This is a genomic window from Ensifer meliloti (genome assembly GCF_030064585.1).
Lineage (GTDB): Bacteria > Pseudomonadota > Alphaproteobacteria > Rhizobiales > Rhizobiaceae > Sinorhizobium > Sinorhizobium meliloti.
This window is the reverse complement of record NZ_CP120365.1, coordinates 1,697,253-1,926,739: the sequence shown is the minus strand read 5'-3', so window position 1 is coordinate 1,926,739 and position 229,487 is coordinate 1,697,253. Positions and strand designations below refer to the sequence as shown.

Below are 229,487 nucleotides of genomic sequence, written 5' to 3'. Positions count from 1 at the left end.
CGGGCGAGCCTGTTCCTCAGCCAGCTCCTGCACTGATGCATATGGCAGGATTTGTGCGCACCCATCGCTGCTCGGGCAAGCTTTCACCGAGGCAGGCACTGGCTGGCGATACCGATCATATGAAGTTGCGGAGCGCGTCGCCTTCCATTATTGTAGGCAATATAACTACTGATGAGGTATTGCCGTGGAAGAAGCCGTTTCGGCAGCGGATGCCAACCGCAAGTTTTCTCTTATCCTGCGCAGCGTGCGGGAGGGGCACAGCTATGTCGTGACGAGCCACGGACGGCCTGTCGCGCGCATCGTTCCCGCTGCCAAAAGCGATAACGCGGTTTCCGGTGCGCGAACAGCGCTGCTGTCGCGCCTCGAACGTCAGCCCGCCGTGATTGCCGGGCGCTGGACCCGCGATGAGCTTTACGAGGACGAGCGGTGAGGGTCGCGCTCGACACCAACGTCCTCGCCTATGCGGAGGGCGTCAACGGTATCGAGAAGCGGGATATCGTTCTGGAACTGGTGCGCAATCTGCCGCAGGAGGCTGCCGTCATTCCCGTTCAGGTGCTTGGAGAACTGTTCAATGTTCTCGTGCGCAAGGCAGGAAGGTCACGGGCCGACGCCCGCGAGGCCATTCTAGGCTGGCGAGACGCCTTTTCGATCGTCGGGACCTCGCCCGAAATCATGGTGGCGGCGGCCGACCTCGCAACCGATCATCATTTCGGCATCTGGGATGCGGTGATCCTTTCCGCCGCCTCGCAGGCCGGTTGCCGGCTGCTGCTGTCCGAAGACCTTCAGGATGGCTTCACATCGGGCGGCGTAACAGTCGTCAATCCCTTTGCGTCTCCGCGTCATACGTTGCTGGAGTCATTGTTGGGAGGGGGCGAGGCATAGGAGTAATCCGTCCCATTCGCCGCGCCGTCAGATCGACTGCGGTTCCTGCGGAAAGCCGCCGACATGCGTGCATGTATCCGCGGCCAGGTCCCTGCCGGCCTCGAGGCATGCGGCAAGGGCGCGCCCTTCCAAGCGGGCGGCGATGAAGCCGGCGATGAAGCTGTCGCCGGCGCCGGTCGTGTCGACGACTTCGACCGCACGAATGCCCGCGGACGCAACCTCGGCGCCGTCGCTCGCGAGCGAGCCGAGCGCACCACGCGTGACCACCGCGAGGCGGGCTCCGCGCGCGAGAAATTCGCCGGTCAGCCTCTCTGCACTCGTTTCGTCCTCGCCGGCCGATCCGAAGGCGATCGAAAGGCCGTCGACTTCGAGATCTGCGGCTGCCGCATTGACCGAGACGTCCTGGGAGACGCTGACGCCTGCGGCAGATAGCGCACGGCGCAACAGGCCGCCGTCGTCCAGCCAGCCGATATGCACATGGTCCATGGTCTTCAGCAGCTCGATCTCGCCGGCATCGGGGCGGTATCCGGCGCAGGCCCCGAAGTCTTCATGGACGAAGATGCGGTCGCCGGCAGGCGTAACGTCGATATCTGTGTAGGCCGTGTTGGTGTCGCGCGCGAGCAGGTGATCGACATTGACGCCGTTTGCAAGCAGCAGGCGGCGAACCTGGGCGCCGTCGGAATCGCGGCCAACGGCGCCGAAATAGAAGGAGCCGTGGCCGAGCCTTGCAAGTTGAACGGCGACATTGATCGCGTTGCCGCCGACATAGGATTGGCGAAGTGGCGCGCGATAGCGGTCGATGCAATTGTCGCCGACTGCGGCAAATCGGAAGGAAGTCATGGCGATCTCTTGTCCTGCGGCGTCACGGCCGCGAATGCGGAAGCAATTGCGGCCGTGCTAGTTTATCGGGCGTCCATGCTCAATAGGCCACGCGCTTGTAGTAACGCCGCGTCGTCAGCGGGTGGTTGCGCATCACTTCGAGGTGCGCGCTGATGCGCTCGAGCACGGTTGCGAGAACGATCGGCGAGACGAGGCCGCGTACCTCTTGCGAAATGCCGGGCAGCGCAAAGTCGGCCGTGTCGAGCACGGTCAGCCTGTCCGTGTAGTTGGGCGCGAAATTCTGCACCCGGTCGGCAAGCGGCCGCAGCGCGTCCTCGCCCTTGAAGAGGATGACGCTGACGCCCTTTTCCACGAGCTCGAGCGTCCCATGGAAGAAGTCCGAGGCATGGACCGGGCGTGTCCGGATCCACTGCATCTCTTCGAGGATGCACATGCCGTAGTAGAAGGCCTCGGGCCAGGCGTTTCCGGCGCCGGTGACGATGTGGTAGTCGGAGCCCGCCAGAACGCGGGCGAAGGTCTCGGCCTTGTCCTCGTAACCGCGCTTCACTTCGAGGAGAAGCCCAGGAAGTCTTTCCAGCTCACCGGCGATCTGGTCGTAGTTCTCGATCTCGCCGCGGTGACGCATGATCGACAGCGCGATGAACAGGGATTGCAGGTAGAAGGACTCGCAGGACGTGTCGTCTTCGGCAAAGTTGACGAAGGCATGGTCGCCGCCCTTGCCGAGCGGCGTTTCCTCGTGACCCACCAGCGACAGGACCGTCGCGCCGGCCTCCTTCGCCTTTGCGAGCAGAGCCACGCTCTCCTTGGTCGTGCCGGAGAGCGACGGAATGACGACGATCGACTTTTCCGTCAGGTTGACCGAACCGGTGATGAAGAGCTCAGCCGGCAGGTCGATGAAGGCCGGAAAGCGCGACCTGCGCTGGAGCAACTGGGCGGCCGGCTGCATGAGAATGGCGGCACCGCCGGTCCCGAGGAAAAAGACGTTCTCCGCACCCTTTTCAAGGCAGGAGACGACGACGTCGTCCAGGCGTTGACGCAGGGCAACGGCGCCCGACTGGATGCGTAGGAATCTCTGTTCGTCAAAATTCAGCATGGTTCTCTCTCGACAGGTGGTGGCGATCGCCGGCTGGTGCCAACAATGTTGTAAGACAACTGACAACATCGCATGAAAATGTCAAGGGAGATAATCGGCCGAATGCACCTTCTGCCAGCGAGTTCCAGCAAGGGTATAAGCTAGAAGAGCTGTCCCTTGACCTTCCTGGATTTGTCAGACAAGAAGGATCATATTTTGCCGTCATTGGGAGAGAGGAATTGCCCGAGCCCCTTCGCGACACGCGCACCCTGGTCATACAGCTTCGCGACCGCATCGCCGATCTGATCCGGGAGCAGGGGCTCGCTCCGGGCGACAAGCTTCCGACGGAGGCGCAGCTGACGGAGCGTTTCAGGATATCCCGCCCGGCGCTGCGGGAGGCATTGAAGCTACTGGAACAGGATGGCGTCATCTATGTCGAACACGGCCGCGGCCGGTTCGTTTCGGCGGCGTCTGCGGTCCATGTCGAAAGGCCGATCACCGTCTTCGAGAGCGTCACCGACATGACGCGCCATTACGGCTATGCGACCGTCAACAAGGTACTCTCGATCGCCGAGGAAATGCCCGACGCGGTCACGGCGGGGCAATTGCGGCTCGCAAGCGGCGAACGTGTCATCCGTCTCGAGCGTCTGCGTCTGCACAAGGACGAGCCGATCCTCTATTGTCTCGACTACATCCCGCGCAGCATCATTCCGAGCCGCCTTTATGACATCGAATGGGGCGGCTCGCTGCTCGATCTGCTCGACCAGTATAGACACCGGCCGCGCATGTCCGCTGCTACGGTCACGGCGGTGATGCTTCCGGAGGACGTGGTGGAGCGCAACGATCTGCGGGATTTCGGGCCGGCGCTGCTGATCCGCGAGACCTGTTTCAATGCGAGCGGCGTGCCGGTCGTTTATTCCGTCGACTACCACCGCGGCAGCCATTTTTCCTTCAGCCTCGCGCGGAAATAGCGATCCGGGGTCGCACAGCGTTGCGAAGATCTTGAGGGAAGCGTCCTTCCCTCCGCCCTTGCCGGTCGGCCCAATCAGCGGGATGAGGAAAAGTGTGTGCGGTTTTCCGCCCGCATCCCGCGTCTCCACCTCTTGGAACCGGTCACGTTCATGCTTTTAGGTCGACCCGACCCTAAAAACATCGTGATCTAATGCGGCCTCGCGCGGCTCCGGCGTTTGTCCGTCGGCGGAGGGGTCTGGAAATTTCGCGCAGGCGCGGGTCGCCCCACATGGAAGCCCTGGACGTGGTCGATCCGGAATTGCCGCATGAGCGCGAGCTGTTCCTCCGTCTCGACACCCTCGACCAGGATCTTGTGCCCGCGGTTTCGCACCAGGCCGATAATGTCCCTGAGCATCGCCTTGCCCTTGGGCGTGTCGCAATCGTGAAGGAACGATCGGTCGATCTTCACCGTGTCGAAGTCGATCAGGCGCAGCCATGACAGGCCGGCGAAGCCGGTTCCAAAATCGTCGAGCCATATTCTGATGCCCAGCGTCTTCAAATCGGCGATGCAACGCAGGATATCGGAATGCATCTCCATCTCGAGCCCCTCGGTGATTTCGAAGGCGAGCCTGCTGCCGGCCACTCCGGTTTCGCCGAGAATGGCCGCGACCGAAGCTGCGAAGCCTGGCGATCTGAGCTGGATCGGCGAGACGTTCACGCTGACGACGGGCACATGCTCGCTTGCCAGGAGTTCCTGGCACACCATGCCTATGACCCAGCGGCCGAGATCGAGAATGGCCCCGGTCCTCTCGGCAATCGGCACGAAGAGGCTCGGAGGGACGGACGTGCCATCCAGCATCTTGAGCCGCATCAATGCCTCGACCGCGTCTACCCGGCCGGTGGCGACGTCACGTATGGGCTGATAGACGAGCGAGACGAGATTCTGGTCGATCGCAATTTTCAGGAGCGCGGCGATGTTCTCGCTTTCGTCGCTGCTTTGCGGGTCGTTCGGATCGAAGAGGCGCGCGCAGTTACGGCCGTTGGCCTTTGCCCCGTAGAGAGCGCGATCCGCTTCATGGATCAGCCTCTCGAGCTTCGAACCGATCTGGTTCCGGGTGAAACCCGCGCCGACGCTCACCGTCACGATCGACATGCCGTCGCGGCGCTGTTCGTGCGGCAGCGCGAGCGTCTCGACACTGTGCCGTACGGCTTCCGCCAGATCCGCAGCCTGCTCCCGCGTCTTCAGCCGTGCGAGCACGATGAATTCCTCGCCGCCATAACGGCCGATCGAGCCATCGTAGGGCGCGATCGACTCCTTCAGTGCATTGGCAACGAGAACGAGGCAGCGATCGCCTTCCTGATGGCCGTAAAAGTCGTTGTACCGCTTGAAGAAATCGACGTCGATAAGGATTGCTGCGAAGCTCTTCCCGCCTCTTTGCCAGTCGCTCCAATAGTCCCGGAGCTTCTGGTCGACCGCGCGACGGTTGTCGAGGCCCGTGAGCGAATCGGTATGCGACAGCCGCAGCAGCGCTTTTCCGCGGTCCGAGGCTTCCTTCTGCTGGATCTTCGCCTCGAAGGCATTGAGAAAGACCTTGTAGCGCTCCCGGTTGAGCTTCCAGTTCACATAGGACGTGAAGACGAAGCACGAGACGTAGAAGGTTCCGAAGGCGACCTGATAGGACACGCTTTTCGGTATATAGAAAATCAAGGCGAGAAAGAACGTGGCGAGGACGATTCCCGAGGTTACGACCGACAGGCGAAAGTGAAAACTGAAGAATAGATTGGCGCCCATCATGAATATCGCGCCAAAAATCATGTAATAGGAAATACTCTCGGTCTGGCTGGTCATCAGCGACGGGAACAGCCAACCCCAATAGCCCGCCACGAGTGCCCCTGCGCAGGTGAGATCGAACCACTTCGTCTCGGCATCCAGCCGAAACAATATCTCGATGGCGGCAATCGCCGTAGCGCCCACCGCAAGGCGTGCCAGGATTGCATAAAACGCGACATCCGGAACGAGCAGGATATCCGTGGCCGCGAACAGCAGATAGACGGCCACGGCCACCCAGAGGCCCTGGCGGCTTGCCATCCGGCGCGTGACTTCGCCTTCTCTCCGGTAGAGCGCTTGCAGCTCTACAGATTGCAGTCTGGGCGGCTGCGCCTGCAGATCGATCTCAATTACCTCGGCCAACGTGTGCCTCATGCACCGATCCCAATCGCTTTGCGCCGCCCGCCGCGAGGCTGAAACTCCTTGCGGCGATCGGCGCGTTCTGGATCACGATGATTTAGATCGGATCGACCTGAAACCATGAACGTGATCGATTCTAAAAAGTTGAGACGCGGGGCGCGGGCGGAAAACCGCACACACTTTTCCTTATCCCGCTCTTGTCGTTTCACGCCCCATCCAATCCCAACAAGCCCTACGAAGACAGCCAGAAACGTCCGGCACAATAGTCGAGGCAAATTAAGTTTTGCTGAATTGGCAAAGATCAGAAGAGCGTTCAATAGTGTATTGAAACAATCCAATGGCTGTTTTTATTAACCATATTATTCGAAAACTTGAAACCCGGCTGGCGCGGTGCCGCGTCCTGCGCATAATGTTAACAAACAGTTAACGGATGAGTAACGCGTGAGCCAATTTCAGATCGTACTAGACGGCGAGAGCCTCATTACGCCCGCCGCCATCGCAACCGAATTCAATTCCCAGAGAATCGAGTTTTACGAAGAACAGCTGGCGACAGGAAAGGCCGAGATTGCGCTGATTTTGAACATCGCGCAGCAACAGTTCGGACAAAGGCGAGACCCTGCGGAAATAATACATAGGATTGCCGGGTCTCTTCATGAGGCGCGCAACAAGTATCAGCCGAGCGTCTGGCAGGAGCTGATACCACTGGTGCAGAATCACGCGGTATCGGACTTCTTCCTGCAGGACCCGTTTACGCGCTGGTCGTTCGAAAAGCCCCGAGGTTATTCCGGCGACGCCCAGTTGCTCGACTTCATCTATGGACATCCGAGCATTGCCGGGGAGGTCGCAAAGGCCACGCCGCTCGGGCGAGCGCTCTACGATTACACCAAGGAGGCCTCGTCTTCGGTGGCCGTGCGGGAGCGGCGCGACCTGCTGACGCGCCATGTCGATGAGATTGCGGCGACACGGGGAGGGGAGGCCGAGATCCTGACGATCGCGGCCGGGCACCTGCGCGAGGCCAACCGCTCGGCAGCCTTGCGGGAGGGAAGCCTGAAACGGTGGGTCGCCCTCGATCAGGATCCGCTGAGCGTCGGTTCGATCGCGCGCGACTTCATGGGAACACGCATCGAGGCAGTCGACGGGTCGGTCAAAAGTCTTCTCACCAGGTCACAGGAGCTCGGCCAGTTCGATTTCATCTACGCCGCCGGGCTTTACGATTACCTTACCGAAAAGGTGGCGGTGAAGCTCACGCGCAGATGCCTGGAAATGCTGAAGCCGAACGGGGTCTTCCTCTTTGCCAATTTCGCGCGCGACATCCATGTCGACGGCTACATGGAAACTTTCATGAACTGGGCGCTGCTGCTTCGATCGGAGTTCGACATGTGGCAGATCATCCATGCCAGCGCTGACAGGGAAGCCATCGAAGCGCGCGTGCAGTTCGGTGCGAACCGTAACGTCGTCTACGGCATCATTCAAAAGCGTTCATAAGGCAGAGCGGGAGTGCGTGCGGTTTTCCGCCCGCATCCCCCTCCAACCTGTTGGACTCGTTCACAGCGACTGCGCGCGCCCCGGCAGGGCGCGCCGCTGTGGCGGGGTGCAAACAGGAACCGGCTTCAGTGCTTCAATTTCGAGGCCTTCCAGCCATATGTCGAGGGTGTCGCATGAAGATGGGCCGATGAGCCCGCGGGCAGCAGAGGTGTCAGGAGCGGCTGCGCAGCCGCCGTCAGCCGAATGGCATCCTCGTGCGCTTGCGTCTCCTGTTCCGGCTCCGTCTCTTGCTCCATGCCGGCGACACCCTTCAGGCGGATCAATATCTCCTGTGCCCTTGTCTTGCAGAGGAAGTGGTTCGCGTCATCGGATACGATGTCGTGGAAGCTCTGGAAGGTGGCGATAGCGGCATCCCTTTGGCCTGAAGCCAAGCGCGCGACCGCGAGTTTATAGCGCAGGATGCCTCGATGCGGATAGCGGGCAAGCAGCTCTTGAAACGTCTTGCCCGCCTTGCGGTAGGATGCCTGCGCCATTTGCGTGTCGCCGAGCCAGTGGAGAACGTCGTCCGCGTTCGGCACCGCCGGCAGCAAAGTGCGATAGAGATGCTCCGCCTCCACATAGGCGCCAACGTCGCTCAAGAGATGCGCAAGGCGACAGCGTGCCTCGATATGTCCCGGAACGGTGCGGATCAGCTGCCGATACCCCGCTTCGGCTCCGTCGAAGTCGCCGAAGGCGTGCAGCGCCACCGCCCGCTCCAATACGATGCCGAGGCTGCGGCGATTGAGACAGTCGCGCAGGTTCCTGCCCGTGAGGGTTCTGAGAAGCATACTGCGGAGGCGACGCCCGCAGGCGTCGATCCTCTCTCCCTCGTCGGCGGTGTCGACGCGCGCAAACTCCCCTTCGGGAAAGGCATCGAGCAACCGGTCGAGCCGCGCCGAGGCCGCGCCGCAACGGTCGAACCGGATGCTTGTCCAGTTTTCGGAAGCGAGGATGCCGGCGAATGCGTCTGCCGCCTCGCTTTCAAGGCCAGGTGTGCAGAGGAAACCGGTGCGTCCGGTTCCGTGATTGCCGATCATCAGGATTTCGTCGACGAAGAGTCCCGTGTCCTCGTCCTGAGAGGTCGCCAGCTCGAGCGGCAAGAACGCGTCGTACCGTTTTCCGGCGGCGCGGTGCTTCCAGGCCAGAATGAGCCACCTCTCGCGGTGCGGAAGGTATTCCTGCAGCCAGGGCCAGGAGAGAAAAGCGTGCGCTTCCGGATCTGAACGATATATCTTGTTCCAGTTTCTATGATTTTTTTTAAATTCTTCGATGCAGTCGATAACGTGGACTGTCATTGTCGCCTCTTTGAGGCAGTATACTCGATACTCGCCAAAATCGTTACGTTAGTGAATAATTGAATATAATAATGCTTCTATTCAGTATACACCGTCCAACTGCGCAGGACAACCACCGAGTGCCGGTATTCGGCTGCTCCCCTATATGGAGCGCTCGTCGAAGTTCGGTCTCGATCGAATGAACGTCCACAGACGTTTGCTGATATCGGTGATCTCGCGGACCGCATTGTCGAGACGCGCCATCTCGCGGGCATCGAGCTGCTCGACCTTGCCGTAGCGCACATCCTTCTCGCCTTCGACGAGCCGCATCAGCTGCGTGCTCGAAATCTCGCCCTGCTCGTCGACGGAGTAGATGCAGTGATTGTACTTGTTGCGCATCTTCGATTGCTGCTTCAGGCGCAGGGTTATGGCGAGCACCTCGTCGCGAGTCGCCACGGGGATCCGCGGCAGCTTCGCCAGACGCTCTGTCAGATCGATACGCGCGCGGGTCGTATTCAGCGTCAGGAAAACGACGATGGCCGCGTCCTTTTCCACCCCCAGAAGGTGGGCGATCACGTAGATCAGCAGGCTTTCGGTGTTGGTCCACACGTAGTTCAGGCGACCAACGAGCAAAAGCACATCCTGTGCAGCCGCCATGGCGATCTCCAAGCAGTCCCGAGAATGATGCGCCAGGACCGGATTTGCGCAATTGCATTTTCCGCCGATCGAAACCGGCTTCCATCGATGTCCTGCATTCAGGTCTCCTTGAACGCGCGCGACATGCTGTCTGTGATGGGCTTCGTCAGATATTCGAAGAAGGTGCGCTCCGAGGTGGTGATCAGCACCTCGGCCGGCATGCCGGGCACGGGGTGGAAGCCGTGGATGCGTCCGATCTCGCTCGCCGGCACTTCGACGCGCACGATATAGACGTCGCGCTGCTGGCCGCCGGCTACTTCCTCCTCGATCGAATCCGCCGAGACGTAGAAGACCTTGCCTTTCAGCACCGGCGTCGTGCGGCGATTGAGTGCCGAAAGCCGGATCGTCGCGTCCTCGCCGACCTTGAGCTGATCGATGGCGGTACGCAGCAACTGCGCCTCGATGATCAGCGGCACATTGGCCGGCAGGATCTCCATGATCGGCTTTCCGCTTGCGATGACGCCGCCGGCCGTATGGAAGTAGCTGCGTACGACGGTGCCGTCGACAGGCGAACGGATGGTGGCGCGGCCGAGCACTTCGGACGCCTCCCGAACCTGCTCGCGTACGCTGTCGAGATCGGCCTCGGCCGCTTCGAGGCCGTCGAGCGCCGCCTGCTTGTTGGTATTGACGGCGATGACCGCCTCCTGGCGGTAGCGGTCGATCTGCGTGTAGCTCTCCTTGACCTCGGATTCGAGCCGGCCGATCTCGCCGATCGCGTCGGCGATCGCGCGGTCCAACGCCATGAGTTCCGGGCGCCGGATCAGGCCCTTGTCGGCGAGCTTGCTCTTGGCCTCCCGCTCCTCGTTGAGAATCTCCAGCTGCCGGTTGAACGATGCCTGCTGCAGAGCGTATCCCCTGGCCCGGAATTCGAGCGAACGGATGTTCTGGTCGATCAGGTTCAGCTGGTCGCGCAGCTTGATCTTCTTGCTCTGAAAATTGACGTTCTGGCTTTCCATGATGGCGCGAACGTCGGGATCGTCGGCCTGTCGGGCGACAATTTGGGGTACGCTGAAGGCGTCTTCGCCCACCGCCTCCGCCCTCAACCGCCCGACGACTGCCTCCAGGCGGAGGCGCTTGAGGTTGAGCATACGTGCGTTGGCCCGGGCGACCGTCTGGTCGAGCTTCACGAGAATGTCGCCGGCCTTGACCTTGTCGCCCTCGGCGACCAGCAGTTCCTCGATGATGCCGCCTTCCAGATGCTGGACGATCTTGTTGTTGCCGTTGGCGACGAAGCTTCCCTGCGCGATGATTGCCGCGGCGAGCGGTGCCGCGAAAGCCCAGTAGCCGAAGCCGCCGAAGGAGATCGCGATCAGCGCCAGGCCAAGCAGAGTGTGGAACCGGATCGAACGGGGGACCTCGGCATACCACTCCGCCGGATTTCGAGGTTCGCCGCTCCGCTTGTCGCTTTGCATCGTCACTCTCCGTGAATGCGGGATTGCCCGCGGTCGCCTTCGGCCTTTGCTCCAAGCGCGGCGAGCACCTCGTTTCGGGCGCCGAACATCGCCACGGTGCCTTCGTGCAGCACCATGATCTTGTCGACACATTGCAGGAGAGCAGGGCGCTGCGTGATGGTGACGGTGGTGATGCCCTCCTTCCTGGCATGCAACAGCGCGCGGGCAAGTGCGGCCTCGCCATTGCTGTCGAGGTTCGAATTCGGCTCGTCGAGGACGACGAATTTCGGATTGCCGAAGAAGGCGCGCGCCAGAGCTATGCGCTGTTTCTGACCGCCCGACAGCGGGGCGCCGTCAGCGGCGACCACGGTCTCGTAGCCTTGCGGAAAGGTTGCGATCAGTTCGTGCACGTCGGCGAGCACCGCCGCCTCATAAACCAAGCTGTCGTCGACATCGTCGCGCATGCGGCAGATATTGGCCTTGATCGTTCCCGGGAAGAGCTGGACGTCCTGGGGAAGGTAGCCGATGCTTTCGCCGAACTGGCGCTGATCCCAGTTGCGCAGGTCCATGAGATCGAGGCGGACACTGCCGGACGTGGGCAGAATCGAACCGACCAGCATCTTGCCGAGGGTGGTCTTGCCGGAGCCGGAATTGCCGATGACCGCAAGCGATTCCCCCTTTGCCAGCGAAAAGGAGATGCCGTTCAGGATCACCCGCTTCTGCGGCGGCGGGACGAAGAGGATGCGCTCGACGTCGAGCCTGCCTTCCGGCTTCGGCAGGCGCAGCCGCGGGAAGTTCAAGGGCGAGGTGAGCAAGAGCTGCCTGATGCGCTGATAGGCGGCACGCGAGTGATTGAGCTGGTTCCAGCCTTCGATAGCCCCTTCGACGGGCGCGAGCGCACGCCCGGCAATGATCGAAGCGGCGATCACCATGCCGCCGGTCAGTTGCCCTTCCATCGCCAGATGCGCTCCCCAGCCGAGAAGTGCCACCTGGGTGAACATCCGCACGGCCCTGGAGGCGCCGGTGAACATTATGTTGCGGTCCTGAGCGTAGACCTGCGCCTTGAGCGAGGCCGCCGTCTCCTGGCCCCACATCCTCACCGCTTCCGGAATCATCGCCATGGCATTGATGATCTGGGCGTTGCGCGCCATCGAGTCGAGATGAAAATTGGCCCGGCCGAGCGAGGCATTGGCTTCGCTGAACGGTTTTGTGGTCGCCTTCTGATTGAGATAGGCGATGACGAAGAGAACCGTACAGCACAGGATGACGATCATGCCGAGTTGTGGCTGTATGAGGTAGACCACGATCACGAAGAGCGGTGTCAGCGGAGCGTCGAGGAAAGCGGTGAGCGTGCCGGAGGTGATGAAGGCGCGAAGCTGCTGCAGGTCGCCCAATATCTGGTAGTCCCGGCCGCTTCCGTGCAGCGAGGCTCGGGCTGCCGCACTGAGGATCGGTGTGCCGAGCTGGACCTCGATTTCGACGGCGGTGCGCATCAGGATGAAGCGGCGGATCGCGTCGAGAATAACCTGGAGCGCCACGGCGCCGAGCACGGCGATCGTCAGCATGACCAGCGTGTCCTGCGAGCGGCTGGTCAGGACCCGGTCGGATATCTGGAACAGATAGATCGGGATGGCCAGGACCAGGACATTGATGGCCAGGGTGAAAGCGATGACGATCAGCATGTTGCGCCGGACAGCGGCCATGCCGTTGTGCAGGCTGGCGGCGAAGTTCGCCGGTCCCATGCGCTTGTGAAGCGTGCTCCGGCCACCGCCGTTTTCACTCGCTTGCCCTTCACCCGTTGCGCTCGGTTCAACCGGGCGAAGGTCGCCTTGCTTCATCGGGCCCGGATCATTGTCGATCGTTCGCGGCAGCCCTGGGGGTTGCCGTCGTCCCACCTTGGGAACCTCGCCCTCGTTGCGGCACGCATCGGTCGATGCCGATGCTTGCTCTCGCTCCGAGAAGCTTGCCGCGGCTGCCTTTCCGTCCGACCCTGACCGCTTTCCGAAGCGTGTGACAGCCTCGGCTTCGGCCGTCCCGGGCAGCTCCAGCCGTGCGACATCGTGGCGCTGCGGCTTGCCTCGCCCGGCATACCACTTCGACATGTCGTTCATGCTCGCTCCCCTGCGCTTGCGCTTGAAGTCGTTTCGGTTCGAACCGTCCAACGGGTCTTCCGCTCGAACCTGTGCAGTCCCAAGGGCTCGAAGCGGATCGGCTTCAAGCCAGTATCGTATGCATGACGTCGCTCCACTGGCTCCCGGACTGGTCGGTGCCGACATCGCCGTCCATGTCTTTGCCTTGCTGCGCCGTATCCTCGCCGATAAAGGCGATGAGTTCGGTCGTCAGACCGCCACTTTCCCGCTGAAGGTCCGGCATCCCGTCGACTATTCCCGATTGAATGAGCACCGCGTCGGAATAGGATCCGCCTCCGACATAGGTCGTCCCGCTGGAACCGTCGAAGTCGATGATTTCGGCGACATTGACGACGGCATTGTTTCCCGTATGCACCGTGACCGAGGCCTCCGATCCATCTTCGAGCACCTTGCCGGCGGCATACGAGACGGCATCGGCGTCGCCGAGAATGCTGACCTGTTGGACGATCGTGATGTCGTAGAGATTGCCGGTGATGAACAGGATGTGCAGGTCGGCATAGCCCTCGAAATCATGGTCTCGCAGGAGTTCGTCCGGCAATGTACCGTCGCCCTCGCGCATCTGGTCGGCGGCCTCATGAAAGTAGTCCGGCATTGCCTCGAAGCGGACGCCGGAGCTCACGTTTTCGATCGAGGCCATGTTCCAGACGAGATTGCCGCCCGTGTCCAGCGCGATGCCCTTGCCGGCGGATATGCCTGCGATCTCGTCATTGTCGTAGAGGATGGAGATCTGGCTGATGACGTTGAGATCGACCAGCCGGCCGCCGACGAGGACCAGATCGTAATGCTCGGCAATGCCGAGGAACGATGCGACGTTCACTGCCGTGTTGCCGCCGCTGAGTACGGTCGTCTCCGCACCCGTCCTGGTGACGGTCAGCCTGTCATTGTCGCTGACGAAGTTGTACTGCTCGATCCAATGGACGAGGGAAAGGTCGCCTTCGACGACATTCACCTGCCAGTTTTTTGGGAATGTCGGAGATTCGGCCGGAATCTCCGGTTCCCCGGGAAGGCTCGCCCCGGATTCGCCTCCCCCGAAGCTTGCGATGTTCAGTGCGACGGTCGTGGTCATCGTCGCGCATGTACCGGAGATCGCGCCGTCGAGCGTGTCCCTGTCGGCATAGACGTAGGATTGCGAGATGACATCGATTTGATGGTGGTCGCCCATCACGGCGGTCACGGGTGCGGCCGCGGCAGTGCCGACGACGCTGGCAACATTGGCGACGACATTGGTCCCCGCGTCGATGTCGAGGTCGCCGTTCTGAAGCGGTTTGTCGAGGGGCGTCTCGGCGGGGTGCGCGGTGTGCTCTCGCCCGGGAAGATTGTCGCGCAGTTCCGGCGCGGTCTCGGCGCGGGTGCCGTTGACATAGGTGCCTTCAATGCGCTCTGCGATGAGAACGGCATCGCCCGACTCGTTCTTCACCAGTTCGTCCGGAGAGGCGGCTTGCGGAAGGTTCTCCGGTCCGCCTGTCGCGGGCGCGGCCGGAACGGCCTGTTGGCTGGTGCCCGCCATGGAGGCAAGTGCTTCAAGGTTCGCCACCCCTGCGGCGAAAGAGGCGGGCGCATCGGCGGCGCCGATCTGCGCGAAGGGCGAGGCTTCAAGGGCTTCCGCGAGAAAATCTTCGAGCGTTTGGTCGACATGCGTCAGGTTGCGCGGTTCCACAAGCATGCCGGTCAGGTTCACGACATCGTCGTCATGAAGGGTGCTTGCCTGATAGATATGGCTGAACACCGGGTCGGGACCCGCAGGAGGCATCGTACCCGACGCTTCGGGGCCGTTGCCGGAGATGCCGTGGTCCTCCCGGGACCGGACATCCACCTGTCCGGCTTGCGCCGCGCCGGCCGGTTGGTCGAGGTGATGCCGTGACGGGGCGACATGATCGGCGGAGTCGAGCCGGGCGATGTCGTAAGCCCGGAGTTCGTAGGAGATATCGGGATCGTAGCTTTTTAACGCGAAGTCAGACTGGAAATCAGGCGATTGTACGTAGTCGGAATCTTCCTTTTGCACAGTCTTCGGGGTTTCATGTCCCTGCAGGTATTCAAATCTTATACGCGCGTCATCGATAGCCGTGTTGAACAGCCCTATGAAATGCGCAACGATCTCGTTGATCTTCTCCGAGTGCATTGTCCGATCCTTCCCCTTTCCGCAGCAAAGGGTGCCTTCGACCTCTTTTTTCTTCAAACGGATACGAGTGAAGGAAACGTGCGGGCGTTCGCCCGCGATCGGTCTTCCCCGTTGCACGGCCGGAGCATCCGGTCATTCATTCGACGTCGCCATCCGACCCCGCCGGGATCACGCCCGGATCGCCAACGGTGGTGCTGACGTCGGCGTTGCTGAGAAGGTTCGCGCCCTGGACGATTTCGTGGTGGAAGTCCGGATTTACCGGGCTTGGCGGCGTCTCCGTCGAGGGGTGGGACGCATCCTCGCCCTTGAGATCCCAACCATCCGGGGCGAGGCCGTCGCCACCAGGTTCTCCGCTACCTGCCCCGGGATCGGCATTGCCGCTCTTGCTGACGTCATAAGCACGGTCCTGATCGGCGAGGCTATTGGCCTGGGCGAGGCTGAACCCGGCTTCGTAGATGCTGGCGCCATTGCCCAGAACATTGTCGACGTCAAGGGAAAAGGAAAAGCCGTCGCCGAGGGAGAAGGCAAAGTCGCCCCCGGCGGTCTCGGTGAGACTGGTGCTGCCACCGGCAACCGACCTGCTGGACGTGTTCGTCGCTACGCCATCGGCAAGCGCACCCGTCTTCAGCTCGTCATCGGCACTGAAGTTGTCGTGGAGCCCAAGATTCTTCTGTGAGGAATCGGGCATAAGCACTTCCTCATAAGAGGGGGAGCCAGCACCGAAACCCTTCATCTTTTATAGGATTCTTGAGGCGCTGGCTCTTTTGGCGGTTTAGCGGAAATGAAATCTTCCGTCTCTGCTTGCAATGTCATTTTAGCGCGATACTAAGCGCCTAAATTTATACGTATGATAAATTCATAGTCATAAGATTTGGCATATAAACGTAAGTATCTATACTTCCGATCTTCTACGCAAAACAACGACCGAAGACGCACAAAATGTTGGTGCGACCATTGGAGTGTGATCTGGAACGCTGCTGAGTGAAAGCTACCTATTGTGGTTATGAGACTCGGCACCGGCCGCCTCGGAATTTTCGCCTTATATTCGATGCGCCGCAACCGAAGCGCTCGTTTCGAGCGCAGCTCGCGCTTCCCTCGCCATGCCTGTGCATATACATTGATCCAGCCGCTGCGCTAAGAAACTGAAAATACTCAAGAATGTTGATCGGAGTCGTGCAGGTCGTTTGCCGGGGCCCGCTTGGAACGCGGGAGTGAAGGCCGGCTGCAGGAATCCGTGGCGGAAAGTGCGCCGGCCACCTTCGTCAGCACCCGATCGAGTGTATTGGCCGCGGCCCGCATTACCTTCGCGATAATCCGATGTGAGTATCGACCTCGTCAAACGGAGTGGCGAATACTTGTCCGAGTTACTGCGAAGAACTTCGCGGGACTGACGAGGCGTAAGGTGCGGCACCCCTCAAAAGCGAGGGTCCGGCGAAAGGCGCGAGTGGCGTTGCCGATCCCGTGCGAATTTCGCGGATTCGCCCAAAATTGGTTCGTTCTTGGACGATTTAGACAGGATTGTGGCCGCCACCTAATCCTTTTGGGCGGTTTTACATCCCCCATATTTACGATACATTAGCCAACATAAATTCTTTTTTTCCAGAAATTTTTTTTATCCAAGCAATTTTCACAACGCGGGCCTTTCTCCACATGGGTAAAAAACCCGTAAAAACCAAGGGGAAGTCCGAGGAGGGGATAATGTATCGTGCGAGTTCGGGGTTGGGCGGGTTCGAAGACAGCAAAAGTGTATTACCGAAAAAAAGCAAAATAGTCATGCTAGCCAGGACGGACCTCTTCGCCGAGTGTCTGACCCAGGCGATCGGGGCGCGTTTTCAGGACCGGGAAGTGGTGCGGCTTTCGGACGCCGACAGCCTTCTGGACGGCAACCTCGTAGATGTGACGCTGGTCATGCTCTACCGCGTGCCGACGGCAAACTTTCCGTCGATCATCAGGATGATCCATGAGTTTCATCCGAAAGCGGCGATCGGCCTGCTGGTCGACAACGCGGAAGGGCTCGACGCGTCGGTTTCGCACCTGGTCGAGGAGGGGATGATCCACGGTGTGTTGCCCCTGAATCTCCACCTCGATGTCTGCCTCACCGCCATCGACCTCCTGATGAAGGGCGGCGAACATTTTCCCGCCGCACTGCTCAGGCGCCTCGCGCCGAAGAATCCTGGAGAGCGGGACCTCGCCACCCGGAACGAGACGGCTTCTGAAAATGTCGATCCGGAGCGCAGGAAAGGATTTGGCCAGGTCGTTCTTACGACACGCGAAATCCAGATTCTCGATCTCATCTGCATGGGCACGCAGAACAAGATCATCGCAGATCGCCTCGGACTGTCCGAAAACACCGTCAAGGTGCATGTGCGCAACATCTACAAGAAGATGAACGTGCGCAATCGCACCGAGGCGGCCTCGCGCTATTTCAGAAACGACGGAGGCGTGGGCCCTTCCCGCACCCCGTCGCCGACGCGCTGGCGCAACTGACCGTTCGACCCTAAGACAAGGCTGCCGCGCGGCGTCTCTACGGCGCCGCCCGGCAGCTCTATGTTTCCGGCCATACTAGACATCAGCAGCCGCTATTCCGCGGCCTCGTGGCCAAGGACGCCGCGCCGGATCTGGTCGGCTTCGATCGACTCGAACAATGCGCGGAAATTGCCTTCGCCGAAGCCCTCGTCGCCCTTGCGCTGGATGAATTCGAAGAAGATCGGACCGATCACCGTTCGCGAGAAGATCTGCAGCAGGATCTTCGTCATGCCGCCATTCACCACGCCCTCGCCGTCGATCAGGATGCCGTGTGTCCTCATCCGGTCGATCGGCTCGTCGTGTCCGTGAACGCGCTGATGGGACATTTCATAATAGGTTTCCGGCGGCCCCGGCATGAACTTCAGGCCGTTTTCGGCGAGTTTGTCCGTCGCGTCGTAGATCGCCTCGGTACCGACGGCGATGTGCTGGATGCCTTCGCCTTTGTACTTCTTCAGATACTCCTCGATCTGGCTCGTGTCGTCCTTCGATTCGTTCAGGGGAATGCGGATCTTGCCGCAGGGCGAGGTAATCGCCCGGCTGACGAGGCCGGTGATGCGGCCATCGATGTCGAAGAAATGGATCTGCTTGAAATTGAACAGTTCGCGATAGAAGGCCCACCACTTGTCCATGTTGCCGCGATAGACGTTGTGGGTCAGGTGGTCGAGATAGTAGAAGCCGACGCCGGGCGGCTTCGGATCACGCTCTCCCAGCCATTCGAACTCGGCGTCATAGGCCGATCCCTTTTCGCCGTAGGCTTCCACGAAATAGAGAAGCGAGCCGCCGATGCCGACGATCGCCGGCACGTCCAGGCACTTGTTGTTGCCGGTATAGGCTTCGGCGCCCTTGGCGACGGCGTGCTCGAAAGCATGCTTCGCGTCGACGACGCGCCAGGCCATCGACGGGGCGCAGGGCCCGTGCTCGCCGACGAAGCGCATGGCATGCGATCCGGCTTGCGCATTCAGGACATAGTTGATATCGCCCTGCCGCCAGACGGTGATGTCCTTGGTCTTGTGCCTGGCGATCGGCGTATAGCCCATACGGCCGAAGAGCTCCGCAAGCTTCTCCGGCTCCGGGTGGGCGAACTCCACAAACTCGAAACCGTCCGTCCCTGCGGGGTTCTCCGCCGAAATCGCGGGGGGCGGTGCGTCATGTGGGAACGGGCCCATCGTCAGTCTCCTCTTATCCTCCAAACTCTGCTGGATTATGGCGCAGTTTCGATGCATGGTGCTTGTATTCTTGCGTGATTCAGCAGGATCGGCGCATGAATTGTGCAGAGAAGCGTTTGAGGGTGCATGAATGGAGCTGCTTGACGGATTCGATCTCAAGATCCTGAGCGAACTGCAGCGCGACGGTCATCTGACCAACAACGAATTGTCCGAGCGCGTCGCGCTGTCTCCTTCGCAATGTTCGCGCCGGCGTACGCGCCTGGAGGCGGAAGGCTTCATCACCGGCTACCAGGCGCAGATCGACCGTCAGAAGCTGGGGCTCGATCTGATGGTGGTGATTTCGGTCACGCTGGCCACGCACAATCGCGACAATGCCAAGCGTTTCGCCAATCTCGTTTCGGCTCTGCCGGAGGTGCTGGAGGCCTACGCGCTGACTGGTGAAATGGACTACCATCTGCGCGTCGTGACGCCGGATCTTGCCGGGCTCTCCCGCTTCGTCAACGAGGTGCTCCTGCCGCATGACAGCGTGCAGCACGTCAAGACATCGATCGTACTGGAGACGCTCAAGAGTTTCGAGGGGCTGCCGATACCGGCGCGGATGAAGGGATAAGCGCTAACCGTCCGCACCTTTGCTAGCGGTCATTGATCGCCCGCTCCACGGCGCCCAGGCCCTGCGAGAGCGCCTCCATATTCTCTGCCCCAAGCACGGAATGCAGCTCCGCCTGATAGTCGCTCGCAAGCTCGGTCAGCTCCCTATAGGCCTGCCGGCCCGCCGGCGTCAGCGCCAGATGCTCGAAACGGCGGTCCCGCCCGTCCTCCTCGCGCTTCAGCCAGCGGCGCTGCTCGAGGCTGAAGACCGCGCGGCTTACTTTCGTCTTGTGCATGGTGGAGTGCGCGCCGATTTCGGTTGCCGTCATGCTGCGGCGGGAGCTGCCGAGTGCCGCAAGCGTGCGCCATTCCGGCCGCGTCAGCTGGTATCGCGCTTTGTACTGTGCGGCAAAGCGCAAGCCGACGAATTCCGCCGCCCGGTTCAGCCGATAGGGCAGGAAGTTCTCCAGTTCGAATCGCTCCTCGGCCATCGCTTTCCTTCCTTGATAGTTACAAAACCGACAGTTACGCTTGTAACTAATATAGCGAAGGAATGAGGAGGCTCAAGCCATGTTGGAGAAGGTGGAAAAACAGCGGCGGGCAGGTTCGGGTCAGCAGCGCGCCGCCGGCTATATGCCTGGATTCGGCAACGACTTCGAGACGGAAAGCCTGCCCGGAGCGCTGCCGCAGGGGCAGAACAGCCCGCAGAAATGCAATTACGGCCTTTATGCCGAACAGCTTTCCGGCTCGCCCTTTACCGCGCCGCGCGGCACCAACGAGCGCTCCTGGCTCTACCGGATCCGGCCGAGCGTCCGCCACACCGGACGCTTCCGCAGGATCGACTATCCGCATTGGAAGACGGCGCCGCATGTGGGCGAGCATTCCCTGGCGCTCGGGCAGTTGCGCTGGAGCCCTTTGCCGGCTCCCTCGGAAGCGCTGGACTTCCTTCAAGGCATCCGCACGATGACGACGGCGGGCGACGCGCTGACGCAAGCCGGCATGGCCGCGCATGCCTATGCCTTCAATGCCGACATGGTGGACGACTATTTCTTCAACGCCGACGGCGAGTTGCTGATCGTTCCCGAAACGGGCGCGATCCAGGTTTTCACCGAACTCGGCAGGATGGACGTGGAGCCGTCCGAGATCTGCCTCATACCGCGCGGCATGATGTGCAAGGTCACTCGCCTCGGAGAGGAGAAGGTCTGGCGCGGCTACATCTGCGAGAATTACGGCGCGAAGTTCACGCTCCCGGATCGCGGCCCGATCGGCGCCAATTGCCTTGCCAATCCGCGCGACTTCAAGACGCCGGTCGCCGCCTACGAGGACAAGGAAACGCCGTGCCGGGTACAGGTGAAGTGGTGCGGCTCGTTCCATATGGTCGAGATCGGCCATTCGCCGCTCGACGTCGTTGCCTGGCACGGCAATTACGCGCCTTACAAATACGACCTCAAGACCTTCTCGCCCGTCGGCGCGATCCTGTTCGACCATCCCGATCCGTCGATCTTCACGGTGCTGACGGCGCCTTCGGGAGAGGAGGGGACGGCCAATGTCGACTTCGTCATATTCCCGCCCCGCTGGCTGGTCGCCGAACATACGTTCCGCCCGCCCTGGTATCACCGCAACATCATGAGCGAGTTCATGGGCCTGATCTACGGGCGCTACGATGCGAAGGAGGAAGGATTCGTTCCGGGCGGCATGAGCCTGCACAACATGATGCTGGCGCACGGGCCGGACTTCTCCGGGTTCGAGAAGGCTTCCAACGGCGAGCTGAAGCCGGTGAAGCTCGACAACACCATGGCTTTCATGTTCGAGACCCGCTTCCCTCAGCAGCTGACGACGTTTGCCGCAGAGCTCGACACGCTGCAGGACGACTACATGGATTGCTGGTCCGGCCTCGAACGGAAATTCGACGGCACGCCTGGAATCAAGTGACTTCCGCCGCCGAACCGTGACATGCTGCAAATATCCGCGCCACCCGGCGAGGATCAACAACGCATCGGGAACACCACTCCATGAAACTCGCGACGCTGAAAGATTCCACCCGCGACGGCAAGCTCGTCGTGGTCTCGAAAGACCTGACCCGCTGCTCCGAGGTGGGTCATATCGCCCGCACGCTGCAGGCTGCGCTCGACGACTGGGCGCATGCGGGTCCGCGGCTGGAGCGCGTCGCCGAGGGGATCGAGACCGGGGCGCAGCCGACCATGCGATTTCATGAGCACGACGCAGCCTCGCCGCTGCCGCGTGCCTTCCAGTGGGCGGACGGTTCGGCCTATGTCAATCATGTCGAGCTTGTCCGAAAGGCGCGCAATGCCGAGATGCCGGCAAGTTTCTGGACCGATCCGCTGATCTATCAGGGCGGTTCCGACAGTTTTCTCGGCCCACGCGATCCGATCCTGATGGCCGACGATGCCTGGGGCATCGATATGGAAGGCGAAGCCGCTGTCATCGTCGACGACGTGCCCATGGGTGCGACGCTCGATGAAGCAAAGGCCGCGATTCGCCTAGTCATGCTCGTCAACGACGTCTCCCTGCGGGGCCTCATTCCCGGAGAACTCGCCAAGGGCTTCGGCTTCTATCAATCGAAGCCGTCCTCCGCCTTCTCGCCGGTCGCGGTGACGCCGGAGGAACTCGGCGAAGCCTGGGATGGCGGGAAGCTGCATCTGCCGCTTCACGTCGATCTCAATGGCGAGCCCTTCGGGCGGGCCAATGCCGGTATCGACATGACCTTCGATTTTCCGCAGCTGATCGTGCACGCCGCGCGAACGAGGCCGCTTTCGGCCGGCACGATCATCGGCTCGGGCACCGTTTCCAACAAGCTCGAGGGCGGGCCGGGCAGGCCGGTTTCCGAAGGCGGGGCCGGCTATTCGTGCATCGCGGAATTGCGCATGATCGAGACGATTGAAGGCGGGGCGCCGAAAACGCAATTCCTGAAATTCGGCGATGTCGTCCGCATCGAGATGAAGGATCGCACCGGCCATTCGATTTTCGGCGCCATCGAACAGAAGGTCGGAAAATACGAGCGCGGCTGAGGCCGGGCAGGGTGGAGACGGGTGTGGCGAACGAAACCGTGCTTTACGACTATTGGCGCTCGTCGGCGAGCTACCGGGTGCGGATCGCCCTCAACCTGTGCGGCGAAGCCTATCGCTCCGTCCCGGTCGACCTGCTCGCAAAGGCTCATCGCGCGCCGGAGCATCTCGCCCGGAATCCGCAGGGATTGGTGCCGGTGCTCGACATCGACGGCGAGCGCCTCACCCAGTCGCTCGCCATCATCGAATATCTTGCGGAGACGCGGGATGGGACGGGTCTCCTCCCGGCCCATCCCATCGACCGGCAACGCGTCCGCGCGCTTTCCTATGCCGTGGCGATGGATATCCATCCCGTCTGCAATCTCGGCGTGGTCGCCCGTGTGATGGCGGGCGCGGGCGACGGCGAGGCCGCGCGGCGCGAGTGGATGCAGAAATTCATCGGCGAGGGTCTCGCTGCCTTCGAGCGTATGCTGGACCACCCCGCGACCGGTGCATTCTGCCATGGCGATCGTCCGACGATGGCGGATCTCTGCCTTGTGCCCCAGGTCTACAATGCGCGGCGCTGGGATGTCGATCTTGCGGCCTGCCCGCTTCTGGTCGCCATAGATCGCCGCTGCGCCGGCATCGACGCCTTCCAGAGGGCGCATCCCGACCGCGCAAAACCTTAGATCCCCGTCGGGATGCGATTTCGTCATTCCGGACCTCGTGTGGCCTGTTCCGCCAAGCCGATGTCGCGAATGGATCGGCGGGCCGCAGATCGCCAAGCTAGTTTTTGCGCGACTGCCCGTGTAAGGGGGCGCGTGGGAACACCTCAAAACGAGAGATTCATCGATGAAGAGCTATGTGCTGACCGTCAGCTGCAAATCCACCCGCGGCATCGTCGCCGCCATCACCGGCTATCTCGCCGAAAAGGGCTGCTATATCAGCGACAGCTCGCAGTTCGACGATTTCCAGACGGGCCTGTTCTTCATGCGCCTCACCTTCATCAGCCAGGATGGCGCCAAGCTCGAAGAGCTGCGCGAAGGCTTCGAGCCGGTGATCAAGCGCTTCGAGATGATGATGGAGATCCGCGATTCCGAGGAGCGCATGAAGGTGCTGCTCATGGTGTCGCGCTTCGGCCATTGCCTGAACGATCTTCTCTACCGCTGGAAGATCGGGGCGCTGCCGATCGACATCGTCGGCGTCGTTTCCAACCACTTCGACTACCAGAAGGTGGTCGTCAACCACGACATCCCCTTCCACCACATCAAGGTGACGAAGGAGAACAAGCCCAAGGCCGAAGCCCAGCTGATGGATGTCGTCGAGCAGACCGGCGCCGAACTGATCGTGCTGGCCCGCTACATGCAGGTGCTTTCGGATGCGCTCTGCAAGAAGATGTCGGGGAAGATCATCAACATCCACCACTCCTTCCTGCCGTCGTTCAAGGGGGCGAACCCCTACAAGCAGGCCTATGAGCGCGGCGTGAAGCTGATCGGCGCGACGGCGCATTACGTCACCGCCGATCTCGACGAGGGCCCGATCATCGAGCAGGATATCGCCCGCATCACCCATGCGCAGTCGGCCGAGGATTACGTCTCGATCGGCCGCGACGTCGAAAGCCAGGTGCTGGCCCGCGCCGTGCACGCCCATATCCACCACCGCTGCTTCATCAACGGCAACCGCGTCGTCGTCTTCCCGCCGAGCCCGGGTTCCTACGCCTCGGAACGGATGGGGTGATCGTCAATCCTTGCCAACATTGGCATTACAGCGCCGCGCGTCTTATCAGACGCGCAAAGGTTGTGTGCGTCAAGTTCTGCAAAATTGGGCGGTCATGCGTGCTGGTCATGCGGCTTGACGGAGTGCGAGTTTCTTGTGCTCTCGCAGGTCGTCCATGTTGATGTAGCGATTGGCCTCCATCCAGTTTTCGTGGGTTTCGACGGCGAGCGCGCGGACGAGGCGTAGGCAGCTCTCGGTGTTGGGAAAGATGCGCACGACGTAGGTTCTGCGGCGGATTTCCTCGTTGAGGCGTTCCAGCATGTTGGTGCTCTTGAGGTGCTTGTGATGCTGGCGCGGCAGACGAAAGAAGGTCAGCGTCTGCTCGATGGTTTCCTCAACCCAGGAGGTCAGGCGCGGATAGCGGACCGACCATTTTCCCAGCCACGCGGCGAGATCGGCCTTCGCCTCATCAAGGTCGCGGCGATCATAGAGCCATCGAAGCTCCTGCAGGCAATCGTCGCCATGTTTGCGCGGCAGGTGATCGAGGGCGTTCCTGAGGAAATGCACGTAACAGCGCTGCCAGGCAGCTTCCGGGATCACCTCGCCAATTGCCGCGACGAGACCGGCATGGTCGTCGGAGACCACCAGTTCGACGCCCTTCAAACCGCGCCCTTTCAGCCTGACGAGGAAGTCCTTCCAGGCGCAACGGCTTTCACGGCCGGCCATCTCGACCGACAGGATCTGCCGCCGTCCGTCCCAGTCGATGCCGACAGCGATCAACACCGCCTGGCTCATCACCACACCGGCCTCGCGCACCTTCTCATAACGGGCATCGAGAACCAGGTAGGCAAACGGCTCTTGAAGCGAGCGCTCGGCAAAGGCCTTCAGGCTCTCGTCCAGCCGCTTGTTGATCGCCGAGATCGATGACGCCGAGAAGGCATGGCCGCACAGCTCCTCGGTGATCGCCTTGACCTTCCGCGTCGACACCCCTTGCACATACATCTCCGCCAAGGTTGCCACCAGCGCCCGCTCGGAGCGCTGATAGCGTTCGAACAATTCGGTGGAGAAGTGCCCCGAGCGATCCTGCGGCACCCGCAGCTCGAGCTTGCCCACCCGCGTGATCAGCGTGCGGCCATAGTGGCCCGAACGGTAGCCGAGCCGCTCCGGCGTGCGCTCGCCTTTCGCAGCTCCCAGCGCCTCGTCCATCTCCGCTTCCAGCACCTCCTGCATCACCGTGCGGATCACCTCGCGCAGCCCATCGGGGTTCGAAAGCAAAATGTCTTTGACGGCGGCGCTGGCTGTCCTACCTTCAGTCTTGGTCATGGTGGCGTTCCTTCCAGGGAATCAGGTGACGTCAACATCACCAGCCTGCCATGACCGCCTCTCTCAGTGAATTTGCAGAACCTTCAGCACACTACCCGCGCAAAGGTGGCTGTAAACATGCAGTAGCGGTCACCCACCCCCTCAACCGCCTGCCGGCACCTTCTCCCCGCAGGCGGCAGGGCTATCGCATATGAGCGATAAGAGAAGTGAGGAATTCGTCATCCCAGCCCGCCTTTTTAATTTTCCGGCGGATGGAGGCCTTGTCGGGGTGCGATCGCAAGAGGTTGAGAGCGATCTTGCGCAAGAACGCAATGTTCTGCGGGCCGTTGTCCTTGCGGTTTCTGGCGGCGTCCTCGTGGAAGTGGACATCCAGAACCCAATGCAGTTTGTTTTCGATTTGCCAATGGGTTCTTACAACCTCGATCAGCGCGCTCGGCGACATGGTGGTGGAGAGCAGGAAGTAGCGGACATGGCTGGTCAAATGGCCGTTGGTATGACGGCTTGTGGTCTCGACGCAGCCGATGGCCTGCAGGCCCGGAAAGTTGATATCGCCGGCAGCCACAACGCTGGCGCGGCGTGTCTCGGTGCGGTCATGGGCAGTCTCGGCTGCAATCTGGATGCTCTCGACGTGGCCGGCGTCCTCGATGCGGGCGAGCGCCTGGGCCAAGAGGCCGGGCTGGTTGGCCTTCAGTGCCAGAGCATAATCGCCGCCGGCAGCGAGGATGGCGCGGGCGGTGTCGGGCCGGCAATGCAGGGCATCGGCGGTGACGATAGAGCCCTCCAGTGCCAGCAGCGCGAGCGCATCGAGAGCCCCTTGCACCTCATTGCGGCCCGGCGCGAGCTTTTGGCCGATGACCAGACCGGGACCGGCAGCCCAGACATTGACGAAGTGGAGTGGCGTGGCCTTGGCGGCGCGCCGGTAGGCACCGCGCACCGCCTTGCCATCGATCGCTACCACCCCTTCGAGACCCTGCGCAAAGCTCGCCGTGAGACGGCGAAAGGCCGCATCAAAGGCATCCGGATCGAGATGGCGGAAGACGGTGGAGAAGGTGTCATGGCTGGGAATGCCATAGGGCAGCGGCACGATTGTCTTCAGCCATTTCTTCTTGGCAACGCCGAAATCGGCCATATCGGTACAGCTTTCCGCACCGCAGACAATCGCCGCAACGGCAATGAACAGGATCGACGTCAACGGATGGCGCGCATTGCGACCGCGCGGATCTGGCAAATCTTCAAAGCAAGCGGCAAATCTACTCATCGAGACCTCCAAGGCAGCGGAGGACTTCATGAATCGATTTGCCGCAACAAAACAACCACTTATTCGCTATATGCGATTCCCCTGCCGCAGGCGGGGAGAAGGGATATGCCGCGCCCGCTCGCTCCCTCGAACGGGCGGGGAATGCGGGATTCAGTTGGCGCCGCTTGTCCCTTCTCCCCGCCTGCGGGGAGAAGGTGGCGGCAGCCGGTTGAGGGGCAATCCCGACCGAAGGAGGTTGAGGCGGTTGGGTTCCCGAGGGATGAAGCCGGCGCGCGGGAGGGGTTCGGGCGTCGCTTCAAATATGAAGGGCGTGCCCCAACGTCTTGAAGGCTGCCTCCTGGAAGGCTTCCGATTGGGTCGGATGCGCATGTATGGTGCCGGCGATGTCCTCCAGCCGCGCGCCCATCTCGATCGCCAGCGCAAAAGTCGCCGAAAGTTCCGAAACGCCGTGGCCGACAGCCTGGATGCCGAGGACCAGGTGATTGTCGGCGCGGGCGATGACCCGCACGAAGCCGTCCTCGGAGAGCGTCGTCATGGCGCGGCCGTTTGCCTGGAAGGGAAATTGGCCGATCTTGACGTCGATGCCGGCGGCGCGCGCCTCTTCCGGCGAGAGGCCGGCGCCGACGATTTCCGGGTCGGTGAAGCAGACCGCCGGAATGCAGCGCTTGTCCCAGCTCCGCTTATGCCCGGCGACGATTTCCGCGACCATTTCGCCTTGTGCCATCGCCCGGTGCGCAAGCATCGGCTCGCCGGTCACGTCGCCGATCGCATAGACGCCGCGCATCGAGGTGCGGCATTGGTCGTCGATGCGGATGAAGCGGCCTGAGCGGTCGAGGTCGATTTCCTCCAACCCCCAGCCATCCGTCACGGGCCGGCGGCCGACGGTGACGAGGACCTTCTCCGCCGGGACCTCGAAGGCGCGGCCGTTCTCCTCGGCAAGCAAGCCCCGCCGATCGGCGGAGAGCCGTTTGGCCGCGGTGCGGGTGAAGACCTCCACACCGAGTTCGCCGAGCCGCTTCATCACCGGCTTCGAGAGATCGGCGTCGTATTGGGGCAGGATCCGGTCCAGCGCTTCGAGCACGGTGACCTTGGAGCCCAGCTTGGCAAGGGCGGTTCCGAGTTCGAGACCGATATAGCCGCCGCCGATGACCGCGAGCGTCTGCGGCACGTCCGTCAGCGCCAGCGCTTGGGTCGAGGAAATGACGCTTCCGCCGAAGGGGAGGTCGGGAAGCTCGACCGGCGCCGAACCGGTCGCGATTACGATTGCTTCCGCCCGAATGCGCTGGAGCCCGGTTTCCGTCTCCACATCAACGGTCTTGCCGTCGACGAAGCGCCCTTCGCCGATGACCGCCTTGACGCCCGCCTTCTTCAGGAGCCCCGTGACCCCGCCGTTCAGCCGTCCGACGATGCCGTCCTTCCAGGCGATCGTTCGCCTGAGGTCGATCGCCGGAGCACTCAAGGAAAGGCCGAGCGGGCTCTTGCCCGAGGCAGCCGCGCGCAGCCTGTGATATTCGTCCGCCGCATGGATCAGCGCCTTCGACGGAATGCAGCCGACATTCAGGCAGGTGCCGCCGGCCTTCGCTTTCTCGACGATCACCGTGTTGACGCCGAGCTGGCCGGCGCGGATCGCCGCGACATAGCCGCCGGGTCCGGCGCCGAGAACCAGGAGCTTGCAGGAGATTTCCTTCATGGACGCCTATCCTTCAACGAAAATCAGCGCCGGCGTTTCGAGCAGCGTCTTCAGGCGCTGGACGAAGACCGCGGCATCCCAGCCGTCGATGACCCGGTGATCGAAGCTCGACGAGAGATTCATGATCTTGCGCGGGACGAATTGTGCGCCGTCCCAGACGGGACGGACAGCGATCTTGTTGACGCCGACGATCGCCACCTCCGGATGGTTGATGACCGGCGTAGAAGCGATTCCGCCGATAGCGCCGAGCGAGGAGATGGTGATGGTCGAGCCGGTGAGTTCGTCGCGCGTCGCGGTTCCGGTACGGGCGGCGTCCGCCAGCCGGTTGAGCTCGGCCGCGCAGTCCCATATTCCGCGAGCCTCGGCATGGCGCACCACCGGAACGGTCAGCCCGGCGGGCGTCTGGGTGGCGATGCCGATATGGACGGCGGCGTGGCGGTGGATGACGCCGGCATGGTCGTCGAAAGTGGCGTTGACGCCGGGCTGCTCGGCGACGGTCTTTACCAGCGCGCGCATCAGGAAAGGCAGGATCGTGAGCTTGGCCTGCTCGGGCTTGCGGTCGCGGTTCATCGTCGCGCGCAGATCCTCGAGCGCCGTCATGTCCACCTCTTCCACATAGGTGATGTGGGGGATGCGTGAGGTGGAGAGCGACATCTTCTCGGCGATCCGGCGCCTGAGGCCGATCATCCTGACCTCCTCGACGGCGGTCTTGCGGACGAGGCCGGTCTGAGCCGGCAGCGGCTCGGCGCCACGGCTGATGAAGAGATGGAGATCCTCATGGGTGATCCGGCCGGCCGGCCCGGTGCCGGCTACCTGCCTGAGATCGATGCCGCTCTCTCTGGCGCGCAGCCGCACCGCCGGGGAGGCGAGCGGCTTTGCCGAAAGATCCGGCGCTTCGCGCGGCGCCGGTGCGGGTTTCGGCGCAGGCTTTTCAGGCTGCGGCGGCGCCTTGGCCTCAAGCCGGGAGGAGACGGCGACGGGCTCGTCCAACACCTTTTCGGCCAGCGCCTCCGGGACGCTGTCCGGGGCAGCTTCGCCCGCCTCGCCGGCGGTCTCGATCCTGACCAGCGGCGCCTTCACCGCGACCGTGTCGCCGACCTCCGCCCCGAGCCACAGGACCTTGCCGGTGACGGGCGAGGGGATTTCGACCGTCGCCTTGTCGGTCATGACGGCGGCAAGCACCATGTCTTCGCGCACCGGGTCGCCGGGCTTCACATGCCATTCGACGAGCTCGGCCTCCGCGACACCTTCACCGACATCCGGCATCTTTATGATGAATTCACCCACGGGTCAGCCCTCCATCGCTTCGGCGAGCGCACGCCCGACGCGTGCCGGACCGGGGAAATAATCCCACTCCTGTGCGTGCGGATAGGGCGTGTCCCAACCCGTTACCCGGACGACCGGGGATTCGAGGTGATAGAAGCAGTGTTCCTGAACGAGGGCGGCGAGCTCGGCACCGAATCCCGAGGTCAGCGTCGCCTCGTGCACGACCACGCACCGCCCGGTCTTCTTCGCCGATTGCACGATCGTCTCGAGGTCGAGCGGCAACAGACTGCGCAGATCGATCACTTCCGCGTCGATACCGGTCTCCTCGGCCGCCGCGAGCGCCACATGCACCATCGTACCATAGGCGATGACGGTCACGCCTGAGCCCTTGCGGCGTATCTCGGCCTTGCCGATCGGGATCGTATAGTGACCGTCCGGAACGTCGCCGAGCTCGTGCTTGGACCAGGCCGTGACCGGGCGTTCGTGATGCCCGTCGAAGGGGCCGTTATAAAGCCGCTTCGGCTCCAGGAAGATCACCGGGTCCGGGTCCTCGATCGCCGAGATGAGGAGGCCCTTGGCGTCATAGGGATTCGACGGCACGACGACCTTCAGCCCGCAAACATGGGTGAAGAGCGCCTCCGGGCTCTGGCTATGGGTCTGGCCGCCGAAGATGCCGCCGCCCGTCGGCATGCGCACGACGATCGGGCAGGTGAAGTCGCCATTCGAGCGGTAGCGGATGCGCGCAGCTTCCTGCGTGAGCTGGTCGTAAGCGGGATACATATAGTCGGCAAACTGAATCTCGACGCAGGGTTTCAGCCCGTAGGCGGCCATGCCGATGGCGGTGCCGACGATGCCGGACTCGCTGATGGGGGTGTCGAAGCAGCGCGTCTTGCCGTATTTCGCCTGAAGCCCCTGTGTGCAGCGGAAAACGCCGCCGAAATAACCGACGTCCTCGCCGAAGACGACGACATTATCGTCGCGCGCCATCGACACGTCCATGGCGCTGCGCACCGCTTCGATCATCGTCATTCTGGCCATGTCAGTACCCCGCCTTCTGCCGTTGACGGCGGATATGCGGCGGCATCTCGGCATAGACGCCTTCGAAGATATCCCGTACCGACGGCCTGCCGCCGGCATGCAGCGTTCCGTGGCGTTCCGCTTCCTTCTGCGCCTGGATCACTTCGTCCATGATTTCCGCCTCCGCCTGCGCATGCCGCTCCTCCGACCAGGCGCCGCGCAGGATCAGGTGCTTCTTCAGGCGCAGGACCGGGTCGCCGAGCGGCCAGGCTTCCGATTCCGTTTTCGGGCGATAGGCGCTCGGATCGTCCGAGGTCGAATGGGCGCCGACGCGGTAGGTCACGTATTCGATCAGCGTCGGACCGAGATTGAGCCGCGCCCGCTCGGCCGCCCAGCGCGCCACCGCATAGACGGCCAGATAGTCGTTGCCGTCGACCCTGAGCGCCGGAATGCCGAAGCCCAGACCCCTTGCGGCGAAGGTGCCGGAACCGCCTCGTGCGATGCCCTGGAAAGTGGAGATCGCCCACTGGTTGTTGACGATGTTGAGAATGACGGGCGCCTTGTAGGTGGAGGCGAAGACCAGCGCGGAATGGAAATCCGACTCGGCGGTCGAGCCGTCGCCGATCCAGCCGGCGGCGATCCGCGTATCGTTCTTGATGGCGGATGCCATGGCCCAACCGACGGCCTGGACATATTGAGTGGCGAGGTTGCCTGATATCGTGAAGAAGCCATGCTCCTTGGACGTGTACATGACGGGCAGCTGCCGGCCGTGGCAGGGATCGAGCTCGTTCGAGAAGATCTGGTTCATCATCTCGACCATGGGGTGGTCGTCGGCAATCAGGAGCCCCGCCTGGCGGTAGGTCGGAAAATTCATGTCGCCCTTGCGAAGCGCCTTGCGGAAGGCGCAGCTCACCGCCTCCTCGCCGAGATGCTGCATATAGAAGGACGTCTTGCCCTGACGCTGCGCCATCAGCATGCGCGCGTCGAAGGCGCGCAGCAGCATCATGTGCCTGAGACCCGTCAGCAGTTCCTCATCCGAAAGAAAGCCGGCCCAGGGGCCGACTGCCTCGCCCTCGCGGTTGAGCACCCGAATGATCGAATAGGCGAGGTCGCGGATCTCCTCGGGGTCCACATCGACGTCCGGCCGGGGTACCGAGCCCGCCTTTGGTATCTTCACGTTGGAAAAATCGGGCAGATCGCCCGGCCGGACGGCCGGTTCGGGGACATGCAGGCTCAAGCGGCTGAATTCATCCATGCGGGTTCCGGCCTCCCTTCCGGATTGCGCGTCGCGCAACCTCGATACCCCGGAAGAACGGCGCCGCCGCCTGGCGGTTCCGGCTGGCGTCCGGGGTTCCTCCGCCCCGCCTGCCATGCCGCTACGGCCTCCCGTTCTCCCGACAGGATATGGGCACAGACTGCCACGAGTCAGGGGCCAGATGAAGGGCTTTCGCCGCCGCGCCCGGCTGCTGCGCGAAGAAAGACAGATTCGTGCCGGCATGCATGCGGCACGCGTTGGCACGCCCATGCCGGTGCTGGTGGCGGGTAATTTTCTTTCGTGAGACCGGCGGGCGACCGGCCCCTCAGACCGGTGGCGCGATCTCTATCGGGCTGCCATCGGCAAAGCGAGAAAGGCGGAACGCGGAGGGATCGACGATCGGCGGGTTTCCGGTGACGAGATCGGCGACGAGATGTCCGGCACCGGGGCCGATGCCGAAGCCGTGACCGGAGAAGCCGGTGGCGATGACGAGGCCCGGCAGCTCTTGCGCGAGCGAAATGACCGGCACGACGTCCGGCGTGACATCGATCAGGCCGGCCCAGATCTGCACCGGCTCGACGGTACGGAGCTTCGGAAGGGCCTTTTTTGCTTCCTCGAATGCCTTGAGCACGGATTTCGGATCAGGCCGCGGATCGAGGATGCGGTGGCGCTCGAAGGCGCCAGGCCGATCGAGGGGCACGGATGCGATTTCGAAAAGCTCGCGCCAGCTCTGGGCGCTCAAGCCTGCCTGCACGGCTTCGCCCTCGGCCCGTCTCGCCGCGTAAAAATCGCGGAAGAATGCGAGTGTGTCCGGCACAAGCGGATGAAGATTGGCACCCGCGGTGGCGATCGTGTAGCCGCCGTCGAGGCGTTTGCGATAGGCGTAAGTCGCCGTTGCGCCTGCGCCGTCCGGGCCGCCCTCGAGCGGTGCGGTCCTGAGCACGGTGTTGCGCACCTTCAGCTGCGGCAGCCGAATGCCGAGGCCCTTGCAGAAGAGCCGCGACCAGGCGCCGCCAGCAAGCACCACCTTTGACGTTTCGATACGGCCCTTTTCGGTGATGACGGCGCTTACCCGACCCGCACTCTTCTCGATCCCCCGCACCGCACAGCCGGTCACGATGCGTGCGCCGGCGCGGCGTGCTCCGGCCGCGATTGCAGGCACCGCTTTCTGCGGCTCGGCTCGGCCATCGCTCGGCGTATAGAGCGCGCCTTTGTAGCGGATCGCCGCTCCGGCCATGCGCTCCCGGGTCTCGTCGGCGGTGAGCTGGCGGCTGTCGACGCCATGCGGCTTCGCGATCGCGAGCCAGGCATCGCGGTTGGCGACGTCCTGCTCCGTTTCGGAAATATAGAGAATGCCGCTCCGGCGAAATCCGGTCTCGCCGCCGACGCGCGCATCGAGCGTGTCCCAGATTTTCAGCGCCTCCATCGCCAGGGGAATCTCGCGCCGATCGCGGCCCATGACGCGAACCCAGCCCCAGTTGCGGCTCGATTGCTCGCCGCCGAGAACGCCCTTCTCGCAGAGGACCACCTTCACGCCGCGCTCGGCGAGAAAGAGCGCCGTGCTCGCTCCGATGATACCGCCGCCGATGATGACGACGTCGGCACTGCCGGGCAGCGAAGGATCGGTTTCAACGGGGTCGAGAGCGGGGCCGGGCATGATCATCTCTTGGGTTTGTTCAGCTGTTTCTATCGCTGCATCCAATGTCGGCTTCGATCAAGCCTGCCCGGCCGGTTTCGGGCGGCGATGCACAGTTCCCGCATGCCCGAAGTTCCCGCATGGTCTTTGAGCGGTCGCGCCTTCCCGTCTCCTGCGCCAGGCTTTATGTTCGCTCCATGCGCGACACCGAAGCCGACCTCCGCCCGATCCTCCGCATCGACTTCCCGCCGGACGACCGTCTCGGGCGCGGCAAGATCATGCTTTTGGAACACATCCGCGAGACCGGCTCCATTTCCGCTGCCGGGCGGGCCATGGATATGTCTTACCGGCGTGCCTGGCTACTGGTCGACGCCCTGAACCGTATGTTCAAGGAGCCGGCGGTCGACTCCCAGCGTGGCGGCAAACAGGGCGGCGGCGCCGTCCTCACCGCTTTCGGCGAGATGCTGATCGAGCGCTTCCGGGCGATGGAGGCCAAGGCACAGGCGGCGATTGCGGACGATCTCGATTGGCTGGACGCCATGCGCGACTGCAATGGTGCTCCGCAAGATGAGCCAGCTGGAAAGCCGTTCTAACCATTCGCTTCTCTAATAATCGAGCGCGACGGTCTTGACGACGGCGTGCACCTGCTTCCCCGGCCGCAGGTCGAGCGCATCGCGGGAAAGGGTGGTGACTCGCGCGGCAATGACGTTGCCGCCGCAGTCTACGCGCACGTCGATGCTTCCTTGCCGCGGCGAAGAGAGGCCGACGATCGTTCCCGGAAGCACGTTGAGGGCGCTGATGCCTTCCGGGCGGCGGGTCGCCAGCATGACGTCGCGCGCCGCGATGTAGAGGCGAAGTCTCTGCCCGGGCTCGGCGACGAGATGCGGCACGCGGATCAGGCAGTCTCCGGCGCGTACCACAGTCAGCTCGTGGCCTTCGTCATGACTGTCGACGATGCCCTCGATCAACGCGCCGGCTTCTCGCCGGCCGGGGCCGGATGTCGGGAACGGCTCGTTCAGAACGGCCGCCGTTTTGCCGGAGGCCTTGACCCGGCCGTTTTCCATGACGACGACGCGCTCCGCCAGCCGCGCCACTTCAGCCACCGAATGACTGACATAGACGATCGGAATCCGCGTCTCGTCGCGCAGCCGCTCCAGATAGGGCAGGATTTCGGCCTTTCTGGCGTCGTCGAGCGCGGCGAGCGGCTCGTCCATCAAGAGCAGGCGGGGGAAAGCGAGCAGCGCCCGGCCGATGGCGACGCGCTGCCGCTCGCCGCCCGAGAGCTTCGAGGGCATGCGATCGAGCAAATGGCCGATGCCGAGCATTTCGACGATCCTGCCGAATTCGGGCCCTGACCGCGCCGCGCCTGCGAACCAGCGGCCATAGGCAAGATTTCCGCGGACGCTCAGATGCGGAAAGAGGCGGGCTTCCTGGAACACATAGGCAAAGCGGCGGCGGTGGACGGGGGTGAAAAGCCGGCGCTCACTGTCGGCGATCGTGTCGCCGTCGAGCACGACGCGGCCCTGATCGGGCCGGAGGAGGCCGGCGATGATGTTGACAAGCGAGGTCTTGCCGGAGCCGGAGCGGCCGAAAAGAGCGGTCACCCCGCCCTCCGAGCCGAAGGCGGCGTCGATCGCGAAGGAGCCGAGACGAAGGCGCGCTTCGACCTCGAGCCTCATGCCGCCACCGTCCGCCGCGCCGCTGCTGAAGCCATGGCTTCCGAAAGCATCAGCGCCGCCATCGAAATGACGACCGAGATCACGGCAAGGCGCATCGCGCCGGCGTCGCCGCCCGGCACCTGTGTGAAGGTATAGATCGCGGCGGAAAGCGTCTGCGTCTCGCCGGGAATATTGGAGACGAAGGTGATGGTCGCGCCGAATTCGCCCATGGCCTTGGCGAAGGAAAGGACCATGCCGGCGAGAATGCCGGGGAGGATCAGGGGCAAGGTGACCGTCAGGAATATCCAGGCGGGGCTCGCGCCGAGGGTACCCGCCGCCTCTTCGAGCTTGCGGTCGACTGCTTCGATCGACAGCCGGATGCTGCGGACCATCAAGGGGAAGCCCATTACCGCGCAGGCGAGCGCCGCTCCCGTCCAGCGGAAGGAAAAGACCAGGCCGAAGTTCTCCGCGAGAAATGCACCGACCGGTCCGCGCCGGCCGAAAAGGAGCAGCAGAGCGAAGCCCGTGACTACCGGCGGGAGGATCAGCGGCATATGGACGAGGCCGTTCAGGAGCGACTTGCCCCAGAAGCGGCCGCGCGCAAGTATCATCGAGACGAGGAGCGCAGGCGGGAGGCTCGCAAGCATCGCTACGGTGGCGACCCGCAGGCTCAGGCGGACGGCCGTCCACTCCGCGTCGCTCAATGCCATCCAGTCCAAGCTCGTACTCCCGTTCCTGACGCGCCGTGTCGTGCAATCATTCGCTAGATCACGTTCATTTTTTCAGGTCGAGTCGGCCTGAAAACATGAGCGTGATCGATTCCAAGAAATTGAGACGCGGGATGCGGGCGGAAAACCGCACACACTTTTCCTCGTCCCGCTCCAGTTTCTATTCCAGAACCGTGAAGCCCTCGGCCTGGAAAAGCGCCGCCGCCTCCGGCGAGCGGACGAATTCGAGGTAGGCGGCGGCATCGGCATTCCTGCTGTCCGCGGTGATCGCGACCGGGTAGATGATTGGCGGGTGGCTGTCCTCGGGGAAGGTGCCGACCACTTTCACATTGGCATCGGCTGCGGCGTCGGTTCGGTAGACGATGCCGTAGGGCGCCTCGCCACGCGACACGAGGAGGAGGGCGGCGCGGACGCTTTCGGCGCCGGCGACCTTTCCGGCAACGTTCGGCCACAGCCCAAGCTTTTCCAGCGCGGCCTTGCCATACTTGCCGGCGGGGACGGAATCCACGGCTCCCATGGCCAATCGCCCGTCGCCGAGAAGACCGGCGAGGTCGAGACCCGGCTCGATCTCGACAGCCGGGGCGTCCGACTTGCCGGAGACGAGGACGATGCGATTGCCGAGCAGGTTGGAGCGCGTGTCGGCCTTGATCAGCTTCTTGTCGGCGAGATAATCCATCCAGGCAAGATCGGCCGAGATGAACACATCGGCGGGCGCGCCCTGCTCGATCTGTTTCGCCAGCGCCGAACTCGCCGCATAGGACACGATCGCTTCCTTGCCGGTCTGCTTGAGCCATTCGCCGTTGATCGCATCGAGCGCATTCTTGAGGCTCGCCGCTGCGAACACGCTGACCTTCTCCGCCGCCTGGGCCGGTGCAAAGGCCGTTCCCGCCAGGACCACGCCGAGCGCCAGTGATATGGCCTTGAGCCAGTCTCTTCTCGTTGTCACACCCAAGTCTCCCCGTTCGTGATATTTCCCAAGATATAACGCTTCGGTATTTTGGTTACCGCTATATTCGTAGAAATACAATGCGGCCGTTGCGCCGTAATCAAAATCGGTGAACCGATGGGGCGGAGACTACGCGAGCGCTTGCGATAGGCGCCCAGGCGTCTAAATTCCGGAATGGGACCCAAGGAGGTGGACGATCCACATGGACGCGACGATCAGGCTGGAAGAAAGCTGGAAAGCCGTTCTGGGCGGGGAATTCCGCCACGGTTACATGGCCGAGCTCAAGCGGTTCCTGCTGGAGGAGAAGCAGCAGGGTCGGCAGATTTTTCCGAGGGGCGTCGAATATTTCCGTGCGCTCGATCTGACCCCGCTCGACAGGGTACGCGTCGTCATCCTCGGCCAGGATCCCTATCATGGCGACGGGCAGGCGCATGGGCTCTGCTTCAGCGTTCGTCCGGGCGTGCGCACGCCCCCTTCACTCGTCAACATCTACAAGGAATTGCAGGAAGACCTGGGTATTCCGCCGGCGCGCCACGGCTTCCTCGAAAGCTGGGCGCGCCAGGGCGTGCTGCTTCTGAACAGCGTGCTGACCGTCGAGCGTGGCCGCGCGGCCTCGCACCAGGGCAGGGGCTGGGAGCGCTTCACCGACGCCGTAATCCGGGCGGTCAACGAGCAGGCGCAGCCCGTCGTCTTCATGCTCTGGGGCTCTTACGCACAACGCAAGGCCGCTTTTGTCGATCGTTCGCGTCACCTCGTGCTCACCGCACCGCATCCGTCACCCTTATCGGCCCATGCGGGGTTCTTCGGATGCCGGCATTTCTCCAAGGCGAACGCGTTTTTAACGTCCAAGGGGTTGGATCCGATCGATTGGCGGTTGCCGGAAGATCCCCCCTTGGCCGTCGAGCGGCAGATGGCGCCGAACTGCTGACGCGGCCGTAGCGTTTGCCGTCGCGAATGGGCCTTGCACCCGCCGCGGCGATCCGTCAAAGACTGCCCGACTATGCGGGTAGGACTGGCCCGGCTATGCGGGTGGCGCGATGGGAGACGGCATGCGACACATCCTGATCATCGGTATCGGTGCGGGCAACCCCGAGCACATGACGGTTCAGGCGATCAATGCGCTGAACCGGGCTGATGTGCTCTTCATCCCGACCAAAGGGGAGAAGAAGACCGAGCTCGCCGAGCTGCGCCGCGGGATATGCGCCCGTTACGTGACGCGGGCCGGCAGCCGCACCGTCGAATTCGCCGTGCCCGTCCGCCGCACCGAAGGCCGCAGCTACGTGGAAAGCGTGGACGACTGGCATGCGGGCATTGCCGCCGCCTACGAGGCGCTGCTGGAGAGCGAGCTTGCGGAAGGGCAGACCGGCGCCTTCCTCGTCTGGGGCGATCCGATGCTTTATGACAGCACGATCCGCATCGTCGAACGCGTGAAGACGCGCGGCCGGGTCACCTTCGGCTACGACGTCATTCCGGGCATTACCAGCCTGCAGGCGCTCTGTGCCAGCCATCGCATCCCGTTGAACCTCGTCGGCAAGCCGGTGGAAATCACCACCGGCCGGCGGCTCGCCGAAAGTTTTCCGCACAGGAACGAGACGGCCGTCGTCATGCTCGACGGCGAGCAGGCGTTCCGGAAGATCGAGGATCCGGACGCCGAGATTTATTGGGGCGCCTATCTCGGCACGCCCGACGAGATCGTCATTGCAGGGCGCCTCGCCGAGGTGAAAGAGCAGATTCTCGAAGCGCGGGCCGCGGCGCGCGAGCGGATGGGCTGGATCATGGATATCTATCTGCTGCGCAAGGGCGCCGATTTCGAAGAGTAAACGGGCATTGCCGTGCTCTTGGCCGCCGATCTTTGATCTCTCTCGACGCGCCCGCCTGTGATATAGGCTCGATCGATCAGTCCTGCCGTGACGGCTCCGAGACACCGAAGGATCACCGAAGACGAATGACAAGCTGCGCCGCTCCACGAGCCGACCGATCTGCGACCGGCACATCGATGCGCCGCGGGAGCTGTCCCTCGCTGGCGGCGCCGATGCAGACCGGGGACGGCCTGCTCGTGCGGCTGCGACCGGCGGGCGACGGTCTGACGCCGGCGGAGATGAGGGCGATTGCCGGTGCGGCTGCGAGATGCGGCAGCGGGGTCATTGAGGTCACCGCACGCGGCAACCTGCAGATACGCGGCCTGACGCCGGAAAGCGTTCCGGCGCTCGCCGAAGCGATAGGGGCGGCGGAGATAGCCATTGCCGAAGGGGTCGCGATCGAGACGCCGCCGCTTGCCGGATTCGACCCGGACGAAATCGCCGATCCTCGCCCGCTCGCCCGCGCGCTGCGCGTGGCGATCTCCGGCGCGGGTGAGGCGCTCAGGCTTGCGCCGAAACTTTCGATCGTCGTGGATGGAGGCGGCCGCTTCCACCTGGGAAGCCTGACCGCCGACCTGCGTGTCTCTGCGCTCGAGCATGAGGGCGGCGTGCGATGGCTGTTTTCGCTCGGCGGGACGGCGCGTTCGGCAAAGCCCGTCGCGCTCCTGGAATCGAAAGATATCGTCCCGATGGTTCTCGAAATCCTGGGAGATCTCACTGCGCGCGGTCCCGCTTCCCGCGCCCGCGAGCTCGATGCCGATCTTCTTCGGCAGCGCGCGGCTGCCGGCGATGCCCTGCCGCGCGTGGACGGTCCCGTTTTTTCGCCGCCACCGGCGGGCATCCACCACTTCGGCGGCGCCGGCACCGTGCTTGGCATCGGGCTGGCCTTCGCGCAAACCGATGCGGGTAGTCTCGTCGCATTCCTCCGGCAGGCGGAGGAACTCGGCGCAAACGAGATACGCTTGGCACCCCCGCACGGTCTGTTCGTCCTCGGTCTTTCGGGCGAAACGGCGGCCGTTGCGCAACGGCTCGCCTCTGCGCACGGCTTTCTGGTCGCCTCCGGCGATCCGCGCAATCACATAGCCACCTGCGCGGGCCTCGCCTGCGCCTCGGCGCGGATGGACACAAAGGCGATGGCGAGGCTGTTGCTGGAAGCTGCGCCGGACCTCCTCGACGGTTCGGCGACGGTGCATCTCTCCGGCTGTCCCAAGGGTTGCGCCAGCCCCACGGCGTCGCCGCTGACGCTCGTCGGTGCGCCATCAGGATATGCGCTTGTCGTAAATGGCACTGCTTCCGTCGCGCCGAGTGCCTACAGGGATGAAAACGGAATAGGATCTGCGTTCGGCGCGCTGAACGCGCTCGTGCGGGAAAACAAAGACGCTGGCGAATCGGCGCTGTCCTGTCTTACACGGCTCGGGACCGCGCGCATCGCCGCCGCGTTTGAACAGGGATAGAAATGCCTGATTACGATTACATCCGCGATGGCAACGCCATCTATGAGCGTTCCTTCGCGATCATCCGCGCGGAAGCCGACCTTTCCGGATTTTCGGAGGAGGAAGCCGATCTCGCCATACGCATGGTGCATGCCTGCGGCTCGGTCGAGGCGGTGCGCCAATTTGTGTTCTCGCCCGGCTTCGTCTCCGCCGCGCGCGCGGCGCTGAAAGACGGCGCGCCGATTCTCTGCGACGCCGAAATGGTCGCCCATGGTGTGACCCGCGCCCGGCTGCCCGCCGGAAACGAGGTGATCTGCACGCTCCGCGATCCGCGCACCGCGGAGATTGCGACCGAGATCGGCAATACGCGTTCCGCCGCGGCGTTGAAGCTCTGGGGTGAGCGGATGGCTGGCTCCGTCGTTGCGATCGGCAATGCGCCGACCGCACTGTTCTATCTGCTCGAGATGCTGCGCGACGGCGCCCCGAAGCCGGCGGCGATCCTCGGAATGCCGGTCGGTTTCGTCGGTGCGGCCGAATCGAAGGACGCGCTCGCCGAAAATTCCTATGGCGTTCCCTTTGCGATCGTACGTGGCCGCCTCGGCGGCAGCGCGATGACCGCCGCCGCACTGAATTCTCTCGCGAGGCCGGGCCTGTGAGCGGCGTGGAATCAGGCCGGCTTATCGGCGTCGGAACGGGTCCCGGCGATCCTGAACTCCTGACCGTAAAGGCGGTCCGGGCGCTTGGCGAAGCGGATGTCGTCGCCTATTTCGCCAAGGCCGGACGCAACGGCAACGGCCGCGCGGTGGTCGAAGGTCTTTTGAAGCCGGGCATGACCGAATTGCCGCTCTACTACCCGGTGACGACTGAGATCGACAAGGATCATGACGCCTATAAGCGCCAGATCACCGACTTCTACGACGCCTCGGCCGAGGCCGTCGCCGCGCATCTTCTCGCCGGACGAACAGTCGCGGTGCTGAGCGAGGGCGATCCGCTTTTCTACGGCTCCTACATGCACCTCCATGTGCGGCTTGCCGGCCGTTTCCCGGCCGAGGTCATTCCGGGCATCACCGCAATGTCCGGCTGCTGGTCGCTCGCGGGGCTGCCGCTGGTGCAGGGCGACGACGTGCTCTCGGTTCTCCCCGGCACGATGGGCGAGGGCGAGCTTCGGCGCCGCCTTGCCGACACGCAGGCCGCGGTCATCATGAAGGTCGGCCGAAACCTGCCGAAGATCCGCCGGGCGCTGGCGGCGGCAGGCAGGCTCGAGGCGGCCGTCTATGTCGAGCGCGGCACCATGAGGAATGCAGCGATGGTTCCGCTCGGCGAGAAGCCGGACGACGAGGCGCCCTATTTCTCGCTGGTGCTCGTTCCAGGCTGGAAGGACAGGCCCGGATCGGAGGGCAGGGCATGACCGGAAAGCTCTTCATCGTCGGCACCGGCCCCGGCAATCCGGCACAAATGACCCCCGAGGCCGAAGACGCGATTGCGGTCGCTACCGAGTTCTTCGGCTACGGCCCATATCTCGATCGACTGCATCTTCGGGCTGATCAACGGCGCATCGCTTCGGACAACCGCGAGGAGCTCGACCGCGCCCAGGCAGCGCTCGCGCGCGCCGCAGCCGGGGCGGATGTCTGCGTCGTCTCCGGCGGCGATCCCGGCATCTTCGCGATGGCGGCCGCCGTCTGCGAGGCGATCGACAAGGGGCCGCAGGAATGGCGTGAGGTCGATCTCACGATCACGCCCGGCGTCACCGCAATGCTCGCGGTCGCAGCCCGGATCGGGGCACCGCTCGGACACGATTTCTGCGCCATGTCGCTTTCCGATAATCTGAAGCCCTGGGATGTCATCACCCGGCGGTTGAGGCTTGCCGCCGAAGCGGGGCTCGTCATCGCGCTCTACAATCCGATCAGCAAGGCGCGTCCCTGGCAGCTCGGCGAGGCCTTCGAGGTACTGCGGCAGGTGCTGCCGGCCCAAGTTCCGGTGATCTTCGGCCGCGCCGCCGGGCGGCCCGACGAGCGCATCGCGGTCATGCCGCTCGGCGAGGCCGACGCCGGCCGCGCCGACATGGCGACCTGCGTGATCATCGGTTCGCCGGAGACGCGCATCATCGCCCGCGAGGGAAAGCACGACCTCGTCTACACGCCGCGGTCCTTCACCGGAGAAAGCCATTGACGGATGCGTTCGAGCGCCTCGTCACAGTCGCCGACCGATTGAACGTCGGCAGGCTTGTGGCGCTCGACCATCACCACCTCGATCCCGAGCTGACGCGCCGCCGCTATCTTGCCGTAGGTGGCCGCGCCGCCGCTGTTCTTGGCGACGATGACGTCGATCCCGTGACGTTCGAGCAGTTCTGTTTCGTCGGCCTGCGCAAAGGGGCCGGAGGCGAGGATGGCGGTGACATCCGGCAGATCGAGCGGCGGCATCACCGGATCGACGCTGCGCACGAGGTAGCTGTGCTGCGGCGCCCTCTCGAAATGGAAAGCCTCCTGCCGGCCGATTGCCAGAAAGACGCGGCGCGGCGCCTCGCCCAATGCGGGAACCGCTTCCGCGACGCTTCCGACGCATGTCCATCGATCGCCGGGTTCTGCAGCCCAGGCGGCGCGGCGGAGCGCGAGGAGCGGCGTTCCGGTCATCTTAGCCGCTGCGGCTGCGTTGAGCGAGATGCGGGCGGCGAAGGGGTGCGTCGCATCGATCAGCAGGGCGATGTTTCGCTCGCGCAGGAAGACGGCGAGCCCTTCGGCGCCGCCGAAGCCGCCGGTGCGCGTAGGAAGCGGCTGCGGGCGGGGATCGGCGGTACGGCCGGCAAGCGAGATCGCCGTATCGTAATGGGGTTCCGAGACCAGGCGCTCTGCGAGCTGCCGCGCCTCGGTCGTTCCGCCCAGGATCAGAATGCGAGGTCTGCCCGTGGCTGACATGTCGAACAGTGGCTCGGCCATCGTCGCTCCCTGGCTCATCGTGATCGGTATCGGAGAAGACGGTGTAGCCGGTCTCGGCGACGAGGCCAAGCGCCTCATCCAGGCAGCTCCCGTCGTCTTCGGCGGAGCCCGCCATTTGGAACTCGCTGCGCCGCTGATCGGTGGCGAACGCCATATCTGGCAGAGCCCGTTTGAAAGATCGGTGGAGGCGATCGTCGCCCGTCGCGGCAGCCCCGTCGTTGTGCTCGCCTCCGGCGATCCGTTTCTTTACGGCGTCGGCGCCACGCTGGCGCGCCGCGTAGATGCCGCGGAAATGCGCACCATCCCCGCGCCGTCCGCCTTCAGCCTCGCCGCTTCCCGGCTCGGCTGGCCGCTGCAGGAGGTCGCGACCGTTTCGCTGCACGGCCGTCCGCTCGATCTCATAAGGCCGCATCTTCAGCCGGGCGCGCGCGTCCTGACGCTGACCTCGGACGAGAGCGGGCCGAAGGCGCTTGCCGGGCTGCTTGCAGAAAGCGGATTCGGTCAGTCACGGCTTACGGTTCTCGAGGCGCTCGGCGGCGCAGGCGAGCGTGTCTCCCGCCACCTCGCTTCCGGCTTCGCGATGGAGGAAATCAACGCGCTGAACGTCTGCGCGCTTGAGGTGGTGGCCGATGCCGATGCACGCGTTCTGACGCTTGCGAACGGCCTGGACGAGCGGCTTTTCGAGCATGACGGCCAGATCACCAAGCGGGAGGTGCGGGCGCTGACCCTCTCGGCACTCGCGCCGCGCAAGGGCGAACTCCTCTGGGACATCGGCGCCGGCTCAGGCTCGATCGCGATCGAATGGATGCTTGCCGATCCGGCGATGCGCGCCGTCGCCATAGAGGCGTCGTCCGAACGGGCTGCGCGGATCGGCCGCAATGCGGTCCGCTTCGGCGTTCCGGGGCTTGTGGTCGTCGAAGGGCAGGCGCCGGAGGCGCTGCGAGGGCTTCCGCGGCCGGACGTGATCTTCATCGGCGGCGGCGGCAGCGAGCCCGGCGTGATGGAGGCGGCGATTGCAGCGCTCGCGCCCGGCGGACGTCTCGTGGCCAATGCCGTGACGACGGAGATGGAAGCGGTGCTGCTCGCCCGACATGCGCAGTTCGGCGGCTCGCTGATCCGCATCGACATCGCCCGGGCCTCGCCCGTCGGCGCCATGACGGGCTGGCGGCCGGCCATGCCGGTCACGCAATGGTCGTGGATCAAGGCGTGAGCCGATCTTCGAACCATGCTTTTTCGAAAGGACAGATCATGACGGTTCATTTCATCGGCGCAGGCCCGGGCGCGGCAGACCTCATCACGGTCAGGGGCAGGGACCTGATTGGCCGCTGCCCCGTCTGCCTCTACGCCGGTTCGATCGTATCGCCCGAGCTCTTGCAATATTGCCCGCCGGGCGCCCGCATTATCGATACGGCGCCGATGTCGCTCGACGAGATCGAGGCGGAATATGTCCGCGCCGCCGAAGCCGGCGAGGATGTCGCCCGGCTGCATTCCGGCGATCTCTCCGTCTGGAGCGCGGTGGCAGAGCAGATCCGCCGGCTGGAGAAGAATGGGATCGCCTACACGATGACGCCGGGTGTCCCCGCCTTCGCTGCCGCTGCCGCGACGCTCGGCCGCGAGCTGACGATCCCGGCGGTCGCGCAGAGCCTGGTGCTGACCCGCGTATCCGGTCGTGCCTCGCCGATGCCGAACAGCGAGACGCTCGCCGCCTTCGGAGCCACCGGTTCGACGCTTGCGATCCATCTTGCGATTCACGCGCTTGGTCAGGTGGTCGAGGAGCTGACGCCGCTTTACGGCGCCGACTGCCCGGTCGCGATCGTGGTCAAGGCCTCCTGGCCGGACGAGCGCGTCGTCCGCGGCACGCTCGGCGACATCGCAGCCAGGGTTGCGGCGGAACCGATCGAACGCACTGCGCTGATCTTCGTCGGACCGGGCCTGGAGGCATCGGATTTCCGCGAGAGTTCGCTCTACGACCCGGCCTATCAGCGCCGGTTCCGCGGGCGCGATTGAACGGGCGGGCATCGTTCAAAGTGCCACAGCGGAAAGCCGGCTGATCATTGCCTGTTCGGCGAACGGTCCATTCCCGGGAGCTTGCCGATCTCATTTGCGAGGAAGTCGATGAGAAGGCGCACCCGGGAGATGCCGGCGCGTTCCGGTACGATCAGCATGTTGAGCGGCACGAAAGGAAGCGAATAGCCGGGCAGCACCGCCTCGATCCTTCCCGCCTCCAGAAGATCGCCGACAAGCCAACGATGCGCTGGCACGATTCCGCGTCCGGCGATGAGCGCTTCGCGCACGGCCAGTCCATGGTCCACTCTCAAGCGCCCGCCGAAGGGGACGGCGTGGTACTTGCCATCCCGCCCCTGCAGGGCGAGTGTTTCGCTGCCTGACACATTCGACATCCGGATGCCTTCGTGTCCGATGAGCTCCTGCGGAGTGGCCGGTCTTCCGCGCTCCGCGAGGTAGGCCGGCGCTGCCACCAGCAGCCGCCGGCTTTGGCCAAGCGCTTTCATCCGCATCGAACTGTCGCTGACAGGCCCCAGGCGGATCGCCACATCAATCCCCTCCCGCACGAGGTCGACGCGCTCATCGCTGAGGCTCAGGTCGATGCCGATCTCCGGAAAAAGGTCCTGAAAGGCGAAGATCAGCCGGCTGACATGCAGCACGCCGAAAGCCGCCGTGCAGGAGACTCGGATCGTACCGGCTTGAGCGCCGCGCGTGCCGCGCACCTCATCGCTGGCCTGCTCGACCAGACGCAGGATCTCGACGCTTCGGGCGTAATAGCGGCTGCCTTCGTCGGTCATCATGACGCGCCGGGTCGTCCTGCTCAGCAAAGGCACGCCCACGGCCTCCTCAAGCTCGCGCAGGTGGCGTGTTACGGTCGATTGACCTACTCCGAGTTCGCGCGCGACTGCACTGAGACTCCCACGCTCCGCCACGCGGGCGAAGGTGCGCATGCGCTCCAAGGTGATGTCAGATTTATCCATTATTTGGCATAATCTTATGCATTCTCGAGAGGTAGCGGATTAGACGAGCGTTGGCTACCTAGAGGTTCGAAATCTCACCAGGAGAATGATCCATGAAAATCCTGCTCGTCTTTGCCCACCCGGAATCGCGCTCGCTCAACGGAGCGCTCCGCGACGTCGCGATCGAGGAGCTCACGGCCCAAGGTCACGAAGTGCGGGTCTCGGATCTCTATGCCGACGGTTGGAAATCCGAAGTCGGTCACGCCGACTTCCCTCTCCTGCCGCCGGATGCGCGGCTCGTGCCGGTCGCGGCGTCCAAGACGGCCTTCGAAGCCGGCGCTTTGACGGAAGATGTAAGGGCGGAGATCGAAAAGCTGCTGTGGGCGGACTTTCTGATCCTTCAATTCCCGCTCTGGTGGTTTTCCATGCCTGCCATTCTCAAGGGCTGGGTCGACCGGGTATTTGCCTACGGCTTCGCCTATGGCGTCGGCGAACATAGCGACAAGCGCTGGGGCGACCGCTATGGCGAAGGCAGCCTGGCAGGCAAGCGCGCCATGCTGATCGTCACCGCCGGCGGTTGGGAAGAGCACTATTCCGCCCGCGGGGTGAACGGACCAATCGACGACCTTCTGTTCCCGATCAATCACGGCATCCTCTATTATCCCGGCTACGACGTGCTTCCTCCCTTCGTGGCTTATCGCGCCGATCGCCTCGACGAAGCCGGATTCACTGAGGTCGCTGAGGGTCTCCGCGAAAGGATGCGGACGATCGGGACCGTCTCACCCATTCCCTATCGGCAGCAGAATGGCGGAGATTATCTCATTCCGAGCATGCAGCTCCGCCCCGGGCTGGGAGATCCGGCTGCGTCCGGTTTTGCGCTTCACCTGGATGAGACGCGGGAGGCGTTCCGTCAGGCGGGCGAGTAGCTATTCTTCACCCGGGGCGGGTTTCTGCTTGCGCGGCACGCCCTGCCGTTCCTCGAAGCGGTCGCGGTAGAGGGTCGCCTGGCCAAGCAGCATCAGGGTCACGGGCGTTGTCACCGTCACGAAGAAGATGATGAGAACTTCGTGGAATACCCAGCGGCTCTGCAAGACCGCGAAGCAGAGGATCGACGCGAGGCAGAGGAGGATGGTGCCGCCGCTGGTCGCGATCGTCGGGGCGTGCAGGCGCGCGTAGAAATCCGGCAGGCGCAGGAGCCCGAGCGATCCGATCAGGGTGGTGGCGGCGCCGACGAGCATCAGCCCGCAGACGAGGAGCGCCGCCCATGGCGGAAGGTCGGTCAGATGGCTCATTCGATCACCTCGCCGCGCATGAGGAACTTTGCCAGCGCGATCGACGAGGCGAAGCCGATCACAGCGATGATCAGCGCCGTTTCGAAATAGACCGTATTCGCCGTGCGGATACCGAAGGTGATGAGCATCAGCATCGCATTGATGTAGAGCGTGTCGAGACCGAGAATGCGGTCCTGGGCCCTCGGTCCTCTGGCCATGCGGTAGAGCGCGAAGGCCATGGCCAGCGCAAGCATGGTCTGTGCGACGAGCACGGACCAGACGACGGCAAGCTCCATCATTCGAATATCTCCTTCAAGTCGGCCGCATAGCGCGTGATCGTTTTCCGCCACAGGTCCTCGTTTTCGATGTCGAGTACGTGGAAGAGCAGGATCTTCTGGCGACGATCATATTCGAGCCATGCGGTGCCCGGCGTCGCCGTGACGACGCAGGCGAGCAGCGCCAGGGCGTTCTCGTCGTCGAGATCGAGGCTGACCGTCATGAAGCCCGCATTAACCGGACGCCTGCCTGCGCGCAGGATGATCAGCGTGACGGCGATATTGGAGCGGATGACGTCGCCGACGACGCGCAGGATGAATCCGGCGATCCGGCTCCAGCGATGGAGACGCGAGCGGGCGGGCTGCAGGTTGAGCGTCACCCATGCGAGAACCGTGCTGACCACCAGGCCGAGGACGATAGAGCCCGGCGTCACGGACTGGCTCAGAAGCAGCCACATGAGGAGGAGCGCGATCGAGAGCAGCGGGTAGGGAAACCAGGTACGCATCGCTACTGGCTCCCGGCCCGCGGCGCCGAAAGCACCCGCTCGCTGTGGGTGAGCGGCGCGAGCAGATCGTCAGCCGTCGCCTGCATGTAGCGCATCGCGGGTCCTGCCTGCAGGCTCAGGAAGATGCAGGCGCCGAGCAGGACGACGACCGGCGTGATCTCGATCACGACGACCCGCGGGATCGTACCCTCGATCGACGCCCAGAAGGTTCGGATGCCGATGCGGTTCATCGCGATCATGGCGGCGAGACCGGACAGGATGAGGAGAGTGACATAGGTCCAGTCGGCGGCGGACATTGCGGTCGCGAGCTCGGCGGCCGGCATGTCGAAGAGGCCGCTGATGAGCGCGAATTTGGCGATGAAGCCGGAGAGAGGCGGCAGGCCGGCGAGCAGCAGGGCACAGAGGCAGAAGCAGAGGCCGAGAACGGCCATTGTGCCGGGAATGGCGGCGCCGACCTCTTCCTCCTCCTCGTCCTCGTCGAAATCGCCATAGGCTTCCATCGTCACCGCCAGAACGTCGGCGCCGGCGTCCCGGCCGCGTTCGACGAGTTCGATCAGCAGGAAGAAGGCCCCGATCGTCAGTGTCGAGCTGACCAGATAGAAGAGTGCGCCGGCGAGCATTCCGTCGTGGCCGAGGCCGACCGCGGCGAGCAGCGTCCCCGAGGATACGAGAACGGAGTAGCCCGCAAGGCGGCCCATTGCCTGCGAGGCGAGTACGCCGATGCCGCCGAAGGCGATCGTCAGCATTCCCCCGGTGACGAGCCATTCCTGGCCGAAACCGGACGATGCGCCCGCCGCGGTGCCGAAGACGAGCAGATGCAGGCGGATGATGACGTAGATGCCGACTTTGGTCAGGACCGCGAAGACGCCTGCGACCGGCGGCGTCGCCGCGGCATAGGCCGTCGGCAGCCAGAAGCTGAGCGGCCACATGCCCGCCTTGACGAGGAAGGCGACGCCGAGGATGGCCGAGCCCATTTCGACGAGCGTTCTGCTTCTGGGTTCGAGGGCTGCGAGCTTCGTTGCGAGGTCGGCCATGTTGAGCGTGCCGGCGGCGCCGTAGATCAGGCTGACGCCGATCAGGAACAGCGCCGAGGCGGCGAGGTTGACGGCGATATAATGCAGCCCCGCCTTCACGCGCAGAGGACCGGAGCCGTGCAGGAGCAGGCCGTAGGAGGCGGCCAGCATCATCTCGAAGAAGACGAAGAGATTGAAGAGGTCGCCCGTGAGAAATGCGCCGTTGAGACCGGCTACGAGAAGCTGGAACAGCGAATGGAAGTGATGCCCCGCCGTGTGCCACCGCGCCATGGAATAGGCCTGCGCGGCGAGTGCAAGGCCGCTCGTCAGGCACAGCATCAGGGCCGACAGGCGGTCGAGCACGAGGACGATACCGAAGGGGGCGGGCCAGTTGCCGAGCTGATAGACCCCTGATCCGGGGAGGCTGCCGGTGCCGGCCGCGGCAAGTCGCATGAGGATCATCGAGAGGATGAAGACGGCGAGCGTGGACGCGAAGCCGATGGCCCCCTTCAATGTCCGGTCGCGCTCGTTGATCGGGATCAGCACCGCGGCCACGGCAAGCGGCAGGAGGATCGGCAGGATGAGAAGATGATCGAGCCAATCAGTCACCGCGCTGCTCCCTTCCGTCCACATGGTCGGTTCCGGTGAAGCCGCGGGAGGCGAGGAGCACCACGAGGAAAAGTGCGGTCATGGCGAAGCCGATGACGATCGCCGTCAGCACCAGTGCCTGCGGCACCGGATCGGTATAACGGGCGAGATCGCCGACGCCGCCTGGATCGAGGATCGGCGGGGCGTTCACCCGCAACCGGCCCATGCCGAAGATGAAGAGATTGACGGCGAAGGAGAGCAGCGAAAGCCCGATGATCACCTGGTATGTTCGCGGCCTCAGGAGAAGATAGACGCCCGATGCGGTCAGCGTGCCGATCCCGGCCGAAAGAATGAGTTCCATTAGCGTACCGCCTCCTTGTCGGAGCGCGCGGCCTTCGCATGCGCACGCGGTGCACGGACCGACTGGTGCGCCAGCGCGATCAGGATGAGAACGGTGGCACCGAGCACCAGCGAGAAGACGCCGAGGTCGAAGAGGATCGCGCTCGCGAGCGGAAACTTGCCGACGACCGGCAGGCTTGCATATTGCGCGTGGGAGGTGAGGAACGGATAGCCGAAGAACCAGGATCCGACGCCCGTGGCCGTCGCCACCAGGAGACCGATGCTCATCCAGCGAAGCGGATGGATGCGGAGCCGTTCCTCGACCCAGCGGGTGCCGCCGGACATATATTGCAGGATGAAGCCGATCGACATGGCGATGCCGGCGGCAAAACCGCCCCCCGGCAGATCATGTCCGCGCAGGAAGAGAAAGGCCGCGAGCATTCCGGTGACCGGAAACATCCAGCGCATGATCACCGCCGGGATGAAGAGGTATTCGGCGACGCTGTCGCCGGCGGCGCGGTCGGGGTGATCGTCGTCGAAGGCGTTCTGCACTTTTTGCTGCTCAGGGGCCTCCAGGCTGTCGGACTGAGGTCGGAAGCGCAGGAGAAGCGCGAAGACCGTGAGCGCCACGATGCAGAGCACGGCGATCTCGCCGAGCGTATCGAAGCCGCGGAAATCGACGAGGATGACGTTGACGACGTTGGTGCCGCCGCCCTCGCGATAGGCGCGCTCGAGAAAATAGCTGGCGATGGTTTCGGGAAGGGGCCGCGTCATCACCGTGTAGGCGATGAGCATCATTCCTCCGCCGGCGCCGATCGCCAGCAGCAAGTCGCGCAAGCGCCTCAGGCGGACCCGGATCGAGATGTCTTCCGCCGCCACCGGCTCCTCGATGCGCTTCGGCAGCCAGCGCAATCCGAGGAGAATGAGCACGGTGGTGACGATCTCCACCAGGAGCTGCGTGACCGCAAGATCGGGTGCGGAAAGCCAGACGAAGGTAATGCAGGTGACGAGCCCTGCTCCGCCGAGGAGCACCAGCGAGGCGAGACGGTGGAATTTCGCCTGATAGGCGGAGCCGATGGCGCAGGCGATGCCGATTGCCCAAAGCAGGGCGAAGGCGGGATCGATGCCGCGGATCACAAGCGGCGGCAGTTCGAAATTGCCGAGAAGAAGCGGCGATGCCCCCGCCGCAAGTGCCAGGAAGACGAGGAGACGCATCTGCGGCTGCAGGCGGCGCGTGCCGAGCCGCTGTTCGAGCCATCGGGCCCACTTCCAGGAAAGCGTCACCAGAACGCGCTCGAAAATGCGCTGACCCTGGAGCAGCCGGAAGACCGGCGGACCCTCGACGGCCGTCGCCAGATAGGAGCGCATCAGGAAATAGAGACCGATGCCGCCTGAAAGCGCGACGAAGCTCATGATCAGCGGAATGTTCCAGCCGTGCCAGACCGAAAGGCTGTAATCGGGCGTTCCCTCGCGCAGGACCGAGAGAACGGCCGTGTGAAGGAAGGGACCGATCGTCTGGGCGGGAATTATACCGACGACCAGACAGGCGAGAACGAGGAAGTCGACCGGAGCCCGCATCCAGCGGGGTGGCTCATGCGGCTTTCTCGGGAGGTCTGCCGGTGGCCGGCCGAAGAAGACGCCGTGGATGAAGCGGAGCGAATAGGTGACTGCAAACATGCCCGCGATCGTCGCCACATAGGGCGTGACCGTGTCGAGCGGGTTGACGAGATGCGTCTCGATCGCCTCGGCAAAGAACATCTCCTTGGAGAGAAAGCCGTTGAGCAGCGGCACGCCGGCCATGGCGGCACTCGCCACCATGGCGAGCGTCGCGGTGATCGGCATGAAGTGGAAAAGCCCGCCCAGCCTGCGAATGTCGCGGGTGCCGCTTTCATGATCGATGATGCCGGCCGCCATGAAGAGCGAGGCCTTGAAGGTCGCGTGGTTGACGATATGGAAGACCGCGGCGACGGCCGCCAGCGGACTGCCGAGGCTCAGGAGAACGGTGATGAGCCCGAGATGACTGATCGTCGAATAGGCGAGGAGTCCTTTCAGATCCTGCTGAAAAATCGCGAAATAGGCGCCGAGCAGGAGCGTTGTCAGGCCCGCAAGGCCGACGATCCAGAACCAGGCTTCCGTGCCGGCCATCACCGGCCAGAACCGCACGAGCAGGAACACGCCGGCCTTCACCATCGTTGCCGAATGCAGATAGGCCGAAACCGGCGTCGGGGCCGCCATCGCGTGCGGCAGCCAGAAATGGAAGGGGAACTGGGCGCTCTTCGTCAACGCCCCGAGCAGGACGAGGACAAGCACCGTGCCATAGAGCGGATGGTTGCGGATCGCGTCGCCCGAGGCGAGGACCGCGTCGAGTTCATAGCTGCCGACGATCTTGCCGATGATTATCAGGCCGACGAACATGGCGAGGCCGCCCGTGCCGGTAATCGTCAGCGCCATTCGGGCGCCGTCGCGGGCGTGTGCGTTATGGTGCCAATAGCCGATCAGCAGGAAGGAGACGATGCTGGTCAGCTCCCAGAAGACGGCGAGCAGAATGAGGTTGCCGGAAAGGACGACGCCCAGCATCGAGCCCATGAAGGCGAGGAACAGCGCGAAAAAGCGCGGGACCGGGTCCTCCTCGGCCATATAGTAGCGGGCATAAAGGACGACGAGAACGCCGATCGCCGTGATCAGCGCAGAAAAAAGCCAGGCGAAGCCGTCCATCCTGAGGGTGAAGTTCAGCCCGAGTTCCGGAACCCAGTCGATCCGGTAATGGAGGACGCCGCCCGAGGCGACGTAGGGATAGAGGCCGGCGGTCACCAGGAAGCAGACAAGCGCGATCGCACCTGCGAACCAGGATATCGCACCGCGCTGATCGGACGGGAAGAAGATTGCAATGAGGCTTCCCGCGAAGGGGACAAGAATGAAAACAGAAAGCAATTTCTCCGCGTATTCGATCGTTTTGTCTCCTTGCGAGTGTATTGGAAGGTCGGGACTTCGGTCCCGCTAGGACTGACGCCGGACGGGTCACGCGGACGAGGTCCGCGCGTTCGCATAAGCGGCAGAAGGCATATGTTTTTATGACTATTTTCCGGACGGCTGCCAAGCCTTAGCAGCAAGAAAAAGCCGCGTATGTGCAGTCCGCCTCTGAAGGCGAGGGCCGGATACCGGTCAAGCGGCGCGCCACCGCCGCTCGAAGACGAAAGTGGCAAGATCGTTGGCGTTCATCGGCCGGGCGAAGGCGTAGCCCTGCAGACCATGGCATTCCATTTCCTTGAGGATGCGGGCGTGCTCGAGCGTTTCGACACCTTCGGCGATCACTTCGATCCCGAGCGATGTGCCGATGTCGATGATCGATGCCACGAGCCGGCGCTCCGCCGGAGAGGAGAGAATAGGCAGCACCAGTTGCCGATCTATCTTCAGGCGGCGTGGCGTCAGCTTCAGCAGGCTCAGGATCGAGGCATAGCCGGTACCGAAGTCGTCGATCTCGATATCGATGCCCAGTTCCTTGATGCGCCGGATGTTGGACATGACCGTCACATCGTTTTCGTCAAAGGAAATCGATTCGAGCAGTTCGAAGGAAAGCCGCCCCTCGGGTATGGAGAGCTCCTCCAGCCGGGCGATCAGTCCCTCGTCTCTCAGGCGGGGATAGGAGAGGTTGACCGACACCTTCGGCACATAGATGCCGTTTGCCTCCCAGCGATAGATCTGAAAGAGCGCCTGTTCGAGGATCTTCTGATCGATCGCCGCGACGACGTTGATGTCCTCCGCCGTCTTGAGAAAGGCGTGCGGACCGAGGAGCCCCTTGGTGGGATGATCCCATCGCGCGAGTGCCTCGACGCCGATGATGTCGAGCGAGCTCGGACAGAACTGCGGCTGGAAATATGCGACGAATTCGTTCTGCTCGAGACCGCGCAGGATCTCGTCGGCCGTCTGTTTCGTCTGGAGCACGGCGGTCTTCAGTGCGCCCGTAAAGGTCTCGTGGCGGTTGCGGCCGCGGCGCTTGGCCTCGTAGAGGGCGATATCGGCGTTGACGAGGACCTGGGAAAGGTCATCCGCCGCATCGGTTTGAGCGGCAATGCCGATGCTCACGCCGATGCGGCATTCCTGATCTTCGTAGCGGACCGGAACGCTCATCGCCTCGATCACGCGGGAAGCCAGCGCCGCGTCTTCGTCGCAGCCGCCGCTTGCGCGAATGATGACGAACTCGTCGCCGCCGATGCGGGCGACGAAGTCGTCCTGGCGTGCATTGTCCCGCAAAAGGCTTGCCGCATGCTTCAGGATCTCGTCGCCGGCTGCATGGCCCATCGTGTCGTTGATCTGCTTGAAACGGTCGAGGTCGATATGGAAGATGCTGATCTTCGCCTTTGCGTCGGCCCGTCGGCTGCGGTCGAAGAGAATCTGGTCCAGGAAGCGGCGATTGGGCAGGCCGGTCAATGGATCGTGCAGGGCGTTGAATTCCATGCGATGGCGCGCCGCCTCCAACTCGGCACTGTGGGCCTCGGCGAGGCGTTTGGCCTCCGAGAGCGTCGCGCGTGTCTTCACGTCGGCCGTCACGTCCCAGTTGACGCCGACGATCTTCCTGTTGCCGTTCGTGCCGGCATAGGTCGAGCCGATCGCACGGATGTGGCGGACTTCCCCATCCGGAAGGCGGATGCGGAATTCCGTGTTGTATGCGCCGCCCGTGGCGAGCGTTCCGGCGAATTCAGCCTCGGCACGGGCGAGATCGTCCGGATGAAGCGTGTTCCGCCAGTCCTCGTAGACTTCGCGCATAGACGATCCGATACCATAGAGCTCCTTCATGCGGCTGTCCCACAGGAGCGTGCCGCTGTCGACGTCGAGCTCCCATATGCCGATCTTCGAAGTGTCGAGCGCGATCCTCAACCGGTGCGAAAGCTCCTGAAGCTGATCCTTGCTCTGCCTCAATGCGCGAAAGTTCGCCTGCCGCTCCGCCATGAGGCGGCCGGCGACGATCATCGGAGCGACGATCATCAGGCCGCCGAATGCGATGAGGAAGCGGACCTGCCAGGCATTCTGCGGTGTCGTCGGCCACCCGCCTTTGGGGATCGCGGCCATGCGCCAGGAACCGCCGGGCAAGGATACGCTCATCTCGACAGGGGCGTTTTCGAAGATTGCCGGGTCGCCGAAGAAATGCGGGCCGCCGCGCCCCGTGCCGTCGCGGCCGGCAATGGCGATGTCGATGTCGAGCGCCGGCGATGAAAGGCCACTGTCGCGATAAAGGCGATCGACATCGATCACCGCTGAAACGACGCCCCAGAAGCGGCGGCCGCCTTCCGGACCGGTGGTTACGGGAAAGCGGCCGATCAGCCCGCGACCGCCTTGCACGAGGTCGACCGGGCCCGCGAGCACCATCTCTCCGGATGCCACCGCGCGCATGACGGAACTGCGTTGTTTGTCGTTCGTGCGGTAATCGAGGCCGATCGCCTTCTCATTGCCCGTCAGCGGGTAGACCATCGCGACCACCAGTCCCGGCGCGGCGGCGATGTTGCGGAGCTGCGATCCCGCGCCGAAGACGCTGCGTGCGAGCTCTGCGAAGCGCTGCTGCTGCATGTCGGGTTCGGTCTCGATCGTGGCGATCAGGCCCCGGACCAACTGGATATTGCCATTGACGCTGCTCTCGAGGCTGGAGCGTATCGGGTTGAGCGCGTCGGCGACTTCGGAGCGCAGCCGCGCTTCCGAAACGATCCGGTTCTGATTGTCGGCGAGAACCCCGGCAACGACCACGACAAGGGCCGCGATGACGGCCGGAAGGTAGCTGGGGGTGAGAAAGCGCGACAGAGGGGACATGGCATGGTGCGGCTTCAAAAGAGCAATTCCAGGACGAGGCGCGCCCAAAAGGAGGCGGGGACGGCATGCAGCAAACCGGATAATTCCAGACTCTCCTTAACAAACCTTCATTCGGGGTTCCTGAAATAGCTCTCGGTAAGGCGTGGTAGCAAACGCTTCAGCGTTGCGTTCCCATCATCGCCTGCAGTGTCTCGAGCCTGTCGGCGTCGCGAGGCAGCTTGTCGGGTCTGAGGCGGGCAATCCGCGGGAAGCGCATGGCTACCCCGGATTTGTGACGCGTGGAGCGGTTGAGGCCTTCAAAGGCAACCTCGACGACGAAGCCGCTGTCGGGTTCGGCGCGCACCGCGCGCACGGGACCGAAGCGTTCGACCGTATTGTCGCGCACGAAGCGATCGAGAACCTCGAGCTCGGCATCGGTAAAGCCGAAATAGGCCTTGCCGACGGGAACGAGGCTCGTGCCGTCTTCACCCTCCGCCCAGACGCCGAAGGTGAAATCGGAGTAATAGCTGGACCGCTTGCCGTGGCCGCGCTGGGCATACATCAGTACGGCGTCGATATTGAAAGGCGCCCGCTTCCACTTGAACCACGGCCCCTTGGCCCGTCCGGCCATATAGGGCGAATCCAGCCGTTTCAGCATGACGCCTTCGATAACCGGATCGGGCGGGCTGGAGCGCAGCTCGTCGAGCTCCTTCCAGCTTGAAAAGCCGACGAGCGGCGAGAGATCGAAATGCTGCGGCGAGGCCGCTTCGATCAGCGACGACAGGGCTTCGCGGCGCACACGAAAGGGCTCGGGCCTGATATCGCGCTCGCCGGAAAAGAGAATGTCGTAGGCACGGATGAAGGCCGGATACTCGTCCATCAGCTTGCGGCTGACGGTCTTGCGGTTCAGCCTTTGCTGCAGGTCTGCGAATGTGCCCGTGGCGCGGTTGCTGCGCATCGTTCCGCCGACCAGAAGCTCGCCGTCGATGACGCCCGTGATATCGGCAGCCTCGATGATCTCGGGAAAGGCCGAGGATATCTCGTCGCCGCTGCGCGAATAGAGGCGTCGAGCCCCGCCGACATTGGCGAGCTGGACGCGGATGCCGTCCCATTTCCACTCGGCCGCGAAGTCGGCCGGATCGAGCCCGTCGAGATCGCCATCGCCGACCGCTGTTGCGAGCATCACCGAATGAAAGACCGCAGGTGTCTTGAGCACCGGCATCTCCGCCTCACCGGTGAGCCAGAGGAAAAGGGGCAGGTATGGCGGCTCCAATCCGTGCCAGAGCGTTTCGATCTCGCTCACCTCCTTGCCGCCCATCTCCGCCAGCGCCTGCTTCGCGAGCCGTGCCGAGACCCCGATGCGCAAGCCTCCTGTCGCGAGCTTCAGGAGGGCGAAGCGGCCGGAGGTGTCGAGCCGGTCCAGAAAGTCGCGGACGAGCGAACGGACCTCGGAGCGGCCGGCCCGCTGCAGCCGCTCGACAACCTCGCCGAGCGGAATGTCCTGAAGGGCGACGTCCGGCGGCGGCTCCCAGGCGAGAGAGACCGTTTCCGCGAGGTCGCCGACATAGTCGTAGGAATAGTGGAACAGCACGTCGTCCATGCGCTCGAGCAACAGGTCGCGAATGAGGGCAGGCTTCACCGTGTTGAGCGAGAGCGTCCCCGCGATCGCTGCCAGCGCATAGCCGCGGCTCGGATCGGGTGCGCCGCGGAAATAGTCGACGAGCAACCGGATCTTGGCGTTTCGCTGCGGCGTCAGCACGAGCCGGTCGAGCAGTTCGGCGAATGCTTTCATCGCTCACTCTCCCTCATCGTCGTATCCGACAAGGTGCAATGGCCGTGCGGGTATGCCCTGCAACTGGCACCAGCGGACCAGCGCCTCCTCGCGGCCATGCGTGACCCAGACTTCGGCAGGCGCGATTTCGCGGATCGTGGCCGTGAGCTCGGCCCAGTCGCAATGATCGGAGATGACGAGCGGCAGCTCGACGCCGCGCTGCTTGGCGCGCTGGCGGATGAGCATCCAGCCGGAGGCGAAGATGGCCAGCGGATCGGCGAAACGGCGCGCCCATCGCTCGGCAAAAGCCGCCGGAGGCCCGAGAACGATGGCACCGGCGAGGTCCTGCCGGTTTTCCGGACCGAGCGTTGCCGGACGGATGTCGCCGAGATCGATCCCCTGGCTCTGGTAATACTCGCAGAGCCTGGCGAGTGCGCCATGGATGTGAATCGGTTCATCGTAACCCTGCTGGCGTATGAGCGCGATGAGGCGTTGTGCCTTGCCGAGGGCGTAGGCGCCGACCACATGCGCGCGCTCGGGAAACTGCCGGAGAGACTGGAGGAGCCGGGCGATCTCTCCCTTGTCGTCCGGGTGGTGGAAGACCGGCAGGCCGAAGGTCGCTTCCGTGATGAAGACGTCGCAGGCGACCGGCTCGAAGGATGGGCAGGTCGGATCGGGCCGTCGCTTGTAGTCGCCGGAAACCACGATCCGCGTTCCGTCTGCCTCGACGGAGATCTGCGCCGAGCCGAGCACATGGCCGGCCGGGTGGAAACGGACACGCACGCCGCCGATCGAAATCGTTTCGCCGAAGCGCGCCACGTCGCTCGCGCCGCAGAAGTCGTCACCATAGCGCAGGCGCATGATGTCGAGCGTCTCGCGCGTCGCGAGCACATGGCCATGTCCGGCGCGCGCATGGTCGGAATGTCCGTGGGTGATGAGTGCCCGTTCGACCGGTTGCACCGGGTCGATATAGAAATCCCCGTGTTGGCAGTAGAGACCCTTGGGGGCGGGAAAGAGCAACGCGTCCGGCTTCATACGGATAAACATAGCCGGCGGCGGCGCATCTGCCAGCTATCGGAGCCAAGTTTTTCGTTGCAACCGCGGGGGACCCCTCACCACAAGGGTCAGGGCTCTCCTCGGGTTTTGCCCCTCACCCTAACCCTCTCCCCGCAAGCGGGGCGAGGGGACGAGTTCGCTTTGGTTCGTCGAGGCTGACGCAGATGCACAACAGTGTCCCCTCGCCCCGCGCGCGCGGGAGAGGGTTAGGGTGAGGGGCAGGGTTGAACACCTCAAGCTTCAATTGTCGCCGCGAGCGTATCGCCGATGAGTTTCAGCACCGCTTCGGAGTCGATTCCGATGCACGCCTGCTGGCTTGGGAAGCCGTCCCAGGCGTTCGGTGGAAACAGGCGTGCATCCGGCTTTTGAACGGTCTGGCCATCGGCGATGCCGCCGCAAAGCACTCGGATGGCGCCGCTGCGGGTCTGGAAGAGTTCGGGCGCGACGACATAGGCGCAGGCGCAGCTGTCGTGCACGATCATGCCGTCATCCACATGGTGCTCGTAGAAGTCGATGTAGAATTGCGAGATGTCGGAAAGAAGCCTCGCCGGTGCGCCACCGCGTTCGGCGATATCGGAGAGCATGGCACGGCTCATCACCGTCTTCGTCGTCACGTCGAGACCGATGACGGTCACCGGCCATGGCGCCGTCATCACCACATCGGCCGCTTCCGGGTCGCCGTGGATATTCGCTTCCGCCGCCGGCGTGATGTTGCCGGGAACATCGAAGGCGCCCCCCATGATCACTACCGCCTTGACGAGGGTGGCGATTTCCGGATCGTCGCGCAATGCGCGCGCCAGGTTGGTCATCCGGCCGACGGCGACGAGCGTCACTTGCCCGGGATTGGCGCGCACCGTGTCGATGATGAAGCGGTGGGCAGGACGAGGGTCGAGCGGCAGGTCTATCTGCGCCGGCACATCGATATTGCCGAGCCCGTCATCGCCGTGAATGCCTGTCGGCCATCCGACATGCGGCCGGCCGGCATCGAGCGTCTCGCCGATGCCCTTGGCAACCGGTGCGGCAATATTCCATGCCCCTTTGAGGAACAACGCATTGCGCGTCGTCGTCTCGATCGAGGCATTGCCGAAGACCGTGGTGATGCCGACCAGCTCTATCGCCGGGTGACGGTGCAGAAAGAGGAGGGCCATCGCATCGTCGACGCCCGGATCCGTATCGAAAATAACCTTGTGCATACCGCCTCTTCCCTGGTTCCGGGGAATTCCCGCCTACAGCGACGTTGTCCATGGCGCAATGGACAAGCTGCGGGCGAAAGTCAATCGCTGAGCGCCTGCCGGAGGCCTCCGCTTAAACTTTCCGAAAGGTGGTTCGACTATCTTCGAAGACGCCTGCGGGCCTTTCTTGCGACCCTTTACGACGACAGCGGAGCCACCCCTTGAAGGCCATTCTCAGCAAATTGCGCCCTTCGAAGCGGCTGGTGATCATCCTGTCCGCCGCCTTCGGGGTCTCCGCCGCATCCGGCGGTGCCGCGGTCTATGTCGGTCGGGACAAGATACTGACCCGCTTCGCGGGACCTTCCGTTTCCGGTCTCGACTGCACGGCGCTCCGGACCTTGAAGCTCGACCATAAGGGGCAGCGTTGGATCCGCATGCATGTGAAGACGGACCGGGCAAGCGGGCCGGATCGGATCAGGACCGCCCTTCGCGTCGCAGGCGCCCTCGCCAAAAAGGAGGAGGCCGATCTTTATCAGGTGGTCGTGCTCGATGCGGCAGGTCCGGAGGATCGCGCAAGCGTGCGCGGCGCGGCGATCGGCGCAGAGGTGCTCTTCGCCCCCGGTCCGCGGAGCGTGCCCGGTATGGATGAACCCTTCCGCGCCTCCTATAACGAGGCCGCGGCCAACGCTGCCGGCAGGTTCCACGGCAAGGTCGTGACGCTCGAACTGGACGACGTCCGCGCCATCATGGCCAAGATGGACGATCGCTCGATGTGCATCGATCCGTCGGCAACGGGCGATGTCGCGGCCGTTGCGCCGGCCGAGGAGCAAGCGAGTCATTAAGGGAAGAGCCCCTCCCCAACCCCTTCCCACAGGTGGGAGGGGCTTAACTTGCCGCGCCTGATCCACCGACTCTCAACGCACCGCACGCTCGGACGCTGCGAATGGCACCGGTCGGGAACCGCGGGCGCCTAGCCCCCGCCCCGTGTGGGGACGGGCCAGCTCCAAAGTGTCAATCGGCCTTCTGGCGGCGGGCCGGGAAGAGGATGATGTCGCGGATCGACGGCGAGTTGGTGAGCAGCATGATCAGCCGGTCGACGCCGATCCCCAATCCCCCGGCGGGCGGCATGCCCTGGTCCATGGCATCGAGGAAGTCCTCGTCCAGCGTCTTTTCCTTCTCGCCGCGGGCATGCGCCTGTTCCATCTGCTCGACCATGCGGGCGCGCTGCTCGACCGGGTCGTTGAGCTCGGAAAAGGCGTTGCCGATCTCCCAGCCGTTGCAATAGGTCTCGAAGCGCTCGACGAGCCGCGGCTCGCCCGGCACCTCCTTGGCGAAGGGCGAGATGTCCTTCGGGAAGTGGATGACATGAGCAGGCTGGATCAAGGTCGCTTCGACCTTCTCCTCGAAGAGGAAGGCGAGCACTTCGCCCCAGGTCGCGTCCTTCTCGATCTCGACACCGGCGTCGCGAGCCGCCTGCCGGGCCTCCTCGTCGCTCTTGAGGGCAAGGAAATCGATTCCGGTCGCGTCCTTGACGGCCGCCGGCATAGAGACGCGCGGGAACGGCCCCTTGAAGGAGAGCTGCTTGTCGCCGAACTCGAATTCCGTCTTGCCGTGAACCGCAAGCGCCAGGTTCTCGAACATGCGTTCCACGAGACCCATCACGTCCTCGTAGTCGGCATAGGCCCAGTAGCACTCCATCATGGTGAATTCAGGATTGTGCCGGGTCGAGACGCCTTCGTTGCGGAAGTTGCGGTTGATCTCGAAGACCTTGTCCGTCAGGCCGGAAACGAGAATGCGCTTCAGGTAAAGCTCGGGCGCGATGCGCAGATACATGTCGAGCTTCAGCGTGTTGTGATGCGTCTTGAAGGGCTCGGCCGTCGCGCCGCCGTAGATCGGCTGCAGCATCGGCGTCTCCACTTCCATGAAGCCTTCGTCCTCGAGGAATCGGCGCAGGCTCGACACGATGCGGCTTCGCTGCTGGAAGCGCAGCTTCGATTCCTCGTTGACCATGATGTCGAGGTAGCGCTTGCGGTAGCGCGTCTCGATATCGGCAAGCCCGTGATACTTCTCCGGCATCGGCAGGAGCGACTTGCAGAGCATGGTGATCTCTTTGGCGTTGACGGTCAGTTCGCCGCGCTTGGTGCGGCGCACCTCTCCGGTGACCCCGATGATGTCGCCGAGATCGATCATCGGCAGAAGCGCGCGCGCCTCTTCCGGTGCCGTATCCTTGTGCGAAAAGATCTGGATCTTGCCGGAGGCGTCATGAAGATCCATGAACATGCCGGAATTGCGCGAGGAGAAAACGCGGCCGGCAACGGTTACCGTTTCGCCGCTTTCGGTATCGGGCTCCAGCCCGGCATATTTCTCCGCGAGTTCCGCATTGGTGAGCGTACGGTGGAAATGCGCGGGGTAGACGTCGCCGATCTGCTGACGCAGCAGGTCGAGCTTCTGGGAGCGCACTTCCGTCGCGTCGGAGGAAAGGCCGGCTGCCTGTGTCTTGTCGGTCATGGTCTCGTCCTTACTTTCCACTGCCCGCCATGGAGGCGACGACCTGCGCGGCGACCTTCAGCCGCTGGCGCACGACCGAACGGCCGAGCAGTTCCATCGAATCGAACAGCGGCAGCGAGCGCTGCGAGCCCGAGCAGGCGACGAAGAGCGGCGCCACCACGGCTTTCAGCTTCTTGCCCATGCGCTCGGCGCTGGCGCGCAGCTCCGTCTCGATCGATTCCTTGTTCCATTCCAGGATTTTTTCGAGATCCGGCTGGACGGTGTTCAGGATTTCGAGCATCTCCTCGGGCGAGGCCTTCACGCCGGCAAAGGAGGCGGGCTGCAGGCCGAGATCCGACTTGAAGAGGAAGGCGGCGAGATCGGGCAGTTCGCCGAGCTTCGAAATGCGGGTCTGAGAGAGCTTCAGACCTTCCTTGAGCCGTTCGTTGTCCATCGCCCAGGCGAGGACGCGGGCTGCGAATTCCTCTTCGGAGAGCTTCTCGCGGATCCAGCGCGCGTTCAGCCAGTCGAGCTTCTGGACGTCGAAGATCGCACCGGCCTTGGACAGGTTTTCCGGATCGAATTTCTCCGCCAGCTCCTCCATCGTCAGCAGTTCTTCGCCTTCGGCGATCTGGATGAAGAACAGCCCGAGGAAGTTCATCAGCGCTTCCGGCAGGTAGCCGAGCGCCGTGTAGTAGGAGATGGAGGTCGGGTTCTTGCGCTTCGACAGTTTCGACTTGTCGGCATTGCGCATCAGCGACAGATGCATGAAGACAGGCGGCTCGAGACCCAGATACTGATAGATCAGAATGTGCTTCGGCACCGAGGCGAGCCACTCCTCGCCGCGTGCGACATGGGTGATCTTCATCAGATGGTCGTCGACGACGTTCGCCATGTGATAGGTCGGCATGCCGTCGGCCTTGAGCAGCACCTGCATGTCGACGGCTTCCCACGGGATCTCGACATCGCCATAGACGCCGTCGCGGAACTTGCAGGAGCCCTCGGTCGGGATCTTCATGCGCACGACGTGCGGCTCGCCGGCGTCGACGCGCGACGTCACTTCCTCGGCCGAGAGGCTGAGGCAGAGGCCGTCATATTTCGGCGGCTTGCCGGCGGCGCGCTGCGCCTCGCGCATCTGCTCCAGCCGCTCGGGCGTACAGAAACAGCGGAAACCGTGGCCGTTCGCGACGATCTTCTCGACGTAGGGCTTGTAGATGTCCTTGCGGTCGCTCTGGCGATAGGGGCCGTAGGGGCCGCCGACATCGGGACCTTCCGACCATTCCAGTCCGCACCACTTCAGCGCGTCGAGCACCTTCTTCTCGAATTCCGGCGTCGAGCGCGTCGCATCCGTGTCCTCGATGCGCAGGATGAATTTGCCGCCGTGCTTCTTGGCGAAGAGATAGTTGAAGAGCGCGATATAGGCGGTGCCGACATGCGGCTCGCCGGTGGGGGAAGGTGCGATACGCACCCGGACTGCAGAATCTGCCATTGTCTTTGCCCGTCTTGACGTGCTTTCGGGGCCCTTTGCCGGAGTGCTTTCCAGCGTGCGGGCGCGCATTTTATGGGAAGGAAAGGCCCGCAAGGGTTCCGCACCAGCGGTTTAGCCAGGCAATTCCAGTCGGCAGGCGTGAGACCATAGAAAGCCCTGCATGTCAACGGAAAGCCGCGAGCGGCAATGTCGTCGTCTCGCCGCCCGCAACGAGCAAAGATCGCCGCGAAGGCCCGCATTGCGATGCGGGCCCTGTGTGTCGTGCTTCTATTTCGTTCTTGCGGTCTGCCGCTTCATGCGCGCGTTGCGGGCGACCATGTTGAGAACCTCGACCAGTGCGGAGAAGGCCATGGCCGCATAGACGTAGCCCTTCGGCACGTGGAAGCCCATGCCTTCGGCGATCAGGGTCGTGCCGATCATCAGGAGGAAGGCCAGCGCCAGCATGACGATCGTCGGATTTCTCTCGATGAAGTTCGCAAGCGGGTTCGCTGCAACCAGCATGACGGTCACGGCGACGACGACGGCGACGACCATGATCGGCAGATGCGGGGTCATGCCGACGGCGGTGATGATGCTGTCGACCGAGAAGACGAGGTCGAGAAGCAGGATCTGGCCGATGGCGGCCGCGAAGCTGTTGATCGCGGAGCTGGCGATGAAATCCTCCTCATGATCGCTCGGATCGACACTGTGGTGGATTTCCTTGGTCGCCTTCCAGACGAGGAAGAGCCCGCCGGCGATCAGGATCATGTCCTTCCAGGAAAAACCGTGGCCGAAGGCCTCGAACACCGGCTGCGTCAGTTGAACGATCCAGGCGATGGTGCCGAGCAGGGCCAGCCGCATGATGAGTGCAAGGCCGATGCCGATGCGCCGGGCGCTGACGCGGTTTTCCGGCGGCAGCTTGTTGGTGAGGATCGAGATGAAAATGAGGTTGTCGATGCCGAGGACCACCTCCATTACGATGAGTGTGATGAGGGCGATCCAAGCCTCGGGGCTTTGAGCAAGCGTGAGGATTTCCTGCATCGGCAACTTTTCCTTTTCGGGACACGACAGATCGCGCAGTATTTAGGGATACTTGCGAAAGTCGCAAGCGCCGCCGCGCTTTTCGCGGCGACGTTGTCGGCTCCAGGTGATCGAAAAGGTGGAATTCTCGAAGGAAAGCCGGCTGCACCCGTCCGTGCACCGGAAATCAGCCCTTCAGTGGCACCCAGATCTCGACCGCACCCATGCCGGAATGCGGATCGAAGCGCTCGTCGTAGCGTTCCATCAGGTCGGGCAATTCGCCGTGCCGATAGCCGGACTGCGGAAACCAGGTCGTGAAAATGTGGTGGGCCGTGTTGGCGATGCCGGAAATGTGCCCGCGATGGACAAAGATCGCGTAACGCTGCCGGGGCAGCTTGAGTGTCGAAAAGCCGCTGGGCAGCGCCTCGGCGTCCCGTATCTCGGCCGCAGCCATGTAGCGGAAGCGGCCCGCTTCGCCGTCCGACTGGGTGCAGACGCCATAGGCGATATTGCCGTGCTGACCGGGAATGCTGCCGAAATAGGCGTTGAAACGCTGCCAGAGGGAAGGGATGCCTTCGGTGCGGTTGTAGTCATAGGTCTCTGCGAGACCGGCGAGAAGAAGCCCCGGGCTTTCCTCGAAGCGCGGCGGTTCGATCTTCAAAGTGCGTGCGTCGTCCATTCTGATCGGCTCCAAAAGCTCGACATTGCGGACGTGCCTCTGCTTGCGTATCGACTCGGGCGTCACCCCGAACTGCTCGCGAAAGGCACGGGTGAAAGCCTCGTGCGAGCCGTAGCCCGCCTCGAGGGCCACTTCGAGAATGCTGGATGTGCCGTTGGCGAGGGCAAGCGCGGCGCCGCTTAAACGCCGGCCGCGGATATAGGCACTGATCGAGCGGCCGGCCGAAAGCCCGAATACGCGCGAAAGATGATAGCGCGAAAGGCCGGCGGCCGCGGCGACATCATCCAGTGATATATCCTCGGCGAAATGGCTTTCAATGAACCAGATCGCCCTTCCGATGGCACTCATCGTCACTCCCTTTGTGGACACGCAAGGTCTTACGGCCTTTCAGGCGAGCGCGTTTGATCGCAATTGCTGGATTGCAGGAAGATGGTACGGCATGTCGCGGCGGCAAGGCACCGTCGCTTTTACTCCTTGCCCGTCGTCTTTCCGTAGGCGGCCAGGAAAACGCGGATGGCGGATCTGACGTTCTTTTCGATGCTTTCGGCCGAGACGGCATCGCACATGCCGAAAAGACGGCCCTTGAACATTCCGGCCATGGCGAGATCGATGAACTGCTTTGCGGCTATTTCCGTGTCTTCGATCGAGAGCATGCCTGCCGACACCTGCTGGTCGAGATAGGCCTTGAGCACGGTGTATCCGTTCTCCGGCGTCGCGGTGAAGAAGCGCTGCGCCAGCCGGGGCATCCGGTCGATCACGCCGAGTACCGTGCGCATCGCGCGGATCGTGTAGTCCGACGTTATGCTCGTCACCAGCTTCACGCCGAAAGCGTGAAGCGCCTCCTCGATCGGTTCATTGCCGTTCAACGACTGCTTGACGCTGTTGACGATAATGTTCCGCTCGCGCGCGATGAGCGCCGTGAACAGGTCTTCCTTGTTCTCGAAATAGACGTAGAGCGTCCCCTTGGAAACGCCGGCCTCGCGCGTGATGTCGTTCATGCTGGCCGCGTCGAAACTGCTCCGCATGAAAACGCGTTTGGCACCGTCGAGAATCCGCTCCCGTTTGACCGGGTCCTCGCCGGCCGCGTGCCGCCCTCCGCCTGAAGGGTTTTCCTGCTGGGGATGCTCCAGCCGGTCCTGCAGGGTCTTTTCCTGCTCTGCGCTCTTCGCTGATACCATGGCTGCCGGACGTATCCACTCCTTTGATCGCGCGCGTCGCGGTGACCGCGGACGCATTCTGTCCAAAATCACTATCGCAGACAATTCCGGGAAAAACTGCGGGTGCGGACAAAACTTTTCGTCAACTTCATCGAAATCGAACCGACCGGTTCGATTTCCTCTTGATATGCGGCGCGAAAGGCTCTATGTCAAGCTCAATCGAACCGAACGGTTCAGTTCAATCTCAATCCAATTGGTGGTCCATGTCCGCTTCCAGCTCTTCCAGCGCTGCCCGTGTCCGTCCCGTCGGCGATGATTTCGAAGTAATGGATACTCACTCGGCCGAGGCCAAGAGCCCCGGTACCGGCGAGGCCGCAGCCGCAGGACAAGCGGACGCGGAGATCGCTGCGTCCCCGAAGAAGCGCCGCAAAATCCTTCCGGTGCTGGGTCTCATGCTCCTCGGTGCCGCCGGCTGGTACGGCTATGATTGGTGGACCAACGGCCGTTTCCTGGTCTCGACGGACGACGCTTATATAGAAGGGGACATCGCGACGATTTCGCCCAAGGTGTCCGGCTATGTCGCCAAGGTCGACGTGGTCGCCAACCAGCATGTGAAGGCCGGCGATCCGCTGGTGACGCTCGACGACGGAGATTACCGCATTGCGGCCGAGCAGGCCGAGGCGCAGATCGCCACGCAGAAGCTCGCCCTCAGCCGTTTCGACGCGCAGATCTCCGGCGCAAAGGCGAGCCTCGCTCAGTCCGAAGCGCAGAAGAAGGCGCTTGAGGCGACCGTCCGCGGCGCCGAACTGGCACAGAAGCGCGCCAGCGAGCTGCAGTCGAAGTCGTTCGGGACGGATGCATCGCGCGACAGCGCCCAGGTCGCGCTCGATCAGGCGCGCGCAAGTCTAGCCGGTGCCGAGGCCAATATCGCTGCGGCCAAGGCCAATATCACCGTGCTCGAGGCCCAGCGGATGGAAGCGGAAAGCACGATCCGCTCGCTGGAGCTTGCCCGGGACAAGGCAGACCGCGACCTGGGCTTCACCATACTCAAGGCGCCCTATGACGGTGTCATCGGCAATGTCGCGGTCCAGGTCGGCGACCTCGTCTCGGCCGGCCAGCGGCTCGCAGCGCTCGTGCCGACCGATCAGCTCTATATCGACGCCAATTTCAAGGAGACGCAGATCGCGCATCTGGTGCCGGGCTCCAAGGTTGAGATCCATGTCGACGCCTATGAGGATCACCCGATCGAAGGCACCGTCGCATCGATCTCGCCGGCCTCCGGTTCGGTCTTCTCGCTGCTGCCGGCGGAAAACGCGACGGGCAACTTCACCAAGGTCATCCAGCGCGTTCCGGTGCGCATCACGCTGCCGGCCGATGTGCTGGCGGAAGGGCACCTGCGCGCGGGGCTGAGCGTCGTCGTCGACGTCGATACCCGCACCGCACCGGAACAGTCGAAGGTCGCTGCGGCGAAGTAAAGGGCTGCAGGCCTGAGGAGTGGCGGAAATGGCCGCAACAGCAACAGCGGGCGCGGCTGCGCCGAGCCTACCCAAGGCCGAGGAGCATATGGACCCGCGGCGGCTCATCGCCTTTTTCGCGATGGTCGTCGGCATGTTCATGGCGATCCTCGACATCCAGATCGTCTCCGCCTCGCTCGCCGAGATCCAGGCGGGCCTGTCGGCCGGGTCTGACGAGATCGGCTGGGTGCAGACCGCCTATCTGATCGCGGAAGTCATCATGATCCCGCTCTCGGGCACGCTTGCCCGCATCGTCTCGACGCGGGTGCTTTTCTCCGTGGCCGCGGCCGGATTCACGGCGGCCAGCGCTCTCGCCGCCACGGCCACCAATATCGAACAGATGATCGTCTACCGGGCGATCCAGGGATTTATCGGCGGCGGCATGATCCCGTCGGTCTTTGCCGCAGCCTTCACCATCTTCCCGCCGTCCAAGCGCAACGTCGTCTCGCCGATCATCGGGCTCATCGCGACGCTTGCGCCGACCATCGGCCCGACGGTCGGCGGCTATCTGAGCCATGCCTTTTCCTGGCACTGGCTGTTCCTCATCAACGTCATTCCCGGCATCATCGTCGCGACGGTCACCTGGATCTTCATCGATTTCGACAAGCCGGAACTCGGATTGATCAAGAAGTTCGACTGGTGGGGACTTCTCTCCATGGCGATCTTTCTCGGCTCGCTCGAATACGTGCTGGAGGAAGGCAATGCCAACGACTGGTTCAACGACGAGCACATCGTCATGGGTGCCGTCGCCACCACGGTCGCCGCCGTCGTCTTCTTCTATCGGGCGTTCAAGGTCGATTTCCCGGTCGTCGATCTCAAGGCGTTCGCCAACCGCAACTTCACCTTCGGCTCGCTCTTCTCCTTCGTCATGGGGATCGGCCTTTACGGGCTCACCTATCTCTATCCGCTCTATCTCGGGCGCATCCGCGGCTACGACTCGCTGATGATCGGCGAAACCATGTTCGTCTCGGGTCTCGCCATGTTCCTGACGGCGCCGGTTGCGGGCTTCCTCGCCGGGCGAATGGACGCGCGGGCGATGATGACCATCGGCTTTGCCGGCTTTGCCGCGGGCACCTGGCTGATGAGCCAGATGACCGCCGACTGGGATTTCTGGGAGCTGCTCGTTCCGCAGATCCTGCGCGGCTGCTCGCTGATGCTCTGCATGGTGCCGATCAACAATATCGCGCTCGGCACCCTGCCGCCGGCGCGCATCCGCAATGCGTCGGGACTCTACAACCTGACGCGTAACCTCGGTGGCGCGGTCGGGTTGGCGGTCATCAACACTATCCTCACGCAGCGCCAGGATTTCCACTACGCCCGGCTCGCCGAGCACGTGGAATGGGGCAACCCGGTCGCCGTCGAGCGGATGCGCAACATCGCCTCGACCTTCACTGCACACGGCCTCGACGGAACCACGGCTGCGGTCAAGCAGCTGGCGGCGATGGTCCAGCAGCAGGCGGTGATCATGTCCTTCATCGACGTGTTCGTATTGCTGACCGTCCTGTTCCTGTCGATGATCGCCGGCGTCCTGATGATCGCCAAGCCACAAGGCGCCGGCCCCGGAGGCGGCGGGCACTAGCGCGGGATAACGAAAAGTGTGCGCGGTTTTCCGCCCACATCCCGCTCCAGCGCTTTACGCGCTTTCGAGATCGCTGCAATATCCCGTCTCGTCGAAGCTGTCGGAGGCGCGCGGAGCAACGCGCGGGCGGCGCATGAACGATCGTCCTTGCCTACGACCTTCGCGGCGGATGTTCCTCGCCGGTGCGGTCGGATTCAGCCTCTCGATGACGGTGGGCGGCAGATTTCCAAGGGCAGCCGGCCCTCCGGTCGACGTGACCTTCCTCTTTGCCGCGGATATCCATGCCTGCCTCGTTTCGACGGACGGCTTGGCGCCGAACTGCGACGCGGAGGGCAAGACCGACGCCAGCCTCTTGCGCCATGTCGCCGCACTGAACGCACTTGCGGCACAGCACTGGCCGCATGCCATTGGAGGAAAGCCGAGCGGCCTTGCCAGCGCGGGCACGAGGATTTCGCGTCCGCTCGGTCTGGTGCTCGGCGGCGACATCACCGACGATGGCGGCGGCCAGGTTCGCCAGCCCCGCGAGGGGCGGCAATTACAGCAGTTTCAGAGCCGATACGAGCAGGCGCCGGGCCCGCACCATATCCACATTCCCGTTTATGTCGGCCTTGGAAACCATGACCTCGACCAGGACGGGCCGCCGCCGAATGCCGACTGGTATCGCCGGGAACTGCGAGACTATGTCGAGCTTACCCATCGCCAGACCGTTTTCTACAAGCCGCCGGTGCCGGTCGCGAATTACGATCCGCTATCGGACAGCTATTCCTGGGACTGGGGCGGTCTTCATCTCGTACACTTGCAGCGTTTCGGAGGCGACGAGAACAAGGGCGCGGTGAGCGGATTGCCATGGCTCAAGAGCGATCTCTCCTCCCATGCCGCCGATGGCCGGCCGGTCGTCCTCTTCCAGCATTATGGCTGGGACGCGTTTTCGACCGAGGCCTGGGATCCGGCGGCAAAGACCTTCGACGACAAGGGAGAGGGAGAGCCGCATTGGTGGAGCGCCGACGAGCGCCGGGCGCTGCTTGATCACCTGCAGGGCTACAATGTCGTCGGCCTCTTCCATGGGCATGAGCATGACCGCGTCATGGCCTACAGGGTCGGCGAGATCGACGTCTTCAAGCCCAAGGCGGCCTTCCTCGGCGGTTTCGCGGTCGTGCGCGTGACCGGCAGCTTCATGGATGTAGCCTTCGGCGAGGCCGAGGGCGAGCATGGCCACGTCGTCTTCACGCAGGCCTTCAGCAAGCGTTTCGATTGAAGCGACATTCCGGAACGTCCATTCGATCGCCCGCCCGGAGTTTTCTGATTTACGTACATCAAAAATTCCTCTAATGGGTTTGCCGGGAGGAAGAGATGCGACCGACAGTTCACGATATCGCCGCCGAGGCAGGCGTCAGTCTCGCCACCGTCGACCGGGTGTTGAACAATCGTCCGGGCGTGAGAAGCGTCACGCGGGGCAAGGTGGAGCGCGCGATCGCCACGCTCGGTTATGTTCGCGATGTCGCCGCTGCCAATCTTGCCAAGAGCCGCAGCTATCCCCTGATCTTCATCCTGCCCGCCGGCGAAAACTCCTTCATGCGCGGTCTCGAGGCGGAGGTGCGGTCGGCGATGTCGCGTTCCGCGACCGAGCGGCTGGATATCACCATCCTTTCCGTTCCGGTCTTCGATGCACCGGCGCTCGCCGCCGCACTACACGACGCGCGTGAGCGCCGGCCGGCGGGTGTCGCGGTGGTTGCCGTCGACGCGCCGGAGGTGACGGAGGCGGTAAAGCGGCTCCGCGAAGACGGCATTGCCGTCGTTACGCTGGTCTCCGATCTGCCGGGGTCCGGTCGCGACCATTTCGCTGGCGTCGACAATGTCGCCGCGGGCCGCACCGCCGGCAGCCTGATGGGCCGGTTCCTCGGCGGCGGCGAAGGACCGGTCGCGGTGCTCGCCGGCTCCATGCTGGTACGCGACCATCGTGATCGGCTGGAGGGTTTCCAGGCTGTCATGAGCGAGGATTTCGCCTCGCGCCGGATCCTGCCGGTGATCGAGGGGCAGGACAATCCGTCGCTGGTCGAGGCGCTCGTCGGCGCGCTTCTTGGGCAGCATCCCGACGTTGCCGGCATCTACAGCCTCGGTGCCGGCAATCGCGGGCTGGTCGCCGCTCTCGAAAAGGCGGGCAAAGGAAGGGCCGTTTGCACGATCGCGCATGAGTTGACGCCGCACAGCCGCGCCGGGCTTCTTTCCGGCACGATCGACGCGCTGCTCAACCAGAATGCGGGCCACGAGGTCAGGAGCGCCATACGGGTTCTGAAAGCAAAGGCGGACGGGCTGCCGGTCATCGCGGCGCAGGAGCGCATCCGCATCGATATTTTCCTGAAGGACAACCTGCCGCTCGAGCAGGAATAGGAGGACACCATGTATCTCGGACTGGATCTCGGCACGTCCGGCGTCAAGGCCATGCTGATGGACGGCGAGCAGCGGATCATCGGCTCCGCCAGCGGCGCGCTCGACGTCGACCGGCCGCATCCCGGCTGGTCGGAACAGGATCCGGCTGACTGGATCCGCGCCGCCGAGGAGGCGATCGCCCGGTTGAGGGAAACGCATGCGCAAGCGCTTGCAGCGGTCCGCGGCATCGGCCTTTCCGGCCAGATGCACGGTGCGACATTGCTCGACGAAGGCGATGCGGTGCTGCGGCCATGCATATTGTGGAACGACACCCGCAGCTTCCGCGAGGCGGCGGCGCTCGACGGCGACCCGCAATTTCGGGCGCTGACCGGCAACATCGTCTTTCCGGGCTTCACCGCACCGAAGCTCGCCTGGGTGCGCGAAAACGAGCCGGAGATCTTCGCCAGAGTTCGCTGGGTGCTGCTCCCGAAGGATTACCTGCGCCTCTGGCTGACCGGCGAGCATATGTCGGAGATGTCCGATTCGGCCGGCACGTCATGGCTCGAAACGGGCAAGCGCAAATGGTCGGCGAGCCTGCTTGCCGCTACTCATCTCGAAGAACGGCAGATGCCGGAACTCGTCGAAGGCACCGATGCAGCCGGGACTTTGCGGCCGGAGCTCGCTGCGCGTTGGGGGATGGGACCTGGCGTCGTTATCGCCGGCGGTGCGGGCGACAACGCAGCCTCGGCCTGCGGCATGGGAACGGTCGGGGAGGGGCAGGCCTTCGTCTCGCTCGGCACTTCCGGCGTGCTTTTCGCGGCCAATGCAAGCTATCTCCCCAACCCGGAGAGCGCCGTCCACGCCTTCTGCCACGCGCTGCCCAACACCTGGCACCAGATGGGCGTGATCCTCTCGGCGACGGACGCGCTGAACTGGCATTCCGGCGTCACCGGCCGGAGTGCCGCGGAACTCACCAGTGAACTCGGCGAGAGCCTCAAGGCGCCGGGCTCCGTGACGTTTCTTCCCTACCTCTCCGGCGAGCGCACGCCGCACAACGACGCGGCGATCCGCGGCGTCTTTGCCGGCCTCGGGCACGAGAGTTCCCGGGCGGTGCTTACGCAGGCGGTGCTCGAAGGCGTTTCCTTCGCGATCCGCGACAGTCTCGAGGCACTGCGCGCGGCCGGCACGAAGCTCAAGCGGGTGACGGCGATCGGCGGCGGTTCGCGCTCGCGTTACTGGCTGAGCTCGATCGCGACCGCGCTGAACCTGCCGGTCGACCTGCCCGCGGACGGCGATTTCGGCGCTGCCTTCGGCGCGGCGCGGCTCGGCCTGATCGCCGCCACCGGAGCCGACCCGGCCGCGGTCTGCACCGCACCCGAGACGGCGGAAACGATCGCGCCGGAGGCATCGCTCGTGCCCGCCTATGAAGATGCTTACCAACGCTATCGCCGGCTTTATCCGGCGATAAAGGAAGCGGCGCTGTGAGCAGTTTCGGCGCATCCACCAACTGCCTTCCACCCGATAGCCGGCCCCGTCGCGAACGGTGCCGCCAATTCACAATCCATGAGAGGAGACTGTCGTGAGCACGGGATTTTTCGGCGATATCGCCAAGATCAAATATGAGGGACCGGAAAGCACCAATCCGCTCGCCTTCCGCCATTACAATCCGGACGACGTCGTCCTCGGCAAGCGGATGGAGGATCATCTGCGCTTCGCCGTCGCCTACTGGCACACCTTCGTCTGGCCGGGCGGCGATCCCTTCGGCGGGCAGACCTTCGAACGCCCCTGGTTCAAGGATTCGATGGAAGCCGCCAAGCTGAAGGCGGATGTCGCCTTCGAATTCTTCCAGCTTCTCGGCGTACCCTACTACTGCTTCCACGACGCGGACGTGCGCCCGGAGGGGCGGAACTTCGCCGAGAACACGAGCAATCTCAACGCGATCGTCGATTATTTCGCCGGGAAGCAGGAAGAGACCGGCGTCAAGCTGCTGTGGGGCACGGCGAACCTCTTTTCCAACCGCCGCTTCATGGCGGGGGCTGCGACGAACCCGGACCCGGACGTCTTCGCCTTTGCCGCCGCGACGGTGAAGACCTGCATCGACGCGACGCAGCGGCTGGGCGGCGAGAACTATGTGCTCTGGGGCGGACGCGAGGGCTATGAGACCCTGCTCAACACCGACCTGAAGCGCGAGCTCGATCAGCTCGGCCGCTTCCTCAACCTGGTCGTCGAATACAAGCACAGGATCGGCTTCAAGGGCACGATCCTGATCGAGCCGAAGCCGCAGGAGCCGACCAAGCACCAGTACGACTACGACGTCGCTACCGTCTATGGCTTCCTCAAGAGATACGGCCTCGAGAACGAGGTGAAGGTCAACATCGAGCAGGGCCACGCGATCCTTGCCGGACATTCCTTCGAGCACGAGCTGGCGCTCGCCAATGCGCTCGGCATCTTCGGTTCGATCGACATGAACCGCAACGACTACCAGTCCGGCTGGGACACCGACCAGTTCCCGAACAACGTGCCGGAAATGGCGCTCGCCTATTACCACGTGCTTGCGGGCGGCGGCTTCAAGACCGGCGGCACGAACTTCGACGCGAAGCTGCGCCGCCAGTCGATCGACCCCGAAGACCTGCTGATCGGCCATATCGGCGGCATGGATTGCTGCGCGCGCGGCCTCAAGGCGGCTGCGAAGATGATCGAGGACAAGGCGCTCTCCGCACCGCTCGAAGCGCGCTACGCCGGCTGGAACGTGCCGGAGGCGAAGAAGATGCTCGACGGCGGCTTCTCGCTCGAGGAGATCGAGGCCTGGGTGCTCAAGTCCGACGTCAACCCGCAGCCGAAATCCGGCAGGCAGGAGCTTCTGGAAAACGTGGTGAACCGCTACGTCTGACGGGCGCGGGAAATCCTTTTTCGCGAGGGGCGCGCAAGCCGATTGCCCCTCGCGAAGAATCTGCTAGCTTCTGGCTCCTGCAACGTTGCAGGTGTATCAGTCGCTGCGAATTCGCGGGCCGGAAGCACTGGAAGTCAACGGTCGGCCGCAGGGCCGGCATATCGGACACCGCTCCATCAGGGAGGAAGTTATATGAAGACGATCAAAGGACCGGGGCTGTTTCTTGCGCAATTCGCCGGCGATGCCGCACCCTTCAATTCCTGGGATTCCATCACCAAATGGGCAGCCGATTGCGGTTATAAGGGCGTGCAGGTCCCGAGCTGGGACGGCCGGCTCTTCGACCTGAAGAAGGCTGCGGAATCGAAGACCTATTGCGACGAGGTCGCCGGCAAGGCGCGCGACAACGGCGTCGAGATCACCGAGCTTTCGACCCACCTCCAGGGCCAGCTCGTTGCGGCGCATCCCGCCTATGACGAGGCTTTCGACGGTTTCGCCGTTCCGCAAGTTCGCGGCAATCCCAAAGCGCGCCAGGAGTGGGCGGTCGAGCAGGTGAAGCTGGCGCTGACCGCCTCGAAGAACCTCGGCCTCGGTGCGATGGCAAGTTTTTCCGGCGCACTCGCCTGGCCCTTCGTCTATCCGTGGCCGCAGCGCCCGGCGGGCCTGGTGGAGACCGCCTTTGACGAGCTCGCGCGGCGGTGGAAGCCGATCCTCGACCACGCCGAGGATTGCGGCGTCGACGTGTGCTACGAGATCCATCCGGGCGAGGACCTGCACGACGGCATCACCTATGAGATGTTTCTGGAGCGCACCGGGAACCATGCCCGCGCCTGCATGCTCTACGACCCGTCTCACTATGTGCTGCAGTGCCTCGACTATCTCGAGAATATCGACATCTACAAGGACCGCATCCGGATGTTCCACGTCAAGGACGCGGAGTTCAATCCGACCGGACGCCAAGGCGTCTATGGCGGCTATCAAAGCTGGGTGAACCGCGCCGGCCGCTTCCGCTCGCTCGGCGATGGTCAGGTGGATTTCGGGGCCGTCTTCTCGAAGATGGCCGCCAATGATTTTGCCGGCTGGGCCGTGGTCGAGTGGGAATGCTGCCTGAAACATCCGGAAGACGGCGCGCGCGAAGGCTCCGAGTTCGTGACGGCGCATATCATCCGCGTCACCGAAAAGGCCTTCGACGATTTCGCCGACAGCGGCACCGACGAGGCGGCGAACCGGCGGATGCTGGGAATCTAAGTGAAAACCCCTCCCCAACCCCTCCCCACAAGGGGGAGGGGCTTACCTGTGGCTTCCGCCGGCATTAATCACGACGTCGATAATTGCGAATCCGTCGAAACATGGATGGAGCGGCTCGGCACACGTGAGCCCCTCCCCCTTGTGGGGAGGGGTTGGGGAGGGGCAGTGACGGCAATTCACGCGAACTCTTCAGGAGAGAAAGAACGATGGCTATCGAGGGAAGCAGTACTGAAACGCGTCAGAAGCGCATTCGGCTCGGCATGGTGGGCGGCGGATCGGGCGCCTTTATCGGCGCGGTGCATCGGATCGCCGCCAGGCTCGACGATCACTACGAGCTTGTCGCCGGCGCGCTCTCGTCGACGCCGGAGAAGGCCGAGGCTTCGGGCCGCGAGCTCGGGCTCGATCCATCGCGTGTCTATTCGGATTTCAAGGAAATGGCGATCCGTGAGGCGAAGCTGAAGAACGGCATCGAGGCGGTGGCGATCGTCACCCCTAACCATGTTCACTATGCTGCTGCCAAGGAATTCCTGAAGCGCGGCATCCACGTCATCTGCGACAAGCCGCTGACGTCGACGCTCGCCGACGCGAAGAAGCTCAAGAAGGCGGCCGACGAAAGCGATGCGCTCTTCGTGCTGACGCACAACTACACCGGATATCCGATGGTGCGCCAGGCGCGCGAAATGATTGAGAATGGCGACATCGGCGCCGTCCGCCTCGTGCAGATGGAATATCCGCAGGACTGGCTGACCGAGAATATCGAGCAGTCCGGTCAGAAGCAGGCCGCCTGGCGCACCGACCCGGCGCGCTCCGGCGCCGGCGGCTCGACCGGCGACATCGGCACGCATGCCTATAATCTCGGCTGCTTCGTTTCCGGGCTCGAGCTCGAGGAGCTCGCCGCCGATCTCGACAGCTTCGTTGGCGGGCGGCAGCTCGACGACAATGCGCATGTGCTGATGCGCTTCAGGGAAAAGGACGGAACGCGCGCCAAGGGCATGCTCTGGTGCAGCCAGGTGGCACCCGGCCACGAGAACGGCCTGATGGTGCGCGTCTACGGTACCAAGGGCGGTCTCGAATGGACGCAGAAGGATCCGAATTACCTCTGGTACACGCCCTTCGGCGAGCCGAAGCGTCTGCTGACGCGCGCCGGCGCAGGAGCTTCGCCGGCGGCGGCACGCGTATCGCGCATTCCGTCCGGCCACCCCGAGGGCTACCTCGAAGGCTTCGCCAATATCTATTCGGAAGCGGCGCGGGCGATCTACGCCAAGCGCAACGGCGGGAAGGCGGATCCTTCTGTCATCTATCCGACGATAGACGATGGCATGAAGGGCATGACCTTCGTCGATGCCTGCGTGCGTTCCTCGGAGCGCAACGGCGCCTGGATCAAGGTCTGAACCTTGCAAGCCGGAGCATTTCCGCGATTCGGTGAAAAGTGGAAATGTTCCAGAGCGGGATGAGGAACAGTGTGTGCGGTTTTCCGCCCGCGTCCCGCGTCTCAACTTCTAGGAATCGATCACGTTCATGTATTTACGTCGACCCGACCTAAAAACATCGTGACCTAGGGAAGGGCGGGAACACCTCGCCCTTTTTCATTGACATTTGCCACCGCGGCCTTAGGCCACGTCCTCAGACGAGGGCGAGACCTCCCATGGTCCGCCTTACCATTGAATCGAACGCAGCCATGCCTTCGGTCCGGCTGCGCAGACGATGAGGCCTGAATGATGATCGAAGCCAAGAAACTCGCAGCGCGCTTTCCCGGCGACTTTGTCTTCGGCGTTGCAACCGCATCCTTCCAGATCGAGGGAGCCAGCAAGGCGGATGGCCGCAAAGCCTCCATCTGGGACGCCTTCTCCAATATGCCGGGGCGCGTTTACGGGCGCCACAACGGCGACGTCGCCTGCGACCACTACAACCGGCTGGAGCAGGACCTGGACCTCATCAAGAGCCTCGGCGTCGAGGCCTACCGCTTCTCGATCGCCTGGCCGCGGATCGTGCCGGAGGGCACGGGGCCGATCAACGAGAAGGGGCTCGACTTTTACGACCGCCTTGTCGACGGACTGAAGGCGCGCGGCATCAAGGCCTTTGCGACCCTCTATCACTGGGACCTGCCGCTGGCGCTGATGGGCGACGGCGGCTGGACGGCACGCACGACCGCCTATGCCTACCAGCGTTACGCCAAGACCGTGATCGCGCGTCTGGGGGATCGTCTCGACGCGGTCGCGACCTTCAACGAACCGTGGTGTTCCGTCTGGCTCGGCCATCTCTACGGTGTCCATGCACCGGGCGAGCGCAACATGGATGCAGCACTTGCCGCACTGCACTTCACCAATCTCGCCCACGGGTTGGGGGTCGCGGCGATCCGCTCGGAACGGCCGGAACTGCCGGTCGGCATCGTCATCAATGCCCATTCGGTCTATCCCGGCAGCAACAGCGCCGAGGACAAGGCCGCGGCAGAGCGCGCCTTCGATTTCCACAACGGCGTCTTCTTCGATCCGATCTTCAAGGGCGAGTATCCGGAGGATTTCCTCTCCGCGCTCGGCGAACGCATGCCGGCGATCGAGGACGGCGACATGGCAACGATCGCCCAGCCGCTCGATTGGTGGGGGCTCAACTATTATACGCCGATGCGGGTTTCGGCAGACCCCGCGAAAGGCGCCGAATATCCGGCGACCGTCAATGCGAAACCTGTCAGCAACGTGAAGACCGATATTGGCTGGGAAGTCTATGCGCCGGCTTTGGGCAGCCTCGTGGAGACGCTCAATGCGCGCTACAGGCTCCCCGACTGCTACATCACCGAGAATGGCGCCTGCTACAATATGGGCGTCGAGAACGGTACCGTCGACGATCAGCCTCGGCTCGACTACATCTCAGACCACCTCGCCGTCACCGCCGACCACATCGCCAAGGGTTATCCGATGCGGGGCTATTTCGCCTGGAGCCTGATGGATAACTTCGAATGGGCCGAGGGCTATCGGATGCGCTTCGGCATCGTTCACGTCGATTACGAGACACAGGTCCGCACGATCAAGAAAAGCGGTCGCTGGTATAAGGACCTGGCGGAACGGTTTCCAAGCGGCAACCACAAGCCGGGATGATGCCGGAGCGAGCGGACGGCGGTTCTGCACAAAAAGAGTAGACTTTTGCGTCGCGCCCTGGGGCTCCGGAAAAACGTACCTGTAAAAGGGCGCGCCCGCGCGCCATAAGAACCACATGCTCCTTGGCATGGCAGTCATGCCGAGGAGGCGTTGAACTGACCGGTTGGCCGATGATAGAGAGTTGCTCCACGTTTCGAATGCGTTGTCGAATGTCCGTCTGACGAGGCGACGTTTTTTCCGTGCCGGCCCTATTTAGCAAGGGACCGGAGTTTCGAACATCCGAGAGCATCATGTATCCTCCTATCGTTTTGATCCCTCCTGCGGGGGCGACCGGACAATGACCCTTCCTCGATCCGAGATATCGGCCGGTGATGCGGTCGTCTTCGACGCCGTGTCCAAGCGCTTTCCGGCCTCCGGCGGAAATACGGCCTTCACTGCGCTCGACAATGTCAGCCTGGCGGTCGCTCGCGGCTCGATCACCGGTATCATCGGTCGTTCCGGCGCCGGCAAATCGACGCTGATCCGGCTGGTCAACGGCCTCGAAAAGCCTTCAAGCGGCAAGGTGTTCGTCGATGGCGTCGATGTGGGTGCGCTGGACGAGGCGGGCCTGCGCGATCTCCGCCGCTCCGTCGGCATGATCTTCCAGCATTTCAACCTGCTTTCCTCGCGCACCGTTTTCGGCAATGTCGCGCTGCCGCTCGAAATCGCCGGCATGGATCGGCGCGCGATCGAGCAGCGTGTGCGCCCGCTTCTCGAACTCGTCGGTCTCGCCGACAAGCACGGGCGCTACCCGGCGGAACTTTCCGGCGGCCAGAAGCAGCGCATCGGCATCGCCCGGGCGCTTGCGACCGAACCCAAGCTGTTGCTTTCGGACGAGGCGACCTCGGCGCTCGACCCGGAAACGACGCAGTCGATCCTGGAACTGCTGAGACGGATCAATGCGGAACTGGGCCTTACCGTTCTGCTCATCACCCACGAGATGGAAGTCGTGAAAGCGGTTACCTCCGACGTGGCGGTGATCGACAAGGGCGAGATCGTGGAGCGAGGGCACACTTTCGATGTCTTCACGCATTCCAGGCACGAGACGACGCGGGCGCTCCTTTCCGGTCTGGCGGGTTCGAAACTGCCGGAAGCCGTTGCCAGAGGCCTGAAGCCGGCGGCAGCAAGCGGCGATCGCGTCGTGGTGCGCCTCACCTTCTTCGGGGCAGCGGCGGAGCGCCCGCTGATCTCGCAGCTCATCGAGTCCGTCGGCGCCGAGGTCAACATCATCGCCGGCACGATCGACGAGATCGGCGGCAAGCCCTATGGCTCGCTCGTCGTCGCCTATGGCGCCGATGCCGAAACCTCGGGCAAGGCGGAGCGCTTCTTCACCGAGAACGGACTGGTCACGGAGGTGCTCGGCTATGTCGCCTGATCTTCTGCTTCGCATAGGCAGCGCAACGCTCGACACGATGTACATGGTGGCGATCGCCGGCCTCGTGGGCTCGCTGATCGGGCTGCCGATCGGCATCTTCCTGGCGACCAGCGGCAAGGGCGAGCTGTTTCCCGCGCCCAATGTCAACCGCGCCGTGGGACTTGTGGTGAACGCGACGCGGTCGACGCCCTTCATCATTCTCGTCGTCGCGATCATTCCGTTGACGCGCCTCATCACCGGCACCTCCATCGGCACCAAAGCGGCGATCGTGCCCTTGACGATTGCGACCATTCCCTTCGTCGCCCGCCTTGTCGAGGCGGCGATCCGCGACGTCGACAAGGGGCTGATCGAGGCGGCGCGCGCCATGGGCGCCACCCCGATGCAGATCGTCTTCAAGGTCCTGCTCGCCGAATCACGGCCGGCGCTGACGCTGGCGCTCACCATGACGATCGTCAGTCTCATCGGCTATTCGGCGATGGTCGGCGCCGTCGGCGGCGGCGGTCTCGGCGATCTGGGCATCCGCTACGGCTACCAGCGCTTCATGCCGGACGTGATGCTCGTCGTGGTCGTCGTGCTCATCGTGCTCGTACAGCTCGTCCAGAGCGCCGGCGACCGGATGGCGCGGCGCTTCGACAAGCGCAGCCGCAAGACCTGATCCTTTCCAAGACACCAAACAGCAACAAGGAGACATCCATGAAAAAGTTGATTCTCGCGGCGGCCTTCGCCGCCCTGGCTGCCGGCACGGCGCTTGCGGAAACCATCAAGGTCGGCGTGACCCCGGGCGAGCATGCCGAGATCATGGAGAAGGTGAAGGAAGTCGCCGCCCCCAAGGGCCTCGACATCGAGATCCTCGAATTTTCCGACTACGTGGTTCCCAACCAGGCGCTCGCCGACGGCGACCTCAATGCCAATTCCTTCCAGCACCAGCCCTATCTCGACAACCAGATCGCCGATCGTGGCTTCGACATCGTCAGCGTGGGCCTGACCATCACCACGCCGATGGGCGTTTATTCGAGCAAGGTTAAGAGCCTCGATGAGCTGGAGGACGGCGCGACGATCGCCATTCCGAACGACCCCACCAATGGCGGCCGCGCGCTCCTGGTTCTCGCATCGAAGGGCCTCATCAAGGTCAATCCGGATGCCGGGCTCAAGGTCACCCCGGCCGACGTGACGGAAAATCCGAAGAACATCGAGTTCGCCGAGCTCGACGCGGCCCAGCTGCCGCGCTCGCTGGCCGATGTCGACGCGGCCGTGATCAACACCAATTACGCGCTCGAGGCCGATCTTCACCCGAAGGAAGACGCCATCGCCATCGAAAGCGAGAAGTCTCCTTATGCCAACGTCATTGCGGTGCGTAGCGCAGACAAGGATGCGCCCTGGGTGAAGACGCTCGTCGAATCCTACCACGACGACAAGGTCAAGGCCTTCATCGTAGAGCACTTCAAGGGTGCGCTCATCCCGAGCTGGTGAGCGGCTTTGCCCCTCTCCTCGGGTTTAACCCGAGGACTAACCCTCTCCCCGCGGGCGGCCACGGCATGCCCCTCAACCGGCAGGCGGTTGAGGGGCATCGACCGGGTGAATCCGGTTAGACTGGACCAAGCAATGCTCTAGCTTCCGAGGTGCCGCGCGCCGCGCTTCTTCGCAAGCATGATCTGCCTCTGCCTCTGGCGGTAACGCTCGCGATCCTCTTCGGTGCGGGTGTCGTGGCAGTGGATGCAGGAGACGCCTTCCTCGTGAAGGGGCGACTGGAGGTCCTCGGGCGTCAGCGGCTGGCGGCAGGCATGGCAGAGCGTGTGCTCGCCTTCCTGCAGCCCGTGGGTGACGGACACGCGCTCGTCGAAGACGAAGCAGGCGCCTTCCCAGAGGCTCTCTTCCGGCGGTATTTCCTCGAGATATTTGAGAATGCCACCCTTGAGGTGATAGACCTCCTCGAAGCCCTGTTCCTTCATGAAGGCCGTCGCCTTCTCGCAGCGGATACCGCCGGTGCAGTACATGGCGATCTTCGGCTTGTTGTGCAGGCCGCTATTGTTGCGCACCCACTCGGGAAATTCCCGGAAGGTCTTGGTCTTGGGGTCGACGGCTCCCTGGAAGAGGCCGATGGCCGTTTCGTAGTCGTTGCGCGTGTCGATGACCAGCGTTTCCGGATCGGAGATCAGCGCGTTCCAGTCCTTCGGCTCCACATAGGTGCCGACCACCTTTTTGGGGTCGATGTTCTCGACGCCCATGGTGACGATCTCCTTCTTCAGGCGCACCTTCATGCGCAGGAAGGGCATGGCCGAGGCCCGGCTCTCCTTGTGTACCAGGCCGGCGAATTCCGGCTGCGCGCGGAGACAGGCAAGGACCGCCGCAATGCCTTCTTCGGTGCCGGCGATCGTCCCGTTAATGCCCTCATGCGCAAGAAGCAGCGTTCCCTTCACCCCATTGGCATCGCAGATCGCCTGCAGCGGCTCGCGGAAATCGGCGAAGCGCGGAAAGGATACGAAATGGTAGAGGGCGGCCACCAGAAACTGGCCCGGCGTCTCCGGGCGGCGCGATGTCGTGAGCATGTCGGTCATGCGGCACGCAAATACAGGTTTCGGGCGCCAAGTGCAATTGCGGCGAGTCACGCCTGAGCTTGGCTTTCAGTAAGCGTTCTACCTTCCGGCTTCGAGCCAGAGCAGTTCGAGGGTTCGGCTCTCCCTCCGCGGCCGGTCGAGAAAGACCGCATCCGCGCGCTTCAAGGCCTCACGCCTCAGCTCGTCCTGCCTGGCTGCGACATTCGAAAGAAGATGCTCCCTGCTGTTGCCCGCCAGGTCCGGCCGTTCGTCGACGAGCGACATCAATGCGGCGATGTCGTTCAGATGGCCGAGCACATCCACCAGTTCGCCGGCCTCCGTTCTTTTCGCCCGCATTGCCGACGGCCAGGCCTCGCGAAGCAGGGAGAGCTGCATCCGATAATCCTGTGCGCCCTTGCGCAGGTCGTGAAACAGCGTCGTATCGGAGCTTGCCGCACAGGCCGCCCTGGCGCGTGCGGCGCGCCACAATGTCTGCCGCCAGCCCTTCGCCAGGCGGCGGGCGGATTTCCGCCTTCCGTCATGGAAGGAAACATGAGCGAGTGCGGCGTGCGCCTTTCGGCAGTTGACGATGGTTTCTTCGATCTTCCGGTCGAGATCGCCTTCGTCTTCGGCAATCCGGTCGCGCCGGCTTGCGAGGATCGAGCAGATCTTGTCGAGGGCCAGCTGCTGCTCCTCGCTCGCCGCGTGCCGGCGCAGATACCCGGCATTCTCGACAAGCGCTGCCGCGTCGCGGAATGTCGAGAGACTGCGTGCCATGGCGCGGAAGCGGGCGTTTTCCTGCCTCTGGAAGAGTGGCGCATCCGCGGCCACGAGGCGATAGAGCGAGCGCAGGCGCTTGAATCCCTTGCGTGCATCGTGGATCGCTTCATGCACGCCTTCGGGTTGGACCTCCAGCATCGCGATCGCGCGTTCGATCTGTTCCCCTCCGACGGCGCGGAAGTCCTCTGTAAAGGGGCGCTTCGGATGGAAGGCAAAGGTCATATCTGCGCTTCCAGCAGTCCTTCGGTGGCAAGCGCCTGATTGGAGTAGCGGCGATCGCCGGTGATCTCGCGCCCCAGCCAGGCCGGCAGGTTGGGCAGGTCCGTTTCCCGGTTCATTTCGACTTCGGCGACTGTGAGCCCTTCAAGCGCGCCCTCATAGACGTCGACCTCCCAGGTGAAACCCTTGTGCGGTATCCTGAAACGCCGCTTCTCGATGACGATGCCGATCGCCTGGGTCAATAATTCCCGCGCGTCATTCATGGGGAGATCGTATTCGTACTCGTTGCGGACGAGCGCCGATTTGCCGATCTTGATGGTCAGGCGTGCCCGCTTGTTGCCGTGAATGCGCACGCGTACGGAGCGGTCTTCCATGGTGACGACGTAGGCCTGACGTAGCCTGATGCCCTTGTCCGCGTGTTGCCGCCAGCCATCGGTGGCGACAAGAAACTTGCGCTCAATCTCCTTTGCCATGGATCTCCTGCCATTTCGAGAAGTCGGCCGGCACAGACTACCGTTTAATCGATGTCGCTCAAGTCCTGTCCCTTCGATCACGATGATTTTAGATCGGATGGACCTGAAATCGTGAACGTGATCGGTCCTGACAAGTTAGAGCGGAAGCGGGCGGAATAGCGCGAACCGTTTTCCGGGGCGCGATCTACCGCAGATGGTTTCTCTTCGGCGGCAGAGTAGCTTTCAGGCTCGACAACCGCAGACCGGCACGCTATGCGAGGGGCATTATTCAATCGTTTTAAAAGGACGATCGGCATGAGCGCGAAAACGGACAAGCTTCTCTCCATCCTCAAGCTGCAGCCGGTGGTTCCGGTCTTGGTGATCGATGATGCGGCGTCGGCGGTACCGCTCGCGCGGGCGCTGGTCGCCGGCGGCCTCAAGGCGATCGAGATCACCTTGCGCACGCCGGCCGCGCTGGAGGCGATCCGTGCCGTCGCGAATGAGGTTGAGGGCGCCGTTGCCGGTGCCGGCACCATCCTCAATGCCGCGCAGTTCGAAGAGGCCGTCGCGGCCGGGTCGCAGTTCATAGTCAGCCCCGGCACGACGCAGGAACTGATCGACGTCGCCAACGATCACGAGGTGCCGCTGCTACCGGGTGCGGCGACGGCGAGCGAGGTCATGGGGCTGCGCGAGGAAGGCTACGATGTGATGAAGTTCTTCCCGGCCGAGCAGGCCGGAGGCGCTGCCTATCTGAAGTCGCTGTCGTCGCCGCTCGCAGGCACCATGTTCTGCCCGACCGGCGGAATCTCGCTTGCCAATGCGCGCGACTACCTGACGCTTCCGAACGTCGTTTGCGTCGGCGGCTCCTGGGTTGCGCCGAAGGACCTGGTCGTCAGGGGCGACTGGGCCGGCATCACCAAGCTTGCGGCCGAGGCCTTCGCGCTCAAGGGCTGATTCTACTGCATGTTTCCTTTAATCGTATCCGATTAAAGGGCAAAAACATGCAGCAGATCAAAGTGCTACAGCGATCTTTGCGCGTCTGATAAGACGCGCGCCGCTGTAGAGCGGGACGAGGAAAAGTGTGCCGTTTTCCGCCTGCATCCCGCGTCTCAACTTCTTGGAATCGATCACGATGCTTTAGGTCGACCCGACCTAAAAGCATCGTGATCCAGCCGGCACGCGATGGAGGAAGGCCGGCATTCGTCCGGCCATTTCATTCTTCACGCCGGTTTGTATTTCCGTGGCAACGTTCCTATGTCTCAATCGGCCAACGACGGAGCGCGGGGTGGGGCGTTCATGCCTGCCATCCCGCATTGACCGAAAAGGAGCAAGCCTGATGTTCGACGCGAAGAAATTGCTGGATCAGTTCCTGGGATCGCAGGTGCCCGGCGCCGGAGGGACCGTCCGCGGCCGGGCGGATCAGGTGACCAAAGTCGCGAAAGACAATCCGCTTGCCAGCGGCGCGATCGCCGCGGTCCTGCTCGGCACGAAATCCGGACGCAAGCTGGCCGGCAATGCCGCCGTCCTAGGCGGTCTCGCCGCGATCGCCGGCCTCGGCTATCAGGCCTACAAGAACTACCAGTCCGGCAAGGAGCCGGTGGCCGAGCCCGCACCACGCGCACCGGCGCAGTTGCCGGCGCCGCCGGCCGACTCCGGCTTCGCCGCGCCGGAAGCGCTGAGCGACGACTTCGCGCTCGTTCTGGTGCGTGCCATGATCGCCGCCGCGCGCGCGGATGGCCACATCGACGGCACCGAGCGCGGCCGCATCATGGACAAGCTATCCGTTTCGGGCCTTTCCGCGGATGCGGCGGCCTTCCTGGAAGCGGAGCTCGTCAACCCGATCGATCTCGACGCCATCATCTCCGCCGGGAAGACGGAGGAGGAGCGGGTGGAGATCTATACGGCCTCCCGTCTCGCGATCGAGCCGGACGGCCGGGCCGAGCGCGGCTATCTCGATCTGCTTGCCGGGCGGCTCGGCCTGGCCGATGCGCTCGTCGACCACATCGAGGCGACGGTTTCTGCGGCAAAGATTCCGGCTTGAACGAATTCATGAGCGGGCGTCGATCCGTTCCGCTCATGGGTCGCATCACGAGTTTGAATTTGTCACCGCCCTGCGTCTGTCCTATGGCCAGTGCGAATGCAAACGCGGGAGCAGTTGATGCGTGATCTTGCCCACTGGAAAGGATGCCCGGCGCCGAAACCGGTGCTCATCGAGGGGCGATACGTCCTTGTCGAGCCCTATGATCGGGCGAAACATCTGAACGCCCTCTGGAGCGATGCCTTCGGCGGCATGGCCATCAACCCTCTGCTCAAATATTTCTCCCAGGAGGATTTTTCGGGCATAGAGGATTTCGACACCTGGCTTTCGGCGGTTCAGCAAAAGTCGGGCTGGGTGACCGAAGTCTTTCGCGAGAAGGCGAGCGGCAAGGTCGTCGGCATGGCAAACTACATGCGCGCCGATCCCGCCAACGGCGTCGTCGAGGTCGGCGGCGTCGCGCATGGGTCCGCCATGGCGCGGTCGCCGCTTTCGACTGAAGCGCACTATCTCATGGCCAGGCATGTGTTCGAGGACCTCGGCTATAGGCGCTATGAATGGAAGTGCCACAGCGAAAATCAGGCGAGCCGCACCACCGCGGCGCGCCTCGGCTTCACCTTCGAAGGCATTTTCCGTCAGCACATGGTTTCGAAACGCGCTAATCGCGACACGGCCTGGTTCTCGATGATCGATCGCGAATGGCCGCTCATCAAGACCGCTTTCGAGCAGTGGCTTTCGCCCGACAATTTCGATCGCGACGGACGCCAGAAGCAGCGCCTCGAGGATGTCCGCGCAACGCTTGCGCAGGAGGAACGAAGGTGAGCACGCCCGAGAAGGAGAAATCGCCCGCCGTCGCGGCAGCCATCATTCTGCTGGTGGTCGGGATCGGCTTCTTCGCGCTGCCCTCGATCATGGTGAGGCTCGGCGACATATCCCCATGGCTTGCGGCCGCGGTCGGCTGCCTATTCGTGATAGCCTTCTTCCTGATCTTCTGGCTGCGCGCCCGGTATCAGCGCCGAAAGGGACTGTGAGTCTCCGGTCGGCTATTTCCGCATATTCTATTGAAGGTGCGGGTGCTGCAGGTCAGTTCGGATACCTTCAAGAGCGGGTACCGACATTCTCGTCGAACGTGCCAGCGTAAACTTCTTCTGGTGAGGATATGAAAAGAAGGATATTATAATATCCTCGAAAGGATATGCTGTATGCCGCTCTATATCAAGGATCCCGAGGTCGACCGGCTGGCCGAGGAGCTTATCAGCCTGACCAAATCCAGCAAGGTGGATGCGGTCAAGGACGCGCTCAAGCATGAGATAGCCAAACGTAAGGCCGTTCTTCCGGTCCGAGAACGCCTTGCAAAATCCCTTGCCATGGCGCGCGAGGCCGGTCCCTTTGCCCCCGGCAACCACAAGCGGGAAACCGACGACATGTGGGGCGATGACTGATGCTGTTCATTGACGCCTCGGTTGTCGTCGCCATTCTGGCCGAGGAAGAGGATGCCCCAAGCCTGATCGATCGGCTCGAGCAGGACGGCGGCCCCTACTACGTCTCGCCCGTCGTGCGGATGGAAGCGACCCTATCGCTCACGCGCCGATTGGCCGAGGCCGCAGGCAGGGGTGGACCAGCAACACCCGAGATGATGGACACGGCGCGCCGTCTCGTCGAGCAGTTCATCTCCGACCTCGATTGCAAGGAAGCGATGATTTCTGGCGACGTTGGCGCCAAGGCGCTTGATGCCGCGCGGCAGTTCGGCAAGGTCATGAACCACCCCGCCAAGCTGAACATGGGCGATTGTTTCACCTATGCCTGCGCGCGGGCTTACCGTACCCGAATTGCCTATAAGGGTGACGACTTCACCTATACCGATCTCGGCTGGCATAGCCATTAAGGTCTATCGGAAAGCCACGCCAAACCCTGGGGCGCGGCCTACCCCTTCTCGCCGTCAGAACGGGGAGAAGGTCGCGGCAGCGAGATGAGAGGCGGTTGCGGGTGGAATGTTCTTCCGAGGTAACTCAGCTCTGCAGCGCCGCGCCCAGGAGAACCAGCCCGAGCAGCAGGACAAGCAACGCACCGGCGATCTCGATGCCGTTCGAGATGCGTGCCGCAGCCGAATCGCTGGAGGCATAGCGCACGGCAATACCCTTGGCCGTCACGGCCATGGTCGCCAGGATCGAAACGGTGATTGCCGTACCGATCGACATGGCGAAGACCGAAAGCACGCCGCCGAGATAGAGCCCGTTCAGGAGGGCGAAGGACAGCACGATCAGCGCGCCGGAGCAGGGCCGCAGGCCGACTGCGACGATCGCCGACCAGGCTTCGCTGAGCGCGAAGCGGTCGCCCTTCAGGAGCGCCGGATCGGGTGCATGGGCGTGGCCGCAGGTGGCGCAGACCTCGCCGGGCCCGTGCGCATGCCCGTGCGCATGGTGGTGATCATGATGATGATGCTCGTGGCCGTGGCTATGACCGTCATGGGCATGCACCGTGGCCGGAGCAGGGGCCGGACGCAGCATCGATCGCAGCTTGCGGAAGACCAGCCAGCCGCCGAAGGCCGCGATCAGCGCATAGCTCGCGATTTCGAGTGCACGGGTGGCGTTCGTCATGCTGATCGAGGAGCCGCGCAGCACGAGATAGACGGCGCCGATCAGGAGGATGGCAACGACGCCCTGCAGGATCGAGGAGAGGAAGGAAAGCAGCACGCCTCTCTTCAGTTCCGTCTCATTGGCGATCATGTAGGAGGAGATGACCGCCTTGCCGTGGCCCGGACCGGCGGCATGGAAGACACCGTAGGTGAAGGAAAGGCCGATCAGGGACCAGAGCTGCCACGGGTTATCGCGCATGTCCTTGAGTGCGTCGGTCAGCATTCGGTAGAAGCCCTGCTGCTCCATGTTCACCCAGGAAAAGAACCCGCCAAGAAAGCCCGTCGTCCGGATGGAAGGTTCGGCAGTGCCGATGCCGAGAGGCGACTGGGCGGCGGCGGCGGTTGCGGAAAAGGCCGTCAACAGGAGGGCGGTCACGATCAGGCGGCCGGCGTTGCGGGCATTCAGCATGTGATCTCGATCCTGGTTGCAAAGAGCTTCGACGTGTCGGTCCCGGTCGGATCGTTCCAGAAGGCGTCGGTCAGCGTGTCCTTGTTCTCCGCCAGCACTTCGTCGGGATCGGGCCGCACCACCTGATGCTGGCAGGCCTCGATCTTGTCGCCGACGACGGAGAGGTCTTCGTCGGTCGGGAAGTCCATGGCGGTATACATGGTCGGGTCGTAGACGCCGAAGGAAAGCTTGCCCTTGAGCGGCATGGTCTCGGCAGGCTTGACCGCGAACATCATCAGGAGCTGGTTATCCTTGTAATCGACGGTGATGCTGTCGGGTCTGTTGACCTTCACGGATTTGCCGTTGTCGGAAATCGACGTGTAATAGTTGTACTCCGCCAGCGACTCGAGCACCGTCTGGCCGACTTCCTTCAGTTCATCCGGGTCGAGCGTGGCGTTCGCGTTCTTGTCGAAGTCGAGAACGACGCTTGCCGAAAACAGCTCGTCGAAACGCCAGACATTCCTCAGCTCGCCGATCCCGCCCTTTTCGTCGGAGACGATCTCCAGGCGAGCTTCCGCGAATATATGCGGGTGGGCGAAGGCGAGAGCGGGCGCGAGGAGCGTCGCAAGGCCGGCCATGACGATGCTTTGTGTTTTCATGGGAATGGGAATCCTTTCGGCCGGGGCCGCGCGAATCGTCCCCGAATGTACCGTAAATGAGACGGAATTGGGACTTGCAGCGCATCGTTTCCACCGGGTGAGGAAGGATCGCAGTCGCATCAGCGCGTGCTGCGGAACCAGCTGTGGAGGAAGTCGACGAAGGTGCGAACCTTGGTCGGGAGGTAACGACGATGCGGATAGATGGCGTAGATGCCGCGATCCTTAGGCAGGAAATCGTCGAAGAACGTCACGAGCTCGCCGGCAGCGATCTTCGGCCGGGCGATGAAATCGGGAAGGACCGCCACTCCGATGCCGCTCACCGCGGCCCGCGCCGCGGCAAGCGGGCTGTTGACCTCGATCTGCCCGCTGACCGACACGGTGAATGGCGAACCGTCCTTTTCGACGAAACGCCAGCTCGAATAGGACCGGCCGTTGGTGTCGAGGATGCACGGCAGCTTGGAAAGTTCGCTCGGATGCCCGAGGGGGCCGGCCTTGGCCATGAAATCCGGCGAGGCGCAGACCAGCACCTGAAAGTCGTCGAGCTTGCGGGCGATCAGCGTCGAGTCCTCGAGCCGGGTGATTCGGATGGCGACGTCGAATCCTTCCTCGACGAGGTCGATGAACCGGTCGTCCGAGACGATGTCGAGCGACAGTTCGGGATGCTCCTTGCCGAAGTCGATCAGGGACTGGCCGATATCCGCATCGACGAAAGTCCTCGGCACGGTGATTCGCAATCGGCCCTTGAGGTCGGAATTGTTGGCACGCACGAGATCGGCGAGGTTGTCGATCTCCTTCAGGATCTCCGATGCGCTGCGGTAATAGGTGTGTCCGGCCTCGGTCAGCGAGAACTGGCGCGTCGTGCGGTTCAACAGCAGCGCGCCGAGCTCGTCCTCGAGTTCGCGCACATATTTCGACAGCAGCGCCTTGGATTTGCCGATGCGCCGGGCCGCGGCCGAAAAGCCTTCCGCGTCCACGACATCGATGAAGGCGCGGATGCGGGTCAAGGTATCCATGATTCGTCTTTCTCCGGCATGCAGGCGAAAACGCGCTTGGTAGACGGGTCTCCGGTTCCCACCCGCACGCACGGCCCTGCTGCGATCGTTCAGCCAAAGTGAACACTGGCGCCGTTGCCCGGTCCAGAAAAAATTAGCGGCGAGATGGAAAAAACTCTTGATTACGACAATGATTTTTCTTACCTACGCCTTGCCCAAAGTCGCACGTGCCTGTGGGTGTCCGCCGACCCTCGATTAGGTGAGGTTATCGGTAAGGTACCTGGAACTAACCCCTCCAGTCGCTATTCCGGCCAACCGGGAAATGCGAGGACATCTTGAAGCAACGACGGTGCGGGCCTTTCTGGTGTCTGCCGGCTCTCCAACAGCCGGGGTTACTGAAGAGGCACACCTTCATTGCCGGAAGTGCGGTTGGGTTATTCCCTCCAATCCATGGCAGACAAAGCCGAATCCTAGCCTTTGCGGGCTTTGATTCAAATTCGCGCATCGAGCGCATGCATGGTTCCGGGGTCTCCACCGGCTGGTTCCAGTGCAGGCGCGCGTATGCCCTTTGTCCTCCACAGTCGTGGAGTCTAATGGATCGGGGAATATGGCCATGACCACCGCACGTATCATCGACTTCCTCAACACCCGACGACCCGAAGGTCCTTGCCTCGTTGTCGACCTCGACGTCGTGCGCGACAATTTCAAGGCCTTCCGTCATGCGCTGCCCGACAGCGCGATCTATTATGCCGTGAAGGCAAACCCGGCACCGGAAATCCTGCGCCTTCTCGCCGGCCTCGGCTCCAACTTCGATTGCGCGTCCGTCGCCGAAATCGAAATGGCGCTCGATGCCGGGGCGACGCCGAACCGCATCTCCTATGGCAACACCATCAAGAAGGAGCGGGACGTTGCGCGCGCCCATGCGCTGGGGATCAGCCTCTTTGCGGTCGACAGCCACGAAGAGGTCGAGAAGATCGCGCGCGCCGCTCCCGGTGCCCGTGTCTTCTGCCGTGTGCTGACCGATGGCGAAGGCGCCGAATGGCCGCTGTCGCGCAAGTTCGGCTGCGTGCCGCAGATGGCGGTCGACGTGCTCGTCTATGCGCACCAGCTCGGGCTCGTCTCCTACGGCGTCTCGTTCCATGTCGGCTCGCAGATGACGAAGCTCGACGCATGGGATGCGGCTCTTGCCGATGCCAAGCGCGTCTTCGTCCAGCTTGCCAAGCAGGGCATCGAGCTCAAGATGGTCAATATGGGCGGCGGCTTCCCGACGAAGTACCTCAGGGACGTTCCGTCGGCCGAGGCCTATGGCCAGGCGATCTTCGGCGCGCTGAAGAAGCACTTCGGCAACAACATTCCGGAGACGATCATCGAGCCGGGCCGCGGCATGGTGGGAAATGCCGGCGTGATCAAGGCGGAAGTCGTGCTCGTGTCGAAGAAGTCGGACAACGACAGCCACCGTTGGGTCTTCCTCGACATCGGCAAGTTCGGTGGTCTCGCCGAGACGATGGACGAGGCGATCCGCTATCCGATCCGCACGGCCCGCGATGCCGATGCGATGGAACCCTGCGTGCTCGCCGGCCCGACCTGCGACTCGGCAGACGTGCTCTATGAGAAGAACATGTATCCGCTGCCGATCTCGCTGACGATCGGCGACGAGGTTCTGATCGAAGGCACGGGCGCCTACACGACGACCTACTCGGCCGTCGCCTTCAACGGCTTCGAGCCGCTGAAGGCCTATGTCATCTGATCCTGCTCGCTCCCGTTCACGCGGGAGCGGCTTTCACAATTCATGTCCGGTCCGCCTGAAGCGGTTTTGATGACGGGAGGCCCAGATGGCCGCTGTTGTTGATTCCTTGCGCGCGTTCTTCGCGCCAACCACCTTTGTGATCGACTCGGAAAACCCGGGCGATGTCGTTGCGCGCGAGAACCTGCTCGACCGCGCCATGGGCGCGGGTCGCCGCAGGAAATCGTCGGAGAAGCTGCGTCGCGGCCGCGTGCCTGCCGAGGGCCTTGCCCTTGTCGCCCGGGATGCGGACGGTCACGTCATCGGCACCGTGCGCCTCTGGAACGTCGAGGCCGGCGTCAACCGCGAGGGCCAGTCGGTGCCGGCGCTGCTGCTCGGCCCTCTTGCGGTCGATCCGGCGCATGAGGGCAAAGGTATCGGCGGCATGCTGATGCGCGCGGCGGTCCAGGAAGCCAAGAACCGGGGCCATGGCGCCGTCCTGCTCGTCGGCGACGCCGCCTATTACGAACGTTTCGGCTTCTTCTCGCAGCGCGCGCAGCATCTCGTCATGCCCGGTCCTTTCGAGCGCAATCGCTTCCTGGCGCTCGAGCTCAAGGAAGGCTGGCTCGACGGTGCTGCCGGGATGCTGGTCGCCAGCGGCCGGAAGCTCGCTTTGCCGCCGCTTCGCCGCGCCGCCTGAATTTCTTCCGCCTCTCACCCTGCGGAGGTGGATTATAACAGCGCTCCTGCCGTCCTTCGCGGCGGGAGCGCTGTTTACGCACTTTTCCGAAGTGCTCTAATTCGCAGCGCGCCGATAGAGCGCCAGAGATCCGGCGAGCGCCAGCAATGCGCCGCCGCAGATGCGGTCGAGCCAGATCGCGCCGGAGCGCCTCATGAAGCGTACCGCCTGCGACCCGAGCAGGGCGTAACCGAACATCACCACGAAATCGATCGACGCGAAGACGATGGCCAGCATGGCGTATTGCGGCGCCTGCGGGAGGGCGGGATCGATGAATTGCGGCAGAAAGGCCGAAAAGAACAGATAGCCCTTGGGATTGGTGACGGCGACGAGGAAGCTCTTGGTGAAGATGGAGCGCGTTGCGCCGGAATCCGCTCCCTGCGGGGCTTGCGACGGGAGTTCCAGCGTTCCGCGCGATCGCAGCAGCATGACGCCGAGATAGGCGAGATAGGCGGCGCCCAGCCATTTGACCACGGAGAACCAGAACTCCGACGCTGCAAGCAGTGCACCGAGCCCGAGTGCGACCGCGCCGATCAGCGCGAAATCCGAGAGCATCGCGCCGATCATTCCTGCCGTTGCCCGTTTCACGCCAAAACGCGAACCATTGGTGAGCGCGAGAAGCACGGTTGGTCCAGGCGTTGCGATGCCGATGAAAGCGACAAGCGCGAATGCGAGAATGGTGACTTCGCTCATGATGACCTCCCTAGATCACTTTTCCTCATCCCGCTCTTGGCGACGCCAAGTCGTCCCATAGCTGTCGCGTGCGTGCAAGTGGCCATCGCCGGCGGCCCGCGCGTTTGACAGCCTGCATGGTTTCCCCTATTCAGGCGCCGGGCGAGGGCCCCTGCCGTCCGCGAGCGTCAAGCTTCGGTGAAGTCTCTCTTTTCGACACGGTCACGCCGAGCGGCATGCTGCCGATGGCAATGCGGACACCCATCCAGAAATGCATGCCGTAACAGGAGACCCTGTCATGACGCATGAATTACGAAGCCTTCCCTCGCTCGATGCGCTGAAGGACCAGGCCAGACGCCTGAGATCCCGGCTTGCGTCGGAGGGTGACGAAGTCACCCACTCCAAGTCGCTCGAGCTGGTCGCCGCCCAGTATGGCTATCGCGATTGGAACACGCTGCACGCGGCCGTCGGCAACCGGCCTGCTTTCAACCCATGGATGCTCGGGGCGCGGGTCAAAGGCCGTTATCTCGGCCAGGCTTTCGAAGCGGAAATCCTCTCGGCCCAGGCGATCAGCGCGAAACCGCGACGTTATCGGCTGACGTTCAAGTTCGACGAGCCTGTCGACGTCGTCACATTCGAGAGCTTCTCCGCTTTCCGACAACGGGTCACCGCCACCATCGATGAAAGCGGGCGGACGGTCGAGAGGACCTCGGATGGGCGGCCGCATCTTGAACTGGAGTGGTGAGGAACAGGCGGAGCTGGCCCTCATCCGGCTTGCCCCCGCCTTTTCGCCGCAGCGGCGGATTGCATGCATTCACGCCTGCTACCCGGCGATATCCACCACACCGCAATCGCCCGCCGCCGATCCGAAGGCGAGTTGGCGACCGCTCTTGTTCCAGGCCATGGCGCTGATCGCGCCATTGCCCGGGCGACGCAACAGCACTTCCTTGCTGTCCGCGAAGCGGGCGGCGAGGATCATGCCATCCTCATAGCCGATGGCGACGATATCGTCTGCCGGGTGACAGGCGACTGTCGTCACCATTATGTTGGCGCGGGTGCCGAGCTCGAGCGGCGCCTTGCCCATCGGTCCGTCCTTGCCCTGAAACGGCCAGACGATCGCAGCCGGCGCGCCGGACGAGGCGAGCCACTTGCCCTTCGCCGACCAGGAGAGTGACTTCACCTTTGCCGGATAGCCGGTCATGCGCATGTGCCGCGCCTCGGCGCCGGGCTTTGCATCGAGCTTCCAGCCATGCAGCGCATTTTCCTGCATTGCGGTGACAACGAAGCGTCCGTCGGGAGAGAAGGTGACGCCGGTGTGGGCGCCCTTCCATTCGAGATCGACCGGCTGGCCTGCCATGGCGACCCAGTGCAGCGAGACGCCGTTGTATCGCGCGGCGGCGATCCTCAGGCCCTTGGGCGCGAAGGCGATGCCTTCGACAGTCCGCTGCTCGGGAAATTCCCTGGTGGTACCGTCGGAAAGGCGGACATGCGTCGTCTTGCCGTAGGCGTAAGCGACCGCACCTTGCGGTCCGGCCGCAACTTGCGAGATCCATTTGCGACCCGTGTCGGCAACGAGGCTCGCCGTGCCGTCTGCCGAAATGCGCATTACCTTGCCGTCTTCGCCGCCGGTCAGCAGCGTGTCGTTCGCCTCGTCGACAACGAAGGACAGCAGCCCGTCATGTGCTTCGGTCGTCTTGTGGCCGTGATCGAGCCGGTGGATCGTGCCGGCGGCCCCGGCGAAGAAGGGAACATCCTTGAGGAAAGCCACGCCGACGACGTGGCCTTCGAGATCGAGCGGAGCGACGGTCGGCATCAGTTGGACGGGCTTTCTTTTTTCATCATGAACTTATCCCGAAGCCGGGCGCCATCTTCCGGGATCATGCCTGGACTTCGCACGCCTTGAAGGTGCGCTCGATCTTCTCGCGGTCGAGATCGCGGCCGATGAAGACGAGCCTGCTTTCGCGCTTCTCGCCGTCTTTCCACGGGCGCTGGTGATCGCCTTCGATGATCATGTGAACGCCCTGGACGACATAACGCTCCGCATCGCCGGCAAAGGCGATGATGCCCTTGAGGCGCAGGATGTTCGGACCGTCGGTCTGGGTGATCTTCTGGATCCAGGGGAAGAAACGATCCGGATTCATTTCGCCCCCGCGCAGCGAAATCGACTGCACCGTCACGTCATGGATCGGCGAGGGACCGTCGTGATGGTGATGGTGATGGTGGTCGTGGTCGTGATCATGATCATGATCATGATCATGATGGTGGTGATCATGATGGTGGTGATCGTGGTCGCAATCGGGACCGCAAACGTGGTCGTGATCCTCCTGATCGAGGAAGTGGGGATCGTTTTCGAGCGCCCTGTCGAGATTGAAGGCCCCCTGGTCGAGCACCTTTCCGAGGTCGATCTCGGAGCGCTGCGTGCGATAGATACGGGCGGACGGATTGATGACGCGCACGGTCGCCTCGACGCGCTCGAGTTCCTCCGGCGTCACGAGGTCGGTCTTGTTGAGGAGCACCACGTCGGCGAAGGCGATCTGGTCCTCGGCCTCGCGGCTGTCCTTCAGACGCAGCGGCAGGTGCTTGGCGTCGACGAGCGCCACGACGGCGTCCAGTTCGGTCTTGGCGCGAACGTCGTCATCCATGAAGAAGGTCTGCGCGACCGGCACCGGGTCGGCAAGGCCGGTGGTCTCGACGATGATCGCGTCGAAGCGCCCGGGACGGCGCATCAGTCCTTCGACGACACGGATCAGGTCGCCTCGAACGGTGCAGCAGACGCAGCCGTTGTTCATCTCGTAGATTTCCTCGTCGGACTCGACGATCAGGTCGTTATCGATGCCGATCTCGCCGAACTCGTTGACGATGACCGCATATTTGCGGCCATGATTCTCGCTGAGGATGCGGTTCAGAAGCGTAGTCTTGCCGGAGCCGAGATAGCCCGTGAGCACGGTGACGGGGATCGGCTTCTGCGCGGATGTTTCGGTCATGGGAACCTCGAGGGTTGGCGATGCGCCGCGGGCATCGATGGTTGGGTTCTCATATAAGAGATGAGGTGGCGATGCGCAAATACAGACCTGTGTCGCGATCGACGGGGGGAAAAAATCAGTCCAGCTCGCCGGCATCGAAGGCGTTCACATCCTCGAGCAGCTCGATGATGCCTTTTGCCGCATGCGCAAGCAGCGCTTCGCCGCGCTCGGCGGTGGCGGCGGCGGCATTGCCGGCGACGCCGTCCGCGTTCAGATCCGACATCTTCCAGCCGAAAGCGTGCGGGCCGTAAGCGCGCAGATGCTTGAAGGAACGCGCGAACTCGCTCTGGCGCGAGGGGAAGTCGCGGGTCTTCGCCATGTCCACCTTGTCCGGATGGAGCGCCAGCATGACCGAGGTCTCGATATCGCCGCCATGGATGTCGACCGCCTTGTCCTTGGCGCTGATCCAGCCATCCGGCTGTCCGAAGCGCGTCCAGCTCGTCGCCACGGCCAGCATCCTGAAGCGTATCCGCGCCTCCGTCGCTACGATGGTCATCAGGGGCGAATTGCCGCCATGCGCGTTCAGCATCACGAACTTGCGGATGCCGAGTCCGGCGAGCCCCTCGGCGATGCCGAGCCAACGTTCGATCGCCTCGTCATAGGCGAGCGTGCGAGTGCCGGAAACATCCATGTGTTCGATCGAATAGCCGACCGGTTCGACAGGCAGGAAGGTCACGGGCAGTGCTTGGGGGAGTGCGGCGATGACGCGCTCGACGATGCCCGCCGCGATCAGCCGGTCCGTTTCGAAGGGGAGATGCGGCCCGTGCTGTTCATGTGCGCCGAGCGGGAGCACCGCGATCCAGTCCCGCCGCTCGACGGGTTCGAGTGCGGCGGAATTGTCGGTCCATCGGGGCTTCGGCAACGACATTTCTACTCGGCCCTCGGCGTGGTTTGTCGTAAAATCGTTATTTGAGTCATACAGTTCGTAAACTCAAGCCTTATTGCTATAAGTGTAGTGTAGGGGATTCGGCGGGAGGTCCAATGGGCAAGAAGAGCAAAGCCGAAAGGAAGGGCAAGAACGGCAAGAAGAAGGACGAGATCGTCGCCGAGGCGAACGATCACGATCTTGCTTCGGTTCTCGTCCAGGCGGCCCGCTCGATGCGCACGGTGCTCTCTCGCAATCTCGTCGCAAGCGGCCTTTATGCCGGGCAGGACGGCGTCATGCTCGCCCTTGCCGAAACCGATGGGCTCACGGCCGGCGCGCTGGCGGGCAAGCTCGGGGTCAAGGCACCGACGATGACGCGCACGATCGGCCGCATGGAAGCGCAGGGCTTCCTGGAACGCCGGCCGGACAGGGACGATGCCCGGCTGACCAAGGTCTATCTGACAGAGCTCGGCCGTGATCGTCTGCAGATCATCGCGGAAGCGGGCCAGCATTCCGAGAAGCTCGCAACACGCGGTTTGACCGACAAGCAGGTGCGCACCCTTATGAAGCTCCTGCGCGCCGTCGACAGCAATCTGCAGACCGCCAGAGCTGCGGATTGAGCCGGGGTTTGAGAACCGGGCGGCTTGAACTTCCCGATTGCAGCGATAATTTAAACAGTTTAAAGGAATTTAAACTGGCTGACGGCAGCGACTGCAACGGGGGATATGGTGGCGCAAAAGGTCAAGCTTTCTACAATCGCGGAAACACTCGGCCTTTCGACGGCGACGGTATCCCTGGCATTGCGCGACAGCCCGCTGGTGGCGGCGGTCACACGCGACAAGATCAAGGAACAGGCGCGCGCACTCGGCTACATCTACAACCGCCGTGCCGCAAGTCTCAGGACGTCGCGCTCGGGCATCATCGGTGTCGTCGTGCACGACATCATGAACCCGTTCTACGGCGAGATCCTCAAGGCGATCGAGGCTGAGCTCGATCGCGACAAGCAGACCTTCATTCTGTCCAATCACTACGATTCCGTCGAGAAGCAGCGCGATTTCATCGAGACGCTGCTGCAGCTCGGTGGCGACGGCGTCATCATGTCGCCCGCTATCGGCACGCCGCCGCAGGACATTCAGCTTGCCGAGGACAACGGCATGCCGGCGATCCTGATCGCCCGCTCGATCGAGGGGCTCGACGTCCCCATCTTCCGCGGCGACGACGCCTATGGCATTTCGCTCGCGACCAATCATCTCATCGGGCTCGGCCATCGCTGCATCGCGATGGTCGGGGGAACGGACCAGACCTCGACCGGCCGCGACCGCTACCAGGGCTACGTCAACGCGCTGCGCAAGGCGAATATCGAGGTCGACCCGGACCTGCGCATCCCGGGGCCACGCTCCAAGCAGGGCGGTTTCGAGGCCGCGGTGCATCTCCTTTCGCTGCCGCAGAAGCCCACCGCGGTCGTCTGCTGGAACGATCTCGTCGCCATCGGCATGATGAACGGCATTGCCCGCGCAGGCCTCGTGCCGGGCGTCGACATCTCCGTCACCGGCTACGACGATCTCGAGGAAGCGTCGATCGCGACGCCGGCGCTGACGACCGTCTGGAACGGCCAGGCGGAGGTGGGGCGCAGTGCTGCGCGCGCGCTCCTGGACAAGCTTTCCGGCAGCCACGAACCCGACGGCATCCATCTGATCAAGCCGGAAATGCGCATCCGCCAGTCGACCGGTCCGCTGCGCGTAACGGCTTGATCGATCCCTCCGAGTCTGAACAGGATGCGTGAGTGTTCGTCCGCATTCCCGTCATGTCCGGAAAGGAAACCCGATGAGTCGTCCTAGAATTCTCGTGCCCGGCAAGATCAACCCGAGGGTCCTCGAACGATTGCCGGAAATGTTCGAGACCGTGCGCATCGAGCGCGCCGATGCGGCCCTCGTGACAGCCGACATGCGCGACGTTTCCGGCATTGCCGTTTCGGGCAAGCTGCCGGTGCCGCTGATGGATGCATTCCCCAGCCTCGAGATCGTTGCGAATTTCGGCGTCGGCTACGACGGCGTCGATGTCTCGCGTGCAGCAGCCCGAGGGATTGTCGTCACCAATACGCCTGATGTCCTGACCGAGGAAGTCGCCGACACGGCCATCGGCCTCCTCCTCAACACGCTGCGCCTCCTGCCGCAGGCCGAGCAATGGCTGCGCCAAGGCCGGTGGGTGCGCGAGGGGGCCTTCCCGCTATCCCCGCTTTCGCTCCGCGGCCGTACGGTCGGGCTGTTCGGCCTCGGCCGGATCGGCCTCGCGATCGCACGGCGGCTCGAAGCCTTCGGCGTCTCGATCGCCTACCACACGCGCACGCCGCGCGAAGGCCTCGGCTTCACCTATCATCCGACCCTCGTGGGTATGGCCGAGGCCGTCGACACGCTCATCGTCATCGTGCCCGGAACAGCGAGCACGCTGAAAGCGGTCAATGCCGATGTCCTTTCGGCGCTCGGCCCGAAGGGCGTGCTGATCAATGTGGGTCGCGGCTCGACGGTGGACGAGGCGGCGCTTGTCACCGCACTTCAGAACGGCACCATTGCCGGCGCCGGCCTCGACGTCTTCGAGAACGAGCCCAATGTTCCCGAGGCGCTTCTTTCGTTTCCGAACGTCTCTCTGCTGCCGCATGTGGCGTCGGCCTCTGTCGTCACCCGCAACGCCATGTCCGATCTCGTCGTCGACAACCTGAAGGCATGGTTCTCGACCGGTGAAGCTTTGACACCGGTGGTCGAGACGCCGTTCCGGCGTAGAGCGATCCAAAACTAACTGGCCTTGCTCTCACGATAGGCGCGCGCGGCATCGCCGAAGGCCTTGAACAGGGCGGCCGACGGGGCGTCGGTCCGGACCCAGTATTCGGGATGCCACTGCACGCCGACGGCGAAGGCCTTGGCGCCGATGACCGAGACCGCCTCGATGGTCCCGTCGTCGGCCACGGCTTCGACCGCAAGCCGCGGAGCGGCGGCACCGATCGCCTGGCGATGCAGCGAATTGACCCTTACGCGGCCGGTGCCGAGGACCGGGGCCAGACAGCTTCCTTCCTTCACGACCACATCCTGGCGAATGCCATAGGCGACATCGAGATCCGGAACCTCCGGCTTGCGGTGGTCCCATATGCCGGGCTGCTCCTGGATCTCGCTCGCAAGCGTGCCGCCAAGCGCGACATTGAGCTCCTGTATGCCGCGGCAGATCGCGAACAGGGGGACGCCGCGGTCGAGTGCGCGGCGGATCAGCGGCAGGCTGGTCGCATCGCGGCCCGGGTCGAAAGGCCCGTCCGCTTCGCTCGCCTCCCTGCCATAGAGCGAAGGGTGGACGTTGGAGCGGGCGCCGCTGGCGAGCACGCCGTCGACGCGGTCGAGAATCTCGTCCACATCGTTCCCGGCCTCCAGAGCGGGAACGAGAAACACCATCAGCCCGGCGCCCTCGACCGCCGCGCGGACATATTGGTGGGCGGCAACATGCCAGACATTGCCGTCGAATTCGCGGAAATCGCAGGGGATGGCAACGACAGGTTTCGACATCGTCAGACTCCGGTTATGATCCGCAAAAGCCTTGCCGCCAGAACCCTCAAAAAGTCAACTGGGGGAGACGGACACCGTCGCCAGTCGGCGACTGTAACGTCGCGCATAGCACGGGGACACATATCCGAAACGCTGATACCGACAGGGGCCAATATCTGCCGGGCAATCTTTCGTTAAGTCCTCGACCCTAACAATCCGGCAAACCGGAGCTTGGGTTCATGACCCGCAATGAACGGGGCGCTCTTCCGGCAGACATCTATCTGTCGTTCGTAAGCTCGCTCTACCAGAATCGAGGGACGTTGGTGATCGGCATGCTATCGCATGTCGTGACCTTCCTGCTCGTCTTTCTGAAGACCTCCGACACGCTCTATCTCGGCTGCACCGTCGCGATCGTCGTCCTGTGGATCGTGCGCAATCTCGACATGATGCGCTTCGACCAGCTGGATCTGTCCGGGGCGGACTACGCGGCCATCAGAATGTGGGAGAACCGCTACATCGTCGGCGGCGTCGCCGTTACGCTGACCTGCGGCATCGCCTGCGGATATGCGATAGCGGTCACCCGGGACGTGTTTTCCCAGGTTGCATGCGTGTCGGTGACGCTTGCCTCGATGATCTCACTGGTGGGCCGCAACTACGGTTCCGAGCGGGCGGTACTGCTTCTGTCGTCTTCGGCCTGCCTGCCGATGATGATCGGCGCCCTGTCGCTGGGCGATCCCTTCATGGCCGTCCTCGCGGTTCTGATCGTGCCCTTCATCCTGACGACCTGGATGATGGCGAATAATGTGCGCGGCTATCTTTTCGAAAAAATCCTCGCAGCCCGGGACGAGAACGTCCTTGCGGCACTGGAAACGAAGACGATCGCGGGGCAGTTCGACGCGGCACTCAACAACATGACTCACGGTCTTTTCATGCTGGACGACCGGCATCGCATCGTGGTGGCGAACGAGCGTGCCTGCGAACTTCTGCACCTAGGCGACAAGGCGCAACTCAAAGGCTGGCTGCTCGGTGATGTCCTCGAGCGCGGGAGCGATGCGCTGGCGCTCGACCCGGAAAGAAGCGACAGCATAGCGCGGCAGCTGGACCTGCTGATCGAGGGAAAGCGTTCGCGCGCGCTCGTCACCGTATCGGAGGAGCTTCTTCTCGAATTCTCGGCGAACCGCCGCGAGAACGGCGAAATCGTTCTTATCTTCGAAGACGTGACGGCGCGCGTTCAGGCAGAAAGGCAGGTTCTGCAGATGGTGCGCTTCGACACGCTCACCGGTCTGCCGAGCCGGGACTATTTCGCCGAGCTCACCCACAATGCGGTTGCGGCCGGCACGGCGCATGATCGCGACATCGGCCTCCTGCTCGTAGACATCGCCGAATTCAAGCACGTCAATGACACGAGAGGCCACGTCGTCGGCGACAAGCTTCTTCAGGCCATTGCCGATCGTCTCAAGGGTCTCGCAGGCAGTGAGGCGATCGCCGCCCGGCTGATGGGCGACGAGTTCGTCGTGTTCTTTCATAACAGGGTGGGCCGTTCCGGTCTGGAGGAACGGATTCGCGCCGTCCATGCGAAGCTGCACGGCACCTATATGGCCGACGGTTTCACCTTCAACATGGCGATGAATGCCGGATTCGTCATTGTGAGGAAGAGCGAATTCCGGTTAGAGGAACTACAGATCAAGGCCGATCTGGCGCTATCCGAGGCCAAGGCCCGAAACAACGGCGGCTGCACCGCCTTCGAGGCCGAGATGGAAGCGCGCTACCTCGAACGCCAGAAGCTCAAGAGCGACCTGCGCGATGCGATTGGGAGAGGCGATCTCAGCCTTGCCTACCAGCCGATGTTCACGCCGGATGGATCGCGTGTCGTAAGCTGCGAAGCGCTGGCGCGCTGGACTCATCCGGAGCGCGGCCCAGTCCCGCCCGACGTTTTCATCCCGCTTGCCGAAGAGATGGGGCTTGTCACGGACATAACGCGCTTCGTTGTGCGGCATGCCTGCCGCGATTGCCTGACTTGGCCGGCCGAGGTGGCGGTTTCGGTCAATCTCTCCGTTCTCGACCTTCACGGGGACGAGATCGTCGCGATCGTGGCGGACGCACTTGCAGAGAGCGGCCTCAACCCCGCCCGCTTGCATCTCGAAGTCACCGAAAGCTGCCTGATGGACGAGCCCGTCAAGGTCCAGGCCGTGCTTCGGGAGCTGCGCGAGCGCGGCATGGCGATCGCGATAGACGATTTCGGAACCGGTTATTCGAGCCTCAGCTACCTCGATGCGCTTCCGGTCAGCATCATCAAGGTCGACCGGTCCTTCGTGCGCGACATCCATGTGAATTCCCGGCGCTTCAAACTCCTGCTCGGCACGGTCAATCTTGCCCGCGCCCTGGAGCTCAAGGCGGTCGTCGAGGGGGTCGAGACGGCCGAACAGCTGCAGCTCATAAACGAGTACAATTGCGCCGATCTGATCCAGGGCTTTGTCTTCGCGGCCCCGATGCCCGCCTCTGCCGTGGCCGTCCTGTGCGGGCATGGCATGCCGGAATCGGTTGCGGAGCGGACCGCCTGACGCCTTTCGGCGCAATGTCGCCCCTGCGCCGGCCGCACTATCGATTATGCCGCAGGGCTCGCGGGGCGGTTTTCGTTGCGAAGGGGCGGCGCATTGTGTATGCGGAGCTAAAGGAACCGATTGCGCCCCGCGGGCAAGCGGTCATGGGTGGATAAGACAGGGCCGCCATCGGCGGTGCCGCAGAATTTTGGAGAATTGGACGATGGCAGAGCATCATTCGGGACCGGTCGAAACGGGCGCTCCGATGGACTATTCCGAGCATGAGAAGACATATGATTTCTTCATCAGCGCCACGAAATACGGCACTCTGTTTTGCGTCGCGCTGCTGATTGCGATGGCTGCTGCTTTCTTCACGACGATGGGCTTTTTCAGCTCGCTCGTTCTTTTCATTCTCATCAACGTTGCCGGTTACTTCTTTCTTCGCTGACCGGCGTCGCTGATCCGTCCCGCCGAAGATGGGGAGGGGGTCCCCATCTTTGTCGCGGGCCGATCGAGTTTTTCCCGCACCACGTGGGAGTATCGTCTCGGCGGCGGATGTTTCCGCCCCGCAGGAGGAGTTCTGTCGCTACGACGATGCGCCCAGGGTGCACTAAGGTCGCTGTGGCGCATTGAGGTGCCGCATGGTTCTCTCCCGAAATCGGCTCGATTCGGGGACCGTGTGAGTGAAGAGGCGGCGTGCAATGCTGTCGCCTGGAGGACAACGTCCGCAACCCGGCCAGCCGGGGCGGACCGGGGAGGGGGATTTGTGAGCGAGATCGTCTTTATCGCCAAGGAATCGGATCCGAACGAGGGACGCGTTGCCGGTTCCGTCGAAAGCGTGAAAAAACTGAAGTCGCTTGGCTTCGACGTGGTTGTCGAAGCGGGTGCCGGCCTCGGTTCACGCATACCCGATCAGGAATACGAGAAGGCCGGTGCGCGTGTCGGTACGGCGGCGGATGCGAAAACCGCCGACGTGATCCTCAAGGTCCGTCGGCCGAGTGCGCAGGAGATTTCCGGCTACCGGTCCGGCGCTGTCGTCATCGCCATCATGGACCCTTACGGTAACGAGGAAGCGATATCGGCCATGGCCGGCGCGGGCCTCACAACCTTCGCCATGGAGCTGATGCCGCGCATCACCCGCGCCCAATCCATGGACGTGCTTTCCAGCCAGGCAAACCTTGCCGGTTATCAGGCGGTGATCGACGCCGCCTACGAATATGACCGCGCGCTGCCGATGATGATGACCGCTGCCGGCACCGTGCCGGCGGCCAAGATCTTCGTCATGGGCGCGGGCGTTGCCGGCCTGCAGGCGATCGCTACCGCCCGCCGCCTGGGCGCGGTCGTCTCGGCGACGGACGTTCGCCCCGCCGCAAAGGAGCAGGTAGCCTCTCTCGGCGCCAAGTTCATCGCCGTCGAGGACGAGGAGTTCAAGGCGGCCGAGACCGCCGGCGGCTATGCCAAGGAAATGTCCAGGGAGTATCAGGCCAAGCAGGCGGCGCTCGTCGCCGAGCACATTGCCAAGCAGGACATCGTCATCACCACGGCGCTGATCCCCGGCCGCCCGGCGCCGCGGCTCGTGACCCGCGAAATGCTCGATTCCATGAAGCCCGGATCGGTCGTCGTCGACCTCGCGGTCGAGCGCGGCGGCAATATCGAGGGGGCCGAAGCCGGCAAGGTGACGGAGGTCGGGGGCGTCAGGATCGTCGGCCATCTGAACGTGGCGGGCCGCATCGCCGCTTCCGCCTCGCTGCTCTACGCCAAGAACCTCGTGACCTTCCTGGAGACGATGGTCTCGAAGGAGACGAAGGCGCTGGCATTGAACATGGAGGACGAGCTCGTCAAGGCCACGGCGCTGACCCATGGCGGGGCAGTCGTGCACCCGGCCTTCGGCGGTGCCATGAGGGGGGAGAAGTAAGATGGCAAACGAACTTCTGGACAAGGCACTGACCGATCTCGAGCGGGCGGTCGAGGCGGTGAAGACCGCCGCCGAATACGTGCCCGATGCGGCCGGAGCGGTGGCGCATGGCGCGACCGGCGGCGCGATCGATCCCTTCGTCTTCCGCCTCGCGATCTTCGTGCTGGCCATCTTCGTCGGCTACTACGTCGTCTGGTCGGTGACGCCGGCGCTGCATACGCCCCTGATGGCGGTGACCAATGCGATCTCGTCGGTGATCGTCGTCGGCGCCTTGCTCGCGGTCGGGATCTCCGCCTCGGGGCTTGCCACCGGCTTCGGCTTCGTCGCACTGGTACTTGCTTCGGTGAACATCTTCGGCGGCTTCCTGGTCACCCAGCGCATGCTCGCCATGTACAAGAAAAAAGAAAAGTGAGGCGGGCCGATGAACGCTAATTTCGCTGCCTTCCTCTATCTCGTCTCGGGCGTGCTCTTCATCATGGCGCTGCGCGGCCTGTCGCATCCGACCACCAGCCGCAAGGGCAATACCTACGGCATGGTCGGCATGGGCATCGCGATCGTCACGACGCTGTTTCTGGCACAGCCGTCGATCGGCGGGTTTCTCCTGATCGTCGCAGGTCTGGCCGTCGGCGGCGGTGCCGGCGCCTATATCGCAAAGCGCATCCCGATGACGGCGATGCCGCAGCTCGTGGCAGGCTTTCACTCGCTCGTCGGTCTCGCAGCCGTTCTGGTGGCGGCCGCCGCACTCTATGCCCCGTCCTCCTTCGGCATCGGCGAGGTCGGCTCGATCCCCGCGCAGGCGCTGGTCGAAATGGCGCTCGGCGTGGCGATCGGCGCCATCACCTTCACGGGCTCGATCATCGCCTTCCTGAAGCTGGACGGCCGCATGTCCGGGAAGCCTATCCTTCTGCCCTACCGCCACGCGATCAATCTCGCGCTTGCCGCGCTCGTCGTCTTCTTCATCATCGGGCTGGCGCTCAGCGAAAGCCATTTCGACTTCTGGGCGATCGTCGCGCTGTCGCTGGCGCTCGGCGTGCTGATCATCGTTCCGATCGGCGGCGCGGACATGCCGGTCGTCGTGTCGATGCTGAACTCCTATTCCGGCTGGGCGGCGGCCGGCATCGGCTTCACGCTCGGCAACCTGGCGCTCATCATAACCGGGGCGCTCGTCGGCTCGTCGGGTGCGATCCTCTCCTACATCATGTGCAAGGGCATGAACCGGTCCTTCATCTCGGTGATCCTGGGTGGCTTCGGCGGCGAGACGGCGGCTGCCGGCGGCGACGACGGAGTCCAGAGGACGGTGAAACAGGGCTCGGCCGACGACGCCGCCTTCCTGATGCAGAACGCCTCGAAAGTGATCATCGTGCCGGGCTACGGCATGGCGGTCGCCCAGGCACAGCACGCGCTCCGGGAGCTTGCCGACAAGCTCAAGGAGAACGGCGTCGAGGTGAAATACGCGATCCACCCGGTCGCCGGCCGCATGCCCGGTCATATGAACGTGCTGCTCGCCGAAGCGAACGTCCCCTATGACGAGGTGTTCGAACTGGAGGACATCAATTCGGAATTCGCCCAGGCCGACGTCGCCTATGTCATAGGCGCCAACGACGTCACCAATCCGGCGGCCCGCGACGACAAGTCCTCGCCGATCTACGGCATGCCGATCCTCGACGTCGACAAGGCCAAGACCTGCCTCTTCGTCAAACGTTCGCTCGGCTCCGGCTATGCCGGCATCGACAACACGCTGTTCTACAAGGACGGCACGATGATGCTGCTCGGCGACGCCAAGAAGATGACCGAAGAGATCGTCAAGGCGATCAATCACTGAGGGGAGCGAGGCCGGCCCCTCATCCGGCTGCCGCCACCTTCTCCCCGCAGGCGGGGAGAAGGGATATGCCGCGCCCGCTGGGCATTCCCGTCCCGGATGGGAACCGAAACACCCAATGGCGTCCCCTCTCCCCGCCTGCGGGAGAGGGTTAGGGTGAGGGGCTTTCGTGCCGTGAACCGGCTATCGTCACCGTATCTCGGCTCCGCTCAGCCGCCCGCGATCTCCGGATCCCAGGTGAAGAGTTCCTTCGCTTTGGCAATGCCGCGGAGCGCAAACCGGCCGAGCGAAACGGCATTCGCGCGATGCTCGACCGGGCAGGCCGCGATGAATTCCGAGGACATGATCACATGTCGCTCGACTGAGCGGCACATGGCGGAGATACGGCTCACCTCGTTGACCGCTGGTCCGACGACGGTGAAATCCAGCCGGTCCTGGCTGCCGATATTGCCATAGAAGACCTCGCCGATGTGCAGCCCGAGATAGACGTCGGTGGTCGGCTTTCCTTCATCTAGCCGCCGCGCGTTCAACTCCGAAAGCATGACCCGCAGTTGACGCTCGGCCGCGATGGCGGCGCCGCAGGCCTCGGCCGGTTTGCGGCCGTTGAAGATGGCAAGCACTCCGTCGCCGATAAGCTTCAATACGCTGCCGCCATGATCGTGGACGGCGGTGATCACCATGCCGGAATAGTCGTTCAGAAAGGGGATGACATCCTCCGGCGCGACGCTGTCGGCTATGCGCGTGTAGTTGCGCAGATCGGAGAACCACATGACCGCTTCGATCCGCTCGGCCGAGCCCCTTTCGATGCTGCCCTCGACGACGCGGCGGCCGGCATCCCGTCCGAGATAGACATCCGCAAGCGTCCCGATGATGCGCATGCACGAGGCTGTCTTCACGGCGAGCGCGAGGGTGGGCAACAGCACTCTCAGTGCCGCGATGTCCTCCTCACGGAAGCCGGCTTGCCTTTTTGTGGTCCAATAGGAGTACAGGCAGTCCATCTGCCCTATGCGGCCGCGATCGGTGAAGTGATGTATCATGCTGACGCAGTCGGTGTGGCCCTCTGCCTTGAGCGTGTCGAGCACGGTGAAGGGAATATCCTTCTCCCCGGCAAGGCGGGTGCGGCGTTCGGTTTCATTGTCCCTGAGCATGTGGAAGAAGACGGAGCGCTGCCAGTTGGCCTGAGCCTCGCCGCCGCTGGTCGAGCCGTATTGCACGACCTCGGGAACCTCGTCGCTTTCGCTGTTCCACTGGAAGGCGCGCCCTTCGAACTCCGGGTGCAGCGTGTCGATGATGCCGAGCGCGCGATCTATGGGCAGGCCCGCGGCGTGGCACCGGTCACAGAAGCCGGCAAGAAGGTCCTGCTCCTTCAGGCCTCGAATTCCCTCTTCCGACATCCACTGAACGATGTCGCGGATCAGCTGTTCCTTCATCCTGCATCCCGTCGTGCCGGCGTTACCGCGTCCGGCAACGATCATCACCATCACAGTGCCGCGCCTTGCAGCGGCGCGCAAGGTGGGCCGTACGGATCACGCAATGTGCCGCGGACGGGAGGAGGGGAGAGGAGCCGGCTTCATCGCTCGCGAAGCGATCAGCCGGCCGGCGCCAGGACCAGGTGATCCACGCCGAGGGCGACATTCAGGCCCTCCTGCACCTGGACATTGACCGGTTGCAGCATGAAGGCCCTGTTCGTGCCGCCGGCAATGACCTTCGCTCCGCCACCGACTGCGAAGCTCGCATCGGCGCCGACACCGACATATTCGCCAGCCAGCGCAAATTCGTTCAGCGGAGTGCCGGTTTTCGCCAGCACGTCCCAGATCATGACGGTTTTGCCGGTGGAGCCGATATCCAGGCCGATCTTGGTGATCTTGCCCGCATAGACCCCTCCAGGCGAGCCATCCGCCGGCGAGAAGGTGCACATCAGGTTCTTGGTCGAGGTGACGATAAGCCCGGTGCCGCCTTCCGAGCCGCATGTGAGACGCCCGAGCGTGACGTAATTCTGGGCGGCGGCAGCTCCGGAGAGCGCCGCAAAGGCGATTGCGGTAATGAGGGTCTGTCGAATCATGGCTCGGATCTCCGTGCTGGAGCGTTTCACTGCTCATTCAAACTGTGAAACGCTCGAACCCCTTTGAAACTGCGCGCTTCCGGACGGAAAACCGTTACGCTTCTCCTGGAAGTGCTCTAGGCCATGGTCAAACGGATTGAATTCAGGATGGTTCCGCAACCCTGATCGGCGCAGATGAAACGACGACGCCCGCGACAAGGCCGCGGGCGTATGATGTCCGACGGAGGACTGCGAAGTTTCAGGACATCGCCTTGGCGCGGGCAAGGCCGGCACGCGCCGGCTCGTATTTGGGATCGAGCGACAAGGCATGCGAATAGGACTTCGCCGCCTTGGCCTTGTCGCCGCGGCGCTCGTAGATCAGCGCCTGGTTCGCCCAGGACTCGGCCAGCTTGCCATTCAGGTTGATGGCAGTGTTGAAGTCGGAGAAGGCGTTGTCGTCGTCGCCCTGCGCCACATAGGAGATGCCGCGGCCGTTATAGGGTTCGGGTGAGCTCGGCGAGAGCGAGATTGCCTTGGAGAAATCTTCGATAGCCTGCGCGTGCTGATTGCGCGCCTGATAGATCAGGCCACGATTGTGGTAGGCGCGGGGGTCTGCCGTATCGAGTTCGATCGCCTTGTTGAAGTCGTTGAAGGCGGCGTCGAGCTGGTTCGCCTGACGGTAGAGATTGCCGCGGCCGATATAGGCGACATCGTAATTCGGATTGATCTGCAGTGCCGCATTGTAATCCGCAAGAGCGGCCTGCTGGTTGCCCAGGTTGCGCTGAACCAGCGCCCGATTGGCATAGGCCTGATAGAAGCGCGGGTTGAGCTGGATCGCCTGGTCGAAATCGGCGACCGCCCGGCGGAATTCGCCGGCGCGCCCGTAGGCCGAGCCGCGCACATTGTAGCCCTCGGGGTCGCTCGGATTGGAGGCAATGACGCTCGAGAGCGAGGCGATGTTTTCTTCCGAGCCCTGTGCCCGTTCGACGCGGAACATCGATTCGGGCTTGTCGGTCTGGCATCCTGCGATGAGCAGGGCCGAGCCGAGCACGAGAAAGGCGGCAAGCTTCGGCTTGCGCTGGTGGCGGCGGTTCGCCTCCTCGGTGGTGAGGCCGGAGACGTCCGCAGTCATGGCAGCAAGTGTCAAAGTCGATCCCTCAATGCGACAAGGCCCGAAAGCCATCGGCTTTCCGTTTACGGAGCACGCGAGTGCGGCGGCTGACCGTCGCCAGCTGTCACGCTAGACTGTCGACGGACTGGGTGTCCATACCAAAATGGCGGCGGCGATCCCTCGCCTCCGCCACTTGCATTGGAAAGCGTCGAAAAAAAGACGATCAGCGGGCCACGATGCCTTCGCGCTGCGCCCGCTTGCGGGCCAGCTTGCGAACGCGGCGGACGGCTTCTGCCTTTTCGCGCGCACGCTTCTGGGACGGCTTTTCGTAGAAGTCACGCATCTTCATTTCGCGGAAAATGCCTTCGCGCTGCATCTTTTTCTTAAGAGCGCGGAGCGCCTGATCGACATTGTTATCGCGGACAAGTACCTGCACGTGAATCCCGTTCCTTTGCTTCGAGTTGGTAAGCCTCACCATCAGGTTTGGAGAGGCAATAAATTTGCGTTCGCTGGGCGAGAACCCTACGATTAGAAGAGCGGATAACAGATCGCGTGCCGAAAGTCCAGCGGCGAGAGAAAGCGCGTGGGGAAAAAGCGCCGATGGCTCTGCGGCGGCGGCCGTCGATGTCGCAAGACCGCGCAAGTCCGCCGGATCGCGTCGCAAAAGAAACGTTGCGTGGTCCTCGGATTTGCGATTTCTAACGCCAACGAACGTTACCGGGTTCATGGAGTAGCAGGCGGATGCGCAAATATTCTGTTTTTGCCGTGGCGCGCGAGGCGCTGCGCGGCCACAAGGGGTGGGGCCCGCACTGGGCTTCGCCGGAGCCGCGCAAGCAATATGACGCAATCATCATAGGCGGTGGCGGCCATGGCCTCGGCGCTGCCTATTATCTCGCCAAAGAGCACGGCATCACCAATGTCGCCGTGCTCGAGAAGGGCTGGATCGGCGGCGGCAACACCGGCCGCAACACGACGATCATCCGGTCCAACTATCTCTATGAAGAGAGCATGGACATCTACGAGCATTCGCTGAAGCTCTGGGAAAACCTGTCGCAGGACCTGAACTACAACGTCATGTATTCGCCGCGCGGCGTGATGATGCTGTCGCACAACATCCATGACCAGCAGTCCTTCAAGCGTCACATCAATGCCAACCGGCTCTACGGCATCGACAATGAATGGCTGACGCCGGAACAGGCCAAGGCCTACTGCCCGCCGCTCGACATATCGAAGACTGCCCGCTACCCGATCAACGGCGCGGCACTGCAGCGCCGCGGCGGCACTGCGCGCCATGATGCGGTCGCCTGGGGCTATGCTCGCGCGGCTTCGGATCGCGGCGTCCACATCATCCAGAATTGCGAAGTGACCGGCATCCGCCGCGACGAAACCGGCCGCGTGACCGGCGTCGATACCAATCGCGGCTTCATCGGCGCGAAGAAGGTCGGCATCTCTGCTGCGGGCCACTCGTCGGTCCTGATGCAGATGGCGGATGTGCGCGTGCCGCTGCAGAGCCAGCCGCTGCAGGCGCTCGTCTCCGAACCCTTGAAGCCGATCTTCCCCTGCGTTGTCATGTCGAACTCCGTGCATGCCTATATCTCGCAGTCGGACAAGGGCGAGTTCGTCATCGGCGCCGGCACAGACCAGTACAATTCCTACTCGCAGACCGGCGGCCTGCAGATCATCACGCATACGCTGGATGCGATCTGCGAGCTTTTCCCGATGTTCCGCCGCGTCAAGATGATGCGGCAATGGGGCGGCATCGTCGACGTCACTCAGGATCGTTCGCCGATCCAGGGCGTGACGCCGGTGCCCGGGCTCTACCTCAATGCCGGCTGGGGAACGGGCGGCTTCAAGGCGACGCCGGGTTCGGCCAATCTCTTTGCCCATCTCGTCGCGCGCGGCGAGCCGCACCGGCTTGCCGCGGGGCTCACGCTCGAGCGCTTCCGCACCGGGCGGCTCATCGACGAGGCAGCCGCGGCCGCCGTTGCGCACTAAAGCATGATCCGACGGAGCGAAGCGAAGATCGATGATTACGCTTCAGAGAAAAGAACGTAGAGCGGCCTTGCGCCTTCCAAGAAAGGTGCGGCGCTCTGATCGAGGACATTCCAGATGCTTCTGATTTACTGCCCCTATTGCGAGGAAGAGCGCTCGGAGCTCGAATTCCGCAATGCCGGCGATGCCCATATCGTCAGACCGGCCAACATCGCCGAGATCAGCGACGAGGAGTTCGAGGAATACTTCTTCCTCCGTCAGAATCCGAAAGGGCTTATCTATGAAAGGTGGCGGCATATCCACGGCTGCGGCCGCTTCTTCAATGCGGCCCGCGATACCGTGAGCGACCGCTTCCACGTGACCTACAAGGCCGGTGAGCCGAAGCCCGATCTTAACGCCGAGCCGAAGACGAGCGAAACGGTCGAGACCTACGAGGCGCTGGAAGGAGTGGCAGAATGACCGGGGTCAACCGAATTTCGGGCGCCGGGCGCCTGACGCCGGCGCGCACCGCCCGCTTCACCTTCGACGGCCGGACGCTGACGGCGCTCGAGGGCGACACGATCGCCTCGGCGCTCATCGCCAACGACATCCATCTCGTCGGCCGCTCGTTCAAATATCACCGCCCGCGCGGCATTCTTTCGGCAGGCGCCGAAGAGCCGAATGCGCTGCTCGACGTTTCGCGCGATGCCGCGCGCCGGCAGCCGAACGTCCGCGCCACCGTGCAGGAAGTCTTCGACGGCATGAAGGTGTTGTCGCAGAACCGTTGGCCGTCGCTCGCCTTCGACGTCGGCGGCTTCAACGATCTCCTGTCGCCCTTCTTCGCCGCGGGCTTCTACTACAAGACCTTCATGTGGCCGAAGGCCGCCTGGCACAAGCTCTACGAGCCTTTCATCCGCCGCGCAGCCGGTCTCGGCGTCGCGCCCACGGAGCCCGATCCGGATCATTATTCAAGCCGCTACGTCCATTGCGACGTGCTGGTGGTCGGCGCCGGCGCTGCCGGACTTGCGGCCGCACTCGCGGCCGCGAATGCCGGTGCGAAGGTGATCCTGTGCGACGAGCAGCCGGCTGTCGGCGGCGCCCTGCATTACGACAGCGGCACCATGATCGACGGCAAGCCAGGCTATGACTGGGCGCTGGCGACGGGCAGGGCGCTTGCGGCGATGGACAATGTCACGCTGCTGACCCGCACGACGGCCTTCGGTTACTACAACCACAATTTCGTCGGCCTCGTCGAGCGAGTGACGGACCACCTCCCGGCTCCCGATAAGGGGCTTCCGCGCGAGCGTCTGTGGCAGGTGCGCGCGAAGAAGGTCATTCTCGCCAATGGCGCGATCGAGCGCCACATGGTCTTCGCCAACAACGACCGCCCTGGAATCATGCTGGCCTCGGCCGGCCGCACCTATCTCAACCATTTCGGCGTCGCAGTCGGCAAGAAGGTGGGCATCTATACGGCCCATGATTCCGCCTATGAGGCGGCCTTCGACCTGAGGAAGGCCGGCGTCGACGTTCCCGTGATCGTCGACTGCCGCGACAAGCCGGGCGACATGGTGCTCGCGGAAGCCCGCAGCCTCGGCATCGAGGTGCTGAGCGGCCACTCGGTCGTCGATACCGCCGGCAAGCTCAGGATCGCATCCATGAGTGTCGCTCGCAACGGCGGCGGAGCATCCCGCAAGATCGCGGTCGACGCACTGCTCGTCTCGGCCGGTTGGACCCCCTCGGTGCATCTCTTCTCCCAGTCGCGTGGCAAAGTGACCTTCGATGCGGCGACGGAGCGGTTCCTGCCGGGAACCTATGCACAGGAATGCCTGTCCGTCGGCGCCTGCAACGGCACGGACGACCTGCAGGCGACGATCGACGAGGCGCTTGCCGCCGGTGAACTGGCGGCCCGTGCCGCGGGTGCGGAAGGCGGCGCGCAGGTCGCGCTCTCCGGCCGCAACGCCTTCGAATGGACGGGCGGCATGATCGGCGCGGCGGAAGGCGCGGGTGCGGATAAGACGGTCAAGGCCTTCATCGACTTCCAGCACGACGTCTGCGCCAAGGACATCCGTCTCGCGGTGCGCGAAGGAATGCATTCGATCGAGCATATCAAGCGCTTCACCACCAACGGCATGGCTTCCGACCAGGGCAAGCTTTCCAACATGCACGGTCTCGCGATCGCGGCGGAAGCGCTCGGCAAGGAAATCCCCCAGGTGGGGCTCACGACCTTCCGCCAGCCCTATACGCCGGTGACCTTCGGGACGATCGTCAGCCACTCGCGCGGAAGCCTCTTCGATCCGGCCCGCAAGACGCCCATCCATGCCTGGGAGGAGGCGCAGGGCGCCGAGTTCGAGGATGTCGGCAACTGGAAGCGCGCCTGGTTCTATCCGAAGGCGGGCGAGAATATGCATGAGGCGGTTGCGCGCGAGTGCAAGACCGTTCGCGAAGCGGCCGGCGTCTTCGACGCATCGACCCTCGGCAAGATCGAGGTGGTCGGCCCGGATGCCGCCGAGTTCCTGAACCTCATGTACACCAACGCCTGGGACAATCTGAAGCCCGGCCGCTGCCGCTACGGCATCATGCTGCGCGACGACGGCTTCGTCTACGACGACGGTGTCGTCGGCCGGCTTGCGGAAGATCGCTTCCATGTGACGACGACGACCGGCGGCGCGCCGCGCGTCCTCCACCACATGGAGGACTATCTCCAGACGGAGTTCCCGCATCTGAACGTGTGGCTGACCTCGACGACCGAGCAATGGGCGGTCATCGCCGTGCAGGGTCCGAAGGCGCGCGAGATCATCGCGCCGCTCGTCGAGGGCATCGATCTCTCGAACGAAGCCTTCCCCCATATGAGCGTTGCCGAAGGCCGCATTTGCGGTGTGCCGACCAGGCTCTTCCGCATGTCGTTCACCGGCGAGCTCGGCTTCGAGGTCAACGTACCGGCCGATTACGGCCAGGCCGTGTGGGAGGCGATCTGGGCACGGGCCGAGCCGTTGGGGGCCTGCGCCTACGGCACCGAGACCATGCACGTGCTGCGCGCCGAAAAAGGCTACATCATCGTCGGCCAGGACACGGACGGAACCCTCACGCCGGACGATGCCGGCCTCTCCTGGGCGGTATCGAAGAAGAAGCAGGACTTCGTCGGCATTCGCGGCATGAAGCGCCCCGACCTCGTCAAGGAAGGCCGCAAGCAGCTCGTCGGCCTCCTCACGAAGGACCCGCAGGTGGTGCTGGAGGAAGGGGCGCAGATCGTTGCCGATCCGAACGAACCGAAGCCGATGACCATGCTCGGTCATGTGACCTCGTCCTACTGGTCGCCGAACTGCGGCCGCTCGATCGCGCTCGCGGTCGTCGCCGGCGGCCGCGCGCGCCTCGGCCAGACGCTCTACGTGCCGATGGCCGACCGGACGATCGCCGTCGAGGTGAGCGACATGGTGTTCTTTGACAAGGAAGGAGGTCGCCTCCATGGCTGACCAGGCAATCGCTACCCGCAAAGCCCCGCTTGCCGGCCGCCGTGGCGGCTCGCCGGCGGCAATCCCGACGCCGGCGGAGCCGGCCTCGCGCGTATCGCTGCGCGCCGGGGCCGACGCGGTTCCCGCACTCTCGGCGGCGCTCGGCGTGACCATTCCCGTGCGGCCCAAGACGTCCGCCTCGACCGGCCGGCGTCATGTTCTCTGGCTCGGTCCCGATGAGTGGCTGGTGATCGACGAGGACGGCGCCGACCTGATGGCGGCGGCGGCCTCGAGCGGGACGGTGCACGCGGCCGTCGACGTTTCGCACCGGAACACGGCCGTCATCGTCAGCGGGCCGGGCGCGGAAGCGGCAATCAACAGCGGCTGCCCGCAGGACCTTTCGCTCTCCATTTTCCCCATCGGAGCCTGCTCGCGCACGATCTTCGGCAAGGCGGAAATCGTTCTCTTCCGAACCGCCGAGGATACGTTCCGTGTCGAGTGCTGGCGGTCGTTCTCGCCCTTCGTGTTCGGGCTGCTGGCCGAAGGCGCGGAAGACGCGGGGCACTGACGGGCAAATTCCGGCCCCTCATCCGGCCTGCCGGGCACCTTCTCCCCGCAAGCGGGGCGAAGGGGACTCGTCGCAACCTCCAATTCCTTTCTCACCGTAGTAAGGGGACGAGGCGGTGCCGCATCTCCCTTCTCCCCGTAAAACGGGAAGAAGGTGCCGGCAGCCGGATGAAGGGCATTCCATCCTCACGAACGGATGGCTAAGTTCTGCCGGTCGAACCGGGATTCGGAAACGGGAGGAGCGAGCTTGAAGACGCGTGCGGCGGTGCTGAGGAAGTCACCGGTCGAGAGACCCTATGCCCATACGAGACCGCTCTCGATCGAAACGATCGATCTCGCCCCGCCGGGACCGGACGAGTTGCTCGTCAAGATCGGTGCGGCCGGGCTTTGCCACTCGGACCTGTCGGTCATAAACGGCGACCGGCCGCGGCCGGTGCCGATGGCGCTCGGTCACGAAGCCGCCGGAACGGTGGAGGCGGTCGGGAGCGGCGTGCGCGACATCTCCCCGGGAGACCGGGTGGTGATGAGCTTCATGCCGAGCTGCGGCCATTGCCTTCCCTGCGCTGAAGGCCGGCCGGCACTGTGCGTTCCTGGAGCGGAAGCGAACGGCAAGGGCACGCTGCTTTCCGGCGAGCGCCGGCTCTCTTGCGGGGAGGTCACCGTCAATCACCATCTCGGCGTCTCCGGATTCGCCGATTATGCGGTGGTTTCCCGCCACTCCGCGGTCAAGATCGAGGCGGATCTGCCGATGGTGGAGGCGGCTCTGTTCGGCTGTGCGGTGCTGACCGGCGTCGGTGCGGTCGTCAATACGTGCCGGGTGCGGCCGGGCGAATCCGTTGCCGTGATCGGGTTGGGCGGGGTCGGGCTGGCAGCCCTTCTCGGGGCCGTCGCCGCCGGCGCCGAACGTATCGTCGCCATCGATCTCGCGGAGGACAAGCTGAAGCTCGCCCGCTCGCTCGGTGCGACCGACACCTTCCTCGCAGCCGATCCGGATGCGGCCGAGAATATCCGCCAGGCGACCCGGGGCGGCGTCGATCACGCGATCGAAGCGGCGGGCTCCGTCAGAGCCTTCGAACTTGCGTATCGCATCACGCGGCGAGGCGGGCTCACGGTTTCCGCGGGCCTTGCCCATCCTTCGAGCCAGATCTCCATCCCCGCGGTGAGCCTCGTGGCCGAAGAGCGCAGCGTGCGCGGCAGTTACATGGGAAGCTGCGTTCCGGCTCGGGACATACCGCGCTTCATCGCCCTCTACGAGCGCGGCAGGCTCCCGGTCGACCGGCTGCTGTCGAGCACCGGGCCGCTGGAAGAAATCAACGAGGCCTTCGACCTTCTCGATCAGGGCCGCGTGATCCGCCACGTGATCACCTTCTGACGGCTCACATGAGCGATCAACTGCGGCTTTCCGGCCATCCTTTCCAATCGACCCATCGGCCGTGGAAATCCGCACGGCCGACGGCATGCGTCTCGCCGGCAGGCCATATCTGAAGCGATAGGGCTGCTCCAGGTGTCTGTCCGTCCGCCTCCATTTGCAGCCGGGCGATCGGCGCCTCCTGCGTCGCCGCCGCGCCGGCGGCAGCAATCAAGGCGTCTCCTTCTTTCCGGGCGGCTTCCGGCAGATACTGCCAGGCAATCGAATGGTAGACGACGTGGGCAGCGCCCGGATAGATGCGCGCCAGCCGCGTTTTCAGCCAGTCGATGGCATCCGCCCGTTCAACCGGATTGCTCCGTGATGCGGCAATTTTCAGCGCTTGCCTGGTGCGATCGATCCGATCCTGCTGGTCTGCCCAGATGTAGGAGAGAAGCCGCAGCCGATCGTCGCCGTCCGCCGCATTGAGCGGATGGAGGTCGCAGCCGGCTCGGTCGATGATTTCGACGGGCCGGAGGGGAGGAGGTCCGCCAGACCATTCAGGGGCAATGACCACAGCAGCGGCTTCATCGCCCCAGCGGCCACTTGCCAGATCGTAACGATAACGGTCCCAGTGCAGGTTCAAACCGGCGCTGGCGCCGATCTCCGAGATGACAAGCGGCTTCCCGAAAAGCTGCGCTACCGTAAGGAATCCGGGAAGCAGGGCGCCGGAGCGCCGCACTTCGTTCGTCTGCGGCGCTGAGGTGAGCCGGTCGAGAAGGAAGCCGGGTTCCTGTCGGATGGCCTGATCGATCGCCCGCCAGAGGGTTTCGTCATCGGCGGAGTTCGGCGGGTAACTTGCTCCGAGGCTTTCGCTGCGGCCCGAGAGAACCAAGGCATGCAGGGCACCGGCAAGGCGAAGGGCGACAGAATCGCCCTTGGAGGTCGGATCGCCGCGCCAGCCGAGAATCCGCTCCCCGACCGCCGAGCTCGCATCCAGCCGGTCGGCCACCAGACGGCAGAGCCGGGCGGTAAAAGGCGAACCCAGTTCGTCGCAGGACTTCGCCTGACCGCGGAAGGCGTTGCGTACGCACGTCTCGCCCGCCACCGGTTCAGACATCGGCCGGACGGTCCTTCGGGTCGAACTGGATGATCGTCTGCCAGGTGGCGGTCAAGGCCGGTTTTCTTTCGCCCTCGATTTCGACCGTGACGTCATAGGTGATCATCAGCATTCCGGCCCCGCGGAAGCGTGCATCTGCCATGGTGAAGCGGCCGCGCACGCGCGCGCCGCTCTTGACCGGCGCCACGAAGCGCACCTTCTCGAAGCCGTAATTGATGCCCATCGTCTGCTCGCGGATCTTGGGCAGGCAATTGTAGTTCATCGCCGAAAGCAGCGACAGCGAGAGGAAACCATGCGCAATGGTGCCGCCGAAAGGCGTCTCCGCCGCGGCGCGCACCGGGTCGGTATGGATGAACTGGAAGTCACTCGTCGCCTCGGCAAAACGGTCGATCGTCTGCTGCGTCACGGTGATCCAGTCGGAGACGCCGAGCTCCTTGCCGATCAGATCCTTGATATCGGAAAGTGAAATATCCTGCGGCATATGATTTTCCTGAAATGGGCCTCCCCGCTGATCTATAGGCCGGCTCGGCAAGGTCTAGCAAGTGGTCCTAAGTCTTGAGATGGTTTCACTGTTTTCATGAAACAGCGAAACCATCCAACTCTCTGGAACTGGGCACTTCCGGACAGAAACCGTTAGATGCGTTTCCTGGAAATGCTCTCGAAAACCTCGACGAGAAAGGTGACCGAACGGGCCGGTGCGAAGGATGGAACGGTAAGGTCCGAGAGTGCGTCGCGCCATTCGCCCTCGATGCTTGAAGGCAGGCGGAACGGGTGCGGAGCGTGGCTGCGGTTGATGACCACCGCAAGTCGGGTCGGGCGCTTCTGACGGCGATCTTCGGTCGCGAGCATCACGACGAGATTGTCGGTTGCTGGGTGCTCCCAATCCTCCACCGTCAGCGGCTCCCCGTCGAGGCGCAGCCAGGCGACGTCGCCGTTGCCCGTGAAGAAACCGGTCTCGCCGAAGACCGAGAAGCGCCGGCGCATGGCGGAAAGCCTGGCGGTGTGCTCGACGAGCTTATCGTCGAGTTTGCTCCAGTCGAGCCAGGTCACGGCATTGTCCTGCGCATAGGCATTGTTGTTGCCGCCCTGGCTGCGCCCGCCTTCGTCGCCGGCCGTCAGCATGATTGCGCCGCGCGAGGTGAAGAGCGTGCCGAGGAGCGCCATGACGTCGCGTTGCCGGAAGGCGGCGATCTCCGGATCTCCGGTCGCGCCCTCGGCGCCGTTATTCCAGGAAAAGTTCTCGTCGTGGCCGTCACGATTGCCTTCGCCGTTCGCCTCATTGTGCTTGCGGGCGTAGGAAACGAGATCCATCAGAGTGAAGCCGTCATGGGCGGCGATGAAGTTGACGCTGCGCGTGGCCGTCTCGCCCCAGCGGGAAAAGCTGTCCGAGGAGCCGGCAAGCGCGGTCGCAAGGACGCCGACCGCGTGCCGGTCGCCGCGCCAGTAGCGGCGGATGTCGTCGCGGGCCCGGTCGTTCCATTCGAGGAAGGAATGAGGGAAATTGCCGAGCTGGTAGCCGCCGGGGCCGGTGTCCCAGGGCTCGGCGATGAGCACGCGGCCGCAAAGGATGGGGTCGGCGGAGATGGCCGAGAAAAGCGCGGCATCGCGGCGGAAGCCGCCCATGTCGCGGCCGAGGATCGATGCGAGGTCGAAGCGGAAGCCGTCGACGCCGGCAGCAAGAACGAAATGGCGCAGGCTGTCGAGGATCAGACGCTGGACGACAGGATGGTCGCAGGCGATCGTGTTGCCGCAGCCGGTGTCGTTGATGAGCTCGCCCGGGCGGCCCGCCGCGTGGCGATAATAGGTCAGGTTGTCGAGCCCGCGCATCGAAAGCGTTGCACCGAAGCGATCGCTCTCCCCGGAGTGGTTGAAAACGAGATCGAGGACGACGCCGATACCGGCCTGGTGCAGGACCTCCACGGTCCTGCGCAGTTCCTCGATGCCGCCGGGCACCAGGCGTGGACCGAGCGCCATAGGCGCGATCGGATTGTAACCCCAGCCATTGTGGAGACCGAGCGGAGGCAAGTGCCGCTCATCGATCCAGGCCACGACCGGCATGAGTTCGACCGCGGAAACGCCGAGGCTTGTGAGGTGATCGATGATGACGGGTTCGGCGAGAGCAGCCACCGTGCCACGCTTCCTTTCGGGCACGCCCGGATGAAGGATGGTGAACGGTTTGACTGCAATCTCGTAGATCAGTCCCCCGGCCTGAAATAGCGGCGGCCTCGGCTCTAGCGGTTTCACCTCGGTCACGATGGCCTTCGGCACGAGGTCCGCCGTCTCCTCGCCGAAGACCGTCAGCCGCTGGTCGTGACGAAAGGGCCGGTCGAGTTGCGCCGCATAAGGGTCGACCAGAAGTTTCGACGGATCGAACCAAAGCCCGTGGTCCGGCGAGTAGACCCCGTCGGCGCGCAAGCCGTAGCGGGTGCCGGCAGCTATGTCAGGCAGCTCGATGCTGTGGACATCGCCGTCGCGCAGCATCGGCAGGCGGCTGAGTTCGGTGTTGCCCGCTTCGTCGAACAGGCAGAGATCGATGCGGGCGGCATTGTGCGACCAGACCGCAAAGCGCGTCCCGTCGGGTGTGCGCGTCACGCCGAGAGGTGGAATTCCGGTCGTCGGCATGGGGGTGCTTCCCTTCTTGACACTGAGTTGAAGACAGTGGCCCGCTTACCCCTCTGGCCTGCCGGCCATCTCCCCCACAAGGGGGAGAATACACGCGGCTGCCTCGCGCTCGACAGACAGGTCGCTGAAGGCGGAATGCTTGGTCAGAGCGAGAAGCGTGCCGCATCCTTTCTCCCCCTTGTGGGGGAGATGGCCGGCAGGCCAGAGGGGGTAAAGCGGCGTGCACCCTCAGGTGATGACGCTCGGTTCATCGCGGCCGGTGTTCGCCTTGATCTCGGCGATCTCGTCGGCAACGGCGATCAGATCGGCAAGCGCTTCCTGGGTGTCGAGATCGTGGCGGGTCGGATCCGGCTCGTAGCGCTCGATATAGACGCGCAGCGTCGCACCCGACGTCCCCGTGCCCGACAGGCGGAAGACGACGCGGGATCCGCCCTTGAAGAGGATGCGGACGCCCTGGTTCTTGCTGACCGATTTGTCGACCGGATCGTGGTAGGAGAAATCGTCGGCCGTCTCGACCGTGAGCGCGCCGAAGCTCTTGCCGGGCAGCGCGGCGAGCTTGTCGCGGAGCGCGGCAATCAGGCCGTTCGCCGCATCGGTGTCGACCTCTTCGTAGTCGTGGCGGGAATAATAGTTGCGGCCGTAGGTCGCCCAGTGCTTGCGGGCGATTTCGAGTGCGCTTTCCTTGCGCGCGGCGAGGATGTTGAGCCAGAGCAGCACGGCCCAGAGCCCGTCCTTCTCGCGTACATGGTTCGATCCGGTGCCGGCGCTTTCCTCGCCACAGATCGTCGCCAAGCCCTCGTCGAGCAGGTTGCCGAAGAACTTCCACCCGGTCGGCGTTTCATAGATGCCGACGCCGAGCTTTTCGGCGACACGGTCGGCCGCGCCGCTCGTCGGCATGGAGCGAGCGATCCCGGCAAGTCCCTTGGCATAGCCCGGCGCCAGATGCGCATTGGCGGCAAGCATGGCGAGGCTGTCGGACGGCGTGACGAAGATTCCCTTGCCGATGATCAGATTCCGGTCGCCGTCGCCATCGGAGGCGGCGCCGAAATCGGGCGCATCCGGCGCCATCATCGTCTCGTAGAGTGCTCGGGCGTGGACGAGATTCGGGTCCGGATGATGGCCGCCGAAGTCGGGCAGCGGTATGAAGTTCATGACCGAGCCCTTCGGCGCGCCGAGCCGTTTTTCGATGATCTCCTTGGCATAGGGCCCGGTGACCGCGCTCATCGCGTCGAACACGACTCGGAAGCCGCCGGCGATCAGCTTGCGGATCGCGTCGAAGTCGAACAGGCTCTCCATCAGTTCCGCATAGTCGGCGACGGGATCGATGACCGTCACCGTCATATCCTCGACCTGCTGGTTGCCTTCGACGTCGAGATTGACGTCGGGCGCGTCGGCGATCTTGTAGCTGTCGATCGCCTTGCTGCGGGAGTAGATCGCGTCCGTGACCTTTTCGGGAGCCGGGCCGCCGTTGCCGACATTGTACTTGATGCCGAAGTCCTCGGTCGGTCCGCCGGGATTGTGGCTCGCCGAGAGCACGATGCCGCCGAAGGCCTTGTATTTGCGGATGACATTGGAGGCGGCAGGCGTCGAGAGGATGCCGCCGCGGCCGACGAGCACGCGGCCGAAGCCGTTCGCCGCCGCCATCTTGACGGCTTTCTGGATCACCTCGCGGTTGTAGTAGCGGCCGTCGCCGCCGATCACCAGCGTCTGGCCTTCGAAGCCCTCGAGCGAGTCGAAAATCGACTGGATGAAGTTCTCGGCATAGTTCTTCTGCTGGAAGACCGGGACTTTCTTGCGCAGGCCCGAGGTGCCGGGTTTCTGGTCCCCATAGGGGTTGGTCGAGACGGTTCTTATCATCTGTTTAGCCTTTCGCGAGAAGAGCGGAGTAAAGCGAGACGTAGCGTTCCGCGCTTTTGGCCCAGGAAACGTCGGATTTCATGCCCTGGTTCTGCAGGCGTGCCCAGAGCTTGGGTTCATTGTATGCGCGCAGGACGCGCCGGATCGCAAGCCTTAGCCCGTCGGTCGTCACCGGCAGGAAATGAAAGCCGGTGGCGCACTTCGCCGACAGCGCCGCCTCGTTGGCGTCGATGATGGTGTCGGTGAGACCACCGGTGCGGGCCACGACTGGAACGCAACCATAGCGCAGGCCATAGAGCTGCGTCAGGCCGCAGGGTTCGAAACGCGACGGAATGAGGATCGCATCGGCGCCTGCCTGCATGAGATGCGACAGCGGCTCGTCATAACCGGTCACCATGCCGATATGCCCGCGGTGGCGCGACGCGGCCGCCATAAGCGCGCTTTCGAGCGCCGGATCGCCCGAGCCGAGCACGACGAGCTTGCCGCCGAGTGCCACGATATCGTCGGCGGCTTCGGCGACGAGGTCCATGCCTTTCTGCCAGGTGAGGCGGCTGATGACGCAGAAGATCGGCCCCGGACCTTTTTCGAGGCCGAAACGCTCTTCCAGCGCCTTGCGGTTGCCGGCGCGCCGTTTGAGCGTTCCCGGCCCGTAATGCGCCGGAATGTGCGGGTCCGTCTGCGGGTCCCACGTGTCTCCGTCGATGCCGTTGACGATGCCCGTCAGGTCCGCGACACGGCTCGACAGGAGTCCATCAAGACCCATGCCGAATTCGGGCGTCAGGATTTCCTGCGCATATGAAGGGCTGACCGTGGTGATTGCGCTTGCCGTCTGCAGGCCGCCTTTGAGGAAGCCGACATCGCCGTAATATTCGACGAATTGCGTGGAGAAGGCATCCGGAGGCAGCGCCAGTTCCGGGAACACCGAGGCGCCGAACTGACCCTGGAAGGCGATGTTGTGGATCGTCATCACCGTCGGCAGGTCCGGCGCCGGGCCGAAGCGCATATAGACGGGGGTGAGCGCCGTCTGCCAGTCGTGGACGTGAACGATGTCCGGCTTCCAGTTGGGGATGATGCCGTTCCCCGCGATCTCCGCAGCTGCCAGCGAGAGTGCGGCGAAGCGCCGGAAATTATCGGGATAATCGCGCCCGGTCGAATCGAGATAAGGGCCGCCGTCCCGTGCATAGAGTGCGGGCTGGTCGAGGACGAGCAGGTCCACTCCGTTGACCTCGGCGGCAAGCACCGTGGCTGGATGGCCGAAGAGATTGTCGAATCGGCCGACCGGTTTTTTCTTCTTCAGCTTCTTCAGCACCGAGGGATAGCCGGGCACCAGCGTGCGCGTCCGCACACCATGCGGGAGAAGTGCGGAGGGCAGCGCGCCGACGACATCGGCGAGGCCCCCCGTCTTCACCAGCGGGTAGACTTCGGACGCAACTGACAGGATGTTCATACTCGGCTACATTCCCAGCTTGTCGATCATCGTTTGCGTGATCAGGCAAACGCCGCTCTCCGTGCGGCGGAAGCGTTTCGCGTCGAGCTCCGGATCGTCACCGACGACCAGGCCCTCCGGAATGACGACGCGGCTGTCGATGACGACATTGCGCAGAATCGAATGCCGCCCGATCGTCACGTCGGGGAGAACTACGGCATTTTCGAGTCTGGAGTATGAATTCACCCGGACCCCGGTGAAGAGCAGGCTCCTGTTGAGCGCGGCACCCGAGATGATGCAATCGCCCGAGACGAGCGAGGACGTGGCCGAGCCGCGGCGGTTCTCGTCGTCATGGACGAATTTGGCCGGCGGCTTGATTTCAGAGAAGGTCCAGATCGGCCAGGTGCTGTCGTAGATGTCGAGCTCGGGCGTGATATGGGTGAGATCGATATTGGCCTGCCAGTAGGCGTCGATGGTGCCGACGTCGCGCCAATAGGCCTCGCGCTCGAAGTCGGACCGGACGCAGGAATGGGTGAAGCGGTGGGCCACCGCTTTGCCGTGTTCGACGATATAGGGAATGATGTCCTTGCCGAAGTCGCGGCTCGATTTGGGATCAGCGGCATCCCGACGCAACATGTCCATCAGGAATTTCGTGTGGAACACGTAGATGCCCATGGACGCGAGTGCCATGTCCGGATTGCCGGGGATGCCCGGCGGATCCGCCGGCTTTTCGACGAAGGCGATGATGCGGTCCGCGTTGTCCACATGCATGACGCCGAAGCCCGTCGCCTCCATGCGCGGCACTTCCAGGCAGCCGACGGTTACGTCGGCGCCCGAATCGACGTGCTGCTGCAGCATCAGTTCGTAGTCCATCTTGTAGACGTGATCGCCGGCGAGAATCACCATGTATTCGACGCCATGGTCCTCGATGATATCGATGTTCTGATAGACCGCGTCGGCGGTGCCCTCGTACCACTGCGTTTCGGAAACGCGCTGGCTCGCCGGCAGAATATCGAAGCTCTCGTTACGCTCCGGCCGGAAGAAGTTCCAGCCGCGCTGGAGATGCCGGATCAGCGAGTGGGCCTTGTACTGCGTGGCGACGCCGATTCGACGGATGCCGGAATTCAGCGCATTGGAAAGCGCGAAATCGATGATCCGCGCCTTTCCGCCGAAGTAGACGGCAGGTTTCGCACGCCGGTCGGTGAGTTCCTTGAGCCGGCTGCCGCGGCCGCCGGCGAGCACATAGGCCATGGCATCACGGGCCAGGGGTTGCGTACGTTTTTCCACCATTTATCCTCCCCAAAATCATTTCGGGGGACTGCTTGGCGCCTCTTCGGCGCCTCGAGCCCAAACGATTTCCTCCTGTTCCGCCCGTCGAGCCAGTCCCCGTCGGGCGGGACGCTCTAATCCTGCTCCAGCATCAGCGTCGCCAGAGGCGGCAGCGTGATGGTGGCGATCGTCTCTCCGTTCGCTCTCTTCTCTGCATGGACGGCGCCGCCGTTGCCCTTGCCACTTCCTCCATAGATTTCCGCGTCGGTATTGAGGACTTCCTTCCAGCGCCCTGCCACCGGAAGCGGTATGTCGTAATGCTCCCGGTAAACCGGAGTGAAGTTGGTGACGACCGCGACCAGCTTCTCTCCGGGCGCTTTCCTCAGCCAGGCGAAGACGGAATTCTCACGATCGTCGGCAATCAGCCATTCGAAACCGTCGCCCTCGCAGTCGCGCGCATGCAGCGCCGGCTTCGAGCGATAGGTGCCGTTCAGGTCGCGCACCAGACGGCGCATCCCCTCATGCAGATTGTATTCGAGCAGGTTCCAGTCGAGACCGCGGTCCTCCGACCATTCGCGCCATTGGGCGAATTCCTGTCCCATGAAAAGGAGCTTCTTGCCGGGATAGCCCCACATGAAGCCGTAATAGGCGCGGAGATTGGCGAACTTCTGCCAGTCGTCGCCGGCCATCTTGGCGATCAGCGATCCCTTGCCGTGGACGACCTCGTCATGGGACAGCGGCAGCACGAAATTCTCGCTGAAGGCGTAGAGCAGCCCGAAGGTCATATCGTTGTGGTGGAACTTCCGGTGCACGGGCTCGCGCGAGAGATATTGCAGCGTGTCGTGCATGAAGCCCATGTTCCACTTGAAGCCGAAGCCGAGCCCGCCGGCATGCACCGGGTGCGAAACCTTCGGCCAGGACGTCGATTCCTCGGCGATGGTCAGTACGCCCTGGTGGATGCCGTAGATGCGGGTGTTCATCGTCTGCAGAAAACGCACGGCCTCGAGATTTTCGTTGCCGCCATATTCGTTCGGCACCCATTCGCCATGCTTGCGCGAATAGTCGAGATAGAGCATCGAGGCGACCGCATCGACGCGCAGGCCGTCGACATGGAATTTCTCCGCCCAGTAGAGAGCGTTGTTGACCAGAAAGGCGACGACCTCCTGACGGCCGAAATTGTAGATCGCCGTGTTCCAGTCGGGATGGAACCCCTGGCGCGGATCCGCATGCTCGTAAAGCGCGGTGCCGTCGAACCAGCGAAGCCCGTGTTCGTCGGTCGGAAAATGCGCCGGCACCCAGTCGAGGATGACGCCGATGCCCACCTTATGGCAGCCGTTGACGAAACGGGCAAAGCCCTCCGGCTCGCCGAAGCGTGCGGTCGGCGCATAGAGGCCGGTGGTCTGATAGCCCCAGGACGGATCATAGGGATATTCCGAAATGGGCAGGAACTCGATGTGCGTGAAGCCCATATCGACGCAATAGGGGATCAGCCTTTCCGCCAGTTCGTCCCAGGTGAGCATGTCGCCATTGTCGCGGCGCTGCCATGAGGCCGCATGGACCTCGTAGATCGAGATCGGCTGCCGGCGCGGATCGATCTCGGCCCAGTGACGCCGATGCGCCTCGTCCTCCCAGTTCTGGGCGATCTCGTCCGCGGTCATCGAAGCCGTGTCGGGCCTGAGCTCCGAGCGCCGGGCAAAGGGGTCGGCCTTCAACGGCAGCAGCGTGCCGTTGCTGTCGACGATTTCGTATTTATAGGGCGTACCCACGGGCACGCCGGGGATGAAGATCTCCCAGATACCGGTGTCGACACGCAGGCGCATGACATGCCGGCGTCCGTCCCAGTCGTTGAAACTCCCGACCACGGACACACGGCGGGCGTTCGGCGCCCAGACGGCGAAGTGAAAACCCTCGGCGCCGTCATGCCGGATCGGATGCGCGCCCATCTTGTCGAAGAGGCGAAGGTGCGAGCCCTCGCGGATATAGTAGTCGTCCATCGGCCCGAGCACGGGGCCGAAGCTGTAGGGATCGATGACGGTCCACTCGCCGCCGTCATTGCGGGCGCGGTAGCGGATGGGCTGCTCTTTGCGGAGCGCCACCGGACCCTCGAAGAAGCCGGCCTCGTCGCGCCGCTCGAGCGTGCCGAGTTCCTTGCCGCTGAGCGTTTCGGCAATCACCGTTTCCGCACCCGGCACGAAGCACCGGGCGACATAGGTCTTGCCCGCGGCATGCACTCCAAGGACGGCGAAGGGGTTGCTGTGGGTACCGGAAAGTATTGCCGCGATTTCCGGCGCTGGCAGCATGCCTGGCGGGGCGGGGGCTGGATCCTTGCCGGGCGGAACCGTCATCCGGCTCTCCAGATCTCTCCGGCATATTGCCGGATCGTGCGATCGGACGAGAACCAGCCCATCCGGGCGGTGTTGCGAACCGCCTTCGAATACCAGGCGGACGGGGTGGTCCAGAGCTGGTCGATCTCGCGCTGCGCCTTGGCATAGGCCTCGAAATCGGCTGCAACCATGAACCAGTCGTGGTTGTAGAGCCCGTCCACGAGGCCGGAGAAGCGATTGCGGTCGTCGGGCGAGAAGACGCCGGAAGCGATCGCATCGAGCGCCTGCGAGAGTTCGCGCGAATTTTCGATGACGGCGCGCGGATTGTGTCCTTCCGCTCGCGCCTTGCCCACCTCCTCGGCGGTCATGCCGAAGATTTTGATGTTTTCCTCGCCGACCCAGTCGCGCATCTCGACATTGGCGCCATCGAGCGTGCCGATGGTCAGCGCTCCGTTGAGCGCGAACTTCATGTTGCCGGTACCCGAGGCTTCCATGCCCGCCGTCGAGATCTGCTCGGAGAGGTCGGCCGCCGGCACCATCACTTCCGCAAGCGACACATTGTAGTTGGGGACGAAGACGACCTTCAGAAGGCCGCGGACGGCCGGATCGTTGTTGATGACGCGGGCGATGTCATTGGCAAGTTTAATGATCAGCTTGGCGTTATGATAGCTCGGTGCCGCCTTGCCGGCGAAGAGCTTGACGCGCGGTACCCAGTCGAGCTCGGGATGGGAGCGGATCTGGTCGTAAAGCGCCACCGCTTCGATGAGGTTCAGCAACTGCCGCTTATATTCGTGGATTCGCTTGATCTGGATGTCGAACATCGCCGACGGATCGATCCGGATGCCGAGATTCGCCTGGACCAGCTTTGCCAGCCGCACCTTGTTGGCGCGCTTTACGGCTGCGAAGTGCTCCTGGAAATCCGCCTTGTCGGCAAAGGCGTCGAGGGCCTGAAGCGCCTCGGTATTGTCCATGAACTCGTCGCCGATCGCCTCTCGGATCAGGCCGAAAAGACCCGGATTGCACTGCATCAGCCACCGGCGCGGCGTTATGCCGTTGGTCTTGTTGTTGATGCGGTCCGGATAAAGCGCGTGAAGGTCGGCGAAGACCGTTTCCTTCATCAGCTCGGTATGGAGAGCCGATACGCCGTTGATCGAGTGCGAGCCGACGAAGGCGAGATTGCCCATGCGCACGCGCCGGTCGCCGGTTTCGTCGATCAGCGAGATGTTGCGGATCGCCTCGTCCGTCGCGTGCCTCTCCCGGCGTGCCTCGATCAGGATCTTGGCGTTGATGGCGTAGACGATCTGCATGTGGCGCGGCAGCAGCCGCTCGAAGAGCGGAACCGGCCAGCTCTCGAGCGCTTCCGGCAGCAGGGTGTGGTTCGTATAGGAGAAGGTCCGCCGCGAAATGTCCCAGGCCTGTTCGAAATCGAGCCCGTGCACATCGGTCAAGAGACGCACCAGCTCGGCGACGGAGACCGCCGGATGCGTATCGTTAAGCTGGATGGCGACGGCGTCCGGCAGCGACGTGAAGTCGGGATACTGCTGCAGATGCCGGCGCAGGATGTCCTGGAGCGAGGCGGAGGAGAAGAAATATTCCTGCCTGAGCCTGAGTTCCTGGCCGGCCGGCGTGGCGTCGGCCGGATAGAGCACGCGCGTCAGGCTTTCCGCCTTGTTGCTTTCGCGCAGCGCCCCGATATGGTCGCCGGCATTGAAGGCGTCGAGCAGGATCGGGTCGATCGGCTGCGCGGCCCAGAGGCGAAGCGTGTTGACGCGCGTTGCCCGCCAGCCGACGGCCGGTGTGTCGAAGGCGGTGGCGATAACGCGCTCGGCCGGCTTCCACACGTAACGCTGCACTTCCTCGTCGATATTGACCGTTTCGACGCTGCCGCCGAAGCCGATCTCGTAGGAGCTTTCGCGGCGCTCGAATTCCCAGGGATTGCCATGCGCCAGCCAGGTCTCCGGCAGTTCCACCTGCCAGCCGTCGGCCATCTGCTGGCGGAAAAGACCGTGCATGTAGCGTATGCCATAGCCGTAGGCAGGCACGTCGACGGTCGCCATGGATTCCATGAAACAGGCGGCGAGGCGGCCGAGACCGCCATTGCCGAGTGCCGCATCCGGCTCGAGAGCGGCAACGACGTCGATATCGACGCCGAGCGAGGCAAGCGCATCGCGCATCTCGTCCATGAGGCCGAGATTCGTCATGGCGTCGCGCATCATACGGCCGATGAGGAACTCGAGCGACATGTAATAGACGCGCTTGGCGCCGGTCGAATAGGTCTTGCGGGTGGAGTCCATCCATTTGTCGGTGATGCGGTCACGCGCCACGAGGATGGCGGCCGTCAGCCAGTCGTGCGGCTTGGCGACTTTCGGGTCCTTGCCGATGCGGTATTTCAGACGCTCGAGAATCTCGACTGCAAGCTGGCTGGGTTCCGAGGATCTGAGGGCGGGTTGCGGCAGTTCGGTGGTTGAGAGCCGAGTCATCATGAGAACTGTCATACCCTTATTGCATTCCGGAAAGCCCCAGGTCGGAACCGACCAGGTACAAGGGCAATTTATGCATCGATCCGAAGCGCTTGCAACAGGTGTTTTTAAAAGGATTAAAACAGCAGATACTTGACAGCGCCCACTTCCGGTAGCAGTTGAGCTTTAGGCCGCCCGGCAAGACCGGGCGGCACTTCAGCCGGACTCCCGGTTCATTTCGTCAGGCGGGAAGCCAGTGCGGCGGCGCGTTCGCCGATCGCCTTGAAGGCCGCGACCAGATCGGATGCCTCGTCTGCTTCGAAATAATGCGAGGAGGACGAGGCGCAGTATTTCAGCAGCTTCTGGCCGCGGTCCGGCGCCATGAAAGCTACGCTGTATATCTGAACCTTGCTCGCTTTGGCCGTGTCGCACCATTGCTTGGTTACGGTATCGTCATTGGCGTAGTTGTTTTCGCCGTCGGTCATGAAGACGATGTATTTCGTCGGCACCTGTCCGTTCTTGGCGCCGTGCGCGCTGTCTTCCGTCAGGGCTGTCACCTTCTGGTAGGCGGTCTTGAAGGCGCTGCCGGAGGCAGTCCCACCCGTGGCCACCAGCGCGTTGACATAGCTGGCTGCACCATTCGTTCCCCAGGAGAGACTGCTCGCCATGTCCTGGGCGGAGTTGTAGGAAACCGCGCCGGTACGAACATAGATCGATTCCGGGTCCGCCGTCACAAGTTGCGCAAGGAGGTCGCCAACGGCCGCTTTCAAGGCGTCGACCTTGGTGACGTAGCAAGGGCTGGTCGCCTTCAGGTCCGGAAACTTGCTCCAGTTCGCTTCCGTGTAGTTTTGGCATTTCGCCTTTGCAGTGTTGACCGTGTTGGTCTTCCACGCCATCGAACCGGACCGGTCGAGCACCAGATACATGGACAGGGCGTTCTTGCTCTCCGTTGCGCTCTCGGCGATCGACTGCGTTTCGATCTCGATCGACTCCTGGCCGAGCAGACGCGTCATCGCATTGAACTGGAGGCGGTGTTTGTTGGCGACGGTAACCTGGAACGTCTTCCCCTTGGCGCCGTTCGCCGTCTCGGCGATATTGATCTCCGTCGTGTTGACGTCGTCCCATTGTGGTGCGGCGGCGGCCGATCCCTCGCCTCCAGCCTGGCGGCTCGCAACCTGCTGTTCCTCGCCCGGCATATCCGTCGCGGAGGCCACTGCCGTCTGGGTCTTCAGGAACTTGCGTGCGATCGCCTTCGCTTCTTCGATGTCCGGTCTCGCATCGGAAACGAGCGCGGAAGCCGCCGCGAGCGCTGCCGCGTCGGTTGCGTCCTGAAGTTGGTTCTTGGTCATCAGCATGTTGGCGACATCGACGGACACTCCGCCGACGGCCAGGAGCAGCGGCGCGATCAGCGCCGTCATCATTCCGAAATTGCCGCCCCGATCCCGCAGCATCGCCAAGAAGGATCGGCCTATGGTTGATCGTCTTCGCATCTGTGAACACCCCAGCAAATACATTGCAAGCCCGGGGCGACAATTAGCGGCGATACCTTGCTCTCATGTTCAGGAAATCGGTTCAATTTTAGCGAAGTTCCTGAAAAACCCATGGCTTCTAGTGGGAATTTCGCCCGGTGCGCACGTGCAGAAGCGGGACATACGTGCCGTTTCGGATCAACCGACGGGGACGACGTCGACGGCCTGTTCCGTCGTGTGACGGCCGTAGCCTTTCAGCACGCCGATCACGGGCGCGACATCGCCGTAGTCGCGGCCATGGCCGACGACGATGTGGTCGGCGCCGGCCGGAATATTGTTGGTTGGATCGAGCTCCATCCAGCCGCCCGTGGTGCCGCACCAGAAGCGGACCCAGGCATGCATCGCGTCGGCGCCCTCCAGCCGTTCCTGACCCGGCGGCGGCAGGGTTCTCAGGAACCCGCTGACATAGCCGGCGGGAATCCCGAGACTGCGCAACGCCACGATCATCACATGGGCGAAGTCCTGGCAGACGCCGCGCTTCAGATCGAAGGCCTCGGCGGGGGTGGTGTTCACGGTGGTCGCTTCGGAGTCGTAGGCAAAGTCGCGGTGGATGCGATCGCAGACGGCGGCTCCGATCTGCTCGACCGTCATGGTATTGCGGGCGATCGCGCGGGCATAGGCGGCGATCTTCGGGACGGCGGGAAGGAGCGGGCTCGGACCGAGGAAATGATGCGGGGATTCGGCGTCGACCGACCAGCAGGCGGCAAGCTCGGGCGCAAGACCGCCGAGTGGAGGCGAAAGGTCGGCCGTGAGCGCCGGCGCCTCAGCCTGGACACGCGCCTGCATCCGGATGACGAGATGATCATGCACGGAGCGGAACAGGATGGACGTCGTGGGGTTGGCGAAGAAATCCCTGCCTTCCCGGCGTTCGAAGGGCACCGGCTGGCAGGTCACCGATCCGGCCACAAGACGTTGCCGTCCGGGAATGGACACCGGCAGCACACGTACGAGATGTCTTCCGCCGCTTACCGGGGCCTCGTAACCGTAGGTGATCTTCAGGCTGATGTCGTAGAGCACGGCAACCATCTCCTTCAGCCGAGATAGGTCTGCGCCAGCAGTTCGGACAGGTGTTCGAGATCCTGCATCAGGCGCCTGTAGACGGCCCTGTCCATCTGCTCCGGCGTCATGATCGCAAGGCCGGAATGGAGCCGCATCGTTTCCCGGTAGAAGGGTGACATCTGCCCGTTGACGAAGGCGTTCGGCAGGAGCTCGACCTCTTTCTTGATCTCGTTGAGCTGATAAAGGACCGAGCGCGGATTGAGCGGATCGAGCGCCAGAAGGTCGGTGACCGTCGGTGCCGCCGTGTTGACGTTGTAGCGCCGGCGGTGCGTCATGACGCTGTCGCCGATCTCCAGCAGCATGTCATAGGCGCCGTCTGGAGCCTCTGGTCCGGACATGTGGCCGAGCAGTCCCGTCATATGCAGGCCGCGTTCGAGATAGCGTCCGATCGACAGGAACCGCCATCCGGTGAAGCGGTACATGTTTTCGTGTACCAGGCCCGCGAAGCCGGCGAGCTTTCGCAGGAGGATCGTCATCGCGTGCGTGGCGTCGTCGCCCGCCTGAACGGTCGCGTGGAACTTCCGCGCCGTTCTGGAGAGGTCGTTGAGCGCGAGCCACCCGTCCGGCGAGAAGCGGTCGCGGATGTTTCCGGCGCTGAAAAGGGCGCTGTCGATACTGGAAAGCAGGCTATCCGGTACCGGCTCCCCGGTGCTGATGCCGAGCACGGCGAGGTAGTCGCTCACATCTTTCAGGAGCGGCATGTTCGGATCGGCGGATTCAGCGAAACGCCCGTGCCAGGCGCGCAGAACCCGAAGGGCGCCTTCCGCCCTTTCTATGTAGCGGCCGAGCCAGAAGAGGTTGTCCGCTGCCCGGCTGGGCAGGCTGCCGGGCAGGTTACGGGTGAAGCTCTCCTCCGCCGGCAGCAAGGTCGTGCGGTCGACGGGCTTGGCGCTGACGATCCAGACGTCGGCGGCAGTGCCGCCGGCCTGCATTGCTATCGCCGCCACGTCGTCGCCGGAGCCGATGCGGGCGAAGCCGCCCGGCATGATCTGCCAACCGTCGCGCGTGCGCGCGGCAAACACCCGGAGGCTCATCGGTCGAGGTGTGAGCCGGCCATGCACCCAGGCCGGCGTCGTCGAGAGCGTAACGACCTCCTGGCCCACCAGCTTGCCGCCGTCCGCGGCGAGCCATTCGCCGATGGAGGTCCCGGCGCTTTCGCGGAAGGAGGCGCCGAGTACCGATTGGCCTTCGTCGTCGAAGAAGGGCCGCGTCGAATAGGCCGGGCCGATGACCATGCGCTCGATATTGCCGGCGACATGCCGTCGTTCGGCTTCCTGTCCGCACCACCAGGTGGCGATCGACGGCAGCTTCTGCTCCTCGCCGAGTATATAACGGCAGATCGCCGGCAGGAAAGCCAGGAAGGCGCGCGTTTCCAGAATACCGGAGCCGAGTGCATTGACGATCGAGACGGAGCCGGCCCTCAGCGCCTCGACGATACCCGGGGTGCCGATATGCGAGGATTGGTTGAGCTCCAGCGGATCGGCAAAGGATGCGTCGAGGCGCCGCCAGAGCACGCCGACGGGTTTCAGGCCGGCCACCGTGCGCACCATGACCCGTCCGTCGACGACGGTCAGATCTTCGCCCTCGAGCAGCATGAAGCCGAGATAGCGGGCGATATAGGCATGCTCGAAATAGGTCTCGTTGGCGATGCCCGGTGAGAGCACGGCAATGCGGTCGTCCGCATGCTGCTTGTGCCCCTGCAGCGTGTCGCGGAAAGCACCGAAGAATCCCGCCAGCCGATGGACATGGCTTTCGGCATAGAGGTCGGAAAAGGCCCGCGTCGTCGCCACCCGGTTCTCGAGCGCAAAGCCTGCGCCGGAGGGGGCTTCGGTCCGGTCGGAGAGCACCCACCAGTTTCCGTCGGGGCCGCGTCCGATCTCGAAGGAGCAGAAGTGCAGGAAATGTCCGTTCGCCGGTTCGAGCCCGACGATCGGGCGCAGGAACTCCGGATTGGAAGCGATGAGGGCGGGGGGCAGCAGGCCGGCCTTGACCAGCCGGTTCTCGCCATAGACGTCGGCAAGCACCCGCTCGAGCAGTTCGGCCCGCTGGACGAGGCCGGCGGAAACCGTGGCCCATTCCGCCTCGTCGATCAGCACGGGAATGTGCGAAAGCGGCCAGCTGCGCTCGGAATTCTCCTTGCCGTAGGCGCGATAGAAGACCCCGGCATCGCGCAGATACCGGTCTGCGCGTGCGAAGCGGTTGGCAAGATCCGTCTCGTCCATGCGGCCGAGCGTCGCAAGCAGCCGCTGCCATACCGGCCGAACGTTGCCGCGCGCGTCGAGCATTTCGTCGGCGACGCCCGGCAAGGCGCGATAGCCAAAGGCCGGGCCGCCCTCGATTCGGCTCATCTGTTCCGGCCCTGCGGCCTGCTTCTTCGCCATTCCAACCCCTGCCGGACGCCCCGCTCGCGCAACATCATCGGCTGAGCCGCCGATCCCGATTCGACCATGTATCACAAATCTGGAGTGTTTCGCTGGCGAAGCTTTAGGCAGACGGCCGGCAGCCCCGTTTTCGATGGAACTGCCGGCTTCGTCGCTTGCGTGCATGTCTCGTCTTCTTCAGACGACCGGCGGGTTGATCCGCGCGAAGCCTTCCTGCCGGTAATAGGGGAAGTATGGGTAGGGGGCGGTCGTCGCACTCGCCGCGTCGAGCCGGGCGACCTCCTCGGCGGTGAGCGACCAGCCGGCGGCGCCGAGGTTCTGTCTGAGCTGCTCTTCATTGCGCGCGCCGATGATGACGCTCGAAACGGTCGGGCGCCGGAGAAGCCAGTTGATGGCGATCTGCGGAACGGTCTTGCCGGTTTCCTGCGCGATGGCGTCGAGAACTTCGACGACGTCGTAGAGCTTTTCCTCGTCGACCGGCGGCCCGAAGGCGGCGGTGTCGTGCAGGCGGCTGCCCTCGGGCCAGGGCTCGCCGCGGCGGATCTTGCCGGTGAGCCGCCCCCAGCCGAGCGGGCTCCAGACGAGTGCGCCGACGCCCTGATCGAGACCGAGCGGCATCAGTTCCCATTCGTAATCGCGGCCGACAAGCGAATAATAGACCTGGTTGGCGACGTAGCGCGGATATCCCTGGCGGTCGGCGGCGGCGAGGGATTTCATCAGCTGCCAGCCGGAAAAGTTGGAAACGCCGACATAGCGCAGCTTGCCCGAGCGCACGAGCGTGTCGAGGGTCGACAGGACCTCTTCGACGGGCGTTCCGGCATCGAAGGCGTGCAGTTGCAGCAGGTCGATATAGTCGGTTCCGAGCCGTTTCAGCGCCTTTTCCACACCGCTGATCAGGCGCGAGCGCGACGATCCGGCTGCGTTCGGTCCTTCGCCCACAGGAAGCGACAGTTTCGTCGACAGCATGACGTCGTCGCGCCGGCCTTTGATCGCGGCACCAAGGACCTCTTCCGAAGCGCCGTCGGAATAGACATCCGCGGTGTCGAAGAGATTGACGCCCGCCTCGAGGCAGATGTCGACGAGGCGGCGCGCCTCGGCCGCATCCGTGCTGCCCCAGGCGCCGAAGAGCGGCCCCTTGCCGCCGAAGGTGCCCGCTCCGAAGCTGAGGACCGGTACTTTCAGCCCCGAGGAACCAAGCCGTCTATATTCCATAGCTGCAACTCCACTCTTGCTCATGAATCGGTAACATGAAGATGGAGCTGTACTCGCTTTGGATATAGACTGTCTCCGGGAATATTATCTGTGAGCTGAATTCATATGTCGAGACCCTCGGTCAACCGCTCGGGCGAAATGGAGATCTTTGCGAAGGCGGTGGAGCTGGGCGGATTTTCGGCTGCTGCCCGCCATTACCGCATGACGCCTTCGGCCGTCAGCAAGCTCGTGCTGCGTCTTGAGGAGCGGCTCGGCGTAAGGCTGGTGAACCGCTCGACGCGCAAGCTTCAGCTGACGCCGGAGGGACATGCATTCTACGAGCGCACGGTGCGCATCCTCGCCGATATCGACGAGGCGGAGCGCTCAGCATCGGCCGGCGAGAGCCCGGTCGGCCGTGTCCGGCTGAACGTCAACGCCTCGTTCGGCACCCACGTCCTGATGCCGTTGGTGCCCGAGTTCCGGGCGCATTTTCCTGCCGTCAGCCTCGACATCGTCATGACCGACGCCGTCGTGGACCTGATGGAGGCGCGCGCCGATGTGGCTATCCGCGCTGGGCCGCTGAAGAGCTCGACGCTGATTGCGCGCAAGCTCGGGGCGACGCGGATGATGATCGTGGCGGCACCGTCCTACATAGAACGGTACGGAATGCCCTCGTCGCTCGAGGAGCTCAAGGGGCATGAGCGGCTCGGCTTCTGCTACGCGCGCGCCGTCGACGGCTGGCCGTTGAGGACGGATGGGGAAACGGTCGTGCTGCCGGCCTCGGGAGCGGTACAGGTGAGCGATGGCGAGGGGTTGCGTCAATTGGCGCTTGCCGGCGCCGGGCTGGCACGGCTTGCGGAGTTCACCGTAAGGGAAGACGTCAGCGCCCGGCGCCTCGTGCCGGTTCTGGAAGACCTCAATCCGGGCGATCTCGAGGAGGTTCACGCCGTCTATCTCGGCCAGGGCGGCGCGCTTCCCGCGCGCGTGCGCGCCGTCCTCGATTTCCTCGCCCGCCATGCCCGCATCACGCCGGGGCAGGACGCGGGCAGGCGCCGGACTTCACCCATACCGGCTCCGGCATGAGGATGATCGCCGAAGCAGGACAGCGGCGGAGATGTCCGCCGCGTTCCCGTTGAGAGGCGCCAACCCTCAGCGTTTCGGCGCGACCAGCGCGAAGAGCGCCCCTTGAGGGTCGGTGAACTGCGCGATCCACGCTCCGCCGGGCACTTCCATCGGACCCATCAACAGCTTCGCGCCGCCGGATTGCGCCCGATCGATTGCCGCGTCGATCGCCTCGACATTGAAGTAATAGAGCCAGAAAGGATTGGGAACCTCTCTCGGCCTGGTCATCATCCCGCCGATCGGCTGACCATTATGGGCGAAGATCTGGTAGACGCCCATCTCGCCCATATCCATCGCCTGGTCCTTGGTCCAGCCGAACAGCTTCGAATAGAAGCTGAAGGCCGTGTCGAGGTCGCCGGCCATCAGTTCGTGCCAGCCTATATTGCCGGCAGCCATTTGCTCCATTGCCGGTGGCGGTTCGCCGTCGCCCCTGAAGAGGGCGAAGGCGGCGCCGTGCGGGTCGGTCACGATTGCGAAGCGGCCGATATTCGGAATGTCCTCCGGCGCGCGATGGACCGTTCCGCCCTCGGCGGCAAGCTTGGCGGCGGACTCGTCGACATCGTCGACGGCGATATAGCCGAGCCATGCCGGCGGTATCTGCATGTCGAGCGCACCTTCCGGCATCGTCATGAGACCCGCTACCTGGTGGTCTCCGGCGGAAAGGAGCGTGTAGTTCATGCCGGGCATTCCCGCGTCACGCGCGCTCCAGCCAACGATGTCCTTGTAGAAGGCTTCCGCCGCCTTCATGTCCGTCGTCATCAGTTCGTACCAGACGAATTTCCCATGCATTGTCGGTCCTCCGGTTGTTCTGGATGTGTCGTTGCGGTCGGCGACGGACGGTCGCGTGGGGGAACGCGAACGCAATCGAAGGCTGCTTTCCGGTCCGTCCGCACGCGCTTCATGTCGTTGGGTCGACCTAAAATCGTGAACGTGATCGAGTATAAGTTAAAGCGGAATGCGGGCGGAAAACCGCACGCACTTTTCTTAATCCCGCTCTAGCGGCGGCGGTATTCCGCGCTCATCATTTCTTTCCAGTCGCCGTTTTCGGTCTGGACGCGGGCCGTAAGGGTCCGGCGGTTCGCGTCGATGAGGGTTATTCTATCCTGATATCGGGCGGTCCTGCCGGGATTTTCGAAGTCGGGGCCTTCACAATTGAGGGCAAGCGTCTTCCCGTCGTCCTCTATAACGCCGTCATAGACCCACATATGCGTCATCATGGAGCCGACCCACGTACCGAGATAACGCTTTGTCTCGGGATTGTAGCCGAGCGTCATCAAAGTCTGGCCGGGGCTGCCCCCCGGCATGATGCCCTCTCCCTCGCACACGACCCAGAGACCGTGCATCGAGCGGACGTTTTCGATCCAGGGCTGGCTGTCCTCGCCGCTTCCCGTCGAATCCTCGGACGTGACCGTCCACTCGCCGAGCAGCTGTTCCAGCCATCGGTGTTCTTCCTGCGGCTCTACTTTCATTGATTTCCCTCCCGGGTCGTGCACAGCCATCCCCGTCGGGCGGGTGCGGCGCTGAAACGCCGCTCAGCGTCCGAAGGTTCCTGCCACGCTTCCTTTGCGCTCGCCTCATGCCGGCGCTTGACTAATTATGTTGATATCAACATTACTATTTTATGTCAAAGCCGCTGCCGATACCTTTTTCCACCACGCTCTTCGTCAGGGACACCTGCCTGTGCCTGCATGTCCAGCGCGCCGCCCGGGCGCTCGCCCGTCGGTTCGACGAGGCGCTGAGACCGCTCGAGATTACCAATGGTCAGTTCTCGCTGATGATGTCGCTCAACCGGCCGGACCCGCCGAGCATGAGCGCGGTGGCCGCCGTGCTCGCCATGGATCGCACCACGTTGACGGCGGCGCTGAAGCCGCTGGAGCGACGAGGCATTGTCGAGTCGTTCGCCGACCCTGGCGACAGGCGTCTGAAACGCGTGCGGCTGACGACGGAGGGCGGCCGGCTGCTCGCCGAGGCGCTGCCGATCTGGAAGGCAACCCATGAAGCGCTCGACGAACGTCTGGGGGAGGGCGGCGCGGAACGTCTGCGGGCGGATCTGATCGCACTGACCTGATGGGGCCGGCAAGCGCGCCGAGAAATCGCCAGCGGACGTAGCGCATCATGGAATAAGCGAGGCAGCTCGCTCGTCTCTACGCCGCGGAGGAAAAATGGAACGAACCGGAAGCTTCGAGGCGGGAACGCGTGCAGCCCTGATCGGGTGTCATGTCGGGTATCATGCGCTCGCGCGTTGAACGGAGACTGGAACCGCATTATGCGCGGCTTTTCGCTTATGCCGTCGCGCTTTCGCGCGATCGCGACGGAGCACAGGATATTTTCCAGGAGTGCATCGCCCGCGCCTTGGATGCGCGAAGCGTGCCCGAAACGGAGCCCGCATTTCGTGCATGGCTCTTCGCGATCCTTCGGAACATCTGGATCGACCAGTCGCGCCTGCGCCGCCGGCGTTCCGACCTGGAACAGGAGTTCGTCACGGACCTGGTGCCCGCGCCGGTCGCCCCGGAAACCGTGCTGGTCGATGCATTTTCGGTCCGCCAGGCGTTTACCCGCCTCAGCACCGAGCATCGCGAAATCCTCGCGCTGGTCGACATATCCGGTTTCAGCTACGAGGAGGTGGCAATGATGATCGCAGTGCCCAAGGGTACCGTCATGAGCCGGGTCAGCCGTGCAAGGCGGGCGCTGGCGTCTCACCTCGGCGATGCCAATGTCGTCGAACTCGCGCGGCATCGAGAAGGCCGAAAATGACAGAAAACGACCTGAATCCCGATATTTTGAGTGCCTATGTCGACGGCGAACTCGATCCGGAGGAGGCGTCGCGCGTCGCCCGTCTGATTGCTTCCGACGAGGCGGTGGCGCGGCGCGCGGCCAAACTGTCCGAGATGAAGGCGGCAGTTGCGGGAATGGCTCCGGAGATCGTGGTGGTGACGGTGCCGCGTCCGCGGCCGGCCAGCCGATGGATGCTGTCGTTTGCTGCGGGTGCGTGTGCCAGCCTGCTGGTCTTTGCGGTGGCCTGGTTCGGCCTGGCAAGGGCTCCGGTGGGTGGGCCGGCGGGACTGCCGGGGGACGCGGCGGTTCGCGATGCCGTGCTGGAGCATGCGGCCTGGGTCGGAGGTTCTTTCACGCCGCCAATGCTTCCGGCCTCCGCACCCGCTGATGTGTTTGTGCCGGAGATGAACGCGGCCGGATTGACGCCCGTCTTTGCGCGCGAAACCTCCGTGAATGGCGAAGCCGCGTTGCATACAGGCTACGTCGGCAGTTCCGGCTGTCGGCTGAGCCTGTTCCGGACCGCTCGCCCGGACGTTGAGCACGGTTTCGACATGTCAAGCGACGACGGCCTGCTTCATGCCTCCTGGTCGGGCGACGCCGCAAGCTTCCTGCTTGTAGCCCGGGGGATGGACGAAGCCCGCTTCGCCCTTCTCGCCGGCGCTCTGAAGCTGGCGAGCGAAGAGAATGGCCGGGGAAAGCAGAAAATAATCGCAAGCCTCGGCGCGATGCGTCAGCCGTGCATCGGCTGACGCATCGCCGGATCGGACGCGCGATGCTGCCGGTTCACAAAAATGATCGGCGCGAGGGAATTTTCCGGGGCGTCAGTCGTCTCTTCCAGTCATTTCGAGGACGATCGGATCGGCATGCTGCCATCCGGGAAAAGGAGACGCGACTTGACTGAGATGTTGACCATGAAGCGGCGGAGTTTTCTGACCGGGAGCGCCGGAGCTGTCGTTGCTGCCGGAACCGGTGGGCTTGCTGAGGCCAAGGAGACGAAGCCTCTGCCCGACTACGTGGCCTGGAAGGACGCCGATGCGCTGATCGTCCATAGCGACAAGACGCTGGAGACGAAGCGAAGCGAATTCGGCACCAGTATCATTACGCCGGAAGAGAAGCTTTACATCCGCAACAACGTCAACACGCCTCCGGAATCGATTCTCGCCGACCGCGACGGATGGAAGGTGGAGATATCAGGCGTAAAGGAGCCCCGGACGCTCACTGTCGCCGAACTGAAGACTCTGGGTCTGGTGACGGCGGCGACTGTACTGCAATGTTCGGGCAATGGCCGCAAATACTTCAAGGATCAGCTGACGGGTGACCAGAAAATGAGCGGCACGCCCTGGACCGTCGGCGCTGCGGGTTGCGTCATCTGGAGCGGCGTGCCTCTCAAAGCGGTGGTCGATGCCCTGGGTGGGCCTGCCGAAGGGGCTCGGTTCATCACGGGAACGGGCGGTGAGGAGCTTCCGGCGGGGCTCGACCCCAAGCTTCTGGTGGTCGAGCGCTCGGTCCCGATCTCGAACCTCGACAATGTGATTCTTGCATGGGAAATGAACGGGAGGCCTCTTTCCCTTGCCCATGGAGGCCCGCTGCGCATGGTCGTCCCCGGCTATTCCGGCGTCAACAATATCAAATATGTCAAGGCCGTCGCCATGACCGAGGTCGAGACGGACGCGAAGATCCAGAAGACCAGCTATCGCGTGCACGCCCTCGGAGAAAAAGGCTCTCCCGACCAGCCATCGGTCTGGGAACAGCCCGTCAAGTCGTGGATCACCACGCCGCACGAGGCTGCAAAGGCGGGACAGGTGCAGATTGCCGGCGTCGCCTTCGGCGGCATGAATGCTTGCAAGAGCGTAGAGGTCTCGGTGGACGGCGGTCAGACGTGGCAGGAAGCCGAGTTCATCGGGCCCGATCTCGGCCGTTTCGCCTGGCGCGTTTTTGCCCTGTCGGCCGATCTGGCGCGGGGGACCTACACGCTCGTCAGCCGCGCGACCGATACCGAGGGTAACGTGCAGCCCGAGGAGACCGAGATGAATGGAGCCGGCTACGGCCACAACGGCTGGCGTGCGCCCGCCGTCAAACTCACCGTTGCCTGACCGCAACCGAAGGGTTCCGCATGTTGCGGAACCCTGTTTCACGATCTTCTCCTATCAGTTTCGGATCAGAACATGACCCATGCTTCAAGCCGCCGGATCGCGGCCGTGCTCACCTGTGTAACCATCGGCCTGTCGCCGCGCATGGCATCCGCCGAAGAAGACAAGCTTGCGCTCGGCAGAGAGATATTCCTCGAACGGTCGGAACCGCAATGCGCGCTCTGTCATACGCTGGCGGATGCCGAGGCCGTCGGGGAGGTTGGACCCAATCTCGACGAACTCAAACCCGACGCGGAAAGGGTCAATACGGCTGTCACCAACGGCATCGGGCCGATGCCGGCCAACGAGATCCTTACGGACGAAGAAATCGAGGCCGTCGCGCTTTATGTCTCGACGGTCGCCGGAAAAGCCGAGTGATCGGCGTCATGCGGGCGTTGACGCCCGCCAAGGAGAGGAAAGTACGTTGAAGACAAAGATGATGCTTTTGGCGATGTTGTGCGCGACCTCTGCAGGCCAGGCAAATGCCGAGGAGTATCGTGTCGAAATGCTGAACAAAGCCGCTGACGGCCGCGTGATGGCGTTCGAGCCCGCCGTCATCCGCGCCCAGCCCGGAGACACCGTCACCTTCGTCGCGAAGGACAAGGGGCACAACTCCGCGCTGATGAAGGGGGGCGCCCCCGAAGGTGCGGAGACCTGGAAGGGCAAGATCAACGAGGAAGTCACCGTGACGCTGAGCAAGCCCGGCGTCTACATGTATCAATGCGCCCCGCATGTCGGCATGGGCATGATCGGCGCAATCGTGGTTGGAGAACCGGCGAACCTCGAAGCCGTCAAGGGCATCAAGTATCCCGGAAAATCGAAGGCGGCCGCGGAGAAGATCTTCGCGGAAATCGAGAGCGGCGGCTGACGGACCGGTTGCTGCTGCTCCTTCCTCACCCCTGTGCTCGTCACTAGGGCATATACATATCTGCTCCTCTGGTGGGAGCCGTTGCCATGGTGAGAAACCGGCTGGTTCCCAGTTATGCGGTCTGCTGCCGGATAGGTGAAGGTCAAGCCGCTTGTCGTCTCCCCCCTTGTGGGGGAGATGGCCGGCAGGCCAGAGGGGGTTGAACGCAAAACTCTGCATGCCGCCGAAGACGAATTTGCCGCGAGGATACCCTGCGGCATTCCGAAGATGCGGTCATACGACTTCGTCATGTAGTCCTGATGGGCGAGCGGGAGAGCAGACCCCCTCTGGCCTGCCGGCCATCTCCCCCACAAGGGGGGAGAATATTTGCGGCGGGCTCTCGCTTCCACTTCTGCGTTCTGTCCGTGGCATCGTTTTGGCATGTGAAGTCAAAACCGCTTATCCGCCCCAAGGCAATTGTCCTGCGAGAGGATCAGATGTGTAAATGCCCTAGTGTGCTCGTCACAGGGATGAGGAGTGCAAACAAGCCGCTGCGGGTTGCCCGAATCTCAACGGGCCTTGGAGCGGAATGAGGAAAAGTGTGTGCGGTTTTCCGCCCGCATCCCGCTCTTACTTATTAGAATGGATCACGTTCATGATTTACGTCGACCGACCTAAATCATGAACGTGATCCAGATCTCGAAAATCTAGATTCAAGCGGGGAGAAACGAGGATGAAAAAGACCCATAAGGGTAGCTGCCACTGTGGACAGATCCGCTTCGAGGTCGATATCGATCTCGAAGCGGGAACCAGCCGCTGCAATTGCTCATACTGCTCGAAACTGCGTTATTGGGGCGCAAGCGTGAAGCCGGAGGATTTCCGGCTCATGTGCGAGGAGACAGGCATCGGCGATTACCAGTTCGGCACGATGAGCGGCCATCATCGGTTCTGCACGGCGTGCGGCGTGACGCCCTATGGCCACGGCTATGTCGAAGAGATCGGCGGTGCCTTCGTCTCCATCAATGTCGCATGCCTCGACGGTGTCGATCCGGCCGAGTTTGCGGCCCTGCCGATCCAATATATGGACGGGCTCCACAACAACTGGTGGAACGCACCGGCCGAGACGCGGCACATGTGAATTCACAGCTCCGAAACGAAAAGGCTCCCGTCGCTGCGGGAGCCATTTGGGACAGCTGCAATGCTGTTGAGAGCACTTCCAGGAAAAGTGTGTAACGGTTTTCCGTCCGGAAGTGCGTTGGGTCAAACGGTAGAGCATTTCAGTGTTTCCATGAAACAGTGAAATGCTCGACTTAACGGTCGCCCAGATCTCTCACGGCGCCGCGGTCGGCCGATGTCGCGAAGGCCGCATAGGCCTTGAGCGCGGTCGTCACCCGGCGCTTGCGCTGCTCGACCGGCTTCCAGCCCTTGGCATCCTGTTCGGTGCGGCGTGCGGCAAGCTCGGCCTCGTCCACCCGCAGACTGATGGTGCGGTTCGGAATGTCGATATCGATCATGTCGCCTTCGCGCACCAGCCCGATCGTTCCGCCATTCGCCGCTTCGGGAGAGACGTGGCCGATCGAAAGACCGGAGGTGCCGCCGGAGAAGCGTCCGTCGGTGATCAGCGCACAGGCTTTGCCGAGACCCTTCGACTTCAGATAGCTCGTCGGGTAGAGCATTTCCTGCATGCCCGGTCCGCCCTTCGGCCCCTCGTAGCGGATGACGACGACGTCGCCGGCCTTGATCTCGTTGGCGAGGATGCCCTTCACGGCTGCGTCCTGGCTCTCGAAGACGCGCGCCGGGCCGGAGAATTTCAGGATGCTCTCGTCCACGCCCGCGGTTTTCACGATGCAGCCGTCGAGCGCGATGTTGCCCTTGAGTACTGCGAGGCCGCCATCCTTGGAGAAGGGATGTTCGACCGAGCGGATGACACCGTTTTCGCGGTCTGTATCGAGCTCGTCCCAGCGTGCCTCCTGGCTGAAGGCGACCTGAGTCGGAATGCCTCCGGGAGCGGCGCGGAAGAATTTTCGGACAGTGTCGCTCGACGTGCGGGTGATGTCCCAGCGGTCGATCGCGTCGCCGAGCGTCTCGGCGTGGACTGTCGGGCAGTCGCGGTTGATGAGGCCGCCCTTGTCCAGCTCGCCGAGGATCGACATGATGCCGCCGGCCCTGTGTACGTCTTCCATGTGCACGTCGGCTTTCGCCGGAGCGACCTTCGACAGGCACGGGACCTTGCGCGACAGCCGGTCGATATCGTCCATGGTGAAGTCGATCTCGCCCTCATAGGCGGCGGCAAGGATGTGGAGCACCGTATTCGTCGAGCCGCCCATGGCGATGTCGAGTGCCATGGCGTTCTCGAAGGCCCGCTTGGTGGCGATGTTGCGGGGCAGCACCCGCTCGTCCTCCTGCTCGTAATAGCGGCGCGCCAGATCGACGATGAGGTGGCCGGCCTCGACAAACAGGCGTTTGCGGTCGGCATGGGTCGCGAGCGTCGAGCCGTTGCCGGGCAGCGACAGACCGAGCGCCTCGGTCAGACAGTTCATCGAATTGGCCGTGAACATGCCGGAGCAGGAGCCGCAGGTCGGGCAGGCGGAGCGCTCGATGATCTGGACGTCCTCGTCGGAGACTTTGTCGTCGGCGGCCGCGACCATAGCGTCGACGAGGTCGAGCGCATGCGTCTTGCCGTGCAGCACCACCTTGCCGGCCTCCATCGGCCCGCCGGAGACGAAGACGGCCGGAATGTTGAGGCGCAATGCCGCCATCAGCATGCCGGGGGTGATCTTGTCGCAATTGGAGATGCACACCATGGCGTCGGCGCAATGGGCGTTCACCATATATTCGACGCTGTCGGCGATGATCTCGCGCGAGGGCAGCGAATAGAGCATGCCGTCATGGCCCATGGCGATGCCGTCGTCGACGGCGATCGTATTGAATTCCTTGGCGACGCCGCCGGCCGCCTCGATCTCGCGCGCGACGAGCTGGCCGAGGTCCTTCAGATGCACATGGCCCGGCACGAACTGCGTGAACGAGTTCACCACCGCGATAATAGGCTTGCCGAAGTCGCTGTCCTTCATGCCCGTCGCGCGCCAGAGGCCGCGGGCGCCGGCCATGTTGCGGCCGTGGGTGGTGGTGCGGGAGCGATAGGCAGGCATGAACGTGTTCCTTCACGGACGAATGTCATTAGGCGGATGTGGCGATCGCAGAGCGCCGTTGCAGGGGGTAGTAGCGCAAAATTGCGCGCGCGTCATCTTCCGCGCCAGATTATTTCCGGGCGGCGCGCGCCAGCGCCGGCGCGGCTCCGTGCAAGAAAAAAGGCCGGGCTGAACCCGACCTTCCTCAACACCTTCAGCCAATGCCAGTACATCCGTGGTCAATGGCGAGGTAGGTATCTTTTAACAGGCGAACATGAAGAACGCGTGACAACTCTTCGGAAAACCCGCGCGCTTTCGACAGGCTAGCAGAATCGCCGCCGTTCAAAGTTCCGGTCTCGGCTTCAGTTGCTTGTGTCGGCCGGCGCGTGCAGTGGAGGTTGGGGGAATTGAAAAAGGGCTTGCGGTTTCCCGTAAGCCCTTTTGAAACTTGGATGGTGGGCGTGACAAGGATCGAACTTGTGACCCCTACGATGTCAACGTAGTGCTCTCCCGCTGAGATCGCATCCGCTCTCGTCAAAAGACTGAATAAATTCAACTGCTTTCGCAGTCTATGGTCTTTTTCGGCTACACGCAATGGGCCGCCTGGAGAGCAAAAAATAGAAACTGTTGTGACACTAGGGTGACAGAAATCAGCTCTCGATGAAGCGCATTCATTGGACTCCAGTCGCATGCGGAATTTTTAGTGAGCTGGATTCCTTCATCCTTCACAAGGATAATACTCTCCAAAAGCCCTCATAACGATCACGTCAATCGACATATGACCTTCTGTTGGATTGTCGCTCATGTATTTAACAATAATATCAATCATCTGATCCGAAATATCCTGTCCTTCCAATTCTTTTGGAAAGCAAATATGGAATGGCCTAACCCCGTGCTTTTCTGCCATTAGCTGTTGAATAATCCATGCTAACCTAAATCCCTGTAGATATTGCAAACACGCGACTGCCCTGATCTCACCTCTTTGATCCTGCCGCTCGCCGCGCGACATTCTTTCTGCCGCTGCGCAGTAGTCTCTGAATGTTCGCCCATTAATCTCCGCTGCGACGGGGGACGGCAAAAGCATTGCTATGAGGATAACAAAGGGCGTTACCGTTTTGCGGGTCATGTCACTAGGCCCTTTTTTGCTTAGAAGCTGTTGCAGTAAACCGTCCCCAAGCTCTCTCGGCAGATAGTGGATGTTGGCTGGTAGCTCGGTGATTGAGGAGGGATGTAAGTTGGCGCCGAACGCCTAGCCGATATTGCCGCGTTGTCTACCAACATCCGGCACTCCTTGAACTCCGGGTCGCTGGATTCAAATCCGTAGCTCCGGCATTTCACATAGCTTTCTGAGCAGTCACCAAGTTTGCGGCTGGCTCGCGCCTGACGCACCAAGGTGTTTCCATCAAGGAACGAATGGCACAGCTTCTCGTCCGACATTCCATCCAAGTCGCTGACGGTCTTGGCGTTCATATTGCGCTCAAAAGGCGATCCAGCGCATGAAGCAAGCAGCAAGAAAGGGAGCAGCGAAATAGATATTGCCCTGCGTTCTTTCATCTTATTGGATTCTCCATGCACTCAGGTCGGAACATGTGCGGAAGAAATAGTCCGTATCCAACTGCCGACTGAAACTGCCGTCGCGATCCAGCATTGTTCGGACAAAGTCGTTAAACTTGAACTCTTTTCCCTCGAATGGTAGAGTTACCGAATCGTCAGGTATAAAAAATTCAATAGGGTGCTTCTGACCTGATAATAATAAATATATTTTACTTGCCTCAAGTATGCTTGCTACGGCGTCTTTTTGATCGTTGGAGAAATCAAGAAATATCTCGTTGCCTATTACTTCCGCTGAGACTATGTACTCACCAGTTTTTCCCTTATGCGATAGCGTATACAATTTAAATTTCTTCTCCGCAAAATGTTCTTTTCCGTAAATCTCCTTTAAATTTATTTCCTTGGGAATAAAGAAAGTGACGTAAGATTGTTTTTCTTTGGATGGCGAGCAGTTGAAACTTATAGTATTCCTTAAATTGTTATCCGTCTTTCCCAAGACAAGGGAGTATCGCCTTCCAATAATATACCCGTCTCTATCCTTTCCGTTTATGTGAAACCATCCACCTGTAAGCGGAAGATTGGGGTGTTCTTGGGAAAATGCATGCGTGCAGAATAATATATTATAAAGTAAAACAAATAAGAATAAATAGTATGTATACAGAGTTCGTACTGGATAACTTGTCATTGGATGCCTTCTCGAAGAGCCGTTTGTTAGACCTGGGTAGTTGTTGTCACGCGTCCCGGACTATAGCAGCCAAATAGAGGCCTGCAAGCGGTGCGGGTAAAATAGCGTTTCAACAACAACTTCGTACGTGTTTATCGCGATCCCCTCCGCCTTATAGTTTTGATTTGTCTAATCCACAAAAAGGGGAGGGGCAAGGCCATGCCAAGGGTGTTGATTTCTATATATAAACACCCCCGGCGATCAGAAAAAATCGTTGTCTAATTAGGTATTCGTATAGATGAAATATTTGCGTAAATACAATTCCCTAATTATACAGAAAAACCTGTTCACTTGTGCAGTTGTTTTGCAGATAACAAGAAAGAGGTATTCACCAAGGCAACTCTGAAAATGAATACTCTTTAATGCTTTTTGCTTCTGAGTTTATCTGAACGGAGAAATTTTCATTCTTTTTGAATAGCTCTTCTGGAGACGGGAGGGCATTGCCGGTTGGAAGTTTTCTGCTCCCGAGCTTTACTTTTGCCTCTCGTCCTTGTCCGGGGTTCTCATTGGTCAGATATCCTTGATTGACGGCGGCATGAATATTGCGACCTACAACCGAGCGATCCTTTTTCATGTGCTCAGCTAGTTGGGACTGACTAACACCATCGGCTGTCATGCCCGTCTTTGCCATATGTTGAACGGCTTCAACGACTTCAACGACTCCCAGTCTTACGGATTTCTCGAGACCATGAGAGATTGGCTCATTTAGAAGTTCGTATGCTGTCTTGTAGTCTTGCTCGTTTGCGAGAATATTTCCATCTCCGTCCTGTTCTCTATGACTAAAGTGAACAAGTGCGCATGCTTTTATTGTTGACAGTAGCTTGGGGAAATCACGTTGTATTTTGAGGCTTTCTACGTCAATATAGTCAACTATTTCTTCTGCATACGGAATGATGATATTCATCTTCTTGTCCGCAATATAATTATGAAGCTCGTACCAAGGTTCCAAGTCAAGCTTAACCTCTGCCTTCGAGCGACCGATTGCCTTGTTTCTGAGAGCCTCCCTGATCCTGTCCGGATTCTCATCGAGATTCAAAGTCAGCATTCTGCTTTGATCTTCATGATGGATATGGTTGGCCGTTGTTGCCATCATAAACGAGATCGGACCTTCAACAGTTGGCAGCTTTTCGCCCTTCATCCCGGTGGATGTCTTTTGGACGGTCAAGTAGTCTAGCTTTCCTTCGGTCATCAACTGTCTGAGAAAGGCTCGACCATTTCCGTCGGCCATTCCGGCTGCTTCGCCCAGATATAGAACTCTGTTCTTAAGTGAGAGGCCACTCAGATAGGGCAGGGCCTTTTCGGACATTCCCGCTATGCTTTCGATGGCATCCGGTGGAATGAACTGAAGCCCAGACTCGATTGAGTGTGTCTTCCCGCTTCCTGAGGGTCCCATAACCACCAGCGAAACCGGCTCTGCAAACATTCTTGTTGTTGCCGCCAAATAGACGATCCTTGGAATATTCGTGGCGCCTGCAAAGCCCTGCTTGCGCAGTTCGCTGTCCAGTTCGTCGAGGATGTCCGGTGCGTGAATCAATGGATTTTTCAAAATGTCTTTCAAATATTTATCCTTCTCAAAAAATTACGTAAAAACACAAACATCCCCCGCAGAAATGCGGTTGAAGAAAAGCTCTCAACGGGGGAGGGGTAGGCGTAAGGGCGCAATTTCCCCTTTTTACCTACAGTTTAATGTAAGCGCGTAGGGACCCCCACGTATCAATTGACGCGCTGATCGAGGATTTTCTGCATGAGTCATGCGGAGAATCCTATGAGCGACAGTGTGAATCAGCCACGAACATTCGAGGTTTTGACGGCGGCGCCGGTGCGGGCGCGGCGCAAGCCGCGAGACTGGCCGAACGAGGAGAAGGAGCGCCTGATTGCCGAGACGTTGTTGCCTGGAGCCAATGTCTCTGCGATCGCGCGCGCTGAGGGATTGGATCCCTCGCAGCTTTACGGGTGGCGTCGCAAGGCACTGTCATCGGGGTTGGTTGCGCCCCTGACGGAAACCGCGAAGAAGGAGGTCAAGTTCGCGCGCGTTGAGCCGGTGGCAAGCTCTACGGTCGAAATCGTCCTCGGTGATGTCGTGGTGCGCGTCGACGGCGATATCGAGTCGGATCACTTGGTGAAGATACTCCGAGCGGTCCGCAAGGCATGATCGCGTCCGGCGTCGTTGTTTACGTGTCGTGCCAGCCGGTCGACTTCCGCAAAGGTGCGGCATCCTTGATGGCTCTGGTCAGAGATGGCGGTCTCGACCCGTTCAACGGAGCGCTTTATGTGTTCCGGTCGAAACGGGCGGACCGTGTTCGCATCGTCTGGTGGGATGGCAGCGGTGTCTGCCTCTATTCGAAAACCCTCGAGGAGCAGAGCTTTTGCTGGCCGGGCATATCGGCCGCCAGGATACGTCTGGACCATTCGCAATTAATGGATGCTTCTGGCCGGTCTGGATTGGAAGAAGATCCGGCCAACCAAGGTCAGACGGCCGTTGCTGACGGGCTGAACAGGACTGCGGCAAGATGAATCATGTTGCTGTAATGATTGGGAAAGCGGCTGTTTTTGTGCTCTATTCGCCCGCATGGATTTGCCCCTTAGCGACCTGCCGGACGACGTTGATGCGCTGAAAGCGATGGTTCTCGCGTTGGCGCGCGAACAAGCCGCGAAAGAGGTCCGGCTGAAGGTGGCCGAGGCTGAGATCGCGCGGTTGGAGGCGGTTGAGAAGAGCGCCAACGAGCGGATTGCCAACCTGACCTTGATCATGAAGGTTTTGCAGCGCACGCAAAATGGCAAGCGCTCTGAGCGGCTCCGCCTCGGGGTCAATGACGAGCAAGTCTCCTTTGCCTTCGAAGAGGTCGAAACCGGCCTATCGGCAATCCGCAGCGAACTCGATCGCGCAGCCAAGGACAAGCCGAAGCGAGCGCCGCGTCCGCGCAAGGGTTTTGCCGCCCATCTCGAGCGCATCGAGGAGGTCATCGAGCCGGAAATCCCGGCCGGGTGCGAGGGGCTGTCAAAGGTTCTGATCGGAGAGGACCGCTCCGAGCGGCTGGACGTCGTGCCGCCGAAGTTCAGGGTTATCGTGACGCGTCGCCCCAAATACGCTTTCCGGGGCAGCGACGGCGTGGTCCAGGCCTTGGCGCCGGCACACATCATCGAAGGCGGCCTGCCGACGGAACGGCTGCTCGCCTATATCGCCGTTTCCAAATACGCCGATGGTCTTCCTCTTTATCGGCAGGAAGCGATCTATTTGCGTGATCGCGTCGAGATCAGCCGATCGCTGATGGCCCAATGGATGGGGCGTCTGGGCTTCGAACTGCAGATGCTGGCCGATTATATCCTGGAGAGGGTCAAGGAGGGCGAAAGGATCTTTGCCGACGAGACGACCCTGCCCACTCTTGCGCCCGGTTCGGGCAAAACCACCAAGGCCTGGCTTTGGGCTTACGCACGCGACGACCGCCCCTATGGCGGAACCAGTCCGCCGATGGTGGCCTATCGTTTTGAAGACAGCAGAGGTGCGGATTGCGTGACGCGTCATCTCTCCGGATTCACCGGCATCCTGCAAGTGGATGGCTACTCGGCCTATACCAATCTCGCCAAGACGCGCGCCAAAACCGGCAGCAACGAAACGGTTCAGCTTGCAGGATGTTGGGCACATCTACGGCGCAAGTTTTATGACCTGCACATCAGCGGAGTCTCGCAGGCCGCCACAGACACTGTCCTGGCAATGACCGAGCTCTGGCGCATCGAGGACGAAGTTCGCGGTAAGGATGCCGACAGCCGCGCGGCCCGGCGCCAGGAGAAATCCTCGACCACCGTCGCCAGCCTCTTCGAGCTCTGGGAAAAGGAACTGGGCAAGGTCTCGGGAAAATCTAAAACCGCCGAGGCGATCCGCTACGCGCTCACCCGGCGCGAGGCGCTGGAGCGCTTTCTGACCGACGGTCGCATCGAAATCGACTCCAACATCGTCGAACGGGCGATCAGGCCCCAAACGATTACGAGAAAGAATAGCCTATTCGCCGGCAGCGAGGGCGGTGGACGAACTTGGGCGACGGTGGCCACCTTGTTGCAGACCTGCAAAATGAATGGCGTCGATCCGCTCGACTGGCTCTCGCAGACCTTGACCCGCATCGCTCAAGGCTGGCCCGCATCCGAAATCGAAGCCCTCATGCCCTGGAACTTCAGGTCAGACGCCGTCAGCTAACCGCTTACAGTTTAATAATAACATCTAAATCTGTGGTTGTGAAGCCTCTTGGTAAAATTTAAGGTAGCTTCTTTGCCAGCCTTTCTGCATCGGCATGAGCGTACCTCATTAGCATTCGAATATCCCGATGCCCGCTAATTGAAGCTACCTCAGGGACCGTTAGCCCCATTTCGAAGAACCTGCTTATCGCTTCATGCCGAAGGTCGTGGAAGTGCAGGTCTTTAATGGAGGCCCTGTGGGTCAAGCGGGTCCAAGAAAGCCTCAGCGCGTTAGGCTGTATGGGGAATACCCTCTCGGAGTCACGCTTTATGCCCTGCAAGGTCACCATAGCCTTGCTTGTAAGAGGGATGGTCCTGGGATAGCCATTCTTTGTCTCAGGAATGACCACAGAGCGTCGATCAAGGTCTATGTGGTGCCAACGCATCGACAGGATTTCGCCTCTCCTCATGGCTGTTTCCAAGGCAAAGAGAACAATGGGGAGGATGAGAGGGTTCCTTGTCTTTCGGGCGGCATGGACTAGTTTTGCCAATTCGTTGGCCCGCAGCCTCCTTTCCCTTTTGCTCTCCTTAGTGCCAATGCGCAACTTGGCAAGAGGATTGGACTTGATCGGAATTCCCCATTCCTGCTTGGCTACATTGAACATGTTGGACAGGGGGGATAGTTGCCGACTGAGGGATTTGCCTGAGATGACCTCCAACCGTTTGTCACGATAGGCAGTAAAATCCTCGCTTGAGAGCGCTGAGAGCTTCTTCCGGCAAATTGGCTCTTTTAGGAACGCGTTGAGGATGATGGTTTCGATTTCCCTGCCGCGCTTTGCGATTACAACCTCATCCCTGTAGCGCTTCACAAGATCGGCCAACGAGATGGTGTCCAGAACTTTTCGATTATCTGGAAGTTCGGCGCGATCCGCCTTCGATTCCCAATAGCGTGCCCATTCGGCAGCATCGCTTTTTGTGTGGAACGAACGTGAGATTGGCGGAAAACCCTGGCGGCGAATTTGGACCTGCCATTTGTCTCCACGCTTTCGAATAGTAGCCATATCTTTCTTCCGCTGTGACAGGAGTGTGACAGCAGCGAATTCGGCCAGCTTTTTCTTTGAAAGCGTTCAGAGTGAAAAACGAAATGTTTTCAAACTGAAGAAGGATGGTGGGCGTGACAAGGATCGAACTTGTGACCCCTACGATGTCAACGTAGTGCTCTCCCGCTGAGCTACACGCCCATCCGATGCGGCGCATAGACCACAAAACCGGCGCCCGCGTCAATAGGCTTTTCGAAGGTTTTTTGGCAGAAATTGCGCAAGGTCTGAGCGGCGTGATTTCAGGGGTATCGGCGTTCCTTTCGGACATCCCGAAGTTCCGGCGAGAGCGCTAAGGCATTGAAATAAGAAGCCGCCCTCGATGCTGGTGATCGAGGGCGGCTTCGAGGCAATGCTTGCGTGGAACGAGTCTTTGGCCTTCGGCGAAGGGTGCGCCGGAAAGCTGCAGCGCACATATGTTCGCTGCTCAGGCGGCCAGCATCTTGTTGACCTCGTTGACGAGGTCGCGCAGGTGGAAGGGCTTGGAAAGGACCTTGGCGTCTTTCGGCGCCTTGGAATCCGGGTTCAGCGCAACGGCGGCGAAGCCGGTGATGAACATCACTTTCAGGTCGGGGTCGAGTTCGGTCGCGCGGCGCGCGAGTTCGATGCCGTCCATCTCCGGCATGACGATGTCGGTCAGGAGAAGCGAAAAGGGTTCTTCGCGAAGCCGGTCATAGGCGCTGGCGCCGTTGTCATAGGAAAGAACCTTGTAGCCGGCTTTTTCCAGCGCCTTCACAAGAAACCGGCGCATGTCGTTGTCGTCTTCGGCAAGGAGGATTTTCGCAGTCATATCTGGCCGTGGCTACTTCTTCTGGGTGCTGGTGGATTGCGGCAGCTCAGCAAACCGCAACATGGTAAATATCTGGTGAACGGGCGCGATCAAGTCCCTTGAACCAGCGGGCGGCCACTATGGACACAGAGGCGACCAACTGGCAACATGATCTGAATAGCAAGAACCGGACATGGTAAAAAGGGTTCCGATGGGGGAAGCGGTTGAGTGGGAGTTTTTCGAGGTTCTGGAACCCGCAAGCCAGAGGATACCTTTCGTTTTCAACTCCCCGCACAGCGGCCGGCATTATCCCCAGTTCTTTCTCGACCAGTCGCGCCTTGATCCGCATTCCATCCGCCGTTCCGAAGACCATTTTGTCGATGAACTGTTCCGCAGCGTCACGTTTCTGGGGGCGCCCTTGCTCCGGGCGCATTTCCCGCGTGCCTTCCTGGACGTAAACCGCGAACCCTACGAACTCGACCCGCGCATGTTCGACGGCGCCTTGCCGCCGCACGCCAATATCAGTTCTATGCGCGTCGCCGGCGGCCTCGGCACCGTGCCGCGCCTCGTCGCCGAGAATATGGAAATATATCGTGGCCGTTTTCCGGTCGAGCAGGCGCTCGAGCGCATCGAGACGATCTACAAGCCCTATCATGCGACGCTCCGAAAGCTGATCGCCCGCACCCATGTCGAGTTCGGGATGTCGATCCTCATCGACTGCCACTCGATGCCGGGCAACGTGCATCTGCCGGGAAGCGGCCATCGCCCGGACTTCATTATCGGCGATCGCTACGGAACGAGCGCGGCGGCGGAACTGTCCCGTGTGGCGGTGGAGCTTCTGGAGCAGCTCGGCTATGCGGTCGCGCGCAACAAGCCCTATGCCGGCGGCTTCATCACGGAACATTATGGCCGTCCGACGCGCGGACTGCATGCGTTGCAGATCGAAATCAACCGCGGCCTCTATGTCGACGAGGCAACCCTGATCAAAAAGCCGGGATTCGCAGCTCTCGAGGCCGACCTCGCAACCTTCATCGCGGCGCTCGCGCGGCACGTCGAGGATTTCGGCGCCTATCTGCCGCTGGCCGCGGAATGACAATTCGAAAAGGCTTTTGAGCGCCCGGCGGCGGAACGCTGCTCAAAAAGAACCGCGCCAGCGGCGCGGTCAAGTCTAGGGAGGAAACACCCAAGGAGGGTATTTGCAGCCACGAGTGACTGCAGAAAAACTGTAATGCTGCGGTGCACAATTGTCAAGATTCGAAGATGCAGACTTTCGTATCGGTGCAGGGTGCGCTCTTTCGACATGCCCATTCAGCGACTGCCGGCGCCGGTCCGGTCGTTTGCCTTTCCCTGAATTTCGTCTATTCAGATCGAACCTCCTCCCTCGCAGAGAGCGACATGCTGCCCGACCGTACTTTCTTCGACCGTCTCGCCGACGCCGCCAAGGCCGAAACCATGCCGCGCTTCCGGGTTGGCACGAGTGTTCTCAACAAGCTCGAAGGCGGCTTCGACCCGGTGACGGAAGCCGACAGGTCGGCTGAGGCGTCGATCCGCGCGCTGATCGAGAGCAGCTTTCCGGAACACGGCATTCTCGGCGAAGAGCACGGCAATATCGGTCTCGACCGCGAACTCGTCTGGGTCATCGACCCGATCGACGGGACCCGTGCATTCATCTCCGGCCTGCCGGTGTGGGGCACGCTGATCGGCCTCTACCGGAACGGCAAGGCCGTCATGGGGCTGATGGACCAGCCCTTCACCGGCGAGCGTTTTTTCGCCGACGGCGAGAAGGCGCTCTATCGGGGACCTGACGGAGAGAGGGTGCTCGCCACGCGGCCCTGCCATGCGCTTTCGGATGCCGTTCTGTTCACGACATCCCCGCACCTCTACACGGGCGAGCTCAAGGAGCGCTTCGAGGCATTGCAGGAGAAGGTGCGGCTCTTCCGCTACGGCTGCGACTGCTATGCCTTCGCGCTGCTTGCAGCCGGCCATGTCGATCTCGTCGTCGAATGCGGCCTGAAGCCCTACGACGTCGGCGGGCTCATTCCGCTGATCGAGCAGGCGGGCGGGTTCATCACCGACTGGCAGGGCGGGCCGGCGGAAATGGGCGGCGAAATCATCGCTGCCGGCAGCCGCGAATTGCATGCGCACGCGCTTGAGGCGCTCAAGGGTCGGGTTTAAGCCTCTTCCAACTGTCGCGGCAGGGAGGCGGGGTCCTCCGCATCGGCGCCCGGCAGAAAGGCCAGGATCGCGGCCATCGCCTGGGCGCGATAGCGGTCGGCCTCCTGCAGGAGTTCGTGCCGCGCGCCGTCGATCGGGATCAGATGCCCTGCACGGAAATTGCTGGCCAACCGCTCGACCGGGAGATACGGCACGAGCTTATCGGCCGTCGGGGCGAGTATGACGGCCGGTATGGTGATCCTCGTCAGATGTTCGTGCTTGAGGACGCGCCGGATCGTTCGGAAGGCTTCGCTCAGCCAGCGGGCCGTCGGCGGTCCGACCCGCAGTTGCGGACGCGCATCGATGAGCGCCAGGTTGCGGGCGTAGCGCCGGTCGTCCGCGGTCAGAACATTGCCCCTAAAGGGGGTACCGTTGCCTTTGTCGGAACTCAGCGCCAGCCTCCCGAGGCCGATCCAGCGCATGACCGTCGCGATCGCTGCGATTCCCCGTTCGCCGATCGCCTGGCCCCCCAGACCGACGAAGGGGGCAAGCAGCACCATCCGGTCGATGCGGCTTGCGAGCATGGGAGCGAGCGACAGGGCGACGAGCGCCCCCATCGAATGGGCGACGATCGAGAAGGGCAGGCGGGTGTCGGGAAGGACGATCTCATCGAGAAAAATCGTCAGGTCGCGCTCGTAATCGGTGAAATCCTCCACATGGCCGTGGGTCCATTGCGGCGACAGCCGCTCGGAGCCGCCCTGTCCGCGCCAGTCGAAGGTCGCGACCCAGAAACCGGCCGCCATGAGATCGCCGATCGTTTCGAAGTATTTCTCGATCGACTCGTTGCGACCCTGCAGCAGGACGATGGTGCCGCGAATGACCGGGGCCTTCGACCTGAACACCGCGTAGCGGATCTTGCGGTTGCGGGCTCCGTCGAAAAAGCCAACCACCGGATCGCCCGGCATCGGATTTTCCGGCATCGAGTGAAGGAGCGTGGTCATGGGGCGTGGGCCAGAAGGAACATGCAAGTAGGGATAGGCGGCGGCCCGCCACCCGTCAAAGAAAAAAGCCGGAAACGGTGGATGAAATCCGGACGATCACCGTTTCCGGCCGCTGAAGGGAGAAGGGACATGTCACTTCAGCCCTGGGAAGACCCAGTGTCTCCTTTCTAGCCGACGGCGGCTGAACGGCGGCCGAACCCCTCGTTCATCTATTGTTCAGGATGCGCTGGCGGCATTCCTCTTGAACTCGTGCGCGGGCATTCCCATGTCTTCTCGGCGGGCGCCGAAGAAGGGTCCGTTCACCGGTCGAGCCACAGCCGGAACGGGGTGGCAGGCCAGATATCGCAACCGTTGCTCTTATGGAGGACGACATCATGCGTCATTTTGATTTTTCTCCCCTCTACCGCTCCACTGTCGGCTTCGACCGCCTGTTCACCATGCTCGATAGCCTTGGTCAGCCGGATCAGTCGCAGACCTATCCGCCCTACAACATCGAACGCACCGGCGAAAACGCCTATCGCATCACCATGGCCGTTGCCGGTTTCGACGAAAGCGAGCTTTCGGTCGAAGCGCGCGAAAACACGCTGACGATCAAGGGCGAAAAGAGCGAAGAGAAGGGTGAGGAAACCCAGTTTCTCCATCGCGGCATAGCCAAGCGCGCCTTCGAGCGCCGCTTCCAGCTTGCCGACCACGTCGAGATCAAGTCCGCTTCGCTGAAGAACGGCCTGCTCCACGTCGATCTTCTGCGCAATATCCCGGAAACGGCCAAGCCGCGCAGGATCGAGATCACCGCGGCGGCTTCGCAGCCGAAGCAGATCGAGGCGCAGACCGCCTGAGTCCGGAAACAGGATCGAAATGAAAGACGGCGCCCGAAAGGGCGCCGTTCTTGTATGCTCAGGTGAGGGTAGCCGGGACAGCGGTTCCTTCGAGCTCTGCCGCCTTGGCGGCATAGCGCTGGGCAATGACCGCACAGGCCATCAACTGAATCTGATGGAACAGCATGACCGGCAGAACGATCATGCCGATGTTCTGCCCGGCGAAGATCGCGCTTGCCATCGGAATGCCGCTCGCCAGGCTCTTCTTCGATCCGCAGAAGGTGATGGCGATTTCGTCCGCGCGGTCGAACCCGAGCAGCCGGCTACCGAATGTGGTGGCCGTCAGAATAAGCGCGAGGAGGACGATCTCGATAGCGATGAGGATCGTAAGGTCGCTCAGCGTGAAGGCGTGCCAGAGGCCGGCCGTGACGGCCTGGCTGAAAGCCAGGTAGACGACCATCAGGATCGAACCGCGGTCGACCGGCGCGAGCAGTTTCTTGCGGGCGCGAATCCAGTCGCCGATCCAGGGCTGCAGGATCTGGCCTGCGACGAAGGGGACAAGCAGCTGCAGGAGGATCTGTTCGATCGCGTCGAGCGATACGCCGCCATGTCCGCCGGCCGAGAAGATGATGCCGACGAGAAGCGGCGTCAGGAACACGCCCAAGATGTTGGAGGCCGATGCGGCGCAGACGGCTGCCGGAACATTGCCGCCGGCCATCGACGTGAATGCGATCGACGACTGTACCGTCGAGGGCAGAACGCAGAGGAAAAGGATGCCGGTATAGAGCGACGGCGGCAGGATCCATGGCGGGACGAAACCGATGAGGAGTCCGATGAGCGGGAAAAGGGCGAAAGTCGAAAAGAGAATCGCAAGGTGCAGCCGCCAATGCAGGAAGCCGGCAATGACGACCTCGCGCGAAAGCCGTGCGCCGTGAAGAAAGAAGATCAGGCCGACACCCAGCTTTGTCGCGATTGCGAACCAGGCCGCGGCGGTACCGTCGATGGGCAAAACCGCTGCGAGAGCGACTGTCAGCATCAGGAGGATGGTAAAGGTGTCGGGGAGATAACGGCGCATGGTGCTTGCCGTGTAAGCCCATCCGGAAGCCGGATGCAAGCCCTAGATCATGTTCATGTTTTTAGGTCGGGTCGACCTAAAAACATGAACATGATCGATTCCAGGAAGTTGAGACGCCGGATGCGGGCGGAAAACTGCACAGATTTTTCCTCATCCCGCTCTATCGGCCGCGATGCGCGTCGCATTCGAACGATTTCATGCGGCGCGCTTCGATATCTGCCGTGCGGCCCGCATCAGCAGGCGGCGACGAAACGGTCGACGTCCTCGGCGCGGGTGGCGAAGCTGGTAACCAGGCGATAGAGCCCTTCGTCTTCCGCGAGGCTGCCTTCGAGATCGTGCGGCACTTCCCAATCGTAGAAAAGCGCGCCCTGCCGCTGCAGCCGGCCCGCGGCCTCCCGTTTCAGCACGACGAAGACCTCGTTGGCATCGGGCGCCCAGGCAAGCCGGCTCCCGGCCGAAGCGGTGATGCCGTCGGCGAGGCGCTGTGCCATCGCGTTGGCGTGGCGCGCAAGATCGAGCCAGAGATCTCCGGCAAGATAGGCGTCGAACTGGGCGGCGACGAAGCGCGACTTGGAGAAGAGTTGAGCCGAGCGCTTGCGCAGGAAGTGCATCTCCTGCGCCTTCGAAAGGTCGAAGAGCACCAGCGCCTCGGCGCACCAGCAGCCGTTCTTGGTTCCGCCGAACGAAAGCAGATCGACGCCACGCTTCCAGGTCATCTCGGCCGGTGTCGTACCAAGGCTGACCAGCGCATTGGCGAAACGGGCGCCATCCATGTGCAGCGGCAGTTTATGGGAGCGGGCGATCGAGCCGATCGTTTCGATCTGGTCGAGCGAATAGACGGCGCCGCTCTCGGTCGCCTGCGTCAGCGTCACCGCCATCGGCTGACCGCCATGGACGTTCTCCCTCGGGAACCGCCGAATTTCGGCCTCGAGCTTCGCCGGCTCCATCCTGCCGCGGGCGCCCTCGACCGGGCACAGCCTCGCGCCGTGCGAGAAGAACTCCGGCGCGCCGCACTCGTCGACGTTCACATGCGCTTCGCGATGGCAGAAAGCGATTCCGCCCGCCCGATTGGCGCTCGAAAGCGCAAGGGAATTTGCGGCGGTTCCGGTGCCGACGAAGAATACCGCGACGTCCCTCTCGAAAATCTCCGAAAATCTCTGTTCCACCCTCCGGTCGAGTTCGCTCGTGCCGTAGGCGGAAGCATAGCCCTGCGCATTCGCGACCAGACTTTCGGCAATCGCCGGATGGGCGCCGGCCCAGTTGTCGGAGGAGAAGATCATCTGAAGCTTACCCTGTTTACATCGAGCCACGCGGCGCGCAGAGGCGCGCCGGCGCGACCATAGCCGAGTCCCGTCGGCAAGCAAGCGGCTGCGCTTAACTGTGCCTACCTTGAGTGCCAACCGGAGACCAGTTTGAAACCAAAGTAAAGAAAGTGCCCGGTATCGGTAATTAAATTTCAAAATCGCGCAATTTCCGGCAATGTTCGGCAAAATCTCTCGCATTATTTGCGGCCGAGGCCCTTGCGAAGGGGGGCGGTTTCTGGCATAGAGCGCATGAAATAGGACAGGTTTGCTGTCCTATTTCGGTCTAGGGGCCGGAACAATCGCCGGAAGCACCGTGAAAAGCGGCAGCCGGCGTGAAGCGCGAGGGGGTTTCGCCGGATTTCATCCGGTCGTTATTCCTTGGCGTCAGTATGGTCGCGGACATCAGCGCCTGACGCGGCCGCGCTTCATTTGCGACCTGATCAGGATCATGCGACGATAATGCCCCGGCTTGCCGCCGTGCGAAAAGCGCCATGCGGCAACAGCGTGCGGGCCGCATTATGCCCGGAATTCCCGGGTTCAACAGGAGGGAAAAGATGACGGATCATTCGCCATCACGACAGATTGGGCTCAACCTCGCACAAGACGCTGCGACGGCTGTGAAAACGCCCGCATTCCCCTCCGGGCTGCCGCGAAAACAGGGGCTCTACGATCCACGGAACGAACATGATGCCTGCGGCGTCGGCTTCGTCGCCCATCTCAAGGGCGAGAAGTCGCATCAGATCGTGCGCGATGGCCTCTTCATGCTGGAAAACCTCACGCATCGCGGCGCGGTTGGTGCCGACCCGCTGATGGGTGACGGCGCGGGCATTCTCGTCCAGATCCCCGACCGCTTCTTCCGCGAGGAGATGGCGAAGCAGGGCGTGACCCTGCCGAAGGCGGGCGAATATGCCGTCGGCTATCTCTTCATGCCACGCGACGAGGCGCTTATCGCCCACTTCAAGGAGGTGATCAGCGAGGTCGTGGCCGAGGAGGGCCAGATCGTGCTCGGCTTCCGCGACGTGCCGGTCGACAATTCGTCTCTCTCCAAAGCGCCCGACATCGCCGCGACCGAGCCGCACCATGTCCAGGTGTTCATCGGCGCTGGCCGGGAGGCCGCGAGCAGCGACGAATTCGAACGGCGGCTGTTCACGCTTCGCAAGGTGATCTCCAACCGCATCTATGCGGAAGCCGATGGTGGCGATCTCGGCTTCTATATCGTGTCGCTGTCGACCACCACCATCGTCTACAAGGGCATGTTCCTCGCCTATCAGGTGGGTGCCTATTACAAGGACCTCGCCGACGAGCGCTTCCAGTCGGCCGTCGCACTCGTGCACCAGCGCTTCTCGACCAACACCTTCCCGTCCTGGAAGCTCGCGCATCCCTATCGCATGGTTGCGCATAACGGCGAGATCAACACGCTGCGCGGCAACGTCAACTGGATGGCCGCACGGCAGGCTTCCGTTTCCTCGCCGCTCTTCGGCGACGACATTTCCAAGCTCTGGCCGATCTCCTATGAAGGTCAGTCGGACACGGCCTGTTTCGACAATGCGCTCGAATTCCTCGTGCGCGGCGGTTATTCGCTCTCGCATGCCGTCATGATGCTGATCCCCGAGGCCTGGGCCGGCAACCAGCTCATGTCGCCGGAGCGCAAGGCCTTCTACGAATATCATGCGGCGCTGATGGAGCCGTGGGACGGACCGGCGGCGGTCGCCTTCACCGATGGGCGCCAGATCGGCGCCACGCTCGACCGCAACGGTCTGCGCCCGGCGCGCTACATCGTCACCAGCGACGACCGCGTCATCATGGCGTCGGAGGCCGGCGTTCTGCCGGTCGCCGAGGACAAGATCGTCAAGAAATGGCGGCTGCAGCCCGGCAAGATGCTGCTGATCGACATGGAAGAGGGCCGCATCATCTCCGACGAGGAGGTGAAGTCGTCGCTCGCCGGCAAGCATCCCTATCGCCAATGGCTCGACAACACCCAGCTGATCCTCGAAGAGCTGAAGCCGGTCGAGCCGCGGGCGCTGCGCCGCGACGTGTCGCTGATCGACCGCCAGCAGGCCTTCGGTTATACCCATGAGGACACGAAGCTCCTGATGTCGCCGATGGCGACGACCGGTCAGGAGGCGATCGGCTCGATGGGCACCGACACGCCGATCTCGGCGATGTCCGACAAGCCGAAGCTGCTCTACACCTATTTCAAGCAGAACTTCGCGCAGGTCACCAACCCGCCGATCGATCCGATCCGCGAGGAACTGGTGATGAGCCTCGTCTCGTTCATCGGTCCCCGCCCGAACATCCTCGACCATGAGGGGATGGCGCATGCGAAGCGGCTGGAAGTCCGCCAGCCGATCCTGACCAATGGCGACCTCGAGAAGATCCGCTCGATCGGCCACACCGAGGACCGCTTCGACACGAAGACGCTCGATTTCACCTACGACATTTCCCGCGGTGCCGAAGGCATGCTGGAAATGCTCGATCGTCTTTGTGAAAGGGCGGAAGCGGCAGTCAAGGGCGGCTACAACATCATCGTGCTTTCCGACCGGCAGATCGGTCCGGATCGCGTGGCGATCCCGGCGCTGCTCGCGACCGCAGCCGTCCATCACCACCTGATCCGCAAGGGTCTGCGCACGTCGGTCGGCCTCGTCGTCGAGTCGGGCGAACCGCGCGAGATTCATCATTTCTGCCTGCTCGCCGGCTACGGCGCGGAAGCGATCAACCCCTATCTCGCCTTCGACACGCTCGTCGACATGCACAAGCGCGGCGAGTTTCCGAAGGAAGTCGACGAGAAGGAAGTCGTCTACCGCTACATCAAGGCGGTCGGCAAAGGCATCCTCAAGGTCATGTCCAAGATGGGCATCTCCACCTACCAGTCCTATTGCGGCGCGCAGATCTTCGACGCCGTCGGCCTTTCGTCCGCGCTGGTCGGCAAGTACTTCTTCGGTACTGCAACGACGATCGAAGGCATCGGCCTCGAGGAGATCGCTGCCGAAACCGTGGCGCGTCACAAGGCTGCCTTCGGAAGCGATCCGGTGCTTGCCAATACGCTCGACATCGGCGGCGAATATGCCTTCCGGATGCGCGGCGAAAGCCATGCCTGGACGCCGGACGCCATCGCGTCGCTGCAGCATGCCGTGCGCGGCAATGCCGAGGACCGCTATCGCGAATTTTCCGCGATGATGAACGAGTCTGCGAGCCGCATGAACACGATCCGCGGGCTATTCACGATCAAGGGAGCCGAGGAGGTTGGCCGCAAGCCGATCCCGATCGAAGAGGTCGAGCCGGCTGCGGAGATCGTCAAGCGCTTCTCGACCGGTGCCATGTCCTTCGGCTCGATCAGCCGCGAGGCGCATACGACGCTCGCCGTCGCGATGAACCGGATCGGCGGCAAGTCCAACACCGGCGAAGGCGGCGAGGAGAGCGATCGCTACCTGCCGCTGCCGGACGGCTCGACGAACCCCGAGCGGTCGGCGATCAAGCAGATCGCCTCCGGCCGCTTCGGCGTCACCACCGAATACCTGGTCAATGCCGACGTTCTGCAGATCAAGGTGGCGCAGGGCGCGAAGCCCGGCGAAGGCGGCCAGCTGCCGGGTCACAAGGTCGATGCGACCGTCGCCAAGACGCGGCACTCGACGCCGGGCGTCGGCCTCATCTCGCCGCCGCCGCATCATGACATCTATTCGATCGAAGATCTGGCGCAGCTGATCTACGATCTGAAGAACGTCAACCCGGAGGCCGATGTCTCGGTCAAGCTGGTATCGGAAGTGGGTGTCGGCACCGTTGCGGCCGGCGTCGCCAAGGCGCGCGCCGATCACATCACCATTGCCGGCTTCGACGGCGGCACCGGCGCTTCGCCGCTGACCTCGCTGAAGCATGCGGGTAGCCCGTGGGAGATCGGCCTTGCCGAAACGCAGCAGACGCTGGTGCTCAACGGTCTGCGCTCCCGCATCGCGCTGCAGGTCGATGGCGGCCTGAAGACCGGCCGTGACGTCGTCATCGGAGCGCTGCTCGGCGCCGACGAATTCGGCTTCGCGACCGCGCCGCTGATCGCGGCCGGCTGCATCATGATGCGCAAGTGCCACCTGAACACCTGTCCTGTCGGCGTCGCCACCCAGGATCCGGTGCTCCGGAAGCGTTTCAAGGGGACGCCGGAGCATGTCGTCAATTACTTCTTCTTCGTTGCAGAGGAAGTGCGCGAGATTCTCGCATCGCTTGGCGCCAGACGGCTCGACGACATCATCGGGTCCTCGGATCTGCTCGACCGCGACCGGATGATCGAGCACTGGAAGGCGAGGGGCCTCGACTTCTCGAAGATCTTCCACAAGGTGGAGGCACCGAAGGAAGCGACGTATTGGACGGAGCGCCAGAACCATCCGATCGACGACATTCTCGACCGCAGGCTGATCGAGAAGGCGAAGCTCGCCCTCGAGACCAAGGTGCCGGTCGCCTTCGAGGCCGCGATCAAAAACGTCGACCGCTCGGCCGGCGCCATGCTTTCGGGCGCGCTTGCCAAGCGCTGGGGCCACAAGGGGCTGAAGGACGATACGATCCACGTGACCCTCAAGGGCACGGCGGGCCAGTCCTTCGGCGCGTTCCTCGCCCGCGGCATCACGTTCGATCTCGTCGGCGACGGAAACGACTATGTCGGCAAGGGGCTTTCGGGCGGGCGCATCATCGTCCGGCCGCCGGAGAACGCGCGGATCGTGCCGCACCAGTCGATCATCGTCGGCAATACCGTGCTTTACGGCGCGATTTCCGGAGAGTGCTACTTCAACGGCGTCGCCGGTGAACGCTTTGCCGTGCGCAACTCCGGTGCGATCGCGGTCGTGGAAGGCGTCGGCGATCACGGCTGCGAATACATGACCGGCGGTGTCGTCGTCGTTCTCGGCGGCACGGGCCGCAACTTCGCCGCCGGCATGTCGGGCGGTGTCGCTTACGTGCTCGATGAGGAGGGCGACTTCGCCCGGCGCTGCAACATGGCCATGGTCGAGCTGCAGCCGGTTCCGGAGGAGGACGACATGCTGGAGAAGCTGCATCACCACGGCGGCGACCTCATGCACAAGGGCATGGTGGACGTCTCGGGCGACATGACGCGCCACGACGAGGAACGCCTCTACCAGCTCATCTCGAACCACCTGCACTATACGGGTTCGGTCCGCGCCAAGGAGATCCTCGATCACTGGGCGGATTACCGGCCGAAGTTCCGCAAGGTGATGCCGGTAGAATACCGCCGCGCGCTCGAGGACATGGAGCGCATGAAGATGGCTGAAGCGGCCGAGTAACCGGCCCTCGTGAAAGCGGCTCCCGGCCCGATCGGGTTCAGGGGGCCATCACGCGCGCTCGAGGCGCGCCTGTTGAGATTGAAGATGTCAGGATCATAAGATGGGCAAGGTTACTGGGTTTTTGGAGATCGACCGGCAGGTGGCGAAGTACCAGCCGGCATCCGACCGCATCCGCCATTTCCGCGAATTCACCATTCCAATGTCCGATCAGGAAGTGCAGAAGCAGTCCGCTCGCTGCATGGACTGCGGCATCCCCTATTGCCACGGGCCGACCGGGTGCCCGGTGCACAACCAGATCCCGGACTGGAACGACCTCGTCTATAACGGCAATTGGGACGAGGCGATCCGCAACCTGCACTCCACCAACAATTTCCCGGAATTCACCGGCCGCGTCTGCCCGGCGCCCTGCGAGGAAGCCTGCACGCTGAACCTCGAAGACGTGCCGGTGGCGATCAAGACGGTCGAGCAGGCGATCGCCGACAAGGCCTATGAGATGGGCTATATCGTGCCGCAGCCCGCCGTGACCAAGACCGGCAAGAAGGTCGCGGTCATCGGCTCCGGGCCGGCCGGCATGGCGGCTGCCCAGCAGCTGGCGCGCGCCGGCCACGAGGTGCATGTCTACGAACGCGAGTCCAAGCCCGGCGGACTGCTGCGCTACGGAATCCCGGACTTCAAGATGGAGAAGAACTTCATCGACCGGCGTGTCGAGCAGATGCGGGGCGAGGGCGTGACCTTCCATTGCGGCGTCAATGTCGGTGTCGATGTCGCGGTGCAAAAGCTCGTCGATGAAAACGACGCCGTGCTCTATTGCGGCGGCTCCGAGACGCCGCGCGACGCCGGCATTCCCGGCGTGGAGTTCTTCGGCGTGCACGACGCCATGCCTTATCTGGTACAGCAGAACCGTCGCGTCGGCCGCGAGAACATCGACAGCGTGGGCTGGCCGTCCGAGCCGATCCTCGCCGGCGGCAAGCACGTCGTCGTCGTCGGCGGCGGCGACACGGCATCGGACTGTGTCGGTACCGCCTTCCGCCAGGGCGCCGTCAAGGTGACGCAGCTCGACATTCGTCCGCAACCGCCCGAGAAGGAAGACAAGCTTGCGGTCTGGCCCTTCTGGGCAACGAAGATGCGCACCTCCTCCAGCCAGGCCGAGGGCGCTGTCCGCGAGTTCCAGGTCGCGACGCTCGAGTTTGTCGGCGACGAGGACGGCAATCTCACCGGCGTCAAATGCTGTCAGGTCGACGAGCGCCGCAAGCCGATCGCCGGTACCGAGTTCATCATCAAGGCCGATCTCGCCTTCATCGCGATCGGTTTCCGTGGTCCCTTCGCAGACAGCGTGCTCAAGGATCTCGGCGAGAAGCTGACGGTCAACACCGACCGCCGCGGTTCGACCAATGTCGTCGCCAACGAGCGCGACTACAGGACTTCGGTCGACAAATTGTGGGCGGCAGGCGACATTCGCCGCGGCCAGTCGCTCGTCGTATGGGCGATCCGCGAAGGCCGGCAGGCGGCACGCGCGATCGACGAGGCGCTGATGGGCTCGACGGTGCTGCCGCGGTAGGCTGCCTAGGGCACAGCCCTCGCCTCCGGGAGAAAGTCCGTCGCAAAGGAGCCCGTCATCCGGCTGCCGCCACCTTCTCCCCGCAAGCGGGGAGAAGGGACAAGAGGCGCCACCTTCGCTCCAGCGTCATCTACAGCGCCGCGCGTCCTATCAGACGCGCTAAGTTCGCTGTAGCACTTCGATCTGCTGCATGTTTTTGTCCTTTAATCGAAAACGATTAAAGGAAACATGCAGTAAGACTTTGCGGCGGGGCCGCGAGTCCCCTTCGCCCCGCCTGCGGGGAGAAGGTGCCGGCAGGCGGATGAGGGGCAAAGGCGGTGTTCCCGACGAGCCTCATTTCCGAATCAGCGTGTGGTGCTGCCGGCTTGCCCCTGCTTCGTCAGCCGGAAATCGTCGATACGCCCGGGCGGCGCGACGACCACCTCGCCCTTTTCGATGAGCCGGTCGCGCGGGCTCTTGCCCGTGCTCTTGAGGGGCGTGTCGCCGCCGAGAAGGGCGGTCGCTCCGTCGAGTTCGGGATCGATGAGGCTGATCGGCTGCGTCTTGATGATATCTTCGTTGGCAAGCGGCTTGCTGACGACCAGGTCCTTCAGGCCTTCCGCACCCGGAACGTCCGTCGTCGCGGCCGCTTCGCCCAATAGCTTGCGGATATCCTTTTCGACGTAGAAGGCCAGTTTGCGCTTGCCGGCCTTCGTCAGGTTGATGCCGTCAGACCCCCTGAGGCGGACCTGCTGGCCGTTGATGTCTGAGCCGGTCAGAACGAACTTCCCGCCCTCATCGACGAAGCCGTCCCAGATGTCGATGAACTGGCCGCCGACCTTCTCCACCTCTTCGCGGTAGATGCCGTTGAACGTCACCATGTCGGCGGTCATGGACGTCGATTGGAAGGACGGCATTCCGACCCAGAGGACCGGAAGATTATCCTTGCGCGCGAGCGTCGCCAGTGCGTTGACGCGCTTCCGGTATTCTTCCGTCCAGGCGTCGGTCCGGAACTTCTCCTGCACGTCGCCGATCCGCATCATCTGGCGATCATTGGCGCCGAGGCTCACGACGATGACGGCGGGCTTGAGTTCCGCGATGGCGTCCGGCAGCGCCTTGGGCCAGTCGAAATAGTCGTCGCGGACGATACCCGAGGAGCCGTTGGCGCGCGTCTCGATCACGATGCCGGGCGTCGTTTCGAACGCAACTTTCAAACCGTCACCAAGGCTGCCGGCAACGAAGTCTCCGACGACCAGGACCTTCTTGGCGTCCGGAGATTTCTCCACGACGACCGGCGCGGGCGGCGGTGCTGCGGCTGGCCGCGGCTTGGCCCGGCTCGGGCGAGACTGCCTTGGCTCCGAAGGTTGCGCCCGGCGCTTCTGTATGCGCTGCGGCCGCGGCTGGCGCCGAAGATCGTATTGATCCTCGTAATAGACGCGCCTTTGCGGCGTGAAGACGCCGAAGAGTCTTTGCAGCACGTTGCGCCGCGGCACCCGCTCCTGCGCCTCGGCCACAGTGGCAAAGAAGCCGGCGGCGACCATCGCCGCGGCGCCGAGCAAGACGGGAGCCAGCCGAAGCAAACGCGAAAACAGTCCCTTTCCCCGGGATAGGATCGTCAGCATGATCATTTCACCGTCGAATGGCAGACACTCCCGCAAGCATACGCCAGATCACGGCGATTGGCACCGTTTGATCGGAATCGCCGTGACCGGAGAAAGCGACGGGTGTATTTACCTGCGCAGGGCGCGCAACAGATGCTGCGTAGGCTCTCCGTCCGGCGCCAGGCCGTTCTGGTTCTGGAACGCCTGGATTGCGGCTTTCGAGCCCGAGCCGAAATTGCCGTCGACTTCGCCGTCGTAATAGCCGAGTTCCTTCAACCGGTTCTGCAGCTCGAATTTTTCGCTGATGTCGAGCGAACCGTCCGGACGCGGCCAGCGTTGCTGCATGCCGGCATAGCCTGCGATCTGATCGGCAAGAAGCCCGACCCCGAGCGCGTAGGAATCGGAGGCGTTATAGCGCTTGATGACGAAGAAGTTCTTCGTCATCAGGAAGCCGGGACCGTTACCGCCCCCGGGCAGCTTCAGTTCGGCCCGCATCTTCGGATTGCTGAAGCCCTTGCCGCCCGGGCGGGCGAAGCCGAGGGCCGCCCACTGACCGAGCGTCTTCGTCTGGCCCGAATATTTTGCCCCATTGGCCGGCGGGACGACCTCGTAACCCCATGTTTCGCCGGGTCGCCAGCCGTTCTTCCGCAAGAGATTGGCGGCCGTTGCAAGTGCGTCGGGCACCGAGTTCCAGATATCCCGATGGCCGTTGCCGTCGGCATCGACCGCATAGAGCAGATAGCTCGTCGGAATGAACTGGGTGTGTCCCATGGCGCCCGCCCAGGAACCTGTCAGCTCCCGCGGGGTGATGTCGCCGCTCTGCAGGATCTTCAGTGCCGCGATGAGCTGGGTCTTGGCAAATTTGGACCGTCTCGAATCGGCATAGGCAAGGGTCGCCAGCGCGCGCGGCACGTAGTGCAGCCGGTCGTCTTTCTGGAGAATCGCGCCGTAGTTCGATTCCATCGACCAGATGGCGAGCAGGATGGATTTGTCGACGCCGTAGTGCCGTTCGAGGGCGTTGAGCGTGCGGGCATGCTTCGCCGCCATTTCCTGTCCTATCCGCTTGGTGTACGGATTGACACGCGCGTCGACATACTCCCAGATCTTGTGCTTGAATTCGGGCTGATAGGCCGCCTTCTCCAGCACGGCCGGGTCAGGCGTCTTCACGCCGGCGAAGGCCTTGCGATAGGTCGCCTGGCTGATGCCGTTCTTGGCAGCCGTTGCATAGAAGTTATTGATCCAGTTTTGAAAACCTTGATCCGCACGCGCGGGCGACGACCCAAAAGCGGCGGCAACAACGAGAGCGGCGGCGATATGTCGGAAGAACGTCCTGCGGTTTCTCATCATCTGCTGTCGGTTCCGTTTCTCGGTGGAGCGTTCAGCCGGCGTTCATGCCGGACCGACTACTCCGAGGTTCGCAATTTGCCCGCACCAGGCCACTGGAAAGGGCAGTATGCGGTTCTTCTAGTGACCGGACGGCAAAAAACCGTACCTGGTCGAGGGAGAAGCCTACAGAAACGAAGTCAACAAAGTCTTTACCATGAAAAAACCGAGTCGTCTTCCTTCGCAAAAAATTGGCAATCGGCGACTAAATCCAATTCAATTTTCCTGTTTCAGGCTAGACTGAGATGCACTGCAAGGAGGTGCCAATGACCGACAAGCGCAAAGTCCGCAAAGCCGTTTTCCCCGTTGCAGGTCTCGGGACCCGTTTCCTTCCCGCGACCAAGGCGGTTCCGAAGGAGATGCTGACGGTGGTGGACAAGCCGGTCATCCAATATGTTGTCGATGAGGCGCTCGAAGCCGGGATCGAGCATCTGATTTTCGTGACCGGCCGCAGCAAGGCGGTCATCGAGGACTATTTCGACATCCAGGTCGAATTGGACCAGACGCTGCGCGAGCGCAACAAGAAGGCGGAGATCGAGCTCCTCGAAGCCATGCTGCCGAAGGCCGGCACCACGAGCTTCACCCGCCAGCAGGCACCCCTGGGCCTCGGCCATGCCGTCTGGTGCGCCCGCGATCTCGTCGGCAATGAGCCCTTCGCGCTGCTCCTGCCCGATATGATCATGAAGGGCGAGAAGGGTTGCCTCAAGGGCATGGTCGAGCTCTACGAAGAGTCCGGCGGCAACGTCGTCGCGGTGGAGGAATGCGCGCCCGACCAGGCGCATAAATACGGGATCGTCGGAGTGGGCGAGACGGTCGGCGACGGTTTCAGGATCACCAGGATGGTCGAGAAGCCGGCCAAGGGGACGGCTCCGTCGAACTTCTTCATCAATGGCCGCTACATCCTGCAGCCGGAGATTTTCCCGATCCTGGAAACGCAGGAACGCGGCGCCGGCAACGAGATCCAGCTGACCGACGGCATGGTGAAGCTTGCCGAGGCCCAGGCCTTCGCCGCCTATCACTTCCGCGGCGATACGTATGACTGCGGCGCCAAGGACGGCTTCATCCTGGCGAACGTCGCCTTCGCTCTCGAGCGCGGCGATATCCGGCCCATCGTGGAAGGACCGCTCAAGACGCTCCTGCAGGGTCTTAAGTAATCTCGCTTGTATAGCCGGGAAAGCCGCGCAACGCGGCCTTCCCGCTCAGCGCCGCAGCGTCAGGCCGAGGCCAACCCGCGTGGTATCGGTCGAGGTGCCTTCGTCCCTGTCCGTGCGCTCGTAGCTCACGTCTCCGGTGAGCGCGAGATAGCGGCTCATGTCCCAGGTGAGCCCGGCGCCGGTTCGCCAGGTGGTCTCGTCGGATGCGGTGGCGTCGGAAGGAAAATCGCGCAGGGTGAGACTGTTCGAAAGCCGGCCGACGAGGGTCGAACGCAACTGATGCGTGACCACGTTCGTCAGTTCGTAATTGATCGATCCAGCCTCGCCCGGAGTGGTCGACGGATCGACATAGGTCAGCACGCCGAAAAGGACGTCGGTGCCGCGGTGCGGCGACCAGTTGACGCGGCCGTCGAGCGAGAGCCCGCTCAGGTCTGCGAGCCGTGCATCGTCGAAGCGGAAGGTCTCGTAACCGAGCGCCAGTTCTCCGTTGAGCTTCTCGCCGAGATCGACCTCCATGCCGGCGCGGCCCGCATAGCTCTCATAGGAGCGCTCGAAGCCGAACGTATCCCGACGCAGATCATAGATCGATTTGCCGACGGAGGCCTCGAGGAAGGGGATGAGGGCGGGCGAAAGCTCGTAGCCGATCCGCCCGGTGAGCGTGCCGAGATTGCGGTCGCGGTCCTCCTGCGAGAGCGTCGTGCCATTGTCGAGCTCGACATCGCCATAGGTGCGGCGCTCGAAATCCACGCCGAGCGAGCCGCGAATGAGACCGAGGTCGCGCTCGACCGCGGCGCCCAGCCGATAGCTGTCGACGCCGGATTGGCTGTCCGCATTGGCGATGGCATTCGGGTCGTTCGCATCTTCGCGTTCGAAACTGTAGCCTGCCCTCAGCCGCGCAATGGTCTGCGCGCCGAGGTCGAGGCGCAGTTCTGCGTCGATGTCGGCGCGCGGCTCCTCCTGGCCTTCGCCGGATATGTTGTCCTGGATCACGCCTTCGCCGGTCACGCTGAGCTGATGGCGGGACCAGTCGGAAGTGAGCGAACCCTTGAGCCCGGTCTCCATGAAGCTCCGGCTCTGGCTGCTGCCGCCGTTCTTCTGCCGTTCGTGGTTGAAGGTCTCGCTGAGCGCCGGCTTCAGAACGAAGGTACCGATGCGAATGCCGGGTGCCTGGCCGTCATCGGGATCGATCCGCCTGCGCAGCCCGTCGATCGTCTCCTCGCGCCGGTTCAGGCGGTTGAAGTCCTCGTCCAGAGCCGGCGAAAGGTCGGTGCCGGCAACGGCGCCGGTCGACTGCGGGTCGATCGTCGCGGGAAGCGGCTGACCTGCAGGGATGGCGACGGTGGCGCTCGCGGGCGGTGGATTGCCGAGGCTTTGCGCGCTCGCCGGCGCACAGGCGAGAAAAGCGCAGCCCGCCAGCAGCCATGCCGGCGGCTTCACACGCAAGGCGCCCGCCATCATCGAGCGTGAGATATTGGGCACCATGCGCCGTCTGTCCGCAATTGATTGCAATCGTTTCGCAATCGTAAAGGCGCGTGGTTAATCAATCGTTTCTCTGCCGCGCTTTCCGAACGCGGTTTTCCGATGTGCTCAGATCTGCTCGACCGTCAGGTGGCGGCCGCTGCTCGCGACGATGCGAACGCGTGCGCCGACCGGAAGGTCGGGGCCTTCGACGGACCAGGTCGTGTCGTCGAGCCGGACGCGTCCGCGGCCTTCCGCGATCGGCTGCTCGAGCACTGCCGTCCGTCCGACCAGGCTTTCGCCGCGCCTGTTGAGCAGCGGCTCGTCGCTCTCGGCGGAAGAGGAGACGAAGCGCCGCCCGATAAGGACGGAGGCGACCGAAAGCAAGGCGAAGGCGACGAACTGCACCTGCCAGCTCCAGAACGGCGCCTCCCAGAAGAAAAGCGAGAGGGCCCCGGTGACGAGCGCGGCGAGCGCGATCCACACGAGGAAGACGCCGGGCAGGATCAGCTCCGCCGCCAGCAGCAGGAGACCGAGGACCCACCAGCTCCAGGGGCCGAGTTCGAGGATGATGCGCGTGATCATGGGCGATCCTCAAGGCGTTTCCGAGGGAACGGAAGGACCGGTTCGGGGCGTGGACTGGCGCTGGCGCGGGGAGGACGCGGTGCCTTCACCGAAGACCTCCTTCGCGATCGCGCCTATGCCGCCGAGTGATCCGATGAGCGACGAGGCTTCCATCGGCATCAGGACGATCTTCTGGTTGTTAGCCGTCCCGATCGCGGCAAGGGCCTCGGTGTATTTCTGCGCGACGAAATAGTTGATCGCCTGCACGTCGCCGGCGGCGATCGCCTCGGAGACCATCCGGGTCGCCTTGGCCTCCGCCTCGGCCAGGCGCTCGCGTGCCTCCGCCTCGCGATAGGCGGCCTCGCGCTGGCCTTCGGCCTGGAGGATCGCCGATTGCTTCGCGCCTTCGGCACGCAGGATCTGCGCATTTCTCGAGCCCTCGGCTTCGAGCACCTGCGCGCGCTTCTCGCGCTCCGCCTTCATCTGCCGGGCCATGGCGTCGACCAGGTCTTTCGGCGGCGCGATGTCCTTGATCTCAATGCGGGTGATCTTGATGCCCCAGGGATTGGCGGCCTCGTCTACGACGTGGAGCAATCGATCATTGATCGTGTCGCGGTTCGACAGGAGTTCGTCGAGGTCCATCGAGCCCATGACGGAGCGGATATTGGTCATCGTCAGGTTGAGGAGCGCGTTTTCCAGATTGGCGACCTGGTAGGCCGCCTGTGCGGCGTTCAATACTTGGTAAAAGGCGACCGCATCCGCGGAGACGCTCGCATTGTCCTTGGTGATGACCTCCTGCGTCGGAACGTCGAGCACCTGCTCCATCACGCTCAGCTTGGAACCGATGCGATCGATGAAGGGGACGATGAGATTCAGCCCCGGCTCCATCGTCCTCGTGTAACGGCCGAAACGTTCGACCGTATATCGGTAGCCCTGCGGCACCGTCTTGATCCCGGCAAAGAGCACGAGGATCACGACAACGACGAATGCGACGACTGCGATATCCATACCGCCCATGACAGCCCCTTCCTTTTGCAACTCCAGCGTTTGGAGTCGCGCCCGAGTGATCAGGTGGCGATTCGCCGGGATAATTCAAGCGTGTCGGGAAGGTCCGCGCGTTTCTGCGATGCCTCACGGCCGAATGTCGTCAAGACAAATGGGTCAGGTCCCGTTATCGGCATGATCGAGGTGGCGGATTGCGCGGTAGAGGTTCGCCTGCCGGCGGGACAGCGCCGCCCATGCTTCCGCGGTAGCAGGGCGAGGTTCAACCTGTTCGGCGAGGCGCGACATGGCGTCGGCGGCCTCGCTGAAATGCCCGTACCAGCCGGCGCCGACGGCGGCGGACATGCCGGCGCCGAGCGCGGAGGCCTCGTTGGAAAGGCTGCGAATGACAGGCAGGCCGCTGGCATCGGCGACCATCTGTCGCCACAGAGGGCTGCCGGCGCCGCCGCCGATGACGAAGATGCGGTCGGCGGCCACTCCCATCGATTTCATCTCGAGAAGGGATCGGACGAATTCCAGCGTAATCGCCTCCATTGAGGCACGGTAGAGATGGCCTATGCCTGTCTCCGGACCCATGCCGGTGAAGGTGGCACGGGCATTCGCGTCCCAGTGCGGGTCCATGCAGCCCATCAGATAGGAGCACACGGTAACGCCGCCCGAGCCGACATCCAGGCTGCTGGCTTCCGATTCGAGCCGGTCGAAAATGGCAGGGTCCGAACGGCCGCCGGCAAAGGCGTCCAGCAGCCAGTTGACGAAATAAGCGCCAGCGCGCTGGCAGCTTTCGAGCAGGTAGCCTTCGCCGCTTGGCGAGACCAACGTGCGCCAGTAGCGGCTGAGCTTGCGAGTGGGCGACCAGCAGCCGCCGACGGCGGCCGTTCCGAGATTGAGATAGACGACCCCCGGCTTGATCACGTTGACCCCGAGGCCGGCGCAATGGCCATCGCCGCCGCCGGCATAGACCGGCAGCCCTGCCGCAAGGCCCGTCGCCATCGCGGCATGCGCGGTGACCCGGCCGATCAGGGTGCCGGGGCGGTAAAGCGGCGGCAGCTTGGTGACTGGAATGCCGAGGTGATCGAGAATCGCGCGGGACCATTGCTTCGTCTCGATATCCAGGAGGCCGAAGGGATCGCCGCTGGTCCAGCTCGCCGCGGCTTCATCCGTCAGCTTTTGAGTCAGGAAATCGTGAACGCTCAGGATCTGCGCCGCGCGGTCCAGAAGTTCCGGCTCGTGTTGGCGATAATAGCGAAGGCGATAGACGCAGGGAATGACGTCGACCGGCTTGCCCGAAATCGCATGCAGCCGCTCGCCGCCGAATTCATCGGCCAGCGACTGCACCACATCCTGTGCGCGGCGGTCGAGCCAGACGGTTGCCGGGGCGAGCGGTTTTCGGTCCTCGCCGAGCAGGACCATCGTTTCGCGCTGGTTTGAAATCGCGATGCCGTCGACGCGGTCGGCATCGATCTGGCTCATGAGCGATGACAGCGCCTGGCAGGCGGCCGACCACCAGTCCTCGGCGTCCTGCTCCGCCTTGTGCGGATGCGGCGTCGAAATGCGGTGCGGTGCGCGGCCCTCGGCCCGCGGTGTGCCGTCGGCCGTCCAGGCGACTGCCTTGACGGACTGGGTCGATGAATCCATGCCGATGACATAGCGTTCGTCGGGCTGCATGCGCATCTCCTCCACGACGAAAGGCCACGCGGTCCTTCCGTCCTCCTCAGGCCGCAGCAGATGCAGCAGCCTTTCCTCCCTATCGGCCCTGACGCCGGTCCTGCCTACCGGCCGGGCAGCCGGCTCATGCCGCCAGCAACGCCTCTCCCGTGGCGATGTCGGTAACGAAATGGGTGGCGTAGCCGGCTTCGAGAGTGGCGGTGATCGCAGCGATCTTGACCGCGCCGCCCGCCACGCAGATACGGCTCGCCACCTGCTTCAGCTCGTCGAGCGAGATGCCGACCATCCGTTCGTCATGGTCGCCGCCGATGGCGGCGCCGTGCGAATCGATGAAGCGTCCGATAATCACGGCTGCGGCGCCGCGCGCCACGTAGTCATCGATCTCCTCCTTGCTGGCGATGCCGGAGGCCCGCACCGTGCTCTTCGGCCCGATGTCGCCGACGCCGAAGAGAATGCGGTTGGTCGAATGCACCAGTTCCATCTGCTTCTTGAGCACGGGCTCGTTGAGCAGCGCCGCCTTCAGTTCTCGCGTCGACAGCACGGCCGGCGCCAGAAGGTTGACGCAGCGCGCGTGGATACGGTTCGAAAGCAGAGACGTGCAGAGTTCGGGCGAGAAATTCGGCTCCCCAGTCGAGCTGCCGGAGACTTGCACCACAGTCAGGTTGCCGACCGGGCGCGCCAGCGAAATGCGGTCGGCGACTGCGAGCACGGTGCGACCCCAGGCGACGCCGATCGTATCGCCATCCTCGATCTGGTCGGCCAGTACGCGTGCGCCGGCGTCGCCGAGCCGCTGCGACAGGCTGTCCTCGTCTCCGCTCGGGATGACGAAGGCGCCCTGGAGGCCGAACTTCTCCATCAGAGCGCGGGCGACGCTGGTGCGGCCTCCGGCCTTGGGATTGATGTTGACGGAGACGATGCCGCGCTCTCGCGCCTCCTGCAGGTAATTGACGATGGTTGCGCGTGATACGTTTAGCTGCTTGGCGATCTCGCTCTGCGTCATCTGGTCCGCATAGTAGAGCCATGCGGCCCACATGACGGCGTCGTCGAATTCGGTGGGCACACCCGCCGGGGGCTCCTCGCCAGTTCTGCCTGAAGTCTTTTCCCTTGCCATGCCGTTATCTGGCAGAGGCTGGTGGCATTTGTCAATCATCCCTGTCATGTGTATTGACATATGCCAACGTGTGTTGTCATATGCTATCCAACTTAAAAGCGGATCGAGGAATGGAAACGGCAAGCCAGCAGAATATCGCCGCAGATGCACCCGAAGGAGGCTGGACGGCCCTCATCGACGACATTCTCACCGGTGACTGGATCAATCCTGAGACGGGCAGCCGGGCGACCGTTCCCTATGAGAAAATCGTCATCAAAGAGAGCCTCGACGGCGCGGAGGCCGATCTCGTTGCCAGTCTCGGATTAGGCGAGCGCTACACGGTGGTCGCGGACGAGGCTACCTGGGATGCGATGGGCGGGCGCGTCGCAGCCGCGCTGAAGAGCCTCGGGCCGGTCGACACGGTCATCCTCGACCATCCGCATGCAGACATGGGTGCCGTGAACGACCTGACCGAAAGGCTTGCGAATGCCGACGCCGTGGTGGCGGTCGGCTCCGGCACGATCAACGACCTCTGCAAGTTCGTCACCGGCCGCATCAACCGCCGTTATGCCGTTTTCGCGACGGCCGCCTCGATGAACGGCTACACCTCCACCACGGCCTCCATCACTTTGCAAAACGGCCTCAAGGTCTCGCTATCGTCGCATGCGCCGGCTGGCTTCTTCGTCGATCTGGCGGTTACAGCCGCGGCTCCTCGCTATCTCTCTGCGGCGGGTTTTGCCGATTGCCTCGTGCGCTCCGTCGCTCAGATCGACTGGTGGATGTCCCACCGGCTGATCGGCAGCCTCTATTCGAGCGTGCCCTATATCATCCAGGATGCCGACGAACGCGCGCTGAACGCGCGTGCGGCCGGTATCGCCCAGGGTAGCATCAGTGCGAATGGCTATCTTCACCGCGTCCTTACGCTTTGTGGCTTCGGTGTCTCCTTCACCGGCATGTCGAACCACGGCTCGATGGGCGAGCATCAGGTCTCGCACTATATCGACTGCTTTGCCGGCGAGGATCATCCGGGCACGCTGCACGGCCAGCAGGTGGGCGTGGCGACGCTGACCATGGCGCGGCTGCAGCGCATCTTCCTCGACAGCGACAAGCCGCCGGTCATCCGCCCCACAAGGATCGACCCTGCGGATATGGCCCGGCGCATGGGCGGCGACATCGCCGCCCAATGCTACGCCGAAATTCAGCCGAAGATTTTCGATGAGCGGTCCGCCGCCGAGATCAACGAAAAGCTCACCGAGCTCTGGCCGACGCTCCGCCGGGAACTGGAGGCTTTCGCGCTGCCGGTCGCCGAAATGAAACAGCTCTTGCGGGATGCCGGCGGCCCGATGACGGCAGCCGATCTCGGTCTGTCGGCCGATTTCTACCGCGAGGCGGTGCTGCACTGCCGCGAAATGCGCAACCGTTACACTTTCCTCGATATTGCCGCCGATGCCGGCCTCCTCGAGGATTTCGTCGGCGGGGAGACGTGAGACGATGCGCGCGGTTACCGAGATGCCGATCGATGTCGCCGCCCGGATCACGGTGCTCTTCGCCGACATCGACGATACGCTGACCAACGAGGGGCTGCTGCCGGCCGCAGCCTATGACGCGGTCGAGCGCCTGACGGAAGCAGGGGTGGCGGTAGCTCCTATTACCGGCCGGCCGGCAGGATGGTGCGACATGATCGCCCGCATGTGGCCGGTCGCGGGCGTCGTCGGCGAAAACGGCGCCTTCTATTTCGCCTATGACCGAACGAGACGCCGCATGCGCCGCAGCTTCGCCATCGCCGATGCCCAGCGCGCCGCCGACCGGGAGAAGCTCGCCCGGGTGCGCGCCCGCATCCTCGCCGAGGTGCAGGGGGCGGCAGTCTCCGCGGACCAGCTCTATCGCGAGGCCGACCTCGCAATCGATTTTTGCGAGGATGTGCCAACGCTTCCGGTCTCGGACGTCGACCGAATCAAGCGCATCTTCGAAGAGGAAGGCGCCGTCGCCAAGGTCTCCTCCATCCATGTCAATGGCTGGTATGGAGCCTATGACAAGTTGACCATGACGCGCCGGTTTGCCGACGACATCCTCGGCGTCGACATCGACGCCGAGCGCGACAGGATCGTCTTCGTCGGCGACAGCCCGAACGACGCGCCGATGTTCGGCTTCTTTCCCAATGCCTGCGGCGTTGCGAACGTGCTGGCCTTCCAGGGCCGCATCGATGCGGAGCCGGCTTATGTGGCCGAGCGCGAGGGCGGCCATGGCTTCGTCGAAGTTGCGAACCGCATTCTCGACGCCCGGTCGGGAAGGAGTGCAGCATGAGGAGCGCGGTGTACGACATCGCCATTGTCGGCGGCGGCATCAATGGCGCAGGCGTAGCCCGCGACGCGGCCGGTCGAGGCCTGAAGGTACTGCTGGCCAAACAATCCGATCTCGGCTCGGCCACCTCCTCGGCCTCGACCAAGCTCATTCATGGCGGCCTGCGCTATCTCGAACACCACGAATTTCGGCTGGTTCGCCACGCTCTGGAAGAACGTGAACGGCTCTGGGCGATTGCGCCGCACATTATTTGGCCGCTGCGCTTCGTGTTGCCGCACCGCAAGGGCCTGCGTCCCGCCTGGCTGCTGCGGCTCGGCCTGTTTCTCTACGATCATCTCGGGGGGCGCAAGCTCCTGCCGGGGACGAAGACGCTGCGGCTGAGGACCCATCCGGCGGGCGAGGCGCTGCGCGACATTTCGGCGATCGGCTTCGAATATTCCGATTGCTGGGTGCAGGACAACCGGCTTGTCGTGCTCAATGCGCGCGATGCGGCGATGAGAGGGGCTGATATCAGGGTACGCACCCGTTGCGTCGCCGCACGCCGCGACGGCGCTCTCTGGCGGCTGACGCTCGAAGACGCCGAAACCGGTCGCAAGAGCGAGGCCACGGCCCGCGCACTGGTCAATGCCGCAGGCCCTTGGGCCGACAAGGTGGTGTCCGATGTCGCCGGCATCGGGGCGCGAGGCTGCGTTCGTCTCGTGCAGGGCAGCCATATCGTCGTCAGAAAACTCTATGAGCACGATCGCTGCTACATCTTCCAGAATCCGGACGGCCGCATCTTCTTCGCCATTCCCTATGAAGAGGACTTCACCCTCATCGGCACGACGGACCGTGATTACAAGGGCGCTCCCGAGGCGGTCGCAGCCTCGGCGGAGGAAGTCGACTATCTGCTTGCCGCAGCATCGTCCTATTTCCGCACGGAGCTTTCGACAGCCGATGTCGTCTGGACCTATTCCGGCGTGCGCGCCCTTTTCGACGACGGCGCCGCCAACGCGCAGGAGACGACGCGCGACTATGTGCTGCAACTGGACCGGCCGGGGGCGCAGGCGCCGATGCTTTCCGTATTCGGCGGCAAGATCACCACCTATCGCTGCCTTGCGGGTGACGTTCTGGACAAGCTCGCCACAGTCTTTCCGGATTGGAGCAGGCAGCGAGGCTGGACGGCGACGCAGCCGCTGCCCGGCGGCGCCTTTCCGGCCGGAACGGCCGATGATCTCGCAAGAGCCATTCTCGATGAGCATCCCTACCTCACCGAGCGGGAGGCGCGCCGGCTCGTACGCCATTACGGGCTGGAGGCGCGGGACATTCTCGGCAAGGCGCAGGATCGCCTCGATCTCGGCCGCGATTTCGGCGGCTCGATGACCGAGGCGGAAATCACCTTCCTTATGGAACGCGAATTTGCGCTGACGGCTGCCGATGCCGTCTGGCGGCGCACGAAGTCCGGATTGCGGATGACAAGCGAGGAGATCGAGGCGCTGGACCGATACATGCGGGAGCGGCGCGGCGCCGGTGCGACTTCGCGCGCAGCCGGATAGGCCTGCCGCTTCCTGAAAAGGGCGGGGGTCCGAAGGAGGAGACGACGGTTTTATCCATGCCGTCGCGGAATGGTCGGAGGGGACGGGCAAGGGGCGGGAGACCGCCGCCCGTGATGTCCGTGGGAGGAGAAGGCAATGTCCATTGCACAGGTGAAGCGCATCGCGATCTCGGATTCGCCGTGGCCATGGCTCCTGCCGCTGATCGCGCTGCTCGTCGTCTTCACCATCTATCCGTTCTTCTACAATATATGGCTCAGCTTCCACGAGTTCGTACCGAAGAGCCGCGGCCTCAAGTTCGTCGGCGTGGACAACTGGATTCAGCTTTGGAACGACAGCCGCTTCTGGGGCGCGCTTGGCGTCACCTTCCTCTATTTCGCCGTGGCCCTGATCATCGAGATCACCCTCGGCATGGCGATCGCGCTTCTGCTCGACGCGGAACTGCCCGGTTTCGGGATGCTGCGCGCGGTGCTTTCGATGACGCTGGTCATCCCGCCGGCTATCGCCGGCATGATGTTTCTCCTGATGGAGGATTCGCAGTTCGGTGCGCTCTCCTATCTCCTCGGCCTCGTCGGCCTGCTCGACAAAGCGACGCCGATGCTTGCCACGTCCTCGCTGGCGCTGATCGGCGTGCTGATCGCGGAGGTCTGGCAATGGACGCCGTTCATGGTGCTGATCTTCCTGGCCGGGCTGCGATCGCTGCCGGCTGAACCGTATGAGGCGGCGATGATCGACGGAGCATCGTCCTTGCAGATGTTCCGCCGGCTGACGCTGCCGATGATGTCGCGCGTCATCGCCGTGGCGGTGCTCCTGCGCGGCATCGATCTCTTCCGCGTCTTCGACTACGTCTTCGTCATGACTTCGGGCGGCCCCGGCACCGCGACGTATACGGTCAGCCTCTATGCGTGGCAGCAGACCTTCTCCTTCCTGAAATGGGGCTACGGCGCAACGCTGAGCCTGACGAGCCTGATCATCGTCATGGTCATGGCCAACATATTCATCCGCGTTGCAAAGGTGAGGTGGTAACATGCATCAGAGCGCTTTCACCCGCACGCTGCGCACCATTGCCGGCTGGCTCGTCGTCGGGGCTTTCTTTTTCCCGATCTATTTCTGGACCTCGGTCGCGTTCCGTGACGCCAAGGACATTTTCAACTGGCCGCCGATCTTCTTCGGCTTTCAGCCGACCGTAAGGAATTTCGAACAGGTCTTCGGCATCTCGCTGGGCTTCGGTTTCGGCAGCCAGGAAACCGTGACCCCGGGCGGGGGCAACTTCTACATGGGCCCCCGCCTCTGGGACTCTATCGTCGTGGCATCCTTCTCGACGGTGCTGGCGATCGTGGTCGCGACGCTTGCTTCTTATGCGCTGTCGCGCATGCACTTCCGCGGCCGCCACGAATTCGTCAACTGGGTGCTGTCGACCCGCATGATGCCGCCCGTTGCGGTGGCGATCCCGATGTTCTTCATCTTCAAGCAGTTCAACCTGCTCGACACCTATACGGGCGTCATTCTGGTTCATGGTCTGATGAACCTGCCGCTGGCGGTGTTGCTCCTGAAGAGCTTCTTCGACGACATCCCCGCGGAAATCGACGAGAGCGCGCTGCTCGACGGCGCGTCGCGCTGGACGATCTTCCGCCGCATCGTGCTGCCGATGGCCAAGGGCGGCATCGCCGCCACCGCCGTGCTCTGCTTCATCTTCTCGTGGACGGAGTTCCTCTTCGTCCTGACCTTGACGCAGACGGGCCTGAAGACCGTGCCGGTCGTGTCGTCGACCTTCGTGACATCGATCGGAACCGCCTGGGGCAATATGGCGGCCCTCGGCGCGGCGGCGATCGTGCCCGCCTTCATCGTGATCCTGCTCGTTCAGCGCCACCTGGTGCGTGGTCTGACGATGGGTTCGCTGAAGCAGTGAGAATGCGGCGCGCGCGCCGACAACAGGAGATATCGGAGCCACTTCCGGCACCCGATAGAGGAGGAGAGACATGAAAGAGAAAGACAGAAAGTTTTATCTCGCATCCGTGACCGACCGCTTCGTCCGCGGCCAGATGGACCGCCGCAGCTTCCTGCGCACGGCCGGCACGCTCGGCCTCGGCGCGACTGCGCTCGGAATGGGCTTCGGCAGCCGGCCCTTCGGGGTGACGAGGGCGCTTGCCCAGGAACAACTCCAGCCGTCCGCCGAAGTGCTCTCCTGGCTCAAGGAGGTGGCCAAGCCCTTTGCGGGAACGACGCTGAAGCTCGCGACGGAATCGACGCCGCCGTCGAATGCCATCAACTCGCAACTGAAGAAATACTTCGAAGAAGCGACCGGCATCAGGGTCGAGATCGAGGTTCTGCCGCTCGAGCAGGTTCTACAGAAGCTCACGCTGGATGTCGCCTCCTCGCTCGGTAGCTACGACCTCTACTACATCGACCAGAGCTGGTCGGCATCCTTCAGCGAAGACGTATTCGATCCGCGCGAGCAGCTTCAGGAGAAGCCCGACCTCGCCATGCCGAACTACAATATCGACGACTTCATGCCGGCGCTCGTCGACGGCATCGCCAAATACGGGGACCGCTGGGTCGGCGTGCCCTATGATATCCCCATCTTCATCATGATCTACCGCAAGGATATCTACGAGAAACTCGGGCTCAAGGCGCCGGCAACGTTCGAGGATCTGCTGAACAATTCCGCCGCCATCACCAAGGAAATGGGGCCTAACCTCTACGGCTATGCCGGCCAGATGAAGTCCGGCCATTATGCGCTGGAATGCGAATGGACCTCCATGCTCTGGGGGAATGGCGGCTCGATCTTCAACGCCGACAAGAAGTTCGTCGGCAATGATGAGCGGGGCATCGCCGCGCTCGACTATTATACCAGGCTCAAGGAAGCCATGCCGCCGGGCGTGGACCAGTGGACCTGGGACGGCCAGGGCCAGGCGATTGCTCAAGGCGTTGCCGCCTCGATGCTCTCCTGGGGCGAGTTCTTCCCCTATTTCGACGATGCGAGCCAGACCAAAGTTTCCGGCCTCTGCGAGGCGGTCGTCCCGCCGCAGCCGGTCGCGCTCAGGAAGCCCGAAGAATGCGGCTATGGCGAAATCCCAGGCGTCGGCCACCAGGGCGGCTCCTCGCTGGCGGTGTCCAGATATTCGAAGAGCCCGGACGCGGCGTGGATATTCATGCAATGGGCGACCTGCGCCGATACGCAGGCCCTCATCACCACGCTCGGCGGCGGCACCGGCCCCACCCGCGCCTCGGTCTATGACGACCCACGCGTCAAGGCCAATGCCCGCGTCGGCGCGGGCACGACTCGCCACCTGTCGGTCGTTCGCGAGACGATCGACAAGTACATGGGCTCGGAACCGGATCTGCCGGAATGGGCGCAGCTGTCGAGCGACACGATCCCCGTCGGCCTCGGCAAGTATTTCGCAGGCAGCTACGGTTCCTCCAAGGAAGCGATGGACGACATCGCCTCTCAGGTCGAAACCGTGCTGAAAGGTTGACGAATATGGGCGGGGGCGCCGCTGCGTCGGCGCCCTTTCCGGCCGGGATAAGACGAAAGACAGGGGAACACGATGTCTGAAAAACCGCTGATCGCGATTACGGGCGCCAGCTCCGGTATAGGCGAGGCCGTTGCGCGGGCCTTCTCCAAGGCCGGCCATCCGCTTCTGCTGATCGCCCGCCGACTCGACCGGCTCGAGGCGCTCGGCCTGCCGAACGCCGTGCTGAAGAAGGCCGACGTGCGCGACCGTGCTGCACTTGCCGGCGCAGTCGGCGAAGCCGAGGCGACATTCGGCCCGGTCGACATGATGTTTGCCAATGCCGGCATTGCGCGGCTCGGCGACATCGCCCGCCAGGCGCCCGAGGAATGGGACGAAATGATCGACATCAACACCAAGGGCGTGATGAACAGCGTGCATGCGGTGCTCACAGGCATGATCTCGCGGAAGCATGGAACGCTGGTGATGATGAGCTCGATTGCCGGACGCAAGGTTTATCCGGACCATACGGTCTATTGCGGCACGAAGTTCTTCGTCCACGCGGTCTCGGAAAGTTTGCGGGAGTATCTGGCGCCGCACGATGTGCGCGTCATCGTCGTCTCCCCCGGCATCATCGATACGGAGGTGCTGGATCACGTGAAGGACGAAACGACCCTTGCCAATTACAAGGCGAACAAGGCGGCGATCGGCGGCGGCATTTCGGCTGACGTGGTCGCGGACCTCATCCTCGACGCCTATCAGCTGCCGCAACGCGCGATCGTCCAGGAAATCGTCATCACGCCGACCCGCCAGAAATACTGACGCAGCAAAGACATCGCCCGCGACAGGGGCGGACAAACGGATAATGGAGTACGACCGATGGCGACCGTGGAATATCAACGAATTGGCAAGTCCTTCGGCGCCGTCACGATCATGCGCGACATCTCCTTCCGGATCGAGGACCACGAATTCGTGGTCCTGCTCGGACCATCGGGCTGCGGCAAGACGACCTTGCTCAGAATGACGGCCGGCCTCGAATCCGTCAGCGAAGGCGACCTCATGATCGGCGGCAAGCGCGTCAACGACGTGCATCCGCGTGACCGTTCGATCGCGATGGTCTTCCAGAACTACGCGCTCTATCCGACGATGAAGGTCTATGACAACATCGCCTTCAGCCTGGAAGTGGCGAAGATTCCGGCCGCGGACATAAAGAAGCGGGTGGAATGGACGGCTGCGACCCTCAATCTCACCGCCTATCTCGACCGCTACCCGAAGGAGCTCTCCGGCGGCCAGCGGCAACGCGTCGCCATGGGCCGTGCCATGGTGCGCGAGGCGGAGGTGTTCCTGTTCGACGAGCCGCTTTCGAATCTCGATGCCAAGCTGCGCGCCCATATGCGAACGGAGATCCGCCAGCTGCACAACCGGCTGAAGACCACCACCATCTACGTGACGCATGACCAGATCGAGGCCATGACCATGGCCGACAAGATCGTCGTCATGCGCGCCGGCAAGATCGAGCAGATCGGCTCGCCCGACGACGTCTACGACCGGCCGGCCAGCAAATATGTCGCCGATTTCATCGGATCCTCTTCCATCAACTTTCTCCCCGGAACCGTGGTCGTCGGCAATGGCGCTCCTGCCGTCGATACGGCGACCGGTCGCGTGACGGTCGAGGAGTCTTCCGCTCTAAAGCCGGGCCAGAAGGTCGTGCTGGGCCTGCGCCCGACAGACGTGGTTGTCGATGCCGATGGTCCGCTTGTAGCCAAGGCGATCCTCACCGAGCGGCTCGGCCACGACGCGCAGCTCTTCTGCGAGGGCCCAGAGGGAAGTTTTGTCGCCGTCGTCGACAAGGCTGCGCGTTTCTCGGAAGGCGCCGAGATCCGCTTCGCGATCCCACCTTCCAAGGTGCACGTTTTCGATGCCGAAACCGAGATCCGCATCTGACTGCTGCGGACCGGACTTCACGCTACTGATCGACTGGAGCCGGCCGCTGCGCGCGGTGCCGGCAAGGAAAGGAACTGCCATGAAATCGCGCTGGTCGGACTCCGAGTTCACCTCAATCATCGAGGCCTATGTTGCCAAGGGCGTCAATCGCGACCTCGCCATCCGCACCTATACGACCCGGCTGCTCGGCTCAGATCCGGAACTGGTGCTGCACGGCGGCGGAAACACCTCGGTCAAGACCACGTTCAAAGAAATGGATGGCACCGAGGTGAGCGTGCTCTGCGTCAAAGGCAGCGGATGGGATATGGGGACGATCGAGCCGCAGGGTCTGCCGGCCGTACGCTTGCAGCCTCTGCAGGCCATGATCGATTTCGAGACGCTCTCCGACGACGACATGGTGATGCTTCAACGCCGCCTGCTTGTCGATCCCGGCGCGCCCAATCCGTCGGTCGAGGCCATTCTGCATGCAATCCTGCCCTTCCGGCACATCGACCATACCCATGCGAACGCGATCGTCTCGCTCACGAATCAGCCGCATGGCGAAGATCTCATCCGTGAGCTCTTTCCCGAATCGATCATCGTTCCCTATGTGATGCCGGGCTTCGATCTGGCAAAGGCTTGTGACGCCGCCTTCAAGGCAAATCCGAAGGGCGACGGCATGATCCTGTTGAAGCACGGCATCTTCACCTGGTCGGATGACCCGCGTGAGGCCTATGAGGACATGATAGCCAAAATCGACAAGGCCGAGCGGCACCTGTCCCGAGGCAGGCTGAAGCCCTTCAAGGGCATCGCCGTTCCCGGAGCCCTTGCCTCCGCCGCGGATATCGCGCCGATTCTGCGCGGCTCGCTGGCGATCGACACCGGTATCGAAGGCGCCCCGCGGCGCTTCGTCCTGGAACACCGTACGAGCGAGAAGATACTCGACTTCTGCAACGCCGAAAATATCGAGAGCCTGGTGCGCCGCGGCAATGCGACGCCGGAACACGTGATCCATATCAAGCGCTTCGGCGTGGCTCTGCCCGCGCCCGAGAAGAACAGGCTCGGCGAATGGGCGGAGAAGGCAAGGGAGGCGGTCGCCGCCTATGAGGCCGACTACAAGGCGTATTTCGAGCGCAACAATGCCCGCGTCGGCGGCGGCAAGCACATGCTCGACCCGAAGCCGCGCGTGTTCTATGTCGCCGGCATCGGCCTCTTCGCCGCCGGCGCGGCGCGAAAGAACGCACTGGTCGGAGCCGACGTGGCGGAGGCGACCGTCGATGTCATCACCAAGGCGGAAGGCATCGAGGCTTTCGAGGCGCTCTCGGAGGCCGATCTTTTCGATATCGAATACTGGTCGCTCGAGCAGGTGAAGCTGTCAAAGGTGCAGGAAAAGCCTTTGACGCGGCAGGTGGCGATCGTCACCGGCGCCGCAAGCGGGCTCGGCCTTGCCGTGGCCGAGGCCCTGAAGGCGGAGGGTGCCGAACTGGCACTGTTCGACATTTCCGAGGACGCGTTGAATGCGGCGGCAAAAAAGCTGGACGCGCTGCCTGTCCTCTGCGACGTGACCAGCCCGGAAGCTGTCGACGCGGCGGTCAGCAAGGTCGCGCAGCACTATGGTGGCGTCGATATCCTGATCTCGAATGCGGGTGCCGCCTTTCAGGGCAAGCTGCTCGGCGTCGAGGAGGCGACCTTCCGAAGGGCCTTCGATCTCAATTTCTGGAGCCATCATTATGTAGCGCGCGCGGTAGTGCGCGTCATGGAACAGCAGAAGACGGGCGGCGCGCTGGTCTTCAACGTCTCCAAACAGGCGGTGAATCCTGGGGCCGACTTCGGCCCCTATGGGACCTCCAAGGCGGCGCTGATGGCCCTGATGCGGCAGTATGCGATCGAGCACGGCGGTTCCGGCATAACCTCCAACGCCGTCAATGCAGACCGTATCCGGACCGGCCTGATGACCGACAAAATGGTCGAGGAACGCTCGAAGGCGCGCGGCCTGACACCGGAGGACTATATGCGCGGCAACATGCTCCGCCGCGAAGTGACCGGCGCCGATGTGGCAGCGGCCTTCGTGCATCTGGCCAAGGCTCGCACCTCAACCGGAGCGGTCGTCACCGTCGACGGCGGCAATGTCGCCGCGATGATGCGCTGAGGGAACGGAGGAGGACGAAGATGGCAATGATCCTCATTCTCGGAGCTGGCGTGATGGGCACTGCCTTGGCCGTGCCGGCAAGCGACAATGGCCATAAGGTGCTGCTGGCCGGCACGCCGCTCGATGCAGTGCCGGTTGCCCGGATGAAAGCGGGCGGAACCCATCCGAAGCTCGACGCACCGCTTTCCGAAAAGGTGACGATCCTCGCTGACGAGGAGCTCGGTGCGGAACATGCCGAGGCGGCCGATCTTGTCGTCGTCGGCGTCAGCAGCCCGGGCATCGCCTGGGCGGTTAACCGGCTGAATGGCCTGCTGCGCTCGAAAAAGGCGGTCGCCTTCGTCACGAAGGGCCTCGACCGCGAGGGCGAACGGATCGTCACCTATGCCGAGACGCTGCCGCCACAGATCGCCAATATGGAAAGCTTCATCGGCATCGGCGGCCCCTGCATCGCGCGCGAGCTTGCCAACCGCTGCCCGACATCCAGCATCTATGCCAGCCGCGACCGGGCGGCGGCTGCCTTTGCCGCGGGCCTGATGCGGGCGCCCTTTTACCGTCTTGCGCTCAGCGAGGATGTAACCGGCGTCGAGGCCTGCGCGGCGCTCAAGAACTTCTTCGCGATCGGCGTGAGCGCCATGCAAACGCGATATCCGGACAGGCTGCGCGCCGATTGCCAGTCGAGGAACCCGACGGCGGCAGCCTTCAACCAGGCAGCGCAGGAAATGGCGCTGCTCTGCGAACGGATTGGCGGCAGCCGTGCTTCCGCCTTCGACCTCGCCGGGATCGGCGATCTGCATGTGACGGTCGGCGGCGGGCGCAATAGCCGGCTGGGTCACGGCCTCGGCCTTGGCCACACCGTTTCTGAGGTTATGGCGGGCGAGCTCGGCGGCGAAACGGTCGAGGGTATCGACACCGCACGGATCGTCGGCTCACTGCTCCGGCAAATCGACAATGCCGCCACCCTCCTGCCTCTCGCAACTGCCATCACGACGGCCGTACTGGACGGCGGTGCATTCTCCTTCGACTTCCAAAGGATTTAGAGCACTCGCCGGAAAGTGTTAACGGTTCCGTGCGCACGTGCATCACCTCGGACGGCTGGAGCGTTTCAGCGTTTCAATGAGACTCTGAAACGCTTTGGGCTACAGCCAGCCCTCAAGCTCGCGGCGCACCACATGGTTGAGCACGGCCATGCCTTCGGGACTGTCGTTCAGGCAAGGTATATGGGCGAATTTCTCGCCGCCGTTATGGTGGAAGCTCTCGGCGGCCTGGCCGGCGATCTCTTCGAGCGTCTCCAGACAGTCGGAAACGAAGCCCGGATTGATGACGGCGATCCGCTTCACGCCTTCCTTGGCCAGTCTTTCCACGGTGGCGTCCGTATAGGGCTGCAGCCACTCTTCCGGGCCGAAGCGCGACTGGAAGGTGACTTGAAGTCTGTCCTGCGGCCAGCCGAGTTTTTCGCGGAGCAGCCGCGCAGTCTTCTGGCATTGGCAATAATAGGGGTCGCCTTTTTCGAAATAACTCTTCGGGATGCCGTGGAAGGAGGCGAGCACGAGTTCCGGCTCCCAATCGAGAGTCGCGAGATGCTTGTTTATCGAGGTGGCCAGGGCATCGATATAGACCGGGTCGTCGTGATAGGGCGGCACGGTTCTGAGCGCCGGCTGCCAGCGCATCTTGAGCAGGGCCTCGAAGGCCTTGTCGTTGACGGTGGCGGTGGTGGCTGCGGCATATTGCGGATAGAGCGGGAAAACGAGAATCCGCTCGCATCCGGCCTTCTGCAGCGCCTCGATGCGCGACGCGATCGAGGGCTGGCCATAGCGCATGGCCCAGTCGACGACGACCTGCGGCTGGCCGCCAAAGGCCTCGGCCATCAGTGCCGCCTGGTTGCGCGTGTAGGTCCTGAGCCAGCTTTCGTTCAGGTCCTTGTTCCAGATGAGCTCGTAGGCCTTGCCGACCTTGCGCGGCCGGGTGTTGAGCACGATGCCGTAGAGGATCGGATACCAGAAGAGACGCGACCATTCGATCACGCGCCTGTCGCTCAGGAACTCCCTGAGATAGCGGCGCATGGAGGTCACGTCGGTGCCGTCCGGCGTGCCGAGATTTACCAGGAGCACGCCCAGCTTCCCGTAGCCGACGGCGGGGTGTTCGGTGTTCGCATCCATGGCTGTCATCCCGGTTCTCGTGAGGCGGCCGCGCTTCTGCGTGGCTGTGCGGCAGTTTCAAATCCTTCTAAAAAGAAATACCGGCGCGGGAAAGCCCGCGCCGGTCGCAAATGTCGAGGCAAATTGTCTTACTCGGCCGGGATCTCCAGCTCGCGGCCGATTTCGAGCGCCCGCGGCGCCGGATCGCCATTGGCCGACGATATCCGCTTCCATTCGGTGCCGCTGCCGTAGAAGGACTGGGCGAGGTCCCACAGCGTGTCGCCCCGGACGATGACGTGCTTGCGCGGACCTTCGGCTGCGGCCGCTGCCTCGGCCGAAGGCTCCGGGGCTGGGGCGGCCGTTCCGCCTTCGGCCGGCTTTGCGGCGGCTTCCGGCTCCGGTGCAGCGCTCGGCGGCGCTTCCGGCGCGACAGCCACTTCTGCTATGCGGCCGTCGATGTAGGGATTGAACGGCTGATGCGCCGCAAGATAGTCCGCAAGCACGGTTTCGAGGCCCGGGCCGTAGTCATAGGCGTTCTCGCCCTTGTCCTTGAAGACCGCGTACCCATCGCCGCCGCTGCGCATGAAGTTGTTGCTGACCAGCGAATAGGTCTTTTCCGGATCGAGTGCTGCGAAGGCGTCGCCCTCCTTGACCTCGACGCTGACGAGGCGGCTGCCGGCGGGCTTCGAACGATCGAAGGAATATTTGAGGCCCGCGACCTGCGGGAAGCGCCCGCCGCCTTCTTCGACCTGGCTGAGCCCGTTCTCCAGGGCTGCGCGGATGTCGGAGCCCTTCAGCTGGAAGGTGGAAAGCGTGTTCTGGAAGGGCAGGACGGTGATGACTTCGCCCATCGTCACGTCGCCGCCGTCGATCGAAGCGCGCAAGCCGCCGCCGTTGGTGATGGCGACCGTCACCCCCTGGCCCTTGACGCGATCGAGCATCGCGTCGGCCACGAGGCTGCCCATCTCGCACTCCTTGGCGCGGCAGGTCTCGCGCGATCCGTCGATCGGCGCCTCGGTTTTGGCAATCACTTTCGACCGCAACTCTTCGATGGGCTTGGCGAGTTCCTTGACGCGCGCGACCACGGCCTCGTCCGGCTTTACGGAGGAATCGACGAGGATCGGGTCGCCCTTGGCGGCCTTGACCACGCCGCTGTCGTCGAACGTCACCACGAGATCGCCGAGATATTTACTGTAGGAGCCGGCCTGTACCACCGGCACCTTGTAGCCGCCGGGATTGTCGACCATCGTCGGGTAGGGGCCTTCGGCCTTTTCGTCGGTGTTGGAAAGCAGGCTGTGGGAGTGGCCGCCGACCACCACGTCGACGTCCGGGATCTTGGCGATCGCCGCGAGGTCGCGCGGGTAGCCGACATGGGTGAGCGCGATGATCTTGTTGACGCCCTGCTTTTTGACCTCTTCGATCGCGCTGGTGATGGTTGCCACGTCCTCGCCGATGAGGATGTCCGGCCCGACCGACGAGAGCTCCGGCGTGTCGTTGGCCACTGCGCCGACGATGCCGATCTTCTGCCCGCCGACATCGAGCACGATCGACGGCTTGATCCGGTCGCCGATCTTCGACTTGTGGCTCGGCAGCACATTGGCGGTGACGACCGGGAAAGCGACCTTGTCGAGGAAGCTGGCAAGGCCGTCTTCGGCTTCGTCGAACTCGTGGTTGCCGACGGTCATCGCGTCGAACTTCATCAGGTTGAGGAATTCCGCTTCGGTGGCGCCCTTATAGGTGGTGAAGAAGAGCGAACCCTGGAAGTTGTCGCCGGCGTTGAGCAGAAGCACGTTCTTGCCCGTCAGTTCCTGGCGCTTCTGGTCTATCAGCGTCTTGAGGCGGGCGACGCCTCCGAAGCACTCGTTCTTGCCCTCTTCCTCGGCCGAGCAAGTCGAATCGAATTTGTTGATCGATTCGATGCGCGAATGAAGGTCGTTGATGTGCAGGATGTTCAATTCATAATCGGCAAAAGCTGCGCCCGACGAGAGCGCGAGAAGGGAAGCGGCAAAGAGGCCCGTCCGCATGTGTCTGATCATGGTCTGCTCCTGTGTGCTGTCGGCCGAGTTCCAGGTAAGACGCGCCGCGCTGTAGCGGATGTTTTCACCAGTCGAGATCGACTTCAAGCCGCAAACGCATGCCTTCTTTGCCGGATTTCAGATAAGGTTAAGCCCACTCGAAGAGAAAAAAGGCCCCGCTGGAGAGCGGGATGAGGAAAAGTGTGCGCGGTTTTCCGCCCGCATCCCGCGTCTCAACTTCTAGGAATCGATCACGTTCATGTTTTTAGGCCGACCCGACCTGAAAACATCGTGATCTAGGGGCCTTGCTCGTGGGGCCGGAGGCCTCAGCCGCGGCGCGCCAGCGAGAACTGTGCGCCGGAGTCCGTCGTACAGTTCAGCTGCGCCGGCGTTGCCAGCGCACAGTTGACCTTGGACTGGGTGTTGCGCACCAGCGACGTCATGTTGATTTCCACCAGCGTCGGGCTGACGTTTACATAGTTGCCGGAGGCGAGAAGCTGGTTCGTGTCGGTCGTGCGCGTCGAGAAGGTGCCGCCTGCGAAAGTGGAGACGATGCCGTTCGGATCGACCCAGGAACCCTCGACACCCGTCGCCTGCGGCGCCGAAGACATTGGCCGGAGTTCCCGAGGCTGGGACTGACAGGATGCCAGCGCGGCGGCAGTTGCCAGGAGGGTGAGGATGGCGAATGGCTTCATCGGCGTTTCTCCCGCGTCACGAGTTGAGCGGGATGCGAACGCAAAACCGCTTCATGCTTTCCTGTCCCCGCTCTACCGCATAATTGCGCGGATCGGAACCGATCCGGGTGCAATTGTGCGGCGTTTCAAAGCACCGCAGCGACCGTTGTGCGTCTTTTGAGACACGCGGGTGCTGCAGTGCGCGAAACATGCCGCGATCATGAGTTGAAAGCAAGAGCGGGCATGCGCGCGGCGCGCTCGACATTCGCAAAAGAAAAGGCCCGGAGCAGGACTGCTCCGGGCCGACAGGTCGTGCTTCGTCGCGTGAACCTCAGCGGACGAGAATGTTCCTGAACTGCCAGGGGTCCTTCGTGTCGATGTCTTCCGGGAAAAGGCCCGGGCGCCCATCGAGCGGTGTCCAGTCGGTGTAGTGCCCCTCGACGGGGCCGAGATAAGGCATCTGCACTTCCAGGCAGCGCTTGTAGTCCATCTCGTCGGCTTCGACGATGCCGGCCTTCGGGTTTTCAAGAGCCCAGACCATGCCGGCAAGAACGGCGCTCGTGACCTGCAGGCCGGTGGCGTTCTGGTAGGGCGCGATGCGGCGGGTTTCTTCCAGCGAGAGACGCGAGCCGTACCAGTAGGCATTCTTGGCATGGCCGTAGAGCAGCACGCCGAGCTCGTCGACCCCGTCTACGAGCTCATGCTCGTCCAGGACGTGCAGTTCCGGCTGCGCCTTGCCGCCGTTGCCGAACATCTCGTGCAGCGAGAGAACGGCATCGTTGGCCGGATGATAGGCGTAGTGGCAGGTCGGGCGGTAGGAGACCTCGCCGTCCTTGTCGCGGACGGTGAAGAAGTCGGCGATCGAGATCGATTCGTTGTGAGTGACGAGGAAGCCGTATTGCGGGCCGGGCGTCGGGCACCAGCTGCGCACGCGGGTGTTGGCACCGGGCTGCTCCAGGTAGATCGCCGCCTTGCAGCCCTTCTTGTGCTTCTTGGCGTTCTTCGGCATCCAGTTCTCGTGGGTGCCCCAGCCGAGTTCGGCCGGCTGCAACCCTTCGGAAATGAAGCCTTCGACCGACCAGGTGTTCCAGAATACATTGAGCGGCTTCGGGTGCTTCGCGCGCTGGGTATCGCGCTCGGCGATGTGGACGCCCTTGACGCCCGCTTTCTTCATCAGCTTCGCCCAGCCTTCACGGTCGTCCTGGTGCGGTTCCTCGTATTTCAGTCCGAGATCGTCGGCGAGGTTGAGGAGGGCCTTCTTGACGAACCAGGAAACCATGCCGGGATTGGCGCCGCAGGTCGAAACGGCGGTCGTGCCGCCCGGGTTCTTTTCCTTTTCGCGGCGAACGGTTTCGCGCAGCGCGTAGTTCGTGCGCGCGGCATTGTCCATTTCCGCGTCGAAGTAGAAGCCGAGCCAGGGCTCGATGACCGTGTCGACGTAGAGCACGTCGAGCTTGCGGCAGAGTTTGATGATGTCGAGCGAAGAGGTGTCGACCGAGAGATTGACGCAGAAGCCCTGGCCGCCGCCTTCGGTCAAAAGCGGCTTCAGCAGTTCCTTGTAGTTGTCCCTGGTGACGGCCGCGCGCACGTGACGCACGCCGTGGCGCACGAAGATCTCCGTGTCCTTGGCATCCTCACGGGGCTCCACCACGATCAACCGGTTCTTGTCGTATTTGAAGTGGCGCTCGATCAGCGGCAGGGTGCCGTGACCGATCGAACCGAAGCCGATCATCACGATCGGGCCGGTGATCTCACCGTAAACCGGGTAGGTGGTGTCTGCCATTTTTGTCTTTCTCCTGAGAAAACGTCCCTGTGCGATGCTTGCATGCGCGCAAAGCGAGCCTCGAATTCCTGGCGGGGCCTGCATGGTCGGGCAGATTCACGCAGGCAACAAGAAGCGCTGCAGCGGCTTTGCACGTCTGGATAGATGCGCGGCGCTGTAGAGCACAGTTTCCTGTCACAATAAAGAGCCGGCCCGTCAACCCGGCACTTGAGACTTTGCTTAACCGGCTGTCTTCGACAGGGTCGCGATGACGGACCGATATGGTCATGATTTCAGGTCGATTCGATCAGAAAACCACGATCCGGGCAGTTTGCCACAAGCACCTCGTGCTATAGTTTCGCGTGCTGATTGATATTTTCCTGGAGCAGCCCGACCGTGACTGGTGATCACCTCAAGGCCCTGATGGGCCTGCAAGCCGCAACACCGGTGTTGATCGCGCTCTATGATCCGCATGATCGACTGCGCTACGCCAATGAAGCCTTTCGGTCCGCCTATCACGTTGGGGAAGACGAGGCGCCGACCTGGGCGGAGATCATGCGTCGCAACCATGCCGCGGGCAGGGGCACCGTCCTCAAGACCGACGACCTCGAGGCCTGGATCGCCGCTACGGTCCACAGGCGCGGCAAGGTGCCGTTCCGCACCGTCGAGACCGATCTCCACGACGGCCGCTGGCTTTGGATGACGGAGACCGTGGACCAGAAAGGCTGGATGCTCTGCATCGCCGTTGACATTACGGACGTACGCGCAGGGGAGCGCAAGCTTCGCCAGGACCGCGATTTCGCCCTGCGTGCCTCGCAGGTGGACGAACTCACCAGCGTGCCCAACCGGCGTTATACGATGGAGAGACTCAATGAGTTCATCCGCAACTGCGCCGAGAACCCGCACATGTGGGGATGCGTGGCGATCATCGACATCGACTATTTCAAGGCGATCAACGATCGCTACGGCCATCACCGGGGCGACGAAGTGCTGCTCGACTTCGCCCGCCAGATGCAGGAGTTCGTCCGGCGCTCCGATTGCTTCGGTCGTATCGGGGGCGAGGAATTCATGCTGATCCTGCCGGACACCACCGTGGGCGAAGCGAATCTCATCCTCGACAGGCTGCTGGACAAGATCCGCAACGCCAGGCCGCTCTCGAACATACCGGAGTTCTTCTACACCTGTTCGGTGGGGCTTGCTGAGTATCGCGAGGGCGACAGCGTCGGCGACATCTATTCACGCGCGGACGAGGCGCTTTACATCGCCAAGCGTGAAGGGCGCGATCGCGTCAAGCGTCATACGCTGCCCGGATCAGACCGTGAGTTCAGCCCGGATCAGACCCCTTAGGGAATTGCCGATGTAAAGACGGCCGCTTGCGAGGTCGGCGGGAGCCAACCGCTCGACCCGTGCCCGCCGCTGGCAGATGAGCTCCGTGCGCAGAACACCGGCGAGAAGGCCGCAGGCGATCGGCGGCGTCTTCAAATAACCGCTGCCGTCATCGAGAAAGACCGAAGTTATCGTGCCCTCGCAGACTTCCCCCTTTTCGTTGAGCAGGATCACCTCGTCGGCCTCCGCCGCGGAAAATTCGCTGCGTGCCGCCTCGTAGCGGCTCCGACGCGTGGTCTTCATCCGGAGCAGCCGGTCGTGAGAGTCGAGCCGCGTCGAGGCGATCCGCACCCGCCACGCCGCGCCTTCGGCAAGCGGCACGAATGGTGCCGTCGTCACGTCGATGCTGCCGTCGCGGTCGAGCGTGAGGCGCACGCGCAGCGGCGCCCGCGCGCCCGAAACGGCTCGCCCCAGCGCCGACTCGGCTGCGGCCGCACCCGTAAAGCCGAGACGCCTGGCGGAGCGCGTCAGCCGCGCCAGATGCAGCCGCAGCCTCGTGAAGCCATGCTCCGGTTCGTAGCGCAGCGTCTCGATCAGGGAAAAACCGGTCATCGGGCGATCTCGGCATCGCCGACGGCAAAGCGGGCCTTCAACAGGCATTCCTCGTACTCTGCCTCGGCCTTGGAATCGAAGACGATGCCGCCGCCGACATTGAACACAGCCCGGCCCCCGGCAAAGAGGGATATGGTGCGGATCGCGACATTGAAGCGCATCGTGCGGTTCGGGGCGATGTAGCCGATCGCGCCGCAATAGGCGTCACGCTGCCCGGACTCCAGATCGTGCAGTATTTCCATCGCCCGCATCTTCGGCGCGCCGGTAACGGAGCCGCAGGGAAAGAGCGCAGCGAATATGTCGGCGATGCCGATATCGGGCAGAAGCTTCGCCCTGACGTGGCTGACCATCTGGTGGACCGTCGGATAGGTCTCGATGTCGAAGAGCTTCGGCACGTCGAGTGTGCCGACTTCGGTGACGCGGGAGATGTCGTTGCGCAGAAGGTCGACGATCATGCGGTTTTCGGCTTGCGTCTTCTCGTCGGCGCGCATCGCCGCGATGATCGCGTCATCCTCATCAGGGCTCGAGCCGCGCCGCGCCGTGCCCTTCATCGGATGCGTCTCTATCCAGCCGTCGGCGTCGACCCGGAAGAAAAGCTCGGGCGAGCGCGACAGCAGGACCGGACCGTCGAGGGCGACGAGTGCGCCGTATTTGACCGGCTGACGCTCGATCAGCGACCAGAAGGCGGCGAGCGGATCGCCGGACCAGCGCGCGTGGATCGGCATGGTCAGGTTCGCCTGGTAGCAATCGCCCTGGCGCAGGTGCCGGTGCAGCTTTTCGAAGCGCTGGCGATAAGCAGGAAAATCCCAGCCGGCGCGAGGCTCCAGGAGGAAGGGTTCGTTTTCGGTGCGCCGCTGCGGCACCGCAAGCGGATGGTCCTCCGCCGGCGCGTCGAAGACGCCGAAGGACATCAGCGGTGTTTCCCGGTTCTCCGGCGCGAAGGAGGCCAGTTTCTTCTCGAAAAGATGGCCCGCTTCGTAGGCCATGAAGCCCGCGATCCATTTGCCGGCACGATGGGCCGCGTCGATTTCGCCAAGACCGCGGTGGAACTCAGCCCTCGTCCGTGCCGTGATGACGCGTAAAGGCTCGGCGAAAACCGTCGTGCGGTTCTCGCTGTCGTCCCGGAAGAGGACATAGGGCGCGTGTTCGATCATCGAGGTCGGTCGCTGTCAATTCGGTCCGACGGGGCCACCAAGGCCCGAGCGGGTCACGCCTTATCAAGCGCCTCCAGTTCGTCGATGAGCCCTTCAATCATCGACAGGCCCTGTGCCCAGAACGACGGATCGGTGGCGTCGAGCCCGAAGGGCGCCAGAAGTTCGGAATGATGCTTCGTGCCGCCCGCCTTCAGCATCTCGAAATACTTCTCCTGGAAGCCGCGCTCGGCGTTCTGATAGACGGCATAGAGGGAGTTCACCAGGCAATCGCCGAAGGCATAGGCATAGACGTAGAAGGGCGAATGGATGAAGTGGGGGATATAGGCCCAGTAGGTCTCGTAGCTCTCAGAAAGCCGGATCGCCGGGCCGAGGCTTTCGCTCTGCACCGACAGCCATATCCGCCCCAGGTCCTCGGCCGTCAGTTCGCCTTCCTTGCGAGCCGTATGCACCTTGCGCTCGAAATCGTAGAAGGCGATCTGCCGGACGACCGTGTTGATCATGTCCTCGACCTTCTGCGCAAGCATCGCCTTGCGCTCGCGCTTGTCCTTCGTCCGGTCGAGGAGCGCGCGGAAGGTGAGCATCTCGCCGAACACGGATGCGGTTTCCGCAAGCGTCAGCGGCGTCGAGGCCATCAGCGCGCCCTGCGCGCCCGCAAGGACCTGATGGACGCCGTGCCCGAGTTCGTGAGCGAGCGTCATCACGTCGCGCGGCTTGCCCATGTAGTTGACCAGAACATAGGGGTGCACGGAAGGGACGGTCGGATGCGCGAAAGCGCCCGGCGCCTTGCCGGGTCGCACCGGCGCGTCGATCCAGCCATCGTCGAAGAAGCGCCGCGCGATCGCCGCCATTTCCGGGGCGAAGGCGTGATAGGCGGAAAGGACCGTGTCCCTCGCTTCGTTCCAGGGAATAAGCGCGTTCGGCGTTTCCGGCAGAGGCGCGTTCCGGTCCCAGAAATCCATCTGCTCCATGCCGAGCCACTTGGCCTTCATCGCATAGTAGCGGTGCGAGAGCCGGGGGTAGGCGGCCTTTACCGATGCGGCCAGAGCATCCACGACCTCACGCTCCACCCGGTTGGCGAGATGGCGGCTGTCGGCGATATCCTCGAAACCGCGCCAGCGGTCGGAGATTTCCTTGTCCTTTGCAAGCGTATTGGTGACGAGGGTAAAGGTGCGGATATTCGCCTTGAAGGTCTCCGCAAGCGCGAGCGCGGCCTTCTTGCGCACCTCGACCGAAGGGTCCTGCAGAAGGTTGAGCGTCACTTCCAGCGGCTGCTCCTTGCCGTCCACCGAAAAGGTCAGCGATGCGATCGTCTCGTCGAAGAGCCGGTTGAAGGCGTTTGCGCCCGTCATCGACTTTTCGAGGAAAAGCTGCTCCAGCCTGTCGTCGAGCTGATAGGGCTTGTCCTTGCGCAGGTCCAGAATCCAGGGCCGATAGTGGGCGGCAAGGCTGTCGGTCGTGAGGGCGTCGTCGATCACCTTGTCGTCGATGCGGTTGAGTTCCAGCGAGAAGAACAGGAGATGCGCCGATATGTCGGTAAGCTTCGACTGGACGTCGCCGTAGAGCTTTCCGTTCGCCGGATTGGACGTATCGGAAAAATAGGTAAGTCCGGCAAAGGAGGCGATGCGGCCCATGAGGTCGTCCAGCGCCTCGAATTCCTTCACGGCCGCGCCGATGCCCTGATCACCGGTTCGGCCGGCAGCCTCCTTCAGCTTGCCCTTCCACTTCGCTTCGAAGGCGATCGCGTCGGCTTCCGCCTTCGCGAGGTCCGAGCGGAATTCCTCGGAAGAGGGTGAGAGGTAGAGGTCCGTGAGCCGCCAGGACGGCAGCTCGCCGAGCTCGGCCGGCGCCGCGGTAGCCTGATCGGCCCCGGAGTTGACCAGCGTGGCGCGCAGGAGGGATTGCCCGGAGGCGGCGAGACGTGGCGAGGCAAAATTCATCGTCGGTTCTCTCGTTTTGAACAGGCCTTAACCCTGAAGCGAGGCAACGGCATGGCGCCCATTGCTACCGCCCGCGATGGATAAAATGCAAGCATTTCTCAAAACAGGATGTTCAGCCGTTTGTGGGACGAATGGCCGGTATGATTTGGCACATGATGCTGGCCAAAAGTACCCCGCGTGTCCCAAGCAGGAGGCTTTCGTGACATCCCATATTCTTGTCATCGACGACGATCCGGTGCAGCGGCGGCTGCTGACGAACATGATCGAGCGGCTGGGCCATGTCGCGCATCTCGCCGACAACGGGCGCAGCGGGCTCGAACTCCTGCAGCGCAAAGGCGGCATCATCAACGTCATCCTGCTCGATCTTCTGATGCCGGAAATGAACGGGCACGGCCTTCTCGAGGCGCTCGCCGAGCGTGGCATTGACATCCCGGTCATCGTCCAGACAGGGCAGGGCGGCATCGAGACGGTGGTCCAGGCGATGCAGGCCGGCGCCTTCGATTTCCTCGTCAAGCCGGTTTCGCCGGAGCGGCTGTCGATCGCCTTGGGCAACGCGCTGAAGATGGCGAGTCGTGACGGCAAGGTCAAAACCGCGCGGCGTCCGCGTGGCGGGGCCGTCGGTTTCGACGATATCGTCTCGGCGAGCCCGGCGATGATCCGCGTCATCGATCTCGCGCGCCGCGCTGCTCAGTCGAACATACCGATCGTGCTCGAGGGCGAGTCGGGCGTCGGCAAGGAAATGGTGGCCCGCGCCATCCAGGCGGCGAGCGACCGGGCGGCGAAGCCTTTCGTCACCGTCAATTGCGGCGCGATCCCCCACAATCTCGTCGAGAGCATTCTCTTCGGCCATGAGAAGGGAGCGTTTACGGGCGCGAGCGAAAAGCACAGCGGCAAGTTCGTCGATGCCGACGGCGGCACCCTCTTTCTCGACGAAATCGGCGATCTTCCGCTCGACGTACAGGTCAAGCTGCTGCGCGCCGTCCAGCAGGGCGAGATCGAGACGATCGGGGCGCGTCAGCCGCAGAAGGTGAATGTGCGCCTCATCTCGGCCACAAATAAGGACCTTATCACCGAGGTTCGCGAGGGCCGGTTCCGCGAAGATCTCTACTATCGGCTGAACGTCTTCCCGATCACCATTCCGGCGCTGCGCCGGCGCAAGGAGGATATCCCCGTTCTGGTACGCGCCTTCGTCGAGCGCTTCTCCGCCGAGCAGAGACTCGATCAGCGGCTGACGGTATCGAGCGGTGCCATGGCGCTGCTGACGTCCTATGACTGGCCGGGCAATATCCGCCAGCTCGAAAACGCGATCTTCCGCGCCGTCGTGCTTGCTGACGGCCACGAACTCACGGTCAGGGATTTTCCGCAGGTCGCCACCCAGATACCGGGCTACATCGTTGCCGACCGCTCCGGTCTCTCCTGGGGGGAAGCCGGCCCGGAACGTCGTCCCGCCTCCGGTCAGCTCGCCGCCGCCCAGGCCGATGCCGGCGCGCGGGAACAACCGGCGCATTCCGAGCAGACCCCGGAAGGCCGTCTGGAGAACGCCATCGCCAGCCTCAGCGAGGGCGGCGAGGTCAGGAAGCTCGCCGAGGTCGAGGAGGAACTGATTCGGTTTGCCCTGAAATTCTACCGCGGCCAGATGAGCCAAGTGGCGCGCAAATTGGGAATCGGGCGCTCGACTCTCTATCGCAAACTCAAGGATTACGGCATCGATCCCGACAATCCCCTGCGTGAAGCGGCATAAAATCGACGCATTCACACCTCATTTGCCGTGCAAATCGTTCACCGCCGTTTAGACCTTGTTAGCAAACTGTTCACTATATTATAAGGGGCGGTGAACACTGTGGCATAATTGCCATGCTGTCACCTTATTTGACAGTCATCTGAGACAGCAAAGCACGGTTGTCCGTCGGACGGGGATTGAATGCCAAATTTGTTCGGTTTGGAGGAACCAGTCGGTTCCTTTGCGCGCAGACTCTGCTCGGCGGTCGCTCGAAAGGCGCCCCAGGTCCTGGCGTCCATCGCGCTGGTTTGCTCCCTTGTCACACCCGGCATGGCGCCTCCGGTCGAGGCCGCCGGCCAGACACGCACCCTCAAGCTCTATTTCATCCACACCAAGGAAAAGGCGCAGATCACCTACAAGCGCAACGGTCGCTACGATCAGAAGGGTCTGCAGCAGATCAATCGCTTCCTGCGCGACTGGCGGCGAAACGAGCCGACCAAAATGGACCCGCGCCTGCTCGATCTCGTCTGGGAAGTTTACCAGAAGAGCGGTTCGCGCGACTACATCCATGTCGTTTCCGCCTATCGCTCCCCCGCCACGAACGGCATGCTGAGGTCGCGCTCGAAGGGCGTCGCGAAGAAGAGCCAGCACATGCTCGGCAAGGCGATGGACTTCTATATACCGGACGTGAAGCTCAAGACGCTGCGCGAGGTCGGCATGAAGTTCCAGGTGGGCGGCGTCGGCTATTATCCGACTTCCGGTTCGCCCTTCGTCCATATGGACGTCGGTGGCGTGCGAGCCTGGCCGCGCATGACGCGCAACGAACTCGCGCGGCTCTTCCCGGACGGCAAGACCATGCATATTCCCTCCGACGGCAGGCCGCTGCCGGGCTATGAGCAGGCGGTGGCCGATTACAAGCGCCGCGTCGGCGCATCGGCGATCGAGGTCGCAGGCGGCGGCGCCAAGGGTCCGGGCGATACCGGCAAGCGCCGCAACCTGTTCGCTGCGCTCTTCGGCGGAGGCGGCGACGAGGATGAAGAACCCGCGGCAATCGCTGCCGGCGGCGCCGAAGAGGAAGCTCCGGCCAAGGTTCAGACCGCATCCGCGCCGGCGGCCCGGGATGCGCTTCCCGGCGTTGCCGGTTCCACCGCGGCGCCTGCCGAACAGGATATCAACGCACCGGTGCCGGCCGTGCGACCGGCATTCAAGGAAACCCCGGCTGATGGCGGCGTAGCGGTTGCACTCGTCGCGCCGGAGAAGAACAGTGCCCAGGAGGCGCTGGCAGCCGCCATGCAGCCGACGACGGCCGTGCCTTCGGAATTCGCGGATCTGAGCGCGCTCAAGGTTCCGGTTCCGCAAATGCTCGACCGTCGCGACATGAACGCTCTGATCGCCAACGAGACGCTCGTCGCCTCCGCCGACGGCCAGGCTCAGGAGTTCGGCTTCGTGCCGGTGCCTGGAATGCGTCCGGCCGGCGAAGAGGCACTCGCGGCCGTGGCTCACGCCGAGGTCACTATTCCCGCTTCCGCGGATCGGCCTGCGCTCGCTTCCGCGGCACAGCCGCCGGCAGCCGGCACACGCGTGGCCCTCGCCGCGCCGACCAGCGAGGATCGGACGCCTGCATTTTCTCCGGCGATCGAGGTCGCCGCCTATGCGCCGCAGCCGGGTTCCGCTTCACGTGAGGCGATCTTCGACAGCGTCTTCGACACCGAGGCCGACGCTCCCTCGAAGGGCGCACGTCCCAAGAGGCAGGATGCCGAGGCGAAGAGCCGGTCTTCTGTCCGCACGGAACCGAAACTGACGAAGAAGATCATTTCCGAGTGGGCACTTTCGGCGGGCCGTGTGGCGACCCTGTCGAAGCCGGTCAAGGCGCCGCGCTTCGTCAGCAAGTCGCTCCGCGTCGCTCCGACGACCGTTTATGCGGCCGGCTTTACCAGCAATAGCGGAGCGGTCGATACGGCGCGCTTCAGCGGCAGCGCCGTCAACTTCATGGAAGTGAAGAAGTTCAGCACAAACTGAGCCTTCGCTTGCCGCCTAAACATAAAAAGCCCGCCAGGTCAGTCCGCCGGCGGGCTTTTTGCTGAGTCGTCAGGCTGCGTCCTCGGCTTCGGCGGCAGGGATCATGCCCAGCGCCTGCAGATAGGTGTCGAGAATCGCTTCCTGTTCCATGCGCTCGTCGGCGTCCTGCTTGCGGATCGATATCACCTTGCGCAGGATCTTGGCATCGAAGCCCATCGATTTTGCCTCGCCATAGACATCCTTGATGTCGTCGGCGATGGTCTTCTTCTCTTCTTCCAGCCGTTCGATTCGTTCGATGAAAGCGCGAAGCTGGTCGCGGGCAATGCCGTGAGCATCCGACATGGTCGTCTCCTTGTGGGGATGTATTTTCCGGGTGCTGTGAACTGCCGTGAACGGCCGCCGAGGTCAAGGGCGATTGCGCAACAACACAGGCATTTCCCGCGCAGGTCCTACTCCTTCGGGCGATTGCGCTCGAACGCGGCTTTCTGCTCGGGCGAGGCCTCACCCTGATTCTGCGTCCGCCATTCCTCATAGGGCATGCCGTAGACGATCTCCCGGGACTCCTCCTTGCTCATCGGCAGGCCGGAAGCCTCCGCCGCCTCGCGATACCAATTCGACAGGCAATTGCGGCAGAAGCCGGCGAGGTTCATCAGGTCGATGTTCTGGACGTCGCTGCGTTCGCGCAGATGCTCGAGCAGCCGGCGGAAGGCCGCGGCCTCGAAAGCGGTGCGCTGTTCCGGGCTGATTTCGCTCATCGGTGTGGCCTCCTCTTCTTCAGTCGCTGTAAGCACCCGTACGGGACGGGTGGCGATGGTAGGCATGAAGCTCCGGCAGACCGTTCAGCGCCGCAAGGATGGGCGTCAGACGTTCCGCCCAGGCGGCGGCGCCCGCGGCATCGGCGATCAGGTCCTGGCGGACCTCTATCAGCGCATGCGCAATCCCGGGAGCCATGCAGTGCCGGTACATGGTATCGCCACGCAGCGCACCGTCATAGGGCTCGTTGTTGCCGACGACAATGTCGCCGGCCGCCTCCAGCCGTTCGATCAGCGGAAACACGGCGCGAGGGTCGTTGTCCCAGAGAACCGAGGCATGCCAAGGGCGTGCCACGCCCTTCCAGAAGGGCGTGAAGGAATGCAGGGAGATGACGAGAGGCGCTCTTCCGCCGGCGGCGGCGGACCGGGCGATGGTCTCGGATACGGCCTCGTGATAGGGGCGGTGAAAGCGCCTTATGCGGTTCTGCCACTCCTCGTCCGAGATCGGGTGGTTGCCCGGAACGATCGCGCCATCGGAAATCTTCATGATCAGGGTGGGGTCGTCTTCGCCGCGATTCGGATCGATCAGGAGGCGCGAGAAACAGCCGAGCACGGCCGGCGCGTCAAGTGCGGCCGACAATTGCCGCGTCAGCGGTTCGATGCCGATATCGTAGGCGATGTGACGCTCGAAGGCGCTTTCGGGCAGGCCAAGCCGGCCATATTCCGGCGGCAGCCGGTTCATTGCATGGTCGGCAACCAGCACGAGACCCTTTGCCGGATCGCCCCCGGTGATCTCGTAAGGAGAGTAGTGCTGCATTCCGCTCCTGCCAGGCTGAAGGTACCCACCTGATTGCACGCAAAGCCGCCATTCGCAAGAAAAACGCGAAGCTCTTATGCCGTTCCGTCACAGGAATGACGATTATAATCGATTAGAGTTGCGTTGACTTTCGGGGCTGGGCGTCGCAAGAAAGTGCCACGCAAATCAAAACGGAGTTCCGTAGGAAGCCGTGTCTAGATATCCTTTTTCCAGAGTGAAGCCGGGGTCGATGACGTTTGGATCCATCCTCCTGTTTTCCTTGGCAATTTCCGCTTCATTTCTCTCTGCCGGCGATGCCCGCGCCGATTTTCGAGTCTGCAACGGGACGCAGACTCTGGTCGGCGTGGCAATCGGTTATCGGGCCAAGGAAGGCTGGGTGACGGAAGGCTGGTGGCAGGTTCCGGCGACGACCTGCGCCACGCTGATCGAGGGCGAACTTCAGTCCCGATATTATTATCTCTACGCGGAAGATGCGGCCAAGGGCGGCCGTTGGACCGGCGATGTCAACATGTGCGTGGCCGAGAACGAGTTCAAGATCGTCGGCGTGCAGGACTGCTTCGCCCGCGGCTTCCAGCGCATGGGATTCAAGGAATACGACACGGGGCGGCAGGGAAGCTGGATGGTTCAGCTTTCCGACACGCCCGGCACGCAGGAAAGCCAGAATTGATGAGACGGAACAGGAAAGTCAAAATCCTCGCGACGCTCGGGCCGGCATCGGCCGACGAGCAGATGATTCAGAAGCTGCACGAGGCGGGGGCCGATCTGTTCCGTATCAACATGAGCCATGCAAGCCATGAGGTCATGCGCACGCTGATCGAGCGGATCCGTGTGGTCGAGGCGCGCTGCGGCCGTCCGATCGGCATCCTCGCCGATCTGCAGGGGCCGAAGCTGCGCGTCGGAAAGTTTGCCGAAGGCAAGGTCGAGCTCAAGATCGGCCAGACCTTCACGCTCGACAACCGCGACGTGCCCGGCGACAGCCGCCGCGTCTATCTTCCGCATCCGGAGATCCTCGAAGCGGTGAAGCCCGGCCATCGCCTGCTCATCGACGATGGCAAGCTGCATCTGCGCGCCGAAAAGACCGACGGCAAGAGCATCGTCACCACGGTCGTTTCCGGCACGCGGATTTCGGATCGCAAGGGCGTCAGCCTGCCCGATACCCTGCTTGGCGTCGGCGCGCTGACGGACAAGGACCGCGTCGACCTCGACGCCGTGCTGGCGACGGGAGAGGTCGATTGGGTGGCGCTTTCCTTCATCCAGCGCCCTGAGGACCTTGCCGAGGTTCGCAAGATCGCCCGGGGCCGCGTTGGACTGATGTCGAAGATCGAGAAGCCGCAGGCGATCGAGCGGATAGACGAGATCATCGAGCTTTCGGATGCGCTGATGGTGGCACGCGGCGACCTGGGCGTCGAAATGCCGCTCGAATCCGTACCGGGACTTCAGAAGCAACTGACGCGTGCCTGCCGGCGAGCCGGCAAGCCGGTCGTCGTCGCCACGCAGATGCTCGAATCGATGATCTCCTCGCCTGTGCCGACGCGCGCAGAAGTGTCGGACGTGGCTACCGCCGTGTTCGAGGGTGCCGATGCGGTGATGCTTTCGGCCGAATCCGCCTCAGGCGAGTACCCCGTCGAGGCGGTTTCGACCATGGCGTCGATCGCCAGCAACGTCGAGCGCGATCCGCATTATCCGGGGATCATCTACGCTCAGCGCACGCCGCCGGAGGCAACGGGCGCGGACGCCATTTCGCTTGCCGCTCACCAGATCGCCGAGACGCTCAAGCTTGCCGCAATCGTGACCTACACCTCCTCTGGCACCACCGGCCTGCGCGCGGCGCGCGAGCGCCCCCAGGTGCCTGTCATCGCGCTTTCGCCGATCGTCCAGACGGCCCGCCGCCTTTCCGTGGTCTGGGGGCTGCACTGTGTCGTCACAGAGGACGCGACCGACCTCGACGATATGGTCAACCGCGCCTGTCGAATCGTCTCGACGGAAGGCTTCGGCAAGCCGGGAGACCGCATCATCGTTACCGCCGGCGTGCCGCTCGGTACCCCCGGCGCCACCAACATGCTGCGCATCGCCTATATCGGCTCGGACGGCCAATCGGGCATCTGAGCCGCCGCGGTTCGAGCGAGCGCATTTCGAAACTGCCCCTCATCCGCCTGCCGGCACCTTCTCCCCGCAAGCGGGGCGAAGGGACTCGCGGCGCCAACTTCGTCCCCTCCCTACGTTCCTTGCGCCATTGTCAACGGCCGAGGAGGGATGGGAGCCTGCCGCTCGTTCCCTTCGCCCCGCTTGCGGGGAGAAGGTGGCCGGCAGGCCGGATGAGGGGCATTTTTTAACGAGTGCCGGTCACGTGCGGCTGCCGGCAAGCTTTTCCGCGAGCTCGCCGAGTTGCTCCTGCGCCTTCCGGTCGGAGGGGTAGATGTCGAGGAATTGCTGCCATGCGCGCATGGCAAGTTCATCCTTCCCGGCGGCTTCGAGCATGGTGGCCATGCCGGCGAGCGCACCGAAATGGCGGGGCTCCAGGGCAAGGACATGATTTATGTCGGACATCGACTTGCGGAAGTTGCCCATCTGGTAGTGCAGCGTGGCGCGGCGGTTCCAGCCTTCGACATAGTCGGGGGCGAGAGCGATCGCCTGGTCGAGAAGGTCGAGCGCCGCCGTCTGCTTCTCATCGGCAATCGCCTTGCTGGCCCATTGCATCAGGAGATTCACGGTCGCGCTGCCGGAATCCTGCCATTCGAGGCGGATGCGTTCGGCTACCTGCCGGGCCTTGTCCTCATCGCCTTCCTTCTTGAGATCGGCGAAGAGGGCGTCTACACGCTCTTTGGGGGTGGTGAGGGCAGCGACTTCGGCCTGAGGCGCGGGCTCTGCCGCGCTGAGCGGCGCGGCGGCCGCCACCGCGGCGGCTGTCATGGCAAGAGATGCCAGAATCAAGTTCACAAAAACACGCATGGCGGACATCGTAGCCCGCCATGAAACAAGATCAAATCAATTTTGGGAAATCGGCGAGCAAGCCGCCGTGTTCCAGTTTTCCTCGGGTCGCTCCCGCTTCGGGAAACGTGCAGTCACCCAAGTGGTACGATCTTTGCGCATCCGCCAAGACGCGCGGCGCTGCAGGCACGGCCTGCAGCAAGCATCAGCCCTGGCGTGCCTTGAAGCGCGGGTTCAGCTTGTTGATGATGTAGACGCGGCCCTTGCGACGAACCAGGCGGTTTTCGCGGTGACGGGTCTTCAGGGACTTGAGCGAATTCTTGATCTTCATTTTTCCTGATCCGCAGGTTTCGGGGAACGAAAATTCGCCCGGTAATTCCAACAATCAAAAGCGCGCCGTTCAGCGCGCTGTTCAAGTAGGCAGGCACATACCGTGTCGACCCAATCGTGTCAACCGCGTGCCGGGGATTTTGCCGCCTGTCCCCGCCTTCCATGGCGTCCCCGTCAGAGCAGGCGGGTGAAGTGCCCCATTTTGCGGCCGGGCCGCGCCTCGGCCTTGCCGTAGAGATGAAGGAACACATTGCGCTCGGCAAGCAAGTCCGGAACGCGGGCGATGTCGTCGCCGACCAGGTTCTGCATCACGCAATCCGAATGGCGCGACGGGTCGCCGAGGGGCAGGCCTGCAATCGCGCGGATATGCTGCTCGAACTGCGAAACGACGCAGGCGGCCTCCGTCCAGTGGCCGGAATTGTGTACGCGCGGCGCGATCTCGTTTGCGACGACGCCGCCGTCGGCCAGAACGAAGAACTCGACACCGATGACGCCGACATAGCCGAGCGCGTCGAGGATGGCGGTTGCCGCCTTGCGGGCGGCCTCCGTGGCCGACGGACCGACGGATGCGGGCACGGTTGATGTGTGGAGAATGCCGTTGCGATGCACATTCTCGGCAGGATCGAAACAGGCGGTCGTGCCGTCGGGCGCGCGTGCGGCGATGACCGAGATCTCCCGGTCGAACGGCACGAAGCTTTCGAGGATCAGCGGCACCTGTCCGAGCGCGACATAGGCGCCGGCCGGATCGTCGGCAGCGGAACGAAAGACGCGCTGGCCCTTGCCGTCGTAGCCGAGCCGGCGGGTCTTGAGCACGCCGGCTCCGCCGAATTCCGCAAGGGCGGCCTCGAGGTCGGCCTGGCTGTCGACGGGATGGTATCGGGCGGTGGCGATGCCGCAGCCGTTGATGAAGCGCTTCTCGGCGAGACGGTCCTGTGCCACTTCCAGCGCCTTCGGCGGCGGAAAGACCGGCCGCGAACGGGCGAGTTGCTCGGCGGCCGAGACCGGGACGTTCTCGAATTCGTAAGTGATGAGATCCGCCACCCGCGCAAGCTCGTCCAACGCGCGCGGATCATCATAGGCGGCAACGATCTGGTCGTTCGCCACCTGCGCCGCCGGACAGTCCGGCTGCGGCTCGAGCACCACGGTGCGGAAGTTCAGGCGGGCAGCGGCCATGGCCAGCATGCGGCCAAGCTGGCCGCCACCGATGATGCCGATGGTCTTCATGCCTCGTCTACCGGATATTCCGCGACCGATACGGTCTGCTGTTCGCGCCAGTCGTCGAGACGGTCGGCAAGATCCTCGTCACCGAGCGCGAGCACGGCGGCGGCCAGAAGTGCCGCATTGATGGCCCCCGCCTTGCCGATCGCAAGCGTCCCGACCGGAATGCCGGCCGGCATCTGCACGATCGACAGCAGGCTGTCCTGGCCGGAAAGCGCTTTCGACTGGACCGGAACGCCGAAGACCGGAAGCGGCGTCATGGCCGCGCACATGCCGGGAAGATGCGCAGCACCGCCTGCGCCGGCGATGATCACCTGGAACCCCTCGTCGCGCGCGCCCTTGGCGAAGCGGACCAGGCGGTCGGGCGTTCGATGGGCGGAAACGATCCGGGCTTCGTAGGCGATGTCGAGCGCCTCGAGCGTGTCGGCCGCGTTCTTCATCGTCTCCCAGTCCGACTGGCTTCCCATGATGATGGCAACGGGCGGGGGCGTAGTATCGGTCACGTCTCGGTCCATTTCAGGCGATGATGTCGGGAATGATCTGATCTTCGATCTTGGTGATCTTGTCCTTGATGGCCAGCTTCTTCTTTTTCATGCGCTGGACGCGCAAGGCGTCGCAGCCCGTCTGGATCATCGCGTTGATTGCCGCGTCGTAGTCTTCGTGTTCCTGCCTCAGGCGCGCGATAGTCAGTCTGAGTTCGGCCTGGTCCTGGTCCGGCATGCAAAGCGATCCCCATAAGCCCGGCTTCGCCGATCCGCGATCCGGAAATTCCTGCGTCGCTCTACCACATCTTGGTTAGCGACGGGAAGTTACCCGGCGTCATCATTTCGCCTTCGACAAATGAAAAATGGCATGGCACAGTAAAAAGGTTTCAACCATGGAACATCCGGCATTTGCGTGCCGGATGCAAGCTAAAGGGAAGGGACTGCCAATGACCATTGAGGCTCATCTTGCAACGCTTGAGAAAAAACATGGCGTCCTTGAAGAGGAGCTACACGAGGCTCTGAACTCTCCGTCCTGCGAGGACGAACTGATCAGCGAACTCAAGCGACGGAAGCTGCGCATCAAGGACGAAATCGAAAGACTCCGTTCCTCGACGCACTGAGCGTGAACGGTATTCCCGATTGCATCGGGACGCATCGCCGCGCGGAGCTGCAGAGGCGATGCGACGATAGGGTCAAAACAATCCCGAAAAGATAGATTGCATTGCTTGACCGGGCCAAGGTCCGGTCGGCTTTGCACGGCCGAGCGGAGTGCATCAGGACCAGAATTGGTCCAGCCACAGGTTGAGCCGGTCGAAGCCCGGCCTGTTGATCGCGTAGATCCGCCGTGTGCCGCTGGTCGATACCGATACCAGATTGCAGTCGAGCAGGGCTTTGAGATGCTGGGAGACGGCGGGCCGGCTGATCGGCAGACCTTCGGCGAGCTCGTTGACGGTCCTTGGCGCGCGCCTGAGTTCCTCCAGCAGATGGCGCCGGTTCGGATCCGCAATGGCATCGAATGGGTCCGCGATCGTCATGAGCGGACGTTAGGCGAATTCCCCCGGAGCGGCAAGGAAAATTGTGCGGTGCGGAATTGCACTTCGCGCCGCAGCATCGGCTACACTCCTCCCGATATGATGCTCCGGAGCCCATCCCATACGAGCTTCGAGCCGGCGAGGAAGGCCATCGTGTACATGAAGGGATAAAAGATCTGCGGCTTCATCCGCCGGACGATCCAGGCGCCGCAGGCGGTCGCGACCATGGCCAGCGGGAAGAGCGTTGCCGAGGTCTTGAGATTGCTGAGATCGAGTTGGCCGAGGGCGAAATAGGGGATGAGCTTCACCGCATTGAGGATTGCGAAGAAGCGCACGATGGTGCCGGTATATTCGCGCGGCGCGAGCTTCAGCGGCAGTGCGTATATCTGGAAGGGCGGACCGCCGGCATGGGCGACGAAGCTGCCGTAGCCGGCGAAGGAGCCCCAGAGTGCTGCCGGACCGGCGCGCTGCGGCTTCGGCTGGATGGGCGCACCATTGCGGCTGCGCCACAGGGTGTAGACATAGCGCAGTACGAAGACCACGGTGATGAGCCCGATGATCAGCCTCAGCGCGTCGCGGGGCACATAGGCGGACGTGGCCCAGCCGATGACGATGCCGGCAAGCGCGCCCGGAAGGAGCATCACAAGGGTTGGCCGATCCCCGTGCTTGCGCCAGATCCAAAGGGAAACGATGTCCATGGCGATGAGGATCGGCAGCAGCAGCGCCGCGGCCTGTACGGGCGAAACGGCCATGGACAGGATCGGGACGCCCATCAGCGACAGGGCCTCGCCCATGCCCCCCTTGGACAGGCCAACGAGCAGGACGGCCGGAACGGCAACGAGATAGAAGTCGATGTCGGGAAGCATTGGCGGCGGTTGATCCTTTTGTCATCTCCGTCTATCGGTTTTCCCGAATGAAATCGAGTGCCGGCTTCCGGCCCGAAGCGAGATCGCCAGGATTGACCCATGAGCAACATTGAAGACCGCTGCCGCCTCGTGCTGGTCGTTCCGGATATCGCAGATAGCGCGGAACGCGCGAAGCTCGTCGGCGAGGCGCTGAAGGGCGGCGACGTAGCGTCGGTGATCGTGCCGCAATACGCGCTCAGCGATGCGGATTTCCAGAAGCATGCGGAAGCGCTCGTACCGGTGATCCAGCAGGCCGGCGCCGCGGCCTTGATAGAGGGCGACACGCGGGTCGCCGGACGGGCGAAGGCGGACGGTCTCCACATCGCCGGCGGTCCGGATGCGCTGGCCGATGCGATCGAGCGGCACGCGCCGAAGCTGATCGTCGGCGGCGGCAACGCCACCGACCGTCACCATGCGCTCGAGATCGGCGAGCTGCGGCCCGATTACGTTTTCTTCGGCCGCACGGATGGCGACATAAAGCCGGAGGCGCATCCGAAGAACCTGGCACTCGCCGAATGGTGGGCGTCGATGATCGAAATTCCCTGCATCGTCATGGGCGGCACGGATCCGCAATCCGCGCTTGCGGTCGCTGAAACCGGTGCCGAGTTCGTGGCGCTCCGCCTTGCCGTCTTTGGTGAGGCCGGTCAGGCACCGTCGGTGGTTGCGGCCGTGAACGCATTGCTTGACGAAAAAGCGCCACGGTTTGAAGGTTAAGACCTGCCGATGGTAATCCGCTCTCTCCTGAAATCCAGCCGGCCCGCAGCCCTTGCCGCCGCGATGCTTCTTGCAGTCGCGCCGGCAGCGGCTCAGCAACCGGTCGCGCCTGCGCCGGCCGACGAGGGCAGCGCGCCGAAGCGCGGGCGGATCACGCCTTTCAACGGCGCTGTACTGCCGGAGGATACGGAGCGCAAACCGGCAGCGGCCGGTCCGGAAAAGCCGAAGGCCAGCGACGGCAGCGCGCCTTCGAAGGGCGTCACCGTGTTCGATCGCATGGGAGCCGAATTGCCGGCTCTGCCCGAGGAAAAGCCCTTCACCGGCAAGATCGACGAAGCCTATGGCGCCTTCCAGCGGGGTTACTACCTGACGGCGATGGACCTTGCCTTGCCGCGGGCCCAGCTCGGCGACCCCGCCGCCCAGACGCTCGTCGCCGCGATCCTGGAACAGGGCCTTGGCGTTGCGCGCGACGCCAAGGCCGCCGCCTTCTGGTACGGCCAGGCGGCGAACAATGGCGACCCGGCCGCCATGTTCAAATATGCGCTGATCCTGATGGAGGGCCGCTACGTCAAGCGCGACCGGAAGAGGGCCGACGAACTGATGAAGAAGGCTGCCGATCTCGGCAACGCCTCGGCCCAGTTCAACTACGGGCAAACGCTCGTGGCCGACATGCCGGGCGAGCGGGGGCTGAAGGCGGCGATGCCCTATTACGAGAAATCCGCCGAACAGGGCATTGCGGATGCGCAGTATGCGCTCTCGCAGATCTATCTCAATGTCGACGGCATCGAGGAGAGCAAGCGGGCCCGTGCGCGCGAGTGGCTGCTCAGGGCGGCGCGGGCCGGCTATGACACCGCGCAGCTCGACATTGCCATCTGGCTGATCGAGGGGATCGCCGGCGACCGCAATCTCGAAGAGGGGTTTGCCTGGATGAAACGCGCCGCCGAAAGCGGCAACGTCGTCGCCCAGAACCGGCTCTCCCATCTCTATGTCAATGCCATCGGAACCCGTCCGAACCCGGTGGAGGCGGCAAAGTGGTACGTGCTCTCGCGCCGGGCCGGCCTCAAGGACGATGCGCTCGAGGATTTCTATCTCGGCCTCAACGAAACGCAGCAGAAATCGGCGCTGACGGCGGCAAACAAGTATCGCTCGACCTGACATGCGTCGGCGGACCCGATCTATTTCGCTTGAACTTCCGGGGTTTTTGTGGTCTTGAAGCCCCGGTTTTGTCCGTGGCCTTCCATCCCTGTGCCGCCGCGGACGGAGTGACGTCTCACTCGGTTTTTTGACGACGGTCCCCTTGTCCGCGCTTCGAGCTGCGGCCCGCATGCGGACTGTCAGACAGGTTCAATGTCCGGTCGAGCGGTCTCGGCCGGCCTTCGCTAGAGGAATTGCCGTATGGCCCGCTCCGCCCTTCTCAATGTCATGGTCCAGGCCGTCTTCAAGGCCGGCAAGTCGCTGGCACGCGATTTCGGCGAAGTACAGAACCTGCAGGTTTCCTTGAAAGGCCCGGCCGACTACGTTTCGCAGGCGGACCGCAAGGCCGAGCGGATCATCCGTGAGGAGCTCATGAAGGCCCGCCCGACCTACGGCTTCCTCGGCGAGGAGGGCGAGGAGATCAAGGGGACGGACGGCGCCCACCGCTGGATCGTCGATCCGCTCGACGGCACCACCAATTTCCTTCACGGCATCCCGCATTTCGCCATCTCTGTCGCGCTCGAGCGCCAGGGCGAGATCGTCGGCGCGGTCGTCTTCAACCCGGCGACGGACGAGCTCTACACCGCCGAGCGAGGCGGCGGCGCCTTCCTGAACGACCGCCGCCTGCGCGTCGGTGCGCGCAAGGCCCTCTCCGATGCCGTGATCGGGACCGGCACGCCCCATCTCGGCCGCGGCAATCACGGCAAGTATCTGGTCGAGCTGCGCCACGTCATGGGTGAAGTCGCCGGCATTCGCCGCATGGGCTCCGCCTCGCTCGACCTCGCTTATGTTGCGGCCGGTCGCTTCGACGGCTTCTGGGAACGGGACCTTGCCGCCTGGGACATGGCCGCCGGCCTCTTGCTCATCCGCGAAGCGGGTGGGTGGTCCACCGATGCCGAAGGCGGCGGCAAACCGCTGGAAGCGGGTTCGATCGTCTGCGGCAACGAGCATATCGCGAAGGCGCTTCGCGAGGTGATCCAACGACCGATTCCGTCCAAGTAACGGCAATATAATTCACCCGGAACCGTGCAACGTTTCCGGGATGGCGACATGCATAAAACAGCAACCTGAAGCGCGCCCAATGAATTCGATTTGAATGCGACGCGCTTTAGGGCCGTGCCCTTTGTTTTCCCTTCAATTCGGCGCAAACTTCCACTAGTCTCCGGGCCAATACGGATGGCCTGCGGCCATCGGCAGCACCGCTCTTCGATCGTCCTCGATTCGGGAATGGTGCAGCAATTCAGAGTGATGCGGCCGCCCTCTTGTTCGTCGGACAGGCGCGGAAGCTGCCGCAAAACCGGGAGACTGGCGAACTTATGGCGAAACTGAATCTGTCCGGGTGGCGCGATCGCGAAGACGTGGAGGAGGACTACGGTCCGCACAAGCTTTCGAGCCCGATGCCCTATTTCTGGACGATGGTCCTTTTCCTGATCATCGTCGGTTTCGTCGCTGCGATCCTCTTCCGCCAGGCAAGCGAGGCCTTCGCCGGCAATCCCGGCCTCAACGGACTGATCCTGGGCGTGCTCGTGATCGGTATCCTGCTGGCGTTCAACCATGTCCTCAGTCTGAGACCCGAGGTTCGCTGGTTCAACTCCTTCCGTGCCGCCGGCAGCGCCGACAAGGTCGGGCGCGATCCGGTGCTGCTTGCGCCGATGCGGGCTCTCATCGGGGGCCGCCAAACGACGGCAATCTCGACGGCCGCGCTCCGGTCCATCCTGGATTCCATCGCTGCGCGCCTCGACGAGTCGCGTGACATCACCCGCTATCTCGCCGGCCTTCTCGTTTTCCTCGGCCTTCTCGGTACGTTCTGGGGCCTGCTCGGCACCATCGGTTCCATCAACACCGTCATCCAGTCGCTGGATGCGGGAAGCGGCAGCACGGACGATCTCCTGAGCTCCCTCAAGGGCGGCCTTTCGGCGCCTCTCACCGGCATGGGAACGGCGTTCTCCGCCTCGCTCTTCGGTCTTTCCGGTTCGCTCATCGTGGGCTTTCTCGATCTGCAGGCGGGACGCGCGCAGAATCGCTTCTATACGGAGCTCGAGAACTGGCTCTCGTCGGTAACCGACGTCAGCTCCGGTTTTTCCTCGCCGGGCGACATGACCGACGGCGCTCCGGTGGAAGAACTGCGGCGGCTCACCGACCAGCTCACGCGCCTGACGCATGACGGCGGCGTGAACCAGCGTACCACCGCAGCGATGGCGAGCCTCGCCGAAGGCATCCAGGGCCTCGTCAAGAATATGCGCGGCGAGCAACAGATGCTGCGCGACTGGATCGAGGCGCAGCAGGAAGAGGCCAAGGCGATGCGCAAGACGCTCGACCGGCTGACGGCGCGCATCGGCCAGGCCGACCGGATCACCGTGCAAAGCGAGAAGGCCGTAGGACAGGCGAAGCTCAGCCGCATGGAAGACAGCGGAGGGGATTGACCATGGCGCTCTCCCGACGCCGCGAACCGCGGGCGATCAACTACTGGCCGGGCTTCGTCGACGCACTCTCGACGCTGCTCATGGCGATCATGTTCCTGCTCAGCGTTTTCGTCACCGCGCAATTCCTGCTCGGCAGGGAGATCAGCGGTAAGGACGAGGTGCTGAACCGGCTGAACAGCCAGATCAACGAACTCACCCAGCTTCTGGCGCTGGAGAAGAGCGGCAAGCAGGATCTCGAGGATTCGCTCGCCAATCTGCAGGCGTCGCTTTCACAGTCGGAAGGCGAGCGGTCCCGCCTGCAGGCTTTGCTCGACCGGGGCGCCGGCAGTGCCGAAGTCGCAGACGAAAAGATCGGCCGGCTTGGCTCGGAACTCGAAAACGAGCGGCAGGTCAGCGCCCGGGCGATGAGTCAGATCGAACTCTTGAACCAGCAGATCGCAGCGCTTCGCAGCCAGATCGCCGCCATCGAAGGTGCACTCCAGGCATCCGAGGCGAAGGACGACGCCTCGCAGGCCAAGATAGCCGATCTCGGCCGCAGGCTGAACGTCGCCTTGGCGCAGCGTGTCCAGGAGCTCAACCGCTACCGTTCGGACTTCTTCGGCCGGTTGAGAGAGATCCTCTCGGATCGGGAAAACATCCGCATCGTCGGCGACCGTTTCGTCTTCCAGTCGGAAGTGCTCTTTCCATCGGGCGGCAGCGACCTGAACCCGGAAGGGCAGACTGAGATGGCGAAACTCGCGACGGCCCTTCTCGACCTTGCCAAGGAAATCCCGGCGGAGATCAACTGGGTGCTGCGCGTGGACGGCCACACGGACGATGTTCAGCTGTCGGGGATAGGCCGCTTCCGGGACAACTGGGAACTGTCGTCCGCCCGTGCTACGTCCGTCGTCAAATTCCTGATCTCGAAGGGCGTTCCGGCCGACCGCCTGGTGGCGGCCGGCTTCGGGGAGTATCAGCCCATCGCACCGGGCGAAAGCCAGGAAGCACGCGCGCAGAACCGCCGCATCGAGCTCAAGCTCACGGAGAAATAGGCGCGGGCGAAGCGACGAACAGTGCTTCGGCGCCGTGGTCGAACTGGAGCCGCGCAAGCTTCGCGTAGAGCCCGCCCTGGCGGATCAGCGACTCGTGGGTGCCTTCCTCGACGATACGGCCATGCTCCATCACCAGGATGCGGTCGGCCTTGAGCACGGTGGCGAGCCGATGGGCGATGACCAGCGTCGTGCGCTCCTGCATCAGGACGTCGAGCGCCTTTTGCACCAGCGTTTCGCTCTCCGCATCGAGCGCTGAGGTCGCCTCGTCGAGAAGAAGGATCGGAGCGTTTTTGAGGATGGCGCGGGCAATCGCGATGCGCTGGCGCTGGCCGCCCGAAAGGGTCACTCCGCGCTCGCCGACCAGCGTGTCGTAGCCGCGGTCCAGCCTGCCGATGAACTCGTCGGCCTGTGCCGCAACGGCGGCGGCGCGCACCGCTTCGCGGCTTGCGTCCGGCACGCCGAAGGCGATGTTGTCGTGCACCGAGGTGGCGAAGATGGTCACGTCCTGAGGCACGATCGCAAGTCTCTCCCGCAGCTCCTCGGGATCGACGGCGCGCACATCCGTACCGTCGACGCGGATGGTGCCCTTCGCCGGGTCGTAATAGCGCAGGAGCATGGAGAAGACGGTGCTCTTGCCGGCGCCGGACGGGCCGACGATGGCCACCGTCTCGCCCGGTCTTACCGCAAAGCTCAAGCCCCTAAGACTCTTATAGTCCGGCCGGGCGGGATAGGCGAAGTGGACGTTCTCGAACTCGACCGCGCCTGTGGCAGGGACGGGCATTACGACCGGATGCTCGGGGGCCTCGATCTCCGGCACTTCGTTCAGCAGCTCGTTCAGGCGCTCGGCGGCGCCTGCCGCCTGCGAGAGCTCGCCCCACACCTCCGAGAGTGCGCCGAGGCTGCCTGCCGCAAAAACGGAATAGAGCAGGAACTGACCGAGCGTACCCGCGGAAAGCGAGCCCGCCAGGACGTCCCGTGCACCGAACCAGAGCACGGCGACGACGCTTCCGAAGACCATGGTGATGGCAAAGGCGGTCAGCACCGAGCGCGCCCTGGTCGCAGCGCGCGCGGCGCGATAGGCCGCCTCTACCGCGTTGCCGTAGCGCGAACGCGCGCTCTCCTCGCCATTGAAGGCCTGCACGGTACGGGTGGCGGCGATCGCTTCGCCGGCATAGGCGGAGGCGGCTGCGAGCATGTCCTGCGCTTCGCGGGAGCGCCGGCGTACCGAGCGTCCGAAGCCGACGAGCGGGAAGACGATGAGGGGGATCGCCGCAAGCACGAGGCTCGAAAGCTTCGGGCTCGTATAGACCATCATGCCCATCGCGCCGAGACAGAGGATCAGGTTGCGCAGCGCCACGGATGCCGTCGCACCCACCGCCGACTTGATCTGCGTCGCGTCGGCCGTCAGCCGCGAGACGATCTCGCCGGACTGATTGACGTCGAAGAACGAGGCCGAGAGCTGCATGACGCGTGCGAAGACGTCGCGCCTGAGATCGGCGACGATGCGCTCGCCAAGCGAGATCACGAAGTAATAGCGGGCGGCACTGGCAAGGGCGAGGACCACTGCAAGCACCATCAGCATGGAGAAATAGGTGTTGATGAAGCCGGAATCGGAATTGGAGAAGCCGTGATCGATCATCCGGCGAACGGCCAGCGGCAAGGTCAGCGTGGTGGCCGCTGCAATGGTCAGAGAGACGGCAGCGCCGATCGCGAGGCCGCGGTAACGCGAGAGATAAGGCAGCACGGTTGCGAGCGGGCGGATGGACCTGCGCGCCGGCGTTTGTTTTTCTTGTCTTGGCACAGAGCCCCCCGTTCGCCTGTCACGGGGCCACAGCCTTGTGCGCCGCCGAGGCGCCAGAGCTGTGCGACTGCGATCTGCTGCCGTCCAGGACCGGTGCCGATCCGACGAACCATGCAGAGATCACAAGTCTTCCGCGCGGCACTTGTTATCCCGCAGACCTTCATGTATAGGCACGGCATCGAATTGGGAAGCCGCGGCCCAAGAGCGGTCTGCGGCTTCATTTACGTGTTCGGTCCCAAAGTCGCAATGCCTTGCGACAATTGGACCCTGGAACTCTAGGAAGATTGTTATGAAGGCAGACATCCATCCCGACTACCACACGATCAAGGTTGTCATGACCGACGGCACCGAATACGAAACCCGCTCGACCTGGGGTACGGAAGGTGCGACCATGAACCTGGAAATCGATCCCAAGTCGCATCCGGCCTGGACCGGCGGCAACCAGCAGCTCGTCGACCGCGGCGGCCGCGTTTCCAAGTTCAAGAAGCGGTTCGAAGGCCTCGGCCTCTGATATCAGGCGCTCGACAGCGTGTTTCGAAGCCCGGCAGTGCCGGGCTTTTTTGTTGGCTGCCACATTATCTTGCCGGCTTTTGGCCAGGTGGTCCTCGTTCGAGTCGCCGGTGCATGATCCTCGGTCAAGCCGGAGGATGACACCTGCGCGGGGACATTCCAGCCTATACATCGCGCGACGGCGACCCGATTTTTCCTCCGTCATCTTCGGGCTTGACCGGGGCTTGACCCGAGGATCCAACCGCAGGCATTCATTTCACGCCCGCGCCAACAAAAAACCCGGCACACATGGCCGGGCTTTGGATTTCAGGGGCAGGGGCCTGCCTCGCTCAACTCGCCCCGAAGGCCGTCTGCAGCAGCTTGATCTGCGCCTTGACGCCGTTCTGGTTGTCCGGAACGAAGCTCGTTGCTTCCTGGGGCCGATAAATCTCGCGGTCGAGCAGTGCGACCCGGTTCTGCAGCCGGAGCGACCGCTCGATGAGGTCGCGGAAGCTCTCCGGCAGATCGTTCCAGCCCGGCGCGCTCCGGTCGACGTTGAAGCTGTCCAGGCGCACCTTGCTCTTTTCCGACAGGACCTGCTCGCGGCTCATCTCGCCATTGTTGACGGCCCGCTGCAGCAGGAGCCAGGAGGCCATCTGCATCAGCCGGGTGGTGAGACGCATGGACTCGGCAGCATAGAGAACGGATGCCATGCGGGGCAGCACCTTGGCGGCGGTGCGGCCAGGACCGTCGAGATAGCTTGCCGTTTCCTCGACCAGGCCCATCCCTTCAGCGTAGAGCGCCTTGAACTGCGCCGATGACGCAGCGTGACCGGCGAAACTGACGGTATTCAATCCTCTTTCGGACATGCCTGTATTCCCTGGTTCCAACGCATCACGACTGTCAGGTAACGGGCGGCTCTGGGAAAAGTTTCCTGAGGCCCCTCCATGCTCGAAGAATGATCCCATACCGCATTCCGCGCAAGGGCATTCTTAAGAAAGGGTTAATCTCCACACTTCTTTGAAGGCCGCCTGTCGCAAAGCAAAAAAAAGAGCCGCGCGAAGCGGCTCTCAAGGTAAAACAGGGAGAAAAATCAGACCCATTCGCCAGTCGGTGAAATTGTCTGAGTCCGGAAGGACCGGATGCTCAGACAATCGCAGAAAATGCTTAATTTGCGGTTAAAGGCCAAGCATTCTTCTGGATTAAACGTGCTGGAACCATTCCATCCGCGCTCAACGGAAAAGGCTTTCGGCGGCCGAACGGCTCGCCGATTTGCGGTTCCTCTCCGCTTCGAGCCTTGCAATTTCCTCCGTCAGAAGCGCGATGCGCGCGTTCAGCTCGTCCACGGAGAGCAGCGAAAGATCGCTGCCGATCTCGTGCTCGGTCTTCTTTTTCGGCTGGTCCTCGTCATACAGGCTCATTCGATCTCTCCTCTTCCTGGGGATCGTCGGCGCCTTCGTCCGGCAGTTCCTCCAGCGGAGCCGCACGCGGCGAGAGCTGCAGGCTCTCCGGCGTCGTCGCCGTGCCGGCATTGACCGGCGAGAAGTTTTCGCGCTCGGCCGCGGGCACCGGTGCGCGCCGGCGGCTGCGGACGATTGCATAGGCAGTGATCAGCATATGCGCACAGGCCGTGATCATGAAGAGGCCATAAGGCCCGCTGGCGGTCATTATCGGCCCGCCGATCGTCGGGCCGATGATCGTGCCGATGCCGTAGAGCAGCAGGAGCCCGCCGGAAACCTTCACGAAATCCTCGGGCGTGGCGAAGTCGTTGGCGTGGGAAACCGCGATCGGGTAGAGCGCATTGGCGGCCGCGCCGTAGATCGCGATCAACGTCAGAACGATCCAGACCTGGCCGGGCTCGACGAGGAAGATCAGGAGGCCGGCGAGAGCGCCGACCCCGGCGAGCGCGGCAAGCACATAGCGGCGGTCGATACGGTCGGAGATGCGGCCGGCCGGCAGTTGCATGACGGCGCCCGAGAAGATCGCGACGCTCATCATCGCCGCAACTGTGCTGTCCGACAGCCCCGCCTGGCGGCCGAAGACCGCGCCGAGCGTGCCGAAGGCGCCGTTGGCGATGCCGATGAGCAGGATGCCGAGGAAGGAAACCGGCGAATTGCGGTAGAGGCCGCGCAGATCGAGGCGGACCTGTTTCAGCGGCTGCGGCGAGGCGGCCCTGGACAACAGCGTCGGCAGCATGGCCACGCAGTAGAGAATGCCGCAGATCATGAAGAAGAAGGTCGTCGATGTTTCGCCGAAGGGAATCATCATCTGGCCGCCGACGACGCCGAAAAGGGTGATGGCGATATAGAGCGAGAAGATCACGCCGCGGCTCTCATTGGTGGCGCGCTCGTTCAGCCAGCTTTCGATGATCATCGACGTTCCGGCAGTGGAGAAACCCGTGACCGCGCGGAGCGCCAGCCACCAGATCGGGTCGATCAGAATGCCCGTCAGCAGGGAAACGATGGCGATCAAGGCCGTGAACACGCTGAAGGCGCGCACATGCCCGATGCGCTTGACGACGTTCGGCGCGAAGAAGCAGCCAAGCACGAAACCGGTGGCCCAGAGCGTACCGAACAGGCCGAGGATGGTTGTCGGATAGCCCTCCGCGGTGCCGCGCACCGGCAGGAGCAGGCCCTGCAGGCCGTTTCCGAGGAAGAGAAACAGGGTACCGAGCAGCAGCGCGGCAACGGGAAGCAGGTTATTTCTCATCGTCCACCCGGAATTCGTTCGCCCTTCGGCGTGTCGTGACGAGGACCGCCGCTCTGCCGATGGAAATCAATACCACCGGTCATTGCAAATCGACGGCGAAAACAATAGCCCTCTATGCGAGGAAAAGTGACGTCCGTATGGCGTCGCTCCCATTGCGGCGGATCTTCCCGGAAATGAGCGAATGTCAAAGGCACTGACGGTTCTCCTGCTGCTGGCCATGTGCGTCCAGCTCATCAAGCCGCTCGGCTTTCCGGGCCTCAGGCAGCGCCGCGATTTCTGGAAGATTGCCGTCTTCGCCATCGTCGTGATGATGGTCACGGTGCTCGTGCGTCCTTGAACTCCTGCCGTGCCACGCGGGATCTCGATTCTCCGGCGGCTCGGCGTTCCCCGAGAAACAGCAGCTTGGGCTAGGGCCGCGCTATTATCGCCACCAAGTCGCTCTATCTCCGCACGACATGACGACAGGAAAAGGTTAAATTACCGTGCTCGGCCACAAGATGAAGATCGAGGCTCTGTTGGAACGTCGTCTCACCGCCATTCTCGCAGCCGATGTCGTGGGCTACAGCCGCCTCATGGGAGCGGATGAGGCCGGCACGCTCGCGGCGCTGAAGCGCCACCGCCGCGAGCTGCTGGAGCCCAGGATCGCCGATCATAAAGGCCGAATCGTCAAGCTGGCAGGAGACAGCATGCTCGTCGAGTTTTCGAGCGTGGTGAACGCTGTTGCCTGTGCCGCCGCCATTCAGCGCGGTATGCTCGCCGCCAACGAGGGCTTGCCGAAGAGCAGGCGCATCGAGCTCAGGATCGGCATCCATCTCGGCGACGTGATCGTCGAGGACGGCGACATCTTCGGCGACGGCGTCAATGTCGCGGCGCGGCTCGAAGGGCTTGCCGACCCTTCCGGCATCGCGGTTTCTGCCTCCGTGCGGGACCATGTCGGCTCGAGGCTCGATGTCGGCTTCATCGATAAGGGCGAATACAGTCTGAAGAACATCGCATCGACCGTTCGCGTCTATACGGTGTCCCTCGGCGACAATTCGCTCGGCAAGCGTGCGGAGTCGTCCGGCGTGGTCGACCGCGGTTACGAATTATCGATCGCCGTCCTGCCCTTCACCAATATGAGCCATGATCCCGAGCAGGAATATTTCTCCGACGGTATCACAGAGGACGTCATCACCGATCTTTCGAAGATTTCGCGCCTGCACGTCGTCGCCCGCAACACCGTCTTCACCTACAAGGGCAAGGCCGTGAAGGTTAAGCAGATCGCCCATGAACTGGGCGTTCGCTTCATCCTCGAAGGCAGCGTGCGCAAGGCGGGCGGGCGCGTGCGCATCACCGGCCAGTTGATCGACGCGCAGACCGGCGGGCACCTCTGGGCCGATCGTTACGACCGCGATCTAACGGATATATTCGCGATTCAGGACGAGATCACGCACGCCATCGTCGACCAGCTCAAGATAAAGCTTCTGCCGGAGGAGAAGAGGGCGATCGAAAGCGACCCGACGACCTCGGTCGAGGCCTATACCTACTATCTCCGCGGCCGCCAGTTCTCCCATACCTGGACCCGGCCCTATCTGCTGCTCGCGCGCCGCATGTTCCTGAAGGCCGTCGAACTCGACCCGAACTATGCGCGGGCCTATGCCGGCATCGCCGAGTGCGAATGTGCGATCAGGGACTGGCACGAAAAGGAGTTTCCGCTGGAGAGCATACTCGACATGAGCGCCAGGGCGCTCGCGCTCGATCCGAACCTGGCGGAAGCGCATGCCTCGCGCGGGCTCGCATTGAACCACGACGGCCAGACGGAGGAGGCAAGCCGTGAGTTTCTCCAGGCTCTGGCGCTCGACCCTTCGCTCTATGAGGCGAATCTATATTATGGCCGTTTCCTCTTCGCGCAGGGTCGATTCCGGGAAGCGATCGGATTCTTCGAGCGCGCGGCGGAAATCCGGTCGGACGATTACTTTTCGCCGATCCATTTGATGGGTTGCTACCTGTCGCTTGGTATGGAGACCGAGCGCCAGCGCTGGGCGCGGATCGGCATCGAAAGAGCGCAAAGCGCAATGGAGCGGAACCCCGAGAATGCCAGCCCGGCGCATCGCGGTGCATTGGCGCTAGCGCATATGGGCGAGGCGGAACGTGCGAAGGAATGGGTTTCTCGCGCGCTGGCGATCGATCCGGACGATATCGTCGCGCAGTACAATGCAGCCTGCGTCCATTCGCTCCTCGGTGAGGGCGAACGTGCGCTGGAACTGCTGGAAACCGTGGTGCCGCAGAGCTCCAGCTACCATGTCCAGTGGTTCAATCAGGACCCCGACCTGGACCTCATTCGCGACGATCCGCGCTTCCGCGCGCTCCTCGACGCACTCGCAGAGTGCAAGGGCGGGAGGCGCTGAATAGTTCGGCGATCAGATCTCGATCTCGCCGCGCATCGCCGAAACGCAGTCGCCCGAGACGCTGACCTTGCGGATTGTGCCGTTCCTCTTGTCGATACCGACGGTGATGAGGCTGCGGCGCCCCATTTCCACGCCCTGTTCGATGACGAGTTCCACCTCCGCGTCGGCCGCGGGAAGCAGCGAGACGAGGTAAGCGCCGAGCGCCGCCGAAGCGCTGCCGGTTGCCGGATCCTCGATGACGTTGTCGAGCGGCGCGAACATGCGTGCCCTTACCTGGCCGGGCCGCTCGCGCGTGCGGGCATAGAGAAACAGGCTGAAGCTGTCTTCCGCAAGCGGATAGCGGATATTCGCCTCCTCGAAGGCCGAGACGTTCGGCCGGGCTCTCGAAAGGGCCTCAACGTCGCGCACCTCAGCGACGGAGAAGGGCAGTCCGACCGAAATGCGCACCGGCGGATGATTTCGGTCGATGAGGTCGTCCTGGCGCAGCGATGCGCAGGCGGCAATCGTCGCGGCGTCTATAGCGGGGCCGATTTGCAGCGCCTGCGGGGCGACGATCCTTGCGCCCGTGACGATGCCGTCACTGCCGAGAAGGGTCACTTCGACCAGGCCCGCCTTTTCCTCGAAACGCAATGCGCCGCCCGGCTTGCGGCCGAAGATTTCCTGTTGCCGGCCGAGCACGAAGGCCGTGCCGACATTCGGGTGGCCGGCGAAAGGCACTTCGGTCGTCGGCGTGAAGATGCGCACGCGCGCAGTGTTCTCCGGGTTTTCGGGCGGAAGGACGAAGGTGACTTCGGAATAGCCGAACTCGGTGGCGATCGCCTGCATCCGGGCCTCGCTCAAGCCCCGCGCATCCGGGATGACGGCAAGCTGATTGCCGGCGAAACGCTCGGCCGTGAAGACGTCGACGGTAATGAAGGAGACGGTGCTCATGGGGCCCTCTGGTCGGTCGCAGATGGCGCAGATTTAAAGTCGTCGCCGGCGCTGCTGAAACAGCGAACTTGTCTCCCTGACAATTGTCGGGGCAGCAAGGCGGCGCCATGCAAAAAGGCCCGGCGGCATCGCTGTCACCGGGCCTCTCCTCTCTCCCTCTGACTATTTTGGCGCTTAGGCTGCCTTTTCGAAGTCCTTCGTCCAGCTTCCCTTGGCGGCGAGGCTGCACATCTTGGCGCGATGGGCGAAGGCGCGCTGACCGGCGGCGACGTTTTCCGACTTTCCGCCCCAGGCATTGAGCGCTTCCTGCTGCAGTGCCCGGCCATAGGAGAAGGTAAGCTTCCAGGGCAGGTCGTGCGCTGCGTTCATGGCCGAAAGGTGGGCCGTCGCCTCTTCGGTCGATTGGCCGCCGGAGAGGAAGGCGATGCCCGGAACAGCCGCCGGAACGGTGCGCTTCAGCACCTTGATGGTGCGTTCGGCGACCTCGTCGACGGACGCTTTGCGCGCTTTTTTGCCGTCGATCACCATGCTCGGCTTCAGGATCATGCCTTCGAGCCTGACGCGGAGCTCGCCAAGTTCCTCGAAGACTGTGCGCAGGACCCATTCGGTGACTTCTTCCGAGCGCTCGATCGAGTGATCGCCGGGGGCGCCATCCATCAGCACTTCCGGCTCCACGATCGGTACGATCTTCGCCTCCTGGCAGAGCGCGGCATAACGGGCGAGCGCATGGGCATTGGCCCTGATCGCGCCCCAGGTCGGGAGAGCGTCGGAAATCGCGATCACGCCCCGCCATTTGGCGAAGCGGGCGCCGGCCTCGTGATATCTGGCGAGGCGGGCGGCGAGCCCGTCGAGGCCTTCGGTTATCGTTTCATTCGGGAAATGGGCCATCGGCTTGGCACCGGTGTCGACCTTGATCCCCGGGATCGAGCCCGCGTTGCGGATGACGTCGGCGAGGGGCGTGCCGTCGGCAGCCTTCTGGAACAGTGTTTCCTCATAGAGGATGACGCCGGAGATATACTCGCGCATCGCATCGTCCGAGCGCAGCAGCATCTCGCGATAGTCGCGGCGCGACGTCTCGGTGGACTCCAGGCCGATGCTGTCGAAGCGCTTCTTGATCGTTGCGGTCGACTCGTCTGCAGCGAGCAGGCCCCGGCCATTGGCGACCATGGCAACCGCAATGTCTTCCAGTCTTTCGCTCATATTCTTCTCCTACACACAGCGCCGATCACCAGCGGAACAGCGAATGAAACCAATCTCGAACTGAGGCGCGAA

Annotated in this window: 205 protein-coding genes and 1 tRNA gene (1 of these 206 only partly in view); 98 read left to right on the top strand and 108 right to left on the bottom strand. The window is 63.1% G+C overall.

Annotated features, from left to right (window positions below; translation table 11 throughout):
- From PZL22_RS16360 to PZL22_RS16350, 3 genes are all read left to right on the top strand, one after another.
- Positions 1-36, top strand: the 3' portion of a protein-coding gene (locus PZL22_RS16360; protein ID WP_003535712.1) for an amino acid ABC transporter ATP-binding protein. Its footprint begins 720 nt before the window's first position; the window shows 36 of its 756 coding nt (coding positions 721-756); the start codon falls outside the window, past its left edge; it ends in the stop codon at positions 34-36.
- A 148-nt stretch (positions 37-184) separates the two neighbouring features.
- Positions 185-430 carry a type II toxin-antitoxin system Phd/YefM family antitoxin gene (locus PZL22_RS16355; RefSeq protein WP_003535711.1) on the top strand — a complete coding sequence of 82 codons (246 nt, stop codon included), beginning with the start codon at positions 185-187 and terminating at the stop codon, positions 428-430.
- Positions 427-882 carry a PIN domain-containing protein gene (locus PZL22_RS16350; protein WP_003535709.1) on the top strand — a complete coding sequence of 152 codons (456 nt, stop codon included), beginning with the start codon at positions 427-429 and terminating at the stop codon, positions 880-882. Before PZL22_RS16355 ends, PZL22_RS16350 begins: the two co-directional genes overlap by 4 nt.
- A 27-nt stretch (positions 883-909) precedes the next feature.
- Here PZL22_RS16350 and PZL22_RS16345 read toward each other — a convergent pair whose 3' ends face one another.
- Together PZL22_RS16345 and PZL22_RS16340 are read right to left on the bottom strand one after the other, a co-directional pair.
- Entirely contained in the window at positions 910-1,722 is an 813-nt protein-coding gene (locus tag PZL22_RS16345; protein WP_003535707.1) for a fructoselysine 6-kinase, read from the bottom strand.
- A gap of 79 nt (positions 1,723-1,801) precedes the next feature.
- Positions 1,802-2,815, bottom strand: coding sequence for an SIS domain-containing protein (locus PZL22_RS16340; protein WP_003535705.1), 1,014 nt, complete (start codon positions 2,813-2,815; stop codon positions 1,802-1,804).
- 218 nt (positions 2,816-3,033) lie between these two features.
- Here PZL22_RS16340 and PZL22_RS16335 point away from each other — a divergent pair, with 218 nt between their 5' ends.
- The gene (locus PZL22_RS16335; RefSeq protein ID WP_003535703.1) at positions 3,034-3,765 is read left to right on the top strand and encodes a GntR family transcriptional regulator; all 732 of its coding nucleotides are present in this window, start codon (positions 3,034-3,036) and stop codon (positions 3,763-3,765) included.
- Positions 3,766-3,953: 188 nt separating this feature from the next.
- Here PZL22_RS16335 and PZL22_RS16330 read toward each other — a convergent pair whose 3' ends face one another.
- Positions 3,954-5,948 carry a putative bifunctional diguanylate cyclase/phosphodiesterase gene (locus PZL22_RS16330; protein ID WP_028004498.1) on the bottom strand — a complete coding sequence of 665 codons (1,995 nt, stop codon included), beginning with the start codon at positions 5,946-5,948 and terminating at the stop codon, positions 3,954-3,956.
- A gap of 426 nt (positions 5,949-6,374) precedes the next feature.
- Between PZL22_RS16330 and PZL22_RS16325 the strand changes: the two genes are divergently transcribed.
- Positions 6,375-7,418, top strand: a complete 1,044-nt coding sequence (locus tag PZL22_RS16325; RefSeq protein ID WP_003535701.1) for a class I SAM-dependent methyltransferase — start codon at positions 6,375-6,377, stop codon at positions 7,416-7,418.
- Positions 7,419-7,543: 125 nt separating this feature from the next.
- Here the strand turns inward: PZL22_RS16325 and PZL22_RS16320 are convergent, their stop codons facing one another.
- The 6 genes from PZL22_RS16320 to PZL22_RS16295 form a co-directional block, all read right to left on the bottom strand.
- A complete protein-coding gene (locus tag PZL22_RS16320) occupies positions 7,544-8,752 on the bottom strand; it encodes a tetratricopeptide repeat protein (RefSeq protein WP_127615638.1) in 1,209 nt (402 codons plus the stop codon).
- Positions 8,753-8,893: 141 nt separating this feature from the next.
- Positions 8,894-9,388, bottom strand: a complete 495-nt coding sequence (locus PZL22_RS16315) for a hypothetical protein (protein WP_003536777.1) — start codon at positions 9,386-9,388, stop codon at positions 8,894-8,896.
- Positions 9,389-9,486: 98 nt separating this feature from the next.
- Complete coding sequence (locus PZL22_RS16310) at positions 9,487-10,839, bottom strand: HlyD family type I secretion periplasmic adaptor subunit (protein WP_003536776.1); 1,353 nt, start codon at positions 10,837-10,839, stop codon at positions 9,487-9,489.
- A 2-nt stretch (positions 10,840-10,841) separates the two neighbouring features.
- Positions 10,842-12,929, bottom strand: a complete 2,088-nt coding sequence (locus PZL22_RS16305) for a type I secretion system permease/ATPase (protein ID WP_013844877.1) — start codon at positions 12,927-12,929, stop codon at positions 10,842-10,844.
- Positions 12,930-13,032: 103 nt separating this feature from the next.
- On the bottom strand, positions 13,033-15,087 hold the full coding sequence (locus tag PZL22_RS16300) for a hypothetical protein (protein WP_003536774.1): 2,055 nt from the start codon (positions 15,085-15,087) through the stop codon (positions 13,033-13,035).
- 136 nt (positions 15,088-15,223) lie between these two features.
- Positions 15,224-15,775, bottom strand: coding sequence for a hypothetical protein (locus tag PZL22_RS16295; protein WP_003536773.1), 552 nt, complete (start codon positions 15,773-15,775; stop codon positions 15,224-15,226).
- A 1,010-nt stretch (positions 15,776-16,785) separates the two neighbouring features.
- Between PZL22_RS16295 and PZL22_RS16290 the strand changes: the two genes are divergently transcribed.
- Entirely contained in the window at positions 16,786-17,574 is a 789-nt protein-coding gene (locus PZL22_RS16290; protein WP_033049321.1) for a helix-turn-helix transcriptional regulator, read from the top strand.
- Positions 17,575-17,666: 92 nt separating this feature from the next.
- Here PZL22_RS16290 and hppD read toward each other — a convergent pair whose 3' ends face one another.
- Positions 17,667-18,779 (bottom strand): 4-hydroxyphenylpyruvate dioxygenase, encoded by a 1,113-nt coding sequence (gene hppD, locus PZL22_RS16285; RefSeq protein WP_003536763.1) that lies wholly within the window; start codon positions 18,777-18,779, stop codon positions 17,667-17,669.
- Between the two features lie 130 nt (positions 18,780-18,909).
- On the opposite strand from hppD, the gene PZL22_RS16280 reads away from it, so the two are divergent.
- Positions 18,910-19,389, top strand: a complete 480-nt coding sequence (locus PZL22_RS16280) for an Lrp/AsnC family transcriptional regulator (RefSeq protein ID WP_003536762.1) — start codon at positions 18,910-18,912, stop codon at positions 19,387-19,389.
- A gap of 22 nt (positions 19,390-19,411) precedes the next feature.
- Here the strand turns inward: PZL22_RS16280 and PZL22_RS16275 are convergent, their stop codons facing one another.
- The gene (locus PZL22_RS16275; protein WP_003536761.1) at positions 19,412-19,858 is read right to left on the bottom strand and encodes a MarR family winged helix-turn-helix transcriptional regulator; all 447 of its coding nucleotides are present in this window, start codon (positions 19,856-19,858) and stop codon (positions 19,412-19,414) included.
- Positions 19,859-19,937: 79 nt separating this feature from the next.
- Here PZL22_RS16275 and hmgA point away from each other — a divergent pair, with 79 nt between their 5' ends.
- From hmgA to purU, 4 genes are all read left to right on the top strand, one after another.
- The gene (gene hmgA, locus PZL22_RS16270; RefSeq protein ID WP_003536760.1) at positions 19,938-21,299 is read left to right on the top strand and encodes a homogentisate 1,2-dioxygenase; all 1,362 of its coding nucleotides are present in this window, start codon (positions 19,938-19,940) and stop codon (positions 21,297-21,299) included.
- A gap of 80 nt (positions 21,300-21,379) precedes the next feature.
- A complete protein-coding gene (locus PZL22_RS16265; protein ID WP_003536759.1) occupies positions 21,380-22,396 on the top strand; it encodes a fumarylacetoacetate hydrolase family protein in 1,017 nt (338 codons plus the stop codon).
- 11 nt (positions 22,397-22,407) lie between these two features.
- Positions 22,408-23,061: a maleylacetoacetate isomerase gene (gene maiA, locus PZL22_RS16260; RefSeq protein ID WP_010970301.1), complete on the top strand. Its 654-nt coding sequence runs from the start codon at positions 22,408-22,410 to the stop codon at positions 23,059-23,061.
- A 163-nt stretch (positions 23,062-23,224) separates the two neighbouring features.
- The gene (gene purU, locus PZL22_RS16255; protein WP_003536756.1) at positions 23,225-24,109 is read left to right on the top strand and encodes a formyltetrahydrofolate deformylase; all 885 of its coding nucleotides are present in this window, start codon (positions 23,225-23,227) and stop codon (positions 24,107-24,109) included.
- A gap of 105 nt (positions 24,110-24,214) precedes the next feature.
- Here the strand turns inward: purU and PZL22_RS16250 are convergent, their stop codons facing one another.
- From PZL22_RS16250 to PZL22_RS16225, 6 genes are all read right to left on the bottom strand, one after another.
- A complete protein-coding gene (locus tag PZL22_RS16250; protein ID WP_284718509.1) occupies positions 24,215-25,411 on the bottom strand; it encodes an IS256-like element ISRm5 family transposase in 1,197 nt (398 codons plus the stop codon).
- A 181-nt stretch (positions 25,412-25,592) separates the two neighbouring features.
- Positions 25,593-26,669, bottom strand: a complete 1,077-nt coding sequence (locus PZL22_RS16245; RefSeq protein WP_013844321.1) for an ISAs1-like element ISRm21 family transposase — start codon at positions 26,667-26,669, stop codon at positions 25,593-25,595.
- A 295-nt stretch (positions 26,670-26,964) separates the two neighbouring features.
- Positions 26,965-28,359 (bottom strand): dihydrolipoyl dehydrogenase, encoded by a 1,395-nt coding sequence (lpdA, locus tag PZL22_RS16240; protein WP_003528785.1) that lies wholly within the window; start codon positions 28,357-28,359, stop codon positions 26,965-26,967.
- A 6-nt stretch (positions 28,360-28,365) separates the two neighbouring features.
- Entirely contained in the window at positions 28,366-29,646 is a 1,281-nt protein-coding gene (locus tag PZL22_RS16235; protein ID WP_003528787.1) for a dihydrolipoamide acetyltransferase family protein, read from the bottom strand.
- Between the two features lie 3 nt (positions 29,647-29,649).
- The gene (locus PZL22_RS16230; protein WP_003528789.1) at positions 29,650-30,663 is read right to left on the bottom strand and encodes an alpha-ketoacid dehydrogenase subunit beta; all 1,014 of its coding nucleotides are present in this window, start codon (positions 30,661-30,663) and stop codon (positions 29,650-29,652) included.
- A 1-nt stretch (position 30,664) separates the two neighbouring features.
- Entirely contained in the window at positions 30,665-31,897 is a 1,233-nt protein-coding gene (locus tag PZL22_RS16225) for a 3-methyl-2-oxobutanoate dehydrogenase (2-methylpropanoyl-transferring) subunit alpha (protein ID WP_003528791.1), read from the bottom strand.
- Positions 31,898-32,078: 181 nt separating this feature from the next.
- Between PZL22_RS16225 and PZL22_RS16220 the strand changes: the two genes are divergently transcribed.
- A complete protein-coding gene (locus tag PZL22_RS16220) occupies positions 32,079-32,201 on the top strand; it encodes a hypothetical protein (protein ID WP_003528793.1) in 123 nt (40 codons plus the stop codon).
- Between the two features lie 21 nt (positions 32,202-32,222).
- Here the strand turns inward: PZL22_RS16220 and PZL22_RS16215 are convergent, their stop codons facing one another.
- Entirely contained in the window at positions 32,223-33,560 is a 1,338-nt protein-coding gene (locus PZL22_RS16215; protein WP_003528795.1) for an NAD(P)/FAD-dependent oxidoreductase, read from the bottom strand.
- A gap of 170 nt (positions 33,561-33,730) precedes the next feature.
- On the opposite strand from PZL22_RS16215, the gene PZL22_RS16210 reads away from it, so the two are divergent.
- A complete protein-coding gene (locus PZL22_RS16210) occupies positions 33,731-34,126 on the top strand; it encodes a winged helix-turn-helix domain-containing protein (protein ID WP_033048618.1) in 396 nt (131 codons plus the stop codon).
- 12 nt (positions 34,127-34,138) lie between these two features.
- Here PZL22_RS16210 and modC read toward each other — a convergent pair whose 3' ends face one another.
- From modC to modA, 3 genes are all read right to left on the bottom strand, one after another.
- Entirely contained in the window at positions 34,139-35,212 is a 1,074-nt protein-coding gene (gene modC, locus PZL22_RS16205; RefSeq protein WP_003528799.1) for a molybdenum ABC transporter ATP-binding protein, read from the bottom strand.
- On the bottom strand, positions 35,209-35,901 hold the full coding sequence (gene modB / locus PZL22_RS16200) for a molybdate ABC transporter permease subunit (protein WP_003528801.1): 693 nt from the start codon (positions 35,899-35,901) through the stop codon (positions 35,209-35,211). The genes modC and modB overlap by 4 nt, the downstream gene beginning before the upstream one ends.
- Positions 35,902-36,079: 178 nt before the next feature.
- Positions 36,080-36,865 (bottom strand): molybdate ABC transporter substrate-binding protein, encoded by a 786-nt coding sequence (modA, locus tag PZL22_RS16195; protein WP_003528803.1) that lies wholly within the window; start codon positions 36,863-36,865, stop codon positions 36,080-36,082.
- 202 nt (positions 36,866-37,067) lie between these two features.
- Here modA and ung point away from each other — a divergent pair, with 202 nt between their 5' ends.
- The 6 genes from ung (at position 37,068) to PZL22_RS16165 (ending at position 42,326) form a co-directional block, all read left to right on the top strand.
- On the top strand, positions 37,068-37,793 hold the full coding sequence (ung, locus tag PZL22_RS16190; protein ID WP_003528805.1) for a uracil-DNA glycosylase: 726 nt from the start codon (positions 37,068-37,070) through the stop codon (positions 37,791-37,793).
- 121 nt (positions 37,794-37,914) lie between these two features.
- Complete coding sequence (gene cobF, locus PZL22_RS16185) at positions 37,915-38,685, top strand: precorrin-6A synthase (deacetylating) (RefSeq protein WP_003528807.1); 771 nt, start codon at positions 37,915-37,917, stop codon at positions 38,683-38,685.
- A gap of 125 nt (positions 38,686-38,810) precedes the next feature.
- Complete coding sequence (gene cobG, locus PZL22_RS16180; protein ID WP_033048614.1) at positions 38,811-40,178, top strand: precorrin-3B synthase; 1,368 nt, start codon at positions 38,811-38,813, stop codon at positions 40,176-40,178.
- 2 nt (positions 40,179-40,180) lie between these two features.
- The gene (locus PZL22_RS16175) at positions 40,181-40,813 is read left to right on the top strand and encodes a precorrin-8X methylmutase (protein WP_003528811.1); all 633 of its coding nucleotides are present in this window, start codon (positions 40,181-40,183) and stop codon (positions 40,811-40,813) included.
- Positions 40,810-41,565, top strand: coding sequence for a precorrin-2 C(20)-methyltransferase (locus PZL22_RS16170; protein ID WP_003528814.1), 756 nt, complete (start codon positions 40,810-40,812; stop codon positions 41,563-41,565). Before PZL22_RS16175 ends, PZL22_RS16170 begins: the two co-directional genes overlap by 4 nt.
- Complete coding sequence (locus tag PZL22_RS16165) at positions 41,562-42,326, top strand: precorrin-3B C(17)-methyltransferase (RefSeq protein WP_003528817.1); 765 nt, start codon at positions 41,562-41,564, stop codon at positions 42,324-42,326. The genes PZL22_RS16170 and PZL22_RS16165 overlap by 4 nt, the downstream gene beginning before the upstream one ends.
- Here PZL22_RS16165 and PZL22_RS16160 read toward each other — a convergent pair.
- On the bottom strand, positions 42,290-43,090 hold the full coding sequence (locus PZL22_RS16160; protein WP_003528819.1) for a cobalt-precorrin-6A reductase: 801 nt from the start codon (positions 43,088-43,090) through the stop codon (positions 42,290-42,292). The genes PZL22_RS16165 and PZL22_RS16160 overlap by 37 nt on opposite strands.
- On the opposite strand from PZL22_RS16160, the gene PZL22_RS16155 reads away from it, so the two are divergent.
- Both PZL22_RS16155 and cobM read left to right on the top strand, forming a co-directional pair.
- Positions 43,068-44,300, top strand: coding sequence for a bifunctional cobalt-precorrin-7 (C(5))-methyltransferase/cobalt-precorrin-6B (C(15))-methyltransferase (locus tag PZL22_RS16155; RefSeq protein ID WP_003528821.1), 1,233 nt, complete (start codon positions 43,068-43,070; stop codon positions 44,298-44,300). The two genes, PZL22_RS16160 and PZL22_RS16155, sit on opposite strands and share 23 nt — an antisense overlap.
- Positions 44,301-44,338: 38 nt before the next feature.
- Positions 44,339-45,097: a precorrin-4 C(11)-methyltransferase gene (cobM, locus tag PZL22_RS16150; protein ID WP_003528824.1), complete on the top strand. Its 759-nt coding sequence runs from the start codon at positions 44,339-44,341 to the stop codon at positions 45,095-45,097.
- Between the two features lie 44 nt (positions 45,098-45,141).
- Here cobM and PZL22_RS16145 read toward each other — a convergent pair whose 3' ends face one another.
- Positions 45,142-46,074, bottom strand: a complete 933-nt coding sequence (locus PZL22_RS16145) for a LysR family transcriptional regulator (RefSeq protein WP_003528826.1) — start codon at positions 46,072-46,074, stop codon at positions 45,142-45,144.
- Positions 46,075-46,166: 92 nt separating this feature from the next.
- Between PZL22_RS16145 and PZL22_RS16140 the strand changes: the two genes are divergently transcribed.
- Positions 46,167-46,979 (top strand): NAD(P)H-dependent oxidoreductase, encoded by an 813-nt coding sequence (locus PZL22_RS16140; RefSeq protein ID WP_003528828.1) that lies wholly within the window; start codon positions 46,167-46,169, stop codon positions 46,977-46,979.
- Here the strand turns inward: PZL22_RS16140 and mnhG are convergent, their stop codons facing one another.
- The 10 genes from mnhG to PZL22_RS16090 form a co-directional block, all read right to left on the bottom strand.
- Complete coding sequence (gene mnhG, locus PZL22_RS16135) at positions 46,980-47,345, bottom strand: monovalent cation/H(+) antiporter subunit G (RefSeq protein WP_003528830.1); 366 nt, start codon at positions 47,343-47,345, stop codon at positions 46,980-46,982.
- Positions 47,342-47,623 (bottom strand): K+/H+ antiporter subunit F, encoded by a 282-nt coding sequence (locus PZL22_RS16130; RefSeq protein ID WP_003528834.1) that lies wholly within the window; start codon positions 47,621-47,623, stop codon positions 47,342-47,344. The genes mnhG and PZL22_RS16130 overlap by 4 nt, the downstream gene beginning before the upstream one ends.
- Positions 47,620-48,105 carry a Na+/H+ antiporter subunit E gene (locus PZL22_RS16125; protein ID WP_003528836.1) on the bottom strand — a complete coding sequence of 162 codons (486 nt, stop codon included), beginning with the start codon at positions 48,103-48,105 and terminating at the stop codon, positions 47,620-47,622. The genes PZL22_RS16130 and PZL22_RS16125 overlap by 4 nt, the downstream gene beginning before the upstream one ends.
- 2 nt (positions 48,106-48,107) lie before the next feature.
- Positions 48,108-49,751, bottom strand: a complete 1,644-nt coding sequence (locus PZL22_RS16120) for a monovalent cation/H+ antiporter subunit D (RefSeq protein ID WP_284718508.1) — start codon at positions 49,749-49,751, stop codon at positions 48,108-48,110.
- On the bottom strand, positions 49,720-50,067 hold the full coding sequence (locus tag PZL22_RS16115; protein WP_003528841.1) for a Na+/H+ antiporter subunit C: 348 nt from the start codon (positions 50,065-50,067) through the stop codon (positions 49,720-49,722). The genes PZL22_RS16120 and PZL22_RS16115 overlap by 32 nt, the downstream gene beginning before the upstream one ends.
- Complete coding sequence (locus PZL22_RS16110) at positions 50,067-52,976, bottom strand: monovalent cation/H+ antiporter subunit A (RefSeq protein ID WP_003528843.1); 2,910 nt, start codon at positions 52,974-52,976, stop codon at positions 50,067-50,069. Before PZL22_RS16110 ends, PZL22_RS16115 begins: the two co-directional genes overlap by 1 nt.
- A 231-nt stretch (positions 52,977-53,207) precedes the next feature.
- Entirely contained in the window at positions 53,208-55,844 is a 2,637-nt protein-coding gene (locus PZL22_RS16105; protein ID WP_003528845.1) for a bifunctional diguanylate cyclase/phosphodiesterase, read from the bottom strand.
- Positions 55,845-56,001: 157 nt separating this feature from the next.
- Positions 56,002-57,615, bottom strand: coding sequence for a cisplatin damage response ATP-dependent DNA ligase (locus PZL22_RS16100; protein WP_003528847.1), 1,614 nt, complete (start codon positions 57,613-57,615; stop codon positions 56,002-56,004).
- A 3-nt stretch (positions 57,616-57,618) separates the two neighbouring features.
- Complete coding sequence (locus PZL22_RS16095) at positions 57,619-58,629, bottom strand: ligase-associated DNA damage response exonuclease (protein ID WP_003528849.1); 1,011 nt, start codon at positions 58,627-58,629, stop codon at positions 57,619-57,621.
- A gap of 254 nt (positions 58,630-58,883) precedes the next feature.
- Entirely contained in the window at positions 58,884-59,843 is a 960-nt protein-coding gene (locus tag PZL22_RS16090) for a nucleoside hydrolase (RefSeq protein WP_003528851.1), read from the bottom strand.
- A 200-nt stretch (positions 59,844-60,043) separates the two neighbouring features.
- Here PZL22_RS16090 and PZL22_RS16085 point away from each other — a divergent pair, with 200 nt between their 5' ends.
- On the top strand, positions 60,044-60,664 hold the full coding sequence (locus PZL22_RS16085) for a hypothetical protein (RefSeq protein ID WP_003528853.1): 621 nt from the start codon (positions 60,044-60,046) through the stop codon (positions 60,662-60,664).
- Between the two features lie 169 nt (positions 60,665-60,833).
- Here the strand turns inward: PZL22_RS16085 and lysS are convergent, their stop codons facing one another.
- The 5 genes from lysS to PZL22_RS16060 form a co-directional block, all read right to left on the bottom strand.
- Positions 60,834-62,330, bottom strand: a complete 1,497-nt coding sequence (gene lysS / locus PZL22_RS16080; RefSeq protein WP_284718507.1) for a lysine--tRNA ligase — start codon at positions 62,328-62,330, stop codon at positions 60,834-60,836.
- A gap of 10 nt (positions 62,331-62,340) precedes the next feature.
- Complete coding sequence (gene gltX / locus PZL22_RS16075; RefSeq protein WP_003528857.1) at positions 62,341-63,798, bottom strand: glutamate--tRNA ligase; 1,458 nt, start codon at positions 63,796-63,798, stop codon at positions 62,341-62,343.
- Positions 63,799-64,065: 267 nt separating this feature from the next.
- Positions 64,066-64,818 (bottom strand): TerC family protein, encoded by a 753-nt coding sequence (locus PZL22_RS16070; RefSeq protein ID WP_003528859.1) that lies wholly within the window; start codon positions 64,816-64,818, stop codon positions 64,066-64,068.
- A 166-nt stretch (positions 64,819-64,984) separates the two neighbouring features.
- Positions 64,985-65,824 (bottom strand): AraC family transcriptional regulator, encoded by an 840-nt coding sequence (locus PZL22_RS16065; RefSeq protein ID WP_003528861.1) that lies wholly within the window; start codon positions 65,822-65,824, stop codon positions 64,985-64,987.
- A gap of 119 nt (positions 65,825-65,943) precedes the next feature.
- Positions 65,944-66,654: a TetR/AcrR family transcriptional regulator gene (locus PZL22_RS16060; RefSeq protein ID WP_003528863.1), complete on the bottom strand. Its 711-nt coding sequence runs from the start codon at positions 66,652-66,654 to the stop codon at positions 65,944-65,946.
- Between the two features lie 242 nt (positions 66,655-66,896).
- On the opposite strand from PZL22_RS16060, the gene PZL22_RS16055 reads away from it, so the two are divergent.
- From PZL22_RS16055 to PZL22_RS16000, 12 genes are all read left to right on the top strand, one after another.
- Positions 66,897-68,108 (top strand): HlyD family secretion protein, encoded by a 1,212-nt coding sequence (locus PZL22_RS16055; protein ID WP_033048615.1) that lies wholly within the window; start codon positions 66,897-66,899, stop codon positions 68,106-68,108.
- Positions 68,109-68,136: 28 nt separating this feature from the next.
- Positions 68,137-69,726, top strand: a complete 1,590-nt coding sequence (locus PZL22_RS16050; protein ID WP_003528867.1) for a DHA2 family efflux MFS transporter permease subunit — start codon at positions 68,137-68,139, stop codon at positions 69,724-69,726.
- A 169-nt stretch (positions 69,727-69,895) separates the two neighbouring features.
- On the top strand, positions 69,896-70,981 hold the full coding sequence (locus tag PZL22_RS16045; RefSeq protein ID WP_003528869.1) for a metallophosphoesterase: 1,086 nt from the start codon (positions 69,896-69,898) through the stop codon (positions 70,979-70,981).
- 95 nt (positions 70,982-71,076) lie between these two features.
- Positions 71,077-72,114 (top strand): LacI family DNA-binding transcriptional regulator, encoded by a 1,038-nt coding sequence (locus PZL22_RS16040; RefSeq protein ID WP_003528872.1) that lies wholly within the window; start codon positions 71,077-71,079, stop codon positions 72,112-72,114.
- A gap of 9 nt (positions 72,115-72,123) precedes the next feature.
- The gene (xylB, locus tag PZL22_RS16035) at positions 72,124-73,578 is read left to right on the top strand and encodes a xylulokinase (protein ID WP_003528873.1); all 1,455 of its coding nucleotides are present in this window, start codon (positions 72,124-72,126) and stop codon (positions 73,576-73,578) included.
- 94 nt (positions 73,579-73,672) lie between these two features.
- Positions 73,673-74,983 (top strand): xylose isomerase, encoded by a 1,311-nt coding sequence (gene xylA, locus PZL22_RS16030; protein ID WP_003528875.1) that lies wholly within the window; start codon positions 73,673-73,675, stop codon positions 74,981-74,983.
- A 192-nt stretch (positions 74,984-75,175) separates the two neighbouring features.
- Entirely contained in the window at positions 75,176-76,228 is a 1,053-nt protein-coding gene (locus PZL22_RS16025) for a sugar phosphate isomerase/epimerase family protein (RefSeq protein ID WP_003528877.1), read from the top strand.
- Positions 76,229-76,434: 206 nt separating this feature from the next.
- Complete coding sequence (locus PZL22_RS16020) at positions 76,435-77,619, top strand: Gfo/Idh/MocA family protein (RefSeq protein ID WP_003528879.1); 1,185 nt, start codon at positions 76,435-76,437, stop codon at positions 77,617-77,619.
- A gap of 324 nt (positions 77,620-77,943) precedes the next feature.
- A complete protein-coding gene (locus tag PZL22_RS16015; RefSeq protein WP_033048616.1) occupies positions 77,944-79,320 on the top strand; it encodes a GH1 family beta-glucosidase in 1,377 nt (458 codons plus the stop codon).
- A 337-nt stretch (positions 79,321-79,657) separates the two neighbouring features.
- Positions 79,658-80,734: a methionine ABC transporter ATP-binding protein gene (locus tag PZL22_RS16010; protein WP_003528882.1), complete on the top strand. Its 1,077-nt coding sequence runs from the start codon at positions 79,658-79,660 to the stop codon at positions 80,732-80,734.
- Positions 80,724-81,389: a methionine ABC transporter permease gene (locus PZL22_RS16005; protein WP_003528883.1), complete on the top strand. Its 666-nt coding sequence runs from the start codon at positions 80,724-80,726 to the stop codon at positions 81,387-81,389. The genes PZL22_RS16010 and PZL22_RS16005 overlap by 11 nt, the downstream gene beginning before the upstream one ends.
- 38 nt (positions 81,390-81,427) lie before the next feature.
- The gene (locus PZL22_RS16000; RefSeq protein ID WP_003528884.1) at positions 81,428-82,204 is read left to right on the top strand and encodes a MetQ/NlpA family ABC transporter substrate-binding protein; all 777 of its coding nucleotides are present in this window, start codon (positions 81,428-81,430) and stop codon (positions 82,202-82,204) included.
- A gap of 137 nt (positions 82,205-82,341) precedes the next feature.
- Here PZL22_RS16000 and trhO read toward each other — a convergent pair whose 3' ends face one another.
- From trhO to PZL22_RS15985, 3 genes are all read right to left on the bottom strand, one after another.
- Positions 82,342-83,289, bottom strand: a complete 948-nt coding sequence (trhO, locus tag PZL22_RS15995; RefSeq protein ID WP_027992176.1) for an oxygen-dependent tRNA uridine(34) hydroxylase TrhO — start codon at positions 83,287-83,289, stop codon at positions 82,342-82,344.
- A gap of 78 nt (positions 83,290-83,367) precedes the next feature.
- Positions 83,368-84,270: a CHAD domain-containing protein gene (locus tag PZL22_RS15990; protein ID WP_003528886.1), complete on the bottom strand. Its 903-nt coding sequence runs from the start codon at positions 84,268-84,270 to the stop codon at positions 83,368-83,370.
- Complete coding sequence (locus PZL22_RS15985) at positions 84,267-84,740, bottom strand: CYTH domain-containing protein (RefSeq protein ID WP_003528887.1); 474 nt, start codon at positions 84,738-84,740, stop codon at positions 84,267-84,269. Before PZL22_RS15985 ends, PZL22_RS15990 begins: the two co-directional genes overlap by 4 nt.
- A gap of 294 nt (positions 84,741-85,034) precedes the next feature.
- Here PZL22_RS15985 and PZL22_RS15980 point away from each other — a divergent pair, with 294 nt between their 5' ends.
- The 6 genes from PZL22_RS15980 to PZL22_RS15955 all read left to right on the top strand — a co-directional run bounded on the left by PZL22_RS15980 (position 85,035) and on the right by PZL22_RS15955 (position 88,639).
- Positions 85,035-85,673, top strand: coding sequence for a 2-dehydro-3-deoxy-phosphogluconate aldolase (locus PZL22_RS15980; RefSeq protein ID WP_027992175.1), 639 nt, complete (start codon positions 85,035-85,037; stop codon positions 85,671-85,673).
- Positions 85,674-86,055: 382 nt separating this feature from the next.
- Entirely contained in the window at positions 86,056-86,760 is a 705-nt protein-coding gene (locus PZL22_RS15975) for a tellurite resistance TerB family protein (protein ID WP_003528889.1), read from the top strand.
- Between the two features lie 117 nt (positions 86,761-86,877).
- On the top strand, positions 86,878-87,576 hold the full coding sequence (locus tag PZL22_RS15970) for a GNAT family N-acetyltransferase (RefSeq protein ID WP_003528891.1): 699 nt from the start codon (positions 86,878-86,880) through the stop codon (positions 87,574-87,576).
- On the top strand, positions 87,573-87,785 hold the full coding sequence (locus PZL22_RS15965; RefSeq protein WP_003528892.1) for a hypothetical protein: 213 nt from the start codon (positions 87,573-87,575) through the stop codon (positions 87,783-87,785). Before PZL22_RS15970 ends, PZL22_RS15965 begins: the two co-directional genes overlap by 4 nt.
- A 171-nt stretch (positions 87,786-87,956) precedes the next feature.
- Positions 87,957-88,196: a type II toxin-antitoxin system VapB family antitoxin gene (locus PZL22_RS15960; protein ID WP_003528894.1), complete on the top strand. Its 240-nt coding sequence runs from the start codon at positions 87,957-87,959 to the stop codon at positions 88,194-88,196.
- The gene (locus PZL22_RS15955; RefSeq protein WP_003528896.1) at positions 88,196-88,639 is read left to right on the top strand and encodes a type II toxin-antitoxin system VapC family toxin; all 444 of its coding nucleotides are present in this window, start codon (positions 88,196-88,198) and stop codon (positions 88,637-88,639) included. The genes PZL22_RS15960 and PZL22_RS15955 overlap by 1 nt, the downstream gene beginning before the upstream one ends.
- Before the next feature lie 124 nt (positions 88,640-88,763).
- Here the strand turns inward: PZL22_RS15955 and PZL22_RS15950 are convergent, their stop codons facing one another.
- The 3 genes from PZL22_RS15950 to PZL22_RS15940 all read right to left on the bottom strand — a co-directional run bounded on the left by PZL22_RS15950 (position 88,764) and on the right by PZL22_RS15940 (position 91,449).
- Positions 88,764-89,798: a nickel/cobalt transporter gene (locus PZL22_RS15950; RefSeq protein WP_003528898.1), complete on the bottom strand. Its 1,035-nt coding sequence runs from the start codon at positions 89,796-89,798 to the stop codon at positions 88,764-88,766.
- Positions 89,792-90,436, bottom strand: coding sequence for a DUF1007 family protein (locus tag PZL22_RS15945; protein WP_003528900.1), 645 nt, complete (start codon positions 90,434-90,436; stop codon positions 89,792-89,794). Before PZL22_RS15945 ends, PZL22_RS15950 begins: the two co-directional genes overlap by 7 nt.
- 119 nt (positions 90,437-90,555) lie before the next feature.
- Entirely contained in the window at positions 90,556-91,449 is an 894-nt protein-coding gene (locus PZL22_RS15940) for a LysR family transcriptional regulator (protein WP_003528902.1), read from the bottom strand.
- Positions 91,450-92,035: 586 nt separating this feature from the next.
- Here PZL22_RS15940 and odc2 point away from each other — a divergent pair.
- Together odc2 and PZL22_RS15930 are read left to right on the top strand one after the other, a co-directional pair.
- On the top strand, positions 92,036-93,175 hold the full coding sequence (gene odc2, locus PZL22_RS15935) for an ornithine/lysine decarboxylase (RefSeq protein ID WP_010970259.1): 1,140 nt from the start codon (positions 92,036-92,038) through the stop codon (positions 93,173-93,175).
- A gap of 85 nt (positions 93,176-93,260) precedes the next feature.
- Positions 93,261-93,851: a GNAT family N-acetyltransferase gene (locus PZL22_RS15930; protein ID WP_003528905.1), complete on the top strand. Its 591-nt coding sequence runs from the start codon at positions 93,261-93,263 to the stop codon at positions 93,849-93,851.
- Between the two features lie 96 nt (positions 93,852-93,947).
- Here the strand turns inward: PZL22_RS15930 and PZL22_RS15925 are convergent, their stop codons facing one another.
- Positions 93,948-94,583, bottom strand: coding sequence for a LysE family translocator (locus tag PZL22_RS15925; protein WP_003528907.1), 636 nt, complete (start codon positions 94,581-94,583; stop codon positions 93,948-93,950).
- 277 nt (positions 94,584-94,860) lie between these two features.
- Between PZL22_RS15925 and PZL22_RS15920 the strand changes: the two genes are divergently transcribed.
- Positions 94,861-95,307, top strand: a complete 447-nt coding sequence (locus PZL22_RS15920) for a glyoxalase superfamily protein (protein ID WP_003528909.1) — start codon at positions 94,861-94,863, stop codon at positions 95,305-95,307.
- Positions 95,308-95,385: 78 nt separating this feature from the next.
- Here PZL22_RS15920 and PZL22_RS15915 read toward each other — a convergent pair whose 3' ends face one another.
- The 3 genes from PZL22_RS15915 to PZL22_RS15905 form a co-directional block, all read right to left on the bottom strand.
- Entirely contained in the window at positions 95,386-96,375 is a 990-nt protein-coding gene (locus tag PZL22_RS15915; protein ID WP_003528911.1) for a WD40 repeat domain-containing protein, read from the bottom strand.
- 64 nt (positions 96,376-96,439) lie between these two features.
- Positions 96,440-97,546: a CobW family GTP-binding protein gene (locus tag PZL22_RS15910; RefSeq protein ID WP_017276041.1), complete on the bottom strand. Its 1,107-nt coding sequence runs from the start codon at positions 97,544-97,546 to the stop codon at positions 96,440-96,442.
- A 115-nt stretch (positions 97,547-97,661) separates the two neighbouring features.
- Entirely contained in the window at positions 97,662-98,453 is a 792-nt protein-coding gene (locus PZL22_RS15905; protein WP_003528916.1) for a creatininase family protein, read from the bottom strand.
- Positions 98,454-98,566: 113 nt separating this feature from the next.
- Between PZL22_RS15905 and PZL22_RS15900 the strand changes: the two genes are divergently transcribed.
- The 3 genes from PZL22_RS15900 to PZL22_RS15890 all read left to right on the top strand — a co-directional run bounded on the left by PZL22_RS15900 (position 98,567) and on the right by PZL22_RS15890 (position 101,243).
- Positions 98,567-99,070, top strand: a complete 504-nt coding sequence (locus PZL22_RS15900) for a MarR family winged helix-turn-helix transcriptional regulator (protein ID WP_284718506.1) — start codon at positions 98,567-98,569, stop codon at positions 99,068-99,070.
- A gap of 108 nt (positions 99,071-99,178) precedes the next feature.
- Complete coding sequence (locus PZL22_RS15895; RefSeq protein WP_003528919.1) at positions 99,179-100,201, top strand: LacI family DNA-binding transcriptional regulator; 1,023 nt, start codon at positions 99,179-99,181, stop codon at positions 100,199-100,201.
- Positions 100,202-100,274: 73 nt separating this feature from the next.
- Positions 100,275-101,243, top strand: a complete 969-nt coding sequence (locus PZL22_RS15890) for a 2-hydroxyacid dehydrogenase (RefSeq protein ID WP_003528921.1) — start codon at positions 100,275-100,277, stop codon at positions 101,241-101,243.
- On the opposite strand, the gene PZL22_RS15885 is transcribed toward PZL22_RS15890, so the two are convergent.
- Positions 101,240-101,995, bottom strand: coding sequence for a gamma-glutamyl-gamma-aminobutyrate hydrolase family protein (locus PZL22_RS15885; RefSeq protein WP_003528923.1), 756 nt, complete (start codon positions 101,993-101,995; stop codon positions 101,240-101,242). The genes PZL22_RS15890 and PZL22_RS15885 overlap by 4 nt on opposite strands.
- A 218-nt stretch (positions 101,996-102,213) precedes the next feature.
- Here PZL22_RS15885 and PZL22_RS15880 point away from each other — a divergent pair, with 218 nt between their 5' ends.
- From PZL22_RS15880 to PZL22_RS15860, 5 genes are all read left to right on the top strand, one after another.
- A complete protein-coding gene (locus PZL22_RS15880) occupies positions 102,214-104,535 on the top strand; it encodes a putative bifunctional diguanylate cyclase/phosphodiesterase (protein WP_003528926.1) in 2,322 nt (773 codons plus the stop codon).
- A gap of 202 nt (positions 104,536-104,737) precedes the next feature.
- Positions 104,738-104,962, top strand: a complete 225-nt coding sequence (locus PZL22_RS15875) for an aa3-type cytochrome c oxidase subunit IV (protein ID WP_003528928.1) — start codon at positions 104,738-104,740, stop codon at positions 104,960-104,962.
- Positions 104,963-105,280: 318 nt separating this feature from the next.
- Complete coding sequence (locus tag PZL22_RS15870) at positions 105,281-106,429, top strand: Re/Si-specific NAD(P)(+) transhydrogenase subunit alpha (protein WP_003528930.1); 1,149 nt, start codon at positions 105,281-105,283, stop codon at positions 106,427-106,429.
- 1 nt (position 106,430) lies between these two features.
- The gene (locus PZL22_RS15865) at positions 106,431-106,841 is read left to right on the top strand and encodes an NAD(P) transhydrogenase subunit alpha part 2 (RefSeq protein ID WP_003528932.1); all 411 of its coding nucleotides are present in this window, start codon (positions 106,431-106,433) and stop codon (positions 106,839-106,841) included.
- Between the two features lie 9 nt (positions 106,842-106,850).
- Positions 106,851-108,251: an NAD(P)(+) transhydrogenase (Re/Si-specific) subunit beta gene (locus PZL22_RS15860; RefSeq protein ID WP_003528935.1), complete on the top strand. Its 1,401-nt coding sequence runs from the start codon at positions 106,851-106,853 to the stop codon at positions 108,249-108,251.
- A gap of 206 nt (positions 108,252-108,457) precedes the next feature.
- Here PZL22_RS15860 and PZL22_RS15855 read toward each other — a convergent pair whose 3' ends face one another.
- The 4 genes from PZL22_RS15855 to rpsU form a co-directional block, all read right to left on the bottom strand.
- Complete coding sequence (locus PZL22_RS15855) at positions 108,458-109,729, bottom strand: adenylate/guanylate cyclase domain-containing protein (protein WP_003533877.1); 1,272 nt, start codon at positions 109,727-109,729, stop codon at positions 108,458-108,460.
- Positions 109,730-109,836: 107 nt separating this feature from the next.
- Complete coding sequence (locus tag PZL22_RS15850) at positions 109,837-110,310, bottom strand: DUF992 domain-containing protein (RefSeq protein ID WP_003533879.1); 474 nt, start codon at positions 110,308-110,310, stop codon at positions 109,837-109,839.
- A 238-nt stretch (positions 110,311-110,548) separates the two neighbouring features.
- A complete protein-coding gene (locus PZL22_RS15845; RefSeq protein WP_050543923.1) occupies positions 110,549-111,472 on the bottom strand; it encodes a tetratricopeptide repeat protein in 924 nt (307 codons plus the stop codon).
- A 151-nt stretch (positions 111,473-111,623) separates the two neighbouring features.
- Positions 111,624-111,836: a 30S ribosomal protein S21 gene (gene rpsU / locus PZL22_RS15840; protein ID WP_003533884.1), complete on the bottom strand. Its 213-nt coding sequence runs from the start codon at positions 111,834-111,836 to the stop codon at positions 111,624-111,626.
- Positions 111,837-112,141: 305 nt separating this feature from the next.
- On the opposite strand from rpsU, the gene PZL22_RS15835 reads away from it, so the two are divergent.
- The 5 genes from PZL22_RS15835 to PZL22_RS15815 all read left to right on the top strand — a co-directional run bounded on the left by PZL22_RS15835 (position 112,142) and on the right by PZL22_RS15815 (position 118,759).
- Positions 112,142-113,395, top strand: a complete 1,254-nt coding sequence (locus PZL22_RS15835; protein ID WP_003533886.1) for a sarcosine oxidase subunit beta family protein — start codon at positions 112,142-112,144, stop codon at positions 113,393-113,395.
- Between the two features lie 114 nt (positions 113,396-113,509).
- Positions 113,510-113,851 (top strand): sarcosine oxidase subunit delta, encoded by a 342-nt coding sequence (locus PZL22_RS15830; RefSeq protein WP_003533888.1) that lies wholly within the window; start codon positions 113,510-113,512, stop codon positions 113,849-113,851.
- Positions 113,848-116,841, top strand: a complete 2,994-nt coding sequence (locus PZL22_RS15825; RefSeq protein ID WP_003533890.1) for a sarcosine oxidase subunit alpha — start codon at positions 113,848-113,850, stop codon at positions 116,839-116,841. The genes PZL22_RS15830 and PZL22_RS15825 overlap by 4 nt, the downstream gene beginning before the upstream one ends.
- Complete coding sequence (locus PZL22_RS15820; protein WP_003533892.1) at positions 116,834-117,388, top strand: sarcosine oxidase subunit gamma; 555 nt, start codon at positions 116,834-116,836, stop codon at positions 117,386-117,388. Before PZL22_RS15825 ends, PZL22_RS15820 begins: the two co-directional genes overlap by 8 nt.
- A 246-nt stretch (positions 117,389-117,634) precedes the next feature.
- Complete coding sequence (locus PZL22_RS15815) at positions 117,635-118,759, top strand: zinc-dependent alcohol dehydrogenase family protein (protein ID WP_003533894.1); 1,125 nt, start codon at positions 117,635-117,637, stop codon at positions 118,757-118,759.
- Between the two features lie 16 nt (positions 118,760-118,775).
- Here the strand turns inward: PZL22_RS15815 and PZL22_RS15810 are convergent, their stop codons facing one another.
- The 12 genes from PZL22_RS15810 to PZL22_RS15755 form a co-directional block, all read right to left on the bottom strand.
- Complete coding sequence (locus PZL22_RS15810; protein ID WP_003533896.1) at positions 118,776-119,852, bottom strand: DUF2332 domain-containing protein; 1,077 nt, start codon at positions 119,850-119,852, stop codon at positions 118,776-118,778.
- Entirely contained in the window at positions 119,845-120,333 is a 489-nt protein-coding gene (locus PZL22_RS15805) for a MaoC family dehydratase (protein WP_003533898.1), read from the bottom strand. Before PZL22_RS15805 ends, PZL22_RS15810 begins: the two co-directional genes overlap by 8 nt.
- Before the next feature lie 152 nt (positions 120,334-120,485).
- Positions 120,486-122,474, bottom strand: a complete 1,989-nt coding sequence (gene glgX, locus PZL22_RS15800) for a glycogen debranching protein GlgX (protein WP_003533901.1) — start codon at positions 122,472-122,474, stop codon at positions 120,486-120,488.
- A gap of 228 nt (positions 122,475-122,702) precedes the next feature.
- Positions 122,703-124,331 (bottom strand): alpha-D-glucose phosphate-specific phosphoglucomutase, encoded by a 1,629-nt coding sequence (locus PZL22_RS15795; protein ID WP_003533902.1) that lies wholly within the window; start codon positions 124,329-124,331, stop codon positions 122,703-122,705.
- A gap of 4 nt (positions 124,332-124,335) precedes the next feature.
- The gene (gene glgA / locus PZL22_RS15790; RefSeq protein ID WP_003533904.1) at positions 124,336-125,778 is read right to left on the bottom strand and encodes a glycogen synthase GlgA; all 1,443 of its coding nucleotides are present in this window, start codon (positions 125,776-125,778) and stop codon (positions 124,336-124,338) included.
- 6 nt (positions 125,779-125,784) lie between these two features.
- Complete coding sequence (gene glgC, locus PZL22_RS15785) at positions 125,785-127,047, bottom strand: glucose-1-phosphate adenylyltransferase (protein WP_003533906.1); 1,263 nt, start codon at positions 127,045-127,047, stop codon at positions 125,785-125,787.
- Between the two features lie 113 nt (positions 127,048-127,160).
- A complete protein-coding gene (gene glgB / locus PZL22_RS15780) occupies positions 127,161-129,326 on the bottom strand; it encodes a 1,4-alpha-glucan branching protein GlgB (RefSeq protein ID WP_306769081.1) in 2,166 nt (721 codons plus the stop codon).
- Between the two features lie 41 nt (positions 129,327-129,367).
- Positions 129,368-131,845, bottom strand: a complete 2,478-nt coding sequence (locus PZL22_RS15775) for a glycogen/starch/alpha-glucan phosphorylase (RefSeq protein ID WP_017263123.1) — start codon at positions 131,843-131,845, stop codon at positions 129,368-129,370.
- Between the two features lie 197 nt (positions 131,846-132,042).
- Entirely contained in the window at positions 132,043-133,299 is a 1,257-nt protein-coding gene (locus PZL22_RS15770; protein ID WP_050543924.1) for a vWA domain-containing protein, read from the bottom strand.
- A gap of 177 nt (positions 133,300-133,476) precedes the next feature.
- Positions 133,477-134,364: a transglutaminase family protein gene (locus PZL22_RS15765; RefSeq protein ID WP_033049082.1), complete on the bottom strand. Its 888-nt coding sequence runs from the start codon at positions 134,362-134,364 to the stop codon at positions 133,477-133,479.
- 5 nt (positions 134,365-134,369) lie between these two features.
- Positions 134,370-136,778, bottom strand: a complete 2,409-nt coding sequence (locus tag PZL22_RS15760; RefSeq protein WP_003533916.1) for a circularly permuted type 2 ATP-grasp protein — start codon at positions 136,776-136,778, stop codon at positions 134,370-134,372.
- Between the two features lie 177 nt (positions 136,779-136,955).
- A complete protein-coding gene (locus PZL22_RS15755; protein ID WP_003533918.1) occupies positions 136,956-137,990 on the bottom strand; it encodes an aldo/keto reductase in 1,035 nt (344 codons plus the stop codon).
- Between the two features lie 105 nt (positions 137,991-138,095).
- On the opposite strand from PZL22_RS15755, the gene PZL22_RS15750 reads away from it, so the two are divergent.
- A complete protein-coding gene (locus PZL22_RS15750; protein ID WP_003533921.1) occupies positions 138,096-139,052 on the top strand; it encodes a LysR family transcriptional regulator in 957 nt (318 codons plus the stop codon).
- A gap of 66 nt (positions 139,053-139,118) precedes the next feature.
- Here PZL22_RS15750 and PZL22_RS15745 read toward each other — a convergent pair whose 3' ends face one another.
- Together PZL22_RS15745 and PZL22_RS15740 are read right to left on the bottom strand one after the other, a co-directional pair.
- A complete protein-coding gene (locus PZL22_RS15745) occupies positions 139,119-139,880 on the bottom strand; it encodes a VOC family protein (RefSeq protein WP_003533923.1) in 762 nt (253 codons plus the stop codon).
- 206 nt (positions 139,881-140,086) lie between these two features.
- Positions 140,087-140,560, bottom strand: coding sequence for a DUF1579 domain-containing protein (locus PZL22_RS15740; RefSeq protein WP_003533925.1), 474 nt, complete (start codon positions 140,558-140,560; stop codon positions 140,087-140,089).
- Between the two features lie 152 nt (positions 140,561-140,712).
- Here PZL22_RS15740 and PZL22_RS15735 point away from each other — a divergent pair, with 152 nt between their 5' ends.
- The 7 genes from PZL22_RS15735 to PZL22_RS15705 all read left to right on the top strand — a co-directional run bounded on the left by PZL22_RS15735 (position 140,713) and on the right by PZL22_RS15705 (position 145,980).
- A complete protein-coding gene (locus PZL22_RS15735; RefSeq protein ID WP_003533927.1) occupies positions 140,713-141,159 on the top strand; it encodes a MarR family winged helix-turn-helix transcriptional regulator in 447 nt (148 codons plus the stop codon).
- A 149-nt stretch (positions 141,160-141,308) separates the two neighbouring features.
- Positions 141,309-141,845, top strand: coding sequence for an RNA polymerase sigma factor (locus PZL22_RS15730; RefSeq protein WP_027992149.1), 537 nt, complete (start codon positions 141,309-141,311; stop codon positions 141,843-141,845).
- Positions 141,842-142,615: an anti-sigma factor family protein gene (locus PZL22_RS15725; RefSeq protein WP_003533931.1), complete on the top strand. Its 774-nt coding sequence runs from the start codon at positions 141,842-141,844 to the stop codon at positions 142,613-142,615. The genes PZL22_RS15730 and PZL22_RS15725 overlap by 4 nt, the downstream gene beginning before the upstream one ends.
- 144 nt (positions 142,616-142,759) lie before the next feature.
- Positions 142,760-143,959 (top strand): SorT family sulfite dehydrogenase catalytic subunit, encoded by a 1,200-nt coding sequence (gene sorT, locus PZL22_RS15720; RefSeq protein WP_010970225.1) that lies wholly within the window; start codon positions 142,760-142,762, stop codon positions 143,957-143,959.
- Positions 143,960-144,031: 72 nt separating this feature from the next.
- Positions 144,032-144,373, top strand: a complete 342-nt coding sequence (sorU, locus tag PZL22_RS15715; protein ID WP_003533937.1) for a SorU family sulfite dehydrogenase c-type cytochrome subunit — start codon at positions 144,032-144,034, stop codon at positions 144,371-144,373.
- A 46-nt stretch (positions 144,374-144,419) separates the two neighbouring features.
- The gene (locus PZL22_RS15710) at positions 144,420-144,863 is read left to right on the top strand and encodes a pseudoazurin (RefSeq protein ID WP_003533939.1); all 444 of its coding nucleotides are present in this window, start codon (positions 144,420-144,422) and stop codon (positions 144,861-144,863) included.
- A 712-nt stretch (positions 144,864-145,575) separates the two neighbouring features.
- Positions 145,576-145,980, top strand: coding sequence for a GFA family protein (locus PZL22_RS15705; protein WP_003531153.1), 405 nt, complete (start codon positions 145,576-145,578; stop codon positions 145,978-145,980).
- A 172-nt stretch (positions 145,981-146,152) separates the two neighbouring features.
- Here PZL22_RS15705 and ilvD read toward each other — a convergent pair whose 3' ends face one another.
- The 5 genes from ilvD to PZL22_RS15680 all read right to left on the bottom strand — a co-directional run bounded on the left by ilvD (position 146,153) and on the right by PZL22_RS15680 (position 151,803).
- A complete protein-coding gene (gene ilvD / locus PZL22_RS15700) occupies positions 146,153-147,991 on the bottom strand; it encodes a dihydroxy-acid dehydratase (RefSeq protein ID WP_127516344.1) in 1,839 nt (612 codons plus the stop codon).
- Positions 147,992-148,184: 193 nt separating this feature from the next.
- Positions 148,185-148,565, bottom strand: coding sequence for a hypothetical protein (locus tag PZL22_RS15695; protein ID WP_284718712.1), 381 nt, complete (start codon positions 148,563-148,565; stop codon positions 148,185-148,187).
- Between the two features lie 123 nt (positions 148,566-148,688).
- The gene (locus tag PZL22_RS15690) at positions 148,689-149,096 is read right to left on the bottom strand and encodes a Rap1a/Tai family immunity protein (RefSeq protein ID WP_284718711.1); all 408 of its coding nucleotides are present in this window, start codon (positions 149,094-149,096) and stop codon (positions 148,689-148,691) included.
- A gap of 20 nt (positions 149,097-149,116) precedes the next feature.
- Complete coding sequence (locus PZL22_RS15685) at positions 149,117-149,524, bottom strand: hypothetical protein (protein ID WP_284718710.1); 408 nt, start codon at positions 149,522-149,524, stop codon at positions 149,117-149,119.
- Between the two features lie 1,049 nt (positions 149,525-150,573).
- Positions 150,574-151,803: an MTBMA_p00010-related P-loop-containing protein gene (locus PZL22_RS15680; RefSeq protein ID WP_284718709.1), complete on the bottom strand. Its 1,230-nt coding sequence runs from the start codon at positions 151,801-151,803 to the stop codon at positions 150,574-150,576.
- Between the two features lie 207 nt (positions 151,804-152,010).
- Between PZL22_RS15680 and PZL22_RS15675 the strand changes: the two genes are divergently transcribed.
- The 3 genes from PZL22_RS15675 to tnpC are packed head-to-tail and all read left to right on the top strand — an operon-like array spanning position 152,011 to position 154,434.
- Positions 152,011-152,397, top strand: coding sequence for a transposase (locus PZL22_RS15675; protein WP_003537850.1), 387 nt, complete (start codon positions 152,011-152,013; stop codon positions 152,395-152,397).
- Positions 152,394-152,759, top strand: coding sequence for an IS66 family insertion sequence element accessory protein TnpB (gene tnpB / locus PZL22_RS15670; protein ID WP_284718708.1), 366 nt, complete (start codon positions 152,394-152,396; stop codon positions 152,757-152,759). The genes PZL22_RS15675 and tnpB overlap by 4 nt, the downstream gene beginning before the upstream one ends.
- Positions 152,760-152,814: 55 nt before the next feature.
- On the top strand, positions 152,815-154,434 hold the full coding sequence (gene tnpC, locus PZL22_RS15665; RefSeq protein WP_284718597.1) for an IS66 family transposase: 1,620 nt from the start codon (positions 152,815-152,817) through the stop codon (positions 154,432-154,434).
- 58 nt (positions 154,435-154,492) lie between these two features.
- Here the strand turns inward: tnpC and PZL22_RS15660 are convergent, their stop codons facing one another.
- The 3 genes from PZL22_RS15660 to cpdR1 form a co-directional block, all read right to left on the bottom strand.
- On the bottom strand, positions 154,493-155,473 hold the full coding sequence (locus PZL22_RS15660; RefSeq protein ID WP_284718707.1) for a site-specific integrase: 981 nt from the start codon (positions 155,471-155,473) through the stop codon (positions 154,493-154,495).
- Between the two features lie 105 nt (positions 155,474-155,578).
- Positions 155,579-155,653: transfer RNA gene (locus tag PZL22_RS15655), tRNA-Val, on the bottom strand.
- 283 nt (positions 155,654-155,936) lie between these two features.
- Positions 155,937-156,299, bottom strand: coding sequence for a response regulator CpdR1 (gene cpdR1, locus PZL22_RS15650; RefSeq protein ID WP_003531148.1), 363 nt, complete (start codon positions 156,297-156,299; stop codon positions 155,937-155,939).
- Positions 156,300-156,489: 190 nt separating this feature from the next.
- On the opposite strand from cpdR1, the gene PZL22_RS15645 reads away from it, so the two are divergent.
- Positions 156,490-157,371: an N-formylglutamate amidohydrolase gene (locus PZL22_RS15645; RefSeq protein WP_003531144.1), complete on the top strand. Its 882-nt coding sequence runs from the start codon at positions 156,490-156,492 to the stop codon at positions 157,369-157,371.
- A 302-nt stretch (positions 157,372-157,673) separates the two neighbouring features.
- Positions 157,674-158,453 carry a histidinol-phosphatase gene (hisN, locus tag PZL22_RS15640; protein WP_003531143.1) on the top strand — a complete coding sequence of 260 codons (780 nt, stop codon included), beginning with the start codon at positions 157,674-157,676 and terminating at the stop codon, positions 158,451-158,453.
- On the opposite strand, the gene PZL22_RS15635 is transcribed toward hisN, so the two are convergent.
- Positions 158,450-159,433 carry an alpha/beta fold hydrolase gene (locus PZL22_RS15635; RefSeq protein ID WP_003531142.1) on the bottom strand — a complete coding sequence of 328 codons (984 nt, stop codon included), beginning with the start codon at positions 159,431-159,433 and terminating at the stop codon, positions 158,450-158,452. The genes hisN and PZL22_RS15635 overlap by 4 nt on opposite strands.
- A 374-nt stretch (positions 159,434-159,807) precedes the next feature.
- On the opposite strand from PZL22_RS15635, the gene PZL22_RS15630 reads away from it, so the two are divergent.
- Positions 159,808-160,269 carry an Hsp20 family protein gene (locus PZL22_RS15630; protein WP_003531141.1) on the top strand — a complete coding sequence of 154 codons (462 nt, stop codon included), beginning with the start codon at positions 159,808-159,810 and terminating at the stop codon, positions 160,267-160,269.
- 58 nt (positions 160,270-160,327) lie between these two features.
- Here the strand turns inward: PZL22_RS15630 and PZL22_RS15625 are convergent, their stop codons facing one another.
- Both PZL22_RS15625 and PZL22_RS15620 read right to left on the bottom strand, forming a co-directional pair.
- The gene (locus PZL22_RS15625) at positions 160,328-161,323 is read right to left on the bottom strand and encodes a bile acid:sodium symporter family protein (protein ID WP_033048852.1); all 996 of its coding nucleotides are present in this window, start codon (positions 161,321-161,323) and stop codon (positions 160,328-160,330) included.
- 233 nt (positions 161,324-161,556) lie between these two features.
- Positions 161,557-162,603, bottom strand: a complete 1,047-nt coding sequence (locus PZL22_RS15620; RefSeq protein WP_003531130.1) for a threonine aldolase family protein — start codon at positions 162,601-162,603, stop codon at positions 161,557-161,559.
- 578 nt (positions 162,604-163,181) lie between these two features.
- On the opposite strand from PZL22_RS15620, the gene gltB reads away from it, so the two are divergent.
- Together gltB and PZL22_RS15610 are read left to right on the top strand one after the other, a co-directional pair.
- Positions 163,182-167,906, top strand: a complete 4,725-nt coding sequence (gltB, locus tag PZL22_RS15615; protein ID WP_003531128.1) for a glutamate synthase large subunit — start codon at positions 163,182-163,184, stop codon at positions 167,904-167,906.
- 100 nt (positions 167,907-168,006) lie between these two features.
- Positions 168,007-169,464: a glutamate synthase subunit beta gene (locus tag PZL22_RS15610; RefSeq protein WP_003531126.1), complete on the top strand. Its 1,458-nt coding sequence runs from the start codon at positions 168,007-168,009 to the stop codon at positions 169,462-169,464.
- A 344-nt stretch (positions 169,465-169,808) separates the two neighbouring features.
- On the opposite strand, the gene PZL22_RS15605 is transcribed toward PZL22_RS15610, so the two are convergent.
- Both PZL22_RS15605 and PZL22_RS15600 read right to left on the bottom strand, forming a co-directional pair.
- The gene (locus PZL22_RS15605) at positions 169,809-171,071 is read right to left on the bottom strand and encodes an SGNH/GDSL hydrolase family protein (protein WP_003531124.1); all 1,263 of its coding nucleotides are present in this window, start codon (positions 171,069-171,071) and stop codon (positions 169,809-169,811) included.
- Between the two features lie 102 nt (positions 171,072-171,173).
- Positions 171,174-172,391, bottom strand: coding sequence for a lytic murein transglycosylase (locus PZL22_RS15600; protein ID WP_003531122.1), 1,218 nt, complete (start codon positions 172,389-172,391; stop codon positions 171,174-171,176).
- Positions 172,392-172,693: 302 nt separating this feature from the next.
- Between PZL22_RS15600 and galU the strand changes: the two genes are divergently transcribed.
- Positions 172,694-173,581, top strand: a complete 888-nt coding sequence (gene galU / locus PZL22_RS15595; RefSeq protein ID WP_003531120.1) for a UTP--glucose-1-phosphate uridylyltransferase GalU — start codon at positions 172,694-172,696, stop codon at positions 173,579-173,581.
- 45 nt (positions 173,582-173,626) lie between these two features.
- On the opposite strand, the gene PZL22_RS15590 is transcribed toward galU, so the two are convergent.
- From PZL22_RS15590 to PZL22_RS15570, 5 genes are all read right to left on the bottom strand, one after another.
- Positions 173,627-175,063, bottom strand: coding sequence for an outer membrane beta-barrel protein (locus tag PZL22_RS15590; RefSeq protein WP_003531118.1), 1,437 nt, complete (start codon positions 175,061-175,063; stop codon positions 173,627-173,629).
- 105 nt (positions 175,064-175,168) lie between these two features.
- Positions 175,169-175,624: an NfeD family protein gene (locus tag PZL22_RS15585; RefSeq protein ID WP_003531117.1), complete on the bottom strand. Its 456-nt coding sequence runs from the start codon at positions 175,622-175,624 to the stop codon at positions 175,169-175,171.
- A gap of 9 nt (positions 175,625-175,633) precedes the next feature.
- The gene (locus PZL22_RS15580; protein WP_003531115.1) at positions 175,634-176,620 is read right to left on the bottom strand and encodes an SPFH domain-containing protein; all 987 of its coding nucleotides are present in this window, start codon (positions 176,618-176,620) and stop codon (positions 175,634-175,636) included.
- Between the two features lie 144 nt (positions 176,621-176,764).
- Positions 176,765-178,270 (bottom strand): xylulokinase, encoded by a 1,506-nt coding sequence (locus PZL22_RS15575; RefSeq protein ID WP_033048855.1) that lies wholly within the window; start codon positions 178,268-178,270, stop codon positions 176,765-176,767.
- 124 nt (positions 178,271-178,394) lie between these two features.
- The gene (locus PZL22_RS15570; protein ID WP_033048848.1) at positions 178,395-179,381 is read right to left on the bottom strand and encodes a sugar-binding transcriptional regulator; all 987 of its coding nucleotides are present in this window, start codon (positions 179,379-179,381) and stop codon (positions 178,395-178,397) included.
- A gap of 110 nt (positions 179,382-179,491) precedes the next feature.
- On the opposite strand from PZL22_RS15570, the gene PZL22_RS15565 reads away from it, so the two are divergent.
- The 10 genes from PZL22_RS15565 to PZL22_RS15520 all read left to right on the top strand — a co-directional run bounded on the left by PZL22_RS15565 (position 179,492) and on the right by PZL22_RS15520 (position 191,754).
- Entirely contained in the window at positions 179,492-180,847 is a 1,356-nt protein-coding gene (locus tag PZL22_RS15565) for a sn-glycerol-1-phosphate dehydrogenase (protein WP_003531110.1), read from the top strand.
- Positions 180,848-180,851: 4 nt separating this feature from the next.
- Positions 180,852-181,664 (top strand): HAD-IIB family hydrolase, encoded by an 813-nt coding sequence (locus PZL22_RS15560; protein WP_003531108.1) that lies wholly within the window; start codon positions 180,852-180,854, stop codon positions 181,662-181,664.
- Entirely contained in the window at positions 181,661-183,196 is a 1,536-nt protein-coding gene (gene glpD / locus PZL22_RS15555) for a glycerol-3-phosphate dehydrogenase (protein WP_003531106.1), read from the top strand. Before PZL22_RS15560 ends, glpD begins: the two co-directional genes overlap by 4 nt.
- A 135-nt stretch (positions 183,197-183,331) precedes the next feature.
- On the top strand, positions 183,332-184,219 hold the full coding sequence (locus PZL22_RS15550) for a carbohydrate ABC transporter permease (protein ID WP_003531104.1): 888 nt from the start codon (positions 183,332-183,334) through the stop codon (positions 184,217-184,219).
- A 1-nt stretch (position 184,220) separates the two neighbouring features.
- A complete protein-coding gene (locus tag PZL22_RS15545; RefSeq protein ID WP_003531102.1) occupies positions 184,221-185,102 on the top strand; it encodes a carbohydrate ABC transporter permease in 882 nt (293 codons plus the stop codon).
- Positions 185,103-185,172: 70 nt separating this feature from the next.
- Positions 185,173-186,669, top strand: a complete 1,497-nt coding sequence (locus tag PZL22_RS15540; protein WP_003531099.1) for an ABC transporter substrate-binding protein — start codon at positions 185,173-185,175, stop codon at positions 186,667-186,669.
- A 72-nt stretch (positions 186,670-186,741) separates the two neighbouring features.
- The gene (locus tag PZL22_RS15535; protein WP_003531097.1) at positions 186,742-187,467 is read left to right on the top strand and encodes an SDR family oxidoreductase; all 726 of its coding nucleotides are present in this window, start codon (positions 186,742-186,744) and stop codon (positions 187,465-187,467) included.
- A gap of 57 nt (positions 187,468-187,524) precedes the next feature.
- Positions 187,525-188,589, top strand: coding sequence for an ABC transporter ATP-binding protein (locus PZL22_RS15530; RefSeq protein ID WP_003531095.1), 1,065 nt, complete (start codon positions 187,525-187,527; stop codon positions 188,587-188,589).
- A 79-nt stretch (positions 188,590-188,668) separates the two neighbouring features.
- Positions 188,669-190,717, top strand: a complete 2,049-nt coding sequence (locus PZL22_RS15525; protein ID WP_003531083.1) for a bifunctional aldolase/short-chain dehydrogenase — start codon at positions 188,669-188,671, stop codon at positions 190,715-190,717.
- 20 nt (positions 190,718-190,737) lie between these two features.
- Positions 190,738-191,754: a 2-dehydropantoate 2-reductase N-terminal domain-containing protein gene (locus tag PZL22_RS15520; RefSeq protein ID WP_003531081.1), complete on the top strand. Its 1,017-nt coding sequence runs from the start codon at positions 190,738-190,740 to the stop codon at positions 191,752-191,754.
- 99 nt (positions 191,755-191,853) lie between these two features.
- Here the strand turns inward: PZL22_RS15520 and hemH are convergent, their stop codons facing one another.
- The 4 genes from hemH to PZL22_RS15500 all read right to left on the bottom strand — a co-directional run bounded on the left by hemH (position 191,854) and on the right by PZL22_RS15500 (position 197,324).
- Entirely contained in the window at positions 191,854-192,873 is a 1,020-nt protein-coding gene (hemH, locus tag PZL22_RS15515; protein ID WP_003531079.1) for a ferrochelatase, read from the bottom strand.
- A gap of 128 nt (positions 192,874-193,001) precedes the next feature.
- Positions 193,002-194,888 (bottom strand): 5'-nucleotidase C-terminal domain-containing protein, encoded by a 1,887-nt coding sequence (locus PZL22_RS15510; RefSeq protein ID WP_127516333.1) that lies wholly within the window; start codon positions 194,886-194,888, stop codon positions 193,002-193,004.
- Positions 194,889-195,193: 305 nt separating this feature from the next.
- A complete protein-coding gene (gene omp10 / locus PZL22_RS15505) occupies positions 195,194-195,562 on the bottom strand; it encodes an outer membrane lipoprotein Omp10 (RefSeq protein WP_003531074.1) in 369 nt (122 codons plus the stop codon).
- 310 nt (positions 195,563-195,872) lie between these two features.
- Complete coding sequence (locus PZL22_RS15500) at positions 195,873-197,324, bottom strand: homospermidine synthase (protein WP_010970200.1); 1,452 nt, start codon at positions 197,322-197,324, stop codon at positions 195,873-195,875.
- 375 nt (positions 197,325-197,699) lie between these two features.
- On the opposite strand from PZL22_RS15500, the gene PZL22_RS15495 reads away from it, so the two are divergent.
- Positions 197,700-198,650 carry a sensor domain-containing diguanylate cyclase gene (locus tag PZL22_RS15495; RefSeq protein ID WP_003531064.1) on the top strand — a complete coding sequence of 317 codons (951 nt, stop codon included), beginning with the start codon at positions 197,700-197,702 and terminating at the stop codon, positions 198,648-198,650.
- Here PZL22_RS15495 and PZL22_RS15490 read toward each other — a convergent pair.
- From PZL22_RS15490 to PZL22_RS15480, 3 genes are read right to left on the bottom strand one after another with little or no spacing between them, the layout of a single operon-like run.
- Positions 198,615-199,241, bottom strand: a complete 627-nt coding sequence (locus PZL22_RS15490) for an aminotransferase class IV family protein (RefSeq protein ID WP_003531062.1) — start codon at positions 199,239-199,241, stop codon at positions 198,615-198,617. The two genes, PZL22_RS15495 and PZL22_RS15490, sit on opposite strands and share 36 nt — an antisense overlap.
- Positions 199,238-200,395 (bottom strand): aminodeoxychorismate synthase component I, encoded by a 1,158-nt coding sequence (locus PZL22_RS15485; RefSeq protein WP_003531057.1) that lies wholly within the window; start codon positions 200,393-200,395, stop codon positions 199,238-199,240. The genes PZL22_RS15490 and PZL22_RS15485 overlap by 4 nt, the downstream gene beginning before the upstream one ends.
- A 53-nt stretch (positions 200,396-200,448) precedes the next feature.
- Positions 200,449-202,332 (bottom strand): M3 family oligoendopeptidase, encoded by a 1,884-nt coding sequence (locus PZL22_RS15480; protein WP_003531055.1) that lies wholly within the window; start codon positions 202,330-202,332, stop codon positions 200,449-200,451.
- Between the two features lie 199 nt (positions 202,333-202,531).
- Between PZL22_RS15480 and PZL22_RS15475 the strand changes: the two genes are divergently transcribed.
- Positions 202,532-204,073 (top strand): sigma-54-dependent transcriptional regulator, encoded by a 1,542-nt coding sequence (locus PZL22_RS15475; RefSeq protein ID WP_003531053.1) that lies wholly within the window; start codon positions 202,532-202,534, stop codon positions 204,071-204,073.
- Positions 204,074-204,253: 180 nt separating this feature from the next.
- Entirely contained in the window at positions 204,254-206,071 is a 1,818-nt protein-coding gene (locus tag PZL22_RS15470) for a peptidoglycan L,D-endopeptidase MepK (protein WP_003531050.1), read from the top strand.
- A gap of 69 nt (positions 206,072-206,140) precedes the next feature.
- Here the strand turns inward: PZL22_RS15470 and PZL22_RS15465 are convergent, their stop codons facing one another.
- The 3 genes from PZL22_RS15465 to PZL22_RS15455 form a co-directional block, all read right to left on the bottom strand.
- Positions 206,141-206,413, bottom strand: a complete 273-nt coding sequence (locus PZL22_RS15465; RefSeq protein ID WP_003531048.1) for a DUF2312 domain-containing protein — start codon at positions 206,411-206,413, stop codon at positions 206,141-206,143.
- Positions 206,414-206,520: 107 nt separating this feature from the next.
- Positions 206,521-206,826 (bottom strand): DUF1244 domain-containing protein, encoded by a 306-nt coding sequence (locus PZL22_RS15460; protein ID WP_003531046.1) that lies wholly within the window; start codon positions 206,824-206,826, stop codon positions 206,521-206,523.
- A 19-nt stretch (positions 206,827-206,845) separates the two neighbouring features.
- Positions 206,846-207,640, bottom strand: coding sequence for an N-formylglutamate amidohydrolase (locus PZL22_RS15455; protein ID WP_010970193.1), 795 nt, complete (start codon positions 207,638-207,640; stop codon positions 206,846-206,848).
- A 229-nt stretch (positions 207,641-207,869) separates the two neighbouring features.
- Here PZL22_RS15455 and PZL22_RS15450 point away from each other — a divergent pair, with 229 nt between their 5' ends.
- Both PZL22_RS15450 and pyk read left to right on the top strand, forming a co-directional pair.
- The gene (locus tag PZL22_RS15450) at positions 207,870-208,307 is read left to right on the top strand and encodes a DUF1036 domain-containing protein (RefSeq protein WP_003531042.1); all 438 of its coding nucleotides are present in this window, start codon (positions 207,870-207,872) and stop codon (positions 208,305-208,307) included.
- Positions 208,307-209,746: a pyruvate kinase gene (gene pyk, locus PZL22_RS15445; RefSeq protein ID WP_003531041.1), complete on the top strand. Its 1,440-nt coding sequence runs from the start codon at positions 208,307-208,309 to the stop codon at positions 209,744-209,746. The genes PZL22_RS15450 and pyk overlap by 1 nt, the downstream gene beginning before the upstream one ends.
- A 237-nt stretch (positions 209,747-209,983) precedes the next feature.
- On the opposite strand, the gene PZL22_RS15440 is transcribed toward pyk, so the two are convergent.
- The 5 genes from PZL22_RS15440 to PZL22_RS15420 form a co-directional block, all read right to left on the bottom strand.
- Entirely contained in the window at positions 209,984-210,598 is a 615-nt protein-coding gene (locus PZL22_RS15440; RefSeq protein WP_003536033.1) for a tetratricopeptide repeat protein, read from the bottom strand.
- A gap of 175 nt (positions 210,599-210,773) precedes the next feature.
- Positions 210,774-210,899, bottom strand: a complete 126-nt coding sequence (gene ykgO / locus PZL22_RS15435; protein ID WP_010970191.1) for a type B 50S ribosomal protein L36 — start codon at positions 210,897-210,899, stop codon at positions 210,774-210,776.
- A 173-nt stretch (positions 210,900-211,072) separates the two neighbouring features.
- Positions 211,073-212,122 carry a 5-(carboxyamino)imidazole ribonucleotide synthase gene (locus PZL22_RS15430; RefSeq protein ID WP_003536031.1) on the bottom strand — a complete coding sequence of 350 codons (1,050 nt, stop codon included), beginning with the start codon at positions 212,120-212,122 and terminating at the stop codon, positions 211,073-211,075.
- Positions 212,119-212,631 carry a 5-(carboxyamino)imidazole ribonucleotide mutase gene (purE, locus tag PZL22_RS15425; RefSeq protein WP_003536030.1) on the bottom strand — a complete coding sequence of 171 codons (513 nt, stop codon included), beginning with the start codon at positions 212,629-212,631 and terminating at the stop codon, positions 212,119-212,121. The genes PZL22_RS15430 and purE overlap by 4 nt, the downstream gene beginning before the upstream one ends.
- A 1-nt stretch (position 212,632) precedes the next feature.
- Positions 212,633-212,836 (bottom strand): YdcH family protein, encoded by a 204-nt coding sequence (locus PZL22_RS15420; protein WP_003536028.1) that lies wholly within the window; start codon positions 212,834-212,836, stop codon positions 212,633-212,635.
- Between the two features lie 211 nt (positions 212,837-213,047).
- On the opposite strand from PZL22_RS15420, the gene PZL22_RS15415 reads away from it, so the two are divergent.
- On the top strand, positions 213,048-213,221 hold the full coding sequence (locus tag PZL22_RS15415) for a YdcH family protein (RefSeq protein WP_003536026.1): 174 nt from the start codon (positions 213,048-213,050) through the stop codon (positions 213,219-213,221).
- Positions 213,222-213,374: 153 nt separating this feature from the next.
- Here the strand turns inward: PZL22_RS15415 and PZL22_RS15410 are convergent, their stop codons facing one another.
- A complete protein-coding gene (locus PZL22_RS15410; RefSeq protein WP_003536024.1) occupies positions 213,375-213,635 on the bottom strand; it encodes an ArsR/SmtB family transcription factor in 261 nt (86 codons plus the stop codon).
- Positions 213,636-213,715: 80 nt separating this feature from the next.
- Complete coding sequence (locus PZL22_RS15405) at positions 213,716-214,498, bottom strand: sulfite exporter TauE/SafE family protein (protein WP_284718706.1); 783 nt, start codon at positions 214,496-214,498, stop codon at positions 213,716-213,718.
- A 99-nt stretch (positions 214,499-214,597) separates the two neighbouring features.
- On the opposite strand from PZL22_RS15405, the gene PZL22_RS15400 reads away from it, so the two are divergent.
- From PZL22_RS15400 to PZL22_RS15380, 5 genes are all read left to right on the top strand, one after another.
- Positions 214,598-215,251, top strand: a complete 654-nt coding sequence (locus PZL22_RS15400) for a thiamine phosphate synthase (RefSeq protein WP_003536020.1) — start codon at positions 214,598-214,600, stop codon at positions 215,249-215,251.
- 9 nt (positions 215,252-215,260) lie between these two features.
- On the top strand, positions 215,261-216,406 hold the full coding sequence (locus PZL22_RS15395) for a tetratricopeptide repeat protein (protein WP_003536019.1): 1,146 nt from the start codon (positions 215,261-215,263) through the stop codon (positions 216,404-216,406).
- 240 nt (positions 216,407-216,646) lie between these two features.
- Positions 216,647-217,447 carry an inositol monophosphatase family protein gene (locus PZL22_RS15390; protein WP_003536018.1) on the top strand — a complete coding sequence of 267 codons (801 nt, stop codon included), beginning with the start codon at positions 216,647-216,649 and terminating at the stop codon, positions 217,445-217,447.
- Between the two features lie 314 nt (positions 217,448-217,761).
- Complete coding sequence (locus tag PZL22_RS15385) at positions 217,762-218,868, top strand: MotA/TolQ/ExbB proton channel family protein (RefSeq protein WP_003536017.1); 1,107 nt, start codon at positions 217,762-217,764, stop codon at positions 218,866-218,868.
- 2 nt (positions 218,869-218,870) lie between these two features.
- Positions 218,871-219,899, top strand: a complete 1,029-nt coding sequence (locus PZL22_RS15380) for a peptidoglycan -binding protein (RefSeq protein ID WP_003536016.1) — start codon at positions 218,871-218,873, stop codon at positions 219,897-219,899.
- Here the strand turns inward: PZL22_RS15380 and PZL22_RS15375 are convergent.
- Positions 219,886-221,700, bottom strand: a complete 1,815-nt coding sequence (locus PZL22_RS15375; RefSeq protein WP_033049287.1) for an ABC transporter transmembrane domain-containing protein — start codon at positions 221,698-221,700, stop codon at positions 219,886-219,888. The genes PZL22_RS15380 and PZL22_RS15375 overlap by 14 nt on opposite strands.
- A 289-nt stretch (positions 221,701-221,989) precedes the next feature.
- On the opposite strand from PZL22_RS15375, the gene rpmE reads away from it, so the two are divergent.
- Positions 221,990-222,211: a 50S ribosomal protein L31 gene (gene rpmE, locus PZL22_RS15370; protein ID WP_010970183.1), complete on the top strand. Its 222-nt coding sequence runs from the start codon at positions 221,990-221,992 to the stop codon at positions 222,209-222,211.
- Positions 222,212-222,539: 328 nt separating this feature from the next.
- On the opposite strand, the gene rcdA is transcribed toward rpmE, so the two are convergent.
- The 3 genes from rcdA to PZL22_RS15355 all read right to left on the bottom strand — a co-directional run bounded on the left by rcdA (position 222,540) and on the right by PZL22_RS15355 (position 224,898).
- Complete coding sequence (gene rcdA, locus PZL22_RS15365; protein WP_003536013.1) at positions 222,540-223,058, bottom strand: protease adaptor protein RcdA; 519 nt, start codon at positions 223,056-223,058, stop codon at positions 222,540-222,542.
- 363 nt (positions 223,059-223,421) lie between these two features.
- The gene (locus PZL22_RS15360; protein WP_003536012.1) at positions 223,422-223,610 is read right to left on the bottom strand and encodes a DUF1192 domain-containing protein; all 189 of its coding nucleotides are present in this window, start codon (positions 223,608-223,610) and stop codon (positions 223,422-223,424) included.
- A complete protein-coding gene (locus PZL22_RS15355; RefSeq protein ID WP_003536011.1) occupies positions 223,597-224,898 on the bottom strand; it encodes an MFS transporter in 1,302 nt (433 codons plus the stop codon). Before PZL22_RS15355 ends, PZL22_RS15360 begins: the two co-directional genes overlap by 14 nt.
- A 181-nt stretch (positions 224,899-225,079) precedes the next feature.
- Between PZL22_RS15355 and PZL22_RS15350 the strand changes: the two genes are divergently transcribed.
- Positions 225,080-225,235 carry a hypothetical protein gene (locus tag PZL22_RS15350; protein WP_003536010.1) on the top strand — a complete coding sequence of 52 codons (156 nt, stop codon included), beginning with the start codon at positions 225,080-225,082 and terminating at the stop codon, positions 225,233-225,235.
- Positions 225,236-225,380: 145 nt separating this feature from the next.
- Complete coding sequence (locus PZL22_RS15345) at positions 225,381-227,285, top strand: TPR end-of-group domain-containing protein (protein WP_003536009.1); 1,905 nt, start codon at positions 225,381-225,383, stop codon at positions 227,283-227,285.
- A 12-nt stretch (positions 227,286-227,297) separates the two neighbouring features.
- Here the strand turns inward: PZL22_RS15345 and PZL22_RS15340 are convergent, their stop codons facing one another.
- Together PZL22_RS15340 and PZL22_RS15335 are read right to left on the bottom strand one after the other, a co-directional pair.
- On the bottom strand, positions 227,298-228,215 hold the full coding sequence (locus PZL22_RS15340) for a PhzF family protein (RefSeq protein ID WP_003536008.1): 918 nt from the start codon (positions 228,213-228,215) through the stop codon (positions 227,298-227,300).
- Positions 228,216-228,389: 174 nt separating this feature from the next.
- Complete coding sequence (locus tag PZL22_RS15335; protein WP_003536006.1) at positions 228,390-229,415, bottom strand: class I fructose-bisphosphate aldolase; 1,026 nt, start codon at positions 229,413-229,415, stop codon at positions 228,390-228,392.
- Positions 229,416-229,487: the final 72 nt, after the last annotated feature.

Coding starts and splice junctions, on each gene's coding strand:
- PZL22_RS16345 (WP_003535707.1), bottom strand. CDS start 1,722: ATGACTTCCTTCCGATTTGCCGCAGTCGGCGACAATTGCATCGACCGC.
- PZL22_RS16340 (WP_003535705.1), bottom strand. CDS start 2,815: ATGCTGAATTTTGACGAACAGAGATTCCTACGCATCCAGTCGGGCGCC.
- PZL22_RS16330 (WP_028004498.1), bottom strand. CDS start 5,948: ATGAGGCACACGTTGGCCGAGGTAATTGAGATCGATCTGCAGGCGCAG.
- PZL22_RS16320 (WP_127615638.1), bottom strand. CDS start 8,752: ATGACAGTCCACGTTATCGACTGCATCGAAGAATTTAAAAAAAATCAT.
- PZL22_RS16315 (WP_003536777.1), bottom strand. CDS start 9,388: ATGGCGGCTGCACAGGATGTGCTTTTGCTCGTTGGTCGCCTGAACTAC.
- PZL22_RS16310 (WP_003536776.1), bottom strand. CDS start 10,839: ATGCAAAGCGACAAGCGGAGCGGCGAACCTCGAAATCCGGCGGAGTGG.
- PZL22_RS16305 (WP_013844877.1), bottom strand. CDS start 12,929: ATGAACGACATGTCGAAGTGGTATGCCGGGCGAGGCAAGCCGCAGCGC.
- PZL22_RS16300 (WP_003536774.1), bottom strand. CDS start 15,087: ATGCACTCGGAGAAGATCAACGAGATCGTTGCGCATTTCATAGGGCTG.
- PZL22_RS16295 (WP_003536773.1), bottom strand. CDS start 15,775: ATGCCCGATTCCTCACAGAAGAATCTTGGGCTCCACGACAACTTCAGT.
- PZL22_RS16290 (WP_033049321.1), top strand. CDS start 16,786: ATGTATCGTGCGAGTTCGGGGTTGGGCGGGTTCGAAGACAGCAAAAGT.
- hppD (WP_003536763.1), bottom strand. CDS start 18,779: ATGGGCCCGTTCCCACATGACGCACCGCCCCCCGCGATTTCGGCGGAG.
- PZL22_RS16280 (WP_003536762.1), top strand. CDS start 18,910: ATGGAGCTGCTTGACGGATTCGATCTCAAGATCCTGAGCGAACTGCAG.
- PZL22_RS16275 (WP_003536761.1), bottom strand. CDS start 19,858: ATGGCCGAGGAGCGATTCGAACTGGAGAACTTCCTGCCCTATCGGCTG.
- hmgA (WP_003536760.1), top strand. CDS start 19,938: ATGTTGGAGAAGGTGGAAAAACAGCGGCGGGCAGGTTCGGGTCAGCAG.
- PZL22_RS16265 (WP_003536759.1), top strand. CDS start 21,380: ATGAAACTCGCGACGCTGAAAGATTCCACCCGCGACGGCAAGCTCGTC.
- purU (WP_003536756.1), top strand. CDS start 23,225: ATGAAGAGCTATGTGCTGACCGTCAGCTGCAAATCCACCCGCGGCATC.
- PZL22_RS16250 (WP_284718509.1), bottom strand. CDS start 25,411: ATGACCAAGACTGAAGGTAGGACAGCCAGCGCCGCCGTCAAAGACATT.
- PZL22_RS16245 (WP_013844321.1), bottom strand. CDS start 26,669: ATGAGTAGATTTGCCGCTTGCTTTGAAGATTTGCCAGATCCGCGCGGT.
- lpdA (WP_003528785.1), bottom strand. CDS start 28,359: ATGAAGGAAATCTCCTGCAAGCTCCTGGTTCTCGGCGCCGGACCCGGC.
- PZL22_RS16230 (WP_003528789.1), bottom strand. CDS start 30,663: ATGGCCAGAATGACGATGATCGAAGCGGTGCGCAGCGCCATGGACGTG.
- PZL22_RS16225 (WP_003528791.1), bottom strand. CDS start 31,897: ATGGATGAATTCAGCCGCTTGAGCCTGCATGTCCCCGAACCGGCCGTC.
- PZL22_RS16220 (WP_003528793.1), top strand. CDS start 32,079: ATGAAGGGCTTTCGCCGCCGCGCCCGGCTGCTGCGCGAAGAAAGACAG.
- PZL22_RS16215 (WP_003528795.1), bottom strand. CDS start 33,560: ATGATCATGCCCGGCCCCGCTCTCGACCCCGTTGAAACCGATCCTTCG.
- PZL22_RS16210 (WP_033048618.1), top strand. CDS start 33,731: ATGCGCGACACCGAAGCCGACCTCCGCCCGATCCTCCGCATCGACTTC.
- modC (WP_003528799.1), bottom strand. CDS start 35,212: ATGAGGCTCGAGGTCGAAGCGCGCCTTCGTCTCGGCTCCTTCGCGATC.
- modB (WP_003528801.1), bottom strand. CDS start 35,901: ATGGCATTGAGCGACGCGGAGTGGACGGCCGTCCGCCTGAGCCTGCGG.
- ung (WP_003528805.1), top strand. CDS start 37,068: ATGGACGCGACGATCAGGCTGGAAGAAAGCTGGAAAGCCGTTCTGGGC.
- cobF (WP_003528807.1), top strand. CDS start 37,915: ATGCGACACATCCTGATCATCGGTATCGGTGCGGGCAACCCCGAGCAC.
- cobG (WP_033048614.1), top strand. CDS start 38,811: ATGACAAGCTGCGCCGCTCCACGAGCCGACCGATCTGCGACCGGCACA.
- PZL22_RS16175 (WP_003528811.1), top strand. CDS start 40,181: ATGCCTGATTACGATTACATCCGCGATGGCAACGCCATCTATGAGCGT.
- PZL22_RS16165 (WP_003528817.1), top strand. CDS start 41,562: ATGACCGGAAAGCTCTTCATCGTCGGCACCGGCCCCGGCAATCCGGCA.
- PZL22_RS16155 (WP_003528821.1), top strand. CDS start 43,068: ATGTCGAACAGTGGCTCGGCCATCGTCGCTCCCTGGCTCATCGTGATC.
- PZL22_RS16160 (WP_003528819.1), bottom strand. CDS start 43,090: ATGGCCGAGCCACTGTTCGACATGTCAGCCACGGGCAGACCTCGCATT.
- cobM (WP_003528824.1), top strand. CDS start 44,339: ATGACGGTTCATTTCATCGGCGCAGGCCCGGGCGCGGCAGACCTCATC.
- PZL22_RS16145 (WP_003528826.1), bottom strand. CDS start 46,074: ATGGATAAATCTGACATCACCTTGGAGCGCATGCGCACCTTCGCCCGC.
- PZL22_RS16140 (WP_003528828.1), top strand. CDS start 46,167: ATGAAAATCCTGCTCGTCTTTGCCCACCCGGAATCGCGCTCGCTCAAC.
- mnhG (WP_003528830.1), bottom strand. CDS start 47,345: ATGAGCCATCTGACCGACCTTCCGCCATGGGCGGCGCTCCTCGTCTGC.
- PZL22_RS16130 (WP_003528834.1), bottom strand. CDS start 47,623: ATGATGGAGCTTGCCGTCGTCTGGTCCGTGCTCGTCGCACAGACCATG.
- PZL22_RS16125 (WP_003528836.1), bottom strand. CDS start 48,105: ATGCGTACCTGGTTTCCCTACCCGCTGCTCTCGATCGCGCTCCTCCTC.
- PZL22_RS16120 (WP_284718508.1), bottom strand. CDS start 49,751: ATGTGGACGGAAGGGAGCAGCGCGGTGACTGATTGGCTCGATCATCTT.
- PZL22_RS16115 (WP_003528841.1), bottom strand. CDS start 50,067: ATGGAACTCATTCTTTCGGCCGGGATCGGCACGCTGACCGCATCGGGC.
- PZL22_RS16105 (WP_003528845.1), bottom strand. CDS start 55,844: ATGTCCCCTCTGTCGCGCTTTCTCACCCCCAGCTACCTTCCGGCCGTC.
- PZL22_RS16100 (WP_003528847.1), bottom strand. CDS start 57,615: ATGAAAGCATTCGCCGAACTGCTCGACCGGCTCGTGCTGACGCCGCAG.
- PZL22_RS16095 (WP_003528849.1), bottom strand. CDS start 58,629: ATGAAGCCGGACGCGTTGCTCTTTCCCGCCCCCAAGGGTCTCTACTGC.
- PZL22_RS16090 (WP_003528851.1), bottom strand. CDS start 59,843: ATGCACAAGGTTATTTTCGATACGGATCCGGGCGTCGACGATGCGATG.
- lysS (WP_284718507.1), bottom strand. CDS start 62,330: ATGACCGACAAGACACAGGCAGCCGGCCTTTCCTCCGACGCGACGGAA.
- gltX (WP_003528857.1), bottom strand. CDS start 63,798: ATGGCAGATTCTGCAGTCCGGGTGCGTATCGCACCTTCCCCCACCGGC.
- PZL22_RS16070 (WP_003528859.1), bottom strand. CDS start 64,818: ATGCAGGAAATCCTCACGCTTGCTCAAAGCCCCGAGGCTTGGATCGCC.
- PZL22_RS16065 (WP_003528861.1), bottom strand. CDS start 65,824: ATGAGTGCCATCGGAAGGGCGATCTGGTTCATTGAAAGCCATTTCGCC.
- PZL22_RS16060 (WP_003528863.1), bottom strand. CDS start 66,654: ATGGTATCAGCGAAGAGCGCAGAGCAGGAAAAGACCCTGCAGGACCGG.
- PZL22_RS16055 (WP_033048615.1), top strand. CDS start 66,897: ATGTCCGCTTCCAGCTCTTCCAGCGCTGCCCGTGTCCGTCCCGTCGGC.
- PZL22_RS16050 (WP_003528867.1), top strand. CDS start 68,137: ATGGCCGCAACAGCAACAGCGGGCGCGGCTGCGCCGAGCCTACCCAAG.
- PZL22_RS16045 (WP_003528869.1), top strand. CDS start 69,896: ATGTTCCTCGCCGGTGCGGTCGGATTCAGCCTCTCGATGACGGTGGGC.
- PZL22_RS16040 (WP_003528872.1), top strand. CDS start 71,077: ATGCGACCGACAGTTCACGATATCGCCGCCGAGGCAGGCGTCAGTCTC.
- xylB (WP_003528873.1), top strand. CDS start 72,124: ATGTATCTCGGACTGGATCTCGGCACGTCCGGCGTCAAGGCCATGCTG.
- PZL22_RS16025 (WP_003528877.1), top strand. CDS start 75,176: ATGAAGACGATCAAAGGACCGGGGCTGTTTCTTGCGCAATTCGCCGGC.
- PZL22_RS16020 (WP_003528879.1), top strand. CDS start 76,435: ATGGCTATCGAGGGAAGCAGTACTGAAACGCGTCAGAAGCGCATTCGG.
- PZL22_RS16015 (WP_033048616.1), top strand. CDS start 77,944: ATGATGATCGAAGCCAAGAAACTCGCAGCGCGCTTTCCCGGCGACTTT.
- PZL22_RS16010 (WP_003528882.1), top strand. CDS start 79,658: ATGACCCTTCCTCGATCCGAGATATCGGCCGGTGATGCGGTCGTCTTC.
- PZL22_RS16005 (WP_003528883.1), top strand. CDS start 80,724: ATGTCGCCTGATCTTCTGCTTCGCATAGGCAGCGCAACGCTCGACACG.
- PZL22_RS16000 (WP_003528884.1), top strand. CDS start 81,428: ATGAAAAAGTTGATTCTCGCGGCGGCCTTCGCCGCCCTGGCTGCCGGC.
- trhO (WP_027992176.1), bottom strand. CDS start 83,289: ATGACCGACATGCTCACGACATCGCGCCGCCCGGAGACGCCGGGCCAG.
- PZL22_RS15990 (WP_003528886.1), bottom strand. CDS start 84,270: ATGACCTTTGCCTTCCATCCGAAGCGCCCCTTTACAGAGGACTTCCGC.
- PZL22_RS15985 (WP_003528887.1), bottom strand. CDS start 84,740: ATGGCAAAGGAGATTGAGCGCAAGTTTCTTGTCGCCACCGATGGCTGG.
- PZL22_RS15980 (WP_027992175.1), top strand. CDS start 85,035: ATGAGCGCGAAAACGGACAAGCTTCTCTCCATCCTCAAGCTGCAGCCG.
- PZL22_RS15975 (WP_003528889.1), top strand. CDS start 86,056: ATGTTCGACGCGAAGAAATTGCTGGATCAGTTCCTGGGATCGCAGGTG.
- PZL22_RS15970 (WP_003528891.1), top strand. CDS start 86,878: ATGCGTGATCTTGCCCACTGGAAAGGATGCCCGGCGCCGAAACCGGTG.
- PZL22_RS15960 (WP_003528894.1), top strand. CDS start 87,957: ATGCCGCTCTATATCAAGGATCCCGAGGTCGACCGGCTGGCCGAGGAG.
- PZL22_RS15955 (WP_003528896.1), top strand. CDS start 88,196: ATGCTGTTCATTGACGCCTCGGTTGTCGTCGCCATTCTGGCCGAGGAA.
- PZL22_RS15950 (WP_003528898.1), bottom strand. CDS start 89,798: ATGCTGAATGCCCGCAACGCCGGCCGCCTGATCGTGACCGCCCTCCTG.
- PZL22_RS15945 (WP_003528900.1), bottom strand. CDS start 90,436: ATGAAAACACAAAGCATCGTCATGGCCGGCCTTGCGACGCTCCTCGCG.
- PZL22_RS15940 (WP_003528902.1), bottom strand. CDS start 91,449: ATGGATACCTTGACCCGCATCCGCGCCTTCATCGATGTCGTGGACGCG.
- odc2 (WP_010970259.1), top strand. CDS start 92,036: ATGGCCATGACCACCGCACGTATCATCGACTTCCTCAACACCCGACGA.
- PZL22_RS15930 (WP_003528905.1), top strand. CDS start 93,261: ATGGCCGCTGTTGTTGATTCCTTGCGCGCGTTCTTCGCGCCAACCACC.
- PZL22_RS15925 (WP_003528907.1), bottom strand. CDS start 94,583: ATGAGCGAAGTCACCATTCTCGCATTCGCGCTTGTCGCTTTCATCGGC.
- PZL22_RS15920 (WP_003528909.1), top strand. CDS start 94,861: ATGACGCATGAATTACGAAGCCTTCCCTCGCTCGATGCGCTGAAGGAC.
- PZL22_RS15915 (WP_003528911.1), bottom strand. CDS start 96,375: ATGCCGACCGTCGCTCCGCTCGATCTCGAAGGCCACGTCGTCGGCGTG.
- PZL22_RS15910 (WP_017276041.1), bottom strand. CDS start 97,546: ATGACCGAAACATCCGCGCAGAAGCCGATCCCCGTCACCGTGCTCACG.
- PZL22_RS15905 (WP_003528916.1), bottom strand. CDS start 98,453: ATGTCGTTGCCGAAGCCCCGATGGACCGACAATTCCGCCGCACTCGAA.
- PZL22_RS15900 (WP_284718506.1), top strand. CDS start 98,567: ATGGGCAAGAAGAGCAAAGCCGAAAGGAAGGGCAAGAACGGCAAGAAG.
- PZL22_RS15890 (WP_003528921.1), top strand. CDS start 100,275: ATGAGTCGTCCTAGAATTCTCGTGCCCGGCAAGATCAACCCGAGGGTC.
- PZL22_RS15885 (WP_003528923.1), bottom strand. CDS start 101,995: ATGTCGAAACCTGTCGTTGCCATCCCCTGCGATTTCCGCGAATTCGAC.
- PZL22_RS15880 (WP_003528926.1), top strand. CDS start 102,214: ATGACCCGCAATGAACGGGGCGCTCTTCCGGCAGACATCTATCTGTCG.
- PZL22_RS15875 (WP_003528928.1), top strand. CDS start 104,738: ATGGCAGAGCATCATTCGGGACCGGTCGAAACGGGCGCTCCGATGGAC.
- PZL22_RS15865 (WP_003528932.1), top strand. CDS start 106,431: ATGGCAAACGAACTTCTGGACAAGGCACTGACCGATCTCGAGCGGGCG.
- PZL22_RS15860 (WP_003528935.1), top strand. CDS start 106,851: ATGAACGCTAATTTCGCTGCCTTCCTCTATCTCGTCTCGGGCGTGCTC.
- PZL22_RS15855 (WP_003533877.1), bottom strand. CDS start 109,729: ATGGTGATGATCGTTGCCGGACGCGGTAACGCCGGCACGACGGGATGC.
- PZL22_RS15850 (WP_003533879.1), bottom strand. CDS start 110,310: ATGATTCGACAGACCCTCATTACCGCAATCGCCTTTGCGGCGCTCTCC.
- PZL22_RS15845 (WP_050543923.1), bottom strand. CDS start 111,472: ATGGCTTTCGGGCCTTGTCGCATTGAGGGATCGACTTTGACACTTGCT.
- PZL22_RS15835 (WP_003533886.1), top strand. CDS start 112,142: ATGCGCAAATATTCTGTTTTTGCCGTGGCGCGCGAGGCGCTGCGCGGC.
- PZL22_RS15830 (WP_003533888.1), top strand. CDS start 113,510: ATGCTTCTGATTTACTGCCCCTATTGCGAGGAAGAGCGCTCGGAGCTC.
- PZL22_RS15825 (WP_003533890.1), top strand. CDS start 113,848: ATGACCGGGGTCAACCGAATTTCGGGCGCCGGGCGCCTGACGCCGGCG.
- PZL22_RS15820 (WP_003533892.1), top strand. CDS start 116,834: ATGGCTGACCAGGCAATCGCTACCCGCAAAGCCCCGCTTGCCGGCCGC.
- PZL22_RS15810 (WP_003533896.1), bottom strand. CDS start 119,852: ATGTCTGAACCGGTGGCGGGCGAGACGTGCGTACGCAACGCCTTCCGC.
- PZL22_RS15805 (WP_003533898.1), bottom strand. CDS start 120,333: ATGCCGCAGGATATTTCACTTTCCGATATCAAGGATCTGATCGGCAAG.
- glgX (WP_003533901.1), bottom strand. CDS start 122,474: ATGCCGACGACCGGAATTCCACCTCTCGGCGTGACGCGCACACCCGAC.
- PZL22_RS15795 (WP_003533902.1), bottom strand. CDS start 124,331: ATGATAAGAACCGTCTCGACCAACCCCTATGGGGACCAGAAACCCGGC.
- glgA (WP_003533904.1), bottom strand. CDS start 125,778: ATGAACATCCTGTCAGTTGCGTCCGAAGTCTACCCGCTGGTGAAGACG.
- glgC (WP_003533906.1), bottom strand. CDS start 127,047: ATGGTGGAAAAACGTACGCAACCCCTGGCCCGTGATGCCATGGCCTAT.
- glgB (WP_306769081.1), bottom strand. CDS start 129,326: ATGCTGCCAGCGCCGGAAATCGCGGCAATACTTTCCGGTACCCACAGC.
- PZL22_RS15775 (WP_017263123.1), bottom strand. CDS start 131,845: ATGACAGTTCTCATGATGACTCGGCTCTCAACCACCGAACTGCCGCAA.
- PZL22_RS15770 (WP_050543924.1), bottom strand. CDS start 133,299: ATGCGAAGACGATCAACCATAGGCCGATCCTTCTTGGCGATGCTGCGG.
- PZL22_RS15765 (WP_033049082.1), bottom strand. CDS start 134,364: ATGGTTGCCGTGCTCTACGACATCAGCCTGAAGATCACCTACGGTTAC.
- PZL22_RS15760 (WP_003533916.1), bottom strand. CDS start 136,778: ATGGCGAAGAAGCAGGCCGCAGGGCCGGAACAGATGAGCCGAATCGAG.
- PZL22_RS15755 (WP_003533918.1), bottom strand. CDS start 137,990: ATGGAATATAGACGGCTTGGTTCCTCGGGGCTGAAAGTACCGGTCCTC.
- PZL22_RS15750 (WP_003533921.1), top strand. CDS start 138,096: ATGTCGAGACCCTCGGTCAACCGCTCGGGCGAAATGGAGATCTTTGCG.
- PZL22_RS15745 (WP_003533923.1), bottom strand. CDS start 139,880: ATGCATGGGAAATTCGTCTGGTACGAACTGATGACGACGGACATGAAG.
- PZL22_RS15740 (WP_003533925.1), bottom strand. CDS start 140,560: ATGAAAGTAGAGCCGCAGGAAGAACACCGATGGCTGGAACAGCTGCTC.
- PZL22_RS15735 (WP_003533927.1), top strand. CDS start 140,713: ATGTCAAAGCCGCTGCCGATACCTTTTTCCACCACGCTCTTCGTCAGG.
- PZL22_RS15730 (WP_027992149.1), top strand. CDS start 141,309: ATGTCGGGTATCATGCGCTCGCGCGTTGAACGGAGACTGGAACCGCAT.
- PZL22_RS15725 (WP_003533931.1), top strand. CDS start 141,842: ATGACAGAAAACGACCTGAATCCCGATATTTTGAGTGCCTATGTCGAC.
- sorU (WP_003533937.1), top strand. CDS start 144,032: ATGACCCATGCTTCAAGCCGCCGGATCGCGGCCGTGCTCACCTGTGTA.
- PZL22_RS15705 (WP_003531153.1), top strand. CDS start 145,576: ATGAAAAAGACCCATAAGGGTAGCTGCCACTGTGGACAGATCCGCTTC.
- ilvD (WP_127516344.1), bottom strand. CDS start 147,991: ATGCCTGCCTATCGCTCCCGCACCACCACCCACGGCCGCAACATGGCC.
- PZL22_RS15690 (WP_284718711.1), bottom strand. CDS start 149,096: ATGACCCGCAAAACGGTAACGCCCTTTGTTATCCTCATAGCAATGCTT.
- PZL22_RS15685 (WP_284718710.1), bottom strand. CDS start 149,524: ATGAAAGAACGCAGGGCAATATCTATTTCGCTGCTCCCTTTCTTGCTG.
- PZL22_RS15675 (WP_003537850.1), top strand. CDS start 152,011: ATGAGCGACAGTGTGAATCAGCCACGAACATTCGAGGTTTTGACGGCG.
- tnpB (WP_284718708.1), top strand. CDS start 152,394: ATGATCGCGTCCGGCGTCGTTGTTTACGTGTCGTGCCAGCCGGTCGAC.
- tnpC (WP_284718597.1), top strand. CDS start 152,815: ATGGATTTGCCCCTTAGCGACCTGCCGGACGACGTTGATGCGCTGAAA.
- PZL22_RS15660 (WP_284718707.1), bottom strand. CDS start 155,473: ATGGCTACTATTCGAAAGCGTGGAGACAAATGGCAGGTCCAAATTCGC.
- cpdR1 (WP_003531148.1), bottom strand. CDS start 156,299: ATGACTGCGAAAATCCTCCTTGCCGAAGACGACAACGACATGCGCCGG.
- PZL22_RS15645 (WP_003531144.1), top strand. CDS start 156,490: ATGGGGGAAGCGGTTGAGTGGGAGTTTTTCGAGGTTCTGGAACCCGCA.
- hisN (WP_003531143.1), top strand. CDS start 157,674: ATGCTGCCCGACCGTACTTTCTTCGACCGTCTCGCCGACGCCGCCAAG.
- PZL22_RS15635 (WP_003531142.1), bottom strand. CDS start 159,433: ATGACCACGCTCCTTCACTCGATGCCGGAAAATCCGATGCCGGGCGAT.
- PZL22_RS15630 (WP_003531141.1), top strand. CDS start 159,808: ATGCGTCATTTTGATTTTTCTCCCCTCTACCGCTCCACTGTCGGCTTC.
- PZL22_RS15625 (WP_033048852.1), bottom strand. CDS start 161,323: ATGCGCCGTTATCTCCCCGACACCTTTACCATCCTCCTGATGCTGACA.
- PZL22_RS15620 (WP_003531130.1), bottom strand. CDS start 162,603: ATGATCTTCTCCTCCGACAACTGGGCCGGCGCCCATCCGGCGATTGCC.
- gltB (WP_003531128.1), top strand. CDS start 163,182: ATGACGGATCATTCGCCATCACGACAGATTGGGCTCAACCTCGCACAA.
- PZL22_RS15610 (WP_003531126.1), top strand. CDS start 168,007: ATGGGCAAGGTTACTGGGTTTTTGGAGATCGACCGGCAGGTGGCGAAG.
- PZL22_RS15605 (WP_003531124.1), bottom strand. CDS start 171,071: ATGATCATGCTGACGATCCTATCCCGGGGAAAGGGACTGTTTTCGCGT.
- PZL22_RS15600 (WP_003531122.1), bottom strand. CDS start 172,391: ATGATGAGAAACCGCAGGACGTTCTTCCGACATATCGCCGCCGCTCTC.
- galU (WP_003531120.1), top strand. CDS start 172,694: ATGACCGACAAGCGCAAAGTCCGCAAAGCCGTTTTCCCCGTTGCAGGT.
- PZL22_RS15590 (WP_003531118.1), bottom strand. CDS start 175,063: ATGGTGCCCAATATCTCACGCTCGATGATGGCGGGCGCCTTGCGTGTG.
- PZL22_RS15585 (WP_003531117.1), bottom strand. CDS start 175,624: ATGATCACGCGCATCATCCTCGAACTCGGCCCCTGGAGCTGGTGGGTC.
- PZL22_RS15580 (WP_003531115.1), bottom strand. CDS start 176,620: ATGGGCGGTATGGATATCGCAGTCGTCGCATTCGTCGTTGTCGTGATC.
- PZL22_RS15575 (WP_033048855.1), bottom strand. CDS start 178,270: ATGCAGCCCGACGAACGCTATGTCATCGGCATGGATTCATCGACCCAG.
- PZL22_RS15570 (WP_033048848.1), bottom strand. CDS start 179,381: ATGGCAAGGGAAAAGACTTCAGGCAGAACTGGCGAGGAGCCCCCGGCG.
- PZL22_RS15565 (WP_003531110.1), top strand. CDS start 179,492: ATGGAAACGGCAAGCCAGCAGAATATCGCCGCAGATGCACCCGAAGGA.
- PZL22_RS15560 (WP_003531108.1), top strand. CDS start 180,852: ATGCGCGCGGTTACCGAGATGCCGATCGATGTCGCCGCCCGGATCACG.
- glpD (WP_003531106.1), top strand. CDS start 181,661: ATGAGGAGCGCGGTGTACGACATCGCCATTGTCGGCGGCGGCATCAAT.
- PZL22_RS15550 (WP_003531104.1), top strand. CDS start 183,332: ATGTCCATTGCACAGGTGAAGCGCATCGCGATCTCGGATTCGCCGTGG.
- PZL22_RS15545 (WP_003531102.1), top strand. CDS start 184,221: ATGCATCAGAGCGCTTTCACCCGCACGCTGCGCACCATTGCCGGCTGG.
- PZL22_RS15540 (WP_003531099.1), top strand. CDS start 185,173: ATGAAAGAGAAAGACAGAAAGTTTTATCTCGCATCCGTGACCGACCGC.
- PZL22_RS15535 (WP_003531097.1), top strand. CDS start 186,742: ATGTCTGAAAAACCGCTGATCGCGATTACGGGCGCCAGCTCCGGTATA.
- PZL22_RS15530 (WP_003531095.1), top strand. CDS start 187,525: ATGGCGACCGTGGAATATCAACGAATTGGCAAGTCCTTCGGCGCCGTC.
- PZL22_RS15525 (WP_003531083.1), top strand. CDS start 188,669: ATGAAATCGCGCTGGTCGGACTCCGAGTTCACCTCAATCATCGAGGCC.
- PZL22_RS15520 (WP_003531081.1), top strand. CDS start 190,738: ATGGCAATGATCCTCATTCTCGGAGCTGGCGTGATGGGCACTGCCTTG.
- hemH (WP_003531079.1), bottom strand. CDS start 192,873: ATGGATGCGAACACCGAACACCCCGCCGTCGGCTACGGGAAGCTGGGC.
- PZL22_RS15510 (WP_127516333.1), bottom strand. CDS start 194,888: ATGATCAGACACATGCGGACGGGCCTCTTTGCCGCTTCCCTTCTCGCG.
- omp10 (WP_003531074.1), bottom strand. CDS start 195,562: ATGAAGCCATTCGCCATCCTCACCCTCCTGGCAACTGCCGCCGCGCTG.
- PZL22_RS15500 (WP_010970200.1), bottom strand. CDS start 197,324: ATGGCAGACACCACCTACCCGGTTTACGGTGAGATCACCGGCCCGATC.
- PZL22_RS15490 (WP_003531062.1), bottom strand. CDS start 199,241: ATGACCGGTTTTTCCCTGATCGAGACGCTGCGCTACGAACCGGAGCAT.
- PZL22_RS15485 (WP_003531057.1), bottom strand. CDS start 200,395: ATGATCGAACACGCGCCCTATGTCCTCTTCCGGGACGACAGCGAGAAC.
- PZL22_RS15480 (WP_003531055.1), bottom strand. CDS start 202,332: ATGAATTTTGCCTCGCCACGTCTCGCCGCCTCCGGGCAATCCCTCCTG.
- PZL22_RS15470 (WP_003531050.1), top strand. CDS start 204,254: ATGCCAAATTTGTTCGGTTTGGAGGAACCAGTCGGTTCCTTTGCGCGC.
- PZL22_RS15465 (WP_003531048.1), bottom strand. CDS start 206,413: ATGTCGGATGCTCACGGCATTGCCCGCGACCAGCTTCGCGCTTTCATC.
- PZL22_RS15460 (WP_003531046.1), bottom strand. CDS start 206,826: ATGAGCGAAATCAGCCCGGAACAGCGCACCGCTTTCGAGGCCGCGGCC.
- PZL22_RS15455 (WP_010970193.1), bottom strand. CDS start 207,640: ATGCAGCACTACTCTCCTTACGAGATCACCGGGGGCGATCCGGCAAAG.
- PZL22_RS15450 (WP_003531042.1), top strand. CDS start 207,870: ATGACGTTTGGATCCATCCTCCTGTTTTCCTTGGCAATTTCCGCTTCA.
- pyk (WP_003531041.1), top strand. CDS start 208,307: ATGAGACGGAACAGGAAAGTCAAAATCCTCGCGACGCTCGGGCCGGCA.
- PZL22_RS15440 (WP_003536033.1), bottom strand. CDS start 210,598: ATGTCCGCCATGCGTGTTTTTGTGAACTTGATTCTGGCATCTCTTGCC.
- ykgO (WP_010970191.1), bottom strand. CDS start 210,899: ATGAAGATCAAGAATTCGCTCAAGTCCCTGAAGACCCGTCACCGCGAA.
- PZL22_RS15430 (WP_003536031.1), bottom strand. CDS start 212,122: ATGAAGACCATCGGCATCATCGGTGGCGGCCAGCTTGGCCGCATGCTG.
- purE (WP_003536030.1), bottom strand. CDS start 212,631: ATGGACCGAGACGTGACCGATACTACGCCCCCGCCCGTTGCCATCATC.
- PZL22_RS15420 (WP_003536028.1), bottom strand. CDS start 212,836: ATGCCGGACCAGGACCAGGCCGAACTCAGACTGACTATCGCGCGCCTG.
- PZL22_RS15415 (WP_003536026.1), top strand. CDS start 213,048: ATGACCATTGAGGCTCATCTTGCAACGCTTGAGAAAAAACATGGCGTC.
- PZL22_RS15410 (WP_003536024.1), bottom strand. CDS start 213,635: ATGACGATCGCGGACCCATTCGATGCCATTGCGGATCCGAACCGGCGC.
- PZL22_RS15405 (WP_284718706.1), bottom strand. CDS start 214,498: ATGCTTCCCGACATCGACTTCTATCTCGTTGCCGTTCCGGCCGTCCTG.
- PZL22_RS15400 (WP_003536020.1), top strand. CDS start 214,598: ATGAGCAACATTGAAGACCGCTGCCGCCTCGTGCTGGTCGTTCCGGAT.
- PZL22_RS15395 (WP_003536019.1), top strand. CDS start 215,261: ATGGTAATCCGCTCTCTCCTGAAATCCAGCCGGCCCGCAGCCCTTGCC.
- PZL22_RS15390 (WP_003536018.1), top strand. CDS start 216,647: ATGGCCCGCTCCGCCCTTCTCAATGTCATGGTCCAGGCCGTCTTCAAG.
- PZL22_RS15385 (WP_003536017.1), top strand. CDS start 217,762: ATGGCGAAACTGAATCTGTCCGGGTGGCGCGATCGCGAAGACGTGGAG.
- PZL22_RS15380 (WP_003536016.1), top strand. CDS start 218,871: ATGGCGCTCTCCCGACGCCGCGAACCGCGGGCGATCAACTACTGGCCG.
- rpmE (WP_010970183.1), top strand. CDS start 221,990: ATGAAGGCAGACATCCATCCCGACTACCACACGATCAAGGTTGTCATG.
- rcdA (WP_003536013.1), bottom strand. CDS start 223,058: ATGTCCGAAAGAGGATTGAATACCGTCAGTTTCGCCGGTCACGCTGCG.
- PZL22_RS15360 (WP_003536012.1), bottom strand. CDS start 223,610: ATGAGCCTGTATGACGAGGACCAGCCGAAAAAGAAGACCGAGCACGAG.
- PZL22_RS15355 (WP_003536011.1), bottom strand. CDS start 224,898: ATGAGAAATAACCTGCTTCCCGTTGCCGCGCTGCTGCTCGGTACCCTG.
- PZL22_RS15350 (WP_003536010.1), top strand. CDS start 225,080: ATGTCAAAGGCACTGACGGTTCTCCTGCTGCTGGCCATGTGCGTCCAG.
- PZL22_RS15340 (WP_003536008.1), bottom strand. CDS start 228,215: ATGAGCACCGTCTCCTTCATTACCGTCGACGTCTTCACGGCCGAGCGT.
- PZL22_RS15335 (WP_003536006.1), bottom strand. CDS start 229,415: ATGAGCGAAAGACTGGAAGACATTGCGGTTGCCATGGTCGCCAATGGC.